General features: G+C 31.3%; 218 protein-coding genes, 1 other RNA gene, 2 pseudogenes, 2 riboswitches and 2 other annotated features (1 of these 225 cut by a window edge). Of the genes and pseudogenes, 27 read left to right on the top strand and 194 right to left on the bottom strand.

Annotated features, from left to right (window positions below; translation table 11 throughout):
- Positions 1-714, top strand: partial view of a pyrroline-5-carboxylate reductase gene (gene proC / locus Q4528_RS04760; RefSeq protein ID WP_046466712.1) — the 3' portion only. It extends 99 nt beyond the left edge of the window; only the last 714 of its 813 coding nucleotides appear in the window; its start codon lies beyond the left edge, outside the window; the stop codon is at positions 712-714.
- Positions 715-764: 50 nt separating this feature from the next.
- On the opposite strand, the gene rnz is transcribed toward proC, so the two are convergent.
- Positions 765-1,685 (bottom strand): ribonuclease Z, encoded by a 921-nt coding sequence (rnz, locus tag Q4528_RS04755; RefSeq protein ID WP_303520721.1) that lies wholly within the window; start codon positions 1,683-1,685, stop codon positions 765-767.
- 299 nt (positions 1,686-1,984) lie between these two features.
- Here rnz and zwf point away from each other — a divergent pair, with 299 nt between their 5' ends.
- Together zwf and Q4528_RS04745 are read left to right on the top strand one after the other, a co-directional pair.
- On the top strand, positions 1,985-3,469 hold the full coding sequence (gene zwf, locus Q4528_RS04750; RefSeq protein WP_303520720.1) for a glucose-6-phosphate dehydrogenase: 1,485 nt from the start codon (positions 1,985-1,987) through the stop codon (positions 3,467-3,469).
- Between the two features lie 231 nt (positions 3,470-3,700).
- Entirely contained in the window at positions 3,701-4,570 is an 870-nt protein-coding gene (locus Q4528_RS04745; protein WP_017637936.1) for an AraC family transcriptional regulator, read from the top strand.
- 73 nt (positions 4,571-4,643) lie between these two features.
- Here Q4528_RS04745 and Q4528_RS04740 read toward each other — a convergent pair.
- From Q4528_RS04740 to Q4528_RS04730, 3 genes and pseudogenes are all read right to left on the bottom strand, one after another.
- Positions 4,644-6,290, bottom strand: a pseudogene (locus Q4528_RS04740) (glycoside hydrolase family 13 protein).
- Positions 6,291-6,477: 187 nt separating this feature from the next.
- Positions 6,478-7,887, bottom strand: coding sequence for an NADP-dependent phosphogluconate dehydrogenase (gnd, locus tag Q4528_RS04735; RefSeq protein ID WP_108000360.1), 1,410 nt, complete (start codon positions 7,885-7,887; stop codon positions 6,478-6,480).
- 78 nt (positions 7,888-7,965) lie between these two features.
- Positions 7,966-9,087, bottom strand: coding sequence for a M20/M25/M40 family metallo-hydrolase (locus Q4528_RS04730; protein ID WP_046466714.1), 1,122 nt, complete (start codon positions 9,085-9,087; stop codon positions 7,966-7,968).
- Between the two features lie 155 nt (positions 9,088-9,242).
- Between Q4528_RS04730 and Q4528_RS04725 the strand changes: the two are divergent.
- Positions 9,243-9,353, top strand: a pseudogene (locus Q4528_RS04725) (hypothetical protein); the annotation flags it as partial.
- An 81-nt stretch (positions 9,354-9,434) separates the two neighbouring features.
- Here the strand turns inward: Q4528_RS04725 and Q4528_RS04720 are convergent.
- From Q4528_RS04720 to Q4528_RS04620, 21 genes are all read right to left on the bottom strand, one after another.
- On the bottom strand, positions 9,435-10,424 hold the full coding sequence (locus tag Q4528_RS04720) for an aromatic acid exporter family protein (protein ID WP_154828909.1): 990 nt from the start codon (positions 10,422-10,424) through the stop codon (positions 9,435-9,437).
- A 14-nt stretch (positions 10,425-10,438) separates the two neighbouring features.
- Positions 10,439-10,876 (bottom strand): bacilliredoxin BrxB, encoded by a 438-nt coding sequence (gene brxB / locus Q4528_RS04715; RefSeq protein WP_017637930.1) that lies wholly within the window; start codon positions 10,874-10,876, stop codon positions 10,439-10,441.
- Between the two features lie 241 nt (positions 10,877-11,117).
- Positions 11,118-12,410 carry a dihydrolipoamide acetyltransferase family protein gene (locus Q4528_RS04710; RefSeq protein ID WP_046466716.1) on the bottom strand — a complete coding sequence of 431 codons (1,293 nt, stop codon included), beginning with the start codon at positions 12,408-12,410 and terminating at the stop codon, positions 11,118-11,120.
- A 12-nt stretch (positions 12,411-12,422) separates the two neighbouring features.
- On the bottom strand, positions 12,423-13,406 hold the full coding sequence (locus Q4528_RS04705) for an alpha-ketoacid dehydrogenase subunit beta (protein ID WP_046466717.1): 984 nt from the start codon (positions 13,404-13,406) through the stop codon (positions 12,423-12,425).
- Positions 13,399-14,400, bottom strand: coding sequence for a thiamine pyrophosphate-dependent dehydrogenase E1 component subunit alpha (locus Q4528_RS04700; RefSeq protein WP_046466718.1), 1,002 nt, complete (start codon positions 14,398-14,400; stop codon positions 13,399-13,401). Before Q4528_RS04700 ends, Q4528_RS04705 begins: the two co-directional genes overlap by 8 nt.
- 16 nt (positions 14,401-14,416) lie before the next feature.
- Complete coding sequence (lpdA, locus tag Q4528_RS04695; protein WP_017637926.1) at positions 14,417-15,844, bottom strand: dihydrolipoyl dehydrogenase; 1,428 nt, start codon at positions 15,842-15,844, stop codon at positions 14,417-14,419.
- 214 nt (positions 15,845-16,058) lie between these two features.
- The gene (recN, locus tag Q4528_RS04690; RefSeq protein WP_017637925.1) at positions 16,059-17,738 is read right to left on the bottom strand and encodes a DNA repair protein RecN; all 1,680 of its coding nucleotides are present in this window, start codon (positions 17,736-17,738) and stop codon (positions 16,059-16,061) included.
- A 15-nt stretch (positions 17,739-17,753) separates the two neighbouring features.
- Positions 17,754-18,206 carry a transcriptional regulator AhrC/ArgR gene (gene ahrC / locus Q4528_RS04685; protein WP_017637924.1) on the bottom strand — a complete coding sequence of 151 codons (453 nt, stop codon included), beginning with the start codon at positions 18,204-18,206 and terminating at the stop codon, positions 17,754-17,756.
- 300 nt (positions 18,207-18,506) lie between these two features.
- Positions 18,507-19,388: a polyprenyl synthetase family protein gene (locus Q4528_RS04680; RefSeq protein WP_029055300.1), complete on the bottom strand. Its 882-nt coding sequence runs from the start codon at positions 19,386-19,388 to the stop codon at positions 18,507-18,509.
- Positions 19,366-19,596 carry an exodeoxyribonuclease VII small subunit gene (locus tag Q4528_RS04675; RefSeq protein ID WP_017637922.1) on the bottom strand — a complete coding sequence of 77 codons (231 nt, stop codon included), beginning with the start codon at positions 19,594-19,596 and terminating at the stop codon, positions 19,366-19,368. Before Q4528_RS04675 ends, Q4528_RS04680 begins: the two co-directional genes overlap by 23 nt.
- Positions 19,589-20,926: an exodeoxyribonuclease VII large subunit gene (gene xseA / locus Q4528_RS04670; protein ID WP_029055299.1), complete on the bottom strand. Its 1,338-nt coding sequence runs from the start codon at positions 20,924-20,926 to the stop codon at positions 19,589-19,591. Before xseA ends, Q4528_RS04675 begins: the two co-directional genes overlap by 8 nt.
- Before the next feature lie 18 nt (positions 20,927-20,944).
- Positions 20,945-21,331 carry a transcription antitermination factor NusB gene (gene nusB / locus Q4528_RS04665; RefSeq protein WP_017637920.1) on the bottom strand — a complete coding sequence of 129 codons (387 nt, stop codon included), beginning with the start codon at positions 21,329-21,331 and terminating at the stop codon, positions 20,945-20,947.
- Between the two features lie 100 nt (positions 21,332-21,431).
- Complete coding sequence (locus Q4528_RS04660; RefSeq protein WP_017637919.1) at positions 21,432-21,794, bottom strand: Asp23/Gls24 family envelope stress response protein; 363 nt, start codon at positions 21,792-21,794, stop codon at positions 21,432-21,434.
- 12 nt (positions 21,795-21,806) lie between these two features.
- A complete protein-coding gene (accC, locus tag Q4528_RS04655) occupies positions 21,807-23,165 on the bottom strand; it encodes an acetyl-CoA carboxylase biotin carboxylase subunit (protein ID WP_017637918.1) in 1,359 nt (452 codons plus the stop codon).
- Positions 23,165-23,638 carry an acetyl-CoA carboxylase biotin carboxyl carrier protein gene (accB, locus tag Q4528_RS04650; RefSeq protein ID WP_017637917.1) on the bottom strand — a complete coding sequence of 158 codons (474 nt, stop codon included), beginning with the start codon at positions 23,636-23,638 and terminating at the stop codon, positions 23,165-23,167. The genes accC and accB overlap by 1 nt, the downstream gene beginning before the upstream one ends.
- Positions 23,639-23,868: 230 nt before the next feature.
- Entirely contained in the window at positions 23,869-25,008 is a 1,140-nt protein-coding gene (locus Q4528_RS04645) for an acetylornithine transaminase (RefSeq protein ID WP_046466720.1), read from the bottom strand.
- The gene (gene argB / locus Q4528_RS04640; RefSeq protein ID WP_046466721.1) at positions 25,008-25,748 is read right to left on the bottom strand and encodes an acetylglutamate kinase; all 741 of its coding nucleotides are present in this window, start codon (positions 25,746-25,748) and stop codon (positions 25,008-25,010) included. The genes Q4528_RS04645 and argB overlap by 1 nt, the downstream gene beginning before the upstream one ends.
- Before the next feature lie 10 nt (positions 25,749-25,758).
- Positions 25,759-26,952: a bifunctional glutamate N-acetyltransferase/amino-acid acetyltransferase ArgJ gene (gene argJ, locus Q4528_RS04635; RefSeq protein WP_303520708.1), complete on the bottom strand. Its 1,194-nt coding sequence runs from the start codon at positions 26,950-26,952 to the stop codon at positions 25,759-25,761.
- A gap of 14 nt (positions 26,953-26,966) precedes the next feature.
- A complete protein-coding gene (gene argC, locus Q4528_RS04630) occupies positions 26,967-27,989 on the bottom strand; it encodes an N-acetyl-gamma-glutamyl-phosphate reductase (protein ID WP_303520706.1) in 1,023 nt (340 codons plus the stop codon).
- A gap of 155 nt (positions 27,990-28,144) precedes the next feature.
- A complete protein-coding gene (efp, locus tag Q4528_RS04625; protein ID WP_017637912.1) occupies positions 28,145-28,702 on the bottom strand; it encodes an elongation factor P in 558 nt (185 codons plus the stop codon).
- Positions 28,703-28,727: 25 nt separating this feature from the next.
- Positions 28,728-29,789: a M24 family metallopeptidase gene (locus Q4528_RS04620; protein WP_046466723.1), complete on the bottom strand. Its 1,062-nt coding sequence runs from the start codon at positions 29,787-29,789 to the stop codon at positions 28,728-28,730.
- Between the two features lie 107 nt (positions 29,790-29,896).
- Between Q4528_RS04620 and Q4528_RS04615 the strand changes: the two genes are divergently transcribed.
- Both Q4528_RS04615 and Q4528_RS04610 read left to right on the top strand, forming a co-directional pair.
- Positions 29,897-30,475, top strand: coding sequence for a hypothetical protein (locus Q4528_RS04615; protein ID WP_029055295.1), 579 nt, complete (start codon positions 29,897-29,899; stop codon positions 30,473-30,475).
- 16 nt (positions 30,476-30,491) lie between these two features.
- Positions 30,492-30,704, top strand: a complete 213-nt coding sequence (locus tag Q4528_RS04610; RefSeq protein ID WP_046466725.1) for an SA1362 family protein — start codon at positions 30,492-30,494, stop codon at positions 30,702-30,704.
- Between the two features lie 69 nt (positions 30,705-30,773).
- Here the strand turns inward: Q4528_RS04610 and lipM are convergent, their stop codons facing one another.
- On the bottom strand, positions 30,774-31,604 hold the full coding sequence (gene lipM / locus Q4528_RS04605; RefSeq protein ID WP_029055293.1) for an octanoyltransferase LipM: 831 nt from the start codon (positions 31,602-31,604) through the stop codon (positions 30,774-30,776).
- A gap of 160 nt (positions 31,605-31,764) precedes the next feature.
- Between lipM and Q4528_RS04600 the strand changes: the two genes are divergently transcribed.
- Entirely contained in the window at positions 31,765-32,151 is a 387-nt protein-coding gene (locus tag Q4528_RS04600; RefSeq protein ID WP_017636957.1) for a rhodanese-like domain-containing protein, read from the top strand.
- Positions 32,152-32,298: 147 nt separating this feature from the next.
- Here Q4528_RS04600 and gcvPB read toward each other — a convergent pair whose 3' ends face one another.
- From gcvPB to ccpN, 29 genes are all read right to left on the bottom strand, one after another.
- Positions 32,299-33,771: an aminomethyl-transferring glycine dehydrogenase subunit GcvPB gene (gcvPB, locus tag Q4528_RS04595; RefSeq protein WP_046466727.1), complete on the bottom strand. Its 1,473-nt coding sequence runs from the start codon at positions 33,769-33,771 to the stop codon at positions 32,299-32,301.
- On the bottom strand, positions 33,761-35,110 hold the full coding sequence (gcvPA, locus tag Q4528_RS04590) for an aminomethyl-transferring glycine dehydrogenase subunit GcvPA (RefSeq protein ID WP_046466728.1): 1,350 nt from the start codon (positions 35,108-35,110) through the stop codon (positions 33,761-33,763). The genes gcvPB and gcvPA overlap by 11 nt, the downstream gene beginning before the upstream one ends.
- An 18-nt stretch (positions 35,111-35,128) precedes the next feature.
- A complete protein-coding gene (gene gcvT, locus Q4528_RS04585) occupies positions 35,129-36,220 on the bottom strand; it encodes a glycine cleavage system aminomethyltransferase GcvT (RefSeq protein ID WP_046466729.1) in 1,092 nt (363 codons plus the stop codon).
- 78 nt (positions 36,221-36,298) lie between these two features.
- A riboswitch (glycine riboswitch) is annotated at positions 36,299-36,395 on the bottom strand.
- Complete coding sequence (locus Q4528_RS04580) at positions 36,392-36,910, bottom strand: shikimate kinase (RefSeq protein ID WP_046466730.1); 519 nt, start codon at positions 36,908-36,910, stop codon at positions 36,392-36,394. Its footprint overlaps the riboswitch before it by 4 nt.
- 572 nt (positions 36,911-37,482) lie before the next feature.
- Positions 37,483-37,716, bottom strand: coding sequence for a hypothetical protein (locus tag Q4528_RS04575; RefSeq protein WP_177244130.1), 234 nt, complete (start codon positions 37,714-37,716; stop codon positions 37,483-37,485).
- A 46-nt stretch (positions 37,717-37,762) separates the two neighbouring features.
- Positions 37,763-38,212, bottom strand: coding sequence for a competence type IV pilus minor pilin ComGD (gene comGD, locus Q4528_RS04570; protein ID WP_177244131.1), 450 nt, complete (start codon positions 38,210-38,212; stop codon positions 37,763-37,765).
- Positions 38,190-38,501, bottom strand: a complete 312-nt coding sequence (gene comGC, locus Q4528_RS04565; protein WP_029055749.1) for a competence type IV pilus major pilin ComGC — start codon at positions 38,499-38,501, stop codon at positions 38,190-38,192. The genes comGD and comGC overlap by 23 nt, the downstream gene beginning before the upstream one ends.
- A gap of 23 nt (positions 38,502-38,524) precedes the next feature.
- On the bottom strand, positions 38,525-39,592 hold the full coding sequence (gene comGB / locus Q4528_RS04560) for a competence type IV pilus assembly protein ComGB (protein WP_096807788.1): 1,068 nt from the start codon (positions 39,590-39,592) through the stop codon (positions 38,525-38,527).
- Complete coding sequence (gene comGA, locus Q4528_RS04555; RefSeq protein ID WP_303520702.1) at positions 39,564-40,538, bottom strand: competence type IV pilus ATPase ComGA; 975 nt, start codon at positions 40,536-40,538, stop codon at positions 39,564-39,566. The genes comGB and comGA overlap by 29 nt, the downstream gene beginning before the upstream one ends.
- Positions 40,539-40,584: 46 nt before the next feature.
- Positions 40,585-41,208 (bottom strand): MBL fold metallo-hydrolase, encoded by a 624-nt coding sequence (locus tag Q4528_RS04550; RefSeq protein WP_017636253.1) that lies wholly within the window; start codon positions 41,206-41,208, stop codon positions 40,585-40,587.
- A gap of 3 nt (positions 41,209-41,211) precedes the next feature.
- The gene (locus Q4528_RS04545; RefSeq protein WP_017636254.1) at positions 41,212-41,535 is read right to left on the bottom strand and encodes an MTH1187 family thiamine-binding protein; all 324 of its coding nucleotides are present in this window, start codon (positions 41,533-41,535) and stop codon (positions 41,212-41,214) included.
- Positions 41,535-42,521 carry an ROK family glucokinase gene (locus tag Q4528_RS04540; protein WP_017636255.1) on the bottom strand — a complete coding sequence of 329 codons (987 nt, stop codon included), beginning with the start codon at positions 42,519-42,521 and terminating at the stop codon, positions 41,535-41,537. The genes Q4528_RS04545 and Q4528_RS04540 overlap by 1 nt, the downstream gene beginning before the upstream one ends.
- The gene (locus Q4528_RS04535; protein WP_017636256.1) at positions 42,518-42,721 is read right to left on the bottom strand and encodes a YqgQ family protein; all 204 of its coding nucleotides are present in this window, start codon (positions 42,719-42,721) and stop codon (positions 42,518-42,520) included. The genes Q4528_RS04540 and Q4528_RS04535 overlap by 4 nt, the downstream gene beginning before the upstream one ends.
- A complete protein-coding gene (locus tag Q4528_RS04530) occupies positions 42,711-44,165 on the bottom strand; it encodes a rhomboid family protein (protein ID WP_029055746.1) in 1,455 nt (484 codons plus the stop codon). Before Q4528_RS04530 ends, Q4528_RS04535 begins: the two co-directional genes overlap by 11 nt.
- Positions 44,162-44,716, bottom strand: coding sequence for a 5-formyltetrahydrofolate cyclo-ligase (locus Q4528_RS04525; RefSeq protein WP_303520700.1), 555 nt, complete (start codon positions 44,714-44,716; stop codon positions 44,162-44,164). The genes Q4528_RS04530 and Q4528_RS04525 overlap by 4 nt, the downstream gene beginning before the upstream one ends.
- A gap of 238 nt (positions 44,717-44,954) precedes the next feature.
- Entirely contained in the window at positions 44,955-45,104 is a 150-nt protein-coding gene (gene rpmG / locus Q4528_RS04520) for a 50S ribosomal protein L33 (RefSeq protein WP_017636259.1), read from the bottom strand.
- A 117-nt stretch (positions 45,105-45,221) separates the two neighbouring features.
- Positions 45,222-47,303 (bottom strand): peptidoglycan D,D-transpeptidase FtsI family protein, encoded by a 2,082-nt coding sequence (locus tag Q4528_RS04515; RefSeq protein ID WP_046466734.1) that lies wholly within the window; start codon positions 47,301-47,303, stop codon positions 45,222-45,224.
- Between the two features lie 261 nt (positions 47,304-47,564).
- On the bottom strand, positions 47,565-48,164 hold the full coding sequence (locus tag Q4528_RS04510; protein WP_017636261.1) for a superoxide dismutase: 600 nt from the start codon (positions 48,162-48,164) through the stop codon (positions 47,565-47,567).
- A 260-nt stretch (positions 48,165-48,424) separates the two neighbouring features.
- Positions 48,425-48,844, bottom strand: coding sequence for a Fur family transcriptional regulator (locus Q4528_RS04505; protein ID WP_303520698.1), 420 nt, complete (start codon positions 48,842-48,844; stop codon positions 48,425-48,427).
- A complete protein-coding gene (locus tag Q4528_RS04500) occupies positions 48,834-49,694 on the bottom strand; it encodes a metal ABC transporter permease (protein ID WP_017636263.1) in 861 nt (286 codons plus the stop codon). Before Q4528_RS04500 ends, Q4528_RS04505 begins: the two co-directional genes overlap by 11 nt.
- Positions 49,695-49,736: 42 nt before the next feature.
- On the bottom strand, positions 49,737-50,507 hold the full coding sequence (locus tag Q4528_RS04495; RefSeq protein ID WP_046466735.1) for a metal ABC transporter ATP-binding protein: 771 nt from the start codon (positions 50,505-50,507) through the stop codon (positions 49,737-49,739).
- A 111-nt stretch (positions 50,508-50,618) separates the two neighbouring features.
- Entirely contained in the window at positions 50,619-51,506 is an 888-nt protein-coding gene (locus Q4528_RS04490) for a deoxyribonuclease IV (protein WP_029055743.1), read from the bottom strand.
- Between the two features lie 9 nt (positions 51,507-51,515).
- Positions 51,516-52,859 (bottom strand): DEAD/DEAH box helicase, encoded by a 1,344-nt coding sequence (locus tag Q4528_RS04485; protein WP_029055742.1) that lies wholly within the window; start codon positions 52,857-52,859, stop codon positions 51,516-51,518.
- Between the two features lie 55 nt (positions 52,860-52,914).
- Entirely contained in the window at positions 52,915-54,018 is a 1,104-nt protein-coding gene (locus tag Q4528_RS04480; RefSeq protein WP_017636267.1) for a Nif3-like dinuclear metal center hexameric protein, read from the bottom strand.
- Positions 54,008-54,697 (bottom strand): tRNA (adenine(22)-N(1))-methyltransferase, encoded by a 690-nt coding sequence (locus tag Q4528_RS04475; RefSeq protein ID WP_070453872.1) that lies wholly within the window; start codon positions 54,695-54,697, stop codon positions 54,008-54,010. The genes Q4528_RS04480 and Q4528_RS04475 overlap by 11 nt, the downstream gene beginning before the upstream one ends.
- Positions 54,698-54,817: 120 nt before the next feature.
- Positions 54,818-55,921 (bottom strand): RNA polymerase sigma factor RpoD, encoded by a 1,104-nt coding sequence (gene rpoD, locus Q4528_RS04470; protein ID WP_029055739.1) that lies wholly within the window; start codon positions 55,919-55,921, stop codon positions 54,818-54,820.
- 342 nt (positions 55,922-56,263) lie between these two features.
- Positions 56,264-58,072, bottom strand: coding sequence for a DNA primase (dnaG, locus tag Q4528_RS04465; protein WP_046466737.1), 1,809 nt, complete (start codon positions 58,070-58,072; stop codon positions 56,264-56,266).
- A gap of 60 nt (positions 58,073-58,132) precedes the next feature.
- On the bottom strand, positions 58,133-58,951 hold the full coding sequence (locus tag Q4528_RS04460; RefSeq protein WP_017636271.1) for a pyruvate, water dikinase regulatory protein: 819 nt from the start codon (positions 58,949-58,951) through the stop codon (positions 58,133-58,135).
- 11 nt (positions 58,952-58,962) lie between these two features.
- On the bottom strand, positions 58,963-59,586 hold the full coding sequence (ccpN, locus tag Q4528_RS04455) for a transcriptional regulator CcpN (protein ID WP_072291815.1): 624 nt from the start codon (positions 59,584-59,586) through the stop codon (positions 58,963-58,965).
- A 334-nt stretch (positions 59,587-59,920) separates the two neighbouring features.
- Between ccpN and Q4528_RS04450 the strand changes: the two genes are divergently transcribed.
- On the top strand, positions 59,921-61,312 hold the full coding sequence (locus Q4528_RS04450; RefSeq protein ID WP_029055737.1) for a glycine--tRNA ligase: 1,392 nt from the start codon (positions 59,921-59,923) through the stop codon (positions 61,310-61,312).
- Positions 61,313-61,403: 91 nt separating this feature from the next.
- Here the strand turns inward: Q4528_RS04450 and recO are convergent, their stop codons facing one another.
- The 19 genes from recO to lepA all read right to left on the bottom strand — a co-directional run bounded on the left by recO (position 61,404) and on the right by lepA (position 79,652).
- Positions 61,404-62,165, bottom strand: coding sequence for a DNA repair protein RecO (recO, locus tag Q4528_RS04445; RefSeq protein ID WP_176745296.1), 762 nt, complete (start codon positions 62,163-62,165; stop codon positions 61,404-61,406).
- A gap of 27 nt (positions 62,166-62,192) precedes the next feature.
- Entirely contained in the window at positions 62,193-63,092 is a 900-nt protein-coding gene (era, locus tag Q4528_RS04440; RefSeq protein ID WP_046466739.1) for a GTPase Era, read from the bottom strand.
- Positions 63,089-63,496 (bottom strand): cytidine deaminase, encoded by a 408-nt coding sequence (gene cdd, locus Q4528_RS04435; RefSeq protein WP_017636276.1) that lies wholly within the window; start codon positions 63,494-63,496, stop codon positions 63,089-63,091. The genes era and cdd overlap by 4 nt, the downstream gene beginning before the upstream one ends.
- 9 nt (positions 63,497-63,505) lie before the next feature.
- Entirely contained in the window at positions 63,506-63,850 is a 345-nt protein-coding gene (locus Q4528_RS04430; RefSeq protein WP_017636277.1) for a diacylglycerol kinase family protein, read from the bottom strand.
- Positions 63,851-63,852: 2 nt separating this feature from the next.
- Positions 63,853-64,320 carry an rRNA maturation RNase YbeY gene (gene ybeY, locus Q4528_RS04425; protein WP_017636278.1) on the bottom strand — a complete coding sequence of 156 codons (468 nt, stop codon included), beginning with the start codon at positions 64,318-64,320 and terminating at the stop codon, positions 63,853-63,855.
- Positions 64,321-65,268: a PhoH family protein gene (locus Q4528_RS04420; RefSeq protein WP_017636279.1), complete on the bottom strand. Its 948-nt coding sequence runs from the start codon at positions 65,266-65,268 to the stop codon at positions 64,321-64,323.
- 343 nt (positions 65,269-65,611) lie between these two features.
- Positions 65,612-66,307, bottom strand: a complete 696-nt coding sequence (locus tag Q4528_RS04415; RefSeq protein WP_017636280.1) for a hypothetical protein — start codon at positions 66,305-66,307, stop codon at positions 65,612-65,614.
- Positions 66,308-66,322: 15 nt separating this feature from the next.
- Positions 66,323-67,312: a flotillin-like protein FloA gene (floA, locus tag Q4528_RS04410; protein WP_017636281.1), complete on the bottom strand. Its 990-nt coding sequence runs from the start codon at positions 67,310-67,312 to the stop codon at positions 66,323-66,325.
- A gap of 18 nt (positions 67,313-67,330) precedes the next feature.
- Positions 67,331-68,008, bottom strand: a complete 678-nt coding sequence (locus Q4528_RS04405; protein ID WP_272900843.1) for an NfeD family protein — start codon at positions 68,006-68,008, stop codon at positions 67,331-67,333.
- A gap of 242 nt (positions 68,009-68,250) precedes the next feature.
- Positions 68,251-68,427: a 30S ribosomal protein S21 gene (gene rpsU / locus Q4528_RS04400; RefSeq protein ID WP_000048060.1), complete on the bottom strand. Its 177-nt coding sequence runs from the start codon at positions 68,425-68,427 to the stop codon at positions 68,251-68,253.
- A gap of 126 nt (positions 68,428-68,553) precedes the next feature.
- Complete coding sequence (mtaB, locus tag Q4528_RS04395) at positions 68,554-69,900, bottom strand: tRNA (N(6)-L-threonylcarbamoyladenosine(37)-C(2))-methylthiotransferase MtaB (protein ID WP_046466742.1); 1,347 nt, start codon at positions 69,898-69,900, stop codon at positions 68,554-68,556.
- 5 nt (positions 69,901-69,905) lie between these two features.
- Positions 69,906-70,658, bottom strand: coding sequence for a 16S rRNA (uracil(1498)-N(3))-methyltransferase (locus tag Q4528_RS04390; protein WP_046466743.1), 753 nt, complete (start codon positions 70,656-70,658; stop codon positions 69,906-69,908).
- 1 nt (position 70,659) lies between these two features.
- Positions 70,660-71,598, bottom strand: coding sequence for a 50S ribosomal protein L11 methyltransferase (gene prmA / locus Q4528_RS04385; protein WP_046466744.1), 939 nt, complete (start codon positions 71,596-71,598; stop codon positions 70,660-70,662).
- A gap of 5 nt (positions 71,599-71,603) precedes the next feature.
- Complete coding sequence (gene dnaJ, locus Q4528_RS04380; RefSeq protein ID WP_029055731.1) at positions 71,604-72,740, bottom strand: molecular chaperone DnaJ; 1,137 nt, start codon at positions 72,738-72,740, stop codon at positions 71,604-71,606.
- Between the two features lie 141 nt (positions 72,741-72,881).
- Entirely contained in the window at positions 72,882-74,717 is a 1,836-nt protein-coding gene (dnaK, locus tag Q4528_RS04375; protein WP_017636287.1) for a molecular chaperone DnaK, read from the bottom strand.
- 53 nt (positions 74,718-74,770) lie between these two features.
- Complete coding sequence (gene grpE / locus Q4528_RS04370) at positions 74,771-75,421, bottom strand: nucleotide exchange factor GrpE (RefSeq protein ID WP_017636288.1); 651 nt, start codon at positions 75,419-75,421, stop codon at positions 74,771-74,773.
- Between the two features lie 30 nt (positions 75,422-75,451).
- Positions 75,452-76,429 carry a heat-inducible transcriptional repressor HrcA gene (hrcA, locus tag Q4528_RS04365; RefSeq protein ID WP_017636289.1) on the bottom strand — a complete coding sequence of 326 codons (978 nt, stop codon included), beginning with the start codon at positions 76,427-76,429 and terminating at the stop codon, positions 75,452-75,454.
- Positions 76,430-76,530: 101 nt separating this feature from the next.
- Positions 76,531-77,664, bottom strand: a complete 1,134-nt coding sequence (hemW, locus tag Q4528_RS04360; RefSeq protein WP_046466745.1) for a radical SAM family heme chaperone HemW — start codon at positions 77,662-77,664, stop codon at positions 76,531-76,533.
- A gap of 164 nt (positions 77,665-77,828) precedes the next feature.
- Positions 77,829-79,652, bottom strand: a complete 1,824-nt coding sequence (gene lepA / locus Q4528_RS04355) for a translation elongation factor 4 (protein ID WP_046466746.1) — start codon at positions 79,650-79,652, stop codon at positions 77,829-77,831.
- A 331-nt stretch (positions 79,653-79,983) separates the two neighbouring features.
- Here lepA and rpsT point away from each other — a divergent pair, with 331 nt between their 5' ends.
- Positions 79,984-80,235, top strand: a complete 252-nt coding sequence (rpsT, locus tag Q4528_RS04350) for a 30S ribosomal protein S20 (RefSeq protein WP_002451849.1) — start codon at positions 79,984-79,986, stop codon at positions 80,233-80,235.
- Between the two features lie 71 nt (positions 80,236-80,306).
- On the opposite strand, the gene holA is transcribed toward rpsT, so the two are convergent.
- From holA to Q4528_RS04190, 32 genes are all read right to left on the bottom strand, one after another.
- Positions 80,307-81,281 carry a DNA polymerase III subunit delta gene (gene holA, locus Q4528_RS04345; protein WP_046466747.1) on the bottom strand — a complete coding sequence of 325 codons (975 nt, stop codon included), beginning with the start codon at positions 81,279-81,281 and terminating at the stop codon, positions 80,307-80,309.
- 70 nt (positions 81,282-81,351) lie between these two features.
- The gene (locus Q4528_RS04340) at positions 81,352-83,454 is read right to left on the bottom strand and encodes a DNA internalization-related competence protein ComEC/Rec2 (RefSeq protein ID WP_237450844.1); all 2,103 of its coding nucleotides are present in this window, start codon (positions 83,452-83,454) and stop codon (positions 81,352-81,354) included.
- Between the two features lie 89 nt (positions 83,455-83,543).
- The gene (locus Q4528_RS04335) at positions 83,544-84,005 is read right to left on the bottom strand and encodes a ComE operon protein 2 (RefSeq protein WP_017637104.1); all 462 of its coding nucleotides are present in this window, start codon (positions 84,003-84,005) and stop codon (positions 83,544-83,546) included.
- 84 nt (positions 84,006-84,089) lie between these two features.
- Entirely contained in the window at positions 84,090-84,767 is a 678-nt protein-coding gene (locus tag Q4528_RS04330) for a helix-hairpin-helix domain-containing protein (protein ID WP_046466749.1), read from the bottom strand.
- 53 nt (positions 84,768-84,820) lie between these two features.
- The gene (locus Q4528_RS04325) at positions 84,821-85,540 is read right to left on the bottom strand and encodes a class I SAM-dependent DNA methyltransferase (protein WP_017637102.1); all 720 of its coding nucleotides are present in this window, start codon (positions 85,538-85,540) and stop codon (positions 84,821-84,823) included.
- A 2-nt stretch (positions 85,541-85,542) separates the two neighbouring features.
- On the bottom strand, positions 85,543-85,896 hold the full coding sequence (gene rsfS, locus Q4528_RS04320) for a ribosome silencing factor (RefSeq protein ID WP_029055723.1): 354 nt from the start codon (positions 85,894-85,896) through the stop codon (positions 85,543-85,545).
- Positions 85,897-86,481: a bis(5'-nucleosyl)-tetraphosphatase (symmetrical) YqeK gene (gene yqeK, locus Q4528_RS04315; protein WP_017637100.1), complete on the bottom strand. Its 585-nt coding sequence runs from the start codon at positions 86,479-86,481 to the stop codon at positions 85,897-85,899.
- The gene (locus Q4528_RS04310) at positions 86,471-87,043 is read right to left on the bottom strand and encodes a nicotinate-nucleotide adenylyltransferase (protein ID WP_046466750.1); all 573 of its coding nucleotides are present in this window, start codon (positions 87,041-87,043) and stop codon (positions 86,471-86,473) included. The genes yqeK and Q4528_RS04310 overlap by 11 nt, the downstream gene beginning before the upstream one ends.
- Positions 87,043-87,333 carry a ribosome assembly RNA-binding protein YhbY gene (gene yhbY, locus Q4528_RS04305; RefSeq protein WP_017637098.1) on the bottom strand — a complete coding sequence of 97 codons (291 nt, stop codon included), beginning with the start codon at positions 87,331-87,333 and terminating at the stop codon, positions 87,043-87,045. Before yhbY ends, Q4528_RS04310 begins: the two co-directional genes overlap by 1 nt.
- Positions 87,334-87,335: 2 nt before the next feature.
- Entirely contained in the window at positions 87,336-88,142 is an 807-nt protein-coding gene (aroE, locus tag Q4528_RS04300) for a shikimate dehydrogenase (protein ID WP_029055721.1), read from the bottom strand.
- Positions 88,143-88,154: 12 nt separating this feature from the next.
- On the bottom strand, positions 88,155-89,255 hold the full coding sequence (gene yqeH, locus Q4528_RS04295) for a ribosome biogenesis GTPase YqeH (RefSeq protein WP_046466751.1): 1,101 nt from the start codon (positions 89,253-89,255) through the stop codon (positions 88,155-88,157).
- On the bottom strand, positions 89,256-89,783 hold the full coding sequence (locus tag Q4528_RS04290) for a YqeG family HAD IIIA-type phosphatase (protein WP_046466752.1): 528 nt from the start codon (positions 89,781-89,783) through the stop codon (positions 89,256-89,258).
- 24 nt (positions 89,784-89,807) lie between these two features.
- Positions 89,808-90,494, bottom strand: coding sequence for a 5'-methylthioadenosine/S-adenosylhomocysteine nucleosidase (gene mtnN / locus Q4528_RS04285; RefSeq protein WP_046466753.1), 687 nt, complete (start codon positions 90,492-90,494; stop codon positions 89,808-89,810).
- A 196-nt stretch (positions 90,495-90,690) separates the two neighbouring features.
- Positions 90,691-91,926, bottom strand: a complete 1,236-nt coding sequence (locus tag Q4528_RS04280; RefSeq protein WP_046466754.1) for an NRAMP family divalent metal transporter — start codon at positions 91,924-91,926, stop codon at positions 90,691-90,693.
- 11 nt (positions 91,927-91,937) lie between these two features.
- Positions 91,938-92,690, bottom strand: coding sequence for a 5-oxoprolinase subunit PxpA (pxpA, locus tag Q4528_RS04275; protein WP_017637092.1), 753 nt, complete (start codon positions 92,688-92,690; stop codon positions 91,938-91,940).
- Positions 92,690-94,051: an acetyl-CoA carboxylase biotin carboxylase subunit gene (locus tag Q4528_RS04270; RefSeq protein ID WP_303520673.1), complete on the bottom strand. Its 1,362-nt coding sequence runs from the start codon at positions 94,049-94,051 to the stop codon at positions 92,690-92,692. Before Q4528_RS04270 ends, pxpA begins: the two co-directional genes overlap by 1 nt.
- A gap of 14 nt (positions 94,052-94,065) precedes the next feature.
- Complete coding sequence (locus tag Q4528_RS04265; protein WP_029055716.1) at positions 94,066-94,515, bottom strand: acetyl-CoA carboxylase biotin carboxyl carrier protein; 450 nt, start codon at positions 94,513-94,515, stop codon at positions 94,066-94,068.
- A 3-nt stretch (positions 94,516-94,518) separates the two neighbouring features.
- Positions 94,519-95,523, bottom strand: coding sequence for a 5-oxoprolinase subunit C family protein (locus tag Q4528_RS04260; protein ID WP_046466755.1), 1,005 nt, complete (start codon positions 95,521-95,523; stop codon positions 94,519-94,521).
- Positions 95,513-96,244 carry a 5-oxoprolinase subunit PxpB gene (gene pxpB / locus Q4528_RS04255; protein WP_046466756.1) on the bottom strand — a complete coding sequence of 244 codons (732 nt, stop codon included), beginning with the start codon at positions 96,242-96,244 and terminating at the stop codon, positions 95,513-95,515. Before pxpB ends, Q4528_RS04260 begins: the two co-directional genes overlap by 11 nt.
- Positions 96,245-96,969: 725 nt before the next feature.
- Entirely contained in the window at positions 96,970-97,446 is a 477-nt protein-coding gene (gene greA, locus Q4528_RS04250; protein WP_017637087.1) for a transcription elongation factor GreA, read from the bottom strand.
- A 27-nt stretch (positions 97,447-97,473) separates the two neighbouring features.
- Positions 97,474-98,097 (bottom strand): uridine kinase, encoded by a 624-nt coding sequence (udk, locus tag Q4528_RS04245; RefSeq protein WP_017637086.1) that lies wholly within the window; start codon positions 98,095-98,097, stop codon positions 97,474-97,476.
- Positions 98,097-99,365, bottom strand: coding sequence for a peptidase U32 family protein (locus tag Q4528_RS04240; RefSeq protein WP_017637085.1), 1,269 nt, complete (start codon positions 99,363-99,365; stop codon positions 98,097-98,099). The genes udk and Q4528_RS04240 overlap by 1 nt, the downstream gene beginning before the upstream one ends.
- Positions 99,366-99,376: 11 nt before the next feature.
- Positions 99,377-100,300, bottom strand: a complete 924-nt coding sequence (locus Q4528_RS04235) for a peptidase U32 family protein (protein ID WP_303520666.1) — start codon at positions 100,298-100,300, stop codon at positions 99,377-99,379.
- A 2-nt stretch (positions 100,301-100,302) separates the two neighbouring features.
- On the bottom strand, positions 100,303-100,938 hold the full coding sequence (locus tag Q4528_RS04230) for an O-methyltransferase (RefSeq protein WP_046466758.1): 636 nt from the start codon (positions 100,936-100,938) through the stop codon (positions 100,303-100,305).
- 328 nt (positions 100,939-101,266) lie between these two features.
- On the bottom strand, positions 101,267-101,575 hold the full coding sequence (locus Q4528_RS04225) for a DUF1292 domain-containing protein (protein ID WP_017637082.1): 309 nt from the start codon (positions 101,573-101,575) through the stop codon (positions 101,267-101,269).
- A gap of 16 nt (positions 101,576-101,591) precedes the next feature.
- Positions 101,592-102,017: a Holliday junction resolvase RuvX gene (ruvX, locus tag Q4528_RS04220; RefSeq protein WP_046466759.1), complete on the bottom strand. Its 426-nt coding sequence runs from the start codon at positions 102,015-102,017 to the stop codon at positions 101,592-101,594.
- A gap of 5 nt (positions 102,018-102,022) precedes the next feature.
- Positions 102,023-102,283 carry an IreB family regulatory phosphoprotein gene (locus Q4528_RS04215; protein ID WP_017637080.1) on the bottom strand — a complete coding sequence of 87 codons (261 nt, stop codon included), beginning with the start codon at positions 102,281-102,283 and terminating at the stop codon, positions 102,023-102,025.
- 61 nt (positions 102,284-102,344) lie between these two features.
- Entirely contained in the window at positions 102,345-104,975 is a 2,631-nt protein-coding gene (gene alaS / locus Q4528_RS04210; protein WP_046466760.1) for an alanine--tRNA ligase, read from the bottom strand.
- 360 nt (positions 104,976-105,335) lie between these two features.
- Positions 105,336-107,807: an SF1B family DNA helicase RecD2 gene (recD2, locus tag Q4528_RS04205; protein ID WP_117238986.1), complete on the bottom strand. Its 2,472-nt coding sequence runs from the start codon at positions 107,805-107,807 to the stop codon at positions 105,336-105,338.
- 1 nt (position 107,808) lies between these two features.
- Positions 107,809-108,480 carry a tetratricopeptide repeat protein gene (locus tag Q4528_RS04200; protein ID WP_017637077.1) on the bottom strand — a complete coding sequence of 224 codons (672 nt, stop codon included), beginning with the start codon at positions 108,478-108,480 and terminating at the stop codon, positions 107,809-107,811.
- A gap of 215 nt (positions 108,481-108,695) precedes the next feature.
- Complete coding sequence (mnmA, locus tag Q4528_RS04195) at positions 108,696-109,814, bottom strand: tRNA 2-thiouridine(34) synthase MnmA (protein ID WP_046466762.1); 1,119 nt, start codon at positions 109,812-109,814, stop codon at positions 108,696-108,698.
- A gap of 2 nt (positions 109,815-109,816) precedes the next feature.
- The gene (locus Q4528_RS04190) at positions 109,817-110,956 is read right to left on the bottom strand and encodes a cysteine desulfurase family protein (protein WP_303520656.1); all 1,140 of its coding nucleotides are present in this window, start codon (positions 110,954-110,956) and stop codon (positions 109,817-109,819) included.
- 271 nt (positions 110,957-111,227) lie between these two features.
- On the opposite strand from Q4528_RS04190, the gene Q4528_RS04185 reads away from it, so the two are divergent.
- Complete coding sequence (locus Q4528_RS04185) at positions 111,228-112,235, top strand: LLM class flavin-dependent oxidoreductase (RefSeq protein WP_177244143.1); 1,008 nt, start codon at positions 111,228-111,230, stop codon at positions 112,233-112,235.
- A gap of 103 nt (positions 112,236-112,338) precedes the next feature.
- Here Q4528_RS04185 and Q4528_RS04180 read toward each other — a convergent pair whose 3' ends face one another.
- Positions 112,339-112,488, bottom strand: a complete 150-nt coding sequence (locus Q4528_RS04180; protein ID WP_002451815.1) for an SAS049 family protein — start codon at positions 112,486-112,488, stop codon at positions 112,339-112,341.
- Positions 112,489-112,865: 377 nt separating this feature from the next.
- Positions 112,866-113,288: a cysteine metabolism transcriptional regulator CymR gene (gene cymR / locus Q4528_RS04175; protein ID WP_017637073.1), complete on the bottom strand. Its 423-nt coding sequence runs from the start codon at positions 113,286-113,288 to the stop codon at positions 112,866-112,868.
- A gap of 83 nt (positions 113,289-113,371) precedes the next feature.
- On the opposite strand from cymR, the gene Q4528_RS04170 reads away from it, so the two are divergent.
- The gene (locus Q4528_RS04170; protein ID WP_017637072.1) at positions 113,372-114,643 is read left to right on the top strand and encodes a replication-associated recombination protein A; all 1,272 of its coding nucleotides are present in this window, start codon (positions 113,372-113,374) and stop codon (positions 114,641-114,643) included.
- A gap of 78 nt (positions 114,644-114,721) precedes the next feature.
- Here Q4528_RS04170 and Q4528_RS04165 read toward each other — a convergent pair whose 3' ends face one another.
- The 24 genes from Q4528_RS04165 to Q4528_RS04050 form a co-directional block, all read right to left on the bottom strand.
- Positions 114,722-115,498, bottom strand: a complete 777-nt coding sequence (locus Q4528_RS04165; RefSeq protein ID WP_017637071.1) for a tRNA threonylcarbamoyladenosine dehydratase — start codon at positions 115,496-115,498, stop codon at positions 114,722-114,724.
- A 96-nt stretch (positions 115,499-115,594) separates the two neighbouring features.
- Positions 115,595-115,785, bottom strand: a non-coding RNA gene (gene ssrS / locus Q4528_RS04160) — 6S RNA.
- A gap of 129 nt (positions 115,786-115,914) precedes the next feature.
- On the bottom strand, positions 115,915-117,681 hold the full coding sequence (gene aspS / locus Q4528_RS04155) for an aspartate--tRNA ligase (protein ID WP_046466763.1): 1,767 nt from the start codon (positions 117,679-117,681) through the stop codon (positions 115,915-115,917).
- Positions 117,682-117,696: 15 nt separating this feature from the next.
- Positions 117,697-118,959 carry a histidine--tRNA ligase gene (hisS, locus tag Q4528_RS04150; RefSeq protein WP_046466764.1) on the bottom strand — a complete coding sequence of 421 codons (1,263 nt, stop codon included), beginning with the start codon at positions 118,957-118,959 and terminating at the stop codon, positions 117,697-117,699.
- A gap of 377 nt (positions 118,960-119,336) precedes the next feature.
- Entirely contained in the window at positions 119,337-120,212 is an 876-nt protein-coding gene (locus tag Q4528_RS04145; protein WP_046466765.1) for an N-acetylmuramoyl-L-alanine amidase family protein, read from the bottom strand.
- Entirely contained in the window at positions 120,209-120,661 is a 453-nt protein-coding gene (gene dtd / locus Q4528_RS04140; RefSeq protein WP_017637067.1) for a D-aminoacyl-tRNA deacylase, read from the bottom strand. Before dtd ends, Q4528_RS04145 begins: the two co-directional genes overlap by 4 nt.
- Before the next feature lie 22 nt (positions 120,662-120,683).
- Positions 120,684-122,873 (bottom strand): RelA/SpoT family protein, encoded by a 2,190-nt coding sequence (locus Q4528_RS04135; protein ID WP_046466766.1) that lies wholly within the window; start codon positions 122,871-122,873, stop codon positions 120,684-120,686.
- Between the two features lie 538 nt (positions 122,874-123,411).
- Complete coding sequence (locus tag Q4528_RS04130; protein WP_029055702.1) at positions 123,412-123,930, bottom strand: adenine phosphoribosyltransferase; 519 nt, start codon at positions 123,928-123,930, stop codon at positions 123,412-123,414.
- A 14-nt stretch (positions 123,931-123,944) separates the two neighbouring features.
- Positions 123,945-126,227, bottom strand: a complete 2,283-nt coding sequence (gene recJ, locus Q4528_RS04125; RefSeq protein WP_046466767.1) for a single-stranded-DNA-specific exonuclease RecJ — start codon at positions 126,225-126,227, stop codon at positions 123,945-123,947.
- 123 nt (positions 126,228-126,350) lie between these two features.
- Positions 126,351-128,630: a protein translocase subunit SecDF gene (gene secDF / locus Q4528_RS04120; protein ID WP_303520642.1), complete on the bottom strand. Its 2,280-nt coding sequence runs from the start codon at positions 128,628-128,630 to the stop codon at positions 126,351-126,353.
- A gap of 319 nt (positions 128,631-128,949) precedes the next feature.
- Complete coding sequence (gene yajC / locus Q4528_RS04115) at positions 128,950-129,210, bottom strand: preprotein translocase subunit YajC (protein WP_017637062.1); 261 nt, start codon at positions 129,208-129,210, stop codon at positions 128,950-128,952.
- Between the two features lie 15 nt (positions 129,211-129,225).
- Entirely contained in the window at positions 129,226-130,365 is a 1,140-nt protein-coding gene (tgt, locus tag Q4528_RS04110) for a tRNA guanosine(34) transglycosylase Tgt (RefSeq protein ID WP_303520640.1), read from the bottom strand.
- Positions 130,366-130,386: 21 nt separating this feature from the next.
- Positions 130,387-131,412: a tRNA preQ1(34) S-adenosylmethionine ribosyltransferase-isomerase QueA gene (queA, locus tag Q4528_RS04105; RefSeq protein ID WP_072291849.1), complete on the bottom strand. Its 1,026-nt coding sequence runs from the start codon at positions 131,410-131,412 to the stop codon at positions 130,387-130,389.
- Between the two features lies 1 nt (position 131,413).
- Positions 131,414-132,418: a Holliday junction branch migration DNA helicase RuvB gene (ruvB, locus tag Q4528_RS04100; protein ID WP_017637059.1), complete on the bottom strand. Its 1,005-nt coding sequence runs from the start codon at positions 132,416-132,418 to the stop codon at positions 131,414-131,416.
- 34 nt (positions 132,419-132,452) lie between these two features.
- Positions 132,453-133,055 (bottom strand): Holliday junction branch migration protein RuvA, encoded by a 603-nt coding sequence (gene ruvA / locus Q4528_RS04095; RefSeq protein ID WP_046466770.1) that lies wholly within the window; start codon positions 133,053-133,055, stop codon positions 132,453-132,455.
- 16 nt (positions 133,056-133,071) lie between these two features.
- A complete protein-coding gene (locus tag Q4528_RS04090; protein WP_046466771.1) occupies positions 133,072-133,527 on the bottom strand; it encodes an ACT domain-containing protein in 456 nt (151 codons plus the stop codon).
- Positions 133,528-133,538: 11 nt separating this feature from the next.
- Positions 133,539-134,831 carry a GTPase ObgE gene (gene obgE / locus Q4528_RS04085; protein WP_046466772.1) on the bottom strand — a complete coding sequence of 431 codons (1,293 nt, stop codon included), beginning with the start codon at positions 134,829-134,831 and terminating at the stop codon, positions 133,539-133,541.
- 152 nt (positions 134,832-134,983) lie between these two features.
- Entirely contained in the window at positions 134,984-135,268 is a 285-nt protein-coding gene (gene rpmA, locus Q4528_RS04080; RefSeq protein WP_017637055.1) for a 50S ribosomal protein L27, read from the bottom strand.
- Between the two features lie 11 nt (positions 135,269-135,279).
- Positions 135,280-135,600 carry a ribosomal-processing cysteine protease Prp gene (locus Q4528_RS04075; protein ID WP_029055696.1) on the bottom strand — a complete coding sequence of 107 codons (321 nt, stop codon included), beginning with the start codon at positions 135,598-135,600 and terminating at the stop codon, positions 135,280-135,282.
- Positions 135,601-135,602: 2 nt separating this feature from the next.
- Positions 135,603-135,911: a 50S ribosomal protein L21 gene (gene rplU / locus Q4528_RS04070; RefSeq protein ID WP_002451794.1), complete on the bottom strand. Its 309-nt coding sequence runs from the start codon at positions 135,909-135,911 to the stop codon at positions 135,603-135,605.
- A gap of 280 nt (positions 135,912-136,191) precedes the next feature.
- The gene (gene mreD, locus Q4528_RS04065) at positions 136,192-136,713 is read right to left on the bottom strand and encodes a rod shape-determining protein MreD (protein ID WP_046466773.1); all 522 of its coding nucleotides are present in this window, start codon (positions 136,711-136,713) and stop codon (positions 136,192-136,194) included.
- Positions 136,713-137,555 carry a rod shape-determining protein MreC gene (gene mreC / locus Q4528_RS04060; protein ID WP_046466774.1) on the bottom strand — a complete coding sequence of 281 codons (843 nt, stop codon included), beginning with the start codon at positions 137,553-137,555 and terminating at the stop codon, positions 136,713-136,715. Before mreC ends, mreD begins: the two co-directional genes overlap by 1 nt.
- A 328-nt stretch (positions 137,556-137,883) precedes the next feature.
- Complete coding sequence (locus tag Q4528_RS04055) at positions 137,884-138,042, bottom strand: hypothetical protein (RefSeq protein WP_017637050.1); 159 nt, start codon at positions 138,040-138,042, stop codon at positions 137,884-137,886.
- 83 nt (positions 138,043-138,125) lie between these two features.
- Positions 138,126-138,596 carry a DUF4930 family protein gene (locus Q4528_RS04050; protein ID WP_072291850.1) on the bottom strand — a complete coding sequence of 157 codons (471 nt, stop codon included), beginning with the start codon at positions 138,594-138,596 and terminating at the stop codon, positions 138,126-138,128.
- 160 nt (positions 138,597-138,756) lie between these two features.
- On the opposite strand from Q4528_RS04050, the gene Q4528_RS04045 reads away from it, so the two are divergent.
- Positions 138,757-138,936, top strand: coding sequence for a hypothetical protein (locus Q4528_RS04045; RefSeq protein WP_029055694.1), 180 nt, complete (start codon positions 138,757-138,759; stop codon positions 138,934-138,936).
- A gap of 64 nt (positions 138,937-139,000) precedes the next feature.
- Here Q4528_RS04045 and Q4528_RS04040 read toward each other — a convergent pair whose 3' ends face one another.
- From Q4528_RS04040 to Q4528_RS04020, 5 genes are all read right to left on the bottom strand, one after another.
- Positions 139,001-139,282: a hypothetical protein gene (locus tag Q4528_RS04040; protein WP_046466776.1), complete on the bottom strand. Its 282-nt coding sequence runs from the start codon at positions 139,280-139,282 to the stop codon at positions 139,001-139,003.
- A 67-nt stretch (positions 139,283-139,349) separates the two neighbouring features.
- Entirely contained in the window at positions 139,350-140,033 is a 684-nt protein-coding gene (gene radC / locus Q4528_RS04035) for a RadC family protein (protein ID WP_046466777.1), read from the bottom strand.
- The gene (locus tag Q4528_RS04030) at positions 140,030-140,740 is read right to left on the bottom strand and encodes a prepilin peptidase (RefSeq protein ID WP_072291851.1); all 711 of its coding nucleotides are present in this window, start codon (positions 140,738-140,740) and stop codon (positions 140,030-140,032) included. The genes radC and Q4528_RS04030 overlap by 4 nt, the downstream gene beginning before the upstream one ends.
- A gap of 186 nt (positions 140,741-140,926) precedes the next feature.
- On the bottom strand, positions 140,927-142,192 hold the full coding sequence (locus Q4528_RS04025) for a bifunctional folylpolyglutamate synthase/dihydrofolate synthase (protein ID WP_303520625.1): 1,266 nt from the start codon (positions 142,190-142,192) through the stop codon (positions 140,927-140,929).
- A gap of 11 nt (positions 142,193-142,203) precedes the next feature.
- On the bottom strand, positions 142,204-144,834 hold the full coding sequence (locus tag Q4528_RS04020) for a valine--tRNA ligase (protein WP_303520623.1): 2,631 nt from the start codon (positions 144,832-144,834) through the stop codon (positions 142,204-142,206).
- 47 nt (positions 144,835-144,881) lie between these two features.
- Positions 144,882-145,133 (bottom strand) — a binding site (T-box leader).
- A 57-nt stretch (positions 145,134-145,190) separates the two neighbouring features.
- On the opposite strand from Q4528_RS04020, the gene Q4528_RS04015 reads away from it, so the two are divergent.
- Positions 145,191-145,748, top strand: coding sequence for a DNA-3-methyladenine glycosylase I (locus Q4528_RS04015; protein ID WP_029055685.1), 558 nt, complete (start codon positions 145,191-145,193; stop codon positions 145,746-145,748).
- A 67-nt stretch (positions 145,749-145,815) separates the two neighbouring features.
- Here Q4528_RS04015 and Q4528_RS04010 read toward each other — a convergent pair whose 3' ends face one another.
- The 28 genes from Q4528_RS04010 to Q4528_RS03875 all read right to left on the bottom strand — a co-directional run bounded on the left by Q4528_RS04010 (position 145,816) and on the right by Q4528_RS03875 (position 178,114).
- Positions 145,816-146,880 (bottom strand): AbrB family protein, encoded by a 1,065-nt coding sequence (locus Q4528_RS04010; RefSeq protein ID WP_046466781.1) that lies wholly within the window; start codon positions 146,878-146,880, stop codon positions 145,816-145,818.
- Between the two features lie 161 nt (positions 146,881-147,041).
- Positions 147,042-148,328, bottom strand: a complete 1,287-nt coding sequence (gene hemL, locus Q4528_RS04005) for a glutamate-1-semialdehyde 2,1-aminomutase (protein WP_017638191.1) — start codon at positions 148,326-148,328, stop codon at positions 147,042-147,044.
- Positions 148,329-148,359: 31 nt separating this feature from the next.
- Positions 148,360-149,334, bottom strand: coding sequence for a porphobilinogen synthase (gene hemB, locus Q4528_RS04000; protein WP_017638192.1), 975 nt, complete (start codon positions 149,332-149,334; stop codon positions 148,360-148,362).
- On the bottom strand, positions 149,324-150,004 hold the full coding sequence (locus tag Q4528_RS03995) for a uroporphyrinogen-III synthase (RefSeq protein ID WP_046466782.1): 681 nt from the start codon (positions 150,002-150,004) through the stop codon (positions 149,324-149,326). The genes hemB and Q4528_RS03995 overlap by 11 nt, the downstream gene beginning before the upstream one ends.
- Positions 150,005-150,025: 21 nt before the next feature.
- Positions 150,026-150,952, bottom strand: coding sequence for a hydroxymethylbilane synthase (gene hemC / locus Q4528_RS03990; RefSeq protein WP_046466783.1), 927 nt, complete (start codon positions 150,950-150,952; stop codon positions 150,026-150,028).
- 70 nt (positions 150,953-151,022) lie between these two features.
- Entirely contained in the window at positions 151,023-151,835 is an 813-nt protein-coding gene (gene ccsA, locus Q4528_RS03985; RefSeq protein WP_026083527.1) for a cytochrome c biogenesis protein, read from the bottom strand.
- A 21-nt stretch (positions 151,836-151,856) separates the two neighbouring features.
- Complete coding sequence (hemA, locus tag Q4528_RS03980; protein ID WP_303520619.1) at positions 151,857-153,203, bottom strand: glutamyl-tRNA reductase; 1,347 nt, start codon at positions 153,201-153,203, stop codon at positions 151,857-151,859.
- Between the two features lie 190 nt (positions 153,204-153,393).
- The gene (yihA, locus tag Q4528_RS03975) at positions 153,394-153,981 is read right to left on the bottom strand and encodes a ribosome biogenesis GTP-binding protein YihA/YsxC (RefSeq protein WP_046466785.1); all 588 of its coding nucleotides are present in this window, start codon (positions 153,979-153,981) and stop codon (positions 153,394-153,396) included.
- 149 nt (positions 153,982-154,130) lie between these two features.
- Positions 154,131-155,393, bottom strand: coding sequence for an ATP-dependent Clp protease ATP-binding subunit ClpX (gene clpX, locus Q4528_RS03970; protein ID WP_017638198.1), 1,263 nt, complete (start codon positions 155,391-155,393; stop codon positions 154,131-154,133).
- Positions 155,394-155,626: 233 nt separating this feature from the next.
- Positions 155,627-156,928: a trigger factor gene (tig, locus tag Q4528_RS03965; RefSeq protein WP_303520617.1), complete on the bottom strand. Its 1,302-nt coding sequence runs from the start codon at positions 156,926-156,928 to the stop codon at positions 155,627-155,629.
- 175 nt (positions 156,929-157,103) lie between these two features.
- Positions 157,104-158,021: a hypothetical protein gene (locus Q4528_RS03960; protein WP_029055678.1), complete on the bottom strand. Its 918-nt coding sequence runs from the start codon at positions 158,019-158,021 to the stop codon at positions 157,104-157,106.
- Between the two features lie 19 nt (positions 158,022-158,040).
- Positions 158,041-158,649, bottom strand: coding sequence for an NUDIX domain-containing protein (locus Q4528_RS03955; protein WP_046466787.1), 609 nt, complete (start codon positions 158,647-158,649; stop codon positions 158,041-158,043).
- A 210-nt stretch (positions 158,650-158,859) separates the two neighbouring features.
- A complete protein-coding gene (gene rplT, locus Q4528_RS03950) occupies positions 158,860-159,216 on the bottom strand; it encodes a 50S ribosomal protein L20 (protein WP_017638201.1) in 357 nt (118 codons plus the stop codon).
- 55 nt (positions 159,217-159,271) lie between these two features.
- Positions 159,272-159,472: a 50S ribosomal protein L35 gene (gene rpmI, locus Q4528_RS03945; RefSeq protein ID WP_046466788.1), complete on the bottom strand. Its 201-nt coding sequence runs from the start codon at positions 159,470-159,472 to the stop codon at positions 159,272-159,274.
- A 29-nt stretch (positions 159,473-159,501) separates the two neighbouring features.
- Positions 159,502-160,029, bottom strand: coding sequence for a translation initiation factor IF-3 (infC, locus tag Q4528_RS03940; RefSeq protein WP_026083528.1), 528 nt, complete (start codon positions 160,027-160,029; stop codon positions 159,502-159,504).
- A gap of 26 nt (positions 160,030-160,055) precedes the next feature.
- Positions 160,056-160,179: a sequence feature (ribosomal protein L20 leader region), on the bottom strand.
- Between the two features lie 61 nt (positions 160,180-160,240).
- Complete coding sequence (locus tag Q4528_RS03935; protein ID WP_046466789.1) at positions 160,241-161,737, bottom strand: amino acid permease; 1,497 nt, start codon at positions 161,735-161,737, stop codon at positions 160,241-160,243.
- A 169-nt stretch (positions 161,738-161,906) separates the two neighbouring features.
- A riboswitch (Lysine riboswitch) is annotated at positions 161,907-162,080 on the bottom strand.
- A 50-nt stretch (positions 162,081-162,130) separates the two neighbouring features.
- Entirely contained in the window at positions 162,131-164,068 is a 1,938-nt protein-coding gene (gene thrS, locus Q4528_RS03930) for a threonine--tRNA ligase (RefSeq protein WP_046466790.1), read from the bottom strand.
- A gap of 363 nt (positions 164,069-164,431) precedes the next feature.
- On the bottom strand, positions 164,432-165,352 hold the full coding sequence (gene dnaI, locus Q4528_RS03925; RefSeq protein ID WP_017638205.1) for a primosomal protein DnaI: 921 nt from the start codon (positions 165,350-165,352) through the stop codon (positions 164,432-164,434).
- Positions 165,353-166,735, bottom strand: coding sequence for a replicative helicase loading/DNA remodeling protein DnaB (gene dnaB, locus Q4528_RS03920; RefSeq protein WP_017638206.1), 1,383 nt, complete (start codon positions 166,733-166,735; stop codon positions 165,353-165,355).
- A complete protein-coding gene (nrdR, locus tag Q4528_RS03915; protein WP_017638207.1) occupies positions 166,736-167,206 on the bottom strand; it encodes a transcriptional regulator NrdR in 471 nt (156 codons plus the stop codon).
- Between the two features lie 299 nt (positions 167,207-167,505).
- Positions 167,506-168,531 carry a type I glyceraldehyde-3-phosphate dehydrogenase gene (gene gap, locus Q4528_RS03910; RefSeq protein WP_017638208.1) on the bottom strand — a complete coding sequence of 342 codons (1,026 nt, stop codon included), beginning with the start codon at positions 168,529-168,531 and terminating at the stop codon, positions 167,506-167,508.
- Between the two features lie 184 nt (positions 168,532-168,715).
- A complete protein-coding gene (coaE, locus tag Q4528_RS03905; RefSeq protein ID WP_017638209.1) occupies positions 168,716-169,318 on the bottom strand; it encodes a dephospho-CoA kinase in 603 nt (200 codons plus the stop codon).
- Between the two features lie 15 nt (positions 169,319-169,333).
- The gene (gene mutM / locus Q4528_RS03900) at positions 169,334-170,206 is read right to left on the bottom strand and encodes a bifunctional DNA-formamidopyrimidine glycosylase/DNA-(apurinic or apyrimidinic site) lyase (RefSeq protein ID WP_017638210.1); all 873 of its coding nucleotides are present in this window, start codon (positions 170,204-170,206) and stop codon (positions 169,334-169,336) included.
- Positions 170,207-170,220: 14 nt separating this feature from the next.
- Positions 170,221-172,851 (bottom strand): DNA polymerase I, encoded by a 2,631-nt coding sequence (gene polA / locus Q4528_RS03895; protein ID WP_046466793.1) that lies wholly within the window; start codon positions 172,849-172,851, stop codon positions 170,221-170,223.
- Between the two features lie 158 nt (positions 172,852-173,009).
- Complete coding sequence (gene pnpS, locus Q4528_RS03890; RefSeq protein WP_029055674.1) at positions 173,010-174,704, bottom strand: two-component system histidine kinase PnpS; 1,695 nt, start codon at positions 174,702-174,704, stop codon at positions 173,010-173,012.
- Positions 174,704-175,414 (bottom strand): response regulator transcription factor, encoded by a 711-nt coding sequence (locus Q4528_RS03885; RefSeq protein ID WP_017638213.1) that lies wholly within the window; start codon positions 175,412-175,414, stop codon positions 174,704-174,706. The genes pnpS and Q4528_RS03885 overlap by 1 nt, the downstream gene beginning before the upstream one ends.
- Before the next feature lie 257 nt (positions 175,415-175,671).
- Positions 175,672-176,940, bottom strand: coding sequence for an NADP-dependent isocitrate dehydrogenase (gene icd, locus Q4528_RS03880; RefSeq protein WP_046466795.1), 1,269 nt, complete (start codon positions 176,938-176,940; stop codon positions 175,672-175,674).
- 55 nt (positions 176,941-176,995) lie between these two features.
- On the bottom strand, positions 176,996-178,114 hold the full coding sequence (locus Q4528_RS03875; RefSeq protein ID WP_303520608.1) for a citrate synthase: 1,119 nt from the start codon (positions 178,112-178,114) through the stop codon (positions 176,996-176,998).
- A 348-nt stretch (positions 178,115-178,462) separates the two neighbouring features.
- Here Q4528_RS03875 and Q4528_RS03870 point away from each other — a divergent pair, with 348 nt between their 5' ends.
- Entirely contained in the window at positions 178,463-179,824 is a 1,362-nt protein-coding gene (locus tag Q4528_RS03870; RefSeq protein ID WP_017638216.1) for an amino acid permease, read from the top strand.
- 190 nt (positions 179,825-180,014) lie between these two features.
- On the opposite strand, the gene pyk is transcribed toward Q4528_RS03870, so the two are convergent.
- From pyk to Q4528_RS03830, 8 genes are all read right to left on the bottom strand, one after another.
- Positions 180,015-181,772 carry a pyruvate kinase gene (pyk, locus tag Q4528_RS03865; RefSeq protein ID WP_108000523.1) on the bottom strand — a complete coding sequence of 586 codons (1,758 nt, stop codon included), beginning with the start codon at positions 181,770-181,772 and terminating at the stop codon, positions 180,015-180,017.
- A 19-nt stretch (positions 181,773-181,791) separates the two neighbouring features.
- The gene (pfkA, locus tag Q4528_RS03860) at positions 181,792-182,760 is read right to left on the bottom strand and encodes a 6-phosphofructokinase (RefSeq protein ID WP_017638218.1); all 969 of its coding nucleotides are present in this window, start codon (positions 182,758-182,760) and stop codon (positions 181,792-181,794) included.
- A 179-nt stretch (positions 182,761-182,939) separates the two neighbouring features.
- Complete coding sequence (locus Q4528_RS03855) at positions 182,940-183,884, bottom strand: acetyl-CoA carboxylase carboxyltransferase subunit alpha (RefSeq protein WP_017638219.1); 945 nt, start codon at positions 183,882-183,884, stop codon at positions 182,940-182,942.
- Positions 183,884-184,741, bottom strand: a complete 858-nt coding sequence (accD, locus tag Q4528_RS03850; RefSeq protein WP_046466798.1) for an acetyl-CoA carboxylase, carboxyltransferase subunit beta — start codon at positions 184,739-184,741, stop codon at positions 183,884-183,886. The genes Q4528_RS03855 and accD overlap by 1 nt, the downstream gene beginning before the upstream one ends.
- A gap of 253 nt (positions 184,742-184,994) precedes the next feature.
- Complete coding sequence (gene ystJ / locus Q4528_RS03845; protein ID WP_029055670.1) at positions 184,995-186,224, bottom strand: NADP-dependent malic enzyme; 1,230 nt, start codon at positions 186,222-186,224, stop codon at positions 184,995-184,997.
- Positions 186,225-186,551: 327 nt separating this feature from the next.
- Entirely contained in the window at positions 186,552-189,746 is a 3,195-nt protein-coding gene (locus Q4528_RS03840; RefSeq protein ID WP_046466800.1) for a DNA polymerase III subunit alpha, read from the bottom strand.
- Between the two features lie 33 nt (positions 189,747-189,779).
- Entirely contained in the window at positions 189,780-190,718 is a 939-nt protein-coding gene (locus tag Q4528_RS03835) for a DHH family phosphoesterase (RefSeq protein WP_017638223.1), read from the bottom strand.
- Positions 190,719-190,747: 29 nt separating this feature from the next.
- Positions 190,748-192,046: a DRTGG domain-containing protein gene (locus Q4528_RS03830; protein ID WP_017638224.1), complete on the bottom strand. Its 1,299-nt coding sequence runs from the start codon at positions 192,044-192,046 to the stop codon at positions 190,748-190,750.
- Between the two features lie 203 nt (positions 192,047-192,249).
- Here Q4528_RS03830 and Q4528_RS03825 point away from each other — a divergent pair, with 203 nt between their 5' ends.
- Positions 192,250-192,663: a universal stress protein gene (locus Q4528_RS03825; protein WP_017638225.1), complete on the top strand. Its 414-nt coding sequence runs from the start codon at positions 192,250-192,252 to the stop codon at positions 192,661-192,663.
- Positions 192,664-192,769: 106 nt separating this feature from the next.
- On the opposite strand, the gene Q4528_RS03820 is transcribed toward Q4528_RS03825, so the two are convergent.
- Positions 192,770-193,459: a metal-dependent hydrolase gene (locus Q4528_RS03820; RefSeq protein WP_017638226.1), complete on the bottom strand. Its 690-nt coding sequence runs from the start codon at positions 193,457-193,459 to the stop codon at positions 192,770-192,772.
- Positions 193,460-193,605: 146 nt separating this feature from the next.
- On the opposite strand from Q4528_RS03820, the gene Q4528_RS03815 reads away from it, so the two are divergent.
- On the top strand, positions 193,606-194,661 hold the full coding sequence (locus Q4528_RS03815; RefSeq protein ID WP_046466801.1) for a M24 family metallopeptidase: 1,056 nt from the start codon (positions 193,606-193,608) through the stop codon (positions 194,659-194,661).
- An 85-nt stretch (positions 194,662-194,746) separates the two neighbouring features.
- On the opposite strand, the gene ald is transcribed toward Q4528_RS03815, so the two are convergent.
- Complete coding sequence (gene ald / locus Q4528_RS03810; protein ID WP_046466802.1) at positions 194,747-195,865, bottom strand: alanine dehydrogenase; 1,119 nt, start codon at positions 195,863-195,865, stop codon at positions 194,747-194,749.
- 153 nt (positions 195,866-196,018) lie between these two features.
- Here ald and Q4528_RS03805 point away from each other — a divergent pair, with 153 nt between their 5' ends.
- Positions 196,019-196,519: a universal stress protein gene (locus tag Q4528_RS03805; protein ID WP_017638229.1), complete on the top strand. Its 501-nt coding sequence runs from the start codon at positions 196,019-196,021 to the stop codon at positions 196,517-196,519.
- Positions 196,520-196,666: 147 nt separating this feature from the next.
- On the opposite strand, the gene Q4528_RS03800 is transcribed toward Q4528_RS03805, so the two are convergent.
- The 7 genes from Q4528_RS03800 to ezrA form a co-directional block, all read right to left on the bottom strand.
- Positions 196,667-197,902, bottom strand: a complete 1,236-nt coding sequence (locus tag Q4528_RS03800) for an acetate kinase (protein ID WP_017638230.1) — start codon at positions 197,900-197,902, stop codon at positions 196,667-196,669.
- Between the two features lie 87 nt (positions 197,903-197,989).
- The gene (locus Q4528_RS03795; protein ID WP_046466803.1) at positions 197,990-198,937 is read right to left on the bottom strand and encodes a class I SAM-dependent methyltransferase; all 948 of its coding nucleotides are present in this window, start codon (positions 198,935-198,937) and stop codon (positions 197,990-197,992) included.
- Between the two features lie 121 nt (positions 198,938-199,058).
- Positions 199,059-199,553, bottom strand: coding sequence for a thiol peroxidase (gene tpx / locus Q4528_RS03790; protein ID WP_303520600.1), 495 nt, complete (start codon positions 199,551-199,553; stop codon positions 199,059-199,061).
- Between the two features lie 227 nt (positions 199,554-199,780).
- Positions 199,781-200,557 carry a TSUP family transporter gene (locus Q4528_RS03785; protein WP_303520598.1) on the bottom strand — a complete coding sequence of 259 codons (777 nt, stop codon included), beginning with the start codon at positions 200,555-200,557 and terminating at the stop codon, positions 199,781-199,783.
- A gap of 25 nt (positions 200,558-200,582) precedes the next feature.
- Complete coding sequence (thiI, locus tag Q4528_RS03780; protein WP_046466804.1) at positions 200,583-201,806, bottom strand: tRNA uracil 4-sulfurtransferase ThiI; 1,224 nt, start codon at positions 201,804-201,806, stop codon at positions 200,583-200,585.
- Positions 201,806-202,945: a cysteine desulfurase family protein gene (locus Q4528_RS03775; protein WP_029055662.1), complete on the bottom strand. Its 1,140-nt coding sequence runs from the start codon at positions 202,943-202,945 to the stop codon at positions 201,806-201,808. Before Q4528_RS03775 ends, thiI begins: the two co-directional genes overlap by 1 nt.
- 240 nt (positions 202,946-203,185) lie before the next feature.
- Positions 203,186-204,880, bottom strand: a complete 1,695-nt coding sequence (gene ezrA / locus Q4528_RS03770; protein ID WP_017638236.1) for a septation ring formation regulator EzrA — start codon at positions 204,878-204,880, stop codon at positions 203,186-203,188.
- Positions 204,881-205,015: 135 nt separating this feature from the next.
- On the opposite strand from ezrA, the gene msrC reads away from it, so the two are divergent.
- The gene (gene msrC, locus Q4528_RS03765) at positions 205,016-205,477 is read left to right on the top strand and encodes a free L-methionine (R)-S-oxide reductase MsrC (RefSeq protein ID WP_029055661.1); all 462 of its coding nucleotides are present in this window, start codon (positions 205,016-205,018) and stop codon (positions 205,475-205,477) included.
- Between the two features lie 233 nt (positions 205,478-205,710).
- Complete coding sequence (gene rpsD / locus Q4528_RS03760) at positions 205,711-206,313, top strand: 30S ribosomal protein S4 (protein ID WP_017638238.1); 603 nt, start codon at positions 205,711-205,713, stop codon at positions 206,311-206,313.
- A 109-nt stretch (positions 206,314-206,422) separates the two neighbouring features.
- Here the strand turns inward: rpsD and Q4528_RS03755 are convergent, their stop codons facing one another.
- On the bottom strand, positions 206,423-207,160 hold the full coding sequence (locus Q4528_RS03755; RefSeq protein WP_046466805.1) for a glycerophosphodiester phosphodiesterase: 738 nt from the start codon (positions 207,158-207,160) through the stop codon (positions 206,423-206,425).
- A gap of 77 nt (positions 207,161-207,237) precedes the next feature.
- Between Q4528_RS03755 and Q4528_RS03750 the strand changes: the two genes are divergently transcribed.
- The 3 genes from Q4528_RS03750 (at position 207,238) to serA (ending at position 210,547) form a co-directional block, all read left to right on the top strand.
- The gene (locus Q4528_RS03750; protein WP_046466806.1) at positions 207,238-207,678 is read left to right on the top strand and encodes an OsmC family protein; all 441 of its coding nucleotides are present in this window, start codon (positions 207,238-207,240) and stop codon (positions 207,676-207,678) included.
- Positions 207,679-207,801: 123 nt separating this feature from the next.
- Positions 207,802-208,962, top strand: a complete 1,161-nt coding sequence (locus Q4528_RS03745) for a pyridoxal-phosphate-dependent aminotransferase family protein (protein WP_046466807.1) — start codon at positions 207,802-207,804, stop codon at positions 208,960-208,962.
- Entirely contained in the window at positions 208,952-210,547 is a 1,596-nt protein-coding gene (gene serA / locus Q4528_RS03740; protein WP_303520587.1) for a phosphoglycerate dehydrogenase, read from the top strand. Before Q4528_RS03745 ends, serA begins: the two co-directional genes overlap by 11 nt.
- A gap of 77 nt (positions 210,548-210,624) precedes the next feature.
- Here the strand turns inward: serA and Q4528_RS03735 are convergent, their stop codons facing one another.
- The gene (locus Q4528_RS03735; protein WP_046466809.1) at positions 210,625-211,749 is read right to left on the bottom strand and encodes an HAD family hydrolase; all 1,125 of its coding nucleotides are present in this window, start codon (positions 211,747-211,749) and stop codon (positions 210,625-210,627) included.
- A 96-nt stretch (positions 211,750-211,845) separates the two neighbouring features.
- A complete protein-coding gene (nagE, locus tag Q4528_RS03730; RefSeq protein WP_046466810.1) occupies positions 211,846-213,324 on the bottom strand; it encodes an N-acetylglucosamine-specific PTS transporter subunit IIBC in 1,479 nt (492 codons plus the stop codon).
- A 384-nt stretch (positions 213,325-213,708) separates the two neighbouring features.
- Here nagE and Q4528_RS03725 point away from each other — a divergent pair, with 384 nt between their 5' ends.
- Positions 213,709-214,032: a DUF2147 domain-containing protein gene (locus Q4528_RS03725; RefSeq protein WP_046466811.1), complete on the top strand. Its 324-nt coding sequence runs from the start codon at positions 213,709-213,711 to the stop codon at positions 214,030-214,032.
- 112 nt (positions 214,033-214,144) lie between these two features.
- Here Q4528_RS03725 and Q4528_RS03720 read toward each other — a convergent pair whose 3' ends face one another.
- On the bottom strand, positions 214,145-214,762 hold the full coding sequence (locus Q4528_RS03720; RefSeq protein WP_017638246.1) for a lysophospholipid acyltransferase family protein: 618 nt from the start codon (positions 214,760-214,762) through the stop codon (positions 214,145-214,147).
- 171 nt (positions 214,763-214,933) lie between these two features.
- Here Q4528_RS03720 and Q4528_RS03715 point away from each other — a divergent pair, with 171 nt between their 5' ends.
- The gene (locus tag Q4528_RS03715; RefSeq protein ID WP_046466812.1) at positions 214,934-216,190 is read left to right on the top strand and encodes a S1C family serine protease; all 1,257 of its coding nucleotides are present in this window, start codon (positions 214,934-214,936) and stop codon (positions 216,188-216,190) included.
- Positions 216,191-216,214: 24 nt separating this feature from the next.
- Here Q4528_RS03715 and Q4528_RS03710 read toward each other — a convergent pair whose 3' ends face one another.
- From Q4528_RS03710 to tyrS, 3 genes are all read right to left on the bottom strand, one after another.
- Positions 216,215-217,642 (bottom strand): MDR family MFS transporter, encoded by a 1,428-nt coding sequence (locus Q4528_RS03710; protein WP_303520583.1) that lies wholly within the window; start codon positions 217,640-217,642, stop codon positions 216,215-216,217.
- A 134-nt stretch (positions 217,643-217,776) separates the two neighbouring features.
- Positions 217,777-218,241 carry a MarR family transcriptional regulator gene (locus Q4528_RS03705; RefSeq protein WP_017638249.1) on the bottom strand — a complete coding sequence of 155 codons (465 nt, stop codon included), beginning with the start codon at positions 218,239-218,241 and terminating at the stop codon, positions 217,777-217,779.
- 61 nt (positions 218,242-218,302) lie between these two features.
- On the bottom strand, positions 218,303-219,565 hold the full coding sequence (gene tyrS / locus Q4528_RS03700; protein ID WP_046466814.1) for a tyrosine--tRNA ligase: 1,263 nt from the start codon (positions 219,563-219,565) through the stop codon (positions 218,303-218,305).
- A 576-nt stretch (positions 219,566-220,141) separates the two neighbouring features.
- Here tyrS and Q4528_RS03695 point away from each other — a divergent pair.
- Positions 220,142-221,053: a transglycosylase domain-containing protein gene (locus Q4528_RS03695; protein ID WP_046466815.1), complete on the top strand. Its 912-nt coding sequence runs from the start codon at positions 220,142-220,144 to the stop codon at positions 221,051-221,053.
- 52 nt (positions 221,054-221,105) lie between these two features.
- On the opposite strand, the gene Q4528_RS03690 is transcribed toward Q4528_RS03695, so the two are convergent.
- Both Q4528_RS03690 and acsA read right to left on the bottom strand, forming a co-directional pair.
- On the bottom strand, positions 221,106-222,773 hold the full coding sequence (locus Q4528_RS03690) for a formate--tetrahydrofolate ligase (protein ID WP_029055653.1): 1,668 nt from the start codon (positions 222,771-222,773) through the stop codon (positions 221,106-221,108).
- A gap of 259 nt (positions 222,774-223,032) precedes the next feature.
- Positions 223,033-224,742 (bottom strand): acetate--CoA ligase, encoded by a 1,710-nt coding sequence (acsA, locus tag Q4528_RS03685; protein ID WP_046466816.1) that lies wholly within the window; start codon positions 224,740-224,742, stop codon positions 223,033-223,035.
- A 171-nt stretch (positions 224,743-224,913) separates the two neighbouring features.
- On the opposite strand from acsA, the gene Q4528_RS03680 reads away from it, so the two are divergent.
- Positions 224,914-225,546, top strand: a complete 633-nt coding sequence (locus Q4528_RS03680) for a GNAT family N-acetyltransferase (RefSeq protein WP_046466817.1) — start codon at positions 224,914-224,916, stop codon at positions 225,544-225,546.
- A 21-nt stretch (positions 225,547-225,567) separates the two neighbouring features.
- Positions 225,568-226,731 carry an acetoin utilization protein AcuC gene (locus tag Q4528_RS03675; RefSeq protein ID WP_303520578.1) on the top strand — a complete coding sequence of 388 codons (1,164 nt, stop codon included), beginning with the start codon at positions 225,568-225,570 and terminating at the stop codon, positions 226,729-226,731.
- A 69-nt stretch (positions 226,732-226,800) separates the two neighbouring features.
- Here Q4528_RS03675 and ccpA read toward each other — a convergent pair whose 3' ends face one another.
- The 3 genes from ccpA to Q4528_RS03660 all read right to left on the bottom strand — a co-directional run.
- Positions 226,801-227,790 carry a catabolite control protein A gene (ccpA, locus tag Q4528_RS03670; RefSeq protein WP_017638256.1) on the bottom strand — a complete coding sequence of 330 codons (990 nt, stop codon included), beginning with the start codon at positions 227,788-227,790 and terminating at the stop codon, positions 226,801-226,803.
- A gap of 280 nt (positions 227,791-228,070) precedes the next feature.
- Positions 228,071-229,162, bottom strand: coding sequence for a bifunctional 3-deoxy-7-phosphoheptulonate synthase/chorismate mutase (locus Q4528_RS03665; protein WP_046466819.1), 1,092 nt, complete (start codon positions 229,160-229,162; stop codon positions 228,071-228,073).
- Between the two features lie 345 nt (positions 229,163-229,507).
- Positions 229,508-230,686: smooth muscle caldesmon (locus Q4528_RS03660; protein ID WP_303520573.1), on the bottom strand; the 1,179-nt coding region annotated here is incomplete at its 5' end.

Genomic DNA, 230,686 nt, shown 5'->3' with positions numbered 1-230,686 from the left:
AATAAGTCTAACGAGAAAGCTTTAAAAGATTTTGCTGAAAAATTAGGTGTCAATTATAGTTATGATGATGAAGCATTACTTAAAGATGCAGATTACGTATTTATAGGCACTAAACCTCATGATTTTGAAGCTTTAGCTGAGAGAATTAAAGATTCAATTACAGAAAATAACCGTTTTATTTCTATTATGGCTGGATTATCAATAGATTATATTAGAGAACAATTGAATACTAATAATCCTTTAGCACGCATTATGCCTAATACTAATGCCCAAGTAGGTCATTCTGTAACTGGTATAAGTTACTCTAACAATTTCGGTCCTAAATCTAAAGATGAAGTTAATGAATTAGTTAACGCATTTGGTTCAGTTATTGAAGTTTCAGAAAACCATTTACATCAGGTAACAGCTATAACTGGAAGCGGACCTGCATTTTTATATCATGTATTTGAACAATATGTTAAAGCAGGTACTGAATTAGGTTTGGAAAAAGATCAAGTTGAAGAGTCTATACGTAATTTAATTATAGGTACGAGTAAGATGATTGAACGTTCAGATTTAAGTATGGAACAATTAAGAAAGAATATTACTTCTAAAGGTGGTACAACACAAGCTGGTTTAGATGCCTTATCTCAATATGACTTAGTAGCTATTTTCGAGGATTGTTTAAGTGCAGCTGTTGATCGCAGTGTTGAATTATCTAAAACTGAAGATTAATTTATTATATACTAAAACGCCGCAGAATTTGTCTCTGTGGCGTTTTAAATTTAAATTTTGAATGAGTCAAAATCATTAACGAATGTAAAGTTAGGTGTGTCTGTGGTATTTTTCAACTCATTATAAACTTCATCAATATATTCTTTTGTATATCTATTGCTCATATGTGTTATCAAACTTTGTTTAACATTTGCTTGGCGCATCAGTTCAAAGACATCATCTATATGACTATGATGATAGCTATTTGCGAGCGTCTTTTCCCCTTCAATATATGTTGCCTCATGTACCATAACATCTGCATCTTTCGCTATGATATGTTCGTTATGACATGGCTTGGTATCCCCAAAAATAGCAACGATTGGTCCAGATTTAGCATTTCCTTTAAACTGATCAGATTGGTATATCTTCCCATTAAATTCAAAAGTATCATTCATTTTAACTTCTTGATATTCAGGGCCAGGCTCGAGACCAATTGATTTAAGTGATTCTACGTCTATAGTTCCAGGTGTTGTAGGTGTTTCTAATCGATAACCGTATGACGTTATCCCATGATTTAAAATTTCAGCATGTACTGTAAAACCGTCATGATGATAATCTAAACGTTCATCGATTTCTATGTATGTAATTGGATAATTGAGATGTGATTCTGACAACGATAATGTTGTTTCTACATACTGTTGTATTCCTTTAGGTCCAATTAATGTAAGAGGTTTATTTTCTCCACCTTGAAAGGACCTACTCGTTAGTAATCCTGGAAGCCCAAAAATGTGATCTCCATGCATATGAGTAATAAAAATATGATCAACTTTACCTAATTTTATTGAATGATGAAGAATTTGATGTTGGGTACCTTCTCCTACATCAAACAACCAAATTGAATTGGAATAGGGTTCTAGATTTAAAGCAATTGCTTGCGTATTTCTCTCTTTAGTTGGTAGTCCGGCACTAGTACCGAAAAATGTGACTTCCATGCTCACACCTCCCTCTCTTCGATTCATTCTATCATATATAATGACAATTTTTATAATAAGAAATAAAATATAATTATCAATATTCCATTTGAGTACAACGTATTAGTTTTAATTTCATATCATAGTTTTACACATGTTTGTGAGTCGTATAATTTGGTAAATATGTATGATATCGATTATCATTTATTTAAATGATAAATTGCTTATGAACTTTAATAAAGCATATTATATGACCATAAGTTTTCTTTATCATATAATATAATAATCATATATCTTTTTATAGAATTGAGGTTTTATTCTTGGGTACAAAACAAAAACACATACCTTGTTTAATTACAATTTTCGGAGCAACTGGTGATTTAAGTCATAGAAAGTTATTCCCTTCCATTTTCCATCTTTTCCAACAAGACAACTTAGATGAACATATAGCTATTATAGGGATTGGACGTCGTGATATTAGTAACGATACATTCCGTGAACAAGTTAAAGCGTCAATCCAAAATCACGTTAAAGAAACACAACGAATTGATGAATTCATGGAACATGTGTTTTATCATAAACATGATGTGAGTGATGAAGAAAGTTATCAATCATTACTAGAGTTTAGTAATCAATTAGATACTCAATTCAGTTTAAAAGGTAATCGTCTGTTTTATCTTGCTATGGCGCCACAGTTTTTCGGAGTCATTTCAGATTATTTAAAATCATCTGGATTAACTAATACTAGTGGTTTCAAACGTTTAGTTATTGAAAAACCATTCGGTAGTGATTTAAAATCAGCAGAATCACTAAACAATCAAATTCGTCGTTCATTTAAAGAAGAAGAAATTTATCGTATAGACCATTACTTAGGTAAAGATATGGTTCAAAATATTGAGGTATTACGCTTTGCTAATGCAATGTTTGAGCCTCTTTGGAATAATAAATATATTTCTAATATTCAAGTAACATCTTCAGAAATTTTAGGTGTAGAAGATCGTGGCGGCTATTATGAATCTAGTGGCGCTTTAAAAGATATGGTTCAAAACCATATGTTACAAATGGTTGCTTTATTAGCTATGGAAGCCCCTATTAGTTTGAATAGTGAGGATATACGAGCTGAAAAAGTTAAAGTATTAAAATCATTGCGTCAATTACGTCCACAAGATGTTAGAAAGAATTTCGTTCGTGGACAATATGGCGAAGGAGTAATTGATGGTAAACAAGTTAAAGCTTATCGCGATGAAGATCGTGTTGCAGAAGACTCTATTACACCTACATTTGTATCTGGTAAATTAACTATCGACAACTTTAGATGGGCAGGCGTACCGTTCTATATTAGAACTGGTAAACGCATGAAATCTAAAACGATTCAAGTCGTTGTAGAATTTAAAGAAGTTCCAATGAACTTATATTATCAAACTGACAAATTATTAGATTCAAACTTATTAGTTATTAATATTCAACCAAATGAAGGTGTATCACTACATTTAAATGCTAAGAAAAACATTCAAGGCATTGATACAGAACCTGTACAACTTTCTTATGCTATGGGTGCACAAGATAAAATGAATACAGTTGATGCATATGAAAATTTACTTTTCGATTGTCTTAAAGGCGATCCAACTAACTTTACTCATTGGGAAGAACTTAAATCAACTTGGAAATTTGTTGATGCTATTCAAGAACAATGGTCAATGGTGGAACCAGAATTCCCTAACTATGAATCTGGTACGAACGGTCCATTAGAAAGTGACTTACTACTAAGTAGAGATGGTAATCATTGGTGGGACGATATTCAATAAAAAGTTTAAATTGAAAATGTGACTAAATAAATCTAATAGTGAATGATTATAGTATAACTGTGATGTTTGATATCTTATCTCCAAACAAGTGAGTTGAGTTCATCAACATTTCAGTTTCTGTAGTCGTTCACTTTTTTATTAATTTGATTTATTGATAGGCTTTCAGGTGTATATTTAGTCAAAATAATGTAGAATAAAAGTTAATGATTGAAAATAATTGGAGTGAATATATTGGACGTTATCAAGCAAATACAACAGGCAATTGTTTATATCGAAGACCGTCTACTTGAGCCGTTTAATTTGCAAGAATTAAGTGATTACGTTGGTCTCTCCCCCTTTCACCTTGAACAATCTTTTAAAATGATTGTAGGGTTATCACCAGAGGCGTATGCACGGGCAAGAAAACTCACATTAGCTGCTATAGATGTTAAACATAGTGCGAGTCGCTTGGTAGATGTTGCTAAAAAGTATAGATATGCAAATTCAAATGATTTTGCAAATGACTTTAGTGATTTTCATGGCGTTTCACCAATTCAAGCATCAACTAAAAAAGATGAACTCAAAATGCAAGAACGAATTTATATAAAATTGACAACTACAGAAAGAGCACCTTATCCATATAGACATGAAAAGACTGATGATATTTCGTTAGTTGGATATGCACGTTATATTGACGCTAAGGATTTATCAAATCCTTTTAATGTTCCTGATTTTTTAGAAGATTTGTTGTTAGATGGTCAATTAAAAGAGTTACAGCGTTATAATGATGTAAGTCCATTTGAATTATTCGTCATAAGTTGCCCTCTTGATTCTGGTTTAGAAATTTTTGTAGGTGTACCAAGTGAACGATACCCTGCTCATTTAGAAAGTAGATTCCTACCTGGTAGGCATTATGCTAAGTTTAATTTACAAGGTGAAATTGATTATACGGTGAATGAAGCTTGGTATTATATTGAAACAAGTTTGCAATTAACTTTACCTTATCAAAGAGATAGTTTATATGTGGAGGTATACCCATTAGATATATCATTTGATGATCCTTTTACAAAAATACAACTGTGGTTACCTGTAGAACAAGAAAATTATGATTATGACAATTGAAAATGTATAAAAAAGCATGCCCTTAATAATGACTATATGTCAGTATTAAAGGCATGTTTTTCATTAAATATAATTAAATTTTAAGCACAAAAGCTTCATAAGGTTGAATCTTATCAAAATTAATATCAGTATCATAATTGTGAAGTAATATATCGAATGCTTTGATGTCGTCATCTAAATTAAGTTTACTTTCTTTATCAGTTAAGTTACCAACAATTAATACTTTTTCGTTATCAAGCGTTCTAGTATAAGCAAATATATTTGGATTATCAGCATCAATTAAATCAAATTGACCGTATGTGTAAATATCAGCTGATTTTTTTAATTGAATTAATGATTTATAAAAATTTAGAACAGAATTTTCATCTTCTAATTGGTCAGCAACGTTGATTTCTTTATAATTTGGATTGACTGGGAACCATGGTTCTACATTGGTAAATCCGGCATAATTATTGCTATTCCATTGCATAGGCGTACGTGAATTATCTCTGTTTTCCATTTTATACTTATCTAATAATTGATTAACATCTCCACCATTTTCTTTAACGATTTGGTATTCGTTTTTAACTGCAACATCATTAAAGGTTTCTATACTTTCGAATGGATAATTTGTTATACCAATTTCTTGACCTTGATAAATAAACGGCGTGCCTTGTTGAAGGAAATAGACAACAGCATGGCTAGTGGCAGATTCGTACCAATATTGACTATCATTACCCCATGTGGACACACGACGAGGTTGGTCATGATTTTCAATAAAGAGCCCGTTCCAACCTTTACCTTCTAGTTGCTTTTGCCAACGATTTAATACATTTTTATAAGCAGTAACATCAAATTGTGAATCTCCTGTACTCCATAAACCTAGATGTTCAAATTGGAAAATCATATTAAATTTACCATTAGTTTCGCCAACCCATTCATCGGCATTATCTGGTGTTACACCATTTGCTTCTCCAACAGTCATAATATCGTATTGAGATAATGATTCATCTTTCATTTCTTGTAACCAATCTTGAATACCAGGTTGGTTCATATCTACATCAAATGCCGGCGCATATGTTTTACCTTCTGGTACTGGTAAATCACCTGCTTCAAAAGTTTTCTTAATATGCGTAATAGCATCAACTCTAAAGCCGTCGATATCTTTTTCAAACCACCAATTCATCATATCGAATACAGCTTGTCTTACTTCTTTATTATTCCAATTTAAATCTGGTTGTTTTTTACTAAATAGATGGAAATAGTATTGCCCAGTATGCTCATCATATTCCCAAGTTGACCCGTTAAAAATGCTTTCCCAGTTATTTGGTTCGGAGCCATCTTCTTTCGGGTCCTCCCAAATCTACCAATCACGTTTAGGATTGTCCTTACTTGATTTAGATTCGATAAACCATGGATGCTCATCAGAAGTATGATTAACAACTAAATCAAGTATTAATTTCATACCTCTTTGATGAACTCCTTCCAATAAACGATTAAAATCATCCATTGTACCAAATTCATCCATTATATCTTGATAGTTACTAATATCGTACCCATTATCATCATTAGGAGATTTATACATTGGGCTTAACCAAATGACATCAATGCCTAGGTCTTTTAAGTAATCTAATTTCTCAATAACACCTGGTAAATCCCCGATACCATCATTATTACTATCTTTGAAACTTCTTGGATATACTTGATATGCTACTGCCTCTTTCCACCAATTTTTTGTCATTTGAAAACACACCTCTATTAATATTTTGTAATGAAACCGGTTTCTTTAGTAATTATTTTATCTTTAAAATGAAACGTCGTCAAAATATTTATTTTATATAGTAAATCAGTTACTTATATCTTTGGGAGTAATAAAAAGATTATAAAAAACGCCTTACATATGTATGTAAGACGTTAAAATAATTTATTTATTCTTCTTCAACCCATTGTGTATGGAATACACCTTGTCGATCTTTACGTTCATAAGTGTGAGCACCGAAGTAGTCACGTTGTGCTTGGATAAGGTTAGCAGGTAAATCTTCTGAACGATAACTATCGTAATAGTTTACACTTGCAGAGAAACCTGGTGTTGGAACACCATTTTTAACTCCTGTTGCAACAACGTCTCTTAAAGCGTCTTGATAATCTGTTACGATATTTTTGAAGTAAGGATCTAATAATAAGTTTTCAAGGTTTGGATTGTTATCATAGGCATCTTTAATTTTTTGTAAGAATTGAGCACGAATAATGCAACCTTCTCTCCAAATCATTGCAAGCTCGCCTAATTTTAAATTCCATTCATGATCTTCACTTGCTTTTCTCATTTGAGCAAAACCTTGTGCGTATGAACAAATCTTACTCATGTATAAAGCTTTTCTAATTTTTTCTAAGAATTGTTGTTTATCACCATCAAATGAAGCAGTTGGACCATTTAGTGATTTTGATGCATTTACACGTTCTTCTTTGATAGATGAGATGAAACGAGCAAATACTGATTCAGTAATAATTGTTAATGGAATACCTAATTCTAATGCGTTAATAGAAGTCCATTTACCAGTACCTTTTTGACCAGCTGTGTCTAGAATCTTTTCAACTAAAGGTTCGTTATCTTCATCTAATTTAGTGAAAATATCACCAGTAATTTCAATTAAGTAACTTTCAAGTTCTCCTGCATTCCAATCTTTGAAAGTTTGAGAAATTTCTTTATGACTCATACCTAACAAGTCTTTCATCATTGCATAACTTTCAGCAATTAATTGCATATCTGCATATTCAATACCGTTATGAACCATTTTTACATAGTGTCCAGCACCATTTGGTCCAATATAAGTTACGCAAGAAGCGCCATCTTGAGCTTTTGCTGCAATAGCATCAAGGATATCACTAACTTTATTATATGCATCTTCTTGTCCACCTGGCATTAATGAAGGACCAGTTAAGGCACCAACTTCTCCACCAGATACACCCATACCAATAAAGTTAACACCACTTTCAGCTAAAGCTTTATTACGACGGATTGTATCTTGATAGTTAGTATTACCGCCATCAATAAGAATATCATCATCATCTAATAAAGGTAATAAACCATCTATTGTTGCATCAGTAGCAGGTCCGGCTTTAACCATTAATAAAATTTTACGGGGTTTTTCTAAAGAATTAACAAATTCTTCTAATGAATATGTTGGGTGGATACTTTTTCCTTTTGATTCTTCCACCATTTCATCTGTTTTTTGTCTTGAACGGTTATAAACAGATACACTGTAACCACGTGATTCGATGTTCCATGCAAGGTTTTTACCCATTACGGCTAAACCTACTACACCTATTTGTTGTGTCATATTACTTACCTCTCTTATTCGAATATTTCAATAGTATTGTATCACAAATTAAGTATTTACTTCACTAAATTGACCGTGCTATTCTGCTACGAGTTCAATTATTTTTAGAACTTGATTTGTTAATAAATTAAGGTCTTTTACTGCTATTCTTTCACTAGTAGTATGGATATTTTCATAACCAACACCTAAAATGACAGACGGTATTCCATAAGTATTGATAATACTACCATCTGATCCACCACCAGAAATAACAGTATCACCTTTAAGACCTAAACTAATTGCACTTGCTTTAGCAAATTTAGTTACTTCGGCATCATCACTAATTTTGAAACCAGGATAACTTTTCTCGATTTCTACTTGAGCTTGACCTCCAAGTTCACTTGCAGTTTGTTCAAAAGTATCTTTCATGTGTTGAGCTTGTTGTTCAATACTTTGGTCATTATGTGAACGTGCTTCTGCCTCTATAACAACTTCATCAGCCACTATATTAGTAGCAGAACCACCATGAAACTTACCTATATTAGCAGTTGTTAAGTCATCAATTTGACCAAGTTTCATTTTACTAATCGCTTTAGCTGCAATATTTATAGCGCTTATACCTTCTTTTGGCGTACTAGCATGTGCGGTTTTCCCTTTTATCGTTGTGTTGATTTTCATTTGTGTTGGCGCACCAACAACTGTAGTTCCAACGTCAACACTCGCATCAATTGCATAGCCAAAATCAGCATCTAATAAAGAAGTATCTAGTGCTTGGGCACCAAGTAATCCTGATTCTTCACCTACAGTAATAACGAATTGGATTTGTCCATGTGATAAATTTTGTTCGTTAATTGTAGTGATTGCCTCTATAATAGCGGCTAAACCTGCTTTATCATCAGCCCCCAAAACTGTTGTTCCATCTGAGTATACATAGCCATCATCCGCTACATTAGGTTGAACTTTAATTCCTGGCACAACTGTGTCCATATGGCTTGTAAAATACAACTTCGGAACATCTTTATCTGATAAATTACTTCTTAATGTACAAACAAGATTGTTAGAACCTAATCCTTCTGTTTCACTTGCTTGATCTTCTTTAACCTCTAAACCAAGTGATTCAAATTTCTCTTTTAAAATGGGTTGGATGACTTGTTCATGTCCAGTTTCTGAGTCAATTTTTACTAATTCTAAAAATGTATTTAAGAGACGTTCTTTATTCATCTTTAATATTCCCCCTTAATCATATAACTATAGTTTAACTGAATTCTGAATATATCAAAAATAAATTGATTGCATTCTCGATTTAAATCATATAATGTTATCTTATAATTAGATTTCGTATTAAATTAAGACACAATTTAATATGTATTAGGCAATTGGAGGAACACCTTATGATGAATAAAGTTTTACGTATTATTATTATTGTTATGTTAGTTGCTGTAGTTTTAGCACTACTACTTACAAGTTTAGTTCCTATGATGAATTAATCTGATATTAAAAGATGTTCTTAATAGAAGTAGCCAGTGGCATAAATGCCACTGGCTATTTTTTAATATACTTATTAGTTTTTATGCGAAGTTCTTAATTTCACTATGCATTTTTAATGAACCAAAGTGAGATTTAATATTCAAATATTCTTCTAATTCATTTAACAACTGAATGATATTAGCACGTGAATTTAGTGCTTGATGTGTTGTTGGTAAAGGTAATTCATCTAATGATAGTCGTATTTCATATAAGGAATGTAATCTTAAAGCAGTATAATCATTACTATTGACGTTATGACCAATTTCACAAAGCAATTGTGAAATATGCTCTAAAATAGGATCTTTAGTTTGAATATTTTCTATTAAAAATTTCATTCGTTTTAATAATTCAACTTGTTCTTCTCGCATATCAAAATAATGATAATATGAGTTTTCATTTCTCACGAAGTGGTTTTTAACATCTCTAAAAGCTAAAGATTTTGCTTTTTTAATATTTAAAACCAGTGGTTCGAACGTTATATTTAGGTCATGGTTTTGTTGTTTGCAAGCTTTGTCAAATGCAATAAATACATCAGTAATTTGGTGTTCAATGTCATTTTTATAGCGTTTTAATGTTTTATCTAAACTTGGCATCATTAAGTTCATAATAAATGCTATACCTAGCCCAACAATGAGTAATAGTATTTCATTTATTATAAGATGTCCATCGATTGTTTTAGCATTAAAAACGTGTAATAAAATAACACAACTTGTAATGACACCTTCTTGTGCATTCAATACAACTGTTAACGGTATAAATAGCAATACTATTAAACCTAACACAATTGCGTGTTGTCCAAGTATGGAAAATATTGCAGAACCTAAAAATAATATTAATAAACAAGATACTAAACGTGAAATAATAGCAGTTAAAGAATGCATTTTTGTATGTTTTATACAAAGAACTACTAGGATCGCACTTGAAGCATAATTATCAAGGCCTAGTAGTTTACAAATAATAACGCCTAGAGTCATACCAACAGCTGTCTTGAGTGTTCTAAATCCAATCTTATAAGGATTTAACTTGAGCATCTAATTATGACCTCTTATCTTTCTTCACAATATTGATCAAATAATCCTTGTAATTGACTAATGACATTCATTACATCATGTCCTTCGATTTGATGACGTTCAATCATTTCAGTGATTTTACCATCTTTAATAAGTGCGAAAGAAGGACTTGATGGTGCATAACCTTCAAAATAATCTCTTGCTTGTTGTGTTGCTTCTTTATCTTGACCAGCAAACACTGTTACGAGTCTATCAGGTAATTTATCATAATGAAGTGCATGTGTAGCCGCAGGACGAGCAATACCACCCGCACAACCACATACAGAATTAACCATAACTAATGTTGTGCCATCTTGTTTTAAAACTTTATCTACTTCGTCTGCTGTAGTTAATTGTTCATAACCAGCTTCTTCAATTTCATTTCTAGCTTGATCTACGACCCCATTCATATATAAATCAAAATTTAAATCCATAAATTAGAATCACCTTTCATTTTTTAAATTTACTGTCTTTATTTTACTAATTATAGTTACATACTTCAACATGCTTGATTAACCTATATGATAATAGGCATAAATACTTTCTAATATATGAAAGCATTTATGCCTAATCTTATAGTTGAATTTTCTCTTACTTTATAAATCTAAATATCTTTTAATCATTCCGTCCTTATGAACGGTAATGTTATTGTATAGATTTAACTATATAGTAAATTTAATAAATATTTGTATTTTCTACAGTATATTGTTCAACACGTTGCTTAATATGATTCATAAATTGACCAGTTTGTAAGCCATCTAAAATTCTATGATCAATAGAAATACATAAATTAACCATGCTTCTAATTGCAATCATATCATCGATAACAACAGGTTTCTTAACGATTGATTCAACTTGTAATATAGCAGCTTGAGGATGATTAATAATACCCATAGAAGATACTGAGCCGAATGAGCCAGTATTATTCACTGTAAATGTTCCACCTTGCATATCTTCTTGAGTTAATTTGTTATTTCTAGCTTTTTGAGCAAGTTCATTAATTTCTCTTGCTATACCTTTAATTGATTTTTCGTCAGCATGTTTAATGACTGGAACGAATAATTTATTTTCATGAGCTACTGCTATAGAAATATTAATATCTTTATGAATTTTAATTTCGTTACCATTCCAACTACTGTTTAACATTGGATAAGCTTTTAATGCATCCGCTACTGCTTTTACAAAGAAAGCAAAGAATGTAAGATTATAACCTTCATTTTTCTTAAAGCTATTTTTAAAGTGATTTCTAGTTTTCACTAGGTTAGTTGCATCAGCTTCAATCATCATCCAACCGTGTGGAATTTCAGTAGCACTTGTAACCATATTTTGAGCAATCGCTTTACGCACACCATTCACTGGCATTGTATTTTGAGTAGATTCGATTTGATCTTGTGAATGATTAGGTATAGTAGTTGATTTTGGTTCATTTTGTTCTTGTGCATGATTGTTATTAGTTTGATTTTCAGTAGGGTTATTAATATAAGCCAATACATCTTTTTTCGTAACTCTACCTTCAAAACCTGTACCCGTAACCTGTGATAAATCGATTTGATTTTCAGAAGCTAATTTAAATACTACTGGTGAAAATCGTCCATTATTTTTAGGTTTGTCTGAGTTTTCTTTTGATGTCGAGTTTTGTTGGACACTAGATTGTGTATCTTGATGATTTACTTGAGTGTTTTCAGTTTTCTCTTGTTGTTCATTATCATTAGAAGTATTTTCTACATTATTTTCATTAGGTGAATCGATTTTACAAATAACAGTATTAATTTCTACTGTTTCACCTTCGCTAATAACTATTTCAGTAATTGTACCTGCAACAGTAGAAGGCACTTCAGCAGTTACTTTGTCAGTAATTACTTCACATAACGGTTCATATTCTTCAACATAATCGCCAACAGATACTAGCCATTGTTCTATAGTACCTTCATGTACACTCTCGCCTAGTTTTGGCATTTTGATATCCATTATTAAGCCTCCTTAAAATTCTGCGAGTTCTCGCATTTTCGCTTGTATTTTTTCTGGATTCATCATTAACTCGTTTTCTAATACTGGAGAGAATGGCATTGATGGTACATCAGAACCTGCTAAACGCATGATTGGTGCATCTAATTCGAATAAGCAATTTTCAGCAATAATAGCTGAAACCTCTGACATTACGCTACCTTCCAAGTTATCTTCAGTTACTAGTAGTACTTTTCCTGTTTTCTTAGCACGATCAATGATTGTTTCTTTATCTAATGGATAAACAGTTCTTAAATCAACAACTTCTACATTGATACCATCTTCTGCAAGAATATCGGCAACTTGTAAGCAATAATTAACCATTAAACCATAACAAAATACAGTGATATCATCACCTTCACGTTTTACATCAGCTTTACCTAAAGGAACTGTATAATATTCTTCTGGTACTTCTTCTTTTAAGAAACGATATGCTTTTTTATGTTCAAAGAAAAGTACTGGATCATTTGATTCAATTGAAGACAATAATAATCCTTTAGCATCATATGGAGATGAAGGGATAACGATTGTTAAACCTGGTGTTGATGCAAAAATACTTTCAATACTTTGTGAATGGTATAAACCACCATGCACGCCACCACCAAAAGGCGCTCTTATAGTAATTGGACATTGCCAATCATTATTTGAACGATAACGCATTTTTGCAGCTTCACTAATAATTTGGTTTGTTGCAGGTAAAATAAAGTCGGCAAATTGAATCTCTGCAATAGGACGTTTACCTAACATTGCAGCACCAATAGCTGTACCAACTATATTAGATTCTGCTAAAGGTGTATCAATGACGCGTTCTTTACCATATTTACTTTGTAGACCAAGAGTAGCACCGAATACGCCACCTTTTTTACCAACATCTTCTCCAAGAATAAAAGTATTTTGGTCTTTTGCCATAGCTAAATCTTGAGCTTGGCGAATCGCGTCTAAATAAGTCATCTTAGTCATGATTGATACTCCCTTCTTCTTCATAAACATAGGCATAAGCTTCTTCTACAGAAGGATATGGTGCTTCTTCAGCAGCTTTAGTAGCATGATTAATGATTTGTTTATGCTCCTCTTCAATTTCTGCTAACCAAGCGTCATCAATAATTCCTAAATCTAATAAATGGTTTTTAAAATGAATATTACAATCTGCTTCTTTTAATCCATCACGTTCTTCTTGTGTTCTATATTTATCATCATCATCAGATGAATGAGCAGTCATTCGAGAAGTTACGGCTTCGATTAGTGTAGCACCTTCTCCGTTAAGTGCGCGATCACGCGATTCTTTCATCGCTTTATATACAGCTATTGGATCATTACCATCAACTTGTTCTCCATGCATACCATAACCTATTGCTCTATCTGATAGATTTTTAGCAGCATATTGTAAAGAATCTGGAACAGAAATAGCATATTTGTTATTAATAATGACACAAACAAAAGGTAATTTATGTACACCTGCAAAATTTAAACCTTCATGAAAATCACCTTGGTTTGAACTACCTTCACCAACTGTTGCAGTTGCTATGTTTTGTTTGTTGTCCATTTTTAAAGCTAAAGCTGCACCAACTGAATGTGGTATTTGAGTAGCCACGGGTGAACTTTGTGATAAAATCCCCTTTTCTCTGTGACTATAGTGGGATGGCATTTGTTTACCACCTGAATTAACATCACCTCTTTTACCGAAAGAAGCTAACATCGTATCTAAAGGTGTAATACCCATATATGTTACGAAAGCTAAATCTCTATAATAAGGAGAAGATATATCACCTTGTTTCATAGCGTAAGCCATTCCTATTTGAGTTGCTTCTTGTCCTTGACCACTAACAACGAAAGGAATTTTCCCAGCTCTATTGAGTAACCAAAGTCTTTCGTCCAGTTTTCTGCCAAGATCCATCCATTTATACATATTTTTTAGGTCTTCTTCTGTAAGGCCTGCTGACTTATAGTCAATCATGTCATTTCCTCCCTAATTATACGTGAATTGCTCTGTCTTCAACTTTTAGTCCAAGTTCCATCAATACTTCAGAAAGTGATGGATGGGCATGTGTAGTTAATCCGAGTTCTAATGAAGACCCATTCATAAATTGTAGTAATGATACTTCATTAATTAACTCAGTTACATGTGGACCTATCATATTTAGTCCAATAATTTCATCTTGTTCTTGATCAATAATGATTTCACAAAAACCATTTTGATTATCAATTGAATCAATCATGGCTTTCCCAATTGCTTTAAAAGATACTTTAAAATTCTTGGCTTTAATATTATCATTTTTAGCTTGTTCTAAATTTTTACCAATTGATGCAATTTCAGGATAAGTGTAAATGCATTTTGGCATTAAATCATAATTAACTGGAAGTGGAGCATTATCAAACATATGTTCAACTGCCACTATTCCTTCTTTAGAACCAACATGAGCAAGCTGAAGTTTACCAATACAATCACCTGCTGCATATATATGTTTATCTTCAGTTTGTTGATATTGGTTCGTAATAATGTGACCAGATTCTGTTGATTTAATTTTAGTATTATTAAGTCCAATATCAGTTGTATTAGGCTTTCTACCAACTGATAATAGGATACGTTCAACAGTGATTTGTTCATCATTAATTTTAATTGTTGCTTCATTAGTTTCATCATTAATAGAAACACTTTGATTATCTAAGGCAACATTTTCAAAAAACTTAGTTCCTCGATTTTCGAGCTCATTCTTAATTGTTTTAGCAATTTGTTTACTTTCATTCGGTAAAATACGCTCATTAGCCTCAATTACGGTAACTGAAACACCTAAATCAGTTAAATATGAGGCAAATTCTAATCCAATTACGCCCCCACCTATAATAGCTATACTATTAGGTAATTGATCCATTTTTAAGATATCATCGCTAGATAAAATAACTTGATGATCAAATTGTAAAAATGGCAATTCTGAAGGAGTTGAACCGGTAGCTATTAATACAAATTGATTAGGAATCATTTCATTTTCGCCATCTTCAAATTCTACTGAGATAGTTCCACTTTGTGGTGAAAAGATAGACTCACCTAATATGCGTCCAGTTCCATTATAAATGTCGATATGGTTTTGTTTCATCAAATGTTGTACACCTTGATACATTTGATTGACAATTTCGTCTTTTCTTTCTAATATTCGTTCATAATTAAGGCTATATTCAGGAACTTCGATCCCAAATTGCTTAGCGTGTTTCACTGTATGGAAGACTTCTGCAGATTTTAGTAATGATTTTGTAGGGATACAACCTTTATGTAAGCATGTACCACCTAAAAGAGACTTTTCTACAATTGCAACTTTCTTACCAAGTTGTGATGCACGAATTGCTGCCACATAACCAGCAGTTCCTCCACCGAGTACTACTAAATCATATTGTTTTTCAGACATTTGCTTACTCCTAACTCTATGTATAGAGAAATTCAATATACATGTGTTATTGAATATTCTCATATAAATTGTTATTAACTATCTAACGTTCTCTCAAATAAAACAATACTTTAATATTTTACATCAGTTAAAACATTTTAGAAATTCTAAAATGTTCATTTTTTTGAATAAAAAGTGACTAAACACATTATTTGTTTAAAAGAAATTTCAAAGTTTATGATTTTCTTTGATTTTGAGCAATCATTTCTTTTGCATTTTCTCGGGTAAGATCAGTTACGCTAGCTCCCGAAATCATACGTGCAACTTCATCAATTCTATCATCATCTTCTAATTCTTTTACTTGAGTCGTCGTACGATCTTCTGTTGTCTGTTTAGAAATAAGTAAATGATGATCACTCATTGTTGCAACTTGTGGTAAGTGAGAAATACATATAACTTGAATATATTCAGCAATATCACGCATTTTTTCTGCCATTTTTTGGGCTGCCTGACCAGATACTCCAGAATCAACTTCATCAAATAAAATAGCAGTTTGTCCTCTAGATTGAACAAATATACTTTTTAACGCTAACATAATTCTAGATAATTCGCCTCCTGAAGCTATTTTATTTAAGCTTTTTAGAGGTTCGCCTTTGTTAGGACTGATTAAAAATTCTACAAATTCTATACCTTCGATATTAGGTTCATCTAAGGGCTTGAATGATATTTCAAGATTAGCGTCTTTCATTTGGAGATTTTGAATTTCAGCGACGATGTGGTCTCTTAATTCTCTTGCAACTTTTCGTCTTTCTCCTGATAATGATTTACCTATTTTAATCACTTGTTTATATAAATCGTTAATTTCCTCGCGTAATTGTGAAGTACTTTCTTCATAATTTTCAATTTTACTTATTTCATTTTCTAACTTACCTTGGTATGCGATGAGTTCAGAAATATCTTTACCATATTTTCTTTTTAGATTATTAAGTAAATTCATACGTGATTCTAGTTCATTTAACATTTGCTCATCAAATTCTGTATTTGTCATTTCATCGTATAGTTCATGTTTTGCATCTTCTAAAGTATAGTAAAATTGATCCACTTCTTCTTTTAATTTTACATATTTATCTGGAACAATATCATTAATTTCATTTAGAAAATTACTTAATTCGTATAATCGATCAGTGATAGCATTTTCATCAGTTAGTGTTAAATGTGCATTATTTAAAGCAAGACTTAATTTTTCTGAGTTTTGAATTCTTTTTATATCTGTTTCTAACTGCTCAACTTCACCTTCTTTTAATGAAGCTTCAGTTATCTCTTCTAATTGGAATTTCATTAAATCTAATCTTTGTAATAATGCTTGGTCGGCTGATTCTAATTCCTCAAGCTCTTTACGTTTTGCTTTATATTGATTAAATACATTATGATATTCTGAAAGTAACTGACTATATTGGTCGCCAGCATAATCATCGAGTAACTGTAAGTGATACTTCTGCTTTAATAAAGATTGTGTTTCATGTTGACCATGAATATCTAATAATTCTTGCATCACTTTTCTTAAATCTTGTAAAGTGATTGTCTGATTATTAATTCTACAAATACTTTTACCTGAGCTAAAAATTTCTCTCTTTACTAATAAAAAATCTTCATCAATATCAATATTTAGATTTTGTAAGACATGAATTGCATCTTTACTGTTATCGATATCAAAGATACCTTCAATTATAGCTTTCTTTTCACCGTGTCTAACATAATCTGATGAAGCTCGCATACCAATGAGTTGACCAATTGCATCGATAATGATTGATTTACCTGCACCAGTTTCACCACTTAAAACAGTTAAACCATCTGAAAATTGAATTTCTAATTCATCGATGATTGCAAATTGTTTTATTGATAAGGTTTGTAACATAAATTCATCGCATCCTTATAATAAATTGAAAATTCTAGTTTTAATTTCTTCACTTGCTTCTTCATTACGACAAATAATAAGGCAAGTATCATCACCACAAATTGTTCCTAATACTTCTTCCCAATCGATTTGATCTAAAATTGCGCCTATAGATTGGGCGTTACCTGGTAATGTTTTGAGAACAAGAAGATTTCCAGTTCCTTCTATATTTACAAATGAATCCATTAAATATCTTCCTAATTTTTCTAAAGGATGATATTTACGATCATTTGGTAAACTATATACGTATTGACCTGAAGCAGCAGGAACTTTGATCAATTGTAGTTCTTTAATATCTCGTGAAACAGTTGCTTGTGTTACATTAAGTTCGTATTCATTTAAACGTTTTACTAATTCATCTTGTGTTTCAATTTGTTCATTCGAAATAATTTCTCTAATCTTTATATGTCTTACAGATTTCTTTGGCAAAATTAACACCTCTAGTTACGAATATTTATACAATTATTTTAACATATGCATTTCATATCTACTACTCATCACCATTCGAAATACTACTATAAATTAAGTTCAATAGGCATGATGATAATGATGTAATAACAACTGAAGATAAATTAATTAATAGTTAATTATATGGATTTTAGAAATATAGTGAATATTTATTGTATAACGACAGTGAGATTCTAATTAAAACATAAAATAAGGTTAACAAAAATTGAATGTAATTTCTGTTAACCTCTTATTGAAAAATTATTATAAGTACTAAATGGTTTAGTGATCTCGATTGTAAAATAATTCTACGATTTGTTTTAAGTTAGAAGTATCATATTTATCATTAATATTTTCTAAAGATTTAAGTGCTTCATTTTTATGATAATTTAACTTTTCTTCTGCACCGTCTTTATTTAATAGTGATACATAAGTACTTTTATCATTTTCTAAATCACTACCAACTTTTTTACCTAATTTTTGTTCGTCACCATAGATATCTAATAAATCATCTTTAATTTGGAACATTAATCCTAAATGATCACTAAATTCGTTTAACATTTCTGAAGTTTGTTCGTCAGTATGAGCAATATCTACTGCACTCATAATTGCAAAAGTTAATAGTGCACCTGTTTTTGTTCGGTGAATTGCTTCTAAAGTTGATAAATCTATTGCTTTGTCTTCACTTTGCATATCAAGAGTTTGTCCACCGACCATGCCTAAATGTCCGCTAGCATATGCTAAACGTTGGATGACTTTGATTTTAGTTGTATCGTTTATATTTGTGTCATTCGATACTAGATCAAAAGCTTTTGTTAAAAGTGCGTCACCTGCTAAAATTGCTTTCCATTCGCCAAATACTTTATGATTTGTTAGTTTACCTCTACGGTAATCATCATTATCCATCGCTGGAAGATCATCATGAATAAGCGAATATGTATGAATCATTTCTAATGCTAAAGCAGTTTGCATTCCTTTTTGGTAATCTACCTCTAACATATCTAATGTAAGAAGTAAGAGAACTGGACGGAGTCTTTTGCCGCCTGCATTAAGTGAATAAAGCATACTTTCCTCTAAATCAGTATTTAAATTCGACTGTGGAATAGTTTCTTTTAGAGCGATATTAATCTCATTAATTAAATCATTCATTTGTAGATTCTTCATTATCTTGCTCCTCGTTTTCCTCTTGCATTAATTTGTTTACCTTTTTCTCGGCATCTTTTAATGTTGAGTCACACGCTGTAGATAGTTTCATTCCTCTTTGATATAAATCTAAAGATTCCTCTAATGAGACGGTTTCATTATCTAATTTTTGTACGATACTTTCTAGTTCTTGCATCATTTCTTCAAAGCTTTGTTTTTCTTTACTCATCATTACACCTTACTTTCTTAACAATGGCGTCGACTTGACCATCTTTCATAGTTAATACTATGTCATCATTTTCAGACATATCTTTAGTACTAGTTATAACATTGTCATCTTTATTAACAATAGCGTAACCACGTAACATCGTATTTGTTGGACTTAACTGATTAAGTTGTTCTAGCTTAGATTTAAGTTCTTTTTTATATTGAGTTAAATCATAATTCATCTTTTGTGACAGACGAGATTTGAATTGATCATTTTGTTGCTGATTTCTAATAATAGATGTTTGTAAGTGTTTAGGATTAAATCGTTGCTTTAATAAATTGAGTTGATGTTGTTGTTGTTCTAATTTAATCGTTAATTTTTGTTTTAATTGCTTTTCTAAATCGTCTCTTTTTTGAATTTGTTGATCATATAATAAAGATGGTTGTTTGAATTTATAATATGATGACAAATGCTCAAGATGTTTCTTTTGCTGTTCGACATATTGTTTAATGTGTCTAGTTAATGTGAATTGATATTGTTTGATTTGTTGCAATAATTCATACTGGTCTGGCGTTGCCATGACAGCAGCTTGAGTTGGCGTTGCAGCGCGTACATCCGCTACAAAATCACTTAATGTAAAATCTGTTTCGTGTCCAACTGCAGAAATAATAGGTGTTTCACATTCGAAGATTGCTTTAACAACTTCTTCTTCATTGAAGTTCCATAAATCTTCAATGGAACCACCGCCACGACCAACTATAATTGTATCAACATCAAGACTATCAGCATATTTAATTTTCTCTATAATGTCTTCTTTTGCTTGTTGTCCCTGTACGAGTGTACTTATTTGTACTTGTTCAACTATAGGATATCTACTATTGATTGTTGAATGTATATCTCTAATAGCTGCTCCTGTACTTGCTGTTAATACCGCAATTTTCTTAGGGAATTTAGGAATAGATTTTTTATTACTATTATCAAAATAACCTTCTTTTGAAAGTTTCTTTTTGAGTTCTTCTAATTTTTGATATAAATTGCCTATTCCATCCAACTGCATTTTATTAACATAAATTTGATAGTTACCTCTACGCTCATAAACAGAGACTCGTGCTTCTAATAAAACTTCGTCGCCTTCTTTAGGTTCGAAGTTAAGTTTTGACGCACTACCTTTAAACATCATTGCACTTATGACACTTTCTTTATCTTTCACATTAAAATATAAGTGGCCGCTAGAATGTTTTTTGAAATTGGATAACTCGCCTTTGATTAGAACTGATTGTAAATGTGGATCTTGATCAAATTTGTATTTAATATATTTGGTTAATGTTGAAACTGTTAAGTAATCAGTCATAATTATCACTCAATTTTATTAGTTTATATTACTTAATACACCATTGATAAATTTATAATGGTCGTCATCACTAAATTGCTTAGCTAGTTCTACGGCTTCGTTAATGACTACTTTTGCTGGAGTTTCACTATGCAAAATTTCAAATGTTGCCATACGTAAGATGATACGATCTGTTTTTAGTAATCTTTCAAGTGACCAATCTTTAAGGTATGGTTTTATTTTTTCATCTAAAACAGGTTCATGATCCTTAACTCCAGTTACAAGCCAATGAATAAAATCGAAATCTAAATCTGGATAATCATCTTTGATAAAGTTTATAGCTTCATTAATTGTTAAATCTGTATCTTTTATCTCTAATTGAAATAAAGTTTGGAAAGCTTGGACTCTTGATTCTTTACGACTCATAAATTACTCCTTCAAACGTTTTTATAAAAGACAAGGTACTGTTGAGAAATATTATTTTAATTTTAAAATCTCTGAACAAGTACCTATCTTAAGTTAATATTTATTTTTCTATTACTATTTGAGTAATATGAACATTAATTTGTTGTGGTTCAATGGCTGCCATTGTTGATATTTGATTAAAAATAGCAGTTTGAATTTGATTTGCGGTTTTGGAGATATTGATACCATGCTTAAGTGCACAATAAACATCAATATAAATACCGTCTTCTCTTGCATCTATTTTTAAATCTCTATTTAAATTTTTACGACTAATTTTTTCTAAGTTAGTATTTTTAAGTTCTGCAAAATGTCCTGTAATGCCATCTACTTCTGATGTGGCAATACTTGCAATAACAGATAAAACTTCTGGAGCAATTTCGATTTTGCCTAAATTTGTATGAGAATAATCTGCAACATTGACCATTGTTTTAACCTCCTATTGTTTGTCATCAGCCATAATATTATATTTTTCAAGGAATTTCGTATTAAATTCACCACTTCTGAATACATCATTATTCAATAATCTTAGGTGGAAAGGTATTGTCGTATCTATTCCTAAAACTAAATACTCACTTAAAGCTCTAATACCTGTCATGATAGCTTCATCGCGCGTTGATTCATGAACGATTAATTTCGCTACCATAGAATCGTAATAAGGTGGAATTGTATAATTAGTATAACATGCAGACTCGATTCTTACTCCGAATCCACCCGGTGCTAAATACTGAGTAATTTTACCTGGAGAAGGCATAAAATCTTTATATGGATTTTCAGCATTTATTCTAAATTCAATAGCATGACCATTAATTTTGATGTCTTTTTGTTTGAATGGTAATGCTTCACCCATTGCAACTTTTAATTGTAATTTAACTAAATCAACACCTGTTACCATTTCAGTTACTGGGTGTTCAACTTGGATACGTGTATTCATTTCCATAAAGTAGAATTTATCATCATTTAAGTCATATATAAATTCGATTGTACCTGCGTTTTCATAGTTTACAGCTTTAGCTGCTCTAATAGCTGCATTACCCATTTCTTGGCGTGTTTCTTCAGATAATATAGGTGATGGTGCTTCTTCAACTAATTTTTGCATACGACGTTGAATTGTGCAGTCTCTTTCACCTAAATGGATAACATTTCCGAAACTATCACCAATAATTTGGATTTCAATATGACGGAAGTTTTCGATGAACTTTTCTAAGTATAAACCGCCATTACCAAATGCAGTTTCCGCTTCTTGTTGTGTCATTCTATATCCAGTTTCAAGTTCTTTCTCATCACGAGCAACACGGATACCTTTACCGCCGCCACCTGCAGTAGCTTTAATAATGACTGGGTAACCAATTTTCTTAGCGACTTTCTTTGCATCATCGATATTATGAACTAAGCCTTCACTACCAGGTACAACAGGTACATTAGCTTTTATCATTTCTGCTTTCGCAACGTCTTTGATACCCATTTTTTGGATTGATTCATAGCTAGGTCCGATAAATTTTAGCTGACATGCTTCACATAATTCTGCAAAGTCAGCATTTTCAGCTAAAAATCCATAGCCAGGATGTACGCCATCACAACCAGTTGATGTTGCAATTGATAGGATATTGGGAATGTTTAAATATGAGTCTTTAGACAGGGTTGGACCGACGCAGTATGCTTCATCAGCAATTTGAGTATGTAAAGCGTCTTTGTCTCCTTCTGAATAGACTGCAACTGTTTGAATACCTAACTCATGGCATGCTCTTATAATTCTTACAGCAATTTCACCACGATTAGCGATGAGTATTTTCTTCATTATTTCACCTTAAATAACGGTTGGCCATACTCTACCATTTGTCCGTCTTCTACTAATATTTCTACTATTTCTCCTGAAATTTCAGCTTGAATTTCATTAAATAACTTCATTGCTTCTAAGATACAAACAGTTGTATCGTTGGAAACTTTATCTCCAACTTGTACATATGCACCCTCTTCTGGAGAAGGTGATTTATAAAACGTTCCAACCATTGGTGCGTTAATTGTTTCGTAATTATCTGAAGCTGTTTCTTGAGTTTGATTATCTTCACTAGGTTGTTGCACTGGTTGAGTAGCATGTTGAGGTTGTGCTATTGATTGAGCAGGCGCTTGTGCTACTTGTGGCGTTATAATTTCAGTTTCTTTTTGTTTTTTTAAGTTAACTACGCTACCTTTGTTATCTTCAATGTTAATTTCAGTTAAGTTTGATTGATCAAGAATCTCAATTAATTCTTTTATTTCTTTAAAGTTCATAATTATTACTGACTCCTTCAGTTTGTTTTCATCTACCCGTCTATTTTACTTGAGTAAACCGCTCAATTCAAGCATGAGAAGATATCCTCTAATTTCATTTTAAATTGAGAGCGATATATCAACGATTAAATTGATAAGTAATATAAATAGATTAATCGTATATAGTCATTTGTAAAACATAAAAAACGTGAAAGATCGTATGTTGATTGCTTTCACGTTAATGTGTTTGTTTAATATTTTTTATTGAAAATTTGATTTAAAATGCTTATTGCTTTATCAATTTGTTGTGAAGTAATAGTAAGTGGAGGTAGTAATCGAATAACATTTTTGCCTGCTGGTAAAACAATTAATCCTCGGCGACGAGCTTCGTTAACTAATTGTTCTATATTTAATGTTGTTTCAATACCAATCATTAATCCTTTACCACGGATGTCTATTACATTTGTATTATCATTTAATTGTTTCTTTAATTTAGTAAGTAAAATTTTACCTTTTAAACTAATTTGATCTAAAAATTCTTTATCATTCAAAATTGAGAGGGTTTCTTTAGCCACTGTCATTGCTAATTTATTTCCGCCAAATGTAGATCCATGACTACCATAATCAAAGGCATGGCTCAAACGACGATGTCCTATCATAGCACCACACGGTATACCATTTGCTAGCCCTTTAGCAGATGTAATAATATCAGGTTGAATACCATACTGTTCATATGCAAATAGCGTTCCAGTGCGACCTATTCCAGTTTGAATTTCATCTATTATCAATAATATGTTGTTGTCTTTGCATAACTGATTTAATTGATTAATAAATGTTGATTGCGCCAGATGTATACCTGATTCACCTTGAATTAATTCGAGCATAATTGCTGCAGTATCACTAGAAATTAATGATTTAACACTTTCAATATCATTGAATTTGGCAAACGAAAAATGTGGAACACCATCACCAAATCCATATTTAATTTTAGATTGTCCTGTCGCTGACATTGCACCATAAGTCCTACCGTGAAATGATTGTTCAAAGCAAATTATAGATTGTTTACTAGTGAATTTTCGTGCTAATTTAATGGCTGCTTCATTTGCTTCGGCACCACTATTACAAAAGTAAACACAATAGTCTTGATCATCTACTAACGATTTTGCAACTTCTTCTTGTAATGTATTTATGTATAAATTAGGCGTGTGCCAAATAAGGTTAATTTGCTGTTGTAATGCATCAATAAGTAGTGGATGAAATCCTAAGTTTGTAACACCAATTCCTGATGAAAAATCGAGATATTTATTACCATTTTTATCGATTAGTTCATTGCCCTGTGCTTTTACGAATTCAATATTTGATCGTTTATAATTTTGAAATAAATAACTCATTAGATGTTCCCCTCTATGACTGTCCCTGTTAACAAGTTGTCACCTATGATAACTTTCTTGACCCCTGATTTTACTGTATCAACAGCACTTTCAATCTTAGGTATCATTCCACCAGTAATAATGTTTTCTTTTATTTTAGTTTGTACCTCATTTATATGTAATCGATTGATAAGTTTTCCGTTTTCTAAGACACCTTTTACATCTGTCATTAGAATCAATTTTTGTGCTTTTAGTGAAATAGCTATGGCAGTTGCTAAATGGTCCGCATTAATGTTGATTAATTCACCATTTATATGAGTTCCTAATGATGCTAATACTGGGATATTATTTTTATTTAAAAGATCGTTAATATAATTTGGATTAATTTGTATAGATGTACCTACAGAACCATATATTTTATAATTCAAATACTCTGCTTGTATAAAAGAGAGTTGCTTTTCTTTTAAGTGATTGACTGCTATGTTTTGCTTCTTTAAATATGCAGTTAATTGTGCCCCGACATGATTGAAAAGTGCTTCTTTTATTATAGGAAGATCTGATTGTGATGTTATTCTAAGACCATCTTTTTTTATTGTAGTATGGCCAGCATTGATTAATAATTCTTCAATCACTTTTCCTCCGCCATGTACGATAATAATTTTATATCGTTGTTTAATCCAAATTTTTAATTGTTGAATTGTTTCAGGTGTAATGTTTTTTGTTGCAATACCGCCCATTTTTATTACTATAATTTTATTCATATTATTACCTCTAAGTTGTATATAAAGCGTTTATTTTTACATAGTCATAAGTTAGGTCACATCCCCAAGCAGTTCCATTTTGATTTCCTTGATGCATATTGATAGAAATTTTAATATGATCTTTTTTTAATAGATGTTGCATTTGTTGTTTATCAAAAGCTTCAGGAGTTGAATGAGTCATAACAAGTATATCTTCAATAGCAATGTCTATATTTGTTACATCAAAGTTTGTCTTTGTATAGCCTATAGAGGCAAGAATACGTCCCCAATTCGGGTCTTCTCCAAAAATTGCTGATTTAACCAAACTAGACCCCACTACTGTTTTAGCAATCATTCTAGCAGATGTTTCTGTAGGCATTCCCATTACTTTAACTTCTATTAGTTTGGTTGCACCTTCTCCATCTTTAGCGATTTTCATAGCAAGATTTCGCATGACGTGCTCTAACATATTGCAAAACGTTATGTATTCCTCCGTGTTCGGTAAAATTTCCTGATTACGTGCTAAGCCATTTGATAATACAAGTACTAAATCATTAGTTGATGTGTCTCCATCTATTGTGATTTGATTGAACGTTTTATTGACATTAGTTTGTAATGCCAGCTGTAATGTTTCAGTTGATATATTGGCATCACAAGTGATAAACGCTAACATCGTAGCCATATTTGGATGTATCATACCTGATCCTTTTGCGACACCTGCCATAGTTATTTTCTGTTGATAAATTGTTTCAGTGATTACACAAGTTTTAGTAGTTAAATCAGTAGTTAATATAGCTTTTGCAAAGTGATGAGCGTTACCATTTTTATTTAACCGTCTAATCCCATTGTCGATGATATCCATTGGCAAGTGTTTACCAATGACACCTGTAGATGCGACAGTTACTAGATTTTGATTAATGTTCAGTGCATTAGCAGTGAGTTGTTGCATTGAGACAGCATCTTCCATACCTTGAGAGCCAGTAAATGCATTTGCAATACCAGAATTAACAATAATAGCTTGTACTTTACCATTTGCCTGAATAGTTTCATTATTTAAAATTAAGGGAGCGGCTTTAACTTTATTAGTTGTTTGTACATATGCAACACTTGCGGGTATTTCAGACACAATCCATCCTAAATCTAAGTTTTTCTTTTTTATGCCTGAATGAATACCATCTGCGGTATAACCAATAGGACTTGCTATGTTTCCTGTGATTTCTATCATGTTGTTACTCCTTACTATACTATTGATGGTAAAGTGCGAAGGCCTTCTGTTTCATCAAAACCATACATAAGATTAATATTTTGAAGGGCTTGTCCAGAAGCGCCTTTGATTAAATTATCTAACGCCACCATAATTGTTAAAATATTCATAGATTTTTTATATTTAAAACCAATATTTACAAAATTTGAACCAATCACATCTGTCAATTGAGGCATGTTATTCACTATACGTATAAAATACTTATCTTTATATGCTGAGTCATAACTAAGTTTAATTTTACTTGGATGAATGTCGCTATTTAACTTGCAATATATAGTAGAAATAATTCCTCTATTAACAGGTATTAATGATGTAGAAAATTGAATATTCTGTAAATTTTTATCGTACTTTTTTAGCATTTGTAGAATTTCTGGTATATGCTGATGTTCATTCAATTTATATGTAATATAATTATTGTTTATATTTACAAAATGACTAGTAGTGGTTGGGTTTTTACCTGCTCCAGATAATCCACTCTTTGCGTCAACGATGATTGAATCTAACTGAATTAATTTATCTTTTACTAGTGGTATAAGTGCAAGTTCTACTGCTGTTGCGTAACAACCTGGGTTTGAAATGAATTTTTGGTTTTTTATATTAGAAAATTCAGGAAGACTATATGTAAATTGTTCTTGTATATCTAATGAAACTGCTTCTTTCTTGTACCATAATTGGTAATCATCAGGAGGCAGTCTATGATCTCCGGATATATCAACGACTGGAAATTTATAATTAATAAAGTATGAAGATAATTGACTTGCTATTCCGCTAGGTGTGGCAAATACTACTAAATCTGCATGTTTCATTATGTAACGAGCATCAAATGGTTTAATTACTAAGTCACAGATACCTTTTAAATGTGGATAGATTTCAGATAGTTTAGTGCCAGTAGATTGAGTCGCATGTATAGAAACAACTTCTAAGTGGTTATGCGAATGGATAAGTCGCACTAATTCTAATCCAGAATAACCAGTAATCCCCACAATACTAATACGCATACTTAAACCTCTTTTCGTATTTTTATACAATTATATTGTATACTTATAAAATTATCAAGCCTACAATATAATATTTTAGTTAATTAAAATGCAAAAAAACACTCACAACTATCATTTCTGACAGTTATGAGTGTTGAAGAACATCAATTTGATGACTATCCTCTTGAAATGTAACTTCCGTCTCCAGTATTAATTACTAGAATGTCACCTTCGTTAACGAATAAAGGTACGTTCAATGTATAACCAGTTTCAACTGTAGCTGATTTTGTAGCACCAGTTGCAGTATCACCTTTAATACCTGGTTCAGTTTCAGTAACTTCTAATTCAACAGTTTTTGGTAATTCAAGTCCAATTACTTCTCCATCATAAGATTGAATTTGAACTTCCATATTAGCTTTTAAATAATTTAATTCATCTTTTAGATAATCGCCTGGTAATTCTGTTTGATCGAATGTTTCATTATCCATGAATACATGATTATCACCATCTGCATATAGGTATTGCATACGACGATTTTCAATCATAGCTTGTTCAACTTTTTCGCCTGCTCTAAATGTTTTTTCTTGAATAGCACCAGTTCTTAAATTACGTAATTTAGAACGAACGAATGCAGATCCTTTTCCTGGTTTTACATGTTGGAAATCAATTACTTTCCAAATACCATTATCTACTGATATTGTTAAACCTGTTTTAAAATCATTTACTGAAATCATTCAGTTTCCTCCTCAATATACATGCTTATTCTAAAATAATAAGGTCTTTTGTGCATTTAGTAAAGACTTCACAACCATTTTCTGTAATTAAAATATCATCTTCAATTCTAACGCCACCTAATCCATCAACATAAATACCTGGTTCAATCGTAACGCAATTATTAACTTGAAGATGTCCAGATGCTTTTCGTGAAAGCAATGGTCCTTCGTGTATGTCTAAACCAATACCGTGACCTAATGAATGGCCAAAATGCTCACCATATCCTTTTGCTTCAATGTAATTACGGGATAATGCATCTGCTTCTTTAACAGTTAAGCCCGGTTTAATTTCATCGATAGCTTTTATTTGTGCTTTTAATACTATATCATAAATTTCTTTCATTTTTGGATCTGGTTCACCTATCGCAAATGTTCTTGTTATATCAGAACAATAACCTTTGTAATATGCGCCAAAATCCAATGTGATCATATCGCCTTGCTCAATAATTTTATCACTTGCCACACCATGAGGTAAAGCGCCTCGATAACCTGATGCTACAATCGTATCAAAAGAAGGACCATCTGCTCCTAATTGTAACATTTTACTTTCTAAGGCAGCTTTGACTTCACGTTCTGACATACCAGCTTTTACAACTGTTAATATATAGTCATATGTTTCGTCAACGATTTGTGCAGCTTTTTTAATTATATCAATTTCTTCTTCTGATTTTACTTCTCTAATTTTTTCAATTGCATCAGAAATACTGATTAATGTAATCATACCTTTATTTAATTCGAGGTACGTATCATAACTCACCTCATGACCTTCAAAACCTACATTTTCTAATTTTTCTTTTTCAAGAATAGATTTGATTTCGGAAATCATATCATTTTTTCTATTTACAATTTCAAACTCAGTAGCTTGTTTTTTAGCTTGTTCTGTATATCTAAAATCTGTAACTAAATATTTGTGGTTTGATGAAATAATCAATGCCCCACTTGTACCAGTAAATTCTGATAAATATCTTCTGTTGTAATCTGAAAGGATGACAATTGCATCTAGTTTTTTAGATTTTAATAATTGTTGAACTTGCTCTAATTTATTCATATAATACCTCCATAATTAGTATAACGTTTGTACATTTTATTTGAATACATTAAAATGATAGCATAATCAATAAATAATATAATAGTTTTTAGTTTAGGGAGATAATCATGAAGAAATATATAATCGTGATTGGCGCATCTTGCTTATTAGCTGGTTGTGGTAGTCAAAATCTTGCACCACTAGAAGATAAAACTACAAAACTTAGAGATGACAATCATCAATTAAAATTAGATATTCAGCAATTAAATCAAGATATTAGCGATCAAAAATCTAAAATTGCAGGATTACAAAAAGATAAAGAAAATAGTAAGCAAACAGCTACTAATAAGAAAAAAGAAAAGAATTTAAATGCAAGCTCTTCTTATTATAATAAAGTTGCAAAATCTATAGAGAAGTATAATGACATAGATGCGGATGTGACTAAAAATAAAGGAAGTAACTCTATCCAAAAGAAATTATCAACAATTACATCTGATTTAAACGATGCTTATAGTACATATAAATCTGATATAGATGAAGACTCAATGACAAGTGAAGATAAATCAACGAAAAAAAGTATTAATAAGATAAATAAAAATATAACTTCAGCCTTTAGTGACATCGAACAAGGTTATCAAGAAAAAAATAAAAAGAAAATTAATAAAGGACAGAAAAAATTAGCTAGTGTACAAAGTGAAGTTAATTAGAATTAGGTGGATTTAAATGAAAAATATAATGTTTTATATCGTTATAGCGATTGCAGCATTTGGTTTGATAATGAATTTAGACGTATTTTTGTTTTCAATCGTTAAAATGTTAATTAGTTTCGCAGTTTTAGTGTTAATTATTTATCTAATATACTACTTTTTCTTTTTAACAGAAGATCAAAGAAAGTATAAACGAGATGCAAGAAAATATCGTAAAAGAAATAAATAGTAATAAAAATAAGCAGTAGTCATTGATATCATTAATTTGATGATGACTACTGCTTTATTATTGATTATATTACTTTCTATATGTCCATTCATCTGAACGGAATTTTTCTTCTAGTTCTTTAACTTCGTTCATTTGTTCATCTGTAAGTGTTAATGGTTTAAATTCAATTTGTAAACCTTCTTTAAAACCTTCTTTAAATGCATCTTCCATTTCATTTAGGGTTATGTGCTTTTCTGAGATGTCGTTAATCGCTACCGCTTTATCTACAAATGCTTCTTTCATTTTGTTTTTTAATCGATCATGTTTAAAAATAAATAAGTCAAAAAGTTCGTCTACATCAATGTCTTGTAAAATAGATCCATGTTGTAGAATCACGCCTTTTTGTCGTGTTTGTGCACTTCCAGCAATTTTACGACCTTCAACAACGAGTTCATACCAACTAGGTGCATCGAAGCAAACTGAACTACGTGGTTGTTTTAATTTTTCTCTTTCTTCTTTGGAACGAGGAACAGCAAAATAAGTTTCAAAACCTAAATTTTTAAATCCTTCTAATAATCCTTGAGAAATAACTCTATAGGCTTCAGTTACAGTTGTAGGCATTTTAGGATGTGATTCAGGAACAATAACACTGTAAGTTAGTTCTTTGTCGTGTAACACACCTCTTCCTCCAGTTTGTCGTCTCACTAGTCCATAGCCTTTTTCTTTTACCTTTTCAATATCTATTTCTTTTTTTAATCGTTGGAAGTAACCTATTGATAGTGTCGCAGGATTCCATGTATAAAACCGTATGACCGGATCAATTTCCCCCCTAGAAACGAAATTAAGTAGTGCTTCATCCATTGCCATATTATAATATGGATCTTTACTACCAGTGTTAATAAAATTCCATGTTTCTGTCATGATTAAATCCCCCATTAATAATTGCTTTAGTAACAAATTTGATTATAGCCCTATAATTACGAATAAATTATTAAAACATCTGTAAATGTATAAAAATATTTTGATAATTTGTTCTAACAGTCTTATAATTATAATATCGGTAAATTAGGGAGGATGCAACATGAGTATCTCTTTGTATATTGCAATTATTATTTTAATAATAATAATTGGTTATATGGTCGTTCAACAAATTCTTAATAAACGAGCTGTTAAAGAATTAGACCAAAATGAATTTCATAAAGGTTTACGTAAAGCACAAGTAGTTGATGTGAGAGAAAAAGTTGATTATGATTATGGTCACATTAACGGTGCTCGAAATATTCCAATTACTATGTTTAAACAAAGATTCCAAGGTTTAAGAAAAGATCAACCTATATATCTTTGTGATGCGAACGGTATAGCAAGCTATCGTGCTGCTCGTATGTTAAGAAAAAATGGCTATAATGATATTTATATGCTTAAAGGCGGCTATAAAAAATGGACTGGTAAAATTAAGTCCAAAAAATAGTCATTTGATATTTTTATGAAAATATTAAATGATTTCGGAGTAAAGATAATGTGACTTATATAAAGTCGCATTATCTTTACTCTTTTTTATGTAAAAAGAGCCCGTTAGTGTACTGGAATGATACACTAACGGGCTCTATAAAAATTATTATTTTTCAGCATGTAGATTTTCAAATTTAAGAATTGGTTTTCTTGCAGCTGTTGTTTCATCTAATCTGTCTATTATTGTAGTATGAGGGGCTTCAAGAACTTTATCTGGATCGTCTTTAGCTTCATTAGCAATTTGGATTAAAGTATCTGCAAAATGATCTAATGTCTCTTTAGATTCAGTTTCTGTAGGTTCAATCATCATACCTTCTTCCACATTTAATGGGAAGTAAATTGTTGGCGGATGTACACCGAAGTCTAATAATCTTTTAGCCATATCTAATGTTCTAACACCATATTGTTTTTGTTTAATACCACTTAACACAAATTCGTGTTTACAATATTGTTGATATGGAATCTCAAAATGATCATTTAAGCGTGCTTTTAAGTAGTTAGCATTTAATACCGCAGCTTCTGAAACTTCTTTAAGGCCTTTTGCACCCATTGTTCTAATATAAGTATAAGCTCTTAGATAAATACCAAAGTTACCGTAGAATGGTTTAACTCGTCCAATAGAGTTTTTGATATCATTATCATATTTATAATAGTCATTTTCTTTAATTACCATTGGTTTTGGTAAATAACTTGCTAATTCTTTTACAACTCCCACAGGTCCAGAACCAGGGCCACCGCCACCATGTGGACCAGTAAATGTTTTATGAAGATTTAAATGAACTGCATCAAATCCCATGTCTCCTGGGCGAACTTTATCCATAATAGCATTTAAGTTAGCGCCATCATAGTATAATAAACCACCAGCTTCATGGACAATTTCTCTAATTTCCATAATATTTTTTTCAAAAATACCTAATGTATTAGGATTCGTTAACATGATCGCTGCTGTATTTTCATTTACAACACGTTTTAAGTCTTCAATATCGACTTCTCCACGTTCGTTTGATTTTACGGTAACTGATTTGAACCCAGCAAATGATGCTGACGCAGGGTTTGTTCCGTGAGCTGAGTCAGGAACGATAACTTCATCACGATGACCTTCACCATTATTTTGGTGGTAAGCTTTGAAAATCATTAATGCAGTCCACTCACCATGTGCCCCTGCAGCTGGTTGAAGCGTAACTTCATCCATACCTGTAATTTCTTTAATTTCTTCTTGTAAACTATAAATAATTTCAAGAGATCCTTGGATTTGGTTTTCATCTTGAAGTGGGTGTGCTTCACTGAAACCAGGAATTCTTGCTACCTTTTCATTAATTTTAGGATTGTATTTCATAGTACATGAGCCTAACGGATAAAAACCGGTGTCGACACCGAAGTTTTTGTTAGATAACTCTGTATAGTGACGTACTAAATCTAATTCAGCTACTTCAGGGAATTCAGCTTTATCTTTTCTAATAAATTTATCATCTAAAATCGATTCAAATGAATTGTTGTTAATTTCGCTTTGCGGTAAAGAATAGGCATATCTACCCTCTTTAGATCTTTCAAAAATAAGTGGACTTGATTTACTTACCATTAATTTCACCAGCTTTCTTAACAAATGTATCGATTTCTTCTTTAGTTCTTAATTCAGTAACTGCAATTAGCATATGGTTATTGAATTCACTTGAAACTACACTCAAGTCAAAGCCACCAATAATGTCTTCCTCAGCTAAAGCTTTATTAACTTCGGTAATTGGTTTATTAAATTCTACTACGAATTCATTGAATGAAGTACCTTCTAAAACATTAAATCCAGCGTCTTTAAATGATTGTTTAGCATAGTTAGCATGTTCAAAGTTTTGTACAGCTATATCATATATACCTTGTTTACCTAAAGCTGACATTGCAATAGATGAAGCTAGAGCATTTAACGCTTGGTTAGAACAAATATTTGAAGTTGCTTTATCACGACGAATATGTTGTTCACGTGCTTGTAAAGTTAATACAAAACCTCTGTTTCCTTCATCATCTTGGGTTTGACCAACTAATCTACCTGGTACTTTACGCATTAGCTTTTTAGTAGTAGCGAAGTAACCACAATGTGGTCCACCGAATTGAGATGGAATACCAAATGGTTGTGTATCTCCAACTACTATATCAGCACCGAATGATCCAGGAGGTGTTAATAAACCTAATGCTAAAGGATTTGCATAAACAATAAATAATGCTTTTTTATCTTCTATAAAGCTTTGAATTTTCTCTAAGTCTTCTATTGAACCAAAGAAATTTGGATATTGTACAGCTACTGCTGCAGTATCATCGTCAACTGCTTGTTCTAGTTTTTCTAAATCAGTTATAGTACCATCTAAATCTACTTCTACGACTTCAAATTCTTGACGTGTTTTAGCATACGTATTTAATACTTGTAATGCTTGATAATGTAATCCTTTTGATACAACAATTTTATTCTTTTTAGTGTGACTATAAGCTAAAATACATGCTTCAGCAAAACTAGTCATACCATCATACATAGAAGAGTTTGCTACATCCATATTAGTTAATTCACAAATTAATGTTTGAAATTCGAAAATAGCTTGTAGTTCGCCTTGTGAAATTTCTGGTTGATATGGTGTGTAAGCAGTATAAAATTCTGATCTAGAAATCATTGCATCTACAACAGAAGGTGCATAGTGGTCGTACACGCCAGCACCAAGATAAGATGCGTGAGTTTCTTTTGTAACGTTTTTACTAGCAACTTTATTTAAACGTTTTAATAAAGTTGTTTCAGATTCACTCTCTCCAATGCCTAAATCTCTATTTAATAAAATATCTGAAGGAACGTCTCCAAATAATTCATCAATTGATTTTGCACCTATAGTGTCTAACATTTCTTGCTTATCTTGATCAGTTAATGGTATATAACGATGACTCAATTCGTCCACCCCTTTGTTCTATTTTTCAATTTGGTTCTTCTTAACAATTTTTGCTTTTACTTGTCTTTTTCTAATTTGAACAAGTACTTCTTTACCCATTTCAAACTCATCTCTATTGATAATAGCTAATGCGATTGATTTATCAGAAGAAGGAGATTTTGTTCCTGAAGTTACTTCTCCAATTTGATTACCATCTAAATCTAATACTTCGTATCCAGTTCTAGCAATACCTTTATCTAAAATTTCTAATCCAACAGTACGTCTTGTTGAACCATTTTCTTTTTGGTCTTTTAATACAGATTTACCGATAAAATCTTCTTCAATTAAAGGTTTAGCAGCAAATGCAATTCCACCTTCATATGGAGTAATTGATTCAGTTAAATCTTGACCATGTAATGGTAAACCAGCTTCTAATCTTAAAGTATCTCTAGCTCCTAAACCACAAGGAACTACGTCGTATTCTAATAAACCATTCCAGATATCTACAGTATCTTTAGCATCACAATAAATTTCAAAACCGTCTTCACCTGTATAACCTGATTGAGAAAGAATAACGTTTTTATTTAAAAGTTGAACATCTTTTTTAAATTCAAACATACCCATTTCAGAAATATCTATGTCTACTAATTTTTGAATTAAGTCTCTAGCTTTTGGTCCTTGCAATGCTAATTGACCATAATCTTTAGAAACATTTTTTACTTCAACATCAAATTTTTTAGATTGTTTTTCAATCCATTGGAAGTCTTTATCGGTATTTCCAGCATTAACAACTAATAAATAGTCATTATCTGCTAATTTATATGTAACCAAGTCGTCAATAATGCCGCCTTCTTCATTACATAAAGCAGTGTATAGAGCTTTTGAATCAGTTAGATTATTAGTATCATTCGATAAAATATATTGTACGAATGCTTTAGCATCTGTACCTTGGATTTGAATTTCTCCCATATGACTTACATCGAATAAACCAATTTCATAACGAACTGCATTGTGCTCTTCTTTAATACTTGAAAATTGAACAGGCATTGCCCATCCACCAAATTCTACTATCTTAGCACCACTGTCTACATAATTTTGATATAATGGCGTCTTTTTTAACTCGCTTGTCATGTCAAAACCCCCTATATTTATTTAAAAACAGAGTAGCAAAACAATTGCTACCCTGTTTAAAGTTATTCTCCAGGAACGCGTAACAGTATTATCCTTTTGCCTGAGAGTTTCGTAGTATTGCTACTTGCACCTTCGGCGATAAAAGCTTTCTTTTATTCTCTCTAATACTGATCAATCGCTAGTTAATGAAGTTGTAATTTCTTGATAAATATCTGATACATTTTGATTACTATTCACTTTCATGAATGCGATTTCATTATATCTTGAAATCCTTGATGAATACAAGTTTTTTAGTTGATTTAGTGACTTATTATTAGCATTTGGTCTATGAGGATCATTAACAATCCTTTCAAATACAATTTCAATGTCACAATCTAACCAAATTACATTTTTTTGTAATTTTAATAAATCAAGAGAAGCTTGATTTTCAATTATTCCACCACCTGTAGAAATAATATCAAACTTATTTAAAGTGTCTTTTAAATATTTATACTCTAAATCTCTAAAGTGTGTTTCACCTTGTTCATCAAAAATTTGAGGTATTGTCATATGTTCTTTTAGTTCAATATATTGATCTAAATCCATATAACTAAGTTTTAATTGATTTCTCATGTAACTTCCTACTGTAGTTTTACCAGTACCCATGAAGCCTATTAATATAATTGGTGTTTTATTTAATTGCAACAACATCTACCTCTTTGAGCTTATTAACTATAACTTCTTTATATGTTTTTTCTAAGTTATGTGTTGTCTTTAATTTTAAACTATATTGGCTTACATAAAAAGATATAATAGTTAAATAAATGAAAAAATAATCATTAAAAAAGGACTTATAAATGCTTTTTGTTTATAAATAGAGGGTTTTGCTTTGTTTATAATTCGGATTTCCTACCTTCAGTATAATTTTGATTATGTTATCATTCGACTTTATTATTTTTTCTACATTAACTTGATTTAATAAAGTAACATTCCCCTTGCCGTTAATTTGTTTGTATACTTTATTGTTTTTAAATGTATATTCTACGCCACTTTCATTATTCCTTAAAATGAATGTATGTTTGTTTTTCACAAATAATTTAAGATTATTTTGATTTATGTCTCTTATTAAATCTCTATGAAAGAATTCAAATTCTATCGAGCTGTTTTCGTTAGCTAACGCTTTATAATGACTCACTAGTTTTATAGTTAAGGGTAGTGAAGTAAGGATTACTATGGTAATAAGTAGAGCAAAAATCATTTCAATAAAAGTAAACCCTTGTATCCTATTTCTCAACACAATAGTTTTTCTTTTTTGGCCAATTTGAAACACAAATTGTTTGTTTAGACATTCTAACTTGAAATTGATCAATAAATACTCCTTGCTTTATTTGTTTTATATCGAATTTATTTAAGGCTACTATAATGACTTTTTGCATTTCTAATAAATCTAATTGATTTTGATATGTTTTAATAAGATGATTAATTGAACTCATGAACACAAGTGTAATCGTACTCATGATTAAAAAGGCCAATAAACTATCTAATAGAACACTCCCCTTAATTTTATATTTTAATATACCTTATGCGCCCCTTTTCTATGTGAAATATTAATTTATAATTCCCATGTTTCATTTTTAAGTTTATTGAACCAAAATTATTAATATGTCCATCTTTATTAAATGTTAATAATTGTATCTTAGCTATATTGACTATTTTTCCGCCTTTAATTTTCAACTGATATTTTGAACCATGTTCTTCTTTTACTTTTATAGAATTTGTTTGGTTAGTAAATATTAATGAAATTGATTGTTTCTCATTGATAGCTTTAGATTTTAAATAATTCATTTGAGTTATCAGATGATTAATGTTTAATTCTTCGTTAGAAGCTGATACTGATAATAGTGTTTTACCAATAAGTGTACATGCAGTTAGTATAGCTAGAATAAACATAACCATTAACATCTCTAGATAAGTAAATGATGGTAAATATTTAATTTGCAACCGCTTCGCCATTATTAATACTAATAGTTTCTCCTGATTTGCAATTTTTTTGGTTTTCTTTAATAAATCCTTCAGAAATTAAATCTTGGATGGTATTAGGATTTCTATTGTGTTTTAAAGTATATGCTTCAATTTGACTATTAACCATTTTCACTTGAGCGTCACAACCAGTAGTTTGTATATGAGCGGTTTGTTTAGCTATATTGGGAATAATTAGAATAAGCAATAAGCTAATTATTAATAAAACTAGTAACATTTCAATTAATGTAAATGCCTTTTTGTTAAACAGTGTTTTGAATATCTTCAATTTATAAGTCCTCCTTACTATTTAATTGACTGCAACATGTCAAATATAGGTAGCATAATAGTTAAATAAAGTGCAACGATAAATAATCCTAATATTAAAAAGATAACTGGTTGAATGAATTTAATGTGTCTTTTAGCCATAGCTTCGAATTGTTGTATAAGTATCTGACTATATAGCGTTAATTCGATATCAAGTTTTCCACTTTTTTCTCCTTGTTCTATAAATTTAATCAAGTCATTTTCATAGCAATTTAATTTTTTTAATATATCAGGTAGATTTTCTCCTTGATAAGATTGGTTGAGTAACCTGTCTCCTAAAAATTGATGAAATTGATTATTCTCTGATTGTTTATAAATTCTAACGATTATCTGTAAATTAACTCCATTTCTATAAAAATGGGCAAACTCATTTGATAATTGATACGTTTTTAAAATTTTATAATAATGTTTAATAATTGGAATGTGACACATTAATTGAATTTGATTTTCTATAGTCATCTTATTAAAACGATATTTAAATATGATAGATAATATACATATTACACTGGATAAAATTATGATGAATAAAGGGAAAGTTGTAATAAAATAAGAAAGAATAGATTGTAATGGAGAAAGTTCTATATTCATAGATTGGTATAATTCTTTAAATTGAGGTATAACTGTAAAATTGAGTAACGTTAATATTAATATAAAAGTAATTATTAATACAATAGGATACTGTATCGTCTTTAAAACATTTTGAGTAACTTGTATTTGCTTTTTTAAATATCTTGTAGCTTCTAATAGAGAAAGTTCTAAATTTCCAAATCTTTCAGCTAAATATGTTTGTGTAACAATGTCACTTGAATAATCTAAGTATTTAAATACTTCCCAGCAAGTTGCACCTTGTTCTATTTTATTTAACACTTCATCATGTGATTTATCTCCTCTATATTTAAAATGTAGATTTAAAAATTTAAATGATTCGTAAAGAGTAAATCCATGTTTAAGTAATTGATGTAATCTATACACTAAATCTAATTGTTCAGATTTAGTTAGGCATTTGGATTGTCTGAATTTAAATATATTTATCAGCAATAGTTTCACATATAATACCTTCTTTAGTCATATCATCTAATTTTGATACTAATCGTTTAAAAGATTTTGGCATCGTTTGGTTATGTTCAAAAAAGTAATTAATTTGATTTTTAAACATTAGTTCACACACTAATTGTCTTTGATTATGTGATGTTGTAATTAATCGTTGATTGGAAATTAAATTTATAGCTTGAGATAATTCTTGAACTGTTACTCCCATTTCTAATAATCTAAGTAAAGCCCCTCTACAATCGTTGGCGTGTAATGTACTTAATACCAAATGACCACTTAGACTAGCTTGAAAGACATATTTAGCGATTTCGGCATCACGAATTTCTCCGATTAAAATAACGTCTGGATCACATCTTAAAATTGCTTTAAATGAACTAGCGTAAGTAATACCTGCTTTGTTATTAACAGAAATTTGAGTAATACCTTTTAAAATTTGTTCAACTGGATCTTCAATAGAAATAACATTTAGGTTTAACTCTTTTTGTGCATACATAACCATTTGATACATTAATGTACTCTTACCTGAACCTGTAGGACCAGTAAAAAGCAATAAACCTTGCTTCTTATTCATAAAATGTTTAAAATCTTTAAACTCGTATGTTTCCTTTTTACTTTGAAAATATTGAGGCACAATTCTTATAACACAACTTTCACATCCAATTGATAAAGGAAGGGTTGAAATACGTAAGTAATAAACTGACCTTAATTTATATGTATAGCGGCCACTTTGAGCGATTTGTTGTGTAGAAACATCTAAACCAGCTTGGAATTTCATAAACACCAATAACTTACGATATATATTAATATCAAGTGTTTCATAAGGTGTTAATGTATCATTTACTCTAAATTTAATATGAACATAATGCTCCATAGGAATAAAGTGTATATCACTCGCTTTATATGCAATTCCTTTATTAATTATTTCTTGAAATAGAATCTTCATAAAAACACCTCCTACATATATTAACGTAGGAGGTGTTAGTTTTACTTTAACCATTTAAAAATGGATTTAATTGTTCATCATCAACAGTTGTATAAGTACCGTGGCCTGGGAATAATGGTAAATCTCCATCTAATTCAAATAATTTATCTTTAATAGAATCTACTAAAGTTTCATAATCGCCTTTGTATAAATCTGTTCTACCAATGCCATTATTAAATAATGTGTCACCGACTACTGCGAATTCTTTGAAAACAAAAGATAAACTTCCTGGTGAGTGTCCAGGTGTATGCAATACATCAAATGTAAAATCACCAATTTGAGCTGGTCCCTCATCAAGTGATTTTGGTTTGGCCTGGCTTATAACTTGAGGCATACCATATTGCTTGAATTTTGATGCACCATTTTTTTCTGGATCATTTAAGAAGTCGAATTCTTCTTTATGCATATAAACTGGTACATTATATTTTTCTATAATATCGTCAAGTGCCCCAATATGATCGTAATGGGCATGTGTCAGTATAATAGCTTCTAAAGGTTTATTGATTTGGTTTAATTTTTTTATAATTTTATCAGATTCACTAGATGGATCTACGAGTAATACTTTGTTTTCATTTTCAATAAAATAGGTATTAGTATCTACTAAACCTAAAGTTAAACTAGAAATTCTCATGATTTATTCCCCACTATTATCTAAATGTTTTTGTACAGATTTTAATTTATCATTCATCTTTCTAGATTTATCTCTGCGATCATCAATTCTTATATTTGTACAAACTCTATCTAATCCTTTATCAAATGGTAATTCATGTATTGCTTGTACAACTTCGAATAAATCCTTTAAATCACCTTCAATAAGTGTATTCATAGGTGTTAATTGATAATCGATTTTACCTTGATCTTTAAATTCTTTTAACTTTGTTTGAATTTCAGCGATGTATTTACTAACGCTTGGCCCTTCAGTGCCTACTGGAATAACTACTACGTCAACAATTGCCATTATTTTACACCTTCCTTATCTAAAATATATGTTTTGATAAGTCCTGCTGCACCTGTAATACCTGCATCATTACCTAATTCTGCTTGTACAATTTCTGTTTCATGTTGAGCTGGATTAAACGTTAAATTACGATATTCAGTTTTAATATTTTCAACTAAAATTAAACCAGCTGTAGACATTCCACCACCTAGTACAATGTATTTAGGATTACTAGTAACACTAATAATACTACATAAATAAGCGATATAATTCGCTACTTTTTCAGTGATAAAGATACAGAATTGGTCACCTTCTTTAGCTGCATCAAACACTGCTTTAGCTGTAACTTCATTATCTTTTATAAGTTGTAAAATTGAAGATTTAAACGTTAATTTTGGATAATAAAAGTTAACTAAATTGACAACACCTGTAGCAGAGGCAACCGTTTCAATACAACCTGATTTGCCACAGTTACATTTGAAACGTTGGTCGAAATCAGCTCTAAAATGGCCAATTTCAGCACCTGAACCATTATGACCATGTACTAACTCACCATTTGAGATAATACCTCCACCAAGGCCTGTACCTAATGTGATAGTTACAACATCGTCAGCACCATTACCAGCACCTTTATGTTTCTCGCCTAATGCAGCAACATTGGCATCATTATCAACATACACTGGACAATCGATGAAATTTTGATAGATTTCAGTGACATTAACATTGTTGTCCCAATGTAAGTTAACAGCTCCGTTAACGATGCCTGTTTCAAAATCTACAGGTCCAGGAACTCCAATACCAACACCGATTACATCAGACATGTTGTAATTTAATTCTGCAATTTTTGCTTCAAATGATTCATGTATATTTTTTAAAAGTAGTTTTCCTGTATGATCAGTAGTGTCTGTATGAATTGACCATTTTTCAATTCTATCTAGATTAGTATTAAAAATACCTAATTTACAAGTAGTCCCACCAATATCAGCAGCTAAAATAATTTTTGTCATTTATGTTCATTCCTTCTTTGGTTTATTATCAATATACATTTAAGATATTCATCTTTAGTTAATAATTCATAACTGTATAAAGATTTGATTTCTTGTAACATCATTTCATACATATCTTCTGGATCTTTGAAATAGATGATATATCCATATTTTTTTAATAATTGCAAAACATCATAGAAATTATTAATTTTACGAGTCACTTTTCTCACTCAACTCTTTTTCTAAATTTTTATATTGAGCATTTTGAGGATTAGCTTTTCTAGCTTTTTTAATATATTTTAAAGCTTTACTTTTATCTTTTAGTGAACGATTAGCAATTGCCATTTCATAATTCAATGCACCGGAATTAGGAAACAGCCTTAATCCACGTTCCCATTCCGCCATTGCTTCAGCTTTAGAACTTTTAGCAGCTGTAATTAAACCGCTTAGGTAATATGTTTGATCATCAGCGTAATCTTTTTTAATAGATTTATTTACAATTTTTCTAGCTTCATCATAATTACCGGATAACATTTGATCCCGAATTAATTTATCATAAATATTATCTTCTTTAATACTAAAAATTCTTATCTGCATTGCCACAAACAATACTAATAAAATAATCAGTAGTATCCAGAAAATATTACGGTTAACAGTAAAATAATAACCAATTAAGGTAATTAAGAGACCACCAATAAATCCGCCTAAATGTGCCATAACATTAATATTAGACATGAATATTGATAATCCGATTAAAATAACTAAAGCTATTAATAATTGGCCAATTACTTTTTTATCAAAGCTTTTACTTAAATATAAAATTGCAAAAATTGAACCAATAAGCCCAAAAATAGCACCACTGGCACCGACAGAAATCGTTGTGGTATTAAATGATAAAGAAACAAAATTTCCAAATATGCCTGCAAATAAATAGATGGCTAACATCCGCCATGAACCTAATACTGATTCAACTATTTTACCAAAAATAAATAGTGAAAGCATATTCATGAGTATATGTTCAAAATTAAAATGTAAAAACATTGAGGTAACTAAACGATACCATTCACCATGTACAACATTGAAATGTACTAATCCACCTACATCAAGTAATTTTACATCAGAAAATCGATTAAAATAAAGTATCATGCATAGCCATAAGACTATATTAATTATTATTAAGGAATATGTAACTGGTGAAAAGCGTTGCATATGTTTATCTAAGAGATTAGATGAAAGAACTTTGTTTCTATAAAAGATAGATGTCTTTTTAGAATCCTCTCGATTTATCATTTTAGATAAAATAACATTGGGCATTGCAAGTTCTAATTCCCTCTCATCACTAATCCTTCTAAATTTTATCTTCTGAGGATAGGTTTCATCTAATGATTCTGTCGATAATGATTTATCAGTAAAATAATAAAATAGAATTGTTTGAGGTTGAAAACCAGCTAGTTGTTCTATATTTTCCTTATTTTCAATAACTCTGCTTTTATCAAACCGAATTTCCTGAGTCGTAGTGATATGATTCGAAAAAATTACAATTGTTTTCTTTCTTTTGTTACTTAACCAAATTTCTTGGTCATCTTTTTCTCTATTAATTACATCGTAGTTTAAATACCTAATCCAGTAATAAATGGTTTTCCAAAATTGCTTTTTAATGTTCATATATGCCTCCATTGGTGGCTATTATAAATAATTAATTGATCGACCGGTTGATCGTGTGTATCGGGTTGAAAATCAGTTAATTGAAAATCATATAGCAAACTTATTGTATTGGTCTTGAAATTTGATAGAAAGCGATCATAGTAACCCCCTCCATATCCTATTCGATAGCCATCTTTTCTAAAGCCAACACCAGGTACGACGATTAAATCTAAATGATTGGAAGTATTTGATTCAGAAACTGAATGATTAATACCTTTTTCATCTTTTTCTATGTCATTAATATTTAATAATTGTTTAAAAGTCATAACTTTAGTCTGATAATTAACTTCAGGTACATATACTTCTTTATTATCGTTTAAAGCTTGTTGAATCATTTGATATGTATTTACTTCATGTGACAATGACAACACAAATCCTATAGAAGATGCATTTTGATATGCTTGAGAATTAATAAGTTCTGTGGCTAACCAATTGTCTGCCTCATTTTTCTGCATGCTATTATGCTGTTTCATTTTAGTTAAAATATTAGCTCTTATATTTTTTTTGCTCAAATTTTCACCTACTTTTACTACCCCATATTATAACGTTTATCTAATTTTATGTCATTATGTTGACTAAGATATTAACTTTTTAATGATATTAAAATAAGCGATTGTACAAATTTTGTTAAAAGCTTTGAATAAAATGAGGTTTTGTAAACATAAAATATTTGACTATAAAATTTAAAAAGACGAAATTCCGTCTGAGGAATTTCGTCTTTTGGTATTGAATATTTGTTAAATAAATTAATTATTTAGTTTCACGGTGTAAAGTTTGTTTATTATCACGTGCACAGTATTTTTTCATTTCAATACGTTCAGGGTTAGTTCTTTTGTTTTTTGTAGTGATGTAGTTTCTTTCACCACATTCAGTACAAGCTAATGTAACGTTAACGCGCATGATTATTCCTCCTTACCTTTTCTAAATACGACCTTTACATTATACCAATTACTTTATTAATTGCAAAGTAAATTTTAAGAATCTGTATCAATAGTTTGTAATTTATTTAAATTTTAATTATTTATCACTACTATTTTCAGTGCTATCTCCATTTTTATCTTTATCTTTGAAATAATAATTGATAACATCTCTTCCTAAGTCTCCACCGTTTAACCAAGGTGGTGGAACTGGTTGATTGGTATAGACAATAGAAAATGCTAGTTTTGGATCTTTAATTGGTGCATAACCAATATAAGTTGAGTTTACTCTAGATTCCCCATCTTGGAATACTTCTGCTGTTCCTGTTTTACCTGCTGAAGGTACAACTGTGTTTTTAAAGCTAGCATAACCGGTACCATCTTTTTCATTAAATGCCATTTTGAATCCGTCTTGAACTTCATTTATTTCTCTTTGAGAATTATTTACTTTATTCAATACATTACCTTTAATTTTTCGTTTTACCGGTCCTAGTTCATCTTTATTAGTTGAATCGTGTATAGACAGTCCAATATGCGGTTGAATTCTATAACCATCATTTGCGATTGTTGATACATATTGAGAAAGTTGCAATGGTGTATAAGTATCGTATTGACCAATAGATAAGTCTAAGTAATTACCTGGATTATTAGTTAATGGTTCAATTTGACCATTTGTTTCATTTGGTAAATCTATACCTGTTTTAACACCAAGACCAACTTGATTTAAACCTTTTCGAAGCTTTTGACCAGCTAATGTAATATCGTTTGGTAATGGCATACCAGAATAATATGGATCTCCAGCTAATTTTAAGGCTGTTTTAAACATATAAACGTTTGATGAATGCATAAGTGCTTCTTTATCATTTATTGTCACTCGACCATCTTTATTAAAGTATGAACGTTTAGTTAAACCGCCCTGGAATTTTAATGGTTCATCGACCATTTTTTCTCCTACTTTAATGGCATGATTTTGATAACCGGCAAGTAAAGTTCCGCCTTTTACCGATGAACCTACTGCAAATTGAGCAGTAAAATTACCAATATCATAATCTGTTAATTTACCGCTTTTACTTATTTGTTTACCAGCCATAGCTAAAATGTCACCATTTTTCGGATCTTGAACAACTATCATGGCATTGTCCATATCTTTAGCACCTTGACTACGTAATTTTTCAATTTGTTTATCTAATAATGATTCCACTTTTTTCTGTAAATCAATGTCTATTGTTAATTGTAAATCATGTCCTCTAGAACCTGGATTAATAACTTCAGATTTTATTACTTTACCAGATTTATCAGTCGTATATTTCATTTGTTTCTTCTTACCACGAAGTACATCTTCATATTGATATTCTAAATATGATTTACCGACACGATCATTGCGTGAATAACCTTTAGATAAATATTGTTCAGTTAGTTCTTTAGGCAAACCTTCTGTAGATGTTGAAACTTCGCCAAATATACCTCTAAGCGTATCTTTATATGGATACTTTCTATCCCAATCCATAGATGTATTTACACCAGGTAACTTAGATAATTGTTGAGATACTGCAGCGTATTCTTTTTCTGTTACATCCTCATTTTTAATAGTTTGCGGATCTAGTGTACTACCTGCATTCATCTCACGGTATATAGCTAAAATTTGTAAATCTTTGTCAGATAAGTCATCTAATTGTTTTTTACCAATTTTCTTTCTTTGCTGTTCATCATATTGTTCTTGTGTAATGCTACCATTTTCTAATAGAGATTGTTCTTTTTTCATTAAAGCTTTAGCTTTTTCAGGGTGTAAAGTGACCCAGAAGTCTTTTTCGTCTCTATCAGTAATTTTGTCAGTATCCATTTTGATTAATGATGATAATTTTTTAGCTGTATCTAACATTTCTTTTTGTGAGGTTTTACGACCTCTAGTATATGTAATCGCCATTTTAGAGGCATTATCAACTAATACTTTACCATTACGGTCTACAATACGACCTCTAGGCACAGATTCGTTCACAGTGATATTCTCATCGCTTTTGATTAATTGCTTATAATGAGAACCCTGGGCAATCTGTAGGTAACCGAGTCTGAGTACTATAATTGCAAATATAAACACAACCAAACCAAAAATGAAATTAATTCTCCGGTTCATCGTGTTTCTTACTTTTTCATCATTTGATTTTTCCTTTAATCTTTTAAGCAAAACAACCTACCTCTATTCAAAGTATCTCTTTAAAATGATATATGAAAAACAAAAATTTTTCTATCATTTTGATAAAAAAGTGAACAGACATTAATTAAAACACTATCGTTTTTTATTTATGACGACCTTTTTGTAATCCTTATTTATAATTAATTTTACATTCAAATCATTTTCATTAATAGACATAATATCATATTAATCATAGAAAAAAGAGCCTAGAACATTATCACAATGTTCTAGACTCTAACATCAAAATATAAATTATTTTGCAGCGTTATATAATTCGTCAACTTTATTCCAGTTAACTACATTCCAGAAAGCGCTGATATAATCTGGACGTTTGTTTTGATATTTAAGGTAATAAGCGTGTTCCCAAACATCTAAACCTAAGATAGGTGTTTTACCTTCAGTTAATGGATTATCTTGGTTTGGAGTTGTAACGATTTCTAATTGCCCGTTATTTACTACTAACCAAGCCCAACCTGAACCAAAACGAGCTGCTGCTTTGTCAGCAAATTCTTTTTTGAATTCATCTAAAGAACCCCATTGTTCTTTAATTTTATCTACTACTTCACCTTTTTCTTCTGAGTTAGGTGTTAGTAATTCCCAGAATAATGAGTGGTTTAAGTGTCCGCCACCATTATTTCTAACAGCAGTTTGGATATCAGAAGGTACACTGTCTAAATTAGCTACAATTTCTTCGATTGATTTAGCTTCTAAATCAGTACCTTCAACTGCAGCGTTTAATTTTGTTACATAAGTGTTATGGTGTTTATCATGGTGAATCTCCATAGTTTCTTTATCGATGTGTGGTTCTAATGCGTCAAATGCATATGGTAATTTTGGTAATTCAAATGCCATAAATAATCATCCTCCTAAAATGTCTGTATCTTAATCATAACAAGCAGTCACAATTTCGACAATAAATGTGCTTAATATATAACTGCTAATTATTGTTACATGTATTATATATCTCAAAACGATGATATTTAAACATTTATTTACTATAATTAGTGAATTCGTACTAATGGAGTATGTTTTTTTAGTATTTATGTGTATTTTCGCTTTCTAATATAAAAACTAGCCATAGTCTTCTTGTCGATAGACTATGGCTAGTAAGATTAATGATTTACTTTTTGACATTTTTCACAAATACCGTAAACTTCGAGTTTGTGAGTATGAATATCAACATTTGGTAAATATTGTTTAACTTGGTCAATTGGACAAAAATCAATAACTTTAGTATCACCACAATTTTCACATATAAAATGATGGTGATGATGATTAGTACAAGCGATTCTAAATTTCATTTCTCCATCTAGTTCAGTACTTTCAATAATTGCTAAGTCTTTAAATAAATGAAGGTTTCTATAGATGGTATCAAAAGATATACCTGGATAATCTTTATCCATAACTTGTTGAATATGTTTAGCATTAATGTATTTATCTTCTTTAACAAATATATTAAGCATATCGTTACGTTTATCTGTATATTTTAAACCATTATCTTTTAATATTTTAATAGCATCACTAGTGTTCATATTTACGATCCCCTTTTTGTGACTTTAATTTTAACTTTTGATAAGTCATTGTAATCATTAGCATAATGACTAATAGTACTACAATCACGCCACCAGGTGAAATATTAATGTAAAATGCGAGAACTAATCCAAGTATCACTGATAATTCACCTATGATGATACTAAGGATAATTAATTGTTTGAATCCTTTTGTCCAACGCATCGCTATTGCTACAGGTAAAGTGATTAACGCACTAACTAACAATATACCTACTACTCTCATAGAAGCAGAAATAACCATTGCAACAACTACAATAAATAAAAACTGAATCCATTTTGGTATTCCTATAACTTTACTATACTCTTCGTCAAAAGATAAAATAAATAACTCTTTATAAAATAAAGTTATGAATAATAAAACTAGTATTGTAATGAAGATAATTGTAGTTAAATCACTGAAATTAACTGCACTAATTGAACCAAATAATAGACCAACTATCTCTTGATTAAAACCATCTGCTAATGAAATAAATATAGCACTTAAGGCAATACCTGCACTCATAATAATTGGAATGGCAATTTCTTGATAATTAGTATATGAGGTACGCAATTTTTCAATTAATAATGCACCAATAATGGCGAATAATATTCCAAACCACATAGGATTAATGAAAGTTAGTGCTGGCAATACTGTTATAATAAACATGCCAAATGATATACCGCCCAATGTTACATGGCTTAATGCATCAGCAATAAGTGATAACCTTCGTACTACTATAAAAGCACCAATTAATGGTGCTATAAATCCTATTAAGATACCACTGATTAAGGAGTATCTCATAAAATCAAAGTTTAATAATGCATCTATCACGAGTTACACTCCTCAAATTTATTTCTATGAATCGATTCTAATTTAGGTACAACATTCTCTATCATGTTGATGATCAACGAATTGAACTGGATGTCCATATATTTTAGAAATTTCAACCTCGTCAAGAGATTTAAAATCTTCAGTCGTACCATGAAAATGTAGATGTTTATTTAAGCATGCAACTTCTGTTGCTGTATCTGCTACTACACCAATATCATGAGTAACTAATATAATGGTTATGCCTTCCTTTTTTAATCGATCAAGTGTTTCATAAAACTCATTTACATGTTTAGCATCAATACCATTAGTAGGTTCATCTAATACAAGCACACTAGGATTAGAAATCAAAGCACGTGCAATAAGTACACGTTGTTGTTGGCCACCTGATAATTCTGCAATGTTTTTATCAATTAAATGTTCTATATTTAATCTTTCTAAAACATGTTCTACTTTCTTGATGTCTTTATGATTAAAACGTTGAAAAAGTTTTTTTGTTTTAGTTAAACCACTTAAAACCACTTCTTTAACACTTGCTGGAAAACCAGCTGTAAACGAAGAGGCCTTTTGTGAAACATAACTTATTTTTAGAGCTGATTTATTATTTTTAATAGGATGACCATCTATAAAAATGTCGCCGGATTGTAATGGCAGCAAACCAAGTATGATTTTTAAAAGTGTTGATTTGCCGGCTCCATTAGGACCAACAATTGCTAAAAATTCACCTTTGTTAATTTTAATATTTATATTTTCTAAGACTTGTTTATGATCAAAATAGTAATCTATATTTTTAAGTTCAAATACTGGTGTAGTCATTTTTTCACCTCATTGTATACTATACATGTTGATGAACTTAATGTAAATAGTAATGCTTACGACTAATAAAAGACGTTACAGAAATATCTGTAACGCCTACTTTTAATATTATTAGTTTAAAATTTTATCTTTTAAATCTGGATCAAATGTCTGAGATTTTAACATTTCAATTTCATGTTTATAAGGTGGTTTCTTATTCTTTTTATCTTCACCAACATAAGGTGTTTCCAAAATTTTTGGAATGTCTTTGAAAGTATCGTGATGAACAACGTAATTTAATGCATCAAAGCCTATATGACCAAATCCAATATTTTCGTGTCTATCTTTATGTGCACCTTGTTCATTTTTACTGTCATTTACGTGTACGACTTTAATTCTGTCTACACCTATAATTTTATCAAATTCATTTAAAACACCATCAAAATCTTCTTTGATATTGTATCCAGCATCATGCGTATGACATGTATCAAAACAAATGGATAAGCGTTCATTATGTTTCACGCCATCAATGATACGAGCAATTTCTTCAAAGTTACGACCTATTTCAGAACCTTTACCTGCCATTGTTTCTAAAGCGATACGAACATTGTTATCATTTGTTAATACTTCATTCAGACCATCGATGATCTTTTGAATACCTACATCTGCACCAGCGCCAACATGAGAACCAGGATGTAATACAATATCTTTAGCCCCAATTGCTTGTGTACGCTCAATTTCGTTCTGTAAGAAATTGACACCTAATTCAAATACTTCTGGTTTAGTTGTGTTAGCAATATTAATGATATATGGAGCATGTACTACAATATTAGATAGACCATATTGTTCCATCACTTCATGACCTTTAGTAATATTTAAATCTTCAATACTTTTACGACGTGTATTTTGTGGCGCTCCTGTGTATATCATAAATGTTGATTCGCCAAATTTATGTGCTTCTTCAGCAGATCCTTCTAACATTTTTTTACCACTCATAGATACATGTGAACCTAATAACATCTCTTTCACCTATCCTTTTCTATTCTTTCTATCTTGACGATTTTGACGTTTACTGTATTGTTTACGCTCTTGTCGTTTCATTTTCTCAACTTCCTGCTTAAATTTCTTTTTATAACCAGGTTTAACTTTACGTTTGGTTTTACTACGTACTTTATTTTTAACTTCATTTGTTAAATGATCATCTTTACGTTGTCTAGTACGTCGAGTATTATGCGCCTTGATAGGTGTAAGTTCATCATTTTTGATATCAACATTTTCGAAAACGTATCCTCTATCTTCGATTGCTGAAATATTTTCTTCTTCATCAGGACTATATAACGTAATAGCAACACCGTGATAATTACCACGACCAGTACGTCCAACACGATGAGTAAAGAAATCTATATCATTTGGTACATCGAAATTAATAACATGACTAACACCTTCAATATCAATACCTCTTGAAGCTAAATCACTCGCAATTACAAATTGGAAATCAAGATTACGTATGCGTTTCATTTGTTGTTTACGTTCACGAGGTGTTAATCCACCATGAATCATACCAACTTTGATACCTGCTTCATTTAATGAACGTGCTAATTCATCGGCATTGTCTCTACTATTACAGAATATAATACATAGGTATGGATTTAGAATATCTATTAATTTAAGTGTTTTTTCAACTTTAGCTGCACCTTTTGTAGGAATTAAATAAAATTCTATATTTTTCTTATTTTGAGACTGACTATCAACTTCTACAAAATCTGGTTGTTCTAAATATTTATTTAAAAATGGTTGTAGAGATTTAGGAATTGTTGCACTAAATACTGCAATATTTGAACTATCTTCTAGGCGAGATGCTATAAGGTCTACATCTTCAATTAAACCTAAATCAATCATTAAATCAGCTTCATCAATAATTAAATAAGAAGCTAAATGTGTGTGTAAATGACCACTTTTAGCTAAGTCATTAATTCTAGTTGGTGTACCAATAACTAATTGTGGTTGTTGATTACATCTTTGCTTGTCCTTTTCAATATCAGTACCACCAATAAATAGTTTTACGCTTACGCCTTCTTTAAAACTACTTAAATGATTAGCGGCTTGATATAGTTGTTGTGCAAGTTCTCTAGTTGGTGCTACAACAATAGCTTGTGGTTCTTGAATATTTATATCTATTAAACTAATTAAAGGTAATAAAAAGGCATGTGATTTTCCTGTACCTGTTTGTGACTGTCCAATAATATTAGTTTTCTTTAAAATTCTTGGAATAATTCGATTTTGAATTTCTGTCGGTTTTTCAAAATTTAAATCTTTAACTGCTTCAATCATACTATCTTCAAGACCGAAGTATTCGAATGGATGTTTTGCCATGTTATGGCCTCCTTATAAGTTCATCTTTACTATTATAATGTAATTGATGAAGATTTTAAATATATGTGAAAGGATCTGTATTAATATTAGAAGCAACAACTTTGATATCATTTGAATTTTCTTCTAATAACCATTCCTGTAGTAAAAGTTTTAATCCTTCTTTCATCACATATTCACTATAGTGGTTGATATCTAATAAATTTATTCCTTCTATTTTCGCATCTAATGCATCGTGGTGTTTGATGTCACCGGTAATAAATATATCGGCACCTAATTGAGCAGCTTTATATTCAAAACCTATTCCAGAACCACCAATCATAGCAACTTTACTAATCATAGCATTTGAATTACCTACGTATCGAACACTTGGAATTTGAAGTTGTCTTTTCACTTGTTCTACAAAGTCCTCAATTTTCATTGGTTCTTTTAATTCTCCCATTATTCCTAAACCGTAATTACCTTCTTTATTCAATTCAATAAAGTCATAAACTGGTGTTTCATAAGGGTGATAGTGATGGATAGCTCGCTCAGTTAACTGACGTTGTTGATAAGATATCATAAATTCTAATTTCACTTCATCAACGTATTCTATTTCATCAATTGAACCAATATACGGATCTGCATCACCAACAGGTTTAAATTGACCTCTCCCTTTACTTTCGAAGAAACAATATTCATAATCGCCTTCTTTAGCAAGACCGATATCATTGAGCTGTTGTTTAAATGTTTCTAGATGATCTTCAGGTATAAATGTTTGAACTTTATAGTATTGAATTGGTTCTTTATTAATTAACTGTGTATGTTGTAAACCAATTTTGGAAGCTAACATTGCATTTACACCATTAGGATTAACATCTAAATTCGTATGCATAGCTATTAAATTAATATTATTTTGAATAAGTAATCTGATTATTTCGCCATATCCTTGATTAGTAATTGATTGAATGCCTTTAAAAATAAGTGGATGATGACTAATAATGGTATTAACATTTTCATTAATTGCTTGTTGAACAACATCAATAGTACAATCTAATGCTGTTAATATTCCATTCACTTCTTGAGATTCATCGCCTATTAATAAACCTACATTATCCCATGATTCAGCAGTATTAAACGGAACATGCTCATCTAACATAGCCATTAATTCATTAACTTTCACTATTTAACACCTCTTTAATCAATTTTATTTCTGATTCTATTTCATTATATCGATGTAAGTGTAATTCTGGATTGAGTTGTTGCTTAATCTTTTCTAATGCCTTCAATTCTCTTTCCCATTTATTATAAAAATGTTTATTTTTATTTTCTAGTAAAATAGGACCGAATTTGAGTTCATATTCATTATATTCAAAAGGTGAAGTTTGGTATTCGGCTATAACTATTTCATAGATATGGCCTTTTTCTTCTAAAATGATTTCATCTAAAATTTTGTATTGAATACTTTGTAATAATGTTCTTACATTCTGAGTTTGAATATTACTTTGTAGTATTAATCTAGGATGAGAATGTAATTTATGTTGGCCTTCTTCTAATATTTTAGCTATTAAAGGCCCTCCCATGCCACATATCGTTATGTTATCTATTTGTTCGTTGTCACGAATTACGCTAAGACCATCACCTAGTCGCACTTCAATTTCATTATCCAGTTCATTGGCGTTAACATTTTTTTGGGCAGCTTCAAAAGGTCCTTTGATAACTTCACCAGCAATTGCTTTAGTACTTAGATTAGACTGAATAGCAAAAATAGGTAGATATGCATGATCGGACCCAATATCGGCAAGTGTACCTTGTTTAATAAATTCTGACACTTTTAATAATCTTTGGTTTAATGTGATCACTAAGGTATTCTCCTTTATTTTATTAAAATCATAAATGCCTCTATATGTATTAAAATAATAAATCATCGGTTTATAAAAAATAAAGACTGGGACAAGCTTTATGCCCCAGTCCAAAACTATTTAATCCATAAAGTCTTTAAGACGTTTACTTCTACTTGGATGTCTTAACTTTCTTAATGCTTTAGCTTCAATTTGACGGATACGTTCTCTAGTTACGCCAAACACTTTACCAACTTCTTCAAGTGTTCTAGTTCTTCCATCATCAAGACCAAATCTTAAACGTAAGACATTTTCTTCTCGGTCTGTTAAAGTATCTAAAACATCTTCAAGCTGTTCTTTAAGTAACTCGTATGCAGCATGGTCTGAAGGACTTTGTGCTTCTTGGTCTTCAATGAAATCACCTAAATGACTATCATCTTCTTCACCAATAGGTGTTTCTAATGATACAGGTTCTTGAGCAATCTTAAGGATTTCTCTAACTTTTTCAGGTGGTAAATCCATTTCTTCACCAATTTCTTCAGGTGCAGGGTCACGTCCTAAATCTTGTAATAATTGACGTTGAACACGAATTAATTTGTTAATTGTTTCAACCATATGCACGGGTATACGAATAGTACGTGCTTGGTCAGCAATAGCACGAGTGATTGCTTGACGAATCCACCAAGTTGCATAAGTAGAGAATTTAAATCCTTTATTGAAGTCGAATTTTTCAACTGCTTTAATTAGACCCATATTACCTTCTTGAATTAAATCAAGGAATAACATACCTCTACCTACATATCTTTTAGCAATACTTACTACTAAACGTAAGTTTGCTTCAGCTAATCTAGATTTAGCTATTTCGTCACCTTGTTCAATTCTTTTAGCAAGCTCAATTTCTTCTTGTGCACTTAATAAGTTAACACGTCCGATTTCTTTTAAATACATACGTACTGGATCGTTAATCTTAACGCCTGGAGGTGCACTTAAATCATTAGGATTTAATTTAGCATCTGTATCTGAATTGTCTTTTTCATTTACTAATGTGATATCATTGTCATTTAATTGATCAAAGAAATCATCCATCATATCAGAATCCATTTCGAAATTCTGTAATTTTTCAGCAATTTCTTCGTGACTTAAATGACCTTCTTTTTTACCTTTTTCAATTAATTGTTTTTTAACATCTTCCATTGTTAAAGTCGGATCAATTGTTTGTTTTTTAATTTTAACTTTATCAGACATGAAACGGCCTCCCGGTATTAATATAAACTTTCAATTTATTCATTTTTATTATTAGTAATTTGATTATAATGATGGTAATGCTAATAAAATATAGACTAAATTTCATATTTTCGTTTAGTTAAAAGCAATGTATTTTCAATGATGCGTTAAATAAACCAGTAGATTAATCATCTTCTGAAAAATATTACTTTCTTATGAAATATCAGTCAAAATAACTCCCTTTAAAATACATATAATTATTCTGAATAGTCATTTTTAGATATTATTTGTTTACCCAATGTAAATACATGGTAACCATTCATAAATCTCTAAAATACAACGATATCATAAATTTTTGTAAGATTACATTCTACTTTTGTTTTTATTAACAATTAATTGAAGATAATATTTTTGTAGTTCTGTATCTCCTATACGAGTTGCTTCTCGCAATTTATGATTTAAAACTTCTAAAGATTCGCCATCTTTATTCTCGTTCATGATATTAATATAATCTTCTAATTCTTGTTCAAATGGTTCTTCATTTAAGTTATATGAATCAAGTGATATCAACGCTTCTCTTAAGTCATTATTTTCTATATATTGAATCATTGTACTTAATTGGTAAACATCATTATTAGAAAAATAATCATGCAAAGTATTAAATATACGCTTGAAATACTCATTTGTAAAGTCGTCAGAATTGACTTTTTGATAGTAATTTAAAAATGTATCTTTATCTTGCATAAAGTGTTTTAACAAGGAACGTTCTGCCTTTTCATGACGATTCAATTGATTGAATTGTATCGTTTGTTGCGGTGGCTCGTTATAAAAATAAGATTGATCTGGGTAAGAAGACTGAACATTTTGTGTTTGCTGTTGATGAGCCACTTCATAGTCCAAAGTCTCAAAACTAACTTTAAACAATTCTGAAACGTCTTGCAATACCTTTTTCTGAAGTATGGATGAACGCATTAAAGCTATATCCTGAGTTACTTCTTTTAAATATCTTTCATAAGCCAAATCATTATTTTGAATTTCATCTTTATGTGTTTGAACTTTAAACAAGACGAAAGATTTTTTATCTTTTTGAACAAATTCTAGAAATGCTTCATTTCCATACTTTCTAATATATTCATCTGGGTCCATATCAGAAGGCAATTGAACGACAAATACATTTAAACCTTGCTCTAAAAGCGCTTGTCCAGTTTTTAATGTTGCTTCTTTACCTGCAAAATCTCCATCAAACATTAAAGTAATATTGGATGTTAATTTTTTTATGAATGTGATATGTTCATTTGAAAGTTGAGTCCCCATACTTGCTACAACAGATTTCAAACCAGCATGGTCTGACTTAATAACATCCATAAAGCCTTCAAGTAATATAATTTCATCATTTTTTCTTATATTTTTTCTAGCTTTATCGAGATTATATAATAACTTTCTTTTCTGGAAAATAGGTGTTTCTGGACTGTTTAAATATTTAGGCTCTTGATTAGTATAGGTTCTTGCTGAATATCCAACAATTCTTCCTTGAGCATTTTTAAGAGGAAACATAATTCTATCTCTAAATCGATCATAATAGCTAAAGTTTTCCTCATTTCGAGATAAAAGTCCCGCTTCATACGCTAATTCGATATCATAACCTTTTTTCTCTAAAAAATCATGACAAAAATGAGACGAATTAGGCGCATAACCAATTCCTCTTTCTTTAATTAATTGTTCTGGAAAATCACGTTCTTTCAAATAATTAAGCGCTTGTTCACCTTCAACAGTTTTCATAAGTGCATAATGGTAATATTCTTGCATGAGTTCATGCATTTCTATCATTTGTAAATCATCAGTTGCGATTTGTGTGTTTGTATTTTGATATTGGCTATTACCCACATCAACTGATATATTGACACGTTCGCCTAACTCTTTTACAGCTTCTGTAAAGGAAATATCTTTTATTTCTTGTGTGAATTGAAAAACATTGCCACCCTTTTTACAACCGAAACAATGACAGATTTGTTTATCTTCTGACACAGTAAAAGAAGGGGTCTTTTCATCATGAAAAGGACACAAACCGATATAATTGCGTCCTCTTTTTTCAAGTTTTACATATTCACTTACTAAATCAAGTATATCTGTCTTATCTTTGATTTCATTAATGACCGATTGTTCTATACGCAAAATAAATCACCTATTAAATATTAGTCTTAATATTATACCTTTTTTATGCATTAAATGAAATTATTTTGTTTTATTATTTTCAATATAATAGATGATGTCATTAGCTGTCTCTTCAATTGCTTTATCTGTTACATCTATAACTGGACAACCAACTTTCTCCACTAGTTCTTCAAAATAATTTAATTCTTCTTTTATTCGTGCTTCAGTAGCATATCTTGCTGTGTCACCAAGACCAAGTTGTTTTAATCTTTCTTTTCGTATTCTATTTAATTTTTCTTCACTAATTTTTAAAGCAATACATTTTGATGAATCAATATTAAATAGTGCATCAGGAGGTGTAACTTCTGGCACAATTGGTATGTTCATGACTTTATAACTTTTATGAGCTAAATATTGTGATAGTGGTGTCTTTGATGTTCGAGAGATACCTAAAAGGACGATATCTGCTTTTGGTAAACCTTTAGGATCTTTCCCGTCATCATATTTAACAGCAAACTCAATTGCATCAATCTTTTTAAAATAGGCATCGTCTAATCTATGGACAATACCTGGTTCATAGTAAGGTGTTTCTTCAATTGAACCAGATAATAAATCCATTAAAGGTCCCATAATATCAACTGATTTTAAATTATGTTCTTTTACTTTAGCTACCATATATTTTTTGATTTCTGGTTTAACCAAAGTATATACGATGATAGCATCTGTATCTTCGGCTACTTGAACCACTTCATCTACGTTTTCAAATGATTCTATGTATGGGTAACGTAAAAATTCATGTTTACATTGCTTAGGATTAAATTGTGAAACACCTGCACGAGCAACTAACTCTGCAGTTTCTCCAATTGAATCTGAAGCAACAATTATGTTTATATTATCCATCTATTAACCACCTATTCTTTAAATAATGATACAAATAATTTTGTAATTGTCGTTTTAGATACTCTTCCAACGACTTCATATTTTTGATTATCTTTTAATCTTACAATGGGAATAGCATCTATTTCTTTATCTATCATTTGATTAGCAGCATAGATAATTAGTTCACTTTCTTCTAAATAAGTAAGATTAGGCATACGAGTCATATTAACGCTAATCGGCATTGTATGAATATCATTTCCAATCATTGAAGCTCTCAATAAATCTTTTCGTGAACAAACTCCAATAAAATCATTATCCTTATTTGTGATAAACAAAGTACCAGCATCTTCTAAAAATATAGTACAAATGGCATCGTAAACCGACATATCTTCTTTTACCACTACCGGTTGTGACATATAATCCTTTACAACATACTGGCGTAGTTGTTCATGGATGATTTTATTTTTAGATTTGCCTGAATAATAATAACCTACTCTAGGTCTTGCTTCTAAAAATCCTGACATCGTAAGAATAGCTAAATCTGGTCTTAATGTTGCGCGTGTTAAATTTAATTGATCGGCGATATGCTCACCTGTTATTGGTCCATGTTGCTTGACGATTTCAATAATTTGTTCTTGTCTTTGATTCAGTTCTATAGGTCTTCACCCCTCTTATATACATTATATATTATAACCGTTATTTTTATTTGCCACAAATACATATAAACGCTTGCTATTAAATATTTAATCAATTAGAATAATTATAAAGCGAGCTAAGGATGGTGTAAGCTTAGCATATAAATATTGGCATAAAATTAAATTTATTTTAAAGCGAGTGGCTACACTAATTTGGGTGGAACCGCGGGTTAAATGATATTTTAATGTATATGAATTATACTAAATAAAAATTAACTCGTCCCAAGATGATTAAGCATATTTAATTGTGTTTTATTGTCTTGGGGCGTTTTTATGTGTAAGGAGAGAATTATTAATGGCAAATGATATGGAACAAATCGTACAACTTGCAAAGCACAGAGGATTCGTATTCCCTGGTAGTGACATCTATGGTGGCTTATCTAATACTTGGGATTACGGTCCACTAGGTGTTGAATTAAAAAATAATGTTAAAAAAGCATGGTGGCAAAAATTCATTACACAATCACCATATAATGTTGGTTTAGATGCAGCTATTTTAATGAACCCTAAAACATGGGAAGCATCAGGACATTTAGGTAACTTTAATGACCCTATGATTGATAACAAAGATAGTAAAATTCGTTATCGTGCAGACAAACTAATTGAAGATTACATGCAACAAGAAAAAGGCGATGAAAACTTTATTGCTGATGGCTTAAGCTTTGATGAAATGAAAAAAATCATTGATGATGAAGGTATTGTGTGTCCAGTAAGTGGTACTGCTAATTGGACTGATATCCGTCAATTCAATTTAATGTTTAAAACATTCCAAGGTGTAACTGAAGATTCAACTAACGAATTATTCTTACGCCCAGAAACAGCACAAGGTATTTTCGTAAATTATAAAAACGTTCAACGTTCTATGCGTAAAAAATTACCATTTGGTATTGGACAAATTGGTAAATCTTTCCGTAATGAAATTACTCCAGGTAACTTCATTTTCAGAACACGTGAATTTGAACAAATGGAACTTGAATTCTTCTGTAAACCTGGTGAAGAAATTGAATGGCAAAATTATTGGAAAACATTTGCTAGTCAATGGTTAAAAGATCTAAATATTAATGAAGACAATATAAAATTACGTGATCATGATGCTGATGAATTATCTCACTATTCAAATGCTACAACTGATATCGAATACAAATTCCCATTTGGTTGGGGAGAACTATGGGGTATCGCAAGTCGTACTGACTTTGACTTGAAAAAGCATAGTGAACATTCAGGTGAAGATTTCAAATATCATGATCCAGAAACAAATGAAAAATATATCCCATATTGTATTGAACCTTCTTTAGGTGCTGATCGTGTAACATTAGCATTCTTATGTGATGCTTACGCTCAAGAAGGAGTAGAAGGAAGTAAAGATGAACGTACAGTCTTAAAATTCCACCCTGCTTTAGCACCTTATAAAGCTGCAATCTTACCATTGAGTAAAAAATTATCAAGTGAAGCAATTAAAATCTTTGAACAATTAAGTCAAACATTCTCAATAGATTTTGATGAATCACAATCTATTGGTAAACGTTACCGTCGTCAAGATGAGATTGGTACACCATATTGTATTACATTTGACTTTGATTCATTAGAAGATAATCAAGTTACAGTACGTGACAGAGATTCTATGGAACAAGTTCGTATGCCTATTTCAGAACTAGAGACATTCTTAGCAGAAAAAATTAAATTTTAATTATGTTGAGATAATTTCTCATTGATTAATACTAAAGACCGCAATCACAAGAGCTTTGTGATTGCGGTCTTTTATCTAGATTTTAAACTAATTATTTATCTAAATCATTTAATTCTAATCTTTTCAATTGATTGATTAACTTTTGACTTTTAAAAAACATGCCTGCATATTCTCTATAAAGCATTATCATTAATTCTGACATTTCATCTAAAATGTCTTGATGTATTTTTAGTTCATTCATCTTATCAATTGGTAATTTTAATAATATATCTAATAGATACAATGTTCTATTTGATAATTGTAATGCATGAGGGTCTTGATATGCTTCACTTTTTGAAATGGCACCATCAAATTTAAAACTATACCCTATTAATTGAGATTGGTCTGTATTGCCGCTAACAGCACATATATTAAACGAGGCAGAAAAACCATATTTATTCATACATTTGAGTAAGACTATGATAGACATTAATTGTGCAGATTGTCCTGAAGAAATTTTATTTAAAACAAACTGTAATAAGTCAAAATTAAATTTTGATATTTCTTCTTCTTCCATTGAACGGTCAATTGTTTCAGCACACAATGTCGCAAAGCTACTTTCATACAAATCAAGTTGTAATTCATAATGTTGATCAATGACATCTACAGAATTAAGTGTCCCCATACCTCGCCACTTATTATAAATAAATAAGCCATACACAAACATTTGTGTATGTGCTTGTAAACCTGTTTTAACTTTTTTAGCTCTTCTAGCCATCAGCGGTACTTTAGCGCCATGTTCGTTTAAAATCGTAATGATTTTATCTGATTCGCCGTATTCTACAGATTTTAAAATAATCCCTTTTTGTTTCATTAACATACTAACTCACCATCTTTTGAGTTAATCTTGATCTTCTATATATCCAATTTGGCGAATAAAATTAACTTTATTTCTCCAATCTTTCTGAACCTTAACCCATAGTTCTAAATAAACTTTAGAACCTAAAAGCATTTCTATATCATGTCTTGCACGTTTACCTACTTCTTTAAGTTTTTTGCCACCTTTACCGATAACAATCCCTTTTTGAGAATCACGTTCTACATAGATAGTAGCTTCAATACGTACACGATCTTCATCTTCTTTAATCATACGGTCAACATTTACACCAATAGCATGCGGAATTTCTTCGCTTGTTAAATGTAAAATTTTCTCACGAATGATTTCACCTACTACAAATTGTTCTGGGTGATCGGAAATTTGATCATCAGGATAATATTTTGGTCCCTCTGGTAAATAAGATTTTAAAACATCAATAAAATGATCAACATTTAAACCTTCTAACGCAGAAATTGGAATAATTTCAGTAAAGTCCATATATTTTTGATACTTTTCAATTTGTGGCATTAGCGCATCTGGATGAACTAAATCAATTTTGTTTAATACTAAAAATACAGGTGTCTTTAAATCTTTTAGCATATTCATGATATATTCATCGCCACGACCGATATCTTCATTAACGTTGACCATAAACATAATTGCGTCTATTTCAGAAAGCGTATTTGTTGCCACTTTCATCATAAAATCACCTAATTTATGTTTAGGTTTATGAATCCCAGGTGTATCAATAAAAATAATTTGAGCATCATCTCTAGTCATTACACCCTGAATTTTATTACGTGTAGTTTGAGCTTTGTCAGACATAATTGCAATTTTATGACCTATAACTCTATTTACAAATGTAGATTTACCTACATTAGGTCTTCCTATAATTGAAACAAATCCTGATTTATGTTCTGTCATTTATTTAAATCCTTTCCAGAAAATCCGTATGGTAATAATTCTTTAACTGATGATTCTATCATATCACCTTTGTGATTAGTCATATATACTGGCATATCATCGTCGCATAATTCTTTCAATACTTGACGACATTCCCCACAAGGTGAAGATGGTTGATCAGCGTCTACAGTGACAGTAATTGATTCAAAATCACCGGGCTGATAACCAGCAGATATCGCAGAAACTAAACTAGCTCTTTCAGCACAAATTGACATTGAATATGCTGCATTTTCAACATTCGTTCCGTAAAATGTACGTCCATCCTTAGCTTTTAAATAGGCGCCTACTTTAAAATGACTATATGGTGAATAAGATCTTTGTTGTGCTTCTCTGACTTCTTTAAAATAATGAGATTGATAGCTCATGTTGCCCTCCTATAATAAGTTAATAAAATATGGAATAAAAACAATTAAACCAATTAATAAAGCTAAAATTGACACAATCATTACACTAAATGCGGCAATGTCTTTTGCATATTTGGCATAATCATGATATTCAGATGTAACAAGGTCTACGACGTATTCTACTGCAGTATTAATCGCTTCAAAAGCTAGGACTAAACTTATTGCTAATAGAATAAATAACCACTCTAAGCGATTGATATGAAAAATGAAGCCAAAAACAATTGCAATAATACTAGCATAAATGTGAAGAGAAAATTTTTGGTCTTTAATTAATAGTGTTTTCAAGCCATTGAGTGCATAGCTAAATCTTTTCACGATTAATCTCTCGTCAATCCATAAGCATTTAATATAGCATCTTGACGACCAAACATTTCTTTTTCATCTTCTTCATTCATATGATCATATCCTAATAAGTGAAGAAAACCATGTAACGCTAAAAACCCTAATTCACGTTCAAAAGAGTGACCATAAGACTCTGCTTGTTCTTGTGCAACATCCGTACATATTATAATGTCTCCCAATACTCTTGGAATATCAAATTCGCTTGTATCAATTTCTGGCTCATCTTCTTCTAAAGCAAATGATATTACATCTGTCACTTTATCTTTATCTCTGTACATTTTATTAATTTCTTGAATTTCAGTTTTATCAACGAAGGTTATGGATAATTCAGCATTTTCATTAATTTGCTCTTCTTGTTTAGCGAAGTTCAATAAATTTTCTATTTGTTCATACCAATCATCATTCACTAATTCTGTGTGATCACTAAAATCTATTGTAAACATTTAGTCCTCTCCTTCGTATCTATCTATGATTTTACTTACAAGTGGATGTCTTACTACATCGTCTTGCTCTAGTTTCATGATACTAATTCCTTTAACGCCATGTAGTTTTTTTACTGCTTCTTTCAAACCACTATTAACACCTTTTGGTAAATCTATTTGTGTTTGGTCACCAGTTACTACCATTTTTGAACCAAAACCTAAGCGCGTTAAGAACATTTTCATTTGTGCATGTGTTGTATTCTGTGCTTCGTCTAATATTACGAATGCATCATCTAATGTTCGACCACGCATATATGCTAAAGGCGCGATTTCAATAATACCTCTTTCAATGAATCGAGCTGTTTGTTCTCTACCTAATACAGTATTCAATCCATCATAAAGTGGTCTTAAATATGGATCAACTTTTTCTTTTAAATCACCTGGTAAGAAACCTAGTGATTCACCTGCTTCAACAGCTGGACGTGTTAACACAATACGTTTAACATTCCCTTTACGCAATTGTTTAGCAGCATATACAACAGCTAAAAATGTTTTACCTGTACCAGCAGGTCCAATACCAAATACTAAGTCATTTCTATTCATAGCATTGACATACATACGTTGTCCCATTGTTTTAGCGCGGATAGTTTTGCCGAACGCATCTTTTGTTATTTCTTCTTCATATAAATCTAAAAGTTGTTGAATGGTTCCATTTTCTGCCATCTTAATAGCAGCTTCAACATCTTTAAGCGTAATATTATTTCCCAATTCAATCACTTTTAATAAATTGGTTAGAACTAATTCGGCTTTTTCTACATGCTCAATTTTTTCACCTTTAACAGCGATTTCTTGTCCACGAGCATGAATTACGACATCAAAACTATCTTCAATAGCTTTTAAATGTTCATCATTATTTCCAATTAAAGCTTGGGATTGATTAATGTCGTCGATTTGAATTATTCCAGGCATAAACGCGCTCCTTTTCAAATTACAGTTTTATAATTCAATACACCCATTTTAAGGGCTAACATACTTATATTATACCATTCTTGAACATATATTAATTAAGATTCGTTTCAATTTAAATAACAATTTACTATAAAACTAGCTTTTTCAATAACGAAGTGAGCTATCATAGACTTAACCTTTTAAAACAAGAAGTGGTAATACAACTAAATTTTACTAAATTCTAAATATCTACTCAAATTTTATTAATATAAGTAATAAAAAAGATACTTCTAAATAGTATATTTAAACGTAGTATTTAATGTCAAAAAAAGCCCGAGACATTTCTGTCCCGAGCTATTACAAATTAAAGTTGTTTAGGTTTATTTAAAATTTCATTCCAAATAATACCATTCACTATTTCATCATTATCAAATTGAAAAGCTGACTTACTCATATTACGTTCTACATTTTGTGAATTGAGTAATTGTTTTAATCTGACTCTTTTCGTACGTTCTGAAAGATATTTATCATTAATAATATCTTGCGCCTTTTTCTCAATTAAAGCGAGCTGTTTTTCTTTTTCCCTATCTATCTCACTTCTTACATTCTTTAAATCTTGATGTAAATTTGATTCAAGATCTTTACGTAAATTTTCAGCGCTTTCATCTCTAGATGTTGATTGTTTTACAGGTTCACGCACTTCTTTTTCATTATGATAAGGTGTTGGGTCTGGTTTAGGAATGGAATCATCATAGTCAGTAGGTCTACGATGTAATTCTTCAGATGTAGGTTTACTGTTCTCTATTTCTTGATTCAATGGAGGAAGATTATCGTCAAATGTTCTTTTCTTTTCACTTGATGTTTCTCCATTAATTTCATCACTAAGTTCTTTAAATGTCTTTTCAAATTCTTCGAAAAAACCACCTTTTTTTGGTTGTTGGTTTTCTTTAGGTGTGGACGGTGGTTTTTGATTTTGTCTTTCTTCATGACTCTTATCACGTATGGTACTAATTATTGTTGCTATGATCGATATGACAAAAATAATTATTCCAATATTCATTTAATCACCCCACAATTATTGTTCTGGTGATTCGTCATCATTTTGATCAGTACGTTTATTAATGGCATTTCTCATGCCTGTGTCAGCTTCAATATTTTTTAGATTATAATAATCTTTTACACCAATGTTTCCAGAACGTAAAGCCTCAGCCATTGCTAATGGAACTTCTGATTCTGCTTCTACAACTTTAGCACGCATTTCTTGAACTCTTGCTTTCATTTCTTGTTCTGATGCTACTGCCATTGCACGACGTTCTTCAGCTTTCGCTTGTGCAATATTTTTATCTGCAAGTGCTTGCTCAGTTTGTAGATCGGCACCGATGTTTTTACTAATATCTACATCGGCAATATCAATTGATAAAATTTCAAATGCAGTTCCTGAATCTAAACCTTTACTTAGCACTGTTTTTGAAATATTATCCGGATTTTCAAGAACCTCAGTGTGGTGTTGACTTGAACCAATAGTAGAAACAATACCTTCACCTACACGTGCTATAATTGTTTCTTCACCAGCACCACCGACTAAACGGGCAATATTCGCGCGTACAGTGATACGTGCTTTAGCTTTAACTTCAATACCATTCATAGCTACACCAGCGATAAAAGGTGTTTCAATTACTTTAGGATTTACAGACATTTGAACTGCTTCTAAAACATCTCTACCTGCTAAGTCAATCGCTGCACCACGTTCAAATGGTAAATCTATGTCTGCACGTTGAGCAGCAATGTTTGCATCAACGACTCTATCTACATTACCGCCTGCTAAATAATGAGATTCAAGTTGATTTGTTTTTAAATTTAAACCAGCTTTATGTGCTTTAATTAAAGGACCAATTACTTTTCTTGGTGATACTCTTCTTAAACGCATACCTACTAAAGTACCGATACCAACATGAACACCAGCTGCTAAAGCTGAAATCCATAGGCCTACAGGTACAAATGAAAATAGTATTAATAAAGCTACAACAATAATGACTGCAATTATTATAAATCCAATACTAATCATTTTAACTCTCCTTTATAACTATTCTATTTCTCTTACTACGACACGTGTGCCTTCAACTTCAAGTATCTTTACTTGTCTGTTTCTTAATATGAATGTGCCATCAGAAACTGCATCAATACGTTCATCATCTAACTTAATGATACCAGCAGGTCTAAGGTCCGTGACGGTTTGAGTCGTTTTACCGACTAAATGAGAGCGATCATCGTGAGAAGTGAACCCTGATTCAGCATTAGTTGAATCTTTCAAAATAACTTTATCTAAAAATGGAATATTTTTCTTAAATATTTTCACTAATACCACCCATTCAATTATTGATAATATTAGAGCTACAATCACATTACCTAACATAAGTAGCAGGTTATTGCCTAACATCACAATACTAATTGATATGAGTATTATGCCAATAATACCTATGACTGCACCAACAATAAATAATTCGATAATAACGAATAAAACGCCAATAGCAAAAAGTATTACAGATAATATGTTGACATCACCTTTAATAAGAAAACCTAGAAACAAAATTAATAACGATAATGATGCTAAGATACCAATCATATTTATTTTTTTAGAATATAATTGATATAAAAACCCTAGAAAAATAATACATGTTAGAACAAGTGATACCAACGGATGGACAATAACGTTAGTTATATCTTTAACCCAACTATTTTCAGTTGAAAATTGAGTTAACAGTAAAGTATGTATTACATTTGAATATGTCACTATTTCACCTCACTCTCACCATAATTATACATGAAAACGCAGACATATTATAGTGATTTAGTAATATATAAAAATATTTATTAAATTAAATTTAAACTCAATTTATAAAAGTTAGTTTTCTATAGATAACAAAAAACACCTCAGTTATTACAACTAAGGTGTTTCATATTTATAATTAACATTCTTGTTGAGGGAGTCAACAGTGTTATTAATTATTTGAATTTACGTTTACGTGCAGCTTCTGATTTCTTTTTACGTTTAACACTAGGTTTTTCGTAAAATTCACGTTTACGTACTTCTTGGATAGTACCACTTTTTGAAACTGAACGCTTAAATCGACGTAAAGCATCTTCAAGTGATTCATTTTTACGTACTACTGTTTTAGACATCTGTATTTCCCTCCCTCCAAATATCAACGGAACTTTATATTCAATCGCATAGTAAAACTATGCTTTTATTAGTATAATATATCTGTAATATCCGGTCAATTACTAATATTTATATTTTTAAAATAATTAAACAAGTAATTCTTGTTCAGATTTATTTGTAGCATGATCAACAATACGAATAGCTTTACCTTTATTTATAGGATAATTGGCTTTTTGAATTTTAACTTTCACAATTTGACCTATTAAATCTTCATTGCCTTCAAATTCAACTTTCATGTAATTATCAGCATATCCAACTAAAGTGTTTGGTGTTTCTCCACTTTCCTCAGGAATGACTTCAAGTACTTCATCTTCAAATTTAGATGCATATTCTTTAGCTAATTGATTACTTAATTCAATTAATTTATGCACACGTTCATTTTTGATTTCTTCATCGATTTGGTCGTCCATTCTTGCAGCTGGAGTACCAATACGAGATGAATATGGGAAAACATGTAATTCTGAGAATTTATGCTTCACAATAAAGTCGTATGTTTCTTGGAATTCTTCTTCTGTTTCGCCAGGGAAACCAACGATAACGTCACTAGTAATAGCTACATCTGGTAAAGCTTGATGTAATTTAGTAATTCTTTCTGAGAAGTGTTCCATTGTATATTTACGTCTCATACGTTTTAACACTGTATCTGATCCAGATTGTAAAGGTACATGTAAATGTCTTACAATCTTATTTGAGCTTTCAAGAACACTGATTACTTCATCAGTTAATTGACTTGCTTCAATTGATGAAATACGAATACGCTCTAAACCATCAACTTGATCTAAATCTCTTAATAATTGAGCTAAATTATAATTTTTTAAATCTTGTCCATATCCGCCTGTGTGAATACCAGTTAATACGATTTCTTTATAACCAGAGTTAACTAAAGTAGTCGCTTGTTCCACTACTTTTTCAGGATCTCTAGATCTCATTAATCCACGAGCCCATGGAATAATACAGAATGTACAGAAATTATTACATCCCTCTTGAATTTTTAATGATGCTCTTGTTCTATCTGTAAAGTATGGCACATCTAACTCTTCATATTTACGATTTTTCATAATATTACCAACACCATTAATTGGTTGACGTTCTTTTTGGAATTCATCAATGTAATCAAGTAATTTATGACGGTCTTGTGTACCTACGACTACATCTACACCTGGAATTTCCATAATTTCAGCAGAAGATGTTTGTGCATAACAACCAGTTACACATACTACAGCATCAGGATTTTTTCTGATTGCTCTTCTTATAATTTGTCTACTTTTTTTATCTCCGGTATTCGTTACAGTACAAGTATTAATAACAAATACATCTGCATTTGTTTCAAAATCTACTCTTTCGTAATCTGCTTCTTTAAATAATTGCCAAATTGCTTCAGTTTCATAGTGGTTAACTTTACAACCTAAAGTGTGAAACGCAACTGTTGACATATTGTTCACCCCATTAATTCTTTTTCATAACTTAACGCGCTCAATGCATATAGTGGCGCTGTTTCTGCCCGTAAAATTCTTGGTCCTAAACCAACTAACTGTGAATTTGATTTTAACATTGACACTTCTTCATCAGAAAGTCCGCCTTCTGGACCAAATATAAGTAATACACGATCTTGTGGCTTAAATTGTTTTAACATGTTTTTGAAATGACTATTTTCGTTATGTTTGGCTTGTTCTTCATAAGCAACAAGAACATAATCATACTGAATTATGATATCACAAATTGCCTTTGAATTCGATAGATAATTAATTTGAGGAATTGTTAATCTATAGCTTTGTTCTGCAGCTTCCTTGATTATTTTTTGCCATCGTTCTAGTTTTTTAGAGATTTTTGCATTGTTTAATTTAACAATAGATCGGTCCATTTCTACTGCCAAAAATTCACTGGCACCTAGTTCAGTTGCTTTTTGAATCATCCATTCATATTTATCAGCCTTAATCAAACCACTGCAAATAGTAATATGTTGCGGTAACTCAGTATTAATTTCTTGCTTTTCGATTAATTCTAACTCTATATTTTGATCAGATATATTAGTTATTTTACACGTATAAACATTTTTATCATTAAATGTGATTACTATTTTATGTCCTTCAGAATGGCGCATTACATTTTTAATATGATGCATATCTTCTTTATCTGTAATAAAAAAACGCTGACTTTCATCAGCGTTTTGATTAATAAAATATCTTTGCAAATTAGTCACTCACTTTCTGACCAACGATACATACCCAACCGTTGTCATGTTGAACTGAAATAATTTTAAAACCTACACGCTTCATATGTTCTTCAATTTCTTCATATTTTTCTTCAATTATACCTGAAGTTATAAAGTAACCTTCTTCATTGACTGTATTATAAGCGTCTTCAATCATTTCATCAATAATATGAGCTAAAATATTTGCAATGACAATATCAAATTTTTCATTTTCATCTTTTAATAAATTACCAGGAACAGCTTCAATCTCATTTAGACAATGGTTTTTTTCAAAGTTTTCTTTGGCTACATTAACAGCCATTTGATCAATATCTAATGCCTTTATCCTTTTAACACCTATCAAATGACTAGCTATACTTAATATTCCAGAACCTGTACCAACATCGATGACACTGTGTTGTGGAGTCACATATGTTTCAATAGCTTTTAAACACATACTCGTCGTTGGATGGTCTCCCGTTCCGAAAGCCATACCTGGATCTAATTCTATAAGTAACTCTTCATCTGATTCTTTATTGTAAGTTTCCCAACTAGGAACGATAGTAAATTTATTAGATGCTCGGAAAGGATGAAAATAATTTTTCCATTCATTTTCCCAATCTTCTTCTGCAATTGTAGTTTCACTTATATTAAAAATAGATTTATCTATATCTTTTAATGCTAGAATTTCTTCTTCAATACTAGTACGTAAATTCTCATTAAAATTCACTTCATTGAAATAAGCTTTTAAACGTACTCCTTTTTCTGGATAGTCCTCAGGTTTAAGTTCATAAATTTCACCGAACTTATCTTCTGGGGGATTGATTAAATCATTTGAGTCTTCTACTACTACTCCGTTAGACCCGTAGTTCTCAAGTATATCAGTAATCAAGAATTCAACCTCATGATTAACTACGATCGAAAGTTCCGTCCAATTCATTTTTGTTATTCTCCTTTGAAGAATCTTCTAGCTTTATCTTTAAAATTTGAAGGCTGTTCATTTAGTTCTTCACCATTAATATCAGCAAATTCTTTCATAATTTCTTTTTGTCGTTCAGTCATTTTAGTTGGTGTAAGCACTTTAATGTTTACAAATAAATCACCGTGTCCATAACCATGAACATTTTTAATACCTTTATCTTTAAGGCGGAATTGTTTACCTGTTTGAGTTCCAGAAGGAATAGTTAATACAACGTTACTATTTAAAGTTGGTATTTTCACTTCGTCACCTAGTGCTGCTTGAGGGAAACTAATATTTAAATCATAGTAAATGTCGTCTCCATCACGTTTAAACACTTCAGAAGGTTTAACTCTGAATACAACATATAAGTCTCCACTTGGTCCTCCGTTTACACCTGGTGAACCTTCGCCAGCTAAACGAATTTGTTGTTCATTATCGACACCTTCTGGAATAGTAACTTCTAATTTAACTGTTTTATTTTCAGTACCTTTACCGTGACAAGTTGGACATGGCTCTTCAAATTCTTGTCCACTACCTTCACATTTAGGGCAAACTTGTTCAGTTCTAACTCTTCCTAAGATCGTATTTTGTTCAACTGAAACAGAACCTGCTCCGTTACAATAGCTACATGTTTTTTTCTTAGTACCAGGTTTAGCACCCTCACCATCACATGTATGACAAGTTACATCTTTACGAATTGAAATCTCTTTCTTACCACCGAAAACTGCTTCATCAAATGTGATCGTCATAGTATATTGCAAGTCGTCACCTTTGCGTGGTGCATTTGGATCTCTTTGTCTAGAGGCACCTCCGAAGAATGAACTAAATATATCTTCGAAACCGCCGCCACTGAATCCACCAAAGTCACCGCCGCCAAATCCTTGGCTGCCGAAACCACCTTGTGGACCATCATGTCCAAATTGATCGTAATTTGCTCGTTTGTTATCATCACTTAAAACTTCGTAGGCTTCAGATATTTCTTTGAATTTTTCATCTGCGCCTTCTTCTTTATTTATATCAGGGTGATATTTTTTTGATAATTTTCTGTAAGCTTTTTTAATTTCGTCTTTAGAAGCACTTTTACTTACCCCTAAGACTTCATAATAATCTCTTTTGGCCACAGTAACCTCTCCTTTTTTACTAACAAGATAAGTTTAACTAATTCATAACAACTATCCAAATAAAAAGCCAAAGCCAATGTACAATTGACTTTGACTTTTTTAAAATAGCTTTAATTGAAGTTGATTAGTTCGACTTAAATATTATTTTTTATCTTCGTCGTCTTTAACTTCTTTAAATTCAGCATCTTCTACAGTGCTATCTTGATTTTGTTCACCAGATTCACCTTGAGCTTGTTGTTGTGCTTGTTGAGCTTGTTGGTAAACTTTTGCTGATAAGTCTTGAACAACTTTTTCAAGTTCTTCTTTTTTTGCTTTAATGTCTTCAACATCTTCGCCTTCAAGAGCAGATTTTAATGCTTCTTTTTTGTCTTCAGCATTTTTCTTATCTTCTTCACCGATATTTTCACCTAAGTCGTTAATAGTTTTTTCAACTTGGAATACTAGGCTATCTGCTTCGTTTCTTAAGTCTACTTCTTCACGACGTTTTTTATCAGCTTCAGCATTTTCTTCAGCGTCTTTTACCATACGATCGATTTCATCGTCTGATAATGAAGAGCTTGATTGGATAGTAATATTTTGTTCTTTATTAGTACCAAGGTCTTTTGCAGTAACATTTACAATACCATTTTTATCAATATCGAATGTTACTTCAATTTGAGGTACACCACGTGGAGCTGGTGGAATGTCTGTTAATTGGAAACGACCTAATGTTTTGTTATCTGAAGCCATAGGACGTTCACCTTGTAATACATGAATATCTACTGCTGGTTGATTATCAGCTGCTGTAGAGTATACTTGTGATTTTGAAGTTGGGATAGTAGTATTACGTTCGATTAACGTATTCATACGTCCACCCATGATTTCAATACCTAATGATAATGGTGTTACGTCTAATAGTACAACGTCTTTAACATCACCAGTGATTACGCCACCTTGAATTGCTGCACCCATTGCTACTACTTCGTCTGGGTTTACACCTTTATGTGGATCTTTACCGATTTCTTTTTTAACAGCATCTTGAACTGCTGGAATACGTGTTGAACCACCAACTAAGATGACTTCATCAATATCTGAGTTTGATAATCCAGCATCTTTCATTGCTTGACGAGTTGGTTCCATTGTACGTTTAATTAATGAATCTGCTAACTCTTCAAATTTAGAACGAGTTAAGTTGATTTCTAAGTGTAATGGACCACTTTCACCAGCAGAGATGAATGGTAATGAGATTTGAGTTTGAGATACACCAGATAAGTCTTTTTTAGCTTTTTCAGCAGCGTCTTTAAGACGTTGTAAAGCCATTTTGTCTTGTGATAAATCTACACCGTTTTCTTTTTTGAATTCTGATACTAAGTGGTCAATGATTACTTGGTCAAAGTCATCCCCACCTAATTTGTTGTCACCTGCAGTTGAAAGTACTTCAAATACGCCGTCACCTAATTCTAAGATTGAAACGTCGAAAGTACCGCCACCTAAGTCAAATACTAATACTTTTTGATCTTGTTCAGTTTTATCTAAACCATAAGCTAATGCAGCAGCTGTTGGTTCATTGATAATACGTTCTACTTCTAAACCAGCAATTTTACCAGCATCTTTAGTTGCTTGACGTTCAGCGTCATTGAAGTATGCAGGTACTGTGATAACAGCTTTATCTACTTTATCACCTAAATAGCTTTCAGCAGTGTTTTTTAAGTTTTGTAATACCATTGCTGAAATTTCTTGTGGTGTGTATGATTTACCTTCTATATCTACTTTGTAATCTGTACCCATATGACGTTTGATAGATTGTACAGTATTTGGATTAGTAATAGCTTGTCGTTTAGCTACTTCGCCGACTTGTGTTTCACCATTTTTAAAAGCTACAACAGATGGTGTTGTACGAGCACCTTCAGGGTTTTGAATAACTTTTGGTTCGTCACCTTCTAATACTGCTACACAAGAGTTTGTTGTTCCTAAGTCAATACCGATTACTTTACTCATAATAAAATTCCTCCAATTGTTATATTTATGTTTTCAATGTTTTTTCGCCAATATTATTGGTTTACTTTAACCATTGATGGTCTTAATACTCTATCTTTTAATTTGTACCCTTTTTGTAGTTCTTGAGTGATAATACCTGAACCATATTCAGGATTGTCATCTTGAACTACTGCCTGGTGTACATTAGGGTCAAATTCTTGTCCTTCAGATTCAATTTCTTCAAGACCATTGTCTTTTAAGGCTCTTAACAGACTTTCATGAACCATTTGAACGCCTTTTTGAAGTGATTTAAATGATTCATCTTCACCTTCAATTTGTAGTGCACGTTCAATATTGTCGATAGTTGGTAAAATATCTGTTAGTACACCTTGAGATTGATACATTTTATTGATTTTATTTTCGTTCTGAATTCTACGTTTATAGTTTTCAAATTCAGCATATAATCTTAAATATTTCTCTTCGTTGTCATTTGCTAACTTTTGTAAGTCATTAATTTCTTGATCTTTTGGATCAATGCTTTCATTATCAGTTTCTTCAGAAGAAACTGTTTCATTGTTTGATTCTTCTTGCGTTTCTACATCTTGCGTATTATTAGATTCAGTGTTATCAACTGAAGTCGCTGTTTCTTCAGATTGTGTATCTGTTGTTTGGTTGTCTGTTTCTGTTTCAGTATTTTGTTTCACTGATTCATCTTTTTCTGTCATTTTGTGCCCTCCAATACAATTCTAATTACGTTACCAAATTCGGTTAAGTAATTGAATTACATTTTGATAATGCATCGCAGTTGGTCCAATAACCGCAATTTGACCTTTGAGTTTCTCATCAAAGTGATACTGTGTTGATACTATTGATATATCACTTAAATTTTCATCTATTTCTTTACCAATTTTTACATTGATTTGAGAATTGGATATATCATCTAATAATTCAATAATTCTATTTGATTCGATATACTGCAAAATTGGTTGAATAGAAGATACATTAGATTCATTCAATGCATCAATCAGTTTAACCTTTCCACCCATGTAAATGCTATTACTTTGATTGGAAATGTGTAAATTCATCATTTTAACTAATTCTTTAATGAATTGTGCTTCATTTTGAGTTTGTGCGAATCTTTCTATTTCATCAATTTGACCTTTAATTAACTTATTATATTGATTTGATAGGAAATTGGATATCTTATTCAATTCATCATTAGTTAAAGGTAATTCAGATGTAAGATGCACATTTTCAACATAGCCTGATGAAAATACTAAAATCATTATTATTAAATGATTATTTGCTCGAATCAAATGAATATTATTAATAATGTCTTGATTATGGTTGGGACGAACAACCAACGTTGCATATTGAGACATCATAGATAGTTCATTTGCAAAATACGTTAATGCAGAAGAAGTATCATAATGATTCTCAATCATTAACTGATTTAAACGTTGAATTTTGTTTGAGTTTTGATGAGATGTTTGTTCTAATAATTGATTTACATAGTATCTAAAACCTAATTCGGATGGTGACCTTCCTGAAGATGTATGAACCTTTTCAATGAAATCCATATCTTCCAGTTGTTTCATTTCATTCCGAATTGTCGCTGGACTTACATTTAAGTCGTGACGATCAATTAAAGTTTTAGAACCAATGGGTTGTCCATAATCAACATAATCTTCAACAATTGCATTAAGAATGCTTAATTGTCTATCTGTTATCATGTTTTCACCTCATTAGCACTCTTTTCTCTTAAGTGCTAATTATAATTTATCAAATTGGTCAAAGTAAGTCAACGTTAAAGCATTAGAAATTTAAATTTATTTTAGATATTTAATAAAAATGCTTCAAAAACCTCGTTACCAATGACTTTACCTCTCTCCGTAAGATAAATATAATCTGATTTTTCCTCAATCAACTTTCTATTTTTTAAATCATTAATAGTTTGACCAAATACATTTTCAATTGATGTATTAAACTTCTCATTGAATTTAGTCATACTAACGCCTTGATTTAATCTTAGTCCTAAAAACATCTCTTCTTCCATTTGCTCATTTATAGTTGGTTCAGTTTGAGTAAGAAGAGGTACTTCTTCATTTTTAATAGCTTTAATATAATGATTAACAGGGTTAACATTTGTATAACGTACTCCATTTGTATATCCACTTGCGCCCGCACCGAAACCATAATATTCCTCATTTAACCAATAAACTTTATTGTGTTCAGATTCGTGTCCTTCAATAGCAAAATTTGAAATCTCATATTGATGGAATCTTGAATTTTCAATTTTATGCATTAATAATTGATACATTTCTGCACCTAAATCTTCGTTAGGTAGTTTGAGATGACCTTTCCTATACATATTATAAAATTGGGTTTTGGGTTCTAGTATGAGTCCATAACTAGATATATGATCAATATCCATTTGCATTGCTAAATCTAAACTATTTTCAAAATCTTGAAGAGTTTGTTGTGGTAAATGATACATTAAATCTAAACTAATAGATTCTATACCAGCATCTCTAGCATTTTTAACTGCATTATAAATATCTTCGGTTTTATGTGTTCTTCCTAAAATATTTAGTAGTTCTGGTTTGAACGTTTGTACTCCCATTGATATGCGATTTACACCATAAGATTTTAGTAATTTCACTTTCTCAAATGTAAGTTCATCTGGATTTGCCTCAAAGCTGTATTCGCCTTCAATATTAAATAGATTATTGATTCCTGATAATAATTTTGTAAGTTGATCTATATTCAATGCAGTTGGCGTACCTCCACCAACATACATCGTTTTTAAATTGGTATTTGAATGTTTAGTATGTCTTTCCATTTCTAATAGTAATGAATCCAAATAGTCATCAACTGGTTGCTTATCAATAAAATATTTATTGAAATCACAATAAGTACATATTCTGACACAAAACGGTATATGAATATAAGCACTTTGTATGGTCAATTTAATTCCTCCACAAGATATGACTTTATTTTTATTAAAAAATTAGAGGCGGGATAGAATTAAGTTAAAAATCAATTCTGGTCCCACCTCGTATCAAATGTAAATATTTAAATCTTAATTAAAAAGTGTTTTTAAATACAAAATCACACTTAATAACGTCATTATTATTCTTCATCCATTTTAAGTACTGCTAAGAATGCATCTTGAGGAATCTCTACATTACCAACAGCTTTCATTTTAGCTTTACCAGCTTTTTGTTTTTCTAAAAGTTTACGTTTACGACTAATGTCCCCACCATAACATTTAGATAATACGTTTTTACCCATAGATTTAATGTTTGTACGTGCTACTATTTTTTGACCAATTGCAGCTTGTACAGGTACTTCGAATTGTTGTCTAGGGATTAATGTTTTTAATTTTTCAACTAGTGATTTACCACGTTCATATGCAAATTCTTTGTGGACTATAAAGCTAAGCGCATCTACTTTTTCACCATTAAGTAGGATGTCCATTTTAACTAAATCACTTTCTTTATTTTCAATAAATTCGTAATCAAATGATGCATAACCTTTAGTATTAGATTTAAGTTGATCAAAGAAATCAAATACAACTTCTGATAAAGGAATTTCATAAACGATGTTAACTCGAATGTCATCTAAGTAATCCATATTAACAAATTGGCCACGCTTACGTTGACATAGTTCCATGACTGCACCCACATAATCATTAGGTACCATCATTGTTGCTCTAACATATGGTTCATAAATTTTTTCTATACGATCACGTTCAGGCATTTGTGCTGGGTTATCAACTGTGACTTCAGATCCATCTTTTAGTATACATTGATAAATTACTGATGGAGCAGTTGCAATCAATTCAATTCCAAATTCACGTTCGATTCTTTCTTGAATGATTTCCATGTGTAACATACCTAAGAATCCAGTTCTATAACCAAAACCTAAGGCTTGTGATGATTCTGGTTCGAATTCTAATGAAGCATCGTTTAATTGTAGTTTTTCAAGCGCTTCACGTAAATCATTATAATTTTTATTATCAATTGGGAATAAACCACAATAAACCATTGGATTCATTTTTTTATAACCTTGTAATGGTTTCTCAGCAGGTCTATTCGCTAAAGTAATAGTATCACCGACACGTGAATCATCAACATTTTTAATACTTGCAATGATATAACCAACATCACCGACAGTTAATTCGTCCACAGGTAGTTGTTTTGGAGTATTAATACCTACTTCAGTCACTTCAAATTCTTTACCTGTTGCCATCATTTTAATCTTATCTCCAGCTTTTACTACGCCATCAATAATTCTAATTGATGAAATAACACCGCGGTACGGATCATATTCTGAATCAAAAATTAATGCTTTTAATGGAGCTTCTGGGTCTCCTTCAGGTGGTGGGACAACTTCTACAATTTTTTCAAGAATTTCTTCAATACCAATATTAGATTTTGCACTTGCAAGAACTACATCATCTTGGTCAAGACCAATAACATCTTCAAGTTCTTGCTTAACTCTTTCAGGTTCAGCTGCTGGAAGATCAATTTTATTAACTACTGGTAATAGTTCTAAGTTATTATCTAAAGCTAGGTATACATTAGCTAGTGTTTGTGCTTCTATACCTTGTGCAGCGTCGACTACTAAAATAGCACCTTCACATGCAGCCAATGATCTTGAAACTTCATATGTAAAATCGACATGTCCAGGTGTATCGATTAAATGGAATGTATATGTTTCTCCATCTTTAGCTTCGTATTTTAATCTAACAGCATTTAATTTAATTGTGATACCACGTTCTCTTTCTAAATCCATTGAATCTAACAATTGATCTTGCATATCTCTAGTTTCTACTGATTTCGTATTTTCAAGAATTCTATCAGCTAAGGTAGATTTACCGTGGTCTATATGAGCTATAATAGAGAAATTTCTAATCTTATCTCTTCTATTGTATCGTTCTTGCTTATCCATTATATCCTTCTCACTTTCATATTTATAACCCGTATTTGTACATCTTTGATATGATAACGTTTTTAAATTGTAAATGCAAACATCTAATTAATCGTTTAAATAAACCATTTACTTTGATAAACTAATACTTATATTGGTTTAGGTTTAATCTTGCATACTTTATTATAAAGTGTAATGAACTTAATTCCAATACTATAATGTGATATTCATTTATTAGCATAGCCATTAAATAAATGATTGCACAAAGATAGTACATTTGATAAAATATTTCTTGTTGTAATCAAATATAATTTAATTTGATAAGTTAGTTCACTTTTAGGAGGTGACAGTAATGCCAAACATTAAATCTGCAGTTAAACGTGTTAAAACAACTCAAACTGCTGAAGAACGTAATATTTCTAAGAAAAATACTATGCGTACAGCAGTTAAACGTGCGAAATCAGCTATTGAGACAAATGCCGATAACAAAAATGAATTAGTAAGCTTTGCTATTAAGCAATTAGATAAAGCTGCTCAAAGCAACTTAATCCACTCTAACAAAGCTGATCGCGTAAAATCACAATTGATGAGCGCTAACAAATAATTATAAATAAAAGCTAGTTCGCCTAATAGGTCGAACTAGCTTTTATTTTTTTATGTAATAACCAATCAATCTTATAATGATAAAATAAACAATTCTAAAATCAGTTGTTTATCCATATATGAAGATTTCAATTTATAATCAGTTTCTGCACAAGAATTTATAATATTTAAAAGATCTTCTAACTGATAATGTCTTACCTGCCCCAATGCTAATTTCACTCTATATGGATGGACATTGACTGTTTTAGCTATTTGTTGCCCACTATATCCTTTTTGACTTAAAATCTTACATTGGTAATATAACCTATAATTACTAGTTATCAATGCTAATAATTTAATTGGTTCTTCCTTCATATTAATTAAATCTTTGACCAGTTGTATTGCTTTATTTTTTTGGCGTTTTTGAATATATTCTGTTAACAGAAATACATTTTGTTCTAAACTACGATTAATGATTTGATTCACATCGTCTTTATTTATAGTCGGTCTATCACCTAAAAATAGCATTAATTTATCTAATTCTTGTGAGATAATATTGAAATTAATACCGGTTAACTCAATCATATAATTTAGTGCGTCTTGTTTGATGTCCTTAAAATTATCATTTAATTTTGATTGAATCCATTTTTTTATTTCTTCTTCAGACATTTGTTCAACTTTTTTTAATTGTCCATTTTTCTTAAGTGTTTTGGTTAATTTTTTTCGTTCATCTAATTTATTTTGAAATACTTCAAAAACTATAAGGTTTTCACCATCATATTTTTCAATAAATTCAAGTAATTGGTCGGTATTTTGATTCAATTCTTTGGTAACCTTTTCACCCGTAAAGACATATGCATTCTGAACTAAAATTGCCTTTTTATCTGAAAAAAATGGCATTGTTAATGCTTCTTCAATGATTGGTGTAATTTCAGTTTCATATAAATTATATTTCACATAGTTGAAGTCATCTTTTTCTGATTGTAAATATTTATTTATCATTTCTGAACTCTTTTTCTCAACTAAGTCTGGTACCTCTCCATATACCATAATGATATTGTCAGACATGCATTACACCCTTTCCATATAGTTCACATTAAGAAATTATATCACGTAATAAACTCTAACCTCTACCAATTTATTTTTGTTGCTTAGTTGATATTGATAAATTTGAATCTAGTTTAACAGTTATCTCCCCGTTTATTTGGGTATCTAAAACTTTACTTCCAGATTGACGTAACCGTGTAATTACTTCTTGATTTGGCAAATGATATTTATTAACTTTACCACTTGATATAAGACTGATTTTTGGAGTTATGTGTTGTATTAAATTTGCAGAATTACTTGTTTTACTGCCATGATGCGCAACTTTCAAAATATCTATTTTAGGTAATTGATATCGATTTAACAGTAGTTCCTCATTATTAATAGTCATATCACCAGTAAGTAAAATAGTTTTATTTTTATATTTTAATAATGTAACAATTGAGTGTTCATTTTTATCGTCGCTTTCTTGAATATAAGTGTCTAAAAATTCAAGTTTCCCATCTTTAATAGCTAAAGAATTGAGTAAGTTAATATCCATGAAATTGATACCATTTAACTGACAAATACTTTTAATATTTGCTAGGACATCTTTAGGATAACTTGATGGCTCTATAATAATATTTTTGATGTTTATATGATTACTTAAATATGGTAATTCACCCATGTGGTCTAAATGAGGATGTGTAATAATTAAATAATCAATTGTAGATATCCCCTTAGCTTTTAAACTTGGTAAAATCTTATATTTGGCTATATTATTATTAGATTTAGTGTGGCTGTCAGTTAGTTTCCCACCAGTGTCAATCATAATATTTAGATTGTACTCAGTATGAAATAAAATGCTGTCTCCCTGACCAACATCTAACATTGTTAACTCTGTTTCTGAAGGCCTCGTTGTATATATAATTATTATAATACTAAGAAAAATTATCGAAACAGACGTTAAAATATTTCTATTAACGAATAAAAATAATGAAATGAACATAGACATTATTAAAAACACTATTGAGAAAGTATTTAACTCAGGAACAAAAATTCTAATGTACTTTAATGAAAGAAATAAAGAAAGAAATTGATCATGTATACGGTAACTATAATTTAATACTGTATTTAAAAGTAATAAGTGGGTTGTGAAGTGGCTAAGAAAGAAAAATATAATCGCTAGCGGAAAGATAATAATGCTATATAAAGGTACGAAAATTAAATTTGAAACTAATCCTATCCATTGAATTTGATTAAAATGGTAGACAGTAATTATTAACGCGCCTAATTGAGCTATAAAAGTCACTGACGTTAATAATTTTAGCCCAGTAAGTTCCTTTAATAATGGTGTAGAAATTATAAGGAAGAATGAAATAAAAAAGCTAAACTGAAAACCAATATCAAAAACTATTAGTGGATTGATAAAATACATTAATATAAAAATAAAAGAGAGTATATTTAATGGTTTGCTTTTAAACTGTCTAGGAAGAATGAGTATAATAATGCCGACTAATATAGATCTAACTGCGCTAGGAGCAAAATCAGTATAAAAAGCATATAGAGGTAATATAAGTAGAAGTAAAAGCTTAATTAATAAATATGGTGTGTTCAATCTCACAAAAGCGGAATGTACTAAATAAATAATTGCAGCAACATGTGAACCACTTACTGCAAGTAAATGATAAATTCCTATTTCTTTAACATCGTCAATAAATGATTGATTTAATGTTGATGTGTCACCAGTAATCAAAGCTAGTAACCTATCGTGATAAACATTTTTTGTTTTACTCATTTGATTCTGAATATAACTTTGATGTTTGGCTATAGGATTAATTTTCTTATTTTGTGTACAACTATTTAAATCTATCTGTTTAATAAATATTATAGGCTGATTCGAATTTAATAACTGTAAATCTCCATTTATAGCACATCTATAATTATCAATATTCAATCGATTATAATCACCTTGATGTCTGTAATAAAACTTTACATTGTGGTCATGCCATTCAAGGAGTCCTTTATAGATATTACTTTCTTTGTTTAATTTAATAAAAGTTACTGCTTCATTAATATGTTTACTATTCTTAATATTTTGCATTTCTTGTTTATGTTTAGTAAGTGCTAAATTTAACATTAAAACACTAAGTAATACTGAGATACATACCAAGAATAGATATTGCTTAATTACATTTTTTCTTATTAATAGAAACATTAGCATACAAAGTATAAAAGTAGAGAGCACTTTGTTAAATAACCAAAGTATCCCTACTAGAAATGATATTGCAATATAAAACAATAAACTTAACCTTGAGTTAAATACTTTGCAACATAATCTGGTGAAAATGGAATTTTTTTGTATTCTATTCCAGATTGATCCAGTAACTTCATGGCATACTCGTGATTATGGTAATCTTCAGCGTAATAAATCGTCTTTATTCCTGCTTGAATGATTGATTTTGTACAATTAAGACATGGGAAATGTGTGACATAAATTGTTGCACCTTCAGTCGATACACCTTGCTTTGCACATTGTAATAACGCATTCATCTCAGCATGAATAGTTCTTATACAATGGCCATCTTCAATCAAACAACCCTCATCAATACAATGTACTTCACCAGCTACGGATCCATTATAACCGCCTGCAATAATACGGTTGTCTTTAACTATCGTCGCGCCAACCGATAATCTTTGACAAGTTGATCTTAATGCTAATAAGTGGCTTTGTGCCATAAAATATTCTTCCCATTTTATTCTTTCCATGATGATCTATGCCTCCATCGTACTTAATTAAAATAATAATTATAGCTTACTCATTTTAAAATCATAATGCAAATGCAACTCTTATTACACAGTAAAATAAGCCTTTAATTTTTCAAATGTTTTTGGTCCAAATCCTTTTATGTTTTTTAAATCTTCTATACTATTAAAAGCACCATTTTTATTTTTATAATCTATAATTTCTTTGGCTTTAGAAGGACCTATACCAGGAACTTTCAATAATTGCTCTTCTGTCGCTACATTCAAATTAATAGTTGATTGTGTACTATCAACCGTATTACTTGTAATTTGTTCTTGTATATTTTGAGAAGTCTTTTCTCCCTTTTCAGGTATGTAAATTAACTTTTGGTCTATTAATTTTTCTGATAAATTAATTTGTTTAGTATCAGCATTATTACTTAATTGGGCTTTCTTTAACAAGTCAATGATTCTATCAGAACTGTTCATTTTATATACATTGGGATGCTTTACTGCCCCCTTTATGTCAACGTATATAACTTTATTTTCCTTTTTTGCATCAGAATCTTTAGTTTCGCCTTGATGACGTTTAGATAAAGTTTCTTTTTTATCTGTTTTATTACTATAACTATCTGTATTTGATTCAACATATGTTTGTTGACTTTTGTCTTCATTATGATTCATAGAATAAGATAAAACTGCTATAAAAATAATTGCTATTCCAATTCCAATATATAGTTGATACGGTGTCAAAATCTTTATTAATTGTTTTAATTTAGAAAGCAAAAAATCACCCCTTCATACTAATTAACGTATGTCAGCGTGATTTTACTTTATATTTAATGTTTTTGAGCTACAAAAAATAATCGATCTGCCTGTTCATCATCTTGATTCATATTGAAATCTGTAAACGTTTTGACTAAAGTTAATCCACATTTTTCCAATAATTGAGTATATACATCTTTTTCAAATGTACGTTGATAATGTTCTTCGTCAAATCTTTGATATAAACCATTTTCTCTTTCAATAAAAAATGACATTTGATGAATAACGCTTAATGGTTCCGCGCCTTTTAGAGCATCCCATCCTAAAAATAAATGTTCTGCTTCATCTATATAACTTTGGTCACTAAATAATGTAGTCATTTTAGCAACGGTATGTACATCAAATATTAACAAACCGTTATCTTTCAAATGGTTATAAACACATTTAAAAGTATCTTCAACATTGTCTAATGTAGGTAAATAGTTTAATGAATCACAAAAAATAGTAACAATATCAAATTGATGATCTAATTGAAAATTCGTCATGTCTCCTTCTAACCAATTGATTTGATTAGATTTTTGAGAGGCAATGGAAAGCATATCCGGACTAATATCCATGCCACTAACATTTCCTAAATCATTTAACATACATGTTAATGTACCTGTACCACATCCAATATCAAGGATATCGGCATGATGATTAGCATAAAATTGAACTATATCAAACCATGATTCATAAGGTTGATCTTGTGTGAGTTGATCATAAACCAAACTCATTTCTTCATATTGAGACATAATTAGTAAACAACCTGTCCGTATGATTCGATTGGAGCATCTTGATATAATTTCTCAATATTATAATAAGATCGTTCATCTTTATGGAAGATATGAACAACTACATTGGCAAGGTCAATTAGAACCCATCTTGCATCTTGATAACCTTCCATTCGTTTAACATCGATATCATGTTCATGAACTGCTTCTTTTACAGCTCTAGCAATTGACTGAACTTGACGTTCATTATTACCATGACATACAACAAAATAATCTGTCATATCACTGATACCTTGCATATTAAGAGAAATAATATCTTCTGCTTTTTTGTTCTCTGCTGCATCAACAGCAATGTTTAACAATTTGTCTGAATTCATTTAATCATCCTTTATTCTTTCATCACTATAGTTATAATAATTTAGACAAGCAATCGTAGCACCGTAAACTGTAATATCTTTTTGAATTAAAAATAGTACTGTACGCTTAGAAATTTCATAAATTGTTTTATCTAAGCTACCTTGATTGTATGCCATATCTCTGATTTCTTCAACTCCTGGAGTCTTACGACCAGGCTCTATATAGTCAGCTATAAATACTAGTTTTTCTGTTTTTGTCATTTGTTGACGACCAGTTGTATGATATTTAATAGCTAACAAAACTTCTTCATCTTTGACATCAAAGTCATTTTCCATTATTGCTGAACAAACCGGTCCATGCAAAATTTCTCCACCGTAACTCAATAAATCAGATTCTAAATCATACTGTCTCACTGTTTGATACATAGTACTTAAATCATCATATTTACAATAATCATGAAGTACACCAGCTAGTTCAGCTTTATCTTTATCGCCATCATAGATTTCTGCTAATTTTACAGCTGTCTCTGCTACTCTAAGTGAATGTTTAAATCGCTTTTCTGGCAATTTCTCTTTGACTAACTCTATAGCATTTTCAATTTTCATATAATCCTTCCTCTCGAATATAATGTTCAACGCTTTGAGGAACTAATATTTGAATAGACTGTTTCGCTTTAACACGTTCACGTATCATTGAAGAACTAATATCCATTCTAGGAATAGTGATAGATATCATATCTTCTTCAACAGACTGTACATCTTTCTCTCTATTAACCACTATAAATGTAATCAATTTCTTTAATTCATCAATATTGTACCATTTATCTAATTGATCGTATTGATCAGTGCCTATAATGAAGTAGAATTCACTATTAGGATGTGACTTTATTAATGATGATAACGTATCATAAGTATAGCTTTGCCCTTTTCTTTCTATTTCTTCTTCACTAATTTTACCAAAACCTAAAGTAGCAATTGCTAACTCTATCATTTTAATGCGTTGTGATGCTTCTAGGAAATCAGAATGTTCTTTTAAAGGAGACATATAACTTGGTAAAAAATAAAATTCATCTGGCTTGATGACATGATACACTTCACTAGCTACCATCATATGAGCGATATGAATCGGGTTAAATTGTCCACCATATAAAATAATTTTCTTTTTCATTATGGTAACGTAATTTCTTTATTATCCTTTGATTCTCTGTATAAAACAATCATAGACCCTATGATTTGAACAACTTCACTATTCGTAGCATCACTTAATGCAGTAGCAAGTTCTGATTTATCATCAAAATTATTTTGTAATACGTGTATCTTAATTAATTCGCGATTCTCTAAAGTATCGTCAATTTGGTTAATCATATTTTCATTTATACCACCCTTACCAATTTGGAAGGTTGGATCAGTATTATGTGCTAAACTACGTAAATATCTTTTTTGTTTTCCAGTTAACATAATTAAACTCCTTTTAATTTATCTATTACTGATTGTTTCATCATTTTAATATCGGCTTGGTATCCAGTCCATATTTTGAAACTTTCAGCGCCTTGATATACAAACATGTCTAATCCATTATAAATCGGATTACCTTTATTTTCCGCTTCTAGTAAAATTGGTGTTTTATACGGAATATATACGATATCACTTACTAAGGTGTCTGTGTTTAAATTCTTGAGACTGATGGGTAATTCTTGATTATTATCCATACCAGCAGGTGTTGTATTAATAATAATATCGAACTCATCTAAGTGGGATTCAGCCTGTTCTAGAGTTATCTGATTAACATTTAAATGCCATGACTCAAATCGTTTCATCGAACGGTTAGCAATCGTTAATTTCGGTTGAACAAATTTAGTTAATTCATTTGCTATACCCTTACTAGCTCCACCAGCGCCTAAAATTAATATATATGCATTTTCTAAATCATTATAAACTTGACGCAAGCCAGTAACATAACCTATCCCATCTGTATTGTATCCAATCCATTTACCGTCACGTACCATTACTGTATTAACAGCACCAACAGTTGTAGATTGTGAATCTATTTCATCTAAAAATGGAATAATACGTTCTTTATGTGGGATCGTAACATTAAATCCATCTAATTTTCTTTCTTTAATTATTTCTTTAATGTTATGAAATTGATCTTCAGGTATATCAATTGCTTCATAAGTATAATTCAAACCCAAAGATGCAAAATTATCAGTATGCATAAGTGGTGATAAAGAGTGTGAAATTGGATGTCCAATTACTGCAAATTTCACGTTTATCCCTCCTTATAATATCGAATTTCTTAAAATGACATCTACATTTTTAGGTACTCTAACTATAACTTTTGCACCAGCATCAATTGTAATAAATCCTAGTCCAGAAATCATTACGTCTCGTTTTTCTTTGCCTGTTTCTAATCGAACAGCTTTCATTTCACTCATATTAAATTGATTAGGATCATGAGGTGGTGTTAACAAATCTCCAATATGATTTTTCCATAAATCATTGGCTTTTTCTGTTTTAGTTCTATGAATATTTAATTCATTTGAAAAGAAACATATCAATGGTCTTTTTCCACCTGAAACATAATCAATTCGAGCTAAACCACCAAAGAATAATGTTTGTCCTTCATTTAGTTGATATACTCTTTGTTTGATTTCCTTTTTAGGCATAATTAATTTTAATTCTTTTTCTGTGACAAAGTGAGTCATTTGATGTGATTGAATAATACCAGGTGTATCAAACATAAATGATTTTTCATCTAATGGAATATCTATCATATCTAATGTAGTTCCTGGGAATCTAGACGTTGTGACAACATCTTTTTCACCTACACTAAGCTCTATCAATTTATTAATTAATGTTGATTTACCTACGTTAGTTGTACCTACAATATAGACATCTTCCTGTTGACGATGTTTATTGATTGAATATAATAGATCTTCAATACCCTGTCCTTTTTCAGCTGAAATGAGTACAACGTCTTCAGACTCAAGACCGTATTTCTTAGCAGAACGTTTCAACCATTCTTTTACACGACGTTTGTTAATTTGTTTTGGAAGTAAGTCCATCTTGTTAGCTACTAAAATAACTTTTTTATTACCAACAATGCGTTTAACTGCATTAATAAATGAACCTTCAAAATCAAATACATCTACGACATTAACAACGATACCGCTTTTATCTGATAATCCAGAAAGTAAATTTAAAAAATCTTCGCTATCAAGTCCTACATCTTGTACTTCATTATAATTTTTTAATCGAAAACATCTTCTACAAATAACATCTTCTCTAAACATATTATGTTCCGGTACATAACCTGGTGCGTTTTTATCTTCTGATTGCAATGGTGCGCCGCAACCTATACATTTCAATTCATCACTCAATCAATTTTCCTCCCATTTAATATAACCTTTTTTCCTGAAGTGATTTAATAATCTTCTTTCAATTAAGCGATTAAACTTGGTAATAAACCCGTCAGTACGTTTAACAGGTACAACCATAATCGTATATAAACCATTACGATTACCACCAAAAACATCTGTTAACATTTGGTCACCAACTACCACTGTTTCACTAGGTTTGATGCTCATTTGATTAATTGCTTTTTTAAATGCTTTACCCATCGGTTTTCTAGCTTTACAAATGAAATCTACATTTAAATCTTTTGAAAATTCACCTACACGTTGTTCATTGTTGTTTGACACAATTGTGATTTGTATGCCTTTTTCTCTTGCTTCTTTAAACCATTGTTTAATTTGTTCAGTTGGCGCGACAACATCCCAACCTACTAGTGTGTTATCTAAATCTGTGATAATACCTTTTACACCAGTTTCAGCCAATTTATCAACATTGATTTCGAATACTGACTTTACATATGCATTAGGCATAAAATAATGTTTAATAATACCCATTGAATTGTCACCTTTACTCTTTAATTATAATTTTCCGACTAATAATTCTACCATTTCACTTGATGAAACAGCTGCTTTTCCTAAAAATTCCTCGAATGTCATATCTGCTTCGCCATTAGCTAAATCAGAGACAGCTCTCGTAATAATAAATGGAACTTTAAATTGATAACATGTTTGAGCGATAGCAGTTGCTTCCATTTCAACAGCCATTGCGTCGCTAAATTGAGTTTTTATCGTTTTTCTTTGTTCTGCACTTCCTATGAAACTATCACCACTTACAATAAGCCCAACTTTAGCATTTAAATTTTGTTGTTTTACAACTTCAATTGTTTCATTTATTAAATTTTGATTTGCTTCATATTTTTCTGGCATTTGTGGGATTTGACCCAATGCATAGCCAAATGCTGTAGCATCTGCATCATGGTAAGCTACATCATCACTGATTAATACGTCTCCTATAGATAAGTTTTCATCTAGTGCTCCGGCTGAACCTGTATTTAGGATGTATTTAGGATTAAATTTTTCGATTAACAATGTTGTAGAAATAGCTGCATTAACTTTGCCAATACCACTTTGAGTAATGACTACTTCTTTTTGATTAAGTTCACCTTTATAGAATTTAACATGAGCTACATTAATTTCGCTTAAATTCACTAATTTATCTTTTAAAATGGCAACTTCTTCTTCCATTGCACCAATAATACCTATCATTATTGTCCCACCTTATCTTATTATACTAGCATTTGTTATTCTATCACATTTTATAGCTTTCAACGACAATAGGTTAGTATTTAACTAATATATAATCGTATGTTTTAAGTTATAAAAAAAGCGTTAATACTACACATTTATTAACTAAATGAATAATATTAACGCATATTTATTATCTTAATTTAATATTACAATCTTAGCCTTTCCACAAACTAGCTAAATCTTGCAATGAGAAGATGCCAGTTAAGATAGTTACTAATACTGCAATAATTCCGAACAGTAACATCCAAGTAGGGTGTTTATAATCACCAACAATCGATTTCTTTCTACTCGCTATTAAAATTACACTTAATGTAATCGGTAAAATCCAACCGTTTATTACGCCTGCTATGATTAATAAGCTAACTGGTTTACCAATAAACAAGAAGATTAAAGTTGAAATAACGATAAATGAAATAACGATTAAATTATTTTTATTGAACAAAGATTTATGCATTGTCTTTAAGAACGTTGCGCTTGTATAAGCTGATCCAATAACAGAGGACATTGCTGCTGCAAAAATAACGAGTCCAAAAATGTTCTTACCAATTGGTCCAATCGCATGTTCGAACACTGAAGCTGGTGGATTCTCAGAACTTAATGTAACACCAGTTACAACAACACCTAAAACTGCCAAGAATAGTAAAGTACGCATCACACCAGTAGTTAAAATACCTGCAATAGCTGAATGATTCACAAACGGCAAAAAGTCTTTACCTTTTATACCAGAATCTAAAATTCTATGGGCACCAGCAAAAGTTATGTAACCACCAACCGTACCACCTACAAGTGTGATAATTGGTAAAATCAACTTAATTGGATGTTCAGGAGCAAATGTATGTACTAGTGCATCACCATAAGGTGGATTGGACACTACCATGACATAGGCTACAACAAGGATCATAACAACTCCTAAAATCATAGACACAACATCCATAATTTTTTGACCACTTTTACTAACAAATATTAAAATAGCAAAAATAGCCGTTATCGCAGCACCCCATTTTACATCTAAACCAAACATCGCATTTAGTCCAAGACCTGCTCCGGCTATATTACCTATATTAAATGCTAAGCCCCCAAATGCAATTAAAATCGAGACAACTGTTCCAAGACCAGGCAGTATTTTATTAGATACTTCTTGGCCTCTTAAACCAGTTACAACAAGTACACGCCAAATATTTATTTGAGCTCCAATATCAATAATTATAGAAATGAGAATAGCAAATGCAAAACTAGCATAAAATTGTGCAGTAAATACTGCTGTTTGTGTTAAAAATGCTGGACCGATAGCTGATGTAGCCATCAAAAATACAGACCCTAATAACAACCTTTTATGATTTCTAGTAAATTGAGCTTTCCCATTATGATTTGATGATAGTTTTTCTCCCATCTAAAAACCCCCTATAAAGTTTGGATATCAATGCCTTCTTTCGTTAATTTTTCTCTTATTTTTGTTACGAATTCAAGCGCATGTGCGCCATCTCCATGAACACATATTGTGTCTGCTTGAAGAGTGATTTCCTTATTATTTTTTGAAATGACTTTATTCTCAGTTACCATTTTTACAACTTGTTCCAATGCTTCTTCAGAATCAGTAATCACTGCATCCGCTTCTTTACGACTTACAAGTTGACCATCATCTTCGTATCGACGATCAGCAAATACTTCTGAAGCTGTCTTTAATCCAACTTTTTCTGCTTCTGAAATAAGTAATGTATTAGCTAAACCAACAAATACAAGACTTGAGTCAAAATCATAAACTGCTTTAGCAATAGCATTTGCTATAGCTTCATCTTTAGCACCCATTTGGTACAATGCTCCATGAGGCTTAACATGATTCATTTTAACGTCGTGTATTTGACAAAAGCCATTTAATGCGCCTAATTGGTATACTACAATGTTATATATTTCATCAGGTGTCATATCTAATTTACGTCTACCAAAACCTTGTAAATCAGGTAAACCAGGATGTGCACCTATACCAATGTTATTTTTTTTAGCTAATTGAATTGTTTCATTCATTACATTCGCATCACCAGCATGAAAACCACAAGCAATGTTTGCTGATGTAATTAGAGGAAGAATATCTTTATCTCCACCAAAAGAATAATTACCAAATGCTTCGCCTAAATCGCAATTTAAATCAATTTGCATTATAATTCCACTCCTTTACTTATTTGATGTTTTTCAAGGAATTTAATATCAACATCTTTTGCGTCTCCATCTGAATATGCAGGATAGTTTAATACTGCATAAAGGAAATCTGCTGTTGTTGTAAAACCATCGATAACCATTTCATCTAAAGTTACTTTTAACTTTTGAATTGCGCTAGCTCTATCTGCACCTTTTACAATTACTTTTGCTACTAAAGAATCATAATAAGGAGATACTTTATATCCTGGATATAGAAGTGAATCTACTCTAACGTTAAAACCTTGTGGTAAGTGTAATGCATTTACTTTACCTGGTGTTGGTTGGAAATGCTTTTCAGGATTTTCAGCATTGATTCTTGCCTCAATTACATGACCATTAAACTTAATGTCTTCTTGTTTAAAAGGAAGCTCATCATGTTGTAGTAGATAAAGTTGTGCAAGTAATAAATCTCTGTCAGCACGCATTTCTGTAACAGTATGTTCTACTTGAATTCTTGCATTCATTTCAATGAAATAATGTGCATCTTCAGTAACTAAAAACTCAATCGTACCTGCACTTCTGTAATTTGAAGCTTGAGCAACTTTAACTGCATCATCACAAATACGTTGGCGTCTTTCCTCAGTTAGTGCAGCACATGGAGATTCTTCAATTAATTTTTGATTTTTTCTTTGTACTGAACAATCACGTTCTCCTAAATGAACAAAATTATCTTTTCCATCTCCAATAATTTGAACCTCAACATGTTTAGCAACAGGAATAAAGGCTTCTACATATACTCGGTCATCATTAAAGTATTTTTGTCCTTCACTTTTAGCTTCTTTTAACGCTTTTTCAAGATGGTCAGGTTCTTTAACAATACGTATTCCTTTACCACCGCCACCACTTGCAGCTTTTAAAACAACAGGATAACCAATGTCTTCTGCCAGTGTTTTTATTTCTTCTACAGTTTTAACTTCATCTGTTGAACCAGGTATAACAGGAACTCCAGCACCATCAACAGTTTGTCTAGCTGTAATTTTATCTCCCATCATTTCCATAGTTGTTTTATTAGGTCCGATAAAATTGATATTATTATCTTCTACAGCTTTAGCGAATGTTGTTGACTCAGATAAAAATCCATATCCCGGATGAATAGTATTCGCACCAGTTACCTCTGCAGCACCTATGATTCTAGGAATATTTAAATAACTATCTAGTGGATTTGCTTCACCAATACAAACTGCTTGATCAGCTAATCCTACATGTAAGCTATCTTCATCTCCTTTAGCATATACTGCTACAGTTTCAATGCCCATCTCTCTACAGGCACGAATAATTCTAACAGCAATTTCCCCTCTGTTTGCAATTAAACATCGATACATTTACTTGTACCCCCTTACTTCAACGTTACTAAAACTTGGTCATATTCAACATTAGTTCCATGATCGACAACAATTTCAGCTACTTCACCAGCAATATCACTAGTAACTTCATTCATTACTTTCATAGCTTCAATGTAACCAATAACATCGCCTTTTTCTACTTTATCGCCGACTTTAATTTGAGGTTCTGTTAATTCTTTACTATCTTGTAAAAAGAATGTTCCGACCATTGGTGATTTGATCGCATTTTCTTCAGATTGAACATCAGTTTTTTGAGAATCTTGTTGATTTACACCATTTGATGTCGCACCATTTTGAGCTTGAGGTACATTGGTAGGCTGTGCTAATACTTGTCCTTCTGTAAAATCTAATTCAATTTCACTTTCAAAATCTTTATATTTAAATTTTTTCACATCATTAGCTTTGACTAGTTTAATGATTTCTTCTATTTTTTTAGTATTCATTGATTAAATATCTCCTTTAAGTAGATTCGCTAATTTTTTTGATGTTTGTCTTAACATAGATAGTTCGTATAGCGGTTGTTTTTGTATATTTGATAATTCGTCTTCAAATTGCTCGTTAAATGTTGCAGATTCATTTATAGCATCTTCAATTGATATCCATTTAAATTGCACAGCTTCTCCTGGTTGTAATTGAACTAATTTATTTAATCCTAGTTGTGTTACTGTTGCAATTTTTGTATAGCCCCCAACAGTTTGTTTATCATTTAATAATACAATAGGGTTTCCATCATTTGGAACTTGGATACTGCCTAAGGCTACTGGTTCAGAGATAATATCTGCAGATTCTTCGGGTGGGATACTTTCACCTTTTAAGCGAAATCCCATTCTATCTGACATATCTGAGATAATAAATTCATTTTCAACTAATTTTGCTTTAGCCTCTTCTGAAAAAGTTTCAATTTGTGGCCCTTCGACAATATGAATCACATTGTCTTCATAGTTTAAATTTATTTCTGCAGCTTGACCTACATATTTCTTATATTTAGGTAATGATACTGTATCTATGACATCATCTTTCTTTAATGCACGACCTTTAAAGCCACCCATTTTACTTCTAGTATGCGTTGCATAACTATTTGCAACTTTTGGTATATCCAATGGTTGACCAAATGTAATGTAACCTCGAGCGCCTTTAATAGCATTACCGATTTCCAAAATATCACCTTGATGAACTTCATAGATGACTTGTGTCTGTATAGGGTTCCCGTTTAATTTTGCATTAAACTGTCCACCAGTAATGGTAAATGAATTATCACTTAAAAATTGTATAGATGGGCCTACAATTGTATATTCAAGTGAAGGGCCTTCATTACCGATTAGATGCTTAGCAATCAAATAGCTAAATTTATCAAGTGCGCCAGCTTCCGAAAAACCTAAATTCATATAGCCTTTTCTTCCTTCATCTTGAACGGTTGTGAACAAGCCTGGCTTTATAATTTTAATACTCATTGTCGTAAGTCACCCACTTATCTAATTCAAAATTTCCAGCATTAATATCTGCTTGAATTTGTTCAAATTCATCTTGTGTAATCGCTTTAAATTGAATATATTCACCAGCTTCATAGATTGTCATTGGCTCTCTATCTAAATCAAATACTTTTAGCGGCGTACGTCCAATAATTTGCCAACCACCTGGTGAATCTAAAGGATATAAACCAGTTTGGTTATTCGCAATACCAACTGATCCTGCTTCAATTTTTACTCTTGGCTCTGAACGACGAGGTGTATGTATACGTTCGTCTAGACCACCTAAGTATGGAAATCCTGGCATAAAACCTAACATATATATTAAGTAGGGTTGTTGTGTATGTATCTGGATTACTTCCTCAGTTGTTAATTGATTACTAGAGGCAACTTCTTCCAAATCAGGTCCAAATTCTTCACCATAAACTACGGGTATTGTTACTACTTTTCGTTGTTGTAATTGATTTGATTCTGAGTCATTAAATTGATTAAGTTCTAAATTTTCAATTAATTTAGTGCCATCAATACTTGTGTTATCAAACGAAATCAAAATAGCTCTATATGAAGGTACTATATCTATGATTTCTTTATGATTTTGTTCCTTAATATATTGAACTAATTTATTTACTTTATTATATGTATCTTTAGTAATTTCATTATCAAAATAAATCATTAAAGATTGTTCATTTATCAATCTAGTTTCCAACTTACCAATTCCTCCCCTTTTATAGGACTAGTTTGTTGTGCTATATTATTGTATCATTTTATTTGCGTGATTGTTTAATAAATTATTCTAATTATTAGTAATAACCAATTTCTCAATTCATTCTAAGATTTACATTTACTAATAATAATTACTAACTATTCAAAAAATTCTTTATTATATTTAATCATAATAAGTTTAATTTGTCACTGTAATCGTTATCACCAAATAAGTTTTCCTTATTAAAATGATTGCATTAAATTAAAAGATTTTTCAAATGTCTCACTTAAATATTAAACATTCCAAAAAAGCGCAAGGGAGTGGGACAGAAATATAAAGCACTACTCCTAATTTTATTAGGTTAGTAGTACTTACACATTAGCTTTAGCTAAGGTGTACATTAATGGAACACATGAGTTGAACTCATGCGTAAGAAATACTAATTTCTAAAGAAAAAGTATTTCTTTATCGTTGTCCCACCCCGGCAAGGTTGACTAGATTTGAAAAATAAAGTGTCACTACTATTTTAATAGTTTAGTGATACTTACACATTAGCTTTAGCTAATGTGTTCCACTAAGGATTACATGAGTTAACACTCATGCATAAGTAATTCTAATTTCTAAAGAAAAAAGAATTACTTTATCAGTCAACTACTGCCTATATATAATTGTAGCCTGAGACACTGATTTTTGTCCCAGGCTGTTGCGACTATTTTTAGAATAGTTAATTATTTTATATCTACAATTTTAACGTTGATTTCTCCACCGTTTGGTAGTGGTACACGAACTTCATCGTCTAATTCTTTACCAATTAATGCTGACGCCATTGGTGATTCGTTTGAGATTTTACCTTTAAATGCATCCGCTTCAGCTGAACCTACGATTTGGTAACTTTCTTCTTCGTCTCCTGGTAGTTCGATAAACGTAACAGTTTTACCAATTTGTACTGTATTATTATCGCCTGTATCTTCAATGATTAAAGCGTTTCTAATCATATGTTCAATACGTTGGATATCTTGTTCAATAAAACCTTGTTCATCTTTAGCTGCATCATACTCTGAGTTCTCAGATAAATCGCCGAAAGAACGTGCAACTTTAATTTTTTCAACTACTTCAGGTCTTTTAACTGTTTTTAATTCTTCTAATTCTTGTTCTAATTTTTCGTACCCTTCTTGAGTCATTGGATATTGTTTTTGATTTTCCATTATGTCATCTTCCTTTACTTTTAAATACTATTGTTTACTAACTAAAGATTGAATCTTAGTAGTCATAATATCTATGGCTACTTTGTTACTACCACCTTCTGGGATGATGATGTCAGCATGTTTCTTAGTTGGTTCAATAAATTGCACGTGCATAGGTCGCACCACATTTAAGTATTGATTGATAACCGAATCCATAGAACGTCCTCGCTCATGAGTGTCTCTTTTAAGACGACGTAAAATTCTTAAGTCTGCATCAGTGTCGACATATATTTTAACATCCATCATATCACGTAACGTTTTATTCTCTAAAGCGAAGATACCTTCTACGATGATAACATCTTTCGGTTCAAATGCAATCGTTTGATCGCTTCTTGTATGATTAGCATAATCGTATGTTGGTACTTTAACTGCTTTGCCATTTCGTAAATCTCTTAGATTTTGAATTAACAAATCGTTATCAAATGCAAATGGATGATCATAGTTTGTCTCCAAACGTTCTTCAAAAGTTAAATGTGATTGGTCTTTATAATAATAGTCTTGCGCTAATAATGCAATACTATGACCTTCAAGATTTTTCATAATTTCATTTGTGACTGTCGTTTTACCAGAGCCAGAGCCTCCAGCAATTCCTATAATCGTCGTTTGTGTCATTAACCGATTTCCTTTCTCATCAAGTTGTTTGCATAGATTGGACGATCAACTTTAATTTGTACAATTTGTAATGGATGGCGCGCAGCATCAAGCTCATTACCTTCTTCATCATAAATGGTATCAACAACTTGTTTAAAACTTTCAATTTCCGGACCAAAAAATTCAATTTCTTGTCCAGGTTTAAAGTGATTTCTTTGTTGAATTGTAGCAATTTTTGTATCCTGATCATAATCTAAAACTAAGCCACAAAAATCATAAGGAGACTTTTTCGATTGTTGTTCTCCAAACATTTGTTCCTCATATCCTGGAGTACCTTCAAAGAATGCTGGTGCTGTATCTCTATTAGCACATTTATCTAATTCCATTAACCATTCAGGTTGAATTTTAAAATTGTCTGGGTCTTCAGCATATGCATCAATTACTTTACGATATACTGACACAACAGTAGCTATATAATGAATTGATTTCATTCTGCCTTCTATTTTTAACGAATCAATACCTAAATCCATCATTTGTGGGATTGATTCGATTAATTTTAAGTCTTTCGGACTCATTGCAAATGGGACGATTTGTCCATCTTCATAAAATAAATCAAGTTCACCATCTTCATCTACTTGTAGCAAATCATAATCCCAACGACAACTTTGACAACAGCCACCTCTATTGGAATCACGTGCTGTCATGTGGTTACTTAATGTACATCTACCAGAGTAAGCAATACACATAGCACCATGAATGAAGGCTTCTATTTCAATATCAACTTTTTCTTTCATTTCTTTCATTTCCATAGCTCCTGTTTCTCGAGCTAAAACCACACGATCTAATCCTTCTTCTTTCCAAAATTCAACTGCCTTATAATTAGATAATGATTGTTGTGTAGATAAATGAATTTCTAATTTTGGCGCTACCTTTTTGCAAGTTTCAATAATAAGGGGGTCAGCAACAATAATACCTGTTGCACCTGTCGCTTCAAGATTAATAAGATAATCGTCTAACCCTTCCATATTATCGTCATGCGCAATAATATTAGTCGTAACATAAATTTTTGCACCATAACGGTTTGCAAACTCAACACCTTCAGCAATTTCTTCCATTGTGAAGTTATCAGCATTTGATCTTAAACCATATTCTTGTCCGCCTAAAAAAACTGCATCTGCGCCATAATGTACAGCAATTTTTAACTTTTCTAAGTTACCAGCTGGAGCAAGTAATTCTGGCTTCTTCATTTTAGTATTTGAAGTTTGTTTAACTTCTTCTAATGTCTTCATGATTCAGCCTCCTAATATACCGTATGCTTAAATAAGAAACCTTCATCAAATGGTCGATGTTCTGGTTGAATGTCTTCGATAGGATCTACAAGCATAAATTTTTCATCTTCATAAGTTTCAGGATCTTCATTATATAAATCTATTGCTTCTCTGTATTGTTGTGTAACAACATTGATATATTCTTCTGTCTGTAATATGCCGTCAATTTTAAATGAATCGATACCTGCTTCAAAAAACGGTTCTAATTCTTCTATAAGGCACATATCATTTGGTGACATAATATGTGTACCATTATAATCTTCAAAAACAGGATATTTATTTTCGCGTTCTTCATCATATAATAATAAATCATTTTGATTTTCATTACGTTGAATTTTCATTTGTCTATCTTGGAATGTATAATAGTTGCCTAATAACATTCTTTTAGATTGAAACATACATGTCATGCCATGAACTTGAACTTCTATTTCCACGTCAGCATGTTCTTTTATATTTATAATTTCTTCCAGACCTAATTCTCTCGCTAATACTGCTCTTGTAGCACCTTTTTGTCCCCAATAGTTACACTGAAAATAGTTAGTAACTAGTGTTTCTGCATCCCAATGTAATGGAATAGGATTATTTTGTTGTTTAACATACATCACAACAGCTGGGTCACCAAAAATAATTCTATCCACACCAATTTGATGTAAAAATTGAATATAATCTTCTACTGCTGCTAAATGATAATTATGAAACAAACCATTAACTGCAGCATACACTTTCTTATCATTCTCATGGGCTAATGTTACTGCTTTTTCCATGTCTTCTCGATTAAATTCTCCTGGAAGTCGTAAACCAAATTTTTGCTCACCAATAACAAATGCATCTGCACCTATTTCTATTAGTGTTTCCATATGTGTTATTGACTTAGGAGTAACTAGTAATTCTGTCATAGTCATTCTCCTTTAATAGATATTGCTAAACCATCGTCCATATTTAAAAAGTTAGTTGTATATTGTTCATTTTGCATTAACCATTCATTAAATTGTTGTACTTTTTTAACCATTTGACGTACGTTACGTGAACGAACTATATCGATATTTGAGACAAAACCATGATATAAAACGTTATCTGTCACAACAATGCCACCCTTTTTAAGTAAAGGCGTATATAGTTCAAAAAATTTCTTCGATTGTGCTTTCGCAGCATCAATAAATAACATGTCAAACGTTTGAGATTTAACTTTATCAAATTGTTCTAATGCATCACCTTCAATTAACTCAATTTGATTAGTAAATTGATTAGAAGTGATATTATGTTTCGCTTGGTCTATCATTTCTGGGTCTCTTTCTATTGTAGTTACATTTATATCTTTAGACACTGAAGCAAATTGCATTGTACTGTATCCTATAGCCGTACCAATTTCTATAATCCGTTTAGTTTGATGAATACGTATAATTTGTTTGATTATTTCTAGTGTATTACGATCCACGATCGGCACTTGATTTGTATTTGCATATTCTCTTAAAAGTTCAATGTCATTATCATTAGTTTTATGTAAATTGAGAATATAACTTTCATTATTATCCATTATACAACGACTTCCTTTGTGTAAAATAACTACAATTTAAAAAGGCAATAAAATAAATCAGTCACAATATTGATTAGTAAAATAACCAATGGCTTTGACTGATTGTAACTACGTACAAGTATTTTAAACGTTATGTTAAATAACGATATATAAAATATTTAACTCCAAATATTTTACCATAAATTCTTTGTGAATATAAGTATAAATCTAAATGATAAGTATGTATGTAAACAAACTTTGAACAAATCATATATAGAAAAACTCCTTATGTCAGATATTCAATAGATATCGTTACATAAGGAGTAAAATTTAAATATTTATTCTAAGATTATTCATCAATTTCAGTATTAACTACTTCTTCAATCATATCCCATTCTTCATCTGTTTCGATTGGGACTAATTTACCACCGTCACCTGATTCATCAGGTTCATTTATCATTGGTACTAATTCAATCATGTCGTCTTCATCAGATTGTGCGCCTTCTTCAGCAAGTACTACATATTCTTTTTTGAATTCAGGATGATAGAATTCAAGCATTTTACGATAAAGAACTTCATTTCCGTCTTCATCATATAATGTTAATAATTCTTCTTCATTGTTAATTTTTAATTCTGCATCGTGATTATGTTCAGTCATTTTATTTCTCCTTTTATTAAATAGAGTCTAGGTAGCCTTGTAATATAAATACGGCTGCCATTTTATCTATTACTTTTTTTCTTTTTTGTCTTGAAACATCTGCCTCTAGTAATGACTTTTCAGCTGCCATCGTGCTAAGTCTTTCATCCCACATGACAATCTCAATAGATGGTAATGCTTCTTGAAGTTTCTCTTTGTATTGTAACGAAGCCTCTCCACGAAATCCAATAGAATTGTTCATGTTTTTGGGCAAACCGATTACAACTGTACCGACATCATTTTTCTTGATGATTTCAACTAATTGTTCGATGCCTAATTCATTATTTTGTTCATCGATATGGAGTGTGTCTAAACCTTGAGCAGTCCAACCCATTAAATCACTAATCGCTATTCCTACTGTTTTACTACCTACGTCTAAACCAAGTATTTTATGCTTTAACATTGATACTATTCTTTAGACTCAGCTAAATAATTAGATACGAGTTCTTCCATAATCACATCTCTATCAATGTGACGAATTTGATTTCTAGCTTCATTTTGACGTGGAATGTAAGCAGGATCACCTGATAATAAATATCCTACGATTTGATTTACTGCATTGTATCCGCGTTCTTCTAGTGTTCGGTGGACATTCTCTAATACTGATTTGACATCTTCTTCTGGAATATCTTCATATTTAAATTTCATTGTTTTATCAAAGTTTTCCATTTCGTCACTCCTTCAATACATAAATTGATTCCATTTTATTCTACACGAACTGTAACTAAAATTACATATTTTTAATGTAATCTTTAATAAAGCGTAATGATTCTGTGATATTTTCAGGTTGAGTACCGCCACCTTGAGCCATATCTGGACGGCCACCACCTTTACCACCAACGATTGGTGCCATATTTTTAATGATGTCACCTGCTTTAATTTGATCTGTATGAGTTTTAGGAACTGTAGCTATAATAGAAACTTTACCATCTACATTACTTGCTAAGACGATAATAGTGTCTTGTAATTTTGATTTAAAGTCGTCCATAGTTGAGCGAATTGCTTTAGCATTAGGTACTTCAACTTCTGTTGCCAATACTTTAAAACCATTTATTGTTTCTACTTGATCTTCGATATTACCCATTTTAAGATTTGTAATTTCTTTATCACGTTGTTCTAAACGTTTTAATAAGTTCTTTTCTTCTTCTTGTAATTGAGTAATTTTGTCTACAACTTGATCATCTGTTTTCACTTTAACTTGATCTTTAATAATATTGAATTGAGTTTGGATATGTTCTAAATATAAGAACGCTGATTTTCCTGTTAATGCTTCGATACGTCTAACACCTGCACCAGTACCAGATTCACTAACAATTTTGAATAAACCAATTTCAGCAGTATTGTCTACGTGAATACCACCACATAATTCTATTGAAAATGGTGCCATATTAACGACTCTTACAATATCACCATATTTTTCACCAAACAGTGCCATTGCACCCATTTCTTTAGCTTCATTAATTCCCATTTCTTGAATATGAACAGTAATACCTCTCCAGATTTCTTCATTGACACGTCTTTCAACCTGATCAATTTCATCTTGAGTCATTTGTCCAAAATGAGAGAAGTCGAATCTTAAACGGTCTGGTGCTACTAATGAACCTGCTTGGTTAACATGGTCACCTAAAACTTCTTTTAAAGCAGCGTGCAATAAGTGTGTGGCACTATGGTTTTTTTGGATAGAACGACGTTCATCTTTGTTCACACTAGCATCAACTTGTGCACCTTTTGTTACTTGACCAAATTGGATTTCACCTTTGTGTAAATTTTGACCATTAGGTGCCTTAGTAACTTCAGTCACTAAAATTTCAAAATGCTCATTACTAACAGTACCATTATCAGCTACTTGTCCACCACTCACTGCATAAAATGGTGTGTCTTTTAACATGAAGTAAATTGTTTCACCAGCATCTGCTTTTTCAACTTCTTCTCCATTTTCAATAAGGTGAATCAATTCTGTTTGATAATCTGTAGTATCATAACCAACAAAGTGACTTTCAGTAGTAATATTTTTTAATACTTCACTTTGAACTTGCATAGATTGTGAATTTTGGCGAGCTTGACGTGCTCTATCACGTTGTTGTTGCATTTCTGCTTCAAATGTAGCCATATCAACAGTTAAACCTTCTTGAATTGCTAACTCTTCAGTAAGTTCAATTGGGAAGCCATACGTATCATATAATTTAAAAGCATCTTTACCATTAATTTCATTATTAGTTTCTTTGGCTTTACTAATAAATCCATTTAAAATTGAAAGACCTTCTTCAAGTGTTTCATGGAATCTTTCCTCTTCTGATTTGATAACGCGTTTAATAAAATCACTTTTATCTTTGACATTTGGATAATAAGGTTCCATGATATCTGCAACAATATCAACTAATTTATACATAAATGGCTCATTGATATCTAATGTTTGGCTAAATCTTACTGCTCTACGCAATAATCTACGTAATACATAGCCACGTCCTTCATTTGCTGGTAAAGCACCATCAGCAATTGCAAATGAAATAGTTCTAATATGGTCAGCTATAACTTTAAATGCTACATCTTGCTCATCATTTTGAAGGTATTTTTTACCTGACACTTCTTCGACTTCATTAATTATTGGCATAAATAAATCTGTTTCATAATTTGTACGTACATTTTGTGAGATAGAAGTCATACGTTCTAATCCCATGCCGGTATCAATATTTTTATTTGGAAGTGGTGTATAAGTATGATCTTTATTATGATTAAATTCACTAAACACTAAATTCCACACTTCTAAATAGCGTTCGTTTTCTCCACCTGGATACATTTCCTCTTCTGGATCATCTTGGCCAAAATCATTACCGCGATCATAGAAAATTTCAGTATTAGGTCCAGAAGGTCCTTCACCAATATCCCAAAAGTTACCTTCTATACGAATAATTCGACTTTCTTCTAAGCCAATTTGTTCGTTCCAAATTTTATAAGCTTCTGTATCTTCCGGATGTATTGTGACGTATAATTTTTCTGGCTCCATACCCATCCATTTATCGCTAGTTAAAAATTCCCATGCAAATTCTATAGCTTCTTTCTTAAAATAGTCACCAATTGAGAAATTACCTAGCATTTCAAAGAAAGTATGGTGTCTTGCTGTGAAACCTACATTTTCAATATCATTCGTACGAATAGCCTTTTGTGAGTTAACAATTCTTGGTTTCTTAGGTGTTTCTCGACCATCGAAATATTTTTTTAAAGTTGCAACTCCAGAGTTAATCCAAAGTAAACTATCATCATCGATAGGTACTAATGGTGCAGATGGTTCAACCATATGACCTTTTTCAACAAAGAAGTCTAAATATTTTTGTCTAATTTCGCTTGCTTTTAAATTTTTCATCCACGTACACTCCCTATATTTAGTTCATACACATTTTTATTAAGTTTATATTGGACACTAGTGTTATAAGGTAAACAAAAAACGTTCATCCACAAAAGGGACGAACGTTGTCGCGGTACCACCCTAGTTATAAGTTATTACGGTTAGGATTAATACTGCATTTATTAGAATATGAATTTTAATCAATTATTCCATGCTAACCTTTACTTATCACTTTAGTCACATATTTAAATTGACACAAAGTAGCGTTCAACAATTTTAATTGTGCTTTCCACCAACCAGCACATCTCTTAAAATTCAAAATTGTTTACTCGTCTTTATGCGAACTTAATTTTATTTTAATTTTATTGTTTTCAAATGTCAACGATTAGCGAAATCATACGGTGAAGTTTCTCCCATATTAATCATAGGATCAATTTGATATATCGTTTCTTCAGTTAATTCTATAGTCATAGTCTTGTTTGAATCGTCTTTATCCTTTACATCTGTAACATCATCTTCATAATGTATACCTTGTGAATCATCTGACTCATTATTCTCTTCAGTTAAAGATAAATCATAGGATTTTTCTTCAGTAAAGTATTGTTTTAATAAAGTAAATAATTGCGTTAATCTTTTTTGACCGTTTGTGTTAAGACCGATATCAAACGCTTGGGGATCACCTAATAATACTAATGATTGTTTCGCTCTTGTTAAACCAGTATATAAAATAGGTCTTTGTAGCATTCTAAAATATTGTTTAACTATAGGCATAATCACGATTGGAAATTCTGAACCTTGAGATTTATGGATAGAAGTACAGTATGCATGAGTTAATTCGAGCATATCCTGTCTTGTAAAAGTAATTTCATTTCCTTCAAAGTCTACGACTAGTACATCCTTGTTCAAAGCATTTTCTTTTGCCCAGAAAATACCAACAATTACACCAATGTCCCCGTTAAAGATATTGTCATTAGGACGATTAACTAATTGTAGAACTTTATCTCCTTTTCTGAAGACAACATCGCCAAATTCGATTTCTCTAGTATCTTTCTCTTTAGGATTAAGAATAGATTGTAATATTTGATTTAACCTTTTAATACCTGCATTACCTTTATACATTGGCGCTAGTACTTGAATATCGCTCATGTCATACCCTTTATTTACCGCACTATTTACGACTTTCTCAACTACATTAGGTATTTGTTCTGTACCACAATTAATAAAACTTCTGTCATGGAATCGTTGTGTAATATCAATTGGTTGCCCTAACTTCATGCGATGTGCCAATTCTATAATACTAGATCCATCTTGTTGTCTATATACCTCAGTTAAATTAACTCTTGGAATCGTGTTTGAGTCTATTAAATCTTTAAAGACTTGTCCTGGTCCAACAGAAGGGAGTTGGTCTTCATCTCCTACAAGAATAATTTGAGCATCTAATGGCACTGCACTTAAAAATTGATGGAATAGCCAAGTATCAACCATTGACATTTCATCAATTATAATCAAACGCGCATTAATTTCATTTTCCAAAATATCTTCAGGTTGGGTATCTTGATTCCATCCAATCAATCTATGAATCGTCATGGCTTCTAATCCAGTAGATTCTTGTAATCTTTTTGAAGCTCTACCTGTTGGTGCTGCTAGTACAACTGGATAATCATCTTCTTGATAGTCATCGTAGTCTAAAGATATTCCGTGCACCTCTGCATATAATTCCACTATTCCTTTTATAACTGTTGTCTTCCCTGTTCCCGGTCCACCAGTTAGTAACATAATTTTAGAATTTATAGCCGTTTGTAATGCATCTTTTTGTGAAGCAGCATAGCTCACTTCATTATTTGTTTCGATATCACCTATATGTAATTGTAAATCAGATTGTTCTATTTCTTTTAATTTTGTAGTATGAGTTTTAATTCTATATAAGTTTTGAACACTTTTTAATTCTGAATAGTAAAGACTTGGAATCGATATTTTTTCTTTATCTACAATTAATCTTTTTTCTTCATTCAGTTGTAATAACATTGTTTGTAAATGCTCATGATTAATTTGGTTATCATCATTATTATTATTTTGTGTTAAAACATTAAAAGTTGCTGCAATAATTTGATCATTAGGTATATAAGTATGTCCTTGTTTAATACATTCTTCCTCTAACGTAAATAATAAACCTGCTTTTAAACGTTCAGGGTCATCAAATTTAATTCCTATTTTTTGTGCTAATTGATCAGCTTTACTAAAACCAATGCCTTTAATATCATAGACAAGTTGATATGGATTTTTGTCTAATACACTTAACGTTTCTGCACCGTAATATTGATAAATAGAACTAGCTAATTTTGGACCAAAACCTAAATCATGTAATCTAATCATGACTTTTTCAGATTCTTGATTAGAAGCAATTTGTTCAGCAATTTGCTTTTGCTTTTTCTTAGGCAAGCTAGGTACTTTTTCAAGAACACTAGCGTCGTTTAAAATGTCATTAATCGCATTTTCACCTAAAGTATTTACGATGTTTTGTGCTGTTTTTTTACCTATTCCTTTAAATAAATCACTTGATAAGTAACTGATGATTGCATCTTTAGTTTGTGGTAATTCTTTTTCGAATGTTTCGGCTTTTAATTGTTTACCATATCTTGGATGCTCAACCGTTTGTCCTTTAAATGTATATACATCACCTTCAACAACATTAGGAAGAAACCCTACCACTGTTGGCATTGTATCAAATGATTCGTTTGTCTCAATGGTATCCACCTTCAAAACTGTATAGTAATTATCACTATTTTGAAACAAAATCGCTTCTACAGTGCCTTTTATCATTGAATAATCAAATAGTGTAGGGTCAGTCATATTACTCCTCCTCTTCTTGCATAGTTGAAAATGTTTTTAAAGCATGTTGACTTAGTAAATGTTCTGGATCAATCTCAACTGCTTGCTTAAAATATGCTATCGCTTCATTTATAACTTCATTCTTCATGTAAGTAGCCAGTCCTAGATTGTAAATCGCATCTACATGTGATGAATCCAATGACAACACATAGTTTAATTGTGTTATTGCAGCATCAAACATTTCTAGCTGACACAATACTAATCCATACTGAAACTGTACTTCTGTATCGTGTTGTTGATCTTTTTCGGCTGCTGTCATTAAAAATGGTAGTGCCTCTTTATGAGCATTTAATTGATTAAAAGCCATTCCAATCATATAGTTACAATCTACAGGTTCCACATCATATTTCATAGCTTGTTGGTATAACTTAATCGCTTCATTATATCTACCTTGATTGTAATATACGTTACCTAAATTATAATATATTGCTCCATTTTCTGAATCAATCGTTATTGCTTTTTGAAAAAATCGCTCAGATTTCTCAATTTCACCAACATCTGCCAATACAATACCAGCATTAATATAATTTTCAGTAATTGATGGATCTTCTTCTATATTATCAAACAAAGCTTTTAATGCTTCTTCTAATTGGCCTTCTTTGATAAATTGATATATCGTTTTTTGATCTATCATATTTAAAATTACATCTCCTTAATTCTTAAATAATGATATAGGTATTATAAGATTTCATTTCAAGTTCAAACTTTTATTTTAATCATATTTTACCACTTTATGTATTTTTATATAAATGAATAGTCATGTTCTCAAATGGTCGAACACTACCATAATCATTCATATTAAAAAGCCACTAATTCAAAGAAACATTTCTATGAATTAATGGCTGATTTTTACACAACATAACTTAATTGACCTGATGTTTTATATACATCATCAATTGTTGCACCACCAAGACAAACTTCTTCATTATAAAATACAACTGCTTGACCAGGTGTGATAGCTCTAACTGGTTCATTGAAAGTTACTCTAATGGCTTCGTCATTTTCACGTTGTACAAATACTTTTGTATCTTTTTGACGGTATCTAAATTTAGCAGTACAGTAAAATCCTTGCTCTAAATCAATTTCATTTTCATTAACAAATGAAACATCTGAAGCAATTAAATAGTCACTGTATAATGCCTCATGATGGAATCCTTGTTCTACATAAAGGACATTATCTTCTAAATTTTTACCTACTACAAACCAAGGATCACCGTCTCCACCGATACCTAAACCATGTCGTTGACCGATAGTGTAGTACATTAATCCACTATGTGTACCCATTTTTTTACCATCTAATGTCACCATATCACCTGATTGAGCTGGTAAATATTGTGATAAGAATGTTTTGAAGTTTCTTTCACCTATAAAACAAATTCCTGTAGAATCTTTCTTTTTAGCTGTAGCTAAGTTTTGTTCTTCAGCAATTTCACGCACGCGTTTTTTCTCAATATCACCTATTGGGAACATCACTTTTGAAAGCTGTTGCTGTGAAAGTTGATTTAAGAAATAAGTTTGATCTTTATTATTATCAACGCCTCTTAACATTTCAACATGTCCATCGCCATGTCTTCTTATTCTTGCATAATGACCTGTTGCTACATAATCTGCACCTAATTTCAGTGCATGTTCTAGAAAGGCTTTGAATTTAATTTCTTTATTACACATAACGTCAGGATTTGGTGTACGCCCTTTTTTATATTCATCTAAAAAGTAGGTGAACACTTTATCCCAATACTCTTGTTCAAAGTTAACTGCATAATATGGAATGCCAATTTGGTTACAAACTTCAATGACATCATTATAATCTTCTGTTGCAGTACATACACCATTTTCATCGGTATCGTCCCAATTTTTCATGAAAATACCTATAACATCATAGCCTTGTTCTTTTAACAGATATGCTGTTACTGAACTATCTACGCCACCAGACATACCAACGACTACGCGAGTATCTTTATTTGTCACTACTATTCCTCCTTAAATTTATGGTATATTTTATGAATTTCTGCAACTATATATTTGACTTCTTGTTCGGTAGTCATTTCGCTAAAGCTAAATCTTACAGAATGTTTAGCACGTTCTTCATCTTCGTACATTGCAGCTAATACATGTGACGGAGTAGTTGAACCTGCTGTACAAGCTGAGCCAGATGATACATAAATCTGACTTAAGTCTAATAAAGTTAACATTGTTTCAACATCAATAAATGGAAAATATAAATTTATAATATGACCCGTTGTATCTACCATTGAACCATTAAGTTCAAATGGAATAGCACGTTCTTGTAAGCTAACTAAAAATAATTCTTTTAAATTCATTAAATGAATATTATTTTCATCTCTATGTTGTTCAGCAAGTTCAATTGCTTTTGCAAAGCCGACAATTTGCGCTAAGTTTTCTGTACCAGCACGACGTTTAGTTTCTTGTTCTCCTCCAAGTTGACTATACTGTATCGGAGTATTCTCTCTAACTAATAGCGCACCAACACCTTTAGGTCCACCAAATTTATGACCAGTGACACTCATTGTATCAAATTTAAAATCGTCAAAATTAATATCTAAATGACCGATTGCTTGAACTGCATCTACATGGAATAATGCATTTGTAGCTGTAACAATATCTTCTATATCATACATTTGTTGAACAGTACCTACTTCGTTGTTAACAAACATGATAGACACTAGAATTGTCTTATCTGTAATCACTTCTTCTAATTGATCTAAATCTATTGCACCAGTATCATCAACGTCTAAATATGTTACGTCATATCCTTCTCGTTCTAATTGTTCAAATACATTTAGTACGGAGTGATGCTCAATTTTTGTTGTAATTAAATGATTACCAATGTGCTCATTAGCTTTTACTAGCCCTTTTATTGCAGTATTATTAGATTCCGTTGCACCACTAGTAAAAATCACTTCGTTAGCTTTTGCACCTAAACATTGTGCTACTGTTCGGCGAGACTCATCTAAATATTTACGGGCATCTCTACCAATTGAATGAATAGAAGATGGATTCCCATAATGAGTTTGATATATGTTCATCATAGAATCTACTACTTCAGGTTTAACTGGGGTTGTTGCAGCATAATCTGCATATACTTCCATGTTTTGACACTCCTCACAAAATTATCAATGTTCCTATAATAGCACCTAGAAAACTATTTTTCTACCTATCTGTTTGATTAATAGTTACTTTAATTTTAACATTATCCATAATTAGTTGAAATTATTATTACGTATACTACCCATGATATTTATGAATCATTAATATTCTATTTTTCAATCAAAATCAAGAGACTAAAATACATATGAGCAGTTTATTATTTTAATCAAATAAACATTGTTATACTTCATATACTATTTTTACTATGGAGGCATGATCAATTTGAATAACTTAAAGGTTTCCGCATTAAACCTTGTCCCTATCAGAGAAGGACAAGAAGATAGAGAAGCTTTAAATGATATGATTTCATTGGCACAACAATTGGAAGATTTTGGTTATGAACGCTATTGGATAGCAGAACATCATAACGCACCAAATTTAGTAAGTTCTGCCACAGCATTATTAATCCAACATACTTTAGAGCATACTCAATCTATAAAAGTTGGTTCTGGTGGCATTATGTTACCTAACCATGCACCACTCATAGTCGCAGAACAATTTGGTACGATGGCTACTTTATTTCCAAATCGAGTTGATTTAGGTTTAGGTAGAGCGCCGGGTACTGATATGATGACAGCAAGCGCGCTACGTCGAGACCAACATAATGGCGTATATCAATTTCCAGAAGAAGTAGATCAATTACAAACATATTTTGGTCCAGCAAATCAACAAGCATATGTACGTGCTTATCCAGCAGTTAATAAAAATGTCCCTCTTTATATACTTGGATCATCTACTGATTCTGCACATGTTGCAGCTAGAAGAGGATTACCTTATGTATTTGCAGGTCATTTTGCACCACAACAGATGAAAGAAGCTATTGAAATTTATAAAGAATTGTTTGAACCATCTGATGTATTAAGTGAACCTTATGTCATTATAGGATTAAACGTAATTATAGGTGATACTGATGAAGAAGCTGAGTATCTAGCTACTTCAATGGCTCAGGTTATGGTTAGTATTACGAGAGGTAAAATGCAACCTGTTCAACCACCAACAAATGAATTAGATCAAATTTTAACACCAAGAGAATTAGAAATGGCCAAACAAAGAATTAAATCCTCTTTAATTGGGTCTGAAAGCACAGTTAAACAAAAACTTAAAGATTTCATTGATTACTATGGAGATATTGATGAAATTATGGGTGTAAGTTATATTTACGATCAACAAAAACAATATGATTCATATCAAAAATTCAAACATATTATTGATGCAATGTAATATAAATTCATAAGGAGTAAGGCATTTTAGATTTGCCTTACTCCTTTTTTCTATAAAAAAAGAGATAGCATTGAATGCTATCTCTAAAAAATATTTTAAACGATTATTTATCGTCTTTGTCTTCTTTTTTATCTTTGTCACCTTTACCAGTATCAGTATACTCGTTAATAGTGTCTTTCGCTTTGTTTACTTGCTCATTATCACTGTTTTTGAATTTTTCTGCTGCGTCTTTTGCTTTATCCATGAATCCCATAAATAAAAGCTCCTTTCGATTTTGAACAAATTTGTATTTTGTTAAAAGTTTAATTTTAACTTAAATACATCTTATATGTTGTTAATTTAATTAATTCAACAACTTATGTGATGTATATTCCATAAATACCACTTGTTTATAGAACTAAACATATAAAACCAAAAAATTTATATTTTTTTAGATTTTGGTTCGAAAGATAAGACTTATTATATAAGAAACTCAGATTATACATTTTGTTTCTTATAAGTAACATTCGGATTATAGAGTATAGGTAATCACTGTTTCATGTATGTTTTTGAAAAATTCTTTGGTGGGTCCCTTGCCCTTCTTGCTTTGCTCGTTGAAATTGGTTTTACCAATTTCTTTGTGAAGGGGCCCTATATATAAAACATATAACCGTCGAGGTTTTGGTCGGTTTCTTTGTATTCCGCTAGGTATTGAAGTGTTGTATTATCTAATACGTCACGAACTGCATCTCTCATTCTGATCCATAATTGTTTTTGTGCTGGTGGTTCTGATTCAATACTTTCCACAAAAGTAATAGGCCCTTCTAGCAATCTGATTATATCACCAGCTGTAATTTCTTCTGATGGTAGTCTTAATTGATAACCACCTTTAGCACCACGAACGCTTCGAATTAATCCAGCATTTCTTAAGGGTCCCACAAGTTGTTCTAAATATAAATCACTTAAATTATTTTCTTCCGCAATGGTTTTTAATGATACACACCCTTGTCCTTCTCTTTTAGCAAGAGAAATCATTAAAGTTAAACCATATCTCCCTTTTGTTGATATTTTCATTGTATAACCTCACTTAATTCGAATTATTTATTCCCATTTTACCATTTTTTACGTTAAGATTATATTAGAAAGGTGTGACAAATGTGAATACTGAACCTTTAGCGTCTAGGATGAGACCTACTAATATAGATGAAATTATATCACAACAACATTTAGTTGGACCAACAGGTATCATAAGAAGGATGGTTGATACTAAACGACTTTCTTCAATGATTTTTTATGGTCCTCCTGGAATAGGAAAAACAAGTATTGCTAAAGCTATTGCCGGTAGTACTCAATATAAATTTAGACAATTAAATGCTGTAACAAACACTAAAAAAGATATGCAAATGGTTGTTGATGAAGCAAAAATGTCTGGACAAGTGATTTTGTTATTAGATGAAATCCATCGTTTAGATAAAGCAAAACAAGATTTTCTATTACCTCATTTAGAAAATGGGAAAATTGTCTTGATTGGTGCTACAACTTCAAATCCATATCATGCCATCAATCCAGCAATACGTTCTAGAGCTCAAATTTTTGAACTTTATCCATTGAACGATGATGATGTTCATATCGCTTTGAATAGAGCGTTAGAAGATAAAGAGAGAGGCCTTAAGTCTTATTCTCCTATTGTAGATGAGGATGCAATGACATACTTTTCAACTCAGAGTCAAGGCGATGTTAGAAGTGCATTAAATGCATTAGAATTAGCGGTTTTAAGTGCTTCTGAAAAAGACGGATCACGTCATATAACTTTGCAAGATGCTAAAGATTGTTTACAAAAAGGTGCATTTGTAAGTGATAAAGATGGCGATATGCACTATGATGTTATGAGTGCATTTCAAAAATCTATTCGGGGTAGTGATGTCAATGCGGCATTACATTATCTAGCACGTCTTATTGAAGCTGGTGATTTACCAACAATTGTAAGACGACTTTTAGTTATAAGTTATGAAGATGTAGGACTTGCTTCACCTAATGCGGGTCACCGAACATTAGCTGCAATTCAATCAGCTGAACGTTTAGGTTTTCCTGAAGCAAGAATACCATTAAGCCAAGCTGTGATTGAATTATGTTTATCACCTAAATCTAACTCAGGTATATCTGCAATTGATAAAGCATTAAGTGATATTAGACAAGGTAAAGTAGGTCAAATCCCCGATTACTTAAAAGATGGTCATTATGCTGGTGCAAAAGAATTAGGACGTGCAACTGGATACAAATATCCGCACAATTATGAAAACGGTCATGTTGTACAACAGTATTTACCTGATATACTTAAAAATCGAATTTATTATGAACCTAAAACTACCTCTAAAAGCGAACAACAATTTAAAGCCATTTATGAAAATTTATTGAATCAGTCAAAATAAACAAAAAAGATAGCTCTTCTTCAACGTATTAATTACGTATGAATGAGCTATCTTTTTATTTTATACCTAATACGATTATTAGTATTGTCCTTTATCTTTAATACGTCTCAATGGAATATCTTTTAAAATATCGTTAATAACGTAGCTTGAACATATTAACCCAACGACACTAGGTACATATGCATTTGATGATGGTGGCATTTGCCCTTTTCTATTAATTGCATTTTTATCGCCAACTGTTTCTTTTACATCTTCACGTATAACTATCGGACTTTCATCTGAAAAGACGACTTTAATTCCACTACGAATCCCAAGTCGTTTTAATCTATTTCTAATTACCTTTGCCATTGGATCAGTATGTGTCTTAGAAATATCTGCTATTTGGAAACGAGTTGGATCAATTTTATTAGCCGCACCCATGCTGGAAATCATGTCGATACCTCTTTCAAGGCACTCTTTCATTAAATGTACTTTATAAATAATTGTATCACTCGCATCAATAAAGTAATCTATATCATAATTATTAAAAATCTCTTCATAAGTTTCTTCAGTGTAGAACATATGTAGTGAAGTTACCTTACAGTCTGGATTAATTTGCTTAATTCGTTCTTCCATAAGTGTTACTTTACTTTGTCCAATTGTAGATGTAAGTGCATGAATTTGACGATTGACATTTGTAATATCAACATCATCTTTATCAATTAAAATGATATGACCAATATTTGTTCTGGCTAATGCTTCAGCAGCGAAAGACCCTACTCCACCAACGCCTAATACGGCTACTGTTTTACTTTTTAATAATTCAAGTCCTTCTTGTCCTACAGCTAATTCATTTCTAGAAAATTGATGTTTCATTTTAATCTCCTTTAACTAAACAATCTACTTTTATGTTATGTATATATTATTTTAATTTAAAAATAAAAATACGCAAGACCTAAGTCTTGCGTACCGATAGAGTCCGTAGATGCCGTAGTTATAAATAGCTTGATCATTCGGCCTGTTTTATACAGGTGGGTGCCCTGTTTCATGTTTTGCAAGTCCTCCAAATGAGGCGTGTGCGCTGCATGAAAACCTATTGGGCTCCCTGATCAAAGAGTGTTAGGCCCAAATAAAAAGCAAACTTACGAACATCACAGATGACTATCTTATGTCATTATATTACCACAAATCTCATGATAAAGGAATTAATCAACTTCGTATTTTTTTAATCATTTTTGTTAAGTCAATAATTAGACATAAACGATAAATGATAAATCTTAATAGTTTATCAATTAATGTCTAATACGTAGTGATAATTCTTCTAATTGTTTATCTGACACTTCTCCCGGAGCATCTGTTAATAAACAAGTAGCTGACGCTGTTTTAGGGAAAGCAATTGTATCTCTAAGATTAGTTCTATTAGTTAATAGCATAACTAATCTATCTAAACCTAACGCAATACCGCCATGTGGTGGTGCACCATATTTGAATGCATCAAGTAAGAAACCAAATTGTTCTTGCGCTTGTTCTTTGGTAAATCCTAATACTTCAAACATTTTTTCTTGTAATTCACCGTTGTGAATTCTAATAGAACCTCCGCCTAATTCATATCCATTTAATACAATATCATATGCATTAGCTTGGGCATTTTCAGGTTCAGAATCTAATTTATCAATATCTTCTTTCTTAGGTGATGTGAATGGATGATGCGCTGCTACATAACGTTTGCTTTCATCATCATATTCTAATAATGGCCAATCAGTTACCCATAAGAAGTTTAATTTCGTTTCATCAATCAAGCCTAATTCTTTTGCAAGTTTAATACGTAATGCACCTAAACTTTGAGCTACCACTTCAGGTTTGTCAGCTACAAACATAACTAGGTCTCCAGCTTCTGCATCAGTAAGTGATTTTAATAATTCAGCATCTTTGTCTTCAAAGAAACGTGCAATAGGTCCTGTTAAACCTTCTTCCGTTACTTTAACCCAAGCTAATCCTTTAGCACCGTATATGTTAACAAACTCTGTTAATGCATCCATATCTTTACGAGTATATTGTTCTGCAGCACCTTTAGCTACAAGAGATTTTATTTCTCCATTGTTTTCAACTGTATCTTTAAATACTTTAAAGTCCATTTCATGACCTAATTGTGAAACATTAATTAATTCCATATCAAAACGTGTATCAGGTTTATCTGATCCATAACGATTCATCGCTTCTTCATAAGTCATGCGTGGGAATGGGCCTTCAACATCAATACCTTTAACATCTTTTACGACTTTACGTAACATTTCTTCACCCATAGCCATAACATCTTCTTGATCAACAAAACTCATTTCTATATCGACTTGAGTGAACTCAGGTTGACGGTCAGCACGTAAATCTTCATCACGGAAACATTTTACGATTTGATAATATTTGTCAAAACCACTAATCATTAATAATTGTTTAAATAGCTGTGGTGATTGTGGTAATGCATAAAATTCACCATCATGTACACGAGAAGGTACTAAATAGTCTCTTGCACCTTCTGGCGTTGATTTTGTTAAAACTGGTGTTTCAATATCATAGAATCCACTTTCATCTAGGTATTGACGAATTGAACGTGTTGTTTGATGTCTCATTTTAAAAGTTTGTGCTAGTTCTTGTCGACGTAAATCTAAATATCTATATTTTAATCTTATATTTTCATCTACATTTGTATTTTCTTCATTAATTGAAAATGGTGGTGTTTCAGATTTATTGATAATTTCAATATTTTCAACCTGCACTTCCACTTGACCTGTTTTTATTTTAGGGTTTACTGTTTCAGTATCACGTTTAGTAACTACACCTTGTACTTCTACGATATATTCTGATCTAACAGTTTCTGCAATATTTAATGCTTCTTGAGAAAAGTCTGGATTAAACACAATTTGTACTATACCTTCTCTATCTCTTAAATCAATAAAAATTAATCCACCTAAGTCACGTCTGTTATGAACCCATCCCTTTAAAGTTACTTTTTCGTTTAATAAGTTCTCTGTAACTAATCCACAATATGTTGTTCGCTTACTCATTTTAAAACTCCCTTTCTATTTATGAAAATAATCAACAATTTGATCTAATTGTATTGATTCAGATTCACCGGTTTCCATATTTTTAATATCAATTTGATTGTTTTCCAATTCTTGATCACCAATTACAATAGTATATTTCGCATTTAATCGGTCAGCTTGTTTCATTTGTCCTTTAATTTTTCTGTTCATATAATCTTTATCTGCTTTAACACCATTTTTACGTAGCTGATTAAGTAACTTAACTGCATATCGATCTGCAGCTTCTCCCATAGTTACTACAAATAAATCAAATTCATTTTCAACATCTAGTTCAATGTCTTCTTCTTCCAATGCTAGAAGTAATCTTTCAATACTTAATGCAAACCCAATACCTGTTTGGCTTGGTCCACCTAATAATTCAAGAAGACCATTATAACGTCCGCCGCCACAAAGCGTTGTAATTGCTCCGTCATAATTAGGGTTATCCATCATCAATTCAAATGCGGTATGAGTATAATAATCTAATCCACGTACTAAATTAGGATCTTCTACGTAAGGAATACCTAAATCATCTAAATGTTTTTTAACTTGCTCATAATATGCTTTAGAGTCCTCGTTTAAAAAATCAGTAATACGTGGAGCGTTTTTAACTGCCTCTTTGTCTCTATCAACTTTACAATCCAATATTCTCATTGGGTTAGAGTGTAATCGTGATTGACAATCTTGACAAAAGTCACCGATAACTGGTTCGAAATGTTTTACTAACGCTTCGTTATATTCTTTACGAGAATCACTATCACCAATACTATTAATCGCTAACTTCAAATGTTTTAAACCAAAAGATTCATATATATGCATAACCATCGCTAATACTTCAGCATCAATACTTGGATTTTCTGAACCAATTGCCTCAACACCAAATTGGTTAAATTGACGATAACGACCTTTTTGTTTACGTTCATATCGGAACATCGGTCCATTATAATATAACTTCACAGGTTGATTTGGGTTACCTTGCATTTTATGTTCAATATAAGAACGAACTACACCAGCTGTTCCTTCAGGTCTTAATGTAATACTACGGTCACCTTTATCTTTAAATGTGTACATTTCTTTTTGAACGACGTCGGTAGAATCTCCCACACCTCTAGCAAAAAGTTCAGTGCTTTCAAAAATAGGCGTTCTAATTTCTTGATAGTCGTATAGTTCCATTAATTGATCAAGTTTGTTCTCAATATAACGCCATTTGATTGAATCTTCAGGTAATATATCTTGTGTTCCTCTTGGAATTTTAATCATATTTTATCTCCTTTACTAATATTGAGCACGTTTATTTCGTTATAAATTTAAAAAATTAAATAAAAAAGCCCTTGCATAGTATTTAATACTACACAAGGGACGAATATCCGTGTTGCCACCCTAATTGATTTAGACATAATTGTCTCAAATCCACTCAAAACGTTTAACGTACGTTACCCGGCTTTACTTTGGAATAAAGCACCTCTTCTTGTGTTCAAAGTCATAAACTACTCAGTGTAACCTTTCAGCCTTATGGGTTACATTTCTACGTATATATTTATATACTACCTCTTTTGTTTATTCTTTCAAGAATACAATCGGTTTATTATTTATAATTCAATTATTATGATAACGAGTTTTCTAATGATTTGCAAGTTCTATGATGAGAAATATTGTTTTAGACCGTCAACAACTGCTTCTTCAACAATTTGTCTATGTAACTTATCTCTAACCATAACTTCATCTGTTGGATTGCTAATATAACCTAATTCTAACAATACTGCAGGAATATTCGTTTGTCTTAATACTTGATAGTTTTGTTGCCTTGCTTCTTTATTTGTAAGGAGGGATTTCTTTTGGATGCTACTACTAAGTGTTTGGGCTAGTGATTCTTGGTTATCTTGTAACCAATATACAGTTACACCGTTAGCGTTTGGGGAATCTAGCGAGTCATTATGTATGCTTATAAAAGCGTCTCCTTTGATATTCCTATCATCCAAAGACACATATGTATCATCAGAACGTGTCATTTTTACATGAGCACCTTCTTTTTCAAGTAATGCTTTTAACTCTTTTGCAGTTTTTAATGTATATACTTTTTCTAAACTTTTTGAGGAAGTATTACTTGAAGCTCCCTGATCACGTCCACCGTGACCAGGGTCAAGTACAATCGTTTTCCCTTTTAATGGATTAGATTTTTTAGAATTATCGGCATGGATATTTAAGTTAGTATGCCAACCAGCAACCCAACCTTTTTTGTCTCCAGCTTTATTCTTCACTTCAATCCATTTCCCAGATTTACCTATCTTTTCAAAGGTATCGCCTTTTTCAATTTTATAGATAACAGGATAAGCAGCATTTGGTCCTGTTCTAAACTCTGCGCTTTCAGTAATAGATATTGTGCCATTATCTTCATCATTATAATTTAAGAACATAAATAATAATATTAGAAACAACACAAAACAAATGACAACAATAAATGTAAGGCGATTATTTTGCCAACTTTTAGTTAACCATTTACTCAAGTTGTTCATATTACTTTGCCATCCTGACTCTCATAAATGATTGTAACAGGACCATCATTATGAATTTCTACATTCATATGTGTTCCAAATTCACCTGTTTTCACATTTAATCCATATGATCTTAATGCCTCATTGAACGATTCATATAATTCATTTGCTTCATCAGGTGATTTAGAATTTGAAAAGCCAGGTCGATTACCTTTTTTCACATCAGCATATAAAGTGAATTGTGAAATAGATAATATTTCTCCTTCAATTTGTTGAATATTAAAATTCAGTTTGTCATTTTCATCTTCAAATAATCTAGCATTCGCAATCTTCTTGGCAACTGCTTGCACATCAGCTTCTGTTGATGATTTACCAACACCTACTAATAAGCAATAACCCTTTTTAATAGAATTGTGAATGTTGTCATTTGATACAGAAGCTTCTGAAACTCTTTGTACAACTACTCTCATTTTTCTTTGCACCTCTTAAGTTCTAGTTCCATACTCTTGTAACAGTATATACATCACCTAACTGTTTAATCTTTTCAACTACACGGTAAACATCATTTACATTTTTAACCATGACACTAATATTAATAATTGCATTTTTATCAATATCGGAACGGCCAGAAACCTTTATTAAACTACCTGCAGTTGAATTGACTGCTTGTAACACTTCATTTAATAGACCATTACGATCATATGCAGTAACTTCAAGATCAACTTGATAACGTTGGGTCGAATCTTTTGATTTAACCCATTCAACCGAAATTAATCTTTCTGTTTCATTTTTTATATTAGGACAATCTGTTCTATGCACTTTAATACCGTGACCTTTGGTGATATAACCTACAATATCATCACCTGGTATAGGATTACAACATTTTGATAGCTTAATTAGAACATTTTCTAGTCCTTCAACATAAACACCACTATCAGTGATAATATCTTCTTTTATTGGTACAGATTTAGTTACCTCTTGTGCTTCGTTTAGTGCTTTTTGTTTATCTAATATTCTTTGACGTTCAGTCAATTTATTAACAATTTGAACTGCAGTTACACCACCAAAACCAACTGCAGCATACAAGTCATCTTCATTTGCAAAATGATATTTTTCATTTACTACTTCTATATTTTTTTCAGTAAGAATATCATCAACTCTAAATCCTTGTTCTTTAATTTCCGCTTCAACCATGAATTTGCCCTTTTCAATATTTGAAGAACGGTCTTGCTTTTTAAAGAAACTTTTAATTTTACTCTTAGCGCTTGATGATTTAACAATTTTTAGCCAGTCTCTACTTGGTCCATAAGAATGTTTACTGGTTCTAATTTCAATGATATCACCAGTTTGAAGAATATAATCAATTGGTACGATTTTTCCATTTACTTTAGCACCAATCATTTTATTTCCTACTTCACTATGAATCGCATATGCAAAATCAATTGGTACCGCACCATATGGCAATTCTATAACGTCACTTGCAGGTGTAAATGCATAGACTTTATCACTTTGTAAATCGTATTTTAAAGATTCCATAAATTCTTGTGCGTCAGATGACGTATGGTCTGTTTCAGCTAAGTCTTTTAACCAATTTAATTTATTTTGGAAATCCTGTGTTTTCTCATTTACAGTTTTACCTTCTTTGTATGCCCAATGTGCTGCTACACCATGTTCAGCAATTTCATGCATTTCGTAAGTACGAATTTGTATTTCTAGCGGATCGCCATTAGGACCAACTACAGTTGTATGTAATGATTGGTACATATTTTGTTTAGGCATTGCTATATAATCTTTAAAACGTCCTGGCATAGGTTTCCATAACGTATGTACAAGACCTAAAATTGCATAACAATCATTAATAGTATTAACAATGATTCGTACAGCAAGTAGATCAAATATTTGATCGAATTGCTTTTTCTGTTTCATCATTTTTCTATAAATGCTATATATATGCTTTGGTCGACCGTTGATTTCACCAACAATACTCATTTTATCCATTTCACCTTGAATTTGACCAATAGCATTTTCTATATATGCTTCACGTTCACTACGTTTTTTCTTCATTAAATTAACGATGCGGAAATATTGCACGCTATCAATATATCTTAAAGCAGTATCTTCTAATTCCCATTTAATTGTATTAATACCTAGTCTATGAGCTAATGGGGCATAAATTTCTAGGGTTTCTTTAGAAATTCTAATTTGTTTTTCTCTAGGCATTGCTTTTAGCGTTCTCATATTATGTAATCTATCTGCTAATTTAACTAGAATAACACGCACATCTTTGGCAATGGCTATAAACAATTTACGGTGATTTTCTGCTTGTTGTTCTTCCTTAGAACGATATTTTACTTTTTTTAATTTTGTAACACCGTCTACAATTCTTGCAACTTCTTCATTAAACATATTTTTGACGTCATCAAATGTATACGGCGTATCTTCAATGACATCATGTAAGAAACCTGCAACTATCGTGGGTCCGTCTAATCTCATTTCAGTAAGAATTCCCGCTACTTGTATAGGATGCATGATATATGGCAGGCCATTTTTTCTGAATTGCCCTTGATGTGCTTCATAAGCAATATGATAACTTTTTAAAACATATTGATATTCACTTTCACTTAAATAGGACTTTGCCTTGTAAAGCACTTCGTCAGCACTATAAGGATACTCGTTATTCAATATAGACACCCCACTTATTGATTATATTTCTATCTCTGAACTTTATTATCGATTGTTATGTATTATGCCCTAAAATTAAAAATGATGATAAGAATTTATGCAAATTAATTTTTAACTAACTCATTTAGTAAAGGCTTATCTAAAAAACATTAAAATGACTTTATATAATAAATAATCATTAAATGTAACTAATGGCTTAAATTTAAAAAGAAAACAAAATAGCCATGTGACTCAACAACTTTGAATTGTTTTCATTTTATCAAAATTTAGAGGCACTGATAAGCTATCTATCATGAATTAAAATATAATATTAGCTATATGATACTACAATTTTTTGAATAAATAAATGAATCTCAATTATATTGTAAAGCAACCCTACATTAATTTTATCTTCACTGTTTATATAAATACATTTGACTGGTCCGTTAATTCCTTAAATACAAAAAACTAGTTCTCATATATCATATTATTAACGATAATATGTTAATAAGTGTGAGAACTAGCTTATATTCTTTAGTTTACAAGTTTTAAATTAATACTATTCATCGTAAGAAATTAAACTCATTACATCATAATCTTTAATTTTTTCAATACCGTTTAAATATTTTAATTCTATAATGAATGCAATGCCGACTACTATGCCGCCTAATTTTTCAACAAGTTTAATAGCAGCTTCGATAGTACCACCAGTGGCTAATAAATCGTCAGTGATTAATACTCTTTGTCCTGGTCTAATAGCGTCTTTATGCATTGTTAAGACATTTGTCCCATATTCTAAGTTATACTCATATTTGATAACTTCGCGAGGTAACTTTCCTTCTTTACGAACTGGTGCAAATCCAATACCCATAGAATATGCTACAGGACAACCAATAATAAATCCGCGAGCCTCTGGTCCAACTACTACGTCCACGTCTTTTTCTCTTGCATACTCTACAATTTGGTCTGTGGCATAACCATAAGCTTTACCATTATCCATAATTGTTGTAATATCTTTAAAACTAACTCCCGGTTTCGGCCAATCTGGAACTTCAGATACATATTGTTTTAAATCCATTTTAAAATTTCCTCCTAATAATTATCTCCCAAATGTGATTTTATCCATTGATTTAAATGCGTAAAATCATCGTATAATAATAATTTTTCAACTTCTATTCTAGACAACCTACTTTGATACATCTGACTTGATTCTATGTCCTGTTTACTAGGTTGAGTCGCAATCGTTATTATACCATCATCTTCGTTAATAAATCCTAATTCTAAAAATACTTTTAACATAAATTTTAGTATATTTGCTTTAATATTGAGAAATTCGCATAACATCATACCTTCAGTTGCTAAATTCATTTCTTTTTTATTAATTAAAGCTTTATAACATTTTTTAAATAATTCTTTGCTAGGCATACCTTCAAAATAAATTGAAGCTTTATGTTGGAATACGATATAAACCTGAGAGATTTGTGTTTGTTGTAAAGTAAGTTTTAGCTCATCAAGCGTCATGGGTAAATCTCTTAATACCATTTTATCAAAATGATCAGGTACAGTTTCACCATAATAAAATTCATTTTCATTTAATTTTTGGGCTTTTGATTGAATCATAAAAGCAGTAGTTTCATCATTATTTAAGAAATCTGTATTTTTACTTTTACTTCGGTAGTCTAATATTTGCAATGTATCCATAGCAATATCTTGAACCATAAATTGAGGTGTTTGATTACCGTTCCACTCATTAATTTGAAGATTACCAATTAAATTTACAGGTTGACCTATTTCTAATTGAGATGCATATGCGCCATTTTGCCAAAACAATGAAACTAAATTTGATTCACCTAATGTCATTTTTAAGTGATTCTGTTCTTTTCCTATTGCTTTAAGAGATTTAATAGCAATATCTCTTATTTCAAATAACGGAGAAGTGAAATCCGTACCAAAAGGTCTTAATTTTTGAATATCTCTAATATTTTTAATTGTAATATCAGATTCATCTAGTAATACATCAACATTCTTACTTGGCTCTAGCGATGTTGTTTCACTTAAACGCGCCATCCAATCATTTAAGCCAGTGCGTAACTCATCTATATTATCAATGTCCATCGTCATTCCTGCAGCCATATGATGGCCACCAAACTTGCTAATTAAATCTTGGTGCGCACTTAATATTTCGAACATTGATACTTGTTCAATTGATCTTGCTGACCCTTTAGCATGATTTTGTTCATAATCAATATTTAATATTAACGTTGGCAAACTATATGTCTCTACAATTTTAGAAGCAACGATGCCTAATACACCTTCATGCCAATCTTCTTTAGCTAATAATAAAAATTGGTGACCTTGCTTAACATAATCTTCTGCCATTGCAAGTGCCTCTTCCGTTATAGAAGCGACTATATCTTTGCGTTCTTGATTAAAATGCTCTACTTGTTCTGCCAAGAATTCCGCTTCTTCAGGACTTTCTGACATTAATAGCTCAGCAGCTAAAGATGCATCTTCCAATCTTCCTACTGCGTTTAATCTTGGACCAATAATAAACCCAATAGTTTCTTCTGAAATTTCATCATTGAAACTTGCTTGGTTCAATAACGCTTTTATTGCTATAGGACAACTTTCATTCATCACTCGTAACCCATTTTGAACAATCGAACGATTCTCATCTGTTAAAGATACCAAATCGGCAATTGTTCCAATCGCAGCGTATGCTTTAAAATAATTTGGTACATTATCTAACAATGTTTGTGCTAGTTTGTATGCTACACCTGCACCACATAAATATTTAAATGGATAATCAAATTCTGGATGCATTGGGTGTACGATAGCATATGCTTCAGGTAAAGTACGACCTATTTCATGATGATCGGTCACAATCACATCTACACCTAGATCTTGTACCATTTTAATTTCATTATGACCTTGTATACCATTATCCACTGTAATAATTAGTGATACACCTTCATCATAGGCATTTTGGAAGGCCATTTCATTAGGTCCATATCCTTCTGTAAAACGGTTTGGAATATACCATCCTACTTGGGCTCCTAACTTTTGAAGTGTATGTACTAATATCGTTGTAGAAGTAACGCCATCAGCATCATAATCTCCATACACAAGAATGCGTTCATTTTTATCGATGGCTTGATTAATTCGTTCAACTGTTTTGTCAATATCACTTAAAAGAGAGGTATCATGATCAATTTCTACACCATTTAATGTCTGTTGAATGCTTTCTTCGTAAACAATATGTTTACTTTCTAAAATTTTCTTAATAATAGGTGATAGTTTTAAGCTTTTAACAATATCATCAGTTATATATTCAGTTGGGTTATTTAAATTCCAATTATATTTAGATTTAATCATAAGTAACCTTCCTCATTTCCAAATGTCATTATATCTAAAATTGAAGAAAATAAAAAGGTTGAGCCTTTGTTGGAAAAATCTATTGCAGATTATATCCAACATTTATGCTCAACCTTTAGTTGATTATACTACTATTTTTTCATCATTTGATTTTTTCTCTTTATAAACAACTAGTTTATGATTAGATGATTTTTTCAATTGACGTTTTTTCATAATTCCCCATAGAGGAACAGCAATGAATACAGATGAGAATACACCTGAAATTAATCCAATTAATAATGCTAATGAGAAATTAAATATTGTTGGTGCTCCTAATAAAAGAATTGACACAATAACAACGACTACTGTTAAAACGGTATTAATTGAACGTGTCATTGTTTGTCTAATAGATCTATTAACAATATCATCGATTTGTTCTGATGTAGTGATGACCTTAATTTTATGAAGGTTTTCACGGACACGGTCAAATGTAACAATTGTATCGTTAATTGAATAACCAACTATTGTTAAAATAGCTGCGATAAACGTTAGGTCAACTTCTAAACGTAATAAACTAAATACAGCAACTATTATAAATACGTCATGTAATAATGCTAAAACAGAAGATAATCCCATTCTCCATTCAAATCGGAGTGACACATAGATAATAATACCTAACGCAGCATAAACTAATGCTAGCATTGCATTTTTAGCTAATTCTTGTCCAATAAGTGGTGAAACTGTATTAATTTGTGGAGTATCACCAAATTCAGATTTCATCTTGTCACTTAATTGATTATCTTTTGCTTGAGATAAATCTTGTTTGAACTGAATTGTCGCATTTTTACTACCAGATCCATTAATTTGAATTTGATCTGCTTCTAGTCCAACATCTTTCACTACTTTTTCAACTTTGGATTGCGTTAATGGTTCTTTTGATTGTAAATCAACACGCGTACCTGCAGAGAAATCAATTCCTAAGTTCAATTTGAAAATGTACAGAATAACCAAACCTACAACAACGATTAAAATACTTAAACTAATAAGTGGTTTAGCTAATTTAACAAAATTCCATTTCTCAAATGAAGTTTTTAAATCATGTACATCTATACCTTCACTGATATCATGTCTATCTTGTTTCTTAACACCGAATAACCAGAATTTTTTCTTAAATAGATTTGAATAAACAAGTAATGATAATAGTAATCTAGATAAGAATACTGCAGTTACAAAGATCATCAATATACCAAGTAACAGCATTGTCGCGAAACCTTTAACTGAACTTTCACCGAAGAAGAATAATACTGCTGCGGCAATTACAGTTGTTAAGTTTGAATCGAAGATAGTTAAGAATGAACTTTTATTTGCTTTGGAATATGCTTGTTTAAGCGTCCTACCTATTCTCAACTCATCTTTAATCCGCTCGTACATGATGATATTAGCATCTACTGCCATTCCGACACCTAATACTAACGCTGCTAGACCAGGTAGTGTAAGGACACCTGATATAAAGTTAAATGACACTAGAGTTAGATAAATATATGTTGTTAATGCAATAATTGCCACTAAACCTGGTAATCTATAGAAACCTAACATAAATAGGTAAATTAGTGCTACCCCAACTACTGAGGCAAAGATTGTTTTATCTAAAGCGTCTTGACCAAATTCCGCACCTACTGAGTTAGAATAAATTTCTTTAAGATCAACTGGTAAAGAACCGGCATTTAATAACTCTGAAATTTGCTTAGCTTTCTTAACGCCTTCTTGACCATGGAATCCACCAGAAATTTCTACACTATCGGAATTAATTGGTTGATCAACATTTGCAGCTGATACGAATTTAGGATCTTTTTTGTTAGCTTCTTTTTTATAGCTATCGCCTTTTTTGAAGTCTAACCAAACAACCATCACATTATTTTGTTTTTTAGATATTTCTTCAGTTACTTTTTTAAATTTGTTTTTATCTTTGACTTTAAAAGTAACTGTTGGGTCATTGGTATTTTGTTTAAATTCTTGTTTAGCAGACCCTTGTTTAATATCTGCACCGCTTAATTTAACTTTATCATCCGCATCACGAATCGTTAAATTAGCTTGAGATGATAAAATCTTTCTAGCTTCTTTCTGATCTTTAACCCCTGCAAGTTGTACTCTTATCCTATTGGGATCTTCAACTTGGATTTTAGGTTCAGAAACACCTAATACGTTAACACGGTTTTCTAGGGTTTGCGCTGTTGATTGCAACGCATTTTTATCAATTTTATCACCCTTATGTAATGGATCAACTTGATAAAGTACCTCGAAGCCACCTTGTAAATCAAGGCCTAAGTTAACATTCTTAATTACATTCTTGTATGTAAGACCCATACCTGCGAACAGAAGGACCACCAGTAGTAAGAATGCAATCAGTCTACTACTTTTCTTCACATGAACACCTCATTATTTACTTATGATACTAGAATACTCGAAAAATCCTAATATTTGCAAGTCGGAATCAAAAGATTAACTTTTTACGACTCATTCATATTAACATACTACACTTTAGAGCGAAATTATTGGATACTTTCTTATTAGGAATTGATTTGTAAACTTAAAGAAAGTTAGCTATTTAGTTCACTATAATAATTCACTTATTAACTTAAAATATACATAATTTAGGTTGAAAATAAAAATACTGATACTACCTAAATTGATAGCACCAGTATTTATAATTAATAAAAATTAAACTAACATTTTTTATTTTACTTTATGAAGGATCAACTTGTTTAATAGCTGGTTTTTCAAAAGTCATTTCAGTACCGTGTCCATTAACTGTTACGACTACTGTTGTTTCGTCAACTGCTTTAACTGTACCTTTAATTCCACCGATTGTAGTAATTCTTTGGCCAGCTTCAACACGACTTATCATTTCACGATGCTCTTTAGCACGTTTTTGTTGTGGTCTAATTAAGAAGAAATACATTAGAGCCAATAATAAGATCGGTAATATCAATGATGTAAATTGCATGTTACATTCTCCTCTTTAAAAGTTTTTAGGGTTATCTACATTTAATCCATACTGTTCGAAGAATTCTGCTTTAAAATCTAAAAGTCTATCTTCTCGAATGGCTTGTCTAATATCTTCCATTAATTTTAGCAGAAAATGTAAATTATGAATAGTAGTAAGACGTATACCAAAAGTTTCTTCTGCTTTGATTAAGTGTCTTATATATGCTCTAGAGTAATTTTTACATGTATAACAATCACAATTTTCATCTAATGGTCTTAAATCATCTGCAAATTTAGCATTCTTAATAACTAAACGTCCATTTGAAGTCATACATGTACCATTTCTAGCTATACGAGTTGGTAGTACGCAATCAAACATATCCATTCCACGGATACTACATTCAATCAATGCGTCTGGTGATCCCACACCCATTAAATATCTAGGTTTATCTTTAGGCATGAATTGTTCTGTATGTTCAACCATCTCGTACATAACTGGCTTAGGTTCTCCTACTGAAAGGCCACCAATTGCATATCCTGGAAAATCTAATTCGACAAGCTCTTTAGCGCTTTGTTCACGTAAATCCTTATATTCACCACCTTGGATAATTCCAAAAAGTGATTGTTCTTCAGGACGAGCGTGTGCTTTTAAACATCTTTCTGCCCAACGTGTAGTTCTTTCAATAGAATTTTTTACATATTCATATTCAGAAGGCATAGGTGGACATTCATCAAACGCCATCATGATGTCTGAACCTAAATCATTTTGAATTTGCATTGATTTTTCAGGACTTAAAAATAATTTAGAACCATTTGTATGATGTCTAAATTCAACGCCTTCTTCTGAAATTTTACGTAAATTACTTAAACTAAAAACTTGGAATCCTCCAGAATCAGTTAAAATAGGACCATTCCAATTCATGAATTTATGGAGTCCCCCAGCGTGTTTGATGATATCATTTCCAGGTTGCAACCACAAATGATATGTATTTCCTAATATAATCTGAGCCTCTATTTGACGCAATTCTTCTGGACTCGTAGTTTTAACGGTAGCTTTAGTACCAACTGGCATAAACATAGGTGTTTCAAATGAGCCATGTGGCGTATGTACAATACCTAATCTTGCACCTGATTGTTTACAAGTTTTAATATGTTCATATGTTACTGCAGGCATAAAATATATCCTCACATTCTTTTATATAATTAACATTGCATCTCCAAAACTAAAGAATCTATATTCCATTTCTACTGCTTTTTGATATGCATTCAAAATATACTGTCTACTACTAAACGCTGATACTAACATGACTAACGTTGATTTTGGTAAATGGAAGTTAGTGATCAGACCATCTATAGCTTTGTATTCAAATCCAGGATAGATAAAGATATCTGTCCAACCACTTTTTTCTACAAATTCAGAGTGATCTCTACGAATTGTTTCTAGTGTTCTGGTTGACGTCGTTCCTACAGATATAATTCGATGACCTTTTGCTTTTGTATCATTTAATAAATCTGCAGTTTGCTGTGTCAATTGATAATATTCACTATGCATTTCGTGATCATCGATATTATCTACACTAACTGGTCTAAATGTTCCAAGTCCAACATGCAAAGTGATAAATGCTATATTCACACCTTTTTCTTTGATAGCTTCTAATAAACTATCAGTAAAGTGTAAACCAGCAGTTGGCGCTGCAGCAGAACCGCTTTCTTTAGCATAAACAGTTTGATATCTGTTTGGGTCATCTAAGCGTTCCTTAATATAAGGCGGTAAAGGCATCTCACCTAGTTCATCCAATCTTTCTTGTAAAATGCCATCATAATGCAAGCGCATAATTCTGCCACCTTGTTCTAACTCTTCAATACACTCAGCTATAATTTTACCTTCTCCAAAGTTAAGTTTATTTCCAACTTTAATACGCTTAGCTGGTTTTAATAGAACTTCCCAATCATTACCTTCAATTTGAGTTAACATAAGCATTTCAACTTTGGCACCAGTTTCTTCTTTCAAACCAAAAAGTCTAGCTGGCATTACTCTAGTATCGTTTAATACTAACGTATCTCCCGGTTTAAAATAATTGATTACATCTCTGAAGTGAAGATGTTCCATGTCACCGGTATTTCTATCTAAAACTAATAATCTACTTTGGTCTCTATTTTTTAAAGGTGTTTGCGCAATTAGAGATTCAGGTAAATCATAGTCGAAATCTTCAATATTCAACTTACTCCCTCATTTCATTATTATGACTAAAATGTTCATGCGCTAAAGGTGTTGCTTTTCTACCGCGTGGTGTACGTTCTAAAAATCCTTTTTGAATTAAGAAAGGTTCATATACATCTTCTATAGTAATACGTTCTTCTCCAATAGAGACAGCAATCGTATCCAAGCCCACCGGTCCACCTTTATATTGATTTAAAATACAGTTCATCATCTTATGATCAATATAATCTAAGCCATAATCATCTACTTGTAATAACTTTAATGCACGTTTTGTAGTTTCAATATATATTTGATCATCTTCATTAACTTGTTGGAAATCTCTTACTCTTTTTAATAAACGGTTTGCTACACGAGGTGTACCTCTAGAACGCTTAGCTAATTCAATGGCGCTTTCGTTATCAATGTCTGTTCCTAATACTTCAGCCGTTCTTATAATGATTTCCTTCAAATCTGCTTCATTATAGTATTCTAATCTTAAATGTACTCCAAATCGATCTCTAAGCGGACCTGTTAAACTGCCTGCTCTTGTAGTCGCACCTACGAGTGTAAACGGCGGTAAATCAATACGTATACTACGTGCTTCATCACCTTTTCCGATTATAATATCTAGGAAAAAATCTTCCATAGCCGGATACAATACTTCTTCAACTACACTACTTAAGCGATGTATTTCATCTATAAAAAGTACATCTCCTGGTTGTAACCCGGAAAGAATAGCTGCCAGATCCCCTGGACGTTCTAAAGAAGGTCCAGAAACCGTTCTAATATTAACTTCCATTTCATTAGCAATAATATTAGATAACGTAGTTTTACCTAACCCTGGGGGACCATATAATAGAACATGATCTAAAGGTTCTTCTCTTAATTTAGCTGCTTTTATAAATACCTCTAAATTACTTTTGATAGAAGATTGACCAATATATTGTTTTAATTTCGTAGGTCGTAAAGATAATTCGAAGTCAGATTCTTCACTATGTACAGATTGATCGACCATTCTTTCATCCATATCATTTCCCCCTTTCATTTATTAAATTAGGTAATTAAGATACCAACGTTTGTAGACCGATTTTAACTGCTTCATCAACAGAATTGATATTAGATTGTTTTAAAACCTTTTCTACTTTAGACAATTCACGTTTTGAGTAACCTAATGCTTCTAAAGCCAACATTGCTTCCTTAATCATAGGTTCGTTATTTGTAGAATTAGAAGTAATATTCAATAATGTTTCACTATTTTCTTCAGTGATTTGAACTTTACCTTTTAAATCTAACACGATTTGTCGAGCAGTTTTTTTTCCAATGCCAGGAAACTTAGTTAAATACGTATCATTTTCGTTTTCAATTGCTTGTTTTACTTCATTAGGCGTACTAGTAGCAAGTATAGCTAATGCTGACTTAGGACCAATACCAGTCACCTTAATTAAACTTAAGAACATATCTTTCTCTTCTTCATTAATGAAACCATAAAGTAATTGAGCGTCTTCTCTAACAATTAATGACGTATATATTTGAACTTCATTATCTAAATATTTTTGAAAACGGTATGAATTAGGTGTCTGAATCTCATAACCTACTCCGTTTACATCAACAACAACATGTGTTGGGAACAACTGTGTTAACTGCCCTTTAATATACGCGTACATTTTAGCACTTCCTTATTTACATACTCATGCTTATCAATTCAACTTTGGAAACATGCTCGATTTCTCTTAATGCTTTTATTACATCATCAATCATAAGTTTAGATGAAGACGCATTTAATGATAGAGTAATCGTCGCTTTATCTTCCATAGGTACACTTTGATGAATTGTAAGTACTGATAATTCTAATTGAGAAATTGTATTTAATACTTGAGCCAACATTCCAACAATATCATTAACATATAAAATTAATGTAAATTCTCGATGATCTAATAATTTTTCATCAACTGGAAATATGGTTTCTCTATACTTATAGAAAGCACTTCTTGATAAACCGTATTGTTTTACGGCATCATAGATGGACAACTCAGAATTATTTTTCAAAGCATCTTTAATTTTCAGCGTTTTAATTACTGATTCTGGTAAAACGTCTTCGCGAATAAGATAAAATTTCTTATATTCTTTATTGTCCATCTTTCGCACTCCTATTCTATAAATTCAAATTCTCCACCAAGAATTCTTACGATATCTCCATTACTACAACCTCTTGCTCTAAGTGCATCATCAATACCCATAGAACGCATTTGTCTAGCAAATCGACGTACCGCTGGATCACTATTAAAGTCTGTCATCTTGAATGTTCTTTCAATAGCATTACCACTAACAACATAAGCACCATCATCATCTCTAGTAATAGTGAATGTATCTTGAGAAGGAGTATGTTTATATACAACTCTGTTAACTCCAACATTGTCATCTTCTTCAACTGAGAAATCAATATCTTTTACTTTATCTAATTGATCAGCAATTGTATAAAGTAATTGATCGATGTTATTTCTAGAAACCGCTGAAAGTGGGATGATCGTGTGTTCAGTTCCTACTTCTTCTTTAAATAACTCTAAATTATCTTCAGCATCTGGCATATCCATTTTATTAGCAACAATAATTTGTGGTCTATCTTCTAAACGTTGTTTATATGCAACTAATTCTTTGTTTATCACATGATAGTCCTCAACTGGATCTCTGCCTTCCGCACCACTCATATCAATCATATGAACAATAACTTTAGTTCGTTCAACATGACGTAAAAATTGATGACCTAATCCCACTCCGTCTGAGGCACCTTCTATTAGACCAGGTAAATCTGCCATAACGAAACTTCTGTTATCAGGTGTTGATACAACACCTAAGTTTGGTTTAATTGTTGTAAAATGATACGCGCCAATTTTAGGTTTAGCTTTAGATACAATTGATAGCAATGTTGATTTTCCTACACTAGGGAAACCGACTAGACCAACGTCTGCTAGTAACTTCAGTTCTAAAGTTACATCAATTTCTTCACCAGGTTCACCTTTTTCACTGAAGTCTGGTGCTGGGTTTCTAGGTGTAGCAAATCGCGAATTCCCACGACCACCACGACCACCTTTAGCTACAATTGCTCTTTGACCATCTTCTACAAGGTCTGCAAGTACTTCTTCAGTTTCTACGCTTTTAACAATAGTGCCAGGTGGTACTTTTAAGACCAAATCTTCAGCATTTCTACCGTGCATATTACTGCTTTGACCATTTTCACCTTTTTTAGCTTTAAAGTGTGTTTGATATCTAAAGTCTAATAAAGTTCTTAAACCTTCATCTACTTCAAATATTACTGAAGCACCTTTGCCGCCGTCTCCACCTGCTGGTCCACCAAATGGTACGTATTTTTCTCTTCTATATGCAGTAATACCATTACCGCCATCTCCTGCTTTAAGAGATATTTTGACCTGATCGACAAACATATATCTCACCTCTTTTACTTAAATTAGTTTTCATTATCTTTTTAATTATATCATTAAGTGTATTTGTAGAAAAATTTTAGTTCTACCAAAAATTGATTTTTAAACAAAATAAAACACCAGAAGTCTTAACTTCTGGTGTTATCTAGACAAAATTATTCAGCTACTGTATATACAGAAACTTGTTTTTTGTCGCGACCTTTGCGTTCAAATTTAACAACGCCGTCGATTTTAGCGAATAATGTATCATCGCCACCACGACCTACATTTTCACCAGGGTAAATTTTAGTACCACGTTGGCGATAAAGAATTGAACCACCTGTAACGTATTGACCGTCAGCACGTTTAGCACCTAAACGTTTTGATTCAGAGTCACGTCCGTTTTTTGTAGAACTTACCCCTTTTTTAGATGCGAAGAACTGTAAGTTTAATTTTAACATCGGGATACACCTCACTTATAATTTAATCTGATATTTTCATTATATTCTTCTTCAATTGTTTGTAAAGATACAAGCATTGCTTTAAGAATTAATTGTGCTTCATCGTTATCTGTATCAACACTTCTTATATGAAAATGACCACCATCATCGTCATAATCGATATCTGGCTTTTCTGTAGTCAATCCCATAATCGCATTAACACTACCAAATAATACTGCTGAAGCTCCAGCACAGACGATGTCATGACCATATTCACCATGATCAGCATGGCCATCCATAACAACATCTGTTACTTTGCCTTCATCATTAACTGTAATATCAACAGTAATCATTATTACGCGTTAATTTTATCGATAGTTAATTTAGTATATGGTTGACGATGGCCTTTTTTACGTTTAGAGTCTTTACGACGTTTGTAAGTGAATACAGTGATTTTTTTACCGCGACCGTTTTTGTTAACAGTAGCTGTAACAGTAGCACCTTCAACAGTTGGCGCACCAACTTTAACTGAATCTCCACCTACAAATAATACTTTATCAAATGTGAAAGAATCACCTTCATTTACGTCTAATTTTTCAACGTAAATTTCTTGTCCTTCTTCTACTTTGATTTGTTTTCCACCTGTTTCAATAATAGCAAACATACTTTGCACCTCCTATATTATAAGTCACGCCATATATAGGTGACATCATCATTAAGTAAAGCGTTCGCACTCTTCGTTGTTTCATTCGTGATTCGAATCATTTATCTAAATAAACTCATCTCTCACTTATTTCAACGCCTCGATTGTCAATCGCTTTCTTTCTAATGACTTTTAACTTGAGTAAAGCGTTCACTTCACTTCAAATCAATTTGTACTTAAACCTATATTTGAGCGGTTGTATGTAGCCTGAAACTACTCAACTACTGCATCTTACCATTAGTTATATTCTACTGTCAATCTTGTTTTGAATTTTTCTCATAAACTTTAGCATAATAGGATACAAAATAATTAACAATATTAAATTAAGAATGAATGTTGGTAGTAATCTTAATAATAAGAACTCCAATAGGTTAAATTGGATAAACCCTATCACACCATAAATAATGGCAACATAAATTTCTAAAAATATAGTACTTAATAGAATTACAATGAACAACATGACAGTATCTCTGTAAAATATTTTAAAGAGTCTATCCATAATAACTACTGCTAAAATGTAACCAAACATATACAATCCGTATATGCTTCCTAAATACAAGTCAGTAATAAGTCCGAAGAATATTGCAAGTATAACAGCTACACCAAAACTTCGGTATATCGTTAAAATTAATAAATACATTAAAGTTAAGTGTGGCACAAATATAACGTCAATTTTACCGAAATGCATTGGGATTACTATTCCTATCACTGTATCTATATAGAATAAAATAATCCCAATTAAGAAATAATAAATTCCCCGCATTAGTTATCCCCGCTTTCGTCATCGGGAATTGTTGAAGCATCACGTTTTGCAACATATACATGACTTAAATCAGATAAATCTGCACCTGTTTTCACTCTTACTTCTTTTGCTAAACCATATTGGTCATTTTCAACACTTGTAACTTCTCCTATGTATAAACTGCTTGGAAGTTGATCGGCTAAACCACTAGTGACTACTTTATCTCCCTTAGAGATGCTATCTTTATTATTGATATCACTAATAACTAGCTCTTCGTTTTTTGCATCATAGTGATCGATTAATCCAAATACATTTTTAGATTTATGTTGAATATTAACAGATAGTTTACCTGCACGTGTATTTGTTGATATTAAATCTACTTGTGAAGAAAATTGGTTAACTTTAGTTGTTCTACCAACAAGTCCTTCTGAGGTCATAACTGCCATGTTATTTTTAATACCAGCTTTTGAACCTTTATCAATCACAATTGTATTCATCCATTGATCCGGATTTCTAGAAATAACTGTTGTAGATATCGGATCATATTTAGATATATCTTTCATATCTAGTTCTTTTTTAAACATCTTATTTTCAGCCTCTAATTGTTGATTTTTGGCTTCTAATTGTTTAATTTTACTCTTCGTTTCCTTTGATTCACCCTGATTAAAAAAATTACCAATAGCTCCAGTAACAAAATTCACAGGATAACTTATCAGTCGCTGCCCGAAAGATACAGAATCCCCTACATATTGCTCGGGAGGTGATTGAGATTGAGAGCGAATAGACAAACCAATTAATGCAATAAAAACAATTATTGCACATAAAACAACAATGAGTTTGTTATTTTTGAAAAATTTAAGCACCCATAACACCTCTTATAATACTTTAAAAATTTATTCTTCTTTACTATTCTATATTACTGCTGAAATGAAATAAAGCACTAACTCTCATTAAAAAGTAATTTTATTAAAGCGTAAGATCAAAAAAATAAAATAAATCTCTCAAGATGCGTTTTACTCTAGCTTTAGTCTTTTTAATGTTTGTTAACTTTGATTACCCTGTATATAAAACGGAATGTAACTCATTTTTCTTCTATATATAATATTTCAACCCATTTATTATTTAAAATAAATAAAAAAGCTACTAACTTAATTAAAGTCAGCAGCTTAAAAGCAAATTATTTCTAATCAATTACTCATTATTTTTTTGTTGTTTTGCTTGTTTTTCTTGTTCTTTACGTTCTTTTTTCTCATCTTCACTATATAATGTTTCTTCTTTTCTCCAACGAGCAAATAGATTTTGAGCTTTAGTTTGTTCGTTGGCACGTTGTTCTTTAGATTTTTCAACCATTGTCCACACCAACCTTTTTATTACTCTATATATAAAGGCTAACTTATTTGGAGCATGATTTCAAACATACACTACAATTAATGTTAATAAGCTTGGTTATTTTTCAATTCAATATTTTGACCTAATTTATGTAAATCTTGTTGCATTTCAAATTCATTATTATAAACTCTGATTGAATCAGATCCAAATTTATATATAATAAATTCGTCTCCTCTTTGGCCTGCTAAATACTCATCATTGTAGCCCATTCTACCTATGCCTGATACTGACATAAATTCTTTTTTATCTATCATATTAAATACATTTTTTATTTGACTTGTCGGTACGTTTTTAATGATATCATTATCTTCAAGTGAATAACGCTTACCATGTTGCGGTTGTTTAGCATTATTAACAGGGTTATCCATATTTCTTTCTGTTTGATTTGGAGGATTACTTATAGGGTTCCACTCTTGATCTCTTAAAAATGGCGCATACTTTAATGCGATATAAATAATGATTAAAATGGCAATGACTGCTATAATGTTTTTTATTATGCTAAATATGAATCTCATTATATATCCTCCCTTTCCATTTAAACTATTATATATAATCACAATATAAAAATATATAGGGCTAGGGTTGTATCATAGATATATCTATAGACTGATGTCTTATTTATTAAAATTTATTATGATATAAATATGAGTTTCATGCTGTTAGGAGGTTTCCTTTATGAGTTTATTATCAATCATACTGATTGTATTACTTGTTATCTTACTCTTTAGAGTAGGTGTATCAATATTAAGATTTTTAATATCAGCTGGTATTATCATTTTATGTTTGTATCTTGTTTATCAAGGTATTGTATGGCTTATGGATAATTATGATAATTTAATCGCTTATATTCAATAATATAAAAGCTATGAAAATGAACAGTTTTATTGTAATGTTCAATCTTCATAGCTTATTTTTTAAGTTATTTTTTAAACGTATTTGATAAGAAATTAAAGAAAATATAACTTAATGCAAGTAATATTCCCCAAATTACACCAACTATAATAGATCCAATAATGACAAGTAAAATGGAATTGTGGGATTTCGTTACCATTGTTCCGATAGTTGTTGTAATTACTATTCCGACTACAGAATAACCAATTGTGTGTAAAAATAATTTCAAATTCATACCTTGGTTTTTAGCATTTAATCGCATAATAAATATAATTGGAATCAATACACCAATTATAAGAAATATAGTCATTTAATGACCTCCTGGCTTATCTTTTCCTTTATTATACTATTCATTAAAAATTAATTCTAGAAACAGTTTATTCTTCTTCAAAATACCCTAACTCTACTAAACTAGTGAATTGATTATCACCAATAATAATATGGTCTAATAAATGTATTCCTAAAATCACTCCACATTCCCTTAATCTAAACGTAGTATTAATATCTTCTTCTGAAGGTGTCACATCACCTGATGGATGATTATGAACAACTATCATAGCATTGCACGATTCTTTAATTGCAACATTAAATATTTCTCTAGGATGTATGATAGAACTGTTCAAAGTTCCTATAAAAACACATTTTTGCTTAATAACCACGTTTTTTGAATTTAACAATAAAACATAAAAATGTTCCTGTTCTAAATCCTTTAATTTAGACATCATTAAATCTGCTACATCACTTGGACAAGTTATTTTTACTGATTCATGATGAGATAAACAATTCATTCTTTCACCAAGTTCAAATGCTGCTTTCAAAGTAATTGCTTTATAATAACCTATCCCCTTCACTTTAATTAAGTCTTTAATAGAAAGTTTTTTTAAATCTTTAAGTGACGATGTATGACTTAATAATTCATTTGCTATATCAATACTTGAATATCCTTTTCTACCAGTATTAATTAATATAGCTAACAATTCAGAATTAGATAGAGTATCAGTACCATAAGTAAGTAAACGTTCTCTAGGTTTCTCTGATGTTGCCATTTCTTTGATTTTCATATAAATATTCCTCCTAAAAATTCATTCAATAGTGGAAAGTAACTAGATACAAAAATAAATGATAAAAATATAAATGGAATAAGCGGAATGCGAGTGATATTGGGATTCAAGAAGATTTTAATGAAGATTGAAATGAATCCTCCAATTATGAAAGTAAAAAGTACAACGTAAAATATATATTCAATAGGTAAAAATAAAGAGAGTATATTAAAGAGAAGAATGTCACCATATCCAATATATTGATGGATAATTAAATAGCAAATATGACTAATGATAAAAGTTAAAAAGAATGAATGTGGAAAAGTGTGATTTGTGAAGAACAATATAAGTAAGAACATAATCAAAAAATGAATATTAATAGAGAAATAATCTATATCATTGAGAGACATAATTAATAAAAATAGATAGATTGTTAAATATATTTGGGGATTAGTATGGATTAAATTGTAGTAAATCAATGGTATGGGAAGCAGTGCTAGGATCTCACCAATTATGTAATTATATTTCAAACGTTTATGGCAGCACCTTGAAGTACCTCTAAGTATGAGGAAACTAAAAATTGGAATTAAATCAATATATTTAATAGTTGTTTTGCAATAATCACATGTTGATCTTGTTATTAAATATTGTAATCCTACTTTATCTATCGTAGAGAACTGATATAAAAAACTAAATAGTATCGAAGAGAAAAAAGCATAAACTAACATTAAGCACCCCTTTCAAATACATTATATCACAACAATAAAATAATTAAATATTATTTAATTGTTATATAATTCATAACCAACCTATATGAAATTAATATACAAAAAACTGCCGATACAATTTTTAATTTGTATCGACAGTTTAATAAAGCCTCTTAAAATATAAGGATAATACTGCAACTTACTTATTTATTCAAAATTTAATCTAGCTTTAACTTCACTTATAAAATATAAACTACCAGTAATGACGAGACCATGTCCATTATAATTTTCAATAAACTTCGTATAATCATCAACTAATTCAACATTTTCAATGTTTTTATTCTCGATGATTTCTTCTTTTGCTAAAGCTTTAGGAAAATTAAAATCAGTCACGTAAAATTTAGAAGCAATTTCTTCCAATTTATCTAACATGTCACTAATAGGTTTACCTTTAATTGCTGAAAATAATATATCAATTTGATCTCTGCCATAATAATATTTAATAGTATCAATTAATGCTTCTACACTTTCATTATTATGGGCACCATCAATAATCATTAAAGGTTGATCTTTAACTTGTTCAATTCTGCCTACCCAGTTTACATTTTCGATGCCATCTATCATTTTGTTAAAGTCTAATTCAATAATGTCTGCTTCATTTAATTCAATTAGTGCAGTTATTGCTAATGCAGCATTTTCTTTCTGATGATCACCTAGCATATTTAAAATGATAGTTTCTAATTCATAATCTTTATATCTATAAGTAAATTTATCGTCTTGAGAAACTACAACAATTTCTCTATCCAGTTCAATAGGTGTTGCATTTTGTTCAACTGCATAGTCACGAATATATTTCAAAGCATCTTCGTTTTTCACAGAATATATTATCGGTGTATTAGGTTTAATGATATCACCTTTATCTTTAGCTATATCTAAATAACTATTTCCTAAAATATCAGTATGATCTAAACCTATACTCGTTAAAATAGAAATAATTGGATTAAATACATTCGTTGAATCATTTTTTATACCTAAGCCCGCTTCGATAATAACAAAATCAACAGGGTGTATTTCTCCAAAATATAAAAACATCATTGTTGTAATAATTTCAAATTCTGTTGCATTACCAAGCTCAGTTTCTAGTTCTAAAGTTTCACTTACAGGTTTTACACGAGAGACAAGTTCAACAATCTCGTCATTTGTAATTGGTTGGCCATTTAAACTTATACGCTCATTAAATGTTTCGATATAAGGAGAAGTAAAAGTCCCTACTTCATAATTATTCTCAACCAATGCTGATCTTAAATAAGCCACAGTTGAACCTTTGCCATTCGTACCACCAACATGTATTCCTTTTATATTATCTTGAGGATTATTTAGTTTTTCTAACATCCATTCCATACGTTTCACGCCTGGTTTGATGCCAAACTTCGTTCTTTCATGTATCCAATAAAGGCTTTCAAGGTAATTCATGACACATACTCCTATGATTTTAATTGTTCAATTCTTGCTTTAACACCATCATATTTTTCTTTATAATGCTTTTGCTTTTCTTTTTCTTCATTAATAATTTTTTCGGGTGCTTTATTTACAAAGTTTTCGTTGGCTAATTTCTTATCTACTCGGTCAAGTTCACTTTGCAATTTATCTAATTCTTTTTCTAAACGAGCAATTTCTTTATCCATATCAATTAATCCTTCTAAAGGTAAAATGACTTTGCCTGCTAATACTACAGAAGTCATAGCTTTTTCAGGAATTTCGATATTCACATCTATATTTAATTCACTAGGATGACAGAATCGTTCAATGTAATCAGCATTTTCAGTAAGTGTTGATTTAATATTTTCATCTTTAGCTTGAATCATAATTGGTATCGCTTTAGATAAAGGTGTATTAACTTCAACTCGTGATTGTCTTACTGATTTAATAATCTCAACTAGTTGTTGCATCGTTTGTTTACTATCATCAAACATTAATTCTTGGTTTACTGTAGGCCATGCTGCATTAACAATTGTTTCTCCTTCATGAGGCAAGCTTTGCCAAATTTTTTCAGTAACAAATGGCATAAATGGATGCAACATTCTCATAATACGATCTAATACATAACTTAGTACAGAACGTGTTATTTGTTTTTGTTCTTCATCTTCACCATTCATTGGTATTTTACTCATTTCAATATACCAATCACAGAACTCATCCCAAATGAAGTTATATAACGCACGACCTACTTCACCGAATTCATATTTATCACTTAAATCAGTCACTGTCGCAATCGTTTCATTTAATCTAGTTAAAATCCATTTATCTGCTAAAGATAAGTTACCAGATAAATCGATATCTTCAACATTAAATTCTTCCCCAATATTCATTAAACTAAATCGTGCTGCATTCCAAATTTTATTAATAAAATTCCATACAGATTCAACTTTTTCTGTTGAATAACGCAAATCTTGTCCTGGTGCTGAACCAGTAGCTAGGAAGTATCTTAAACTGTCTGCCCCATATTCATCGATAACATCCATTGGGTCTACACCATTACCGAGAGACTTACTCATTTTGCGCCCGTCTTCTGCTCTAACTAAACCATGTAATAGAACATCATTAAAAGGTCTACGATCTGTGAATTCAAGACCTTGGAAAATCATACGAGCTACCCAGAAGAAAATAATATCATAACCAGTTACAAGTGCATTGGTAGGGAAATAACGTTTAAAATCATCAGCATCAGTATCTGGCCAACCTAAAGTTGAAAACGGCCATAGCGCACTTGAGAACCATGTATCTAAAACATCTTCATCTTGAGTCCAGTTCTCAATATCTTCTGGCGCACTTTCACCTACAAAAATTTCACCTGTTTCTTTATGATACCAAGCAGGAATTTGGTGGCCCCACCATAATTGTCTTGAAATAGTCCAATCACGAATTTCTTCCATCCAACGATTAAAAGTATTTTCAAATCTAGGAGGATAAAAATCGATACGATCATCAGTTTTTTGATTATCTAACGCACGTTGTGCTAATGGCTTCATTTTTACAAACCATTGTGTTGATAAATATGGTTCGACTACAGCACCAGATCTTTCAGAATGTCCTACTGAATGTTCGTGCTCTTCAATTTTAATAACTAAATCTTGCTCTTTTAAATCTTCAACTAGTTGTTTACGACATTCGAATCTTTCAAGTCCTTCATATTTTCCAGCTTTATCATTCATATGACCTTTTTCATCCATAACGATGATGTTTTCTAAATCATGACGTTGACCAATTTCGAAGTCATTAGGATCATGTGCAGGTGTTACTTTCATTGCACCAGAACCAAATTCAATATCGACATATTCATCTGCTAAAATAGGTAGTTCTCTTCCCACAATTGGTAATATAACTTTTTTCCCTATAACATCTTTATATCTTTCATCATTAGGGTTAACAACAATCGCTGTATCACCTAACATTGTTTCTGGTCGAGTCGTTGCAATTTCAATATATCCATCGCCGTCTGCATATGGATATTTTAAATGATAAAACGCACCTTGAACATCTTCATGGATAACTTCAATATCAGATAATGCAGTACGCGCTTGAGGATCCCAGTTAATAATACGTTCTCCTCTATAGATAATACCTTTATTATAAAGATCTACGAATACTTTTTTAACAGCTTTACTTAAGCCATCATCTAAAGTAAAACGTTCTCTACTATAATCAAGTCCAAGTCCTAATTTAGACCATTGTTGGCGAATAAATGAAGCATATTCTTCTTTCCAATCCCAAGCTTGTTCTAAAAATTTCTCACGACCGATATCATGACGAGAAATACCTTGTTCATTAAGTTTAGCTTCAACTTTAGCTTGAGTAGCAATTCCGGCATGGTCCATGCCTGGTAAATATAACGTGTCATATCCTTGCATACGTTTCATACGTGTAATAATATCTTGTAATGTAGTATCCCAAGCATGACCTAAATGTAATTTACCGGTCACATTAGGTGGTGGAATTACTATTGTGTAAGTTTCTTTATTTGTATCTTCTGATGGTTTAAAGTAACCATTTTTCACCCATTCATCATATCTTCCCGCTTCTACTTCGCGTGGATTATATTTTGGTTTCATTTCCATATTGTTGTTTCCTCCTCAAAAAATAAAAAAGAACACCCTTCCTATTATCATAGGACGGATGTTCCGTGGTACCACCTATATTCAAGAAAGTATTTTAGATTAAGATTTTATCTTATCCTATACTTTCGAGCACTCTAGAATTGATTAACGCTCAAACACGCTTTTGCCTACTATCGATACATCTATTCAGCAAAAGAACTTAGTGGGCTACCTTCAGTAACAATTATCTATGTATTTTCACCAACCATACACTCTCTATTAAATAATTAAAACCTACTCTTCCCAAACATTATATTCATTTACTTAATTATAGTATAATGGAAATTCACATAAGTCAATCTATTAGGAGGAATTTTATGAACCCTTGTGCCTTTGGTACTAAAGATCCTATTTATATTGAATATCATGATCAAGTATGGGGACAACCCATGTATGATAGCAAAGATTTATTTAAATTATTAGCCTTAGAATCTCAACATGCTGGACTGTCCTGGCTTACTATATTAAAAAAGAAAGCGTCGTATGAGGAAGCTTTTTATCAATTTGAACCTGAAAAAGTTGCATCAATGACTGAAGATGATGTCGATAGATTAATGGATTTTCCTAATATTATTCATAACCGTAAAAAAATAGAAGCTATTATTGGCCAAGCTAAAGGTTATTTAAAAATTGAACAAGATTATGGTAGCTTTAGTGACTATTTATGGTCATATGTTGATGGTAAACCTATAGATTTGGGATATGAAGTACCTGAAGATCGAATTACCGTTGATGAACGTGCAACTCAACTTTCTAAAGATTTAAAGAAATACGGATTTAAATTTCTAGGTCCAGTCACAGTATTTTCATTTTTAGAAGCTGCAGGTCTATATGATGCACATTTAAAAGACTGTCCTCAAAAACCTAAGCATTAATTAGATATAATATATAAGCGCATATAATTGGTATACAATCACACCATTTATATGCGCTTATTATAATTTATTGCTGTCTAGCTCTATATTTTAGGAAATAATTGATTAAAGGCGCTATTAAAAATAATATAAAAAAGATTCTAAATATATGATAACTTGAAATCATAGCTACATCTGCACCAGTTTCGATAGCAACCAATACTATCTGACTCATACCTCCTGGAGCAGCCCCTAGGAATAATTCATTAATAGAATCATGCGTGAATAGATGTAATACACATACCATTATAAATGCAGCTATAATGAGCATTATATTTTGAAATGCAATAGCAACCGCAATTCTTCCTTTTAAATCTGAAAGTAGTCTTGCAATTTGTAAGCCTATTCTAATCATATAGATTACTTGTGCAGAAGCGAGCAACCAGTTGTCTAATGCAAAAGTAATATCAGTAGATATATTCCATATAATTAATACAACAATTGGTGCTAATAACTGTTTTGTAGGAAAATTAATTTTTGTCATTAGCCAATATACTAAAATAATGGAGACAATTAATATACAAACTTGCCAAAAATTTAGTACATGAGTTAGCGGTTGTGCTTTAACTATATGTCCTTCACTACTTTGATCGTTTTTAAAGAAATATGAAATTAATGGGACTAAGATGACTACAAATATAATACGTGATGTTTGTGTTAAACTCACTACCAGTATGTTCGCTTTTTTATCTTCTTCAGCCATGACTAACATTTGGCTCAATGCTCCTGGAATCACACTCAATATAGCCGTTTCAGTATTAACTTTAGCTATTTTTTTAAAGAAATAAGCAATTAATAATGCTAAAACTAATAATAATACTGACACTAATACAATTGAAAACCAGCTTGCTTGAATATCTTTTATTACAGTTCTAGTAAAAGTAGAACCAATTTGTACACCTAAACAAATCAATCCGATTTGGCTTAACCAAAATGGCCATTTTATATCTAATTTAAATACTTTAATACATAAAATGGCGGCTATGATAGGACCGAACATAAATGGCAATAAGATATGTGATACTTTTAGAAGCAAACTTATCAACACAGATAATACCAAGATTATCAGGTTATTTATATATATTGTTTTCATTCACACACTACCTTTATTAAAGTATCAGGATTTATTATAATTACGTTATTTTATTATACCAATACTAGCTATATATTAAACGAGCCATACTCATTTGCTTAGCAAAAAGTATGGCTCTTTTAATATAATTCAAAACATCAATTTCTATTTTAAATAATTAGTTATTTTACAATTCGACTTAATGAATTATCAAAGGCTTGAATTGTTTTTTCAATATCTTCTTTAGTGTGTGCAGTTGATAAAAATGTACCTTCAAATTGAGATGGTGGTAAGAATACGCCTTCTTTTGCCATTTCTCTATACATCTCACTAAATAATTTTAAATCACTTTTATTTGCTTGTTCAAAGTTTGTAACTGGACCTTCATTTAGGAAGTATCCAATCATTGAACCAGCACGGTTAACAGTAATTGGAACATTATGTTTTGCAAACACTTCTTTTAATCCTTTTTCAAGCAAGTCACCTAATTCATTGAAATAATCATATGATTCTGGTGTTAATTGACTTAAAGTTTCGTAGCCACTTGTCATTGCTAAAGGATTACCTGATAAAGTACCCGCTTGATAAATATTTCCTACAGGAGCTATTTGGTCCATAATTTCTTTTTTACCACCAAATGCGCCTACTGGTAAACCTCCACCAATAACTTTACCTAAACATGTTAAATCAGGTGTTACACCAAAATATCCTTGAGCACAATTATAGCCAACTCTAAAACCAGTCATAACTTCATCAAATATCAATAGAGAGCCATATTCATTAGTTATATCTCTTAGACCTTGTAAAAATCCTTCAACTGGAGGAACAACACCCATATTACCTGCTACTGGTTCAACGATGATACCCGCAATGTCATCACCATATTTTTCAAAAGCAAGACGTAAAGATTCAAGATCATTATAAGGAACTGTGATAGTATTTTTAGCGATACCTTCTGGAACACCAGGTGAATCTGGTAAACCTAATGTAGCAACGCCTGACCCTGCTTTAATTAATAATGAATCACTATGACCATGATAGCACCCTTCAAATTTAACTATTTTATTACGTCCTGTATAACCACGTGCTAATCTTAACGTATCTAATGTTGCTTCAGTTCCTGATGATACCATTCTAACTTTTTCAATTGATGGAACTCGATCAATTACTAATTGCGCTAATTTATTTTCTTGTAATGTTGAAGCGCCGAAGCTTGTACCATTATCTACAGCTTTGTGAAGATTTTCGATAACTTGTTTATTTTTATGACCTAAAATAAGTGGCCCCCAACTAAGTACATAGTCGATATATTCATTACCATCTATATCGTAAATTTTTGAACCTTCTGCATGATCCATAAAAATAGCTGGTGTATCTACTGATTTAAAAGCACGAACCGGGCTATTAACACCACCTGGCATTAAGTCTTCAGCAACTTCCATTGCTTTAATTGATTTTTCATATCCCATTGTATTTGCCTCCTCTTTATTAATCATTTGGTTATTTATCTAAATACTGGCAAATATCTTTAGCAAAGTAAGTAATAATCATATCTGCACCAGCACGTTTCATTGAAACCATTTGTTCCATAACTACTTTTTCTTCATCAATCCAACCATTTAAAGCAGCTGCTTTAGTCATACTATATTCCCCACTTACATTATATGCAACAACAGGAATATTAGTATTATTTCTAACATCGCGAACAATATCTAAGTAACTTAAAGCTGGTTTAACAATCATCATGTCACAACCTTCTTTTAAATCACTTTCTAATTCTCTAAGCGCTTCTAAACGATTGGCAGGATCCATTTGATATGTCTTACGATCTCCAAATGAAGGAGCAGAATCAGCTGCATCTCTAAACGGTCCGAAGAAACTTGATGCATATTTAATACCATAACTCATAATTGGTACATTTTGATATCCTGCATCATCTAATCCTTGTCTAATTTCTGTTACAAAGCCATCCATCATATTACTTGGTGCTATGATGTCTGCACCTGCTTCTACTTGAGAAATAGCAGTTTTAACTAATAAAGGTAAAGATTTATCATTATCAACATCATGAGTATGATCATCAATGACACCACAATGACCATGGTCTGTATATTCACATAAACATGTGTCTGCTACGATTAATAAATCACTGTACATTTTTTTAGCTATTCTAGTTGCTTCTTGAATGACACCATTATGATCATATGCACCAGAACCAACATCATCTTTTTCATTAGGTACACCGAAGAACATAATTGCTCTAATACCTAAATCATAAGCTTCTTTTATTTCTTCATGTAATAAATTCAAGCTAATTTGATATATACCTGGTAGTGATTTAATTTCACTTTTCACATCATCTTTTTCAACTACAAATATAGGATAAATTAAATCTTCTTTTCTAACATGTGTTTCTCGCACCATATCTCGCATTGTTCGAGAAGAACGTAATCTTCTATGTCTATCAAATTTCATTTTTGTCCCTACTTTCTAATATTTTATCTATTATCGACGCTAATGTTTGTTTATTTGCAACCTTTACTGTTTGATTAAAAGAATGAAGTGTTTCAGCCGTTTGCTTACCAATTGCAAAGTAATGATCAAACTTAGGTATCGGGTCTTCATTAAAATAATAACGCACTGAAGACGAACTTGAAAATGTTAAAGCATCAATTTTTTGATTATTGATTAGTGATTTCACTTCATTTATATGTTGATAATTAGGTATAGGTTCATACAAGTCAATTTTAACTACATCATTTGTTTTTGATAACTCATCATATAAATACGGTCTAGCTTGTTTACTAGAAGGTAAAAGTATCTTTTGATTATATTCTGAGAATTGATTTATAAATCCTTCTTGTGAATAATCTTTTGGAATAAAATCTACTGATATATCTAATGATTGACAATATTCAGCAGTTTTTTTACCTATTGCAGCTACCTTTTGATAATTTACCAAATTCATATATTTTAAAAAATATTTGACTGCATTTTTAGACGAAAAAATAAGCCAGTCATAGTTATTTTTTAACAAGTTTTCATCAAAATAAAGTGATTGTATGTCTATAAATGGTTTATGAATAATCTCAACCAAATCACTTTGAAATTTACTTGTTTGTGTCATAACTACAACTGGTCTCATTTTTAAGTGTCACCTCGAAGATTATTGTTCTTCATTTAATTTTCTAATAATTTCATAAGCACCTTGTTCTTTTAAAACACGGCTAACTTCTTTACCAAGTTCTATTGGAGAAGTACCTATAGCAGTATGTTCATATCGTTCAGTACCATCAGGTGTCATGATTAATCCTGTAAATTCTATTTCTTTACTGCCATTAATCGTAGCATAACCACCGATAGGAACTTGACAACTACCATCCATCTCAGCTAAAAATGTTCTTTCAGCAGTCACGCATTTTTCTACATCTTCGTTATGAACTTCTTTTAAAAGTTCTAACAATTCAGCATCATCGCTTCTACATTCAATACCTAATGCACCTTGACCAATGGCTGGAAGTAAAATATCTTTATCTAAATAAGTTGTCACTATATCATCTGACCAACCCATACGCTTTAGCCCAGCAGCAGCAAGTATAATTGCATCATAATCTTCAGTTTCTAATTTTTTTAGACGAGTATCAATATTACCTCTAATCCATTTTATTTCTAAATGTGGATATTTGGCTAAAATTTGAGCACCTCTTCTTAACGAACTTGTTCCAACAATGCTTCCTTCTGGCAACTCTCTTAGAGGAGTATGATCTTGAGAAATATATGCATCAAATGGAATTTCTCTATCAGGAATACATCCTAATGTAAGTCCTTCTGGAATTATACTTGGGACGTCTTTTAAAGAATGAATAGCCATATCTATTTCTTTATTGAATAATTCGTTTTGGATTTCTTTAACAAATAAACCTTTGCCACCAACTTTAGATAACTGTTTATCAACAATACGGTCACCTTTAGTTACTATTTCTTTAATTTCTATATCTAAGTCAGGTCGTACTTGTTTCAACTTATCTATAAATTGTTGACTTTGTGTTAAGGCTAGTTTACTTCTTCGAGATCCAACCACTAACTTACGCATTTTGCTGCCTCCTAAACAATCACTCAATCTTATTATATATTTCAATGCTATTAATTTTAACTACTATTAATTATGAGAAATGAGTAGTAAAAAACAAATTAATCATGCATAAACAGAATAAAATAATATTAAAGTATATAAGATATCTTTGAATGAAAACTTTTCTCACTCTAAATATTAAATAAATACCATACAATATTGTAATGATAGTTGAAAAGATAACTTTAGGATCAATAAAGATTCGTTCTCCTACAGAGAAAACACCCCATTGAGCGCCTAAAATAATACTAATTATGAGTATAATCCAACCTGCTAAAGTTGTAAAAAATACAATAGATTCAAGTGTGGCTACACTTCCGATTCTAAAGTATTTTTGATCAAAATTCTTTTCTTTTAAATTACGATATTGAATGATATAAAGTAAACAATTTACAAATGCTAGTGCAAAAAAGGCATAACTCAATATAGCTAAACCTATATGAACAAGTAATAATTCATTGATTACTGCAATTTGCTGAACTTGGCTATGATATCTATTAGGTTCAAACGTAATCATTGCCATAAGGATAAAACCAATTAAATTCAAAAAGAAAACAGAAAAATTTAATGTTTTTATTAAATTCAAAATCAGTGATATTGAAATAATAATCCACGTCAACGAGAAAAATACGTCGAATAAAGAACCTAATGGCACATGTTTTGTTTGTATAATAAAAACAGATAAAGAGATTGTTTGTAAAACCCAAACAATCCCTAATGTATACATGCCAAATACTCTAATCTTATGACTTTTACGTACAAAATCTAGAAAATAGCAAACAATGCTTATCAAATATATAATTAATATTATTTCATGAAATCTAATAAACAGGTTTTCTTGCATATCATCACCATATTAATATGCTTATTCAAAACTAAAAATTCGACGAGCCGAAATTTCTTTAGCCTTACTTTCTTTGTGCTGTCTTGCTTGTTCATAAGGATTTTCAGCTTCTATGTCAAAAATGCTTTGAAAGAGCTCTAATTTTTCGTTACTTTTCTTATCACTACTTAATTCTTTAGCCTGCTTAATAGGATCTTTTAACATTTGGTTAATAATACTTTTCGTATGTTTAGAAATGATTTTTCTTTCTCTTTCTGATAAATCAGGTAACTTTCTATCAATACTTTCCATAGTCTCAGATTGAATATTCATTGCTTTTTCACGTAATGCTCTAATAACTGGTACCACACCTAACATATTTACCCAGTCATTATGAGTTTCAATTTCACTAGGTATTTGCTCAACAATAGTTTGTGCAGCTAACTGACGTTCTCTTAAGTTCGCATCTACGAGTCCTTTTAAATCATCTACGTCGTAGTTGAAAATATTGTTAATGGCATCAATACCTGGTTCTATGTCTCGTGGAACTGCAATATCAACGAGTAATAAAGAATCTAATTTACGATGATTAGCAATAGATTCAATCATATCGTTGGTAATGATATATGATTCTGAGCTTGTAGAACTGATGACAATATCAGCATGTTGTAATAAAGTTGGTAATTCATCTAAAGATTGATAGTTGACTTGATGTTTTTCAGCTAAGATTTTAGCTTTACTCAAAGTTCTATTAACAATAGTTATATCTGTAATTCCTGATCCTAAAAGATTTAAGAGTGATAATTCACTCATTTCCCCTGCACCAATAATGACAGCTTGTTTGTGTTTTAGTTTTCCGAATACCTTTTTAGCTAATTCAACAGCTGCATATGAAACACTAACAGCATTATCTGCAATATCAGTTTCACTATGCGCTTTTTTAGCAAAAGTAATAGCCTGTTTAAATAAATGATTAAAAATTGTTCCTGTTGTACCTGTTTCTTGAGCTAAGAAAAATGCATCTCGCATTTGACCAAGAATTTGTGTTTCACCAAGTACAATAGAATCTAATCCAGAAATAACTCGCAATAGATGTTCTACTGCTTCGTCCCCCACTTTAACTTCTGACATATCTTTAATATCATCTACTTCAAATCCAAATTTACGTGCTAAAAATCTTTGGACGTAATAACGACCTGTATGGATTTGATCAACAACGGCGTATACTTCAGTACGATTGCATGTAGATAAAATAACATCTTCTAAGATGGATTTAGTTTCATATAAATCTTCATGGGCTAATCGTAAGGCATCATCTCTAAAAGCAACCTGCTCTCTTAGTGCTACATCAGCAGTTCGATGATTAATGCTTATTGCTATAAAATGCATTTATAACGCCCTCCATATACTTACAATAACACAAGTATAACACATTTGAATCTTTTATTAAGTCGATTGCTCAAATAAATTAGAAAGATTCTAATCTACATTCAATTTTTTGTCAAAATTGTTACTAATTTCTTTATACCTCATAAAAATATTGTATATATTGAAATGTTTCTGTGAATATTTAAAGTAATTATAAATAAGACTCGATAAGATCCCAAATTTGTTGTTGTTTATTATTTTTGACAGAAGAATAACTTACAATCGTATCGCCATCTTCTAAATCTAATTTATGTTTAATATTAATTAAATGCTTTTGTACTTTCCCTTTAGGAATTTTATCTTCTTTAGTACATATAATTAGCGTCGGTATATCAAAGTGTTTTAAATAATTATACATGAGCATGTCATCTTCAGTTGGATTATGTCTCAAATCAACAAGTTGGATAACGAGTTGTAATTTTTGACGTGTTGTTAAATATTCTTCAATCATTTTGCCGAATTTTTCACGTTGTACTTTACTTACTTTCGCATATCCGTATCCGGGCACATCTACAAACACAAGCTGGTCATCGATATTAAAGAAATTTAATGTTTGAGTTTTACCAGGTTGTTGTGAAGTTCTTGCCATGTTTTTACGACCTATCATACTATTAATAAATGATGATTTCCCCACATTTGAACGTCCGCTTAATGCAACTTCTGGTACTTCTGTTTCTGGGTACTGTTCTTCTTTGACAGCACTTATAATTAAATCTATATTATTAGGATTAATTTTCATTGGTGATCCTCTCTTTACTTATTTCTCACATTAACACTTTACCATTACTCCTATATTAATGTCATCCTACATTTTCAAATAGAAGTAAATCACTCATTTTCTAAACAAAAAAATAGAGCCACAAACATGTGACTCTATTTAAACGTTATTTATGCTGATGTTTTACTATCATTAATTAGATTACCTTCTGAATCATATAATTCAGGTTCAACTTCATCATTGATTGTTTTTTCGGTAATGACGACTTTAGTAACATCTTCTGATGATGGTACATCGTACATAATATCAATTAGTGCTTCTTCAATTATTGAACGAAGACCACGTGCCCCTGTTTTACGTGCAATAGCTTTTTCACTAATAGCAGATAAAGATTCATCGCTAAATACTAATTCAACGTTATCTAATTCAAGCATTTTAGTATATTGTTTAACTAATGCATTTTTAGGTTGAGTTAATATATTTTTAAGTGCATCTACATCTAGCGTTTCTAAGTTAGCTACAATTGGAACACGACCGATAAATTCTGGAATTAAACCATAAGACTGTAAATCTTCTGGTCTAATTTGTTCTAGTAATGCTTCTTCATCATATTTGTCTGCTTCATTACTAGCAAATCCAATTACTTTTTCACCTAAACGACGTTTAATTACTTCATCGATACCATCAAATGCACCACCAAGGATGAATAAGATATTTGTAGTATCAATTTGAATCAATTCTTGGTTCGGATGCTTACGTCCACCTTGAGGAGGTACACTAGCAGTCGTACCTTCTAAGATTTTTAATAGTGCTTGTTGAACACCTTCACCGGAAACATCTCGTGTAATTGATGTGTTTTCAGATTTTCTTGCAATTTTGTCAATTTCATCAACGTATATAATACCTTTTTCAGCTTTGTCTATATCAAAGTCTGCTGCTTGAATTAAGCGTAATAAGATATTTTCAACGTCATCACCAACATAGCCAGCTTCAGTTAAACTAGTAGCATCTGCAATTGCAAATGGAACATTTAATGTTTTAGCTAATGTTTGTGCTAATAATGTTTTACCACTACCTGTTGGTCCGATTAATGCGATATTACTTTTTTGTAATTCAACATCATCTTCATTAGGGCCTAGTTGTTGAATACGTTTATAGTGATTATATACAGCTACAGATAAAGCTTTTTTAGCCTTTTCTTGACCGATTACATATTCATTTAAATGGTCCATAATCTCTTTAGGAGTTGGTAATTCTGTTAATTCTTCTGAAGAATTTTGTGCTAATTCTTCTTCAACGATTTCTGAGCATAGTTCAATACACTCATTACAAATATACACGCCACTTCCTGCAACTAATTTCTTAACTTGGTCTTGATCTTTACCGCAGAAAGAGCATTTTAAATTTTCTTCATCTTCATTGAATTTGAACATTCTTTTCTACACCCCTATTCCATAAAGACTATACTAGATAGCATTCTATAATGCAACATAATAACATTCAATTTATTTGCTTAAAAAATAGGAAGGAGTGGGACTGAATTCAAACTGTTATAGATTGAACTCATGGCCCCACCCCACAAGATAGATTATCTTATTAAACCTTCCAATTATTAATATAAGAATAATAATATTAAATGTTTATTGCTGTAGAGGATATCTATAAATTAGTCTTCTTTACTACCTTCAACTAATTTTGCATTATCTTTTAATAAGTCAATTACTTTTTGGATACGAACATCGTTTTTCACGATATCAGTGTTACCTAATGTGTTTTTAATATCTTCTACAGAGATATTAAATTGTTCGCTCATTTTTTCTAATTCTTTATCGATATCTTCGTCAGTAACTTCGATATTTTCAGCATCAGCAATTGCAGTTAATGTTAAGTTTGTTTTAACACGTTGTTCTGCATCGTCTTTCATTTGTTCTCTTAATTGAGATTCATCTTGACCTGAAATTTGGAAGTAAGTTTGTAAGTCTAGACCTTGTTGTTGAATTCTTTGGCCAAATTCTTGAACCATACGATCTAATTCTGTATCGATCATTGCTTGAGGAATGTCGATAGTAGCATTTTCAGTTGCTTTGTTAATAGCTTCTTCTTTTTCAGTTTTTTCAGCTTCTGTTGCTTTTTGTTCAGCTAAACGTTTACGTAAATTTTCTTTGTATTCATCAACTGAATTTGCTTCAGAATCTAATTCATTAGCTACTTCATCGTCTAATTCAGGTACTTCTTTATATTTAATTTCATTTACTTTTGTTTTGAACGTAGCTTCTTTGCCAGCTAATTCTTCAGCATGGTATTCTTCTGGGAAAGTGACTACTACATCTTTTTCTTCTCCAGTTTTCATACCTTCTAATTGCTCTTCGAAACCTGGGATAAATGAACCTGAACCAACTTCTAGGTCGTAACCTTCAGCTTGTCCACCTTCAAATTCTTCACCATCAACTGATCCGCTGAAATCAATATTAACAGTGTCGCCATTTTCAACAGCGCCATCTTCTTTAACAACCATTTCAGCCATATGACTTAAACTATGGTTAATTGATTCTTCTAATTCTTCATCAGTTAATTCAGTTTCTTGTTTTTCAATTTCTAAACCTTTGTAGTCACCTAATTTAACTTCTGGTTCAACAGTTACAGTAGCTTCAAAAATGAAATCTTTACCTTTTTCAATTTGAGTTACATTAACTTCAGGTTGAGCAACAGGTTTAATATCTGTTTCATCAATTGCTTCACCATAAGCTTCAGGTAATAAGATGTCTACTGCGTCTTGATATAACGCTTCAACGCCAAAACGTTGTTCGAAAATTGGACGAGGCACTTTACCTTTACGGAATCCAGGTACATTAATTTGTTTAACTACTTTTTTAAATGCTTGATCTAATGCTTTATCTACTTTTTCTGCTGGAACAGTAACTGTTAATAATCCTTCGTTACCTTCCTTTTTTTCCCAAGTTGCTGTCATGTATAAATACCTCCATGAATAACTATTTTATTTTTTCAACTTCCCTATTATAGCATAGGTCAATTACGTACACAAACATTGAAATTGCAACGTTTGTGAAATTATTTACTACTTATTTCAATTAAATTTCACGTTAAATGATTTATTTCTCTTTTGCAAGAAATTAAATTCGAATTCAACTTTCTAATTGTTTTATAAAAGTTAATGCCTCTTCTTTCACCACATTCTTTTCTATACCAATCATTCCTTTAAAATAAACATCATATGCGTTTGTCCATTCATCAATGGTAAATATTTCTTCTATATTAAGAGGATATAATAATATAGAATGATTGTTCATAATGTGGTTCGCCTCGTCTACAATATGTAAAGCACCGTCTTCTAATTGATTAATCACTTCAGGTATAATTCGAGTTTTCATAGTTGTATGTTCAAGACCTTTTAAATCTTTTGGTTTAATTTCTGATGTATAACCGTATTTATCAATTCTTATAGGCTCCTCTGATTGAGCGAATCTTAAATACTCTATCATTAAACTTATAATATTATTTTCAAAGGAATAATTGTTTAATAAATAATTTATCGATTCTTTAAAGTCAAAATGTCCATTATCTATTAATTGAAGTAAGATATGAGTTTGTTCTCTGGTACTTAAGTGATTAAATTCAGTTAAAGATTGTGAAAGTTGTTGTTTATTAGATTGTAACTGAGCTTGTGCATATTCTTTTAAAGGAAATAACTCCATTCTTGTCTTATGATCACGCACTTCATCTATAATTTGATTTATGACTTCAACAGCTTCATAGTATTGTTCTAATCCATTTAAACTTTTAACGTAATAAATCATTAAATCATCATATCTGTTTAAACCTTTTTTTAATAAGATGATTGCTTCTTCTCTCAATTCTAAAAATGCATTCATTTGATATAACATGTTGCATTTTGTCATAGCCAAATTTTCATCTAAATCGAATTGACTTTCATATTGTTCAAATAGATTATACATTTCATCAAAATTTTGCGTTAACTCAGCTTGTTTGATTTCTTTTTTTAATTTTCCCTCTGATAATGGAAACGGAATGATATCTGACATTCATTTTGCACCTCAATTATTATAAATCTTGAAGAATTAATGCACTCCATGTCTCAAAGTCATCATAAGATTCAATTTTTCCTTTTTCAATCCATTTAATTCTTAAAGTGTCTGTTTCTTTAGCTTCTACATCGTTAGAATTCACAGTGATTTTAAAAACAACACCCATGTGAACTTTACCAACGTCGTTATTATCGTCATTTATGAATCCAATATATTCCATATTTTGAGAATCTTCTGTAGATAGACCTACTTCTTCTTCTAATTCTCTTTGAGCGTTGACTCGTAATACTTCATTGATTGAATCTGCTCCGACAACATCATTCATGTGTCCACCTACACCTATAGATGATTGTCCATGTAAACGTTCTTCTCCTCCACCAGATAGGCGTTCATAAACGAGAATTTCGCCATTTTGGTTTTCTAAGAGACAATATGAGATAAGTTGTTTATAGTCTGGGTTCTCTTCCATATCTCCTTTACGTTTAACTTCATAATGACTTAATGAATTAAAAATATTATCGCCTTTTACATTACTTTTCGATAGAAAGCCATTAAACGCATTTGTTTCATTATCAAAAAGAGTTGTTCTTGGTACTACAATAATTTGCTCATCAAATTTAGACATACTTTTCTCCTTTATACTTACTTTTATGAATTCATTCTATCAAACTTATTTTCAAATCGCGATTTATAACTTTTCATTGTTTTATAAAATTATAGTTAAATATAATATTGGTCGAAGAAATATAAATAAAAGCTGGGACATCATAAAATGTCTCAGCTTTTATAATTTGATAAAGATTAGAAAGGTTTTCCTATCTTATCAAAGATTAATTTATTTTAAAGCGTCTTTAGCTTTTGATACTAATTCACCGAAAGCTTTGTCGTCTGAAATAGCAATTTCAGATAACATTTTACGGTTAATATCGATGTCAGCTTTTTTCAAGCCGTTCATTAATTTTGAATAGCTCATGTCATGTTTACGAGCTGCTGCATTGATACGTGTAATCCATAATTTACGGAAATCACGTTTACGTTGACGACGGTCACGGAATGCATATTGACCTGATTTCATGACTTGTTGTTTAGCTACTTTATATAATGTATGTTTTGAACCGAAGTAACCTTTAGCTAATTTAATCGTTTTTTTACGACGTGCTCTTGTTACTGTTCCACCTTTTACTCGTGGCATATTAAATTCCTCCTTAGATTCTATCTACGTTATTAATCGATAATCGTTAATTTCATTATTTTTTATAAGATAATAATTGTTTTACGCGTTTTAAATCACTTTTAGAAACTAATCTACTTTTACGTAATTGACGTTTCTGTTTAGTGTTTTTGTTTGCGAATAAGTGAGATGTGAAAGCTCTTGAACGTTTTAATTGACCTGAACCAGTTCTTTTAACACGTTTTGCTGCTCCACGGTGAGTTTTCATTTTAGGCATGATTCATTTCCTCCTAGAAATTAATTTAATTATTTTTCATTAATTGGTGCTAACATAAGGAACATTTGACGGCCTTCCATTTTAGGCTTCTGTTCTACAGTAGCAAGGTCTTTACATTCTTCAGCAAATTTTTCTAATTGGCGTTGACCAATTTCTTTATGCGTAATTGCACGACCTCTGAAACGAATTGAAACTTTACATTTATCGCCTTTAGAAAGGAATTTACGTCCATTTTTCAATTTTGTTTGGAAATCGTGTTCCTCAATTGTTGGACTTAAACGAATTTCTTTAACGTTAATTGTTTTTTGTTTCTTCTTCATTTCTTTTTCTTTTTTCTGTTGTTCGAATTTGAATTTACCGTAATCCATAATTCTAGCAACAGGTGGTTTAGCATTTGGTGCTACGATTACTAAATCTAAATCAACACGTTCAGCCATTTCTAAAGCTTCTTGTTTTGATTTGACACCAATTTGTTCACCATCTTGACCTACTAAACGAAGTTCTTTCGCGCGAATTTTCTCATTAATTTGAGTTTGATCTTTTGCTATGGTTGACACCTCCCAGTATTTTACGAAATTGTCCCAAGCAAAAAGAAGAGCGAGTATCACTACCCGCTCTTCTTCACACATTAATTGTGTAACATGATTAACCTGCCAACTGCTTACAGCGTCGCTACAGGTGAGAAGCGGGAGCTTCTACTTGGTTCGTTTCGTATTCAACGTTACTAATCATACCAACTATTAATGTATTCGTCAACTATTTTTTTATTTAATCATGATGTCTTACTTCTTCCATAGACACATCTTGACGTAAATCCACTTTTTCTAATGGGATTTTTTTAGTTTTATATCTTACTTTATGATAAATAAAGAATGCTAAAAATACTGGGATACCCATATAAGTAATGATAAATCTATTGATATCAAAATCACCAGTCTTAATGAAATCAACATCTTGACCTAAAATAACAATAACACATAAGAATCCAGCAAATATTGGACCAAATGGGAATAATTTAGCTTTATATTTCAATTTAGACTTATCATAATTTTGTTTATCAAATGCGCGTCTAAATCTATAATGACTGACTGCAATACCTACCCACGCGATAAAGCCAGTCATACCACTAGCAGCTACAATATAGTCATAAGCATCACCACTTAAATGTTGTAATAAAAAGATAATAATTACAATTATTCCAGTGATTGCTAGAGAAATATAAGGTACACCATTTCTATTAGTTTTTGAGAATGATGCATATGCTAATTTATCTTTACTCATAGAATATAACATTCTTGTAGAAGCGTACATACCTGAGTTACCTGCGGATAATACGGAAGTTAATATAACAGCATTCATAAATGATGCTGCAAATGCTAAGCCTGCATTTTGGAATACTAATGTAAATGGAGACGTTGATACGCTGCTATCTCCTCCCATTAATGCATTGCTATCATAAGGAATTAACATACCTATAATAAATATCGCTAGAATGTAAAATAGTAATATTCTCCAAAACACTTGTTTAATTGCTTTAGGTACAGCTCTTTCTGGATTTTCAGATTCTCCTGCTGTGATTCCTATTAACTCAGTACCTTGGAAAGAGAACCCTGCAACTAAGAATACACCTAAAATTGATAATAAACTACCGCCTAAATTACCACCTAATATTGGGCCTTCGCCTTTTGTAAATGTTTCAAAGCCTACAAATTTACCGCCCATGATTCCGACAATAGTTAATAAACCTATAATGATAAATATGATAACAGTTACAACTTTAATTAATGCAAACCAGTATTCGCTTTCTCCGTATACTCTAACCGATAGTGAATTCAATGCAAAGATAATAACGAGGAATATACAACTCCAAATCCATGCTGGTACACCTTGCATTGGTGACCAATATTGAATCACTTGTGCTGCAATTGTAACGTCTGCAGCTACTGTAATAACCCAGTTAAACCAGTAATTCCAACCTAATGCGAATCCTAATGATGGATCAACAAAACGTGTTGCATATGTACTAAATGAACCAGAAACTGGTAAATATGTTGCCATTTCTCCTAATGATGTCATTAAGAAAAAGACCATGGCACCAATAATGGCGTATGCTAATAGTGCACCTAACGCACCAGCACTATGAATAGCACCACCAGAAGTCATAAATAGTCCAGTACCGATACACCCTCCTATTGCTATCATGGAAAGATGTCGATCTTTTAAACCTCGTTGAACGCCTTCATTCTGATTTTGATTTTTACTCATAGAAGAATCCTTTCCTTGTATTTAGAGGCTTCAATGTTACTTTTTCAAAGCAAAACTAAATGCATGACTTTCGTTAAAATTGTTAGTTTCATTCAATAATTAACTTTATCATTGCAAATAAAAAAGTGGCTACATACCTTTAAGATATGCAACCACTTTGCTTTTATCTATATTAGGTAGCACATCACATTAAGTGACAGTACAGTTTCTTTCGACAACTGTCCCAACAAACGTCTATTATGGTTAACGTTTGTTTCGGCAATATTACCTTTGACTTGTTCAACATTCGTTCCATACAACTTCTGACAAGCTACTATTTAATATTGCAACCTCTAACTCAACTTTTATTTTAACTACCTTGTAATATACATGAACTGACTGTTAATTTCAAGTTTATCTATGTTTTTTCAAACGAATTTCATCAACTAAATTCCAAATGAATTCATCTTTTTCTAAAGTTTCTTGATCTTGTGAACCATATTGGCGCACATTTACTTCTTTATTTTCTACTTCTTTATCTCCCACTACTATTTGGTAAGGGATTTTTTGCATTTGTGCTTCACGAATTTTATATCCCATTTTTTCATTACGGTCATCGATTTCTACACGTACACCTTGAGATTTTAATTCGTCTTGAATTAATCTAGCATAATCATAATGTAAATCAACATTTACTGGAATGATTTCTACTTGTTTAGGTGCTAACCATGTTGGGAACGCCCCTTTTGTTTCTTCTGTTAAGAATGCTACAAATCTTTCCATTGTAGATACAACACCACGGTGAATAACCACTGGTCTATGTTGTTCTCCATCTTGGCCAATATAAGTTAATTCAAAGCGTTCTGGCAATAAGAAGTCTAATTGTGCAGTTGATAAAGTTTCTTCTTTACCCATAGCTGTTTTAACTTGAACGTCTAATTTTGGACCATAGAATGCCGCTTCGCCAATTGCTTCTTCATAAGTAAGTCCTAACTCATCAGAAGCTTCTTTAATCATTTTTTCAGCTTTTACCCACATTTCGTCATCATCGAAATATTTTTCTTTATCTTCTGGATCACGATAACTTAATCTGAAAGTATAATCTTCAAATCCAAAATCTTTGTATACATCTTGAATTAAATTAACAACACGTTTAAATTCTTCTTTAATTTGGTCAGGTCTTACAAAAATATGAGCGTCATTTAAAGTCATACCTCTTACACGTTGTAATCCAGATACTGCACCACTAGCTTCATATCTATGCATAGTACCTAATTCAGCGATACGAATTGGTAATTCACGATAAGAATGCGGTTTGTTATTATAAACCATCATATGGTGTGGGCAGTTCATAGGACGTAGTACCATTTCTTCTGTCTCATCTAATTTCATTGTTGGGAACATATCCTCTTGATAATGATCCCAGTGACCTGATGTTTTATATAAATCTACGTTAGCGATAACTGGTGTATAAACATGGTCATAGCCCATACTTACTTCTTTATCAACGATATATCTCTCGATTTCACGGCGAATTGTAGCACCATTTGGTAACCATAATGGTAAACCCGCACCTACAAGTTGACTATTTGCGAATAAATCTAATTCTTTACCAATTTTACGGTGATCACGTTCGCGACGTTCTTCTAACATTTGAAGATGTGCTTTTAGATCTTTTTTATCGAAAAATGCTGTACCGTAGATACGTTGTAACATTTTATTGTTACTATCGCCACGCCAATATGCACCAGCTGTAGAAAGTAATTTGAATTCTTTAATTTTTGAAGTAGAAGGTACATGTACACCTCTACATAAATCAGTAAACTCGCCTTGAGAATATAATGTTACATTTTCATCCTCTGGAATCGCATCAATTAATTCTAACTTGTATGGATCGTCTTTGAAGAAATCTTTAGCTTCATCTCTTGATACAACTTTACGTTCTATTTTATGATTTTCATCCACTATTTGTTTCATTGTTTTTTCAATTTTTTCAAAATCGTCAGATGAGATTTTTTCTTCAGTATCAAAATCATAGTAGAATCCACCTTCAATAACTGGACCTACGCCAAATTTAACGTCACCATATAATCTTTTTAAAGCTTGTGCCATTAAATGAGCAGTTGAATGACGTAAAACTTCTAAAGCTTCTTCGCTACCTGGTGTTACAATTTCAATCTCACCATCTGTTTCTAATGGACGTGTTAAATCTACCATTTGCCCATTAAATTTTCCTGCTACTGCTTTTTTACGTAATCCAGGACTTATTGATTGCGCTATATCTTCTGTAGTAGTGCCTTTATCAAATGCTTTTGAATTGCCATCTGGGAATTGAATATTAATTTGATCCATACTATAACCTCCTAAAATATGAAAATCATATCGTTGACTTATTGAATAAATATCAATTTGTAACGAATGTGAGAAAACAAAAAAATCCCGCCCCTAATACAGGGACGAGATCGTCGTGGTACCACCCTAGTTGAACGTCAAAATATAACCAAAAGATTACATTCAACGTCTTCTCTACATAAGATAACGGTCTTGAGCCGAGCATTCATTACAAATGCCATACATTAAAGTAGTAATAATTTAATATATTAACCATATTCTCATCAAGTAATGGCTTTCTGTGTAATAGTGATTAAATTATCTTATCTTCAACAGTTTCAACGATTTAGATTTAAGTCCATTATACAATATTATTTAAAAATATCAATTGTTTCTAAAGTTTTCTCCCTTTAAGAAATATGGTGTTGATAATGTTTTAATTCTTTCAATAATTCTAGCAGCCTTAGTTTTTTCAGCGCCTTCACGTGTCATTGATAAATGATGCTCTAATTCTTCATAACTTAAGTTTGAAGTGAAAAATGTAGGTAATTCATGAACCATTCTATAATGTAACAATGGTCCTATCACTTCATCTCTAACCCATGGCGTAACTTCTTCTGCTCCGATATCGTCTAACATTAAAATATTAGCTTCACGTATTCTTTGTAATTTTCTTTCATAACTACCATCTTTGAAACCACCTTTTAATGTTCTAATATATTCTGGCAGATAGACAATAGTAGATGGTACTTTTTTAGCCTTAAGTTGGTTAGCTATAGCACCTAGAATAAATGATTTTCCAGTACCAAAAGGACCATATAAATATAAACCTTTAACATCTTCGTTATTAATCAATTTTTTACAAATATCATTAACTTGCATTGCTAAGTCTAATCGATTACGTCCAGTCGTATAAATGTCTTTTATTTTAGCGTTTAATGTATCACGTTGCATATGATGTGATGTAATTAATTGAGAATTAAGACGTTCTTCATCATATTTAATTTTACAAGGACAAGGTAAATAACGAATTTTTATACGTTCATTTTCTACATATAATTCTGGTACATGACCTTTAACAAAATTTGGGCATTCGTTATAACTATGACCGTCATAATGTTTTTGTTGATCTTTATATTCTTGTAAAACATTTAAATCCTCATCAATAATAGCATTTGTTATCTCTGATTGATGTTCATTTAAAAATGTCTTAACGTCAGGATCATTAACTACTTGTTGACGTATTTTTGCAATTCTTTTTCCGAAATCTTTATTTGACCCAACAATTTGCTTAAAACTTTCCATCTAATCCTCCTCCCAATCTTTATTTAATTGTTCTAGAAATGCTTGTCGATCTTTTTCAAATTGATCATCAGTTTCATCTTTTGAATGTTCTGCAGCATTTGGATTGTCTCTTTCTTCTAACCATTTAGGTGTTTTTTCTCTAGAGACTAATTTACTTTTTCTATTATATCCTTGATAGGAATTAGATTTTGATTCATATGTTGGTTTAGGTTGGTTTACCTTCAAGGCATATTCATAAGCCTGTTTGGCTGTAGTAATCCCTTTTTTCTTCCAATTAGAAGCAATCTCAAAAATATACGATTTAGGTAATTTCATATCTTCTTTAAGCATTACGAATTGTAGCAAGATATTAATCACACCAAAATTCATTTTCTCTCTATGAATTAATTCTTCAATCATATTTTTTTGTGACAAAGTTGGTTCAGATTCTGACCAAGAAGCTAACATATCAATAGGACTTGTTTGTTCTAATAAATCTAACCAAGCATCTGTATCATTTTCAGGATCTTTATCTTCTTTATTTTGTGTTGCCGTATTGTTTTGTTTAATATTCTGATTTAGTTCTAATTTAGGTAATTGATTATCATGTTCTATTAAATAATATGAACGAGCTTGTTTACGCATTTCTTCAAATGATAATTGTTGTGCACTAGTAATCGAATTTAAAATAATATGTTTCATTGCATCTACTGTTAATCCATAAAGTGTTGCAAGTTGCATGATTAAAGCTTTAGCATCTTTAGTCACTATTTCACTTGAAATAAAATGATTATGCAACATGGATTTTAACATTTCAAAATCAAATGATTCATTCGATAAATCGATACCAGCATATTCTCCTGATTGAGGTATATTTTGAGTATCGACATCTATTATTTTATTAGGAACATGAAATACATCTGTAAATTTTCTTGTCGTTTGTTGATAATTCGATAAATCTTTATTTTCTTGTTCAAAATGCTTTTTTAAAATTTGATATCTTTTTTTATCAACCTCACTGTAAAGAAATACTGATAACATAGGATCATTAAAAAATTGATATGCAGAAGGAGGTTGGACAAGTTGATAAACAAAATGAGTTTGTTGTTCTTCATGCTTAACAAATGATTTCATTAATCCGATCGCTTCTAGTAAATCCATTTGATTTCTAAATTCTAATAAATTTTCTTTTAATTCGTTCATAATTACATAGTGAGTTAAAGCTTGTTCATTATCATTGGAAAATTGGTGCATAAAATGATATAAACCAATGGCTTGTTGTCCAATTAACGGTGTAAAAAGACGATTAAGTATCTCTAGATGTTGTGAATTTAAATGGAAATTTTGTATAACTTCAAAACTGTCTTGTGGTCTTAATCCAAATTCAAAGGATTGTAATCCCATTTATAAATCACTCCGTTTATTATCATTCAAAATCCCTTGCATTGAAGCTAATAATTGATCTATATCTTTAAATTCTTTATATACTGAAGCAAATCGAACATATGATACTTGATCAACATGCATAAGTAAATTCATAACATGTTCCCCTATTTCTCTTGATGATATTTCTGTGTGACCTTCATCTCTAAGTTGCCATTCAACTTTATTAGTTATATCTTCAAGTTGTTGATATCTTACAGGGCGTTTTTCACATGATCTAACCAAACCGTTTAATATTTTTTCCCTTAAAAATTGTTCTCTTGTTCCGTCTTTTTTTACTACAATTAAAGGACTTACCTCTATATGTTCAAATGTTGTGAATCTTGTACCACAATTTTCGCATTCTCTTCTTCGACGAATTGCATTTGCGTCGTCTGCGTGACGAGAATCGACTACTCTAGAATGCGTTGAATTACATTTTGGGCATTTCATAATTGTCACCCTTTTCTATTTTAATTATTCTCAATTATACTATAAAATCATACGTTAAAAAAGAAAGCGCATTTGAGATAAATGGTTCAAAATGTGTAACCTATTTTTAAAAAGTGGCTATATTAACTTAAAAATGAAAACAAATATACTTAAATTTCTCTTCATTTAACAATTTGTCTAATGAAAATAGAAACATCTAAATTATTATTCTAAAGCTTTCTATAAAAAATTAAAACTGCCAACCTAATCCTTATGTTTGGATTTGATTGACAGCTTCAATATATTTATTTTTACCAATTTTAAACTGCTTCTACTGCACTTTGTGAATCAATTAATTTACCAATTTGTTCAGCTACTTCAACAACTCTATTTGAGTAACCCCATTCATTATCATACCAAGCAATTACTTTAACTTTATTATCTCCCATAACCATTGTTGATTGTGCATCAATAACAGCAGAGTTTGGATTAGTATTGAAATCTACTGAAACAAGTGGTTCAGTTTCTACATCTAACACACCATCTAGATTAGCATTTTTGAAAGCTTGATTTACTTCATCAACAGTAACATTTTTTTCTAAATCTACAACTAAATCCACAAGTGATACGTTTTTAGTTGGTACTCTTAAAGCCATACCATGTAATTTACCTTCAACTTCAGGTAGCACTTCTTTTAATGCTTTTGCTGCACCAGTTGAAGTCGGAATGATACTTTCATTACATGAACGCGCTCTGCGTAAATCTTTATGTGGGTTATCAATATTTTTTTGATCATTCGTAATAGCGTGAACTGTAGTCATTAGACCATTTACTATACCAAATTCATCATTTAAAACTTTGGCAACTGGTCCGATACAATTTGTTGTACAAGATGCATTACTAAAGATGTCAAATTCATTTACGTCTAATTTATCGTCGTTGACACCTTTAACTATCATTTGTACATGTCCACCTTTAGAAGGTCCAGTTAATAATACTTTTTTAGCACCTGCATTAATGTGTGCGATTGCTTTATCACCATGATTAAATTTACCAGTCGCTTCGATGACAACATCTATATCTAAGTCTTTCCATGGTAAATTTTCAGGATTTCTATCTGAAACTAATTTAATGTCTTGGTCCTTATATCTAATACCATCCTCAATAGCTTCTACTTTTTCATTATATTTACCATGTGTTGTATCATAATTGATAAGATGTGCAATTGTTTCAGGTGGGTAACTAGCATTAATTGCCTTTACATTTAAGTTATCATTTTGTAAAGCAATTCTTAACACCATTCTACCAATTCTACCCATTCCATTAATTGCAATATTTGTCGCCATTTAAAGCACCCCTTGATCATTTATTTATATGTTATACTTTATGGCATTAGTATAACATAATAACATCATTTTGAAAGCGTTTACTTAAACTTTACAAAATATTTTTATAATCATATGTAATAAGCAAACATTATCAAAATAAAAACTCAATGCCCTTAAAAGACATTGAGTTTAAAATGATAATTTACTTTTCTATGAAACCTTGTTCGCTAAGTAATTTCTCTAGATTTTGCTTTAATTCTAATTTATCTCCTAAATTATCAATGACATGGTCAGCCATTCTACTTTTTTTATCTATAGAAATTTGACTATAAACACGTGCTTTTGCTTCTTCTTGGGTTAAGTCATTTCGCTCCATTAAACGATCAATTTGAATACTTTCAGAAGTATAAACAAGCCATACTTCGTCTACAGTATCTTGTAATTCATTTTCAAATAGAAGCGGGATATCCATTATGACATTATGGCCTTCTTCAATATATTGTTGTTTCTTTTCATCCATAATTTCTCTAACAATCGGATGTACAATTTCATTTAGCACTAATCGTTGATCAGGATTATTAAAGACTAAGTCTCCCATATACTTCCGATCCATTTCACCATTTTCATCGATAGCTTCTTCTCCGAATGTTTCTCTTACCTTTTCTAAACCTGTTGTACCTTTAGCAACTGCTTCTCTTGCAGCTGTATCTGCATCAATCACTTTAAATCCAAATGCAGTTAATAATTCAGATACAGTAGATTTGCCTGATGCAATACCACCAGTAAGTCCTATTACTTTTGACATATTTTCACGCTTCCTTTATTTCTGACAAGTCGGGCAATAGTGACTATTTCTTGATGCAATGACTTCAGTTTCGATTGGATGCCCACATACCTTGCAATATTTTTGTTTGTATACATTAAGATGTAGCTGCATTTCACCTGTTTTTCCATCAGCATGTCGATAATCCGAAATGCTGGTACCACCGTATTTTATACCCTCATTTAGTACTGAACGAACATGATAAAATACCATTTCTTTTTCTTGGTCAGTTAAACTTTGAGTTAGTCGATGTGGTTTTATACCTGCTCTAAATAAAGCCTCACAAGCATAAATATTTCCACAACCAGAAATGACTTTATGATCTAGAATAACCTGTTTAATCGGTTTTTTAATATAACTTTTTTTATTTGTACAATCTAAAAAATGTTGTAATGCATCATCATCAAATGGTTCTGGAGCTATTTTTAAAAATGATGGATAGGACTCAAAACTGCTAACATTTCTTATCTCTCCAAAACGTCTTATATCTGAATAAACTAATTTTTTGCCATTGTTTAGTTCAAATATCACTTGCCAATGTTTTCGATAATTAGGTGCAGTAATTTGTTCTAAATCATCTACAATGAAGAATCCACCAGCCATACCTAAATGACTAATTAAAATACGATTCTCATCATTTTGTTGAATATAAAAGACGATGTATTTACTTCTTCTGTCGATTTTTATAATTTTATATCCTTCAGTTAAACGTTTAAAACTATCAAGTTCGATTCCCTTGATTATGGTTTCTCTACCATTCTTTTTTCCATTAATAACACTTTCTGAGAATTTTACTTTATCAATAATTGTATTAATGGCGTATGGTTCAATACCTCGTTTAACATGTTCTACCTCAGGTAATTCTGGCATATTAATACCTTCCTTTATTTTGCGTCATACCAAGTTTCACCATAACTAGAATCTACCTTTAAAGGCACATCTAAATCAAGTGCTGATTCCATAATATCTTCAACAAATTGACTAAATGAATCTACTTCTTCTTTTGGTACTTCAAATATCAATTCATCGTGTACTTGCAATAATAATTTTGCGTGATAATTGGTTGACTGTACTTCTTCATCAAATTTAACCATTGCAAGTTTAATAATATCAGCAGCACTACCTTGGATTGGCGTATTCATAGCAGTTCTTTCCGCAAAACTTCTTAAATTGAAGTTACGGCTTGTAATATCTGGAATATATCTACGGCGATGTAATAGTGTTTCTACATAGCCTTGTGCTTTAGCATCTTTAACAATATCTGACATATATTGTTTCACACCAGGAAAACTATCTAAATAATCGTCGATAAAGATTTTTGCTTTTTTACGAGTTATGCCTAAACTTTGACTCAATCCGTAATCACTAATACCATAAACGATTCCGAAATTAACAGCTTTTGCTTGTCTTCTCATCAGACTGTCTACTTCGTCCGCTTCTACATCAAACACTTTCATAGCAGTCGCTGTATGAATATCATGTCCATTTATAAATGCTTCTTTCATACTTTCATCTTGAGTAATATGAGCTAGCACTCTTAATTCAATTTGTGAATAGTCGGCAGATAAAATAACACTATCAGATGACGTAGGTTTGAATGCTTTTCTAATTTTTCTACCTTCTTCCAGACGGACTGGTATATTTTGTAAATTAGGATCAATACTAGATAATCTTCCAGTTTGAGCTAATGTTTGATTAAAACGTGTATGAATACGTTTATCATCACTGATTACTTTTTGTAACCCTTCAACATAAGTCGATTGTAACTTAGATAACTGGCGATAATCTAAAATATAATCGATTATTGGATGTTGCCCTTGTAATTGTTCTAAAACATCAACTGCAGTTGAATAGCCTGTTTTAGTTTTTTTAATTACTGGTAATTGAAGTGTCTCGAATAATACTACACCTAACTGTTTTGGTGAATTGATATTAAACTCTTCTCCAGCAGCTTCATGTATGTTTTTAATTAGTATATCTAATTTTTCTTGAATTTCTTTTTCCATTTGTTGTAAATCTTTTGCATCAGTATAAATACCTATTTCTTCCATTTGGCTTAAAATACGGGCTAAAGGTAATTCTATATCTGCTAAAAGAGATACTTGGTTGTATTCTTTTAACTGACTTTCCATTTCAGTTTTAGAGGCAAAAATAGCTTCTGTAATCGATGCCACATGCTTATTAAGAATAGCATTGTCAGGAACATGATGCTTTTTACCTTTACCATAAATCGTTATATTATCTTGAACATAATGTTGACCGTAATGTGTAACTACTGAGTTCACATCGTCAATTGTTCTAGATGGATCTATAATATAACTCGCTAGCATTACGTCAAATTCAATATTTTGTATGTCAATGTTTAATCTATGAGCAACAACATAAGTTTTCTTAGCATCGTATACTATTTTCTTTGTATTAGGATTTTCCAACCATTGTACTAAATTTTTATATTGTGAAATTTCATTTGCATCAATAACAACATGTAAATCTCCAGTATGGAAACCAAACTTAAGGATATTATCTCTTAAGTAGTTACTATTTTCTAATTCAAAATGAATGGTTGCTTCTTCTAAATTTGAAAAATCAACATGTTCAAAATTTGGTTCAATATCAAATTCCTTATCTTTCTGTTCCTCAGTAGCCTCTACATCTCCAATATCTGCAAGTAGTTGCTTAAATTCTAGCTTTTTAAAGAGCTCAATTTTATCTGATTCATCTACTTCAGAATCCATTTTAGTATCTGCTAATTTAACTTCAATTGGACTTTCAATATTAATTGTAGCTAAATCTTTACTCATTAAAGCGTCTTTTTTACTATTTTCGAGCTTTTCTTTTAATTTTTTACCTGATACATCATCTAAATGATCGTATACACCTTCTACAGTATTAAATTGATTAAGTAGCTTAATCGCTGTCTTTTCACCAACACCTGCCACGCCTGGTATATTATCAGATGTATCACCCATTAAACCTTTCATATCAATAATTTGGTTAGGTGTTAAACCATTATATTTTTCTGCAATAAACTCTGGAGTATAATGATCAACATCTGTAACACCTTTTTTTGTATAGTAAATAGTTACATGATCAGTAGCAAGTTGAGTTAAATCTCGATCGCCGGTAATAATTATCGTTTCAAAGCCAGCTTCATCAGCTTCGCGGCTCAATGTTCCTATAATATCATCGGCTTCATAATTTTCTAACTCATATCTTTTAATATGGTAAGCGTCCAATAATTGACGGATGTATGGGAATTGCTCACTTAGTTCTGGTGGCGTTTTTTGTCTTCCACCTTTATATTCACTATATTTAGAATGTCTGAAAGTTGTCTTTCCTGCGTCAAACGCCACTAAAAAGTGATTGGGTTGTTCTTCTTTTAGAATTTTCTCTAGTAACATTGCAAAGCCATATACTGCATTTGTATGTATGCCTGCCTTATTTGAAAGTAATGGCAAAGCATAGAATGCTCTAAAACTTAAACTATTACCATCAATTAATACTAATTTATTCACTATCTAAACCTCCAGCACATATTTAAATATATTTTATCATAAACAAGGTACTGTCAATAAATATTAAGTACCGTTATTCAGTTTCTGCTATTTCTACTTATTAAAAAACATCCTAATATGAGCGTTAACCCACATTAGGATGTTTCATTATAATTGATTTAATCTTCATCAATAAAAGATACTTTAAATGTAGACCCTTTATTTAATTGACTATCAACACTAATTCTACCATTATGTGCCTCGACAATGTGTTTAGTTATAGATAAACCTAAACCAGTGCCTCCAGAATCTCTACTTCGAGCTTTATCTACTCTATAAAATCTTTCGAAAATATGTTTTTGTTCTTCCTGAGTAATTCCTATACCAAAATCTTGAATTTGTAAATTTACTTTCTTGCCTTGACGATATACCTTTACAATTACTTCACTATCATTTGTTGAATAGTTAATTGCATTAGATAATAAATTAGTTATAACTTGAGCTATTTTATCTTCATTCGCTTTAAAAATAACATCATTTTCTATTTCTGGTATGATGTCTATATTTTTACTTTGTGCTTGATTTTGTAAATGTTCAATTGTTGTATAAGCAAGTTCAGAAAGATTTAAATAACTGGTTGCGATATCTGTTTGTTGCTCAATATGTGATAAGTCTAGTAAATCCATCACAAGTGACTCAATTCTATTTGATTCTTTTAAAATGATATTTAGGAACATATTTAATGATTCTTCATCATTTTTAGCGCCTTCTATTAGCGTTTCTGCAAACCCTTTAATTGAAGTGATAGGCGTTTTAAGTTCATGTGACACATTAGCAACAAATTCACGACGCAAATTCTCCAATTTTTGGATATTAGTAATATCATGTAATACAACTACCATACCTTGAAGTTTCTTTTTAGATTTTGAGAGTATCGGTACACAAGAAACATCAAAATACTTTGTATGTACGTTATTGATATCTACTTCAATTTGTTCATAAATAACTTTCTCTGTTCTAAAACTTTCTAGTATTAATTTCTCAATTGGATCGTTAATAAAACCAATATAACTTTTATTTTCAACACTTTGTTCAGGAGTAAACACTTCATAATAAGCTGAATTAGCTACAACTATATCTCCATGTTTATCTATCATAAGTACAGAACTAGGAATGTTTTCTAAAGTTGTTTTCAGTCTATTAGATTGTATTTTTTGTCTGTTATTCAATTTTTGTAAACGTCTTGCGAGTTCATTTGTTGTAACAAATAATGCTTTTGTTTCTTTAACGTTACTTTCTGGTACACGTACATGATAATGACCATCAGCTAAAAGAGAAGTTGCATAGGTTACTTCATTAATAGGTCTTATATATGTACGATGAATACTTCTACTTGCTAGATATTCAGTGATTAATACTATAATCCCTACAATTGATAGATACTTCCACATTTCTTTTTGTAAATCTAGTATTTCATCATTAATACCACTTATGTATACTGTTTTATCTCCAATTTGACTTTTAAATGTATACTTTAACCCTAATTTAGTATTTTTATGAATCAAATTGGAAGGATTTGCTTCGTTATCTATCCGTCCATCTAATGAACTATTTTTATCAGTTGTAAAAATAGTTTTGTCATTTTTCTTAATGACTATTAAATTTTCTTGATTGTTTGCAATATTTTTAATTTCATTCTGTTTACCATTATTATACATACTAATATAATTGCGTGATTCTTTTTTAAGTTCTTTAGTCTGACTTTGTGTTAATGTTTGATAAATCATGTTGTGGACAATAGCACCCAAACCTATAAAGCTAATGATTGTGATAGTACTAATCAAAAGTAATATGCGATGATAAAACTTTAACATTATCTTTTAGGACGCTCCAATTTATATCCTAATCCACGTACAGTTTTAATTAATTTGGGTTGTTTAGGGTTTTCTTCTAATTTGTCTCTTAAATGACTAATGTGAACATCAACGATACGTGAATCGCCAGCAAACTCATAATTCCACACAGAATTTAACATATGCTCTCTAGTGATCACTCGTCCTTGTCGTTCAATCAGATAAAGTAATAACTCAAATTCTTTAGGCGTTAATTCTAATAATTCATCATCTTTATAAACTTCAAAAAATTCTGGTCTAATTCGAATAGAGTCGATAATGATATCTTCCTCATCGCCTTCACTCTGTTCTATTTCATTTACAAATTGAGAGCGTCTTAAAATAGCCTTCACTCTTGCCACTACCTCTCTTGGTGAGAAAGGTTTAGTCATATAATCATCAGCACCAAGTTCTAAACCTAACACTCTATCAAATTCATCATCTTTAGCTGTTAGCATAAGAATAGGTACTAAATTTTTATCAGATCTAATCGTTTTACAAACCTCAATACCATCTTTTTTAGGTAACATAACATCTAATACAATTAAATCCGGTTGAGATGATTCAACTTTTTGTAATGCTTCTTCACCGTCATAGGCTACTTCTACTATGTATCCGGCTGTTTCTAAATTATATTTGAGTAAAGTAACGATTGATTGTTCATCGTCAACGACTAATACTTTTTGTGACATGGTGTGCCTCCCCGTTTAAATTACATGTTTATTATAACTGATGTTTAAATAGAAATAATATACCTATACATCAAATTTACATAAACTTAACAATTAAATTAATACAAAGCTTTTATTAAGCTAATATATGAAAAATATTGTCTTTTCATTAATTAAGCTATCATTTTTTTATAAGAAATGATATTAAAAACTAATAATTTACAAAATCTTAATAAAAAGACGAATTGGTTTCCCAATCCGTCTTTTCTTGTATCTTATTATTTTAAGTTTTTAATTAATTCATCAGCAAATTCTGAAGTTGAAACTTCTTTTGCACCATCCATTAAACGTGCAAAGTCATAAGTAACAATTTTAGAAGCAATTGTTGCTTCGATAGATTCTGTAATCTTATCAGCAGCTTCTTGCCAACCTAAATGTTCTAACATTAATACTGAACTTAATAATTCAGATGATGGATTTACTTTATTTAATCCAGCATATTTAGGAGCAGTACCATGTGTTGCTTCGAAAATAGCATGACCAGTTTCATAGTTAATGTTAGCGCCTGGTGCGATACCAATACCACCAACTTGTGCAGCTAATGCATCTGAAATATAGTCACCGTTTAAGTTCATTGTAGCAACTACTTCATGTTCTGAAGGACGAGTTAAAATTTGTTGTAAGAAGATATCAGCGATTGAATCTTTAACAATAATTTTACCTTCTTGTTCCGCTTTTGATTGTGCTTCATTAGCAGCGTCTTTACCTTCTTTTTCAACAATTTCATCATATTGTTGCCAAGTAAATACTTGATCACCAAATTCGTTATGAGCTAAATCATAACCCCATTGTTTGAATGAACCTTCAGTGAATTTCATGATATTACCTTTATGAACTAAAGTTACTGCTTTACGATTATTATCGATAGCGTATTGAATCGCCGCTCTTACTAATCTTTCTGTACCTTCTTTTGAAACTGGTTTAATACCAATACCTGAAGTTTCAGGGAAACGAATATTTGTTGCGCCCATTTCGTCTTGTAAGAAATCAATTACTTTTTTAACTTCTGGAGTACCTTCTTTAAATTCAATACCAGCATAAATATCTTCTGTATTTTCACGGAAAATAACCATATCAACATCTTGTGGACGTTTAACTGGTGATGGTACACCTTGGAACCAACGTACAGGACGTAAGCATGTAAATAAATCTAACTCTTGTCTTAAAGCAACGTTTAATGAACGAATACCTCCGCCGATTGGAGTTGTTAAAGGACCTTTAACAGCAATTAAATATTCTTTAATTGTATCTAAAGTTTCTTTAGGTAACCATTCTCCAGTATTGTCATATGCTTTTTGTCCAGCTAGTACTTCTTTCCACTCAATACGTTTTTCACCGTTATAAGCTTTTTCAACTGCTGCGTCAATCACGCGGCTAGCTGCATTCCAAATATCTGGTCCGATTCCGTCACCAATAATAAATGGAATAATTGGTTCGTTAGGTACTTTTAAACCGTCGTTAGTTTTAGTAATTTTTTCTGCTGTCATACATTTGACCTCCAAGTAATTTTAATAAAATTCATTTTACAATATAAATGATTAATTATCTTTCTTCAATAGGTAGATATTTGCGATCAGTTTCACCAATATAATTAGCTCTTGGACGCATAATTCTATTATCTCTGTATTGTTCTAAGATATGCGCAATCCAGCCTGATGTACGACTTACTGCGAAAATTGGTGTGAATAAGTTATGTGGAATATCCATACTGTGATATACAGTAGCACTAAAGAAGTCAACATTTGGAATTAATCCTTTTTCTTCTTTAATACGTTTTTCAATAGCTAATGACATTTCATATAATTCACTTTTACCAGTTTCTTCAGTGATTTTTCTACTCATTTCGCGTAAATATTTGGCACGTGGATCTCCTTCTTTATATACACGGTGACCAAATCCCATAATTTTTTCTTTATTAGCAAATTTTTCATCTAAATACTTGTCTACATTATCTAAAGAACCTACTTCTTGTAACATTGCCATTACACGTTCATTAGCACCACCATGTAAAGGTCCTTTTAATGAACCTACAGCAGCAACAATACCAGAATACATATCTGATAATGAAGATACTGCACAACGAGCAGTAAATGCAGATGCGTTTAACTCATGATCAGCATGTAAGATTAATGCTTTATTAAATGCTTCTTCTTCGATATCTGTAGGTAGTTCACCTTTAAGCATATATAAGAAGTTCGCTGCATAACTTAAATCAGAATTTGGTTTAAGTGGTTCTTTACCTTCACGTACTCGTGAAAATGCAGTTACTAATGAAGCTACTTTTGCTTGAATACGAATAGCTCTTTCATATTTCTTATCATCAGATTCATCTTCAGCATCTGGATCAAAATGAGCAATGTATGAAACTGAAGTACGTAAAGCTGTCATTGGATGTACTTTATCAGTTACATATTCTTCAAAGTGTTTGTATACTCTTGGATTTAGAGTCATATACTCATATAATTTAGACTTAAGTTCTTGTAGTTCTTCTTTATTTGGAAGTCTATAATTCCATAATAAAAAAATAATTTCTTCGAATTGGGCATTTTCAGCAAGATCATCAATATCATATCCTGCATAAGTTAATTGGCTATCTATAATTGAACTGATTTTAGTTTCAGCTGCAATTACCCCTTCCAAACCTCTTTGTAATTCTGCCATGATAAATTTCCCCTTTACTATTTCTTTATGAAATGGCTTTCAAATAGTATTATAGCTAATTATTAAGATTTTGTGAAACAAATAAATCTCTTAAATCATGAATAATTACTATTGCCCAATGGTTTCACTATGGTCGAATAGCTCTTGAAATGGCTTTATATCAGTATTTCAAAACATAAATTTGTATGAGATTCTAAATAGATAAGAAAGTTTTTATTTGGTTATAGTGTATGATTACAAATTTCTAATTATAAGGCAGTGTATTTCGACACTTTTTTATTAAATGAATTGTATAAAAACCAATATAAGTGCATAATATAATTATATAAAAAGTAAGGGAGAGGTCTTATGGCTGAAAATCTACAAAGAGAATTGAGCAATCGTCATGTGCAATTAATTGCCATCGGTGGCGCTATTGGGACAGGATTATTCCTGGGTGCTGGACAAACGATTGCTATGACGGGTCCCTCAATATTACTCACGTATATCTTTATTGGATTCATGCTTTTCATGTTTATGCGTGGGTTAGGCGAAATTATAATTCAAAATACTAATTTTAAATCTTTTGCAGACGTAACTAACAAATACATTGGACCATTTGCTGGATTTGTTACAGGTTGGACTTATTGGCTATGTTGGATTATAACAGGTATGGCAGAAGTAACTGCTGTAGCTAAATATGTTAGTTTTTGGTTCCCTGCAGTTCCCAATTGGATAAGCGCATTATTTTGCGTTTTAGTTCTAATGTCATTTAACTTGCTTAGTGCTAAATTATTTGGAGAATTAGAATTTTGGTTCTCTATCATTAAAATCGTCACTATTTTAGGTTTAATTGTTGTAGGTGCCGTCATGATTTTATTTGCATACAAAACTCAGTTTGGTCATGCAAGTTTAACTAATTTATATAGTCATGGAATATTCCCTAAAGGTGCATCAGGCTTCTTTATGTCATTCCAAATGGCAGTATTCTCTTTCGTTGGTATAGAAATGATAGGTGTAACTGCTGGTGAAACAAAAGATCCTGAATCAACAATTCCTAAGGCAATAAATAGTGTACCTATTCGTATTCTAGTATTTTACGTAGGTGCCCTAGCTGTTATCATGTCAATTATTCCTTGGGATAAGGTTGATCCTGATAACAGTCCATTCGTTAAGTTATTTACTTTAATTGGTATTCCATTTGCAGCTGGATTAATCAACTTTGTAGTATTAACTGCAGCAGCGTCATCTTGTAATAGTGGTATATTCTCAAATAGTAGAATGTTATTTGGTTTATCAGATAAAAAGCAAGCGCCACCTGCTTTTAGTAAAACTAATAAAAATGGTGTGCCTCATGTAGCAATCATTGGTTCATCAGCATTATTACTAATTGCAGCATTATTAAATTATATCTTCCCAGATGCAACATTAGTATTTACTTATGTTACTACTTTATCGACTGTATTATTCTTAATCGTATGGGCATTAATTATTGTCGCTTATATTAATTACAGTAGAAAGAATCCAAAATTACATAAAGAATCTATATATAAATTACCTGGTGGTAAATATATGGGCTATGTGATTTTAATATTCTTCATCTTAGTATTTGGGTTATTATTTGTTAATGAAACAACTAGACGTGCAATTTACTTAACGCCTTTATGGTTCATATTGTTAGGTTTCATGTATTGGAGATATAAAAAAGAATCTCAAAAACTGAATGATTAATTTATCATTGAGTTGAGTTTTAAACTTAAAAAAGTCAGTAAACGAGTTTTATAAATTCATTTACTGACTTTTTTGTATACCTATTTTATTTACCTATACATATTAAAAAGGATCGTAACTACCAAGTTAAAATACTTAGTTGTTACAATCCTTTTTGCATTTTCAATTATCTAGACGATAATTTTATATATTATAGTACGTTAGCATAACCTTCGAATACTTTACCGTTTGCAGCATCTACAGTAACTAACATATCATTTTTAATTTCTTTAGTAGCATTTTCAACACCTACAACTGTTGGAATACCTTTTTCAAGGCCAACGATTGCACTAGGTGATGTAATACCATTTTCTTCTGTAATTAAACCGATAGCTTGGTCTACATATGGTACTAATGTTTCATCTACAGAGTTTGTAACGATGATTTTGTCGCTTAAATCAACATCTTTTAAATCACTTGCTGAATCAGCAACAATAGCAGTACCTACAACTGATCCACGGCCAACACCTTGCCCTTTAGCAATTTCGTCACCAACTAAATGGATTTTCATCATATTTGTTGTACCTTTTTCACCTGTTGGAACACCTGCAGTAATAATTATTAAGTCACCATTTTGTACTCTTTCTGTTTCAACAGCAGTTGCTACTGCATTATTTAATAATGCATCTGTGTTCTTACGTCCTTCTTTAACTACAGGATAAACACCCCATACAATCGCACATTGACGAGCTGTTTTTTCACTAGGAGTAACAGCAATAATATCTGAATGTGGACGATATTTAGAAATAGTACGTGCAGTTGAACCACTTTCTGTTGCAGCTACAATTGCTTTAACATTTAAGTTTAGAGCTGTATGAGCTACTGAAATACCAATAGCATTTACTAGTGAAGTTTCAACTAATTTAGTTCTATCAGATAATAATTTTTTATAATCTTGTGCTGCTTCTGCAGATACTGCAATGTTTCTCATAGTTTTAACTGCTTCTTCAGGATATAAACCTGCAGCTGTTTCACCAGATAACATTACTGCGTCTGTACCATCATAAATAGCATTTGCAACGTCACTAGCTTCTGCACGTGTTGCACGTGGGTTACGTTGCATTGAATCTAACATTTGTGTTGCAGTAATAACTGGTTTACCTAATTTGTTACATTTTCTAATTAAATCTTTTTGAACCATAGGTACTTTTTCAGGTGGAATTTCAACACCCATGTCACCACGAGCAACCATTAAACCATCAGATACTTCAAGAATTTCTTCAATATTGTCAATACCTTCTTGGTTTTCAATTTTAGGAAAGATTGTAATATTAGCTTTTTCTTGTTCTAAGATTTCACGGATATCTAATACGTCACTTGGACGACGAACAAAGCTTGCTGCGATAAAGTCTACATCTTCTTTAATACCGAATCTAATATCATCAGCATCTTTATCAGTGATACCTGGTAAATTTACTTTAACACCTGGTAAGTTAACACCTTTTTTATTTTTTAGTTCACCAGTGTTTAAAATGTCACATTTTACTTCACCATTATTATGATCAATATCTTTAACTTGTAATTCTACTAAACCATCGTCTAATAAAATGTATGATCCTACTTGTACATCATTAATTAAGTTGTCGTAAGTTACAGAGAACTTTTCAGGTGTACCTTCTACTTCACTCATACTTACGATAACTTCTTTACCTTTTTCTAATTCGATAACGCCATCTTTCATGTTATGAGTACGAATTTCTGGTCCTTTAGTATCTAAAAGAATAGCTACAGTTTTATTTAAACGTTTAGCAACTTTACGAATTGTATCAATTCTACCTTTATGTTCTTCATGACTACCATGTGAAAAGTTTAAACGTGCCACGTTCATACCAGCGTTAATTAATTTTTCAATCATTTCTTCTGATTCAGATGCTGGTCCAATAGTACATACAATTTTAGTTTTTCTCATTTTATAATCCTCCTGAAATTTATATAGATAACTCTTTAGCTAGTTGGTAAATTTGTTTATCAAATTTATGATCAGAATGACCAAAGATTTCATCAAATGGTGTCGCAGTTAATTGGTTATGTTTAATACCAACACCTTTAGCTGTTTCACCACTCATTAATAATTCAACCGCATGTCCACCTAATCGTGATGCTAATACACGATCAGCACCAGATGGGCTACCGCCACGTTGAATGTGACCCAATACTGACACTCTAGTATCAATATTTATATATTTACTTAATTCTTCAGCACATTCTTGTCCGCTCATACAACCTTCAGCAACCATAACGATTGAATGTTTTTTACCTCGTTTAATTCCTTGTTCAATCTTCTCAGCCACTTCTTTAATTTCTGTATTAACTTCTGGTACAACAATTGTTTCTGCACCAACAGATAAGCCAGCCCAAAGTGCTAAGTCACCACAATCACGTCCCATTACTTCAACGATAAATGTTCTAGCATGACTTGAAGCTGTATCTCTAATTTTATCGACTGAATCAATAATTGTATTAAGCGCAGTATCAAATCCAATAGTAAAGTCAGTACCGTTAATATCATTATCAATCGTTCCAGGAATACCGATTGTTTGTATTTCTTTACACTCTTCGCTAATGCGTTGAGCACCACGGTAACTTCCGTCTCCACCGATTACTACTAAACCTTCAATTTCTCTTTTACGTAGATTCTCGATTGCTACTTTACGTACATCTTCTTCTTTGAATTCTGGACATCTTGCTGAGAATAAGAATGTCCCACCACGTTGAATTGTATCTCCAACTGAGCCTAATTCAAGTTTATGAATATCGTCTTCAACTAAACCTTGATAACCATGATATACACCATAAACTTCAATATTATTGTAAATTGCTGTACGTACAACTGCTCTAACAGCAGCATTCATCCCCGGTGAATCTCCACCGCTAGTCAAAACTGCAATTTTCTTCATGACGACATACCTTCCTATATCTAGTTTTATCTTCAACTCTAAATTACCATAAATTTTTTACTTATTCCATCAAAAGAAAGTACTTATATAGATGTAAACGTTTTTAATTATGAATTTTATATTAACAATAATAAAAATAGAGCAATAGTCTTCATTTTAACTATCACTCTATCTAATATTTATTCTACATAAGATCCAATATTTCTAAATTTATTAAAACGATCTTCTGCTAATTCATCTTTATTAAGTTTTTCTAATTCATCTAAATGTGCCACAAAAGCCTCTTTAATAGTTTGAGCTTGTTCTTCAACTTCTTTGTGCGCACCGCCTAAAGGTTCTTTAATTACGTCATCTATAACATCAAGTTGGTGTAAATCATTCGCCGTAATTTTCATTGTTTCTGCAGCTATTTTGGCTAAATTGCTATCTTTCCATAATAATGCAGCAGCTCCTTCAGGAGATATAACAGAGTATGTACTATTTTCAAGCATTAATACTCTATTAGCAATACCGATACCTAGCGCACCACCACTACCACCTTCACCGATGACTATTGCAATGACAGGCACTTTGAGTGAGGCCATCTCAATCAAATTGGTAGCAATTGATTCACTTTGTCCTCTTTCTTCTGCTGCTTTACCAGGATACGCTCCTTTAGTATCAATAAATGTAAAAATAGGTCTGTTAAATTTTTCTGCTTGTTTCATCAAGCGTAATGCTTTTCGATAGCCTTCTGGATGTGCCATACCAAAATTACGATAAATATTATCTTTGGTATCTTTACCTCTTTGCTGTCCAACTACAGTAACAGCTTTACCATTTAAATAACCAATACCACCAATCATTGCTGGGTCATCTCTAAAATTACGATCGCCATGTAATTCTATAAATGAATCAAAAATCTTTGGTATATAATCTAATGACGTAGGTCTTTCTTGCAACCTTGCAATTTGAACTCTATCCCACGGTTTCAAATTTGTATACACTTTTTTAGTTTCGCGTTCTAAAGAAGCTTCTAACATATCGATTTCTTCTTGCAAATCAACATCGTTTTTTTCTTGAGATTCTTTTAATGAATCAATTTTCTTTCTTATTTCAAAAAGTGGCTTTTCAAAATCAAGCATTAGCTTCTCACCTCTTGATGTAGATTTAAAATATTAGCAAGTGTAGTTCTCATATCTTTTCGATGTATCACTTTATCTAGTTGACCATGCTCTAATAAAAATTCTGCTGTTTGGAAATCTTCAGGTAATTTTTCATTAATTGTTTGTTCAATTACTCGACGTCCTGCAAAGCCTATTAGTGCTTTTGGTTCACTTAGATTGATATCACCAACTGATGCAAAACTAGCAGATACACCACCTGTAGTAGGATTAGTGATATAAGAAATATAAAGTAAACCTGCATCTGAATGTTTCTTTAGTGAAACACTTGTTTTACCCATTTGCATTAAAGAAATAATACCCTCTTGCATACGGGCACCGCCACTGGCAGAGAATAAAATAAATGGTAAACGTTGTTCTGTGCAATAATCAATAATTCGACAAATCTTCTCACCAACAACTGACCCCATACTTCCCATTCTAAAACGAGCATCCATAACTGCCACACCATACTTAACACCATCTAATTCGGCAGTACCTGTTACTACAGCTTCATTTAAGTCAGTTTTTTTCTGATCTTTTTCAATTTTTTCAATGTATCCAGGGAAATCTAATGGATTTGCAGAAGTCATCCCTTTATCAAATTCATTAAATGTACCTTCATCAGAAATCGCTTCAATGCGTTTATATGCAGATAAAGAAATATGATGGTCACAATTAAAGCATACATTTAGGTTTTCATCTAATTCTTTGGTATACATAATTTTTTTACATTTTGGACATTTAGTCATGATTCCTGCTGGTACGTCATTTTGTTTTGAGTCTTGAACCGTTAAATATTTCTTTTTCTTTGTTCGATTAAAAAAATCTTTAAACATAGGGAAACCTCCAAAAACCTTTGACCCTTATTAGGCTTAATTTTTTCATGTAGATTATATTGTTATGTATAAAATGAATAAATTATAACAAAAGTGAGATAGAAAAATATAAAACTACTTTTGAATATGATTAGGTATATTATCATCTTTAACCTAGTTAAAACGATACCGTTTTACATTTTTCTTAAAACATATACAACTATTTTTTTAGTATGACATGTTTATTAATCTCCCACTCTCATTACAACTATAATTATTTTAAGTCTGTTAATTTCATTGTTTTATCATACACATCTTGTGGGTCAACTTCAATTCTAGCAACACCTGATTCCATAGCCGCTTTAGCAACTTCTCTAGCTACAGATGGCGCTACACGTTTATCAAATGGACCAGGAATACAATAATTTGGCTCTAATTCATCACTTTGAATTAAGTCTGCAATAGCTTCTACGGCAGCTTTTTTCATTTCTTCATTAATATGTGTAGCTTCAGTATCTAAAGCACCTCTAAAAATACCAGGGAATGCTAATACGTTATTGATTTGGTTAGGATAATCTGAACGACCTGTTCCAACTACTTTAGCTCCAGCTTCTTTAGCATCATTAGGATTGATTTCTGGGTTAGGGTTAGCCATTGCAAAGATTATTGGATCTTTAGCCATACTTTCTACCATTTCTTTAGATAATAAATCTGCAATAGAAACACCAATGAAGACATCTGCATCTTGAATAACTTCACTCAATTCGCCTTCTATTTTGTCTTTATTAGTCCACTTAGCTACATATTCTTTAGTATCATTCATACCATAACTTCTGCCTTCAAATATGGCACCTCTAGAATCACACATAACCATATTTCTCACACCGTATGAATATAACAGTTTTACAATTGCAATACCTGCTGCACCAGCTCCGTTGAGGACAACTTTAATGTCGGCTAAATCTTTATCTACAATTCTTAAGGCATTAATTAAGCCTGCTGTAGTTACAATAGCTGTACCGTGTTGATCGTCGTGAAAAACAGGAATATTAGTTTCTTTTTTTAATCTTTCCTCAATTTCAAAACAACGCGGCGCTGAAATATCCTCTAAATTGATTCCTCCATAGTTAGGTTGAAGTAATTTTACAGTATTAATAATCTCATCAGTATCTGTTGTATTAAGCGCAATTGGAACACCATTAACACCAGCAAAACTTTTGAATAATACTGCTTTACCTTCCATAACTGGAATACTTGCTTCCGGACCGATATTCCCTAATCCTAAAACAGCAGTACCATCTGTTACTACAGCAACTGTATTACCTTTTATAGTATAGTCATAAACTTTTCTTTTATCTTCATGTATTTCTTTACAAGGTTCAGCTACACCTGGTGAATAAGCTAAACTTAATTCATCTTTGTTTGTAACTTTGACATTAGGTGTTACTTCTAATTTACCTTGATTTTTTTTATGCATTTCTAATGCTTCATCTCTTAAAGACATGCTATTCAACCCCTATTTATTTTTTTAGAATTAACTGAGTAAACAATTACCAATCATTTTTAACTGTAAACAGATTGCATTAACAATGTACTTTTAAAATGTATTTAAAAATGTCAAAAATTTAGCAACTAGCTAAACTTTGAATCAACATTTCTTCGTTACTTTTATAATTATTTTTTCTGCTGATCATTCATATTTTATCATTATTTTATGTATAAGATAATGACAATTACAAACAAATAGTACAAAAAACAATTACAAAAATAAACTGATGATTAAAATATAAATCATCAGTTTACTATATCATAAATTAATAGTAGTTAAAAGTTATATAAATCGGATATCACTAGGTTTGAATAACTGTATTAGTTCCCTCATATTTTCAGAATTTTTATTAATAAATCCTATACGTGACATTCGCTTAGATTCATCATCATATGCTTGTATTTCAATAGATTGTTTTGTCTTTTCTTGGTCAATATATTGTTCAAATCCTTTTGCTTGGTCAATATGTCTTACGATAATTTGATTTGAATGTGTGAGTTTATGTGTCTCAAACGCTTCTTCACTATATATGTCATTAATAATAAGCTGATTCTTACCATTTCTTTTATCAAATTTCCCTTGTATGACATAAATGTGTTCTTCTGACAACTCAAGTTCATATTTTTTAAATTGATCTGGGAAGATAACTCCATCCATCAAATGTAGACCATCATTTAATGTCACAAAAGCCATATTTTGCCCATTTTTTGTTCTGATACGCTTAATTTGATCAAATTGCACTAATATAGGATGGTAATTTTGAGCGTTATTCAATCTGTAAATAGTTAAATATTGCTTTTTATTAAATTCTTTTTCTACTGGATGTTTCGAAATATAAAAACCTAAATATTCCTTCTCATATTCGCTGATTAGTTTATCTGGTAATTCATCTTTTTCTTCATAATCTTGTTTAGGCGTGAAGAAATCAAATAACATATCATCTTGTTCAATATCAGTAACTTGATCAATAACTTGGTCAATGGACTGTAATAACGTAGCACGGTTTTTACCAAATGTGTCAAACGCACCTACTAAAATCAATGACTCTAATAATTTCCTAGTTTTGACTCGTTTAGGTAATCTTCTGGCAAAATCAAAGAAATCTTTAAATTCACCGTTTTGATATCGTTCGTCAACAATAAGTTTAACGCTTTGATATCCAACACCTTTAATAGCACCTAACGATAAATAAATTCCGTCAGATGTTGCTTTATAGAACCAATGACTTTCATTGATATTAGGAGGCAATATCTTAATATTTTGATGCTTCGCTTCATCAATCATTGCTGACGTTTTTTTCTCACTACCAATAACATTACTCAATATATTAGCGTAAAAGTAATTTGGATAATGAACTTTTAGATAACTCATAATATATGCAATTTTAGAGTAACTAACGGCATGTGCTCTTGGGAAACCATAGTCAGCAAATTTCAATATTAAATCGAATATTTGTTTACTCATATATTCGTCATACCCATTTTGTAACGCACCGTCAACAAAGTGTTGTCTTTCACTTTCTAGCACTGCTCTATTTTTCTTACTCATAGCACGTCTTAAAATATCTGCTTCGCCATAACTGAAGTTTGCGAACTTACTTGCTATTTGCATTATTTGTTCTTGATAAATGATTACGCCATAAGTATTTTTTAAAATGGGTGCTAAATCTTCATGTAGATACTGAACTTTAGAAGGATCATGTCTGCGTGTAATGTATGTAGGGATCTCTTCCATCGGCCCAGGTCTATATAATGATGTGACGGCAACAATGTCTTCGAAATGTTCGGGCTTCAATTTTTTCAATACACTTCTAACACCATCAGATTCTAATTGGAAAATACCTGTCGTATCACCTTGGGATAATAATTCAAACACTTTATTATCATTAAATGGAATTTGTTCAATATCTATATCAATGTTCAAATCTTTTTTCACTTGGTTCACAATTTGATGTATAATTGATAGATTTCTAAGTCCTAAAAAGTCGATTTTCAATAGACCAATACGTTCTGCCTCAGTCATTGTCCATTGTGTAAGCAATCCAGTATCCCCTAATGTCAATGGCGCATATTCATAAAGTGCGTGATCATTAATAATAATACCTGCTGCATGAGTTGAGGTATGACGTGGGAGTCCTTCTAATTTTTTACACAAATCAAACCAACGTTCATGTCGATAATTTCTATGAACGAATTGTTTAAAATCGTCATTTTGATATGCTTCATCTAAAGTTATCCCTAATTTATGTGGAATGAGTTTAGAAATTTCATTTAATGTTATTTCATCAAATCCCATAATACGGCCTACATCTCTAGCCACAGCTCTAGCTAATAAATGTCCAAATGTCACTATTCCAGAAACATGAAGTTGACCATATTTTTCTTGGACGTATTGAATAACTTTTTCACGTCTTGTATCTTCAAAGTCAATATCAATATCAGGCATTGTTACACGTTCAGGATTTAAAAATCTTTCAAAAAGTAAATTGAATTTTATTGGGTCAATTGTAGTAATTCCTAATAAATAACTTACTAGTGAACCAGCAGATGAACCACGACCAGGTCCAACCATTACATTATGTGTTTTAGCATAATGAATTAAGTCACTTACAATAAGGAAGTAATCTTCAAATCCCATATTCGTAATAATGGCATATTCGTGTTTTAATCTGTCTATATAATGAGGATGATTAAGATTCCAATTTTTTAGTTGTTCTTCTAACTTCATCCATAGATATTTTTTTGAAGTTTCACCATTAGGTGTTTCAAATTGCGGTAGTAGTGATTGGTGATAATTGAGTTCTGCAGTACATAATTGAGCTATTTCATCAGTTTTTCTAAAAATGGATGTATCTAAACCAAGATTATGTATTTCTTCCGAAGTGTAAAAATGCTCGTCAAAATCTTCCTGTTCCCCTACTAAATCAAGCTTACTATTATCTTTAATTGCTTGTAATGCAGTTATTGTATCTGCATCTTCTTTATTTAAATAACGTGCAGTATTTAACCATACACACTCTCTATTGTTTATTTGGACTGAATTTTGATTTATGTAAACATGTTGCTTAAAATCAAAAGACTCAATTAATTGTTGATGTTGTTCTTCTGCATTTTTAAAAATAATAATTAAATTTGCTTCGTATCGTTTTAACCAATCAATTGAAATATCTACTTTCTCTTTCATTTTTATCGCTGAAGATAATTGATATAAATCTTTTAAACCATCATTATTTTGAGCTAATAATACTGTTTCTATTTGATATAAACCATCAGTTAATAATACAGTCATCCCAAATACAGGATGAATACCCGCTTCGATACAAGCATCATAAAACTTAGGATAGCCATACAAAACATTTGTATCTGTAATTGCAAGTGTATCTACACCTTCTCTTTTGGCCTTTTCAACTGCGTCTGTAATTTTCAAACTGGAGTTTAATAAATCATAGGCCGTATGAATATTTAAATATGCAACCATGTTTGTATGACTCCTTTCTTTAAGTGATTGTACTTATAATTTTTGACGTAAAGCTTTGGCTAGCAAATCAAATTCTTCCCAACTATAAACAGAAACGCCAGAAGCATTAGGATGGCCTCCACCGCCAAAATCACTGGCAACATCATTTATGACAAATTGTCCTTTAGAACGTAGACGACAACGAATTTGATCTCCTTCATCTACACCGAACATCCAGATTTTAAGACCACGGATATCAGCAATGGTATTGACGAACTGTGACGCTTCATTAGATTTAATATTAAACTGTTCTAAAACATCTTTAGTTATACGCACTTGACAATAGCCATCTTCAAATAACTCAAAGTTTTGTAAAACATAACCTTGGAATGGCATTAATCTAGGGTCTTTTTCAGACATTTTATTAAGCTCAGCATTATGATCAAATGGGAATCCAATTAGTCTTCCAGCAATTTCCATTGTGTGTTGTGTCGTATTATTAAATAAGAATCTTCCTGTATCCCCTACAATACCTAAATAAAGCACACGTGCAACGTCCGCATTGATGATGCTTTCGTCATTAAAGTGCAGGATCATATCATAAATAATCTCACTTGTAGAAGACGCATTAGTATTTACTAAATTAATTTCTCCATATTGATCAACAGCAGGGTGATGATCAATTTTTAACACTCTCGCACCTAATGCATATCGTTGATCATCAATACGAGGCGCATTGGCTGTATCACAAACAATTACAAGTGCATCTTGATAAGTTTCATCTTCAACTTGATCAAATGTTCCAATAAAATTAAGTGACTCTTCTGCTTCACCTACTGCATAAATTTCTTTATCAGGAAATTTAAGTTTTAAATAATATTTCAAACCTAATTGAGAACCGTATGCGTCTGGATCTGGTCTCACATGTCTGTGTATGATAACTTTGTCTGTTGATTCTATTTCTTTCATAATATCATTCATTAGTATTTCCATTTATATTGACCCCTCTTTTATATCATTGATTAATATCCTTCAAACATTTGACAAATGACTGATGCATTAGCAACTTTTTCATTTTGACAAAACATTGTAACTTCTAATTTAGCAAAATATCTTCCCACATCTAGCATTTCGTACTCAACATCGATACCAGTTTCAATTGGCACAGTTTTTAAATAAATAATATTCAAACTTTCAATCATGACATTGCCTTTTTTATACTTTCTCATTTCATGACGTAAAGTTTCTTCTATAATACCGACAAATACGGCTTTACTTAGTGTGCCATAATGATTAGTTAATAGCGGCGACACATCCGTCTGAATACTGTCATGGTTAATTGTAATATGTTTCGCAATTTGATCGTTAATCGTCTCACCAATTTGAGGTTGTCGTCCTAATAATTGCATAGATTTTAAAACATCTTGCCTATTTATAACACCAACTGCTTTTTTATTATTATCTGTAACTGGTAAGAGTTCAATACCTTCCCAAATTAATAAGTGTGCACAACTAGCCACAGTATTTGATAACTTAACACTAATTGGATTTTTAGTCATAACGTCTTCAATTAAATCATTTTCATTCATATTTATCATTTCTCTACTAGTGACAATACCAACTAGTTTATAATCATTATTCACAACTGGAAAACGTGTATGTCCTGTTTCATTTGCAATTTGTTTATAGTCTTGTAAAGTCATAGAGTTCATTAAAACTGAAAGCTCATTAATAGGCTTAACAATATCTTCAACTACTAAGATTTCTTTACGAATTTTTTGATTAAACATCGCACGGTTAATAATATTTGCAACTAAAAATGTATCGTAGCTAGAAGAAAGAATAGGTAAATCATGTTCGTCAGCATATTTTATCACTTCTTTACTTGGATAAAATCCACCAGTAATTAATATTGCTGTTCCTCTTTTCATCACTTCAAGCTGAACTTGTTCACGGTTTCCAATAATGAGTAATGTTTGTGGACCAATATATCTTAATATGTCCTTTAACTCCATAGCACCAATTGCAAAATTTGAGACTGTTTTATTAACACCGTTTTTACCTGCAATAATTTGACCTTCAATAATATTAGCAATTTCATTAAATGTTAAATTATCAATTTCATCACGATTTCGCTTTTCAATTCTAACTGTACCAACTCTATCTATTGTTGTTACTAAACCAAGTTGGCCCGCATCTTTAATAGCTCTATAAGCTGTACCCTCTGAAACAGTTAAATCTTTCGCTATTTTTCTTACTGAAATTTTCGAACCGATCGCTAGCGATTCAATGTGTTTTAAAATTTGTTCATGTTTAGTCATAACGTTACCTCTTCTTAGAACAATGTTATGCTTATTATAACTTTTTAACGAGAAAAAATCATTGAAGCGCACTTTCGAATTTATAAAACTTCTATTATAAATTAACATCTTTTGTGAAAAGATAATTTTATTAAAATTACTTTTAATTTAAATGGAAATATTCCCCTATTTTTATTAGAATGGAGATAAGGAGGGATAGACTTATGTATAAAAATATATTATTAGGTGTAGATACTCATATTAAAAATGAAAAAGCTTTAGAAGCTGTTTCTAAACTTGCAGGTGATGATACTGTTGTAACTATTTTAAATGCCATCAATGAACAAGATGCTCAAGCGTCAATTAAAGCTGGTGTGCATTTGGATAAAATCACTGAAGAACGTAGCAAACGTTTAGAAAAAACACGTCACATTTTAGAAGATTATGGTATTGATTATGATCAAATCATTGTACGTGGTAATGCAAAAGAAGAACTAGTAAAACATGCTAACAGTGGTAAGTATGACATTGTTGTCGTTAGTAACCGCAAAGCAGAAGAAAAGAAAAAATTTGTACTTGGTAGCGTAAGTCACAAAGTTGCTAAACGTGCAACTGTCCCAGTACTTATCGTTAAATAACATGTATTGATTAGCTAATATTTATTTCAATATAAATGCGTAATTAATAACGTCATACTATAAAACATCCTTGGCACTCATACCAAGGATGTTTTTATATCTATAATTAAAATTGAACTTCTTGACCAGGTTCTAATATTTGAACTTCACCAACATTTACAGCGTCTTTAAATTGTTGAGGATCTTGTTCAATTAATGGGAAAGTATTGTAGTGTACAGGAACTGAGATACTTGGTTTAATAAATTCATTAACTGCATATGCTGCATCATCTATACCCATAGTAAAGTTGTCACCGATTGGAACGAAACATACATCAACTGGATGACGTTTAGCTATTAATTCCATATCGCTGAATAATCCTGTGTCACCAGTATGATAAATTGTTTTACCTTCTGCTTCAATAACAATACCCATTGGCATACCAAGATATACTGGAATACCATTTTCATGTGTATAACTAGAACTATGGAATGCTTGAACATATTTAACGCTACCGAAATCTAATTCAGCTTTACCGCCAATGTTCATTCCACGTACATTTTCGACACCATAATAAGTAGATAAATATCCAGCTATTTCTGCACTACCTATCACTGTAGCGTGATTTCTATTAGCTAATTCTACAACATCGCCAAAATGATCTTCGTGACCATGCGTTAAAATAATATAATCAACTGCTAATCTTTGTTCATCTAAATCACATTTATCATTACCTGATATAAATGGATCTACGATTACTTTCTTACCGTTGCCTTCAAAATAAATTGTTGATTGACCATGAAATGATAGTTTCATTATTATAGCCCTCCTAAATAATTATGTATTTATTATACCCTAGCTCACCATTTTTATAACACGTTTGGTATTTAATAATATGAAACTTTGAAATATATGATTATTTGGAATAAAATTAACTTAATCTGGTATAGGAGGTTAATTTCATGTCAAAAATTAATGACATCGTAAATTATTTACAAAAAGAGAATGTAGATGCTGCATGGATTACTACACCTTTAAATATATATTACTTTACTGGTTACCGTAGTGAACCACATGAAAGATTATTTGCACTGTTAATTCAATCAAATGGTGAAACTGTTTTATTTTGCCCTAAAATGGAAGTTGAAGAAGTTAAACAGTCACCTTATGAAGGAAAAATTATAGGCTATTTAGATACAGAAAATCCGTTTGATTTATACCAACAATCATTTAAACAAATACTTATAGAAAGTGAACATTTAACAGTAAAACGTCAACGTGAATTGACGAATGCATTTCAAATAGAGCATTATGGCGATATAGATCAAGTTATTAAAGATTTAAGAAATATTAAATCTATTGATGAAATTAAGAAAATAAAACATGCTGCTAATCTTGCGGACAAATGTATTGAAATAGGTGTCGCTTATTTAAAAGAAGGCATTAGCGAAAGAGAAGTCGTTAACCATATTGAAAACGAAATTAAGAAATATGGTGTAAATGAGATGAGTTTCGATACTATGGTTTTATTTGGTGATCATGCCGCATCACCTCATGGTGTACCTGGTAATCGTAAACTGCAAAAGAATGAACTTGTTCTTTTCGATTTAGGCGTTATTTATGAGCATTATTGTAGTGATATGACTAGAACGGTACAATTTGGAACACCTTCTAAAGAAGCTTTAGATATATACAACATTGTATTAGATGCAGAGGAATCTGCGATAGCTGCAATTCGTCCAGGCGTTAAATTAAAAGATATAGATAAAATCGCTAGAGATATTATTGATAATGCAGGTTATGGACAGTACTTCCCTCATCGTCTTGGACATGGTTTAGGACTTGAAGAACATGAATATCAAGATGTTTCTAGTACTAATGATAATATTTTAGAAGCGGGTATGGTGATTACTATTGAACCTGGTATTTATGTTCCGGGTGTAGCCGGTGTGCGTATCGAAGATGATATTTTAGTTACTGAAAATGGTTGTGAAATTTTAACGCATTACACAAAATAATTATTGTTCACAATAACAATAATAATCCCTCAAATGATTCTCCATTTGAGGGATTATTTATATATCATTTTTATTTAATTATAAATTATGATTTTAATGCATCTTCTACAGAAGTATAAGGCATATCAAACGCTTCTGCTACACCTTGATGTGTAACATGACCTTTATATGTGTTTAAACCTAATGATAATGCATGATTTGATTTAAATGCTTCTTTATAGCCTTTATTAGCTAATGTTTGAGCAAACGGTAATGTTGCATTATTAAGTGCTAAAGTTGATGTTCGAGGTACTGCCCCTGGCATATTGGCAACAGCATAGTGAACAACACCATGTTTAATATAAGTCGGATCATCGTGAGTTGAGATTTTATCAGTTGTTTCAAAAATTCCGCCTTGGTCGATTGCAATATCAACGATCACTGAACCATTTTTCATTTCTTTAATCATATCTTCAGTTACAAGATTAGGTGCTTTAGCTCCTGGAATTAATACTGCACCAATCACTAAATCACTTTCCTTAACATATGTTTCAATATTTAAAGGATTAGACATAATAGTATGAATTCTACCATTAAATTGATCGTCTAATTCTTGTAATCTTTTAGGATTCACATCTAAAACAGTGACATCTGCACCTAAACCTAATGCTATTTTAGCAGCATTTGTGCCAGCTTGACCGCCACCGATAATTGTTACTTTTCCTTTAGGAACACCTGGTACGCCACCAAGTAAAATTCCCATACCACCATTAAATTTTTGTAAAAATTCAGCGCCAATTTGAGTTGCCATTCTTCCAGCAACTTCACTCATTGGACTTAATAAAGGTAATGAGCGATCAGGTAATTGTACTGTTTCATACGCAATACCAATCACTTTGTTATCTACAAGCGCTTTTGTTAATTTTTCTTCATTAGCCAAGTGTAGATAAGTGAATAAAATGAGTCCTTCTTTGAAATATTGATATTCTTCTTCTAATGGTTCTTTTACTTTAACAACCATATCAACATCCCAAACTTGAGAAGCCTCTGAAACGATGTCAGCCCCTGCTTCTTTGTAATCTATGTCTTCAAAGTAAGAGCCCATTCCAGCATTTGTTTCAACTAATACAGTGTGTCCTTGTTCAACCAATGCATGTACACCACTTGGTGATAGACTCACTCTGTTTTCATTATTTTTTATCTCTTTAGGAATACCTATTTTCATTCCTCACACCTCCACTATCATATTAACCCTAAACACTACTAAAACTCAAATGAAAGCGCCTACAAAAATACACAAAATTGTTAATTTTTCGAGTTAAAAATTCTGAAAAGTATGTTAAAATAAAATTAAGAAAAGACGAAAGGGGTACTGACTATGATTACTTACAAAAATATTTTAATCGCAGTCGACGGTTCACACGAAGCAGAATGGGCCTTTAACAAAGCAGTTGGGGTTGCTAAACGTAACGACGCAAAACTTACAATTGTTAATGTTATTGACTCTAGAACATATTCTTCTTATGAGGTATATGATGCTCAATTTACTGAAAAATCTAAACACTTCTCTGAAGAATTATTAAAAGGTTACAAAGAAGTTGCAGCAAATGCTGGTGTTACAAACGTTGAAACGCGTTTAGAATTTGGTTCACCTAAAGCGATTATCCCTAAAAAAATTGCACCAGAAGTTGGTGCTGACTTAATTATGAGTGGTACTTCAGGTCTTAATGCAGTTGAACGATTCATCGTTGGTTCTGTTTCTGAAGCTATCGTTAGACACGCACCTTGTGATGTTTTAGTTGTAAGAACAGAAGAAATTCCAAATGACTTCCAACCACAAGTTGCAACTCCACAATTACGTGAAAGATATTCTAATTAATATTAGTTTAGGTTATATAGACTCACCTTTTAATTAAGGTGAGTTTTTTATTTGTTTTATAGTTAAATACGCTGAAAAAGAACATTAGTTAGAAAAAATACCACTATCTAACTTTAGATAGTGGTATTTTTAGTTACACTTAATTTTTTATTTTGACTCAGCATTTTCTGATGATTCTTCTTCTACAGATAAGCCACCATATTTAACTACGTCTCTTGAAATCATAACTTCTTCATCTGTTGGTACAACGAGTACTTTAACAGGTGAATGTGGGTAATTGATTTCGCCTTCTTCACCATGAAGATTTTCATTTTTCTTAGGATCCCAATAAACGCCCATAAACTCTAGTCCTTCTAACACTTTACCACGAATGATATGTGAGTTTTCACCTATACCAGCAGTAAACACAATTACATCTACGCCATGCATTCTTGCTGCATAAGAACCGATATATTTATGGATTTTTGAAGCGAATAAATCTAATGCAACACGTGATCTATGACGTCCATGTTTAGCTTCTTCTGTTAAATCACGTAAGTCACTTGAAGTACCTGTTAGGCCTAATAATCCAGACTCTTTATTAAGAATATTTAACACTTCATCAGCATTTTTACCAGTTTTCTCCATAATATATGGAATTAACGCTGGGTCAAGGTTACCTGAACGTGTACCCATAGTTACTCCTGCTAATGGAGTGAATCCCATTGAAGTATCAATTGATTCTCCTCCATCTATCGCAGCAACTGATGCACCATTACCAATATGACATGAAATAATGCGTAAATCTTCAATTGGTTTACCTAAGATTTCTGCTGCACGACGTGAAACATATTTATGACTAGTACCATGGAAACCATATTTACGAATTCCGTAATCTTCATAATAACGATAAGGTAAACTATATAAATAAGCCTGTTCAGGCATAGTTTGGTGGAATGATGTATCGAAAACCGCTACATGTGGTATTTCTGGTAAAAGCTTTCTAAATGCTCTAATACCCATCAAGTTAGCTGGGTTATGCAATGGTGCTAGCTCACTCAATGCCTCAATTTGTTCTTCAACTTCGTCAGTTACTACAGCTGATGAAGGAAATGTTTCGCCACCGTGTACAACTCGATGTCCTGTTCCTTGAATTTCATAGATATCTTGAATAATATTATGTTCTTTGAATTTCGCCAACATAATATCTACCGCTTCTTCATGGTCTTTGATATCTTTGACTTCGGTTAGTTTTTCCCCTTCAACTAAGATTGTAAAAATTGAATCTTTCATACCAATTCTTTCAACAACGCCTTTGGTAACTGTTTTTTCTTCAGGCATTCTAATAAGCTGGAACTTCAAAGAAGAGCTACCAGCATTAATCGCCAAAATTAATTTTGACATAATATTTTGTCCTCCATCGTTTGTTTAATTATATTTTTCATAGTTTATTTTATCATTAACACAGTTTGAATTCTATACTGTTACAGATTATTTTTTTGTATGATTTGTGTCCATCCACTGATTTAATTCAGACATAAAACCTTGGAATTGTTGTGGATTTTTGAAATCAGGAATATTAGCTAAAAATACTTCAACTGGTTTTGTAACACCATTTTCTTTCTTTTGTAAAATCAATATAGATTTACGAGCTTTCTCATTTTTAAATAATGTTGATGGTAAATTAAGAAATGCTTGCATCTCTGTTTCTGTAGTAATGAATTTTTCTAACTGTTTCACATGTTCTCCTGAAAATAATTCACTTGGAACAACTAAAAATGCATATCCTGCCCCTTTTAATGCATTTACAGCTTGTTCAATAAGTAAATAGTGTGAGTAACTATGTCCCTCTTCGAAACCTAATTTCATTTCTTTACTACGTTCGTCAACTGGATAATACCCAATTGGTAAGTCACCAATAATGATATCTGCTTCTTCTAGTGGTAATGGCATAATAGCGTCTTGTGGGTAAACATCAAACGGGATTTCAAGATAATTTGCTAAATGCACACTAACTCTTGATAATACAGGATCCACTTCTATAAGATGATGCATAATTGTTTTATCGGTTAATACTTCTTTAACAGCCGCACTTAAATGTCCAGCACCACTAGCAATATCGACAACATGCATCTCTTCTTTATTTTGCGTAAATCGTTGTACCAAGAATCCTAAAATAAGTCCAATAGAATCTGGTGTGATTTGATGGTTCGCTTGAATATTTTCCTCTTGCATTAAACTTAAATATGCAAATTGGAAAGCTTTTCTTCGATCTTGCAATGTTGCTTGTTCCAACATTTCTCGTTGGCTTGTATAAACGTCTTCCATAGCTAAACCTAGATTTTCTATAAAACTTTGCCCATTTTCTTGATTTAAAGTTTTAGCTTTTTCATCTAAGTGCTGGAATAACTTTTCCATAATCGTATTTTCTTCAGTCATTTTAATTCCCTCTCTATAAAAAGTGCCCATCATTTCGATAGTGAAAATCAATATTTTATCATTTTATCACTTTTAAAAAGATGGGCACTTACTATTCAAATCGGTATCTAAAATTTAATTCTTATAAATTTTTATATGCTTCTAAAGCTTTATCAAAATCTGGGAAGTTTGTTCCTTCACTCACAATTTCTTTATAAACCACTTTATTATCTTGATCTAGTACGAATACAGAACGAGCTAATAATCTCATTCCTTCCATTACTACACCAAAGTTCTCACCAAATGATAAGTCTCTATGGTCGCTTAATGTAACAACATTTTCTAAACCATTAGAAGCGCACCATCTTTTTTGTGCAAATGGTAGGTCAACTGAAATTGTTAATACAACACCATCTTCTTGTGAAGCTTCTTCGTTGAATTTACGAGTTTGTTGGTCACATACACCTGTATCAATTGATGGTACAACACTAATTAATTTTTTCTTATTAGCATAGTCATCTAATGATTTTTGATTTAAATCATTATCTAATACTGTAAAATCAGGTGCAATATCTCCTACATTCACTTGTTGTCCTGATAATGTTACTGAATTGTTACTAAAAGTAATTTCAGTCATTGTTATGACCTCCTATAAATAATTTTCATACATTTATATCATACGATAACAGTAAGACTAAATTCAATTTTAAACTTTTATATTTTTAAAATTTATCCGTGTCATTACGTGTGTTAATCATGAATATCTTATCCCCACTTATTTTATTGAAAATAAAAAAGCAAATCAAAAGATATTTTAATACAATGTGCATTAATACCATCCTTGATTTGCTTTATTATAGTTATTTAATTTGTAAGCAGATGTATAATATAATCATATGCATTTTTAACAATTAAAACTGCTGTAACGATTATAAATAACACTTTTACGTAACCTACGCCTTTACTTATTGCAGATTGGGCTCCAACATATGAACCTACTATCATACTTATCGCCATAATCATTCCATAAAAATAATTTACTTGTCCTAATGACATAAATAATATAAGTGCACCTATGTTCGATGCAAAATTAAGTACTTTAGCATTACCTGCAGCACTTAAAAAATCAAAACCAAACATAAGTAATACAAATAACATAAAAGAGCCTGTGCAACCACCAATAAATCCATCATAAAAACCAATGATGAGATAAGCAATAACAAACATAGTTGCTTTTATAGGTGTAAAAGAAGTAAAGGTACGTACTGATCCCCAGTCCTTTTTAACAAGCGTATATATAAATACCAATGACAAAGCGACTATGATTAATGGTTTTAGCAATTGTGCAGGAAGCATTGTTGCTAAATATGCCCCGCCCACTGAAGCCACAAGTACAAAAGGAAATAATTTCGCAACAATCTTTAAATCTACATTGCCTGACCTAACGAATTTAATTGTACTCGTTAATGTTCCAAAAGAACTAGCTAATTTATTTGTACCTAATGCAACTGCAGGTGGCAGCCCTATTGCTAATAGTGCAGGGGTTGAAATTAAACCTCCACCGCCTACAACCGAATCAATAAATGCAGCTAAAAAGCCAAATAAAACTATGATTAATATAACGTATACATCCCATCCCATGACATGACCCCTTTACGCTAATCTATTAAAATAAATCTTCAATTAAAGCATCAGTTGTTTTATCTTTTTCAGATTTATAATTTTTATCTATAGTTATCGTTTCAATATTTTCAACTGCTTCGTCAACCATATCATCGAAATTAAATACACTTTCATATTCTACAACTTTATCAAAATCAGGTTCTGTAACAGGATTTTTAGGTGTGAAAATCGTACAACAATCTTCATATGGTTGTATAGACACCTCAAACGTACCAATGTCTTTTGCTTTTTTAACAATGTCTTCTTTATCAAGTGTTAACAATGGTCGTAACACCGGTGTTGACGTAACATGGTTTATGGCATACATACTATTTAATGTTTGACTAGCCACTTGACCTAAGTTTTCACCGTTTACAATACCCAACGCACCAATTTTATGAACTAATTGATCAGCCACTCTCATCATCAAACGTCTTGTAGATGTCATTGTATATCTTGGATGAACTGATTTATTAATTTGCTTCTGTAATTCAGTAAAAGGTACAATATGCAACTTAATTGGACCCACACGTTCTGATAAAATACGTGTTAATTCAATGACTTTTTCCTTAGCCTTTTCACTTGTGAATGGTGGACTATGGAAATGAATGGCTTCAATAGTTACGCCACGTTTCATAACTTCCATACCAGCAACAGGTGAATCTATACCTCCTGATAGCATCAATAACGTCTTACCACCAGTACCTACAGGTAAACCACCTGATCCTTGTATAACATCTACATATAAATAAATTGCATCTAATCGAACTTCTACTCGAATTTCATGTTGTGGACGTTTAACATCTACTGTCAAACCTTCAACATTTTTTAATACTTCGCCACCAATTTCACGTTGTAATTCATAAGTGTCTTTGTGGTACGATTTATCAGATCTTTTGACGTCAATTTTAAATGTAGAACCTTTTTCAAATGATTGTGCTAAACGCACAGCTACTTCAGCAATTGATTGATCATTTTTTTCTGTTTTTAATACTGGACTGATTGATTTGATACCATATACTTTTGATAAACGGTCAATGATTTCATCAATATCAGCTTCATCTGATAATTCAATATACATACGGTCTCTTTTACCTTTGATATGAAATCCTTCTAGAGGTTTTAACGCTCTAGTCACATTGGTTTTTAATTGGTTAACAAACTTTTTACGGTTAGAACCTTTAAGCGTTAACTCACCATATCTTACGATTAAATGGTCGTATTTCATTATTTCAACAACTCCTTGATTTCTTTATATATTAGTTCAAATTTTTCTTTAAATGTATCAATATCAGCTTGTGTGGTAGTTTGACCCATTGATAATCGGATACTGCCTTCGATTTGTTTTTCCGGTATTCCCATAGCTAATAATACTTCATTCAGTTTTCCTCTTTTAGAGGAACATGCACTCGTAGTAGAAACCATTATATCTTGTTTAGAAAATGCATTAACTAATACTTCGCCTTTTACACCAGGGAAACCTATATTAATGATTTGTGGCGCTGCATCTTCTGGAGAGTTTATTTTCACACCAGGATAAGTTTCAACCATTTCTCTTATTTGTTGTTGATAAGAAGATAATGTTTGGTTTAATTGTTCAGTTTGTTGAACAGCTTGATTGATTGCTTTAACCATTGATACCGCCATCGGTAAATTGACTGTGCCGCTACGAACACCAAATTCTTGTCCACCGCCATGAATAATTGGTTCGAGATTATGAGCTGTTCTAGTAATTAATAAACCTTGCCCTTTAAGTCCGTTAAATTTGTGCCCACTTAAACTTAAACTATCAATTCCGTCTATATTTAACGGGATTTTTCCTAGTGCTTGTACGGCATCAACGTGAAAATGAGCTTTCGGATATTCTTTTAATATGTTTACAATTTGTTTAATAGGTTGAATTTGTCCCATAATATTATTCACATACATACATGTTACAAGCCCTACACGATCATTCATCAATGCTTTGAAATGTTCAATATCTATTTGTCCATTAGGTTTAACATTGACATATTTTAATATGAATCCTTCTTTTTCAGCTAAATATCTTACAACTTCTAATACAGAAGGATGCTCTAATACTGACGTGATAATTTCATTAGCAGTATCTTTTTTACGATAAGCTATACCTTTCAAAGCCATATTGTTCGATTCAGTTGCACCACTTGTGAAAATAATATCATATAAATGATTTAATTTAAGTGCTTGATTGATTTGCTCTTTTGCTTGTTGTAATAGTTTTTCAGCTTGAAGACCTGCTTGATGAGGACTATTGGGATTGAAATAAAGTGATTCATTAACTTTCACAAAAGAATTCATTACACTTGAATCAACTTTTGTAGTAGCTGCATTATCTAAATAAATCATTGATAACACTTCTCTTTCTTGAAAATTTTTAAGTTTAATCTAAACATTTAGGATAATCATTTCTATATTTTATAGCGTTTTATCTCGTTTATTTATATTAATAATTATTATGTATTATTGAGGTATTTTACCATTTAATATTCTAAATAAGCATACTCAAGCATTATACTATTTTTTTATAAAAATAAAAGACATGACTTCCAATTATATGGAAATCATGTCTCTATTAATTAATATCAATTATTCTTTAATTACTTGTTCTTCAATATGCTTAGTAATTCCTGGTTCTACACTTTCAAGTGCTTGTTCTGAAATTTCGATTGAACGTTTGTAACGGTTGTTTTTAAATAAACGTTCCGCTTCGTTTAAGCTTTTATCAATGCTTTGGTAATCTTTACGATATCTATTACCGTATTGGATTAGTTTTTCAGCGTAAACTGCATTAACTAATACATCATTAGCTTCATCTTCAAATGTGTTCATCTGAATAACAATTTTAGCAACTTTGTCTTTTAATTGTTTTACATGTATTGGTCTATCACTAAATTGTTCATCTACTTCACGAACTTCATAATCTATTTCATTTTTCATAATAATGAATCTTTCCGGAACACTTGGCAAGTTAGAAGCAAGTAATCGGCGATAAACTTCTTCTTTTTTAGATTGTACGCGAATTAAATTATCTTCAGCTTCTGCTTCATCTTCACGTAATTGAATTAAATGATTTTGTAGTTTATCTTGTTTTTCATTAATAACGCTCACGTGATCTTCTAGATATTGTAAATTATCTTGTACTTCACTATAGCGAACTGCAGATTTAGACATTTCTTTAAGAATTTCATCATATACAGAGATAAGATTTTGAATTTCATTTTCAAATTGTCTTACGCTTTGAACATCTGATTCATTAATATAATAATTTTCACGAACATATTCAATTTCTGTTTTCAATGTATAATTCATGTCTTTGGCTTTAAATAAATCATCAGTGATAACATCTTTAGTTTCTTCTACTTCATTTTTAGCCTTAACTTCATGTTCAATTAAATCATACATTTCATCTAATTTATCATTGATATATTCAAGTTTATCATTTGCTTCGTTTAATTCTAATCTACTAATCATAGGTTCAACAAAACTTAATTCTGTTTTCAAGCTTTGAACTGTTCCATCAACTTTGACATGGTCTAAATCGTATCCTTCTACTTTTAGATCTCTGCAACCATATTTCAAGTCTTGGAATTGACCAGGTAATTCTTTTTGTGCTTCACGGATTAATTCTGGAATTTCTTCCATATATTCTTTTAAACTTTGCATCTCTTCATGTAATGCTGAAATATGATTGTGTGCTTGCACATAATTGCCATCAGCTTTTAATACTTCATATTGAGATAATTTAGGTTCAAAATTTTCAATTTCTGTTTCCAATGGATTTGCAGCTTCACCATATTGATGACGATTAGCTAAAATATCCCTTTTCATTTCACGATGATCAACTTTGCACTTTTCATATAACGATTCATTATCTTTATGTAGTGCTAAAATCTCATCTACTTGTGAAACTTGGTTATTATAACTAGCTTCATATTGATCCATTAATTCGTGAGCATCATCGATTTCAGCTTGAGCACCTGAAAAATTAAACTTATCTAATAACTCCTCAGCATTGTGAATTTTTTCCTCAACAGGAGCTAAGTAATTATTAGTATTTTCTAAGTTGTCTTTTTTCATTGCGTCGTATTTAGTTTTAGTTTCACCTTTCAAGTTTAAGCTTGATAATTTTTTAATGTTTTGGTCAAAAGGTAGAGTTTCAATTTCAACTTTACGTTCTTCAGCCTTTTCAATGAGCTGTCGTTTGTTCGAGCGCAAATAAAACATTATACCTACAGCAATCAGTATAATAACAATTATTGCTAAAATGATATATAACACCATATGTACTTCTCCTCCTATGTTATCATTCATTATTATAACGTAATTTATCGTTTCATTAAATCAGAAAATGTATTTATTGATAGAATATTTTAAACACCTTATACTATTGTAAAATATTATTTAAGGGGACAGGTTATGATAGACATTAAAAATACAAATTATGACTTATTACAAAAACAGCTCTCTAGTCTAATAGAAGATGAAACTAATTTAATTGCTATATTAAGTAATGCCTCTGCGCTTATTAATGACAATATGGATAAAATTAATTGGGTCGGCTTCTATTTAATAGAGGAAAACGAACTTATCTTAGGTCCTTTTCAAGGTCATCCTGCTTGTGTCCACATTCAAATCGGAAAAGGTGTATGCGGAACTGCAGTCTCTACTAATGAAACACAAGTTGTGAAAGATGTCCATCAATTTCCAGGTCACATTGCTTGTGATGCAAATAGTAATTCAGAAATTGTTGTACCAATTCATAAGGATGGCAAAATTATAGGCGTTTTAGATATTGATGCGCCAATAAAAAATAGATTTAATGATCAAGATAGAATAGGATTGGAAAAAATCGTTTCGATTATAGAAAATCAAATATAACTAATTTAGTATAAAAGTATTGACTCTTTTATATAAACTGGTACAATGAAATTTGTGTGAATTAACGAAAATAGCAGTTGTATATTATTGAGCGCTATGTTGTTCCCAATGTGGACGTGTCGTGTAACTGTCGCTATAAGGTGAAGACACATAAAACAACATATCTTAATAAGCATATAACACTCTTTTTTGTTTATTCATAACAACAAAAAAGAAAAAGGAGGAGTCTTATTATGGCTCGATTCAGAGGTTCAAACTGGAAAAAATCTCGTCGCTTAGGTATTTCATTAAGCGGTACAGGTAAAGAATTAGAAAAACGTCCTTACGCACCAGGACAACATGGTCCAAACCAACGTAAAAAATTATCAGAATATGGTTTACAATTACGTGAAAAACAAAAATTACGTTATTTATATGGAATGACAGAACGTCAATTCCGTAACACTTTTGACATCGCTGCTAAACAATACGGTGTACACGGTGAAAACTTCATGATTTTACTTGCAAGTCGTTTAGACGCAGTAGTTTATTCATTAGGTTTAGCACGTACTCGTCGTCAAGCACGTCAATTAGTTAACCATGGTCACATTGAAGTTGATGGCCGTCGCGTAGACATCCCATCATATTCATTAAAACCTGGTCAAGAAATCAGCGTTCGTGAAAAATCACAAAAATTAGATATCATTACTGAGTCTGTTGAAATCAACAACTTCGTACCTGAATATTTAAACTTTGATGCTGACAACTTAAAAGGAACTTTCGTTCGTTTCCCTGAACGTAGCGAGTTACCAGCTGAAATCAATGAACAATTAATCGTTGAGTACTACTCAAGATAATTGGTTTATATTTTCCACCCGATTTCCTTTTGGAGATTGGGTGTTTTTTTATATCTTTTAATCTTTAAAAAGGGAGAAACTAACGTTATGTTTGTTTCCCCTCTTCTATTTATAATTTATCTGGTATATCTGTTATAATGCCATCCACTTTTAAGTTGATAAGATGATTTGCATCTTTCGTCTCATTAACTGTATAAGGCATCACCTTTAAATATTCGCTATGTGCTTTGTCCATAAAATGTTTATTTATGAGACTAAAGTTAGGATTTACATAATTGGCTACTTGAGCGATTTCTTTAAAATTAGGTAACTTGTACCAATATTTTTTCTTACTAATTAATACTCCTAATTCATATTCTATTTTCATATCTGAAAGTTTTTTTACACTATTAAAATCAAATGATTGTAAAATCACTTTTTTAGTTGGAACTTTATATTCTTTAAGTTTGTCTACAATCATTGTTTCAATACCTGGGTATTGACTTGGCTTTTTAATTTCAATAAGTAATGTTTTAGAACTATTTGAATGTAATTGTAACACTTCATCAAATGTGGGAATGGGTATATGATTCGGTTGACCATAATGATTTGATCCGAAATCAAATTGTCTTAACTCATCTAGTGTATAATCTTTTACTTTTCCCTTTCCATTAGAAGTACGATCAATTGTATCATCATGAATTACAACTAGTTTGTTATCTTTAGTATAATGCAAATCAATTTCTAACATATCAATCGGTAAATCTAACGCATGTTGATACCCAATCAATGTATTTTCTGGATAATCTTTAGGTAATCCTCTATGCGCGATTAACTTGAATGATTGGTTTGGTCGTTCAATTGTCATGAAAGTCACCTTTCTTTTAATTTGTTTAGATATATTCTAAACTTAAATTACCATAATGACACAGGAGGTCAATTTAAATGGTTCAACATGATTTTAAAGTTCAAACAAAATGGCATGGTGGTAGAAATGAAGTTGGCAACGTTACAGGTGATATTATTAATGAACAAATATCTATACCTAGTACGCTTGGCGGTAATGGGGTCGGTACGAACCCAGACGAATTATTAGTTAGTGCTGCCTCGTCATGTTACATTATTTCATTAGCAGCTACACTTGAAAGAGCAGGTTACGAAGATATTTCTATAACACAATCATCTATAGGCACTGCTATATTTGAAAATGGTAAATTTAGAATGGATTCCATTACGCATTATCCTGAAATCGAAGTTGCACCACATAACAAAGAAAGTCTTGAAAATCGATTACCTAAACTGTTAAAAATTGCTGACAATAACTGTATGATCTCTAACTCAATTAGAAATAACGTTGCTGTACATATTAAACCAACAATTAAATAATACATTCTAGCTATCAGTTCTTTTGTGATTAATAGTAATCAGACTGGTAGCTTTTAATTTTATCTTTTAAATTTTCAGAATATTTGTTAAAATAATTAAATCTTACAGTTGGAGGAATATTCTATGCATTATTATCAACCCCTTTTACTTACACCTGGACCAACCCCTGTACCTGATGAAATTATGGCTCAAATTCAATTACCTATGGTAGGTCATCGATCTCCCGATTTTGAGACGATTGCTGAAGAAGCATTTAGTGGCTTAAAACCAATATTCGGTGCTCAAAATGATATTTTAATATTAACTTCAAGTGGTACTAGCGTACTTGAAGCAAGTATGTTAAATATCGCTAACCCTGACGATCATATTGTCATTATAGTTTCAGGTGCATTTGGTAATCGATTCAAACAAATAGCTGAAACGTATTATAGCAATGTGCACGTCTTTGAGGTTACTTGGGGAAAAGCAGTTAATGTTGCCCAGTTTATAGACTATATCAAATCACTAAATGTAAAAATAACAGCTGTGTTCTCTCAATTTTGTGAAACATCAACTGGCGTTTTACACCCTATCCATAAACTAGGAAAATCACTTAAAACATATGATAAAGATATTTTTTTTGTAGTGGACGGCGTTAGCTGTATTGGAGCTGTTGAAGTAGATTTAGTCAAAGACAATATAGATGTCTTAGTTTCAGGTAGTCAGAAAGCTATTATGCTACCTCCTGGATTAGCATTTGTAGCTTATAATGATAGAGCAAAGCAAAGATTTAACGAAGTAACTACACCAAGATTCTATCTTGATTTAAATAAATATATTGATTCAGCAAATAATCACTCAACGCCTTTTACACCTAATGTTGCGCTATTTAGAGGCGTTAATGCATATGTTGATTTGGTTAAACATGAGGGCTTCAACCATGTTATTGAAAGACACTATCTTATAAGAGATGCTCTCCGTGCTGCTTTAACAGCCTTAAACCTTAAATTATTAGTTGATGATGATGTAGCTTCCCCTACTGTCACAGCTTTCATTCCTAATACAAAAGATGAACTATCATTAATTAAAAACCAACTTAAATCCCGATTTAATATTACAATTGCCGGAGGACAAGGACATTTAAAAGGGAAAATCCTAAGAATAGGACATATGGGTAAGATTTCTCCATTTGATATATTATCCGTCGTATCAGCTTTAGAACTAATCCTTACTGAAGCAAGAAAAACTAATTATATCGGAACAGGTATATCTAAATTCATGGAGGTGATTCATCATGAGTCATAAAATTTTAGTGTCCGACCCTATTTCAAATGAGGGTATAAAGAGTTTATTGGAAGATGAACAATTTGAAGTTGATATAAAAACCGATTTATCAGAAGATGACTTAATCAATATTATTCCCGAATATGAAGGATTAATTGTACGCAGTCAAACACAAGTTACGAATAAAATCATTCTAGCCGCTTCAAACTTAAAAGTAATTGCAAGAGCTGGCGTGGGCGTAGATAATATCGACATCGACTCAGCTACTTTAAAAGGGATTTTAGTAATCAATGCACCAGACGGTAATACAATATCTGCAACCGAACATTCAATCGCAATGATTTTAGCTATGGCTCGAAATATTCCTCAAGCGCATCAATCTTTAAAATCAGGTGAATGGAACCGTAAAGCTTTTCGTGGTACTGAATTATATAACAAAACATTAGGTGTTATTGGTGCAGGTCGTATTGGTTTAGGTGTAGCCAAACGTGCGCAAAGTTTTGGTATGAATATCTTAGCTTTTGACCCTTATTTAACCGAAGATAAAGCAAAAACATTAGACATTAAATTAGCAACAGTTGACGAAATTGCTGAAAATGCCGACTTTGTCACAGTCCATACGCCACTTACACCTAAAACGAAAGGTATTGTAGGTGAGGCATTTTTCAAAAAAGCTAAGCCAAACTTACAAATTATAAATGTTGCAAGAGGCGGTATTATTAATGAACAAGCACTTGTAAATGCATTAGATCAGTCACTTATTTCTAGGGCAGCAATTGATGTTTTTGAACATGAACCGCCTACAGATTCACCACTAATTGAACACGATAAGATTATAGTGACACCTCATTTAGGAACTTCAACGGTAGAAGCTCAAGAAAAAGTAGCTATATCAGTTTCTAATGAAATGAAAGATATTCTTACAAATGGTACTGTCAAAAATGCCGTTAATGCACCTAAGATGGATATGAATAACGTAGATCAAAACGTTAAAGATTATTTATCTTTAGCTACAACACTTGGAGAATTTGGAATACAATTATTAAGTGGTGCACCAAGTAAAATTACAATGACGTATGACGGTGATGTTGCCAAAGCAGATACAAGTCTAATTACAAGAACTATAGTTACTCATATATTAAAAGAAGATTTTGCAGATGAAGTTAATATTATAAATGCACTTGCTTTATTAAATAAACAAGATGTATCTTACAATATTGAAAAGAATAAAAATGATTCTGGTTTCAGTAATTATATAGAATTATCATTATCTAATGATAAAGATTCAATTAAAATCGGTGGTACAGTATTAGCCGGATTCGGTCCTAGAATTGTTAGAATTAATAACTTCTCTTTAGATTTTAAGCCTAATCAATATCAAATTGTTACATGTCATAATGACCAACCTGGCATTGTAGGTAAAACTGGAAACTTATTAGGTTCTAAAGGTATAAATATTGCGTCAATGACTTTAGGAAGAACTGATGAAGGTGGACAGGCATTAATGATTCTCTCTATTGATCAACAAGCACCTCAACAAATTATTGAAGAGTTAAATCAAGTCGTACCATTTAATAAAATTATAAGTACCAAGCTAACGATTTAAACCTTAAAGTAATTAAAGCTACAGAAATATATGAATGTTGTATCCAGTACATTACTCATATATTCTGTAGCTTATTTTTATAATAAAATCTGTCTTAATTCACCAACATGATTAATAATATAATCCGCTTCATATGACTCTAATTCTGATTTAGCTTGCTTACCTTTTAGTCCTGTTAATGTTCCTATAAAAGTAGCACCAATTTTCTTAGCACTTAATAAATCTGCTAAAGAATCCCCTACTATAAAAACATCTTCTTTATTTACAATATCATTTTGTACCGAAGCATATTTATAATATTCTTCTTCTTTATTACCATTTAATGTAGCAATATAACTAAAAGGATTAGGTTTACCTAATGGCTTATAATTAGGATATAAATTCTCTGCCTTCATCACTTCACTTGCTGTCACAATGTGATTATTGTCGAAGTATGGTAATAATTCTAATGATTCAAAAGGCACAAGCGTTTCAGTTCTAGGTCGACCTGTTGCTATTGCAATACGGTAGCCTGCATTTTTCAAATCATTAAACAAACTTTGCAATTCTTCAACTGGACGAATGACAATTTCTTGATGTATAAAGCCAGTTTTATCACTATTATATGCTGGTTGACCTTCAACAGTCTCGAATAGGGTTGATCCTAAATACCATTCTTGATATATAGATTGCGATAAATACCACAATGAACTTTTAAATTCAAATAGTGATACATTACTCACACTAAGCTCACTTTTAGCAAATTTCTGTAAAGCTGCAAAAATATTCTCTTTCCCACTATCAACCGAATTTAAAAAAGTAAGTGGTAAATTATAATCAATTTGATAATCTTTGGTTATAGACTGACCTATTAATTGTAATTGCGATGGTTTTATAGACTTTGTTTGTAATACATTTTCGATCTTGTCTAATGGCAGTAGCTTTAATATTTTAATAAAATGTAGACAAAATACAATATAGAGCATATCCCAATTAGAATTAAGGCCTAATGATTTTAATTGATGCAATACCTTATCATTCACAAAGATGTTAGACCTTACATTTGAAATTATGTCATCATCAAGATGGTTTAAATTATTGTTATTATCCAAACCTAAGTAATTATTATCCATTAGCAATTCATATACTGTTAATGCTGAAACATCAAAGCATCTTTCTTCACTTAAAATTACACCATCAACATCAAATAAAACTGACTTCATCTATCTTACTCCCTTTCAGAAAATTCTGATACTATATAATATACATGGTGAAAATAAATAGAGCAAATTCAAAAATGAATTTGCTCTACTTTAATATTATTGTTCCATTTGTTTTTCAATTTCATCTGCTACTTGTTGAACATGTGTACCTATAATCACTTGCGTAGAATGTTGACCACTTTTAGTTACACCAACAGCTCCAGCGTTCTTGATTTTTTGTTCATCAATGTTTGAGTTGTCTTTAAGTTCGAGTCTTAGTCTTGTTGCGCAATTAGTTAAGGTAGTAATATTTTGGCTACCACCTAAACCTTCCAGTATTTGTGAAGCTGACTTAGTATATTTACTTGTTTTAGTTGGTTTACCATTATCATTTTCTTTTTCAATAGCATCTTCGTCTGTTGGATCAGCTAATTCATTATCTCCACGACCAATAGTATTTAAGTTAAATACTTGAATAACAAATCTAAAGATGACGTAGTATAAGATAAAGAATACAACACCTTGTACTAGTAACATGAGTGGATGATTAGATACTGGATTAATTAATGATAATAGATAATCTATAAGACCAGCGCTAAATGAGAATCCTGCTGTCCAATGGAAAAGTGCTGCAATAAATAGTGATAGACCTGTTAAGAAAGCATGAATAACATATAATACAGGTGCTACAAACATAAACGCAAATTCAATAGGTTCAGTGACACCAACGAAGAATGCAGCAATAGCACTTCCTAAAAACCAGCCATAAACTTGCTTTTGTTGTGAAGTTTTAGCAGTATGATACATCGCTAATGCCGCTGCTGGCATACCAAACATCATAATTGGGAAGAAACCAGCTTGATATCGACCTGTTATACCATGAACAGCATCTTTACCAGTTTGGAATTTACCGATATCATTAATGCCAATTGTATCAAACCAAAATACAGTGTTTAATGCATGATGTAGACCAGTTGGAATTAATAAACGGTTAGCGACACCATATATAAAGGCTCCAAATGGCCCCATACCTACAATCCATGTTCCAAATGTCATGATTGCACCATATACAACTGGCCAAACAAATAATAATATAATTGCTAAGAAAGTACAGAAAAAGGCTGTTAGTATTGGAACTAAACGTTTCCCACTAAAGAACGATAATGCAACTGGTAATTCAGTGTCACTAAATTTATTATAGGTATATGCTGCAATTAAACCAATAATAATACCTACAAAAACATTAGCATTATCCATTTTTTCAAATGATAAATCTATGGAACTTTGTTTCATATGTAAAATAGGTGCTAAATTTTTAGGTGATAGTACTTGTGTAACAACAAAGAAACCTAATGCTGCGGCAAGTGCAACGGCACCATCATTTTTCTTAGCCATACCAATTGCTACACCTATCGCAAATAGTATTCCCAATTGTCCTAAAATAGTTGTACCCACTGCTACAAAAAATAGAGCTACTTGAGGTAAAACATGTAATGCATTAAGTGCGTTACCAATCCCTACTATAATCGCTGCAGCAGGTAAGACAGCAACAGGAAGCATTAATGAACGACCTAAGTTCTGAAAAAATTTATACATTCAATTCTCCCCTTTTCGATTGAATTACAACAATTATGTATTTGATATCCAAAACTATATAATTCAATGTTATTTATAGTTAATATTTAATGAAAGCGTTCTTAAATGCCGTCACATCAATTATTATCCTTAAATATTGTATCAGAATAAGAAGATAATTAAAATTGCTAATACGCTCTAATTATGAACTTTTCAAGATATTTAATTAGTGATTTTTTGAAATCTTTCATTTTAATTCGAAAAAAAGATATTAAATACATCTATAAATAGCTTAATATTTAACTTTATATTAATTCATTTAAAATAAATTATACAAAATGTATTATACACAACTTTTTGTTTGTTTGATAAAATAAAGTCAATATTTAAGGAGGATGGTGCAACGTGAAAAAGTTTTTAGTTTTAATTTCAATTTTAAGTATATTATTAGTAGCATGTTCTAGTAGCCCTACTAAACAAGCTGAAGGAAAATGGCAAAATAGTGATGGAGACATCATTACGATTAAAGGTGAATCACTCAAAGTCACTAGTGGTGGTATGTCACTTGAAGGGTCTATTAAAGATGATAAAGAACATAAACATTTAGCTAAGATTAATCTAAGTGGTGAAACAGGCTATTTAAAAGTAGGAAAGAAAGCAATCTATGCCTTAGATTCACCTAATGACAAACCAGACAGTGAAGATAAATTCGAGAAAATTAAACAATAAGTTTAGTTTTACAATTGTTAGTACTTATTTATTTTATTAATATCACTGAAAATTAAAAGGTTGGATAATGATTTATTCGTACTTGAATCATTATCCAACCTTTATTGTTTTACTATAAATTTTTAGCTATTTCATTTAATTCTTTTTGAAGCGCAGTTGTTCTACGTTCAATTTCTTTAGTTAAATATTCTACTTTTTCATTTCTCTTTAACTCTTTAGGAATATCACTTGTATCAATTGGCTCTCCAAATTTAAGTAAAGCTTGCCCAGTCACTAATCCATGTAATGCTTTAGGTCCTACATATGCAGCTGGTAAAATAGGTGCTTTACCTAACATAGCTATTGTAGCTGCACCTCTTTTTAATGGTGCACCTTCCATTGATGTTCTATGACCTGTTGGGAATATGCCTACAGTTTTATTTTCTTTTAGTAATTTAATTGGTCGTTTCAATGTACTTGGACCTGGGTTTTCTCTATCAACAGGAAACGCATTTAATGAGCTCAGGAATTTCCCGCCCCATTTATTACTAAATAATTCTTTCTTAGCCATATAGTTAATTTGATTTGGATAAATTGCCATACCTAACATTATAACCTCGTTATAACTTTCATGTGTACAAGTCACAACATAATTATTGTCTTTGGGAATGTTTTCTTTACCAATAACAAATAGTGATTTGCCTAATTTAACTAAAATAAAATATAAAATACTACTTATCACTTTATACATCGTTACACCTACTTATATAGTTTTCTATTTAACATATAGATTTTATCATTTACCTGCAATATGAACAAGATAACTTCTAAATAAGTCTAAAGTCTGATAGCAGAAGACTAGCGTTTTTGTGAAAAAAATTACATAATTAAGAGTAGAGATTATTAAAATTGGAGGTCAAATATGTCAGATTATACACAATCGAATCAATCTTATGATTCTCAACAACAACCATCTCGATATAATAAACCTAAGTTTCCGTGGTTTAAAACCATTTTAGTTGCATTAATTGCAGGTATTATTGGTGCCTTACTCGTTCTTGGAATTGGTAAGATACTTAATCAAACTGTATTAAATCATGATGGTGCAACGGTTAATGAAGCGTCAAATAGTAAAGGCGGTAATCAATTAGATGGAAAAAGTGATAAATATGATTCTGTCCATGAGATGATTAAAGATGTTTCTCCAGCTATTGTTGGAGTTATTAATATGCAAAAATCAAATAACCTTGATGATTTATTAAAAGGAAAAACTTCTAAACCAGAAGAAGCTGGTATAGGTTCAGGTGTTATTTATCAAATTAGTGACGGTTCTGCTTATATCGTAACAAATAACCATGTTATTGATGGTGCATCTGAGATAAAAGTACAATTACACAATTCAAAACAAGTTAAAGCTAAACTTGTCGGCAAAGATGCTGTTACAGACATTGCTGTATTAAAAATAGATAATACTAAAGGTATCAAATCAATCGATTTTGCAAATTCATCAAAAGTTCAAACAGGAGATAGCGTGTTTGCAATGGGTAACCCACTCGGTTTAGAATTTGCAAATTCAGTCACATCTGGTATTATTTCTGCAAATGAACGCACAATTGATGCTAATACGACTGGTGGCAATACAAAAGTAAATGTACTTCAAACTGATGCAGCGATCAACCCAGGTAATTCTGGTGGTGCACTTGTAGATATTAATGGTAATTTAGTTGGTATCAACTCAATGAAAATTGCATCTGAACAAGTCGAAGGAATTGGATTTGCTATTCCTAGTAATGAAGTAAAAGTTACAATTGAGCAATTAGTTAAGCATGGGAAAATCGAACGTCCATCTATTGGTATAGGATTAATCAATTTACAAGATATCCCTGAATCATACAGAAAAGAAATGAATACCGATAGTCAATCTGGTGTTTATGTTGCTAAAGTGAGTCATGATAGTAACCTTAAAAAAGGTGATATTATAACAAAAGTTGATAGTAAAACTGTTAAAGAAGATACTGATCTAAGAACTTATTTATATGAACATAAGAAACCCGGAGAGCATATTAAAATAACAGTTATCCGAGATGGTAAAACTAAAAGTATTGATGTTAAATTAAAAAAACAAACACAAACATCTACACAGTCATCTTCAGAAAGACAAAGTCAATTTGCACAATAATAGTAAAACAAGGTATTGATGAAATTAAGATTCATCAATACCTTGTTTATTTTTGGTTAAAAATAACGCTGGAATTAATATAAATAAAATAGCTATCACAGAAACCACAAATCCTTCATGAAATCCTGTTAATTGCTTACTGATAACATCATGCATAGCAGATTTTGAAATGTTAGAAGCGACTACAGTTGCGATAATGGCTGTTCCAAAACTAGCACCAACATTCTCTATCATATTGATGCCAACACCAGCCTCTGATAATTGTGATTCTGACACACCTTTATATGCATCTGCCATCAATCCAAGATTTATACCACCCACGCTACATCCTCTAATAAATAATATTAGAGATATCCACCAGATAGATGTATGTTGATCTACAAAAGCTAATGGTAAAGTGCCGATAATAGCAATCACAATACTTATCATAATCACGTATTTTGCACCAATTCTATCAATATATTTACCTATATATGGACGTGTGATCAACATCCCTACCCCTTGAGGTATTAATGCTAAAGCTGCTTCGATTGCAGTATAATGTTTAAAAGATTGAAAGAATAACGGCAGTATAACCATTGGTCCCATAATACCTATATTAGCCAAAAGTAATCCTAACATTGAAGCTGAGTAAGTTTTACTTTTAAATAAGTTAATAGGTAATATCGTATTAAATTGATTCCTTAAATTATAAATGACATAACCAACAATAAATATCACACCTACAGTTATACAAAAGACTGCTAAAAGATCCAAAAATGTACCTTTATCTCCTGCTTCGGTGATACCATATATTAAACTTGTACTAATAATTCCTAACATGGCAATTCCTATAGCGTCTAACGATTTATCTTTGTTAAATGGTTTAAAAGATGGTACGTATTTCATCATAAGTGGTACCGAAATAACAGTTACTAATATATTAATAAAAAACATCCATCTCCAAGATGCAAAGTGAATAATAAAACCACCTAACGTAGGTCCTAATATAGGTCCAAAGATCATTGGGGTGCTTACAATAGCCATTACCTTACCTATATGTTCTTGACCTGCAGTCTTAACTAATAAAGTAAACATAAGAGAAGTGATAACACCTGCGCTAAAACCTTGAACAATTCTAAATAGAATAAATACGTTAACAGAATTACTAAGTCCAACCATTAATGAAGTTAAACCGAATAATGACATTGCTATTATAAATACTTTTTTACTATTGAATTGATTCATTAACCAACCAGAGAATGGAATAGCAATAGCTAAAGCTAGAATATATCCTGTAATTCCCCATTGAACAACATCAATACTAGTATGAAATGTTTGGTTTAATTGTTTGATACCAATGTTGATCATCGTTGAATCTAACATTGGAGCGATAGCACCTATAGCAATAGCCCATGCTGCATACATCGTTTCTTTTGGAATTTGTTGACTTTGTGCTTTATATTCTGACATAAGTTGACTCCTTTTTGTTTCTACGTCAACAAATTTACACCTATTTTGTTTCCTTGTCAACAATAAAAATTTGAAAAATAAAAATGAGGCATCAATAATGCCTCATTCTCGAAACTATAACTTTCTAAATTTATTTAAAGTTGTAATTCATTTTTCTTAATTTCATCATCTAAATGGTTATTATATCTTTCAATAAATTGATATATACTATCAAATTCTTCTTGTGATAAATTGTCGAATACCACTCGATCTCTTGCTTCAAACTTAGCATGTAGTTGCTGATGTGTGTTATAAACTTGTTGACCTTTTGGTGTAAGTCGAAAATATATTTCTTTTTTATTACTATCGCTTCGATAACTTTCAATCAACGATTTTGTTTGAAGACGTTTTGTCAATTTACTTATGGCACCTCTTGTCATAAATAATTGTTCAGTTAAACTTTTAACATTAGGGTTTTTTAAGTCATGTATGGCTTCAATACAATGAACTTCACTTGATTTGTATTCTTTTAGCGCTTCTTGCATTTCATCTTTATTTAGCCAAGCAATTTTATTAAACATGTTTCGCAACCCTATCATGATGACTTCTTCTTTATTCAAGTTTTAACCTCCCACACACCAATTTAGATCTTTAGGTAATTGATTCAAGATCTTAAATAAGTTATTTGTAATTAACCATAAAGTATTTCTTTTTACCTCTACGAATAATAGTAAATTCGTCTTCGATTTTGTCTTGATCTGAAAGTTCATAATTTACATCTTGTTGACGTTCACCATTAATATAAATTGCGCCATTATTAACATCTTCACGCGCTTGACGTTTTGAAGTAGCAATTCCTGTTTCAATTAATGCTTCAATAATATTTGTAGTTTCTTTAGATAATTCAACTTGAGGTACATCTTTGAAACCTTCTTTTAATTCTTTAGCTGATAATGATTTTAAATCTCCACTAAATAATGCTTGTGAAATTCTAATGGCATCGTTTAAAGCAGCCTCACCATGGATAAAACGAGTTACATTTTCAGCTAATGCTTTTTGTGCTTCACGTTTATGTGGTGCTTCCTCTTTTGATTGTTCTAATTGATCAATCTCTTCTTTACTTAAGAAAGTAAAGTATTTTAAGAATTTTATTACATCTTCATCTGATTGGTTTATCCAAAATTGATAAAACTCGTATGGGCTTGTCTTTTCTGCATCTAACCAAACAGCACCAGATTCTGATTTACCAAATTTCTTACCATCAGATTTAGTTACTAGTGGAATAGTTAAACCATATGCTTCAGTTTGTCCATACATACGTCTCATTAATTCGATACCACTTGTAATATTACCCCATTGATCTGAACCACCTACTTGGATTTTACAATTTAATTCACGGTTCAAATGACCAAAGTCAATTGCTTGTAAAATAGTATATGTGAACTCTGTATAAGAAATACCATGTTCTAATCTTATTTGAATAGAATCTTTTCCTAGCATATAGTTAACACCGACATGTTTACCATAATCACGTAAAAAGCTAATTAACGAGATTTGACCCAACCAATCTTTATTGTTAACTAAAGTTGCACCTTTATCTGTACCGAACTCAAATAGTTTATGCATTTGTTGACTAATACCTTGTACATTAGCTTCTACTTGTTCTTCGGTTTGTAATACACGTTCTTCTGATTTACCAGATGGATCACCAATCATACCTGTACCGCCACCGATTAATACAATCGGACGATGACCATGTTCTTGGAAACGTCTTAAAGTTAGAAATGGAAGCAAATGACCAATGTGTAAACTATCTGCTGTTGGGTCTGCACCACAATATAAAGCTACTTGTTCTTTATTTAATAATTCTTCAATTCCCGCTTCATCAGTTTGTTGATATATAAGTCCACGCCATTTTAAATCTTCAATTAATGCATTTGACATTATTCAATTCCTCCTAAAAATATTCTTTTATTATCATAAGTTTAGATGTAAGTGTGATTGAAAGATAAGCCTTTTAAGTTTAAATAGTTCATATCATATTTTACTGAATATCTAAATATCAATAACTTTCAAAGTTACTATAATCAAAAGTGTATTAGATATACAATTAAACAAAAAAATGCCCCTACATCTCATCAATGTAAGGGCGCATTTGCACGGTACCACCATACTTAAATTTAGGCTTCATAAGTGAATCATCCACAATTCTAAAACTAATTCATTTGTTATAATACTCAAACGTTTAGTTATCTAAGTGTCCAAAATTGTTGGATATTCTTTAACCTAATATCTCTCTTAATGATACGTTCATTAATCAAACGTCAGACTTGTAATAAAAAGGTGTATTCACAAAATAGAAAATATTAGTTCACAGCAACCACTAACTCTCTGAAATTCTCTACAAAGCTACTTGTCCTTCATCTGAAACCTATGTATTTGAATCTAATTATAGTTAACATTATTTTAAAAGTCAACTTACCGAGTATGATATAATAAGCTAAAATAAGGAGGTTTGCTATGGATAATATGAAACAACATCGGCAACATGATAATTTGTTTCGATTTGAAAAATTATATAAACGAATTAAACACATCATTGTTTCAGTTTTTATAATCGGTGTAGTGTTTACACTTATTATCTTATTAGCTGCCCTAGTTTATTTTCACCAACTAACTAAAGAAGCATCATCAATAAGTGATAATGCATTAAAACATAAAGTCATTCACTTTGCTGGAGATGATTTAATTAATTATAAAAACAAGGACATCTTATATGAATATGATCATTCACTTAATCCATTAATAGTAGGCCCTAAACATGTGAATCCAGATGTTATTAAAGCGTTAACGTCTTCAGAAGATACTTTATTTTTCCAGCATAACGGCATTCTTCCAAAAGCCATTTTAAGAGCAATGTTTCAAGATTTATCTCAGAAAGAACATAGTTCTGGTGGCAGCACCATTACACAACAATTAGTTAAAAATCAAGTGTTAACTAATGAAAAAACATATAGTCGTAAGGCTAATGAAATTATACTAGCTCAACGACTTGAAGATATATTAAGCAAAAAGGAAATTATCTACACCTATTTAAATATTGTTCCATTTGGACGAGATTATAACGGTGCTAATATCACTGGTATTTCATCTGCATCTTATAGTTTATTCGGTGTTTCAGCGGAACATTTAAATATCGCTCAATCCGCTTATCTTATTGGGTTATTACAAAGTCCATATGGTTATACACCCTATGACGAAAATGGTAACTTAAAACCTGCAAATGAAATTGAATATAGCATACAAAGACAACATTATGTTCTAAAACGTATGCTAGTAGAAGAAAAAATTACAAAGACAGAATATCAAAAAGCAAAACAATATAATATTAAAACTCATTTATTAACTAAACCTAAAAAATCATCAAATTAAAAATAACCCCTTGATAATATTCAATAAATTATCAAGGGGTTAACTATATATTTTAGAATAATCCTATTGCATGTCCATCATCAGTTACGTCCATGTTTAATGCAGCAGGTTTTTTAGGTAAACCTGGCATTGTCATAATTGCACCTGTCAATGCAACGATAAATCCTGCACCAGTTTTAGCTTCTAATTCACGGATTGTGATTTCGAAATCACTTGGTGCTCCTAATGCTGTTTGATCATCACTAAATGAGTATTGTGTTTTAGCCATACAAATTGGGTAATGATCCCAACCATTATCTTTAAATTGTTTTAATTGTTTTTGAGCTTTACTAGTGAATGTTACTTTTGAACCGCCATAAATTTCTTTAACAATTGTCTCAATTTTATCTTCTAGTGGTTGTTCTAATTCATAAAGTGGTTTGAAATTTTGTGGTTGATCTAGAACTTCTAGAACTTCATTAGCGAGGTCAACTCCGCCTTTGCCACCTTTTTCCCAAACTTCAGTTAGAGCAATTCTTACGCCATTTTCTTTTGCCCATGATTTAACAAATTCTACTTCAGCATCTGTATCATGAATGAATGCATTAATTGCAATAATTGGTTCTACACCAAATTTTTTAATATTATTAACGTGTCGTTCTAAGTTAACAATACCAGCTTTAACTGCATCTACATTTTCTTCTTTCAAGTTATCCTTAGTGACTCCGCCATGCATTTTTAAAGCACGAACTGTTGCCACTAAGACGACAGCTGAAGGTTCGAAACCAGCTTCACGGGCTTTGATATCCATAAATTTCTCAGCACCTAAATCTGAACCAAAGCCTGCTTCTGTGACAACAATATCAGCTAAGTCTCTCGCTGTTTCTGTAGCTAAAATAGAATTACAACCATGTGCAATGTTAGCGAATGGGCCACCATGAACTAATGCAGGTGTACCTTCAATTGTCTGTACTAAGTTAGGTTTAATTGCATCTTTTAAAATCATAGCTAATGCGCCTTCAACTTTTAAATCTGCAACGGTAACTGGTTTACGATCGCGTGTATATCCAATTGTTATTTTACTTATTTTTTCTCTTAAATCTTTAATATTACGACTTAAACATAAAATAGCCATAATTTCTGAGGCAACAGTAATATTAAATCCATCTTCACGTGGCACACCGTTAGTTGGACCACCTAAACCAACGTTTACATGACGTAGTGCACGATCATTCATGTCTAGAACACGTTTCCATTCAATTCTACGTTGATCTATGCCTAAGTCATTACCTTGGTGTATATGGTTATCTATGAAAGCAGATAAAGCATTATTTGCAGTAGTAATAGCATGGAAATCACCATTAAAATGTAAGTTAATATCTTCCATTGGTAATACTTGTGCATAACCGCCGCCTGTTGCGCCACCTTTAATACCAAAAGTAGGTCCTAAAGCAGGTTCACGTAAAGCTACCATGACACTTTTCTTTAGTTCATGGAAAGCATCTGATAATCCTACTGTTACTGTTGATTTACCCTCTCCAGCTGGAGTTGGACTCATAGCAGTTACTAATACTACCTTACCTTTATTGTCTTTAGGTTTAATTTGGTTTATATCAATTTTAGCTTTATAATGTCCATATTGTTCTAAAGCTTCATCTGAAATTCCTGCCTCATTAGCAATTTCACTAATAGGTCTTAATTTTGATTGGTTTGCAATTTCTAAATCTGATAAATGTGCCAACTTATTTCAACCCCTTATAAATATTTATAAAATTATAAAAATAAGTGTAAGAATCAGTTATGTACATGATTCAGTTGCTCTTACATCTTTAATAATAACCGACTTATTTATTGATGTCGAATATTTGATAGCGTTTTCAAAAATACCATTAAATTCTACACATAAAAAGGACCTAAAAATAATTAGGTCCTTTTCGCTACTTATTGACGTTAATGTATGAAAATAGAGTTTTGTAAATTCATTTTTCAAATGTCAATTTTTAATCTTCCATTGTACTTAAGTCACCAGCATCTAAATCTAATTCCCAAGCTTTTAATACACGTCTCATAATTTTACCTGAACGAGTTTTAGGTAGTTTATCTTTAAACTCAATTTCTCGAGGTGCAGAGTGTGCAGACAGTCCTTCTTTTACAAATTGGCGAATATCATTTTTTAATTCATCAGTTGGTTCATAACCTTGTCTCAGTGCTACGAATGCTTTAATAATTTCACCACGTACAGGATCTGGTTTACCGATGACACCTGCTTCAGCCACTGCTTCATGTTCTACTAACTTAGATTCAACTTCAAATGGGCCTACACGTTCACCAGCAGTCATAATCACATCATCTACACGTCCTTGGAACCAATAATACCCGTCTTCATCTTTATATGCAGAATCCCCTGAAACGTACCAATCTCCGATAAAGTAAGAATCATATTTTTCTGGATTTTTCCAGATAGAATGCATCATAGATGGCCATCCTTTTTTGATTGCTAAGTTACCCATTCTATTAGGTGGCAATTCTTTACCTTCATCATCTACTATAGCTGCTTCGATGCCAGGTAATGGTTTACCCATTGAACCTAATTTAATGTCCATGGCAGGATAGTTAACAATCATATGTCCACCAGTTTCAGTCATCCACCAAGTATCTAAGACACGTTTATGGAAAACGTCTTTAGACCATTTGATAACTTCTGGATTGAGTGGTTCACCAACAGACAAGATTGAACGTAATGATGACAAATCATATTTTTCTACAATATCGTCACCAGCACTCATTAACATACGTAAAGCCGTTGGTGCAGTGTACCAAATTGTTACTTTAAAGTCTTGAATCATTTTGTACCATTGTTCTGGAGAGAATCGACCACCAACAATACAGTTTGTAACACCATTTAACCATGGAGCAAAGACACCATATGACGTTCCAGTTACCCATCCTGGATCAGCTGTACACCAATAAACATCATCTTCTTGTAAATCTAATACATATTTTCCAGAAATATAGTGAACTAACATTGCTTTTTGAACATGTAGCACACCTTTAGGTTGACCGGTAGAGCCAGATGTATAATGTAAAATTAAGCCATCGTCTTCACTTAACCATTCAATATCAAACTCATCACTAGCTTTTTTAAATTCAGTATTAAAGTCAACATATGCCTCATCCACATCGTCATCTACTACAACAATTGTTTCCAAGTTAGGTAATTTATCTTTTGGAATTCGTGGTAATAATGCTTTATTTGTAACAATGACTTTAGCATCACTATTTTCAAGTCTGTCTGCCACAGCTTTTTCCATAAATGCTTCAAATAGTGGTCCAACAATTGCACCAATTTTTAAAATACCTAAGAAAGCGAAATACAATTCTGGTGTTCTTGACATGAAAATAAATACTCTATCCCCTTTTTGAACATTAGCTTTATTTTTTAAAACATTGGCTGCTTTATTTGAGTATTTTTTCATCTCTTCAAATGTGTATGATTCATGACGACGTTCGTCTTTATAGTTTAATGCTATCTTTTCTCCCTTACCCTCATCAACATGTCTATCTATACATTCATACGCCATGTTGATTTTTCCTGTCTTATTCCAAGAGAATGCCTTTTCAACATCTTTCCAATCAAAGTTATTATACGTTTGTTCATAATCTTGCAAATTATAATTTCCAGGTTCACTTTTATATACTTCAACTTTCATAAGAAAATCCCCCTTCGATTTATGAAATCGCTTTCTTTATAGTGAATTATACATATAATTGTCACATTATTCAAAACATTTAATTATAATTGACATCATTTTTGTCATCTTACATCAAGAAAAGTATAATAAGTATAAAGAACAAGGAGGTTTTAATTAGGAGGTGAAGATATGCAACATATAAAATCTTATATTAAAGAGAATATATACTTAGAAGATCAGCATTTTATAATAGAAGGCCCTGTTTCATATTCTTTTTTGAAAACGCTTACTTTCGACGATGGATTAAATGCATTTAGATCCTACAATGAACAATTTGAAGCTTTATTAGAAATTACTACGTTACCTGAAGGTAGAGTTTATATTATTCGGAGAGACCAACATATTATAGGTTATGTTACGTATCATTATCCAGATGAATTAGAAAGATGGTCTACTGGCCAACTCCCCTATTTAATTGAGCTTGGTGCAATCGAGTTAAGCAAAGGTTACCGTCATTTACATTTAGGTGGGAGATTAATTCAAATCAGTTTATCAGCTGATGAATTTGAAGATTATATTGTCTTAACAACTGAATATTATTGGCATTGGGACTTAAAACATGCCCAACTAGATGTATTTGAATATAAACGGTTAATGCAAAAATTAATGCAAAAAGGCGGTTTAGAAGTCTTTGCTACAGATGATCCAGAAATTACAAGTCATCCAGCAAATTGTTTAATGGCTAGAATTGGTAAAAGAATTAGTTTAGATCAACAACATGCTTTCGACGATATTAGATTTCAAAACCGCTTCTTTTATTAGCAGATTGAAAGGAATGAGCTTATGAGTAATAAAAATAAAACAGGTTATGTATACTCAGATGATATTTTAAAATATAGATTTAATAATGAGCATCCTTTTAATCAAATGCGTTTAAAATTAACAACTGAACTTTTAATAGATGCACAGTTTTTATCTAATGAAAATATTTTAACACCTCGAATTGCTACAGAAGATGAACTCGCTTTGATACATCGTTATGATTATATACAAGCGATTAAACATGCATCACATGGCATCTTAAGTTCTGAAGAAGCTAAAAAATATGGTTTTAATGATGATACAGTTCCATTTAGACATATGCATCGTCATTGTTCTCGTATTGTAGGTGGTGCTTTAAACTTAGCAGATAAGATTATGGACGGTACTTATACAAATGGTTGTCATTTAGGTGGTGGCTTGCATCATGCTTTACCAGGTCGTGCAAATGGCTTTTGTATTTATAATGATGTAGCTATAACTGCTCAATATTTAGTTAATCATTATAATCAAAGAGTAATGATTATTGATACAGACGCACATCATGGAGATGGTACTCAGTGGAGTTTTTATACGAGCAATGATGTATTAACCTATTCTATCCATGAAACTGGTAAGTTTTTATTTCCTGGTTCTGGACATTATACTGAACGTGGTGAAGATATCGGTTATGGTTATTCAGTCAATGTACCATTAGAACCTTATACAGAAGATGAATCATTCTTGCGCTCATTTAAATCTACAGTTGAACCTGTCATTGTAGCATTTAAACCTGATATCATTTTAAGCGTCAATGGAGTGGATATTCATTACAGAGATCCGCTAACACATATAAGTTGTACTTTAAATTCTTTATATCAACTACCTTATATAATTAAAGCACTTACTGAAAAATATACTCATAATAAAATAATTATGTTTGGTGGCGGAGGTTATAATTTATGGAGAGTTGTGCCTCGTGCCTGGAGTCATTTATATTTAAGTTTAATTAATGAGCCTATTCAAAAAGGTTATTTACCATTAACTTGGATTAATAAATGGAAACATTATAGCTCAGTGACACTTCCAAAAAGATGGGAAGACCGTTTGAATGATTATACGTATATACCTAGAACTGATGAAATTTCAGAAAAAAATGCACGTGTAGCAGATTTAATAGCAAGTTGGTATGATTTTACATCCAAATAATTTCACCCCATAAATTAGTTATCAGTCTAATTTATGGGGTGTTTATTACATAGTACGTATATTATTTAATTATTTTGTCGTACCACGATATTCAATTCTATGAGGTAAAATCACATTAGGTTCTTCAATTTCCTCTTCATTCATATACTTAGTTAATAATCTCATTCCAACAGCACCAATATCATATAATGGTTGTATTACACTTGAAAGTTGTGGTCTAACCATTTCTACTAAACGCGTATTATTAAAACTAACGATTTGTAAATCTTCAGGAACTTTTATACCTGAATCTAATGCGCCGTGTAACACACCGATCGCTTGTTCATCACTGATTGATAATACAGCATCAGGTAAGTTATCTTTCATTTCATCAAAAACTTTCATGCCTTCTTTGTAACTTTCAGCCCCTGTTAAATGAAGCGCATCTTCTAATATTAGATTATTATCAGATAGCACTGTATTTAAACCATCTAAAACATCTTCTTGGGCTTTCTTAGAATAATCACCACCAACTAATGCAAATTTCTTAGCACCTTGGTCAATTAAATGTTGTGTTACTTCTTGAGCAGCTTTTTCAAAATCAATGTTAACAGAAGCAACATGATCATCTTTACCATTCGTACCTGATACAACGACTGGTACTGATGATTGGTTGATTAATTCTTTGATTTCTTCTGAAATTGTACCTCCTAAGAATATAATACCATCTACTTGTTTACTTAAAAGATTGTTAAAAATTTCTTTTTCTTTTTCAGGATCATTATCTGAATTTGAAATGATTGAATGATATTTATACATTGTAGCAATATCTTCTAAACCACGTGCAAGTTGTGAATAATAAACATTTGAAATATCAGGAATAATCACACCTACTGTCGTAGTACGTTTACTAGCAAGCCCACGTGCAACTGCATTTGGACGATAGTTTAATTTTTTAATTACTTCATTCACTTTATTTCGAGTTTCAGGCTTTACGTTTTGGTTACCATTAACAACACGAGAAACAGTTGCCATCGACACTCTGGCTTCTCTTGCCACATCATAAATTGTTACTGTCATAATTTCCTCCTTGCAAGCGTTTTATACGCTATTATACCGTGTTTTCATATTATTTTCAAAGTTTACCATATTTAAAGATGCAGTGAAATAAATTTGTTTTGTTGTTCACATTTCTGTCAGAAAAATTGTAGATTTAAATTATATTCACTTTAAAACAAAATTTCTAATGATGCATATTAAAAGATATATTTTGTACAAATAAATTAAATTCAAACCAAAAATAGCTACTTCATTACAAAATACCTTTTGTTCAATGAAGTAGCTTTAATTTCATTATCGATTATTTTAATTTCTTTTGGTTATATAAGTCTGCTAGTGGTTTTAATTCATTATAAAATTCATTAAATTCTTTTAAATCCATTTGTTGTCCTGCATCACTTAATGCTACTGAAGGATCTGGATGTACTTCTGCCATAACGCCATCTGCTCCTACAGCAAGTGCAGCTTTTGCAGTCGGTAACATAATGTCTTTTCTACCAGTACTGTGTGTTACATCGACCATCACAGGTAAATGTGTACCTTGTTTTAATATTGGTACAGCAGAAATATCTAATGTGTTTCTAGTTGCTTTTTCATATGTTCTAATTCCACGCTCACATAAGATAATATTTCTATTACCTTGAGATGCGATATATTCTGCAGCATATGTGAATTCTTCAATTGTTGCTGATAATCCACGTTTTAACAGAATTGGTTTATTTGTACGACCAGCCTCTTTTAAAAGTTCAAAGTTTTGCATATTACGTGCACCAATTTGGAAAACATCAAGATATTCATCTGCAACTTCAAAATCATTTGGATTTACGATTTCACTAATGACATTTAAATTATATTTATCTTTAACATTTTTTAAGATTTTAAGACCTTCAACACCTAAACCTTGGAAATCATATGGGGACGTACGTGGTTTAAACGCTCCACCACGTATAAATTTCTCACCTTTTGCTTGTAAATCAGCAGCAACTGTATCTACTTGTTCTTGCGATTCTACTGAACATGGACCAAAAACAAATGATTTATAACCTTCTCCAAATTTACCTCCATTATCAAAATGAACAATTGTATCTTCCGGTTTTAATTTTCTAGATACGTATAAATGTTTTTCATTCTCTGATTTTTGTAAATCTGTAGAGGCTTTAAAAATTTCTTTAAATAATTGTTTAATCACATTATCATTAAACGGACCATTATTCTTATCTAAAAGATCGTTAATCATTTCCTTTTCACGTTGAGGGTCATATACACGTGTACCCTGTTTAATTTTTTCTTCTCCAATTTTTTGAGCTAGTTCACCACGTCGAGATAATAACTCTAAAATCTGATCGTTTAATGAGACAATTTCTTGTCTGTAGCTATCTAATTTATTACCCATAGTCATTCCACCTCTATACTATTAGTTGCACATTATATGTATCACTTTAAAGCGATAAAATAAATGTATTTACGAATCATTCTAACAATTAACATTTTATTGTTCAAGTTATAATTGTCGGAATTGATTAAATTCTCTAAAAATATGATAGTATTATCATATTCCCATTTATGAACACATATTTTAAAAAAGAAAAAGAGCAGAACGTCATACATCCTACTGTAAATGAATGATGGGTTCCACTCTAATATGTTATACATTTAATTTTAACCACTAAAATCAAATACTAACCAATGAGTGCTTATATTAATATCATAATATTAACTTATATTAAATACAAACTAATTAGTCATTAAAAGTACGTTTTTCGATTTTACTAGTTGTTTTTTCTACTTTTTGTTGAGTAGATTTTGTTTTATCTTGTTGTGCTTTATTTTGATTAGATGATTTTGTTGTTTTCTTAGTTGATTTTGTTTGTGCTGTTGTTTGATTACTATTTTTTTTAGTTGATTTTGTTGTTGCTTTAGCTTGACTATTAGATTTTTTAGTTGATTGATTATTATTTTGTCTTGTTACGACACCTTTATCAAACTGTGCTTTACTTTGTTTTTTTGTTGGTTGCTTAGTACTAGATTGTTTAGATGATGATTGTGCTGATTTATTTTTTTGGTTAGATTTTGTTGTTGTTTTAGTAACTAAATTAGGTACTTTAGTCATCGTTGATTTTGCAATTGGTGCTTCTTCAAGTAATGCTTTAGTTAATTGAGATTCTTTAGAACCTTTAGTTAATTTACTTTTTTTAGTTTTAGCTGCACTTGCTAGTCTATTAGCAAATGAACCATCATTATTTTTTGTTGATTGTTCTTCAGTTTTAGTTACTAAATTTGGTGTAGATTGTTTATTATTTTTGGCTACACCCTGTTCTTTTGTTAAAGCTTTAGTATTAGCTGATACATTAGCATCATTATCTAATTTTGTTTTCTTCGTTTTAACTGCACTTGCTAATTTATCTGCATTAGATTGTGTTGATTTGCTAGCTTTTTCTTTTGATGGATCAGATAGTGAAGATTCTTCTTTAATAGCAGATTTTGCCATTACAACTTCTTCAGATGATACGTGTTGATTACTATTTATATGAGATTGTTGTTCCTCATTCTGACTTTCTTCCTTAGCTTCTTGAATTTTACGTGCTTGTGGTGATTGGTCTGCTAAGCTATCTTTATTTGATTCAGCTTGAATTGCATTTTGTTGTGCTGCTAACTCTGTAGCTGATGGCGTTGTACTAGATTGTTGTTCTTTATTTTGCGCTTCTTGTTTGGCTTGTTGTATTTCACGTGCTTGTGGTGACTGATCTGCTAAACTATCTTTATTTGTTTCAGCTTGAATTGCATTTTGTTGTGCTGCTAATTCTGTAGCTGATGGCGTTGCATTAGATTGTTGCTCTTCTTTTTGCGCTTCTTGTTTGGCTTGTTGTATTTCACGTGCTTGTGGTGACTGATCTGCTAAACTATCTTTATTTGTTTC

Origin of the sequence: Staphylococcus pasteuri (genome assembly GCF_030547725.1) — a bacterium.
GTDB classification, from domain to species: Bacteria; Bacillota; Bacilli; order Staphylococcales; family Staphylococcaceae; genus Staphylococcus; species Staphylococcus pasteuri.
The sequence above is the reverse complement of the archived record's forward strand: the minus strand, read 5'-3'. Positions and strand labels throughout refer to the sequence as shown.

What these genes read in the sequence shown, in the direction of transcription:
- Q4528_RS04190 (WP_303520656.1), bottom strand. Translation starts at nt 110,956, where the DNA reads ATGGAAGTATATGCAGATTATGCTGCAACAACCCCAGTTAAACCTGAA.
- brxB (WP_017637930.1), bottom strand. Translation starts at nt 10,876, where the DNA reads ATGGATTTAAATTTTGATTTATATATGAATGGGGTCGTAGATCAAGCT.
- Q4528_RS03755 (WP_046466805.1), bottom strand. Translation starts at nt 207,160, where the DNA reads ATGACAATTGAACGACCAAACCAATCATTCAAGTTAATCGCGCATAGA.
- Q4528_RS03875 (WP_303520608.1), bottom strand. Translation starts at nt 178,114, where the DNA reads ATGGCAGAATTACAAAGAGGTTTGGAAGGGGTAATTGCAGCTGAAACT.
- Q4528_RS04675 (WP_017637922.1), bottom strand. Translation starts at nt 19,596, where the DNA reads ATGAGTAAAGAAAAACAAAGCTTTGAAGAAATGATGCAAGAACTAGAA.
- accD (WP_046466798.1), bottom strand. Translation starts at nt 184,741, where the DNA reads ATGTTTAAAGATTTTTTTAATCGAACAAAGAAAAAGAAATATTTAACG.
- tyrS (WP_046466814.1), bottom strand. Translation starts at nt 219,565, where the DNA reads ATGTCAAATGCATTAATTGAAGATTTAAAATGGCGTGGACTTATATAT.
- ald (WP_046466802.1), bottom strand. Translation starts at nt 195,865, where the DNA reads ATGAAAATAGGTATTCCTAAAGAGATAAAAAATAATGAAAACAGAGTG.
- Q4528_RS04010 (WP_046466781.1), bottom strand. Translation starts at nt 146,880, where the DNA reads ATGAAAACAATATATATAAATAACCTGATAATCTTGGTATTATCTGTG.
- yqeK (WP_017637100.1), bottom strand. Translation starts at nt 86,481, where the DNA reads ATGAAAATTGAAAATGCTATAGAGTTAGTCAAAGAGAAATTGCCAGAA.
- tig (WP_303520617.1), bottom strand. Translation starts at nt 156,928, where the DNA reads ATGACAGCAACTTGGGAAAAAAAGGAAGGTAACGAAGGATTATTAACA.
- Q4528_RS03745 (WP_046466807.1), top strand. Translation starts at nt 207,802, where the DNA reads ATGCATTATTATCAACCCCTTTTACTTACACCTGGACCAACCCCTGTA.
- rnz (WP_303520721.1), bottom strand. Translation starts at nt 1,685, where the DNA reads ATGGAAGTCACATTTTTCGGTACTAGTGCCGGACTACCAACTAAAGAG.
- Q4528_RS04015 (WP_029055685.1), top strand. Translation starts at nt 145,191, where the DNA reads ATGAACCCTTGTGCCTTTGGTACTAAAGATCCTATTTATATTGAATAT.
- dnaI (WP_017638205.1), bottom strand. Translation starts at nt 165,352, where the DNA reads ATGGAAAGTTTTAAGCAAATTGTTGGGTCAAATAAAGATTTCGGAAAA.
- Q4528_RS04615 (WP_029055295.1), top strand. Translation starts at nt 29,897, where the DNA reads ATGAAGAAATATATAATCGTGATTGGCGCATCTTGCTTATTAGCTGGT.
- yhbY (WP_017637098.1), bottom strand. Translation starts at nt 87,333, where the DNA reads ATGTTAACTGGAAAACAAAAAAGATATTTACGTAGTTTAGCACATAAT.
- mtnN (WP_046466753.1), bottom strand. Translation starts at nt 90,494, where the DNA reads ATGATAGGTATTATTGGTGCAATGGAAGAAGAAGTTGCCATTTTAAAA.
- recD2 (WP_117238986.1), bottom strand. Translation starts at nt 107,807, where the DNA reads ATGACTGACCCTACACTATTTGATTATTCAATGATAAAAGGCACTGTA.
- Q4528_RS03830 (WP_017638224.1), bottom strand. Translation starts at nt 192,046, where the DNA reads ATGACTAAACATGAACAAATTTTAAAACACATTGAATCGCTAGCGATC.
- Q4528_RS04335 (WP_017637104.1), bottom strand. Translation starts at nt 84,005, where the DNA reads ATGGAAAGAATAAAATGGGAAGAATATTTTATGGCACAAAGCCACTTA.
- nusB (WP_017637920.1), bottom strand. Translation starts at nt 21,331, where the DNA reads ATGAGTCGTAAAGAATCAAGAGTCCAAGCTTTCCAAACTTTATTTCAA.
- Q4528_RS04180 (WP_002451815.1), bottom strand. Translation starts at nt 112,488, where the DNA reads ATGGGATTCATGGATAAAGCAAAAGACGCAGCAGAAAAATTCAAAAAC.
- Q4528_RS04420 (WP_017636279.1), bottom strand. Translation starts at nt 65,268, where the DNA reads ATGCCTGGAATAATTCAAATCGACGACATTAATCAATCCCAAGCTTTA.
- Q4528_RS03820 (WP_017638226.1), bottom strand. Translation starts at nt 193,459, where the DNA reads ATGAAACTATCATTTCATGGTCAATCAACAATTTATTTTGAAGGCAAC.
- icd (WP_046466795.1), bottom strand. Translation starts at nt 176,940, where the DNA reads ATGACAGCAGAAAAAATTACTAAAACTAACGACGGTTTAAAAGTACCT.
- hemC (WP_046466783.1), bottom strand. Translation starts at nt 150,952, where the DNA reads ATGCGTAAGTTAGTGGTTGGATCTCGAAGAAGTAAACTAGCCTTAACA.
- era (WP_046466739.1), bottom strand. Translation starts at nt 63,092, where the DNA reads ATGACAGAACATAAATCAGGATTTGTTTCAATTATAGGAAGACCTAAT.
- cymR (WP_017637073.1), bottom strand. Translation starts at nt 113,288, where the DNA reads ATGAAAATATCAACAAAAGGGAGATATGGTTTAACTTTAATGATTTCT.
- Q4528_RS04545 (WP_017636254.1), bottom strand. Translation starts at nt 41,535, where the DNA reads ATGGCAATTGTTGACGTAGTAGTTATTCCAGTAGGCACTGAAGGGCCA.
- Q4528_RS03855 (WP_017638219.1), bottom strand. Translation starts at nt 183,884, where the DNA reads ATGCTTGATTTTGAAAAGCCACTTTTTGAAATAAGAAAGAAAATTGAT.
- ruvX (WP_046466759.1), bottom strand. Translation starts at nt 102,017, where the DNA reads ATGTTAAAGCATAAAATACTTGGTTTAGACGTAGGTAGTAAAACAGTA.
- argJ (WP_303520708.1), bottom strand. Translation starts at nt 26,952, where the DNA reads ATGATAGAAATCACAGGAAACATAGCAAGTCCTATTGGTTATACCGCA.
- obgE (WP_046466772.1), bottom strand. Translation starts at nt 134,831, where the DNA reads ATGTTTGTCGATCAGGTCAAAATATCTCTTAAAGCAGGAGATGGCGGT.
- Q4528_RS04185 (WP_177244143.1), top strand. Translation starts at nt 111,228, where the DNA reads ATGATCAATTTGAATAACTTAAAGGTTTCCGCATTAAACCTTGTCCCT.
- Q4528_RS04505 (WP_303520698.1), bottom strand. Translation starts at nt 48,844, where the DNA reads ATGAACACTAGTGATGCTATTAAAATATTAAAAGATAATGGTTTAAAA.
- Q4528_RS04280 (WP_046466754.1), bottom strand. Translation starts at nt 91,926, where the DNA reads ATGGGAGAAAAACTATCATCAAATCATAATGGGAAAGCTCAATTTACT.
- lipM (WP_029055293.1), bottom strand. Translation starts at nt 31,604, where the DNA reads ATGACAGAAACATGGAATTTTATTAACACTGGTAGTAAAGATCCATAT.
- Q4528_RS04550 (WP_017636253.1), bottom strand. Translation starts at nt 41,208, where the DNA reads ATGAGAATTTCTAGTTTAACTTTAGGTTTAGTAGATACTAATACCTAT.
- grpE (WP_017636288.1), bottom strand. Translation starts at nt 75,421, where the DNA reads ATGACAGAAAAAGATGAATCAGTGAAACAAAATACTGAAACAGAAACA.
- rpsD (WP_017638238.1), top strand. Translation starts at nt 205,711, where the DNA reads ATGGCTCGATTCAGAGGTTCAAACTGGAAAAAATCTCGTCGCTTAGGT.
- Q4528_RS04575 (WP_177244130.1), bottom strand. Translation starts at nt 37,716, where the DNA reads ATGAGTACGATTACACTTGTGTTCATGAGTTCAATTAATCATCTTATT.
- Q4528_RS04485 (WP_029055742.1), bottom strand. Translation starts at nt 52,859, where the DNA reads ATGGCAAAACATCCATTCGAATACTTCGGTCTTGAAGATAGTATGATT.
- pfkA (WP_017638218.1), bottom strand. Translation starts at nt 182,760, where the DNA reads ATGAAGAAAATTGCAGTTTTGACTAGCGGTGGAGATTCACCGGGGATG.
- Q4528_RS04075 (WP_029055696.1), bottom strand. Translation starts at nt 135,600, where the DNA reads ATGATTACTGTTGATATTACAGTTAATGATGAAGGCAAAGTAACAGAT.
- Q4528_RS04235 (WP_303520666.1), bottom strand. Translation starts at nt 100,300, where the DNA reads ATGACAGAATTACTAGTTACTCCTAAGTCAATAACACATATGGAAACA.
- Q4528_RS04700 (WP_046466718.1), bottom strand. Translation starts at nt 14,400, where the DNA reads ATGATTGACTATAAGTCAGCAGGCCTTACAGAAGAAGACCTAAAAAAT.
- thiI (WP_046466804.1), bottom strand. Translation starts at nt 201,806, where the DNA reads ATGAAATACGACCATTTAATCGTAAGATATGGTGAGTTAACGCTTAAA.
- Q4528_RS04495 (WP_046466735.1), bottom strand. Translation starts at nt 50,507, where the DNA reads ATGACTACACCAGTATTTGAACTTAAAAATATAGATTACTATTTTGAT.
- Q4528_RS04720 (WP_154828909.1), bottom strand. Translation starts at nt 10,424, where the DNA reads ATGCTCAAGTTAAATCCTTATAAGATTGGATTTAGAACACTCAAGACA.
- tpx (WP_303520600.1), bottom strand. Translation starts at nt 199,553, where the DNA reads ATGACTGAAATTACTTTTAGTAACAATTCAGTAACATTATCAGGACAA.
- Q4528_RS03715 (WP_046466812.1), top strand. Translation starts at nt 214,934, where the DNA reads ATGTCAGATTATACACAATCGAATCAATCTTATGATTCTCAACAACAA.
- cdd (WP_017636276.1), bottom strand. Translation starts at nt 63,496, where the DNA reads ATGAGCTATCAATCTCATTATTTTAAAGAAGTCAGAGAAGCACAACAA.
- Q4528_RS04325 (WP_017637102.1), bottom strand. Translation starts at nt 85,540, where the DNA reads ATGTCTCAATATGAAGAAATGAGTTTGGTTTATGATCAACTCACACAA.
- hemL (WP_017638191.1), bottom strand. Translation starts at nt 148,328, where the DNA reads ATGGGATATGAAAAATCAATTAAAGCAATGGAAGTTGCTGAAGACTTA.
- ccpA (WP_017638256.1), bottom strand. Translation starts at nt 227,790, where the DNA reads ATGACAGTAACAATTTATGATGTGGCAAGAGAAGCCAGAGTGTCGATG.
- argC (WP_303520706.1), bottom strand. Translation starts at nt 27,989, where the DNA reads ATGCGTATTAGTATTGTGGGGATTACTGGTTATTCTGGATTAGAATTA.
- Q4528_RS04510 (WP_017636261.1), bottom strand. Translation starts at nt 48,164, where the DNA reads ATGGCATTTGAATTACCAAAATTACCATATGCATTTGACGCATTAGAA.
- Q4528_RS03815 (WP_046466801.1), top strand. Translation starts at nt 193,606, where the DNA reads ATGTCAAAAATTAATGACATCGTAAATTATTTACAAAAAGAGAATGTA.
- mtaB (WP_046466742.1), bottom strand. Translation starts at nt 69,900, where the DNA reads ATGTCAACAGTTGCGTTTCACACTTTAGGTTGTAAAGTTAACCACTAT.
- Q4528_RS04580 (WP_046466730.1), bottom strand. Translation starts at nt 36,910, where the DNA reads ATGTTGTTGCAATTAAATAAAACACCAATTATATTAATAGGCTTCATG.
- greA (WP_017637087.1), bottom strand. Translation starts at nt 97,446, where the DNA reads ATGGAAAATCAAAAACAATATCCAATGACTCAAGAAGGGTACGAAAAA.
- gap (WP_017638208.1), bottom strand. Translation starts at nt 168,531, where the DNA reads ATGGCGACAAATATTGCAATTAATGGAATGGGTAGAATTGGTAGAATG.
- Q4528_RS04290 (WP_046466752.1), bottom strand. Translation starts at nt 89,783, where the DNA reads ATGGGTATTATTAAACATTATTTTATGCCTAATGCATATGTAAAGTCA.
- Q4528_RS03825 (WP_017638225.1), top strand. Translation starts at nt 192,250, where the DNA reads ATGTATAAAAATATATTATTAGGTGTAGATACTCATATTAAAAATGAA.
- Q4528_RS03665 (WP_046466819.1), bottom strand. Translation starts at nt 229,162, where the DNA reads ATGGGTAATAAATTAGATAGCTACAGACAAGAAATTGTCTCATTAAAC.
- recO (WP_176745296.1), bottom strand. Translation starts at nt 62,165, where the DNA reads ATGAAACAAAAAGGGATTATTTTAAAATCTGTAGAATACGGCGAATCA.
- rsfS (WP_029055723.1), bottom strand. Translation starts at nt 85,896, where the DNA reads ATGAATTCAGACAAATTGTTAAACATTGCTGTTGATGCAGCAGAGAAC.
- Q4528_RS04020 (WP_303520623.1), bottom strand. Translation starts at nt 144,834, where the DNA reads ATGGAAATGAAACCAAAATATAATCCACGCGAAGTAGAAGCGGGAAGA.
- Q4528_RS03720 (WP_017638246.1), bottom strand. Translation starts at nt 214,762, where the DNA reads ATGTATAAAGTGATAAGTAGTATTTTATATTTTATTTTAGTTAAATTA.
- Q4528_RS04130 (WP_029055702.1), bottom strand. Translation starts at nt 123,930, where the DNA reads ATGGATTTAAAACAATATGTATCTGAAGTTCCAGATTGGCCGAAACCG.
- Q4528_RS03955 (WP_046466787.1), bottom strand. Translation starts at nt 158,649, where the DNA reads ATGTCTAAATTTGATGAGCAAATTATTGTAGTACCAAGAACAACTCTT.
- Q4528_RS03885 (WP_017638213.1), bottom strand. Translation starts at nt 175,414, where the DNA reads ATGTCACAAAAAGTATTAGTCGTTGACGATGAACAATCAATCGTTACT.
- rplT (WP_017638201.1), bottom strand. Translation starts at nt 159,216, where the DNA reads ATGCCACGAGTAAAAGGTGGAACAGTAACAAGAGCACGTCGTAAAAAA.
- yajC (WP_017637062.1), bottom strand. Translation starts at nt 129,210, where the DNA reads ATGCAATTTACATCATTGATATTACCGATCTTATTATTGGCTCTAATG.
- Q4528_RS03775 (WP_029055662.1), bottom strand. Translation starts at nt 202,945, where the DNA reads ATGATTTATTTAGATAATGCAGCTACTACAAAAGTTGATTCAAGTGTA.
- Q4528_RS04240 (WP_017637085.1), bottom strand. Translation starts at nt 99,365, where the DNA reads ATGAAGACATTAGAAGAAGTTAAACAAACTTCAAATACTAAAATGAAG.
- Q4528_RS03675 (WP_303520578.1), top strand. Translation starts at nt 225,568, where the DNA reads ATGAGTAATAAAAATAAAACAGGTTATGTATACTCAGATGATATTTTA.
- rpsT (WP_002451849.1), top strand. Translation starts at nt 79,984, where the DNA reads ATGCCAAACATTAAATCTGCAGTTAAACGTGTTAAAACAACTCAAACT.
- ccsA (WP_026083527.1), bottom strand. Translation starts at nt 151,835, where the DNA reads ATGCAAGAAAACCTGTTTATTAGATTTCATGAAATAATATTAATTATA.
- yihA (WP_046466785.1), bottom strand. Translation starts at nt 153,981, where the DNA reads ATGAAAATTAATCCTAATAATATAGATTTAATTATAAGTGCTGTCAAA.
- comGA (WP_303520702.1), bottom strand. Translation starts at nt 40,538, where the DNA reads ATGAAGATTCTATTTCAAGAAATAATTAATAAAGGAATTGCATATAAA.
- Q4528_RS04225 (WP_017637082.1), bottom strand. Translation starts at nt 101,575, where the DNA reads ATGACTGAACATAATCACGATGCAGAATTAAAAATTAACAATGAAGAA.
- Q4528_RS03870 (WP_017638216.1), top strand. Translation starts at nt 178,463, where the DNA reads ATGGCTGAAAATCTACAAAGAGAATTGAGCAATCGTCATGTGCAATTA.
- Q4528_RS04030 (WP_072291851.1), bottom strand. Translation starts at nt 140,740, where the DNA reads ATGTTAGTTTATGCTTTTTTCTCTTCGATACTATTTAGTTTTTTATAT.
- nrdR (WP_017638207.1), bottom strand. Translation starts at nt 167,206, where the DNA reads ATGAAATGCCCAAAATGTAATTCAACGCATTCTAGAGTAGTCGATTCT.
- accB (WP_017637917.1), bottom strand. Translation starts at nt 23,638, where the DNA reads ATGAACTTTAAAGAAATAAAAGAATTAATTGAGATTCTTGATCAATCA.
- accC (WP_017637918.1), bottom strand. Translation starts at nt 23,165, where the DNA reads ATGAAGAAAATACTCATCGCTAATCGTGGTGAAATTGCTGTAAGAATT.
- rpsU (WP_000048060.1), bottom strand. Translation starts at nt 68,427, where the DNA reads ATGTCTAAAACAGTAGTACGTAAAAATGAATCACTTGAAGATGCTTTA.
- ystJ (WP_029055670.1), bottom strand. Translation starts at nt 186,224, where the DNA reads ATGTCTTTAAGAGATGAAGCATTAGAAATGCATAAAAAAAATCAAGGT.
- hisS (WP_046466764.1), bottom strand. Translation starts at nt 118,959, where the DNA reads ATGATTAAAATTCCAAGAGGAACACAAGATATATTACCTGAAGATTCA.
- thrS (WP_046466790.1), bottom strand. Translation starts at nt 164,068, where the DNA reads ATGGATCAAATTAATATTCAATTCCCAGATGGCAATTCAAAAGCATTT.
- Q4528_RS03935 (WP_046466789.1), bottom strand. Translation starts at nt 161,737, where the DNA reads ATGAGTAAAAATCAAAATCAGAATGAAGGCGTTCAACGAGGTTTAAAA.
- rplU (WP_002451794.1), bottom strand. Translation starts at nt 135,911, where the DNA reads ATGTTTGCTATTATTGAAACAGGTGGAAAACAAATCAAAGTAGAAGAA.
- xseA (WP_029055299.1), bottom strand. Translation starts at nt 20,926, where the DNA reads ATGACTGATTACTTAACAGTTTCAACATTAACCAAATATATTAAATAC.
- rpoD (WP_029055739.1), bottom strand. Translation starts at nt 55,921, where the DNA reads ATGTCTGATAAAGTTAAAATTAAAAAACAAACAATTGATCCGACTTTA.
- gnd (WP_108000360.1), bottom strand. Translation starts at nt 7,887, where the DNA reads ATGACACAACAAATAGGTGTAGTAGGTTTAGCCGTAATGGGTAAAAAC.
- udk (WP_017637086.1), bottom strand. Translation starts at nt 98,097, where the DNA reads ATGACACAAACGACGATTATAGGAATTGCTGGAGGCTCTGGCTCTGGT.
- ruvB (WP_017637059.1), bottom strand. Translation starts at nt 132,418, where the DNA reads ATGGATGAAAGAATGGTCGATCAATCTGTACATAGTGAAGAATCTGAC.
- ezrA (WP_017638236.1), bottom strand. Translation starts at nt 204,880, where the DNA reads ATGGTGTTATATATCATTTTAGCAATAATTGTTATTATACTGATTGCT.
- recJ (WP_046466767.1), bottom strand. Translation starts at nt 126,227, where the DNA reads ATGATTAAATCTAAATATAATTGGAATTTAAATAACCCAACTGAATAT.
- Q4528_RS03800 (WP_017638230.1), bottom strand. Translation starts at nt 197,902, where the DNA reads ATGTCAAAATTAATTTTGGCGATTAATGCTGGTAGCTCTTCTTTGAAG.
- hrcA (WP_017636289.1), bottom strand. Translation starts at nt 76,429, where the DNA reads ATGATAACAGATAGACAATTAAGCATTCTTAATGCAATTGTTGAAGAT.
- Q4528_RS03960 (WP_029055678.1), bottom strand. Translation starts at nt 158,021, where the DNA reads ATGTCAGATATCATTCCGTTTCCATTATCAGAGGGAAAATTAAAAAAA.
- Q4528_RS04730 (WP_046466714.1), bottom strand. Translation starts at nt 9,087, where the DNA reads ATGAATAAAGAACGTCTCTTAAATACATTTTTAGAATTAGTAAAAATT.
- acsA (WP_046466816.1), bottom strand. Translation starts at nt 224,742, where the DNA reads ATGAAAGTTGAAGTATATAAAAGTGAACCTGGAAATTATAATTTGCAA.
- Q4528_RS03995 (WP_046466782.1), bottom strand. Translation starts at nt 150,004, where the DNA reads ATGAGACCAGTTGTAGTTATGACACAAACAAGTAAATTTCAAAGTGAT.
- Q4528_RS03785 (WP_303520598.1), bottom strand. Translation starts at nt 200,557, where the DNA reads ATGGGATGGGATGTATACGTTATATTAATCATAGTTTTATTTGGCTTT.
- efp (WP_017637912.1), bottom strand. Translation starts at nt 28,702, where the DNA reads ATGATTTCAGTAAATGATTTTAAAACAGGTTTAACAATATCAGTAGAT.
- Q4528_RS04710 (WP_046466716.1), bottom strand. Translation starts at nt 12,410, where the DNA reads ATGGATATCAAAATGCCAAAACTAGGCGAGAGTGTACATGAAGGTACT.
- clpX (WP_017638198.1), bottom strand. Translation starts at nt 155,393, where the DNA reads ATGTTCAAATTCAATGAAGATGAAGAAAATTTAAAATGCTCTTTCTGC.
- Q4528_RS04050 (WP_072291850.1), bottom strand. Translation starts at nt 138,596, where the DNA reads ATGAGATTCATATTTAGCATAATAAAAAACATTATAGCAGTCATTGCC.
- Q4528_RS04040 (WP_046466776.1), bottom strand. Translation starts at nt 139,282, where the DNA reads ATGACTATATTTCTTATAATTGGTGTATTGATTCCAATTATATTTATT.
- msrC (WP_029055661.1), top strand. Translation starts at nt 205,016, where the DNA reads ATGATAGACATTAAAAATACAAATTATGACTTATTACAAAAACAGCTC.
- alaS (WP_046466760.1), bottom strand. Translation starts at nt 104,975, where the DNA reads ATGAAAAATTTAAAAGCAAGCGAAATTAGACAAAAATATTTAGACTTC.
- radC (WP_046466777.1), bottom strand. Translation starts at nt 140,033, where the DNA reads ATGAAAATCAAAGAAATGGCAACATCAGAGAAACCTAGAGAACGTTTA.
- Q4528_RS04540 (WP_017636255.1), bottom strand. Translation starts at nt 42,521, where the DNA reads ATGACAAAAATTATTTTAGCTGCTGATATTGGTGGGACTACTTGTAAA.
- Q4528_RS04660 (WP_017637919.1), bottom strand. Translation starts at nt 21,794, where the DNA reads ATGGTCAATGTTGCAGATTATTCTCATACAAATTTAGGCAAAATCGAA.
- hemA (WP_303520619.1), bottom strand. Translation starts at nt 153,203, where the DNA reads ATGCATTTTATAGCAATAAGCATTAATCATCGAACTGCTGATGTAGCA.
- Q4528_RS04680 (WP_029055300.1), bottom strand. Translation starts at nt 19,388, where the DNA reads ATGAAGAATCTACAAATGAATGATTTAATTAATGAGATTAATATCGCT.
- Q4528_RS04705 (WP_046466717.1), bottom strand. Translation starts at nt 13,406, where the DNA reads ATGACTAAGATGACTTATTTAGACGCGATTCGCCAAGCTCAAGATTTA.
- Q4528_RS04025 (WP_303520625.1), bottom strand. Translation starts at nt 142,192, where the DNA reads ATGAATTACCTTGAAAGCCTTTATTGGATACATGAAAGAACGAAGTTT.
- Q4528_RS04260 (WP_046466755.1), bottom strand. Translation starts at nt 95,523, where the DNA reads ATGAGTATTAAAATTATAAAGCCAGGCTTGTTCACAACCGTTCAAGAT.
- mutM (WP_017638210.1), bottom strand. Translation starts at nt 170,206, where the DNA reads ATGCCAGAATTACCTGAGGTAGAACATGTTAAACGAGGTATTGAACCA.
- gcvT (WP_046466729.1), bottom strand. Translation starts at nt 36,220, where the DNA reads ATGACAAGCGAGTTAAAAAAGACGCCATTATATCAAAATTATGTAGAC.
- Q4528_RS04620 (WP_046466723.1), bottom strand. Translation starts at nt 29,789, where the DNA reads ATGAATAAATTAGAGCAAGTTCAACAATTATTAAAATCTAAAAAACTA.
- Q4528_RS04055 (WP_017637050.1), bottom strand. Translation starts at nt 138,042, where the DNA reads ATGGTTGAAAAATCTAAAGAACAACGTGCCAACGAACAAACTAAAGCT.
- pnpS (WP_029055674.1), bottom strand. Translation starts at nt 174,704, where the DNA reads ATGTTAAAGTTTTATCATCGCATATTACTTTTGATTAGTACTATCACA.
- pxpA (WP_017637092.1), bottom strand. Translation starts at nt 92,690, where the DNA reads ATGCAAATTGATTTAAATTGCGATTTAGGCGAAGCATTTGGTAATTAT.
- Q4528_RS03680 (WP_046466817.1), top strand. Translation starts at nt 224,914, where the DNA reads ATGCAACATATAAAATCTTATATTAAAGAGAATATATACTTAGAAGAT.
- Q4528_RS03710 (WP_303520583.1), bottom strand. Translation starts at nt 217,642, where the DNA reads ATGTCAGAATATAAAGCACAAAGTCAACAAATTCCAAAAGAAACGATG.
- gcvPB (WP_046466727.1), bottom strand. Translation starts at nt 33,771, where the DNA reads ATGGTAAGTAAATCAAGTCCACTTATTTTTGAAAGATCTAAAGAGGGT.
- prmA (WP_046466744.1), bottom strand. Translation starts at nt 71,598, where the DNA reads ATGAATTGGACGGAACTTTCGATCGTAGTTAATCATGAGGTTGAATTC.
- Q4528_RS04265 (WP_029055716.1), bottom strand. Translation starts at nt 94,515, where the DNA reads ATGAATACTAAAAAAATAGAAGAAATCATTAAACTAGTCAAAGCTAAT.
- aspS (WP_046466763.1), bottom strand. Translation starts at nt 117,681, where the DNA reads ATGAGTAAGCGAACAACATATTGTGGATTAGTTACAGAGAACTTATTA.
- Q4528_RS04230 (WP_046466758.1), bottom strand. Translation starts at nt 100,938, where the DNA reads ATGGATAATAATGAAAGTTATATTCTCAATTTACATAAAACTAATGAT.
- Q4528_RS04340 (WP_237450844.1), bottom strand. Translation starts at nt 83,454, where the DNA reads ATGTTTCTATTAATAAGAAAAAATGTAATTAAGCAATATCTATTCTTG.
- ruvA (WP_046466770.1), bottom strand. Translation starts at nt 133,055, where the DNA reads ATGTACGCGTATATTAAAGGGCAGTTAACACAGTTGTTCCCAACACAT.
- tgt (WP_303520640.1), bottom strand. Translation starts at nt 130,365, where the DNA reads ATGCCTGCAGTAACATATGAACATATTAAAACTTGTAAACAATCAGGT.
- dnaB (WP_017638206.1), bottom strand. Translation starts at nt 166,735, where the DNA reads ATGGGATTACAATCCTTTGAATTTGGATTAAGACCACAAGACAGTTTT.
- Q4528_RS04530 (WP_029055746.1), bottom strand. Translation starts at nt 44,165, where the DNA reads ATGAACATTAAAAAGCAATTTTGGAAAACCATTTATTACTGGATTAGG.
- pyk (WP_108000523.1), bottom strand. Translation starts at nt 181,772, where the DNA reads ATGAGAAAAACTAAAATTGTATGTACTATTGGACCAGCATCTGAATCA.
- Q4528_RS04045 (WP_029055694.1), top strand. Translation starts at nt 138,757, where the DNA reads ATGAGTTTATTATCAATCATACTGATTGTATTACTTGTTATCTTACTC.
- lepA (WP_046466746.1), bottom strand. Translation starts at nt 79,652, where the DNA reads ATGGATAAGCAAGAACGATACAATAGAAGAGATAAGATTAGAAATTTC.
- floA (WP_017636281.1), bottom strand. Translation starts at nt 67,312, where the DNA reads ATGATTAGTATTGGATTTATAATAATTGCAGTCATTATTGTTGTAGCT.
- Q4528_RS04645 (WP_046466720.1), bottom strand. Translation starts at nt 25,008, where the DNA reads ATGAGTTATTTATTTCAAAATTATAAACGATCAAATATTGAATTCGTA.
- Q4528_RS03695 (WP_046466815.1), top strand. Translation starts at nt 220,142, where the DNA reads ATGGATAATATGAAACAACATCGGCAACATGATAATTTGTTTCGATTT.
- Q4528_RS04200 (WP_017637077.1), bottom strand. Translation starts at nt 108,480, where the DNA reads ATGATAGATCAAAAAACGATATATCAATTTATCAAAGAAGGCCAATTA.
- comGD (WP_177244131.1), bottom strand. Translation starts at nt 38,212, where the DNA reads ATGGCGAAGCGGTTGCAAATTAAATATTTACCATCATTTACTTATCTA.
- Q4528_RS03835 (WP_017638223.1), bottom strand. Translation starts at nt 190,718, where the DNA reads ATGGAAATACTAATGAATGATATTATGAAAGAAATAGAATCAACAGAC.
- rpmA (WP_017637055.1), bottom strand. Translation starts at nt 135,268, where the DNA reads ATGTTAAAATTAAACTTACAGTTCTTCGCATCTAAAAAAGGGGTAAGT.
- hemB (WP_017638192.1), bottom strand. Translation starts at nt 149,334, where the DNA reads ATGAAATTTGATAGACATAGAAGATTACGTTCTTCTCGAACAATGCGA.
- coaE (WP_017638209.1), bottom strand. Translation starts at nt 169,318, where the DNA reads ATGTCAAAAGTAATAGGACTTACTGGTGGTATTGCATCAGGCAAATCT.
- dnaK (WP_017636287.1), bottom strand. Translation starts at nt 74,717, where the DNA reads ATGAGTAAAGTAATCGGTATTGACTTAGGAACAACAAACTCTTGTGTA.
- Q4528_RS04450 (WP_029055737.1), top strand. Translation starts at nt 59,921, where the DNA reads ATGGCAAATGATATGGAACAAATCGTACAACTTGCAAAGCACAGAGGA.
- Q4528_RS04415 (WP_017636280.1), bottom strand. Translation starts at nt 66,307, where the DNA reads ATGAATATTGGAATAATTATTTTTGTCATATCGATCATAGCAACAATA.
- nagE (WP_046466810.1), bottom strand. Translation starts at nt 213,324, where the DNA reads ATGTATAAATTTTTTCAGAACTTAGGTCGTTCATTAATGCTTCCTGTT.
- recN (WP_017637925.1), bottom strand. Translation starts at nt 17,738, where the DNA reads ATGTTACAAACCTTATCAATAAAACAATTTGCAATCATCGATGAATTA.
- serA (WP_303520587.1), top strand. Translation starts at nt 208,952, where the DNA reads ATGAGTCATAAAATTTTAGTGTCCGACCCTATTTCAAATGAGGGTATA.
- Q4528_RS04310 (WP_046466750.1), bottom strand. Translation starts at nt 87,043, where the DNA reads ATGAAAAAGAAAATTATTTTATATGGTGGACAATTTAACCCGATTCAT.
- Q4528_RS03750 (WP_046466806.1), top strand. Translation starts at nt 207,238, where the DNA reads ATGGTTCAACATGATTTTAAAGTTCAAACAAAATGGCATGGTGGTAGA.
- rpmI (WP_046466788.1), bottom strand. Translation starts at nt 159,472, where the DNA reads ATGCCTAAAATGAAAACTCACCGTGGAGCAGCAAAACGTGTTAAAAGA.
- Q4528_RS03840 (WP_046466800.1), bottom strand. Translation starts at nt 189,746, where the DNA reads ATGGTTGCATATTTAAATATTCATACGGCCTATGATTTATTAAACTCC.
- Q4528_RS04490 (WP_029055743.1), bottom strand. Translation starts at nt 51,506, where the DNA reads ATGTTATTAGGTTCACATGTATCTATGAGTGGTAAAAAAATGTTAGAA.
- lpdA (WP_017637926.1), bottom strand. Translation starts at nt 15,844, where the DNA reads ATGTCTGAAAAACAATATGATTTAGTAGTACTCGGTGGAGGAACTGCT.
- argB (WP_046466721.1), bottom strand. Translation starts at nt 25,748, where the DNA reads ATGAATAAAATTATAGTAATAAAAATGGGCGGTATTGCAACAAAAAAC.
- mreD (WP_046466773.1), bottom strand. Translation starts at nt 136,713, where the DNA reads ATGCGGGGAATTTATTATTTCTTAATTGGGATTATTTTATTCTATATA.
- ybeY (WP_017636278.1), bottom strand. Translation starts at nt 64,320, where the DNA reads ATGTTTACAATAGATTTTAGTGATCACACAGAATTAGTGAATGATGAT.
- Q4528_RS04090 (WP_046466771.1), bottom strand. Translation starts at nt 133,527, where the DNA reads ATGGACAATAAAGAATATAAGAAATTTTATCTTATTCGCGAAGACGTT.
- holA (WP_046466747.1), bottom strand. Translation starts at nt 81,281, where the DNA reads ATGTCTGACAATATCATTATGGTATATGGAGAGGTACCAGACTTAGTT.
- rpmG (WP_017636259.1), bottom strand. Translation starts at nt 45,104, where the DNA reads ATGCGCGTTAACGTTACATTAGCTTGTACTGAATGTGGTGAAAGAAAC.
- Q4528_RS04165 (WP_017637071.1), bottom strand. Translation starts at nt 115,498, where the DNA reads ATGAAACATCAATTTTCTAGAAATGAATTAGCTGTAGGACAAGAAGGA.
- Q4528_RS03805 (WP_017638229.1), top strand. Translation starts at nt 196,019, where the DNA reads ATGATTACTTACAAAAATATTTTAATCGCAGTCGACGGTTCACACGAA.
- Q4528_RS03795 (WP_046466803.1), bottom strand. Translation starts at nt 198,937, where the DNA reads ATGACTGAAGAAAATACGATTATGGAAAAGTTATTCCAGCACTTAGAT.
- Q4528_RS04600 (WP_017636957.1), top strand. Translation starts at nt 31,765, where the DNA reads ATGAGTATCTCTTTGTATATTGCAATTATTATTTTAATAATAATAATT.
- Q4528_RS03735 (WP_046466809.1), bottom strand. Translation starts at nt 211,749, where the DNA reads ATGAAGTCAGTTTTATTTGATGTTGATGGTGTAATTTTAAGTGAAGAA.
- Q4528_RS04460 (WP_017636271.1), bottom strand. Translation starts at nt 58,951, where the DNA reads ATGGATAATATAAACATAATTGTTGCTTCAGATTCAATTGGAGAAACT.
- Q4528_RS04215 (WP_017637080.1), bottom strand. Translation starts at nt 102,283, where the DNA reads ATGGAAAACTTTGATAAAACAATGAAATTTAAATATGAAGATATTCCA.
- Q4528_RS04610 (WP_046466725.1), top strand. Translation starts at nt 30,492, where the DNA reads ATGAAAAATATAATGTTTTATATCGTTATAGCGATTGCAGCATTTGGT.
- Q4528_RS04145 (WP_046466765.1), bottom strand. Translation starts at nt 120,212, where the DNA reads ATGAACAACTTGAGTAAATGGTTAACTAAAAGTTGGCAAAATAATCGC.
- Q4528_RS04270 (WP_303520673.1), bottom strand. Translation starts at nt 94,051, where the DNA reads ATGTATCGATGTTTAATTGCAAACAGAGGGGAAATTGCTGTTAGAATT.
- dtd (WP_017637067.1), bottom strand. Translation starts at nt 120,661, where the DNA reads ATGAGAGTAGTTGTACAAAGAGTTTCAGAAGCTTCTGTATCAAATGAC.